The organism is Paenibacillus sp., from assembly GCF_035645195.1.
GTDB lineage: Bacteria > Bacillota > Bacilli > Paenibacillales > YIM-B00363 > Paenibacillus_AE.
Genome location: NZ_DASQNA010000007.1, coordinates 172,668 through 399,958 on the forward strand (window position 1 = coordinate 172,668; position 227,291 = coordinate 399,958).

The following is a 227,291-nucleotide window of genomic DNA, read 5'->3' on the forward strand; positions in this document are numbered from 1 at the left end:
CCGACATCGCGGTCGTCGTCAACCGCGAGCACCCGCTGCCGCCGAATTACGCGCCCGACGATCTGACCGAGCCGGACATTCCGTTCGCCTTCGACGGCGCGCACGAGAAGCGGCTCCTGCGCGAACCGGCCGCCCGGGCGGCGGAGCAGCTGTTCGACGCCGCGAAGCGGGACGGCGTCCGGCTCGTCGGCGTGTCCGGCTACCGGTCGTTCGAGACGCAGCAGGCGCTGTTCGCTTTTAACGTGCGCACGAAAGGGCGCGATCATGCCGAGCGCTACAGCGCCGTCGCGGGAGCAAGCGAGCATCAAACCGGGCTCGCCCTCGACGTGTCGGCGCGCAGCGTCGGCAACCGGCTCGTCCCGGCGTTCGCCGCGACGAAGGAGGGGCGCTGGCTCGCGGACAACGCCTACAAATTCGGCTTCGTCATCCGCTATCCCCGGGATAAGGAGGATATCACCGGCTACGCCTACGAGCCGTGGCATATCCGATACGTCGGACGCGACGCCGCTTTGACCGCGTATGCGTACGATTTGACGCTCGAGGAGATGGCGGAGCCGCTGCCCGTATTTTCACAATAATCGGAAGTTTCTACCTTCGCCGGATTGTGGTAAATTGGAAGTAGTTTGAATCGCTAGGACAGCCGGTTGGGGGGAACGGAATTGTTGAGAGACGTATTGACGGAAGCGGAACTTCGGATGCTGCTCGGCGAGGAGGAGGCCGCCGCCGCCCCTGGGGACTCCGCGTGGGACGAGCAGGACCGGAAGCTGCTGCACGCGCTCGTGCGCAATCAGCTCCGGCTGCTCCACATGATCGAAGACATGCAGTCGGAGCTCCGATTGCTCAAGGCGGCCGCGTCCGGCGGCCGCCCCGATAAGGAAACCGTCTGGAAGCTCGAGCCGCTGCCGCTGCCGTTCATGTCGCAGGCGGGCGGCGCCTTCGAACACGCCGCCTCCGGCCAAGAAGCCGACGGCGAAAAGCAAAAAGCCCCCGCCGCGGAAGTATCGCGGAAGGAGCGGCATAAGCGCAAGTCGTTCTGGTAAGGCGGATCCGGTCCGCCTTGCCGCCCGTCAGCGGTTCAGCAGGCTGCCTACGTACCTGAGCAGCTCGTTGGCGCAAACGGGGCAATAGCCGTGCTCGTCGATCAGACGTTTGATAACCTCGTTCATCTTCTTTAGCTGCGTTTCGTCCGGCGTCTTCGTCGACGTCGTAATTTTCACCACGTCTTTCAGATCGGCGAACAGCTTCTTCTCGATCGCCTCGCGGAGCCGCTCGTGCGTACCGTACTCGAACGTCTTCCCTTTCCGGGCGTACGACGACATCCGAATCAGAATTTCTTCCCGGAACGCCTTCTTCGCGTTCTCCGAGATGCCGATTTGCTCCTCGATCGACCGCATCAGCCGCTCGTCGGGATCCATCTCTTCTCCGGTGAGCGGATCGCGAATCTTCGTCCAGTTGCAATACGCCTCGACGTTGTCGAGATAGTTTTCGAACAGCGTCTTCGCCGACTCCTCGAACGAATACACGAACGCCTTCTGCACTTCCTTCTTCGCGATCGTGTCGTACTCTTTGCGCGCGAGCGAAATGAAGTTCAGGTTCCGATCCCGCTCCTCCTTCGTGATCGACGGGTGCTGGTCTAATCCGTCTTTGATCGCGCGCAGCACGTCGAGGGCGTTGATGCACGTCATGTCGTGGCGGATCAGCGCGGACGAAATCCGGTTGATGACATAGCGCGGATCGACCCCGCTCATGCCTTCGTCGAGGAATTCGTTCTGCATCTCCTTCACGTCCGCCGCTTTGTACCCTTCGATCGCTTCGCCGTCGTACATGCGCATCTTTTTGACCGGGTCCATGCCCTGCTTCTTCGATTCCTTCAGGCGCGTCATGACCGAGAACATCGCCGCCGCGCGGAGCGCATGAGGCGCGATATGTACATGGTTCATATCCGAGTTCGCGATCAGCTTCGCGTAAATTTTCTCTTCGTCCGATACGCGCAAGTTGTACGGAATCGGCATGACGATCATCCGGGACTGAAGCGCTTCGTTCTTCTTGTTCGCGATGAACGCTTTGTACTCCGTTTCGTTCGTGTGCGCGACGATCAATTCGTCCGCGCTGATGAGCGCGAACCGCCCCGCTTTGAAATTGCCCTCCTGCGTCAGCGACAGCAAGTTCCACAGAAATTTCTCGTCGCACTTCAGCATTTCCTGGAATTCCATGAGGCCGCGGTTCGCCTTGTTCAGCTCGCCGTCGAACCGGTACGCCCGCGGGTCGGACTCCGAGCCGTACTCGGTGATCGTCGAGAAGTCGATGCTGCCGGTCAGATCCGCGATGTCCTGCGACTTCGGATCGGACGGCGAGAACGTGCCGATGCCGACGCGGTTTTCCTCGGAAATGAGCACCCGTTCGACGCGCACGTTTTCAATTTTTCCGTCGTACTCCGTTTTCAGGCGCATTTGGCACGACGGGCACAGGCTGCCTTCGATTTTGACGCCTAACTCCTTCTCGACTTCGGGACGCAGGCCGTGCGGAATGAGGTGCAGCGGCTCCTCGTGCATCGGGCAGCCCTCGATCGCGTAAACGGCGCCGCGTTCCGTACGGGAGAACTGTTCGAGCCCTTTCTTGAGCAACGTGACGATCGTCGATTTGCCGCCCGACACCGGTCCCATCAGCAGCAGAATGCGCTTGCGCACGTCAAGCCTGCGAGCCGCCGAATGGAAATATTCCTCGACCAGCTTCTCCAGCGCGCGTTCGAGACCGAATATTTCTTTCTCGAAAAACATATATCGGTTTTGGCCGTCCACGTTCTCGACGCCGGCGCTTTTGATCATCTCGTACACGCGGGCATGGGCGGTCATGGCGAGATACGGCTTCTCGCGGACAAGTTCGAGGTACTCGGCGAATGTGCCGGACCACGCAAGATGTTCCTCTTCACTTCGGAATTGCGAGATACGCTTTAGGATGTCCATAGCATAACCTCCTTCTCGGACGCTGGAAAAGCAGCAATGCACCTGGGCGGCGGAGGGGCATTCACTGTACCTTGGTTTTTCGTGCGTAATTCAGTCTATGCGCCCACAGGGCAAACCTTGACCTGAAAATTCGTACAAATTTCGGGGAACCCGCGCGGGGAGGCATGCTATAATACGGGGACAAACAAGGCTCGGAAGGAAGAAGTCAGGTATGGGGAAAAAGGTTCTCGCGGAATCTGGAGCTGCGGCGGGAGACAAGGTACGGAAGGCGAAGGCGGGAACGGATGCGGCGGAGGAAGCGAGACAGACCGCGAAGCCGAAGCGAGCCAAGAAAGCGGCGGAGCTGAGATTGGAAGCGGAGCCCGAGTCCGAGAAGGCGGGGCGCCGCGCGAAGGCGGAGACGGAGCTGTACGCCCCCGTGAAGCGATGGCTCGAAGCCCGCGGGTACGAGGTGCGGGGCGAGGTGCGGGGCTGCGACGTCGTGGCGGTGCGCGAAGGCGAGCCGTGGCCGGTCGTCGTAGAGCTGAAGAAGCGCTTCAACCTGTCGCTGTTCCTGCAGGCGGTCGAGCGGCGCGCGACGACGCCGCATGTGTACGTCGCCGCGGAACGGTCGGACCGGAAGAACGCGTTCGCCCTCTCCGAGCTGCGGCGGCTGTGCGAGCTGATCGGCGTCGGCCTGTTGACGGTAAGGCTGTACAAGCGCAAGCCCGCCCTCGTCGAGCTGCACTGCGAGCCCGCGGCCGGCGCGGCCGCGATCGCCCCGCGCGCGCCCGGACGCCGCACGGCGAAGCTGCTGGACGAGTTCCGCGAGCGCTCGGGCGACTACAACGCCGGAGGCGCGACGGGGCGCAAGCTCGTCACCGCCTACAGAGAAAAAGCGCTCCGCTGCGCGGAAGCGCTTCATGTTCACGGGCCGCTGGCGCCGCGTCAGGTGCGCGACCTGATCGCGAGCGACATGGCCCAGTCGATTTTGCGGCGGAACGTGTACGGCTGGTTCCGCCGCGAGCGCCGCGGCATCTACGCCGTCACGCCGGCCGGCGTCGCGGCGCTCGAGCAGTTCGCGGACGTGCTGCGAGGCGCCGCCGCGCGCGCGGAGCCGTAATCGGCCTCGTGGATTACGTGTACGGGTACGGCCCGCGCGGAATGCTGTCCCGCTCGAAATCCGGATCGCTCTCGTCGCCGGTCTCGAGGTCGGTCAGCTTGCGCTTGTCTTTCTCGTTGAGCGCCATCGAGCGGAGCGCCTCCTTGCCGGCGACTCCTTCGTTCCGGGACACGACGTTGCGGCCGCCCGGACCTTGGTCGTCGAGCGCTATTTCTGTGCCGCTCATCCGATTCATTTCATTCTCTTCGTGCGTCACCTTCGCGTCGTTCTTCATGATCTGCGATTCAACCTCCTGTCATGTGCCTGCCGGCTTAGGGTTTGCCCGCCATCGCCAAGCTATGCGCCGAGGCGGGGGCGGGCGCAGACGCTTCCTTCTCCTGCTTGAGCAGCCATTTGTGCATCCAAATCGCCGCCTGCTGCCCTTCCCCCATCGCGATCGTCAGCTGCTCGGAATGAACGCCCACGTCTCCCGCCGCCCATACGCCGGGCACGCTCGTCATTTTCGTGCGCGGATCGGTAATGATATGCTGGTTCTCCATCCGTTCGACGCCGAGCTGGCGCGCCAAATCGGTCCGCACGTCGTTGCCGCCGAACGCGATGAAGCCGCGCTCGCCGGCAAGCTCGACGCCGCCCGCGAGCCGCACGCCCTTGAAGCGCCCTTCCGCTTCGTCCCCTTCGACGAGCACCCGCTCGATCGGGCCGTCGCATCGGTCGACCCGATGTTCGCGCAGCTTGCGGTCCAGCCCTTCCGACACCGGCTTGCCGTCGTGGTTCACATACACCAAATCGTCGCAGAAATACGTGAGCGCCGCCGCCATCGACGCGCCCGCGTCGCCGGAGCCGAGCACGATCGTGCGCTTGCCGCGCGTTTCGATGCCGTCGCAATCGGGGCAAATGAACACGCTGAGCCCAAGACACGGCCGAAGTCCCTCTAGCTGCGGGAATCGGTCCTTCACCCCCGTCGCGAGCAGCAGCGTCTTGCCTTCGTACGCCGTCGGCAAGCTGTTCTCCGTCTCGCACCGCACGAGGAACCCGCCCGGCATCCGCCCCGCCTCGGTTACGTCCCCGCGCAGAAACTCGACGCCGTACCCGATCGCCTGCCGGCGCCCCAGCTCGCGCAGCTCTTCGCCGCTCACGCCGTCCGGGTAGCCGAGCACGTTGCGGTATCTGCGGCACATCGCCGACCGCCCGTCGCCCCGGTCGATGACGAGCGTCTTCCGCCGGTACCGGCCGAGCTGTATGGACGCCTGCAGGCCGGCGATGCCGCCGCCGACGATGATGCAATCGTACATAATAAAAACACCCCTCTCGCCGATCCGCCGCGCCTGTCCGGCGCGGCCTCGTTCCGATTAGGGTGTCCCTATCCAATCGATCTTATATCAGTTTGATGCCGCTGAGCAGAATGATCGTCGCGACGACCGCGCGGAGCGGCTTCGACGGCACCTTCGCGCTGAGCGCACTCCCGAGCAGCACGCCCGGAATGGAGCCGATCAACAAATTGAACGCCAGCATATAATCGACGTTGCCCATACCCGCATGCAGCGCACCCGCCACCGTGACGAGGAAGAACGCGTGGACGATATCGGTGCCGACGACCTCGGACGACTTCATCCGGAACAAATAGATGAGCGCGATGGCGAACAGCGAGCCGGAACCGACCGACGTCAGCCCGACGATAAACCCGAGCGCGAAGCCGATCGCGATCGTGATCCACCGTTTTTTCTCGAACGGCATCGTCTGCCATTTGTTTTCCTTCTCCGACTTCCATCCGAATAGACGGAGCAAAATCGCCGCGGCGACGACGACCAGCATGATGCCGAGCGCCGTTTTCATAATATGCTCCTGATTGTCGAAGAACTGGTCGAACAGCTTCAGCAAGCCGACCGCGACGATCGCCCCGGGAATGCTGCCGGCGGCGAGATGCGCGACGATTCTCCATTGAACCGTATGCTGCCGCCAGTGTTGAAAACCGCCGAATAATTTCGTAATCGAGTTATAAAATAAGTCCGTCCCGACCGCCACCGACGTGGGAATGCCGATCCACACGAGAACCGGCGTCAGCAGCGCCGCCCCTCCGACGCCGGTGAGACCGACTAGAAAGCCTACGCACAAACCGATGATCGCTGTCGTGATATCCATGGTTTCACCCGCTCTATCTTAATCCCTAGTATATTAATAGGAATTATAAGATTAATAAGCCCGTCTTGTAAAGCGAAAAGTTTTCACAGAACGGTCGTTTCCCTTTTCCGCGCTATGGGGTTATAATGTAGGGCATAGAGATTCTCAGAAGGAGGTCCGAGCCGTGTCTTTCTCCATGGTTTTCTGGATCGTGATGCTGGTCCTTACGATGTTTTTGGTTACGATCTTCACCTCGTCTTATAATGACGATAAGACGAAGGGATTATAAGCGTCATCAGTGAAAAAGACGGTTCCGAGGGCTGCCCCTCGAACCGTCTTTTTACTTTGCTTCTTCCTCGAACGCAAGCCGCTCCCGCTTCGGCATCGATTTCAACACGAGCGCGTACGAATGATCGATCATCCAGCAGAGGTCCTTCTCCGGCACCGAGCCGTCGACGACGACCGTGTTCCAATGGGCTTTGTTTAAGTGGTACCCCGGCTTCACCGCTTCGAATTCTTGCCGCAGCATGATCGCCGTGTCCGGGTCGCATTTCAGCGAAATGTGGACGGGATCGCTCCCCGACACGAGGGCGAACATCTTCGCGCCCACCTTCATGACGAGCGGCTCCGGGCCGAACGGATAATCCTCCCTCGCCCCGCGCTTGTCCATGCAATAGCTTACGATCGATTCCCGATTCATCGGTTGTCCCCCGATAAAATATTTTTGGAACAATGTTCCTCCCCGTCCTGCTCTTCCCTTATTGTAGCCCGGGCGGTTCCCGGGGCGCAACGGCGGCTTTCCTCCGGTCTGACACTTACCCTTGGGCGAACGCCCGGTTTTCACGACATTCGCCGCCGCCGCGCAGCGGCGCGTCTTCGGACAAGGCCGGAACCTCCCGGCGTCCGGCGCAATACGTATGGTACATAACGACCTGCCGGCGGTCGGTTGACTATAGGTGCATCGGGAGGAACGGGGTATGGATTTGCGGGAATGGATTTCTGCACGGTTTCAGGAGGAGAAGACATTCACCGTCGAGCGGATTCGCTCCGCGCTGAAGGACCTTCAAGACGCCGCGGCGCTCACGCAGCCGCATATCGAGCCGCCGGGGCGGTACCCTTACGGCCGAGCGGTCGTCTATGCGGACGACCGGTTCGAAGCGATCGTCATTCATCTGCCGCCGGGAGCGGCTACGGCCGTGCACGATCACGGCGCGTCCGTCGGCTGCGCGATCGTCGCGGAGGGGCGCCTGACGAACGTGCTGTATCGCTGCGGCGACGACGGGAGGCTGAAGCGGACGTGGGCGGAGGCGATCTCGCCCGGGGAGTGTATGCCGTCTCCGGCGGGCGTCATCCATCGGATGCGCAACGACGGAGAGACGCGCGCCGTTTCCCTGCATGTGTACGCGCCGCCGCTCGGGGCGATGAACCGATACGAGAGCGCCGATGAACAGGAATGAGGCTGCCGGACGGCAGCCTCGTTCTTCTTTATATATACACCGGCATCGGATCGACCTTCATGCCGTTCTCGACGACGACGCAGCGTCCTTCCGAGAACGTATAGATGCGGTGAACGAGCGTCCATACTTCGTCGCCGGGGGAGAGCGGCGCGTGTTCGGCAGAGCGGTACGTCGTCACGATGCCCGCCTCCAGCTCGATGTCCACCTGCCAATGTTTCCCTCGGAAATATACGTTCCGGACGACGCCGCGCTCCGCCGCATGCGGATGCGTGTGCGCGGTCCCGGTGCCGACGATTTCGACGAATTCCGGCCGCACGACGGCTTTCGCCGACGCCCCCACCTCTTCGAAGCCCTTGAGCGCCGCAGGCTGCTCGAGCACGTTCGTCTCGCCGACGAAGCCCGCGACGAACGGCGTGCGGGGCTGCCGGTAAATTTCGATCGGCGTTCCCTGCTGTTCGATGCGCCCGCCGCTCACGATCAAGATTTCGTCGGCCACCTCGACCGCTTCCTCCTGATCGTGCGTCACGAAAATCGTCGTGATGCCGACCTTGCGGATCATCTCCTTCAGCCACGTCCGCAGCTCCTTGCGGATTTTCGCGTCGATCGCGGCGAACGGCTCGTCGAGCAGGAGCAGCTCCGGCTCCGGCGCCAGCGCCCGCGCGAAGGCGACGCGCTGCCGCTGCCCGCCCGACAGCTGATGCGGGTACCGCTTCTCGAGGCCGGCGAGACCCGTCAGCTCGACGAGCTCCGTTACCCGGCGGCGGATGTCCGCCTTGGAACGCTTCTGCACCTGCAGGCCGAACGCGATGTTATCGAACACGTTCATATGACGGAACAGCGCGTAGTTTTGGAACACGAAGCCGATGCCCCTCTTCTGGGGCGGCACGTCGTTCACGCGCCGGCCGTCGAACCAGATGTCGCCGGCGTCCGGCGTCTCTAGCCCCGCCAGCATGCGGAGAATCGTCGTCTTCCCGCCGCCGCTCGGCCCGAGGAAGCCGACGAGCCGCCCGTCGCGGATGTCGAACGTTACGCCCTTCGACGCCTCGAAGCCGCCGAACCGTTTGGTCAGTCCTTCTACCTTAATGTGCATGCGATTCGTCCCCCTTGTTTCCTCTCTCGAGTTCCCGCCGATGCTTCCATTCCAACGCGCTCTTCGCTAGAAGCGTGGCGAGCGCGAGCAGCACGAGCAGCGACGACGCCGCGAAGGAAGCCGTAAACTGATATTCGTTGTACAAAATTTCGATATGGAGCGGCAGCGTGTTCGTCTGCCCCCGAATATGGCCGGAGACGACGGAGACGGCGCCGAACTCGCCCATCGCGCGGGCGTTGCACAAAATAATGCCGTATAACAAGCCCCATTTGATATTCGGGAGCGTAATGTTCCAAAAGATGCGCCACCCGCTCGCGCCCATGCTGGCGGCGGCCTCCTCTTCGCCGCTTCCCTGCGCCTGCATGACGGGGATCAGCTCCCGCGCGACGAACGGGAACGTGACGAACATCGTCGCCAGCACGATGCCGGGCAAGGCGAAGATGATTTTCACGTCGTGCGCCGCAAGCCACGGCCCGAGCAGCCCTTGCGCGCCGAAGAGCAGCACGAACACGAGACCGGATATGACGGGCGACACCGCGAACGGCAAATCGATCAGCGTGACGAGCAGCTGCTTGCCTTTGAATTGAAATTTCGTGATCGCCCAGGCGGCCGCCACGCCGAACGCGGTGTTCAGCGGCACGGCGATCGCCGCCGTCGTCAGCGTCAGCCGAACGGCCGAGCGCGCGTCCTCGTCGACGATCGATTGGAGGTACACCTCGAACCCTTTCGCGAGCGATTCCGCGATGACGACGATCAGGGGAAGCACCAGCACGACGGCCAAAAACAGCAGCGCGATCCCGATCAAGAGCCATCGCACGAATTTAGGCTCCGTCAAGTGCGGCGGCCGCGCCTCCAGCGAGACGCCGCCGCCGGCGTTAGATACGTATCCGCCCATTGCTGATTCCTCCTAACTGGATGTAAACCGGCGGTGGCTGCGCCACTGCAGGAAGTTGATGAGCAGCAGCAGCACGAACGAGACGACCAGCATGAGCAGCGCGATCGCCGTCGCGCCAGCGTAGTCGTATTGCTCCAGCTTCGTCATGATGAGCAGCGGCACGATTTCCGTCTTCATCGGCATGTTGCCGGAGATGAACACGACGGAGCCGTATTCGCCGATCGCTCGCGAGAAAGCGAGCGCGAAGCCGGTAATGAGCGGCGGCAGCAGCTCGGGGAACAGCACCTTGCGGAACGTCGTCCACCGCTTCGCGCCAAGGCTCGCCGCCGCCTCCTCGACCGCGCCGTCCAGCTCCAGCAGCACCGGCTGGACGGTCCGGACGACGAACGGCAGCCCGATGAAGATAAGCGCGGTCGTGATGCCGAGCGGCGTGAACGCGATTTTAATGCCGTACGGCTCCAGCCAGCGGCCGATCCAGCCGTTCTGCGAATAAATCGCGGTCAGCGCGATGCCGGCGACGGCGGTCGGCAGGGCGAACGGCAAGTCGATCAGACCGTCGACGAACCGCTTGCCGGGGAACGTGTACCGCGTCAGCACCCAGGCGACCAAGAAGCCGAAGACGACGTTGACGGCGGCCGCGGCGAACGAGGCGCCGAGCGTGACGCGGAACGACGCCAGCACCCTCGCGTCGGTGATCGTCTCCCACAGCCCCGCCCAGCCGGCGCTCGCCGCTTTCAGCGCTACGGCGGACAGGGGAATCAAAACGATCACGCTGAGATATATTACCGTAATACCCATCGTCATCCCGAAGCCGGGTAAAATGCTTTTTTGCACGAGATTATTTTTCAAGAGTCCCTTCTCCTCCAGTCGGTCTGGCGGGATTGTCGAATCGGCGTTTTTCCGTTCGTTCGATTTGCACGATTTTTCCGTCGTGTATCGTAATGTGGACGCTGCCGTATTTGATTCCGGATAAGCTTTCCGCGATGCGCCGCAGCCACGCCGCATCGATCCCGTTCGTTTTGCTCAACAGTAGCTCCCTCCAAGCGTCGATATTTCAAACGCCGTCACGGCTGATAAATTTGGTCGAATACGCCGCCGTCGGCGAAAAACTTCGCCTGCGCCGATGTCCAGCCTCCGAACGCTTCGTCGACCGTAAGGAGGCGGATCTCCGGGAATTGGTCTTTATATTTCTCCGCCACGGACGCAAGGCGCGGCCGGTAATAGTTTTTCGCGGCGATTTCTTGGCCTTCTTCGGAATACAAGTATTCGAGATACGCCTTCGCGACTTCGGAAGTGCCCCGCTTTTCGGCAACCTTGTCGACGACCGCCACCGGCGGCTCTGCCAGGATGCTGAGCGACGGCACGACGATTTCGAACTTGTCGGGTCCCAGCTCGTTGATCGACAGGAACGCTTCGTTCTCCCAGGCGAGCAGCACGTCGCCGATGCCGCGTTCGACGAACGTCGTCGTCGAGGCGCGGGCGCCGGAGTCGAGCACGGGCACGTTTTGGATCAGCTTTTTTACGAACTCCATCGCTTTCGCTTCGTCGCCCCCGTGCTGCTCGAGCGCGTAACCCCACGCCGCAAGGAAGTTCCAGCGCGCGCCGCCCGACGTTTTCGGATTCGGCGTAATGACCTCCACGTCGTCGCGAACGAGATCGTTCCAATCCTTGATACCCTTCGGATTGCCTTGGCGGACGAGGAATACGATCGTGGACGTGTACGGCGAACTGTTATCCGCAAGCCGCTCCTGCCACCCTTCCGCGATCAAGCCCGCTCCTTGGATCGCGTCGATGTCGTACGCGAGCGCCAGCGTCACGACGTCCGCCTCTAGCCCGTCGATGACGGAACGCCCCTGCTTGCCGGAGCCGCCGTGCGATTGGTTGATCTTCACCTTCTGGCCCGTCTCCGCCTCCCAATGCTTCGCGAACGCCGCGTTATACTCTTCGTACAGCTCGCGCGTCGGGTCGTACGATACGTTCAGCAGCTCGACCGCCTTGGCCGCCGTTCGGGACGCCCCCGGCTGCGCCGCGTCGGTCGACGTCGCCGCCGTTCCTCCGCCGCAAGCCGTCGCCAGCATCGCCGCCGCGGCCAGCGCGCTTATGAGCAAGCAGACTCGTTTCGGTCGATTCGTTTGTTGATTCTTTTGTTGATTCGTTTGATTTGTCTGATTCATGCGTTCCATGCGTTCCCCCACCTTACTTGATAAGTTCGTTATATTGGGTGTCTCCGGTGGTCCGGTTGCTTTTCCCATAATCCCGATGCGCATAGTCGGGTTTGTGGAATGAATCGTATCACCGCCGATTTTGTACTGTCAATACGCGGCAAACATGTTGTCAGAATGAATAGAAAGTGACGTTTTCGACGCCGGCTTCGTCGGTTTCCCGGGGAACGCCGCCGCGCTTTGCGGTCAAAATGAAAAGAAGACCGCAGCGTTAAACGCCGCGGTCTCGCAGGATTTGATGTGTTACTGGTCGAGCGTTAGGAATGAAACGATGGTTTCCGATTGTTCGAATTTGTCTCGAATCAGTTGTTCGATTTCTTCCGTCGTATGGCTTTCGTTCATATGACTAGGGTATACAAATATGTTGCTAAGGTTCAGGTCATGGTTAGACGCCGGTTGACCGAGCCTTCCGTAACTGGGGACTCCAATCAGAAAATCCCCCAACAATGTCTCCAGTGCAGCCATTCGCTCGGATTCCGCCGCTTCAAGGAAAGAAGGCAGTCGATTCACCGTTTCATGCAGATTTCCTTCAATACGCTTCAGTAGGCTTGCTTGCTCCTCCCCATAATAATCCGCTAGGTAAAAGAAAACCTCCTCTCGGATCCGATCGTACAATTTGCTTTCGTTATGACTGATGGTAAAGCCCTTTAATAAAACGGCTGCCTCGTCGACTCGATCCTCTTCCAAATAAGATTTCGCCCGCGTTAACACTTCAGCGTAATGATCAATTCTCCCCGACCACAATGCATATTCTTGACTCTTATCGACAGGCTCGGGAGACTCCGGCGGCTGCTGGCAGCCGAGCAACCACACGAGAACCAGTATGACTGCAATACCTTTGCTTCTCATATCATATCAATACCCCTGAACAGTACTCCCTCTCCATTTCGCTTAAAAGCAATCCGTCTCCTGCTCCTCCTATCCACGATTTCTGCACATCACCAACATTATCCACATAATTATCCACTGATTGTCTATAACATTCTCCTTGGAAACCCGAATCTTAAACAAGATGTTCACATATCCACAGGACGACTTATCAACATTTGTCCGATCTGCGTAGGTTATCCCCAGACCGCTGCCGCGGCGGCAAGCTCAACCCCGTCTCACCGACTCCCGGCGAACCAACATGGTTCCCATCTTGCGCGGCGAGACCGCCTCTCACCGACTCCGAGCAGCCCAACACGGGTAGGGTCTACCCTTGTTTTGGGAAGACCCTGCTCATAATTAGTGTACACCCTTCCCATCTTGCGCGGCCGACCGCCTCTCACCGACTCCGAGCAGCCCAACAAGAGAAGGGTCTTCCCTTGTTTTGGGAAGACCCTTCTCATAATTAGTGTACACCCTTCCCATCTTGCGCGGCCAACCGCCTCTCACCGATTCCGAGCAGCCCAACATGGGTAGGGTCTACCCTTGTTTTGGGAAGACCCTGCTCATAATTAGTGTATACCCTTCCCATCTTGCGCGGCCGACCGCCTCTCACCGACTCCGAGCAGCCCAACATGAGAAGGGTCTTCCCTTCTTTTGGGAAGACCCTTCTCATAATTAGCGTACACCCTTCCCATCTTCACCGGGAGGTCCACGCCCGGCGGCGTTGGAATCGCAGCGGCGCGGGCGGACCGGCGCGGCTGGTCGAAACGCGCGGCGCTGCCGCCGGTGCGGCGCGCGCCCCGGACGGCACCTACTCGTGCGCCTCCTCCGGCGCCGCCTTGCGCTGCGCGGCTGTGCGCGGCGGCGCCGACTCGATGACCGGCGCGCGCTCGCCCGCCGCGACCATGCGCGCGACGAGCCGCTCGCGCAGCCGGTCGGCGACATGCCGATGCGACGCGGCGCCCGCGAGGTTCGTCAGCTCGTACGGGTCCGCGTGCAGGTCGTACAAATACTCCTCCACGTATCGATCCGCCCCCGGGTCCCGCAGCGGGTCGGCGTCCGGCGCCGTGACGCCGTACTTCCACCGCTTCGTGCGGACGGCGCGGCCGACCTGCGACTCGCTGATCTGCACGAACACGTCGTCCGGCCACTCGGCCGCCTCCCGCCGCACGAGCGGCGCGATCGAGCGCCCCTGCATATGCTCCGGCGCGCCGAGCCCGGCGGCATCCAACAGCGTCGGCGGGAAATCGACAAGGCTGACGAGCTCGCGAATCGTGCCGCCGCCCGTGAAGCAGCCGCCGTACAGCGCGGCCGGCACGCGGATCGAGCTCTCGTGGCACGAGCGCTTGTACTCGTCGTTCCGCGTCTTGAAATGCGAGCCGTGATCCGACGTAAACAGAATAATCGTATCCTCCGACAGCCCGAGGCTCTTGAGCGCGTCGGTCACCCGCCCGAGCGCCTCGTCGAGCCGCTTCACCATGCCGTAGTAGCCGCCGAGCTGCTGATGCGCCGTGCCGCCGAGCGCGGCGAGATCCGGCGGCACCCAGCGGGACGTGTACATGTCCCGATAGACGTCCGGCGCCGGGTAGTCGTCGCGGCGATTTTGGTGATGCGGCTCGAGGTACGACAGGAACAGGAAGAACGGTCGGTCCTTCCGCTCGTCGATGTACCGGATCGCCGCATCCGTCATCGCGTCCACCCGATAACCCGGCAGCTTTACCGGTGCGCCAGCATTGTCGAACAGCACCGTGTCATACGCGTCCGACGTATGCTCGAGCGCGTCCGCGGCGAGCCAATAGCGGTAGCCGCCCCGCAGCCGCTCCGGCACCGGCTCGGTGCGCGTCACGGCGAGATGCCATTTGCCGATATACCCCGTATCATAGCCCGCTTCGTTAAAATAATGGGCCATCGTCGGCAGCTCCTCGCGCAGCGGGATGCCGTTCGTGAAGCAGCCGGTTTCGGTCGCGTACAGCCCCGTCTGCAGGCACGACCGCGCCGGCCCGCACACCGGCTGGCACGTGAACGCATACTCGAGATGCGTGCCGTACTTCGCCAACCGGTCGAAATTCGGCGTTAACCCCAGCGGGTTGCCGTGCACCCCGGTCGTGTCCCAGCGCTGCTGGTCCGTAAAAAAGACGATCACATTCGGCTGACGACGCGTCATCGCAGCCACCTCCTCCTCCGCGTCCGAATTACCCCTTCAGCCCCGTCGTGGAGATCCCTTCCACGAAATGCTTCTGCGCCAGGAAGAAGACGACGATGCAAGGCACGATCGTAACGACCGACATCGCCATCACCTGGTTCCAGTTCACGGCGCCTTCGTTATCCAGCACCATGCGCAGGCCGAGCGATACGGTAAATTTCGTGACGCTGTTGATATAAATCAAGGCGTTGAAAAACTCGTTCCACGTCCAAATGAACTGGAATATGCACACCGACACGATCGCCGGCACCGACAGCGGCGCGAGCACGCGCACCAAAATGCTGAAGGAATTGCAGCCGTCGATCACCGCCGCTTCGTCCAAATCCCGCGGAATGCCGCGGAAAAACTGAACGAGCAGAAACACGAAGAACGCGTTGACGGCGAGCAGCGCCGGAACATAGAACGGCCAATACGAGTTCAGCCAGCCGAAGTCCCGGAACAAGATGTACCGCGGAATCATGACGACCGCGTCCGGCAGCATGAGCGTCGAAATCATCAGCACGAAGAACAGCCGCTTGAACGGGAAGTTGAACCGGGCGAAGCCGTACGCGACGACGACGCTGGAGAGCGCCGTCAAGACGACGACCGGCACGACCATGACGAACGTGTTCAGGAAAAACCTCCCGAAGCTGCTCCGCCCGACGCCCTGCCAGCCGCGCGCGTACGAGTCCCACACGAACTCGGACGGCCACAGCCCGATCGACGAAAATACCTCCGTATTCGGCTTCACCGAAGCGAAACCGAGCCACAGCAGCGGGTAAATGAACACGATGCCGAATACGCTCAAAAACAAGGCGGTCCATACGTTTCTCGAAAGTCCGATCGTCATTTGCCGTCCCCCCCGTCCTCGTAGTGCGTCCATCGATCGGAGGTTTTAAACAGAAGCATCGTAAACGCCAAAATGATCAAGAACAAAATCCAGGACAGCGCGGAGGCGTACCCCATTTTGAAAAATTGGAACGCGTTGTCGTACAGCATGAGTCCGTACAAATACGTCGATTTCATCGGGCCGCCGTCCGTAATGACGAAGGCTGCCGTAAACTGCTGGAACGCGTTGATCGTCTGCATGATCAGGTTGAACAGCACGATCGGCGTCAGCAGCGGGAACGTCACATTGAAGAAAATGCGCACGCGGGACGCGCCGTCCACCCTCGCGGCTTCGTACAGCTCCTTCGGCACCTGCTTCAGTCCGGCGAGGAACAGCACCATCGAAGAGCCGAACTCCCAGACCGGCAGCAGCGTGATCGTAAACAGCGCCAGCTCCGGATCGCCGAGCCAATTAAGCGGCGGGATGCCGACCTTCGCGAGCGCCGCGTTGACGAGCCCTTCCCGCATGAACAGAAACCGCCACAGCACCGAAACCGCGATGCTGCCTCCCAGGATGGAAGGCAGATAATATACGGTTCGGAAGAAGTTGATGCCGCGCATGTTCACATTGAGCACCATGGCGACGAGCAGCGCGAAGGCGAGCTTCAGCGGGACGGCCATAACGACGTACAGGAACGTGACTTTCAGCGATTTATAAAACAGCGGGTCGTTCGTAAAAATGTCGATATAGTTTTTCAGGCCGACGAACCGGGCTTCCTGCACCATGCTGTAATCGGTGAAAGAGTAGTACAAGGAAGCCAGGAACGGGTACAGCGTCAGGACGAGGAAGCCGACGATCCACGGGCTGATGTACGCGAGACCGATCCAGCCCTTGCGGTCGCTCCGTTTCCTCGTCGTCCGGGTCATCGCAGCGGCTTGCTGAGTCATATGGCACCCCCACCCTATCTATGTCTTGAAAAATTCGCTTACTGAATGTCCTTCAGCTTCGCCGTCACCCGCTTCACGATTTCAGCGGCGCCCTGCTCCGGCGTCATCGCGCCGAAGGCGACCTGCTCCATGATGTCGATCGAAATTTGCGCAAGCTCCTGATTGTTGCTAAGCGCGTTGACCGGATTGCCCGGACGCTGCAGCGCGATTTCGACCGCCTGCTGCGTCGTCGCGTCGATCAGCCCTTTGTCCGCCAGCGCCTGGGCGTTCGCCGCGGCGGCAGGCACGCTGTACACGTCTTTCAAAATTTCGGCCGCCGCCGGATCGGTCAGCAGCCAGCTCGCGAACTTCGCCGCCTCCTCCGGATGCGCCGTCTTCTTGTTGATGGCGAGCGGGTTGCTCGGGTTGACGAGCACGGCAGACGTTTTCGCGTCGGCCGGAATCGGGAACATGGCGACGCCGATGTCCGGAACATGCGTTTTCACCTTCGCCATCGCGGATGCCAGCGTAAACATCATGCCGATGTTGCCGTTTTGCCACTGCAGGTTTTCCGTCACGTCCGGATACAAGCTGCTCTCTTCCACCGGCTGCAGTACGCCGTCGTCGAGCAGCTTTTTGTAGTAAGCCAACGCGTCTGCGACCGCCGCTTCGTCGAAGCCGAGCGTCTTGTCCTCGTTGATCCATTGGTTGCCCGTCTTCTGGTTGACGTACGGCTGCAGGAAGCCGCGGTAATCGAACATGCCGAGCAAATACGCGTTCGGATCCTGCTCGTGCACCTTTTTGCCGATTTCATGAATTTTCGCCCAGTCCCACACCGTATCTTCCGGAATGCCGAATTTCTCGAAGAAAGCGCGGTTGTACGCGATCGTCATGCCGTTGACGCCCATCGGCAGACCGACCAGCTCGCCGCCGTGCACGACATATTGCTCTAGGAACGCTTGGTCGAAGGCCGCCAAATTGATGTGATCCTTCAACGTATACAAGTCCATGACCAAGTCGCCCTTCACCGCGATCTCGTTGATCCAGTCGACGGACAGCGGCGTCAGGTCCGGGCCGGTGCCCCCCGCGAACTGCGTGACGAGCTTTTGGTAATACCCTTCGAACCCGCTGTACTCCGGCTCGATCGTGACGTGCGGGTTCAACTCCATATATTTGTCGATCGCCGCGAGCAGCGCTTTATGCCGCACCTCCGAGCCCCACCATGCGAAGCGGAGCGTCGCCTTCTCCTTCTCCGCCGCCGCCGGTTCGCTGCCTTGCGCGCTTCCCGACGCGTCGCCCTGCGCGGGCGCCTCCGCCGCCGGCTGCCCGGACGAGCAGGCCGCGAACACAAGCGCAAGCGCGCCGATCAAGCACAAAAGAATTCCCCGTCGAAGTTGTCGTTTCATTGTTGTTCCTCCCTTTTTTCGTGTTCCTTGGTTGCTTCTCTTTCTGCCCTCGTTCATCATAAGCTTTGTAAGCGTTTACCCAAAGGCATCTCGTTTAGGATTTACGGATGCGGATCTGTCTAGTTTGCGAAAAAAGGTATCCTCATTTAACAATGGCGCAAATGCGGCGTATTTTTCTAAAATGCGGCGTCTATACTTCCCACCCGAAAGCAAGTATGCTAAACTCGAAGCCACTTCGAGAGGAGGACTGCTTCCATGTATAAACTCTTATTAGTAGACGACGAAGTAGAAATCCGAAACGGGCTGTCGCAATATTTTCCGTGGAGCGAGATCGGATTCGAGCTGGTCGGTCAATGCGAGAACGGGAAAAAAGCGCTCGACTTCATGGCGGAGAAGCCGGTCGACGTCGTGCTGTGCGACATCATGATGCCGGTGTTGAACGGCCTCGAGGTCGCGAAGTCGCTGTACGAGACCAAAAGTCCTGTGAAAATCATTTTCTTAAGCGGTTACAAAGACTTCGAATACGCCAAACAGGCGCTGGAATACGACGTGAAAGGCTACATCGTGAAGCCGACGAAATACGACGAACTGTACGCCGTCTTCTCGAAGCTGAAGCTCGAGCTGGACGAACAGCGGCGGACCGCCGAGCCGGAAGAAGCCGACGGAGCGCCTTACGCGCAAAAGGTGATCGCCGCCGTCAAAGCGTACGCCGAACGGCATTATCAGGACGCGACGCTCGAAGAGGCCGCGGCCCGCGTGCATATGAATCCGTTTTACCTCAGCAAATATTTCAAAGAGAAGACCGGGCAAAACTTCTCCGATTATATCGTATCGCTGCGCATGACGAAAGCGGCCGAGCTGCTGATGGACATTCGCTACAAGACCTATGAAGTGAGCGAGCTGGTCGGCTACAGCCATGCGAAGAACTTCACCCGGACGTTCAAAAAGTTTCACGGCGTCAGCCCGCGCGATTATCGCAACCGGCACATCCCCTCCGCCGAGGCGCATCCATGAGGAAGCAGTTTTTCCTCAAAAATTTGATGCTGTTCCTCGTCCCGCTGCTCATTCCGACGATCGTGCTCGGCAGCCTCGCCGTCACGTTCACGAATCGGTACGTCGAGGGCGAAATCGAGCGGAACAACGGCATGCTGTTCCAGCAAATCGATCGCGCGATGGAAACCGTCATGAACGAAATGACGTCGCTGAGCGTCGCCTTCGCGACCCCGGAGCTGCTGTACAGCCTGGAGGAAATTCTCCGCACCCAGACGCTGACGCTCGACCATCTCCGGCTCATGAAATCGACGATCCAGTATATCAACGCGCCGGTGAACGCGAGACCGTATATCGAGTCGATTTACGTATACGTGTATAACGATCACGGTCAGTTTTTGGCGAGCGGCACCGGTCTTGCGAAGTTCGATCAGTTCCACGACGTCGCCTGGAGGGACAGCTTCGAGCGGAACCGCGCCGAAACCGGCATCTGGACGGAGTCCCGATTGATTCGCCGCTATTCGTTCGAGGAGCCGATTCGGGTGACGACCGTATACAAAAATTTATACTCCTCCGTGCACCATCGACCGTACGGCGTTCTCGTGCTGAACGTCTACAACGAGTACATCGAAAAGCAGCTGCGCAACATGGAGCTGTACGATGAGCATACGATTTTGGTGCTCGACCCGCACGGGCGTCTGCTGTTCCGCAACCGGGAGGGCGCCATCGTGCCGGAGGCGCAGACCGCGGCGTTCGCGTCCGGCACGGCGGCGTTCCGCCTGACGTCGAACGGCCGCTCGTACGCCGTCGACCGAATGACATCCGCTCCGTTCGGCTGGCGGTACGTCTCCGTCGCGCCGGAGGAAGAGCTGCGGCAAGTCCCGTCGCGCCTCAGCCGGTATACGCTGCTGCTCATCGTCGTGTCGTTCGCCGTCGGCGTGGCGCTGACGTTCCTGCTGACCCGCAGCAACGTGAACCGGATCCGGAAGATGATCTCGATCATCAAATCCGCCGAACGGGGACAGCCTTTGCCTGAAACCGCGCCGCTGCGCACCAACAACGAGTACGACTTTATCACGCAAAAAATCATCATGAACTTCATCGAGCAAAACTATTTGAAAATCCAGCTGTCCGAGAAAAAGTACAAGCTCCAAGCGGCGGAATGGACGGCGCTGCAGGCGCAGATCAATCCGCATTTCCTGTTCAACACGCTGGAGACGATTTACTGGAAGGTGCTCGCGCTGACCGGCAAGCCGAACGAGGCGAACCGGATGCTGGAGCATCTGTCGGACCTGCTGAAATATTCGCTCGACCGGCCGAACCGAATCGTGCCGCTCGAGAAAGAAATTCGCCATACGATGAACTACGTTCATATCCAAACGGCCCGGTACAAGGACAAATTCGACGTCGTCTGGGATTACGATCCGGACGACTGCGTCTACGGTGTGCCGAAGCTGCTGCTGCAGCCGCTCGTCGAGAACGCGATCTACCACGGCATCAAGGAAAAGGACGGCCCGTGCGCGCTCAAGGTCAAGGTGTCGCGCCTTCCCGAAGGGCTGCGCATCGCGGTTATCGACAACGGCGTCGGCATGACGGCGGAGCGGCTCGCGGAGGTGCGGGACATGCTGCGCGCGGACGGGGAGCCCGGCGGCCATATCGGCATCGTCAACACCGACAAGCGGATCAAGCTGCTGTACGGCGAAGCGTACGGCATCCGCATCCAAAGCAAGCGCGGCCGCGGCACCGTCGTGTCGCTGCTCGTCCCGGTATAAAGCGAGAGGGAGGCCCCGTTCGACACGGGCGCCTCCCTTATTGGTGTTACCGGTGAAACCGCGCGCCTTGATGCGACGGCTCGAGCTCCAGCACTTTACGATACTGCTCTCCGGCATCGGCCTTCCGGCCGAGCCCGGCGTAGCCGAGCGCCAGCATGAAGCGGCAGTGGATTTCGTTCTTCCGATCCAAGTTTTCGTCGAAGACGAGGAAGTCCGGCAGCGATACCGCGAAATAATCGATGGCGAGGCTTTGGAACAAATGGCGCTCCCCGTAGTCGACCAGCTTGTTGAATTTGCCTTTCGCCCGCTCCGTTTCCCCGAGCTTCCCCAGCGCCAGCCCTTGGTAGTAAATCATCTCCGGCGGCTGATCGTTGTAATACATCGCGCTCGTCGGCTCGTCGAGTCCGACCGCGGCGGCGCTCCACGCTTGCCGCGCCTTCTCGAGATCGCCCATCCCCTCGTACGCGGCGCCGAGCCAGTAGTGGATATGGTTTTCCTGCGCCCCCGCCAGCTTGCCTTCCCCGAGATTGTCCGGGTAGACGAACGCCCGCTCCAGCAGCACCGCCGCTTCCGCATGCTTCCCGCCGCGGATGCCGGCTTTCGCCAGTTCGACAAGCGCGAGCACGTACTGAGACGTCACCTTGCCTTCGCCTCCCTCCCACGGATGGAAGCGGCGCGACAGCAGCATCGCCAGCGCCTCCTCATGGCGCGACGCCGTGTTGTGCAGCTTGACGAATTCGGTAAACAAGTCGTCTCGCCGTTCGACGACGGGGCGGTATTGATCTAGGAAGGCGAGCCGCTCCTCCGGCGAGCGGCCGATTTTTTGGTACAGCTGGTCGAGCTCGAACAAGACGCGCGCGTCTTCCGCGTTCAGCGCGAACGCTCGCTCCAGCGCCGCCCGCGCCCGTTCCGCTTCGCCGAGCTTATTGTAGTACGCAAGCGCTAAGTTGCGGTGCACGGTCGGGAAGGCGTCGTTCAGCCGCGCCGACGCTTCCCACAGCGCGATCGCCTCCTCGGCTCGGCCTTTGTCGTACAGCAGATTGCCCAGGTAATACCGCGCTTTCGCGTCGTCCGCGTCTGCGTTCGCGGCCCGCTCCAGCACGACGACATCGGTGAGCGCGTTCGGGAAGCAGTAATCCGGCGGCGCCGCTTGGGCAGCCTTGTAGTCGGCGGCTTCCCCTGCCGCATCGTTCGCTTGGCCGGCCGCGTAACCCCGGTAATACAGCGTCATTGGATAGATGCCCGCCGGCCCTTCCGGCGCCAGGTCCATCAGGCGAATCGTTTCGTCGTAGAGGCCCGCCGACAGCAGCTGCTGCGCCAGCGCCAGATAGTTGAACACGTCGCCGCGCAGCAGCGACTCGAACTGCGCCCGGCGCTCCGCCGCCAGCCGTTCGTCGCCCGCCGCCTCCGCCAGCAGCAGCCGCTCGAACCGCGATCCGAAGTCGCCGATGTCGATCGTCTGCGCCGCCTCCGCCTCTCGCTCCGCCTCCGCGCGGCGCCCGAGCTTCCGCAGCGCCGCCGTCTTCAGGTTGCGCGCGAGCGGGTTGCGGTAGTTGCGCATGAGGGAGCGTTCGACGTGCTCGAGCGCCGTCTCCCAGCGCCCCGCCATCGCGTCGAGCTGCGCGAGCAGGAAGTACCCCTTGTCCTGCCAGGCCCCGGACCACACCGACTTGTACGCGGCGGCGTACGCTTCCTCCAGGCGGCCCTGGTATTTCAACGCCAGCGCCAAGTTGAAGTGCGGCTCCCCGTCGTACGGGTTCGGATTGTGCCGCGTCGCCGTGCGCACCGCTTCGCGGAAGCGGCTCTCCGCCTCGGCGAACCGCCCCCTGCGCAGCAGCAGCAAGCCGTACGCGTTGTTGATCCTTATGTCGCCCGGATCGCGCTTCAGCCCCTCAAGGTAGTACGGCTCCGGGCTGCGGGTCGCGTGGCGGTACTGCTCCAAATGCAGCCCCGCAAGGTACAGCGCCTCGTTGTTCGGCAGCGCCTCCGGCGCATCGATCGGCTTCGCCGATTCCGGGATCGGCTCGACGTCCGGCTTCTTCGGCGTATACGATACCAACGCGCGCCCGTCTCTGTCGTACACCGTCAGCGTGAAGCGATGCGCCTCGAGCCCGCCCGGAACGTCGATCTCCCGCTCGAACGTCCGCTCCGGCGACAGCGCGGCGCGCTCGTCGATCCACGTTCGGTCCTCCGTGCGGAGCACGATGCGCGCATCGTCCTGCACGCCGGTCGCGTACGCTTTGCAGATCGCCTTGCCGTCCTGCAGCTCGAAATAGACCGCCGCGTCGATCGTCGCGTTTTTGACCTGACCCAATTTTTTATAAGGCATGAAGTATTGCTTGAACGTCTTCTCCTCGTACGGCTGCAGCCATGTGAAATCGGGCTGATTGTCGGTGTACACCCCGGTCATCAGCTCGATGTACGGCCCGTCCTCTTCGGTCAGGTTGCGATCCCACGCCCGGCCGAAATCGCCGTGGCCCCACGTCCACTGCTTCTTCCCGGGCGCGATATGGTGGTTCGCCACGTGCAGAATGCCCGCTTCCTTGCCGTAATCGTAGCCGCCGACGAAGTCGAAGTCGGACTTGTACGCCATATACGACGTCGGCACGGGAATGTTCTTATAGCGGGAAATGTCCACGCCGGCCGAATAATCGACCTTGTAATACGTGCCCGTCGCGATCGGGAACCGGCTGACGTCCCGCTTCCCGTGGTCGAACACCGCGTTCACGTCGGGCGGGAAGATCGACTGCGTCTCGTCGTTGACGGCGACGGCCGGATTCGCCCACCAGAGGAACGTCTGCGGCTGCTCCGTCCGGTTGAACAGCTGCCCCCGGATTTCGAGATACGCTTTGCCCGGGTACAACGTGAAGCCGGCCATCCCCTTCGTGCCGTACATGCGGTCGACCTCGCTGATCCATACCGTCGCGCTGCCGTCGTCGTTTTCCGCGATCGCGCACTCCGTCGGCCCGAATGTGTTCGGCCGGTGATGCTGCGGCCAGTTGAACTCGATGCCGCCCGAAATCCACGGCCCCGTCAGCCCGACGAGCGCCGGCTTGATTACGCGGTTGTAATAGACGAAGTCGTACCCGTTCGTCTTGTCCAGCGCGCGGTAAATGCGGCCGCCGAGCTCCGGCATGATTTGGATCTGCACATATTCGTTCTCGAGGAACACGATGCGGTAGCTCTTCGGCCGCTTCTCGTCCTCGATGCTGTCGATGACGGGAAGCGGGTACACTTTGCCGGAGCTGCCTTGGTATACGCGTTTCTCCAGAAACATCGGGTTTTTGTCCGGCTTGCCGACCTCGTACGTCGGGATGTCGACCTTCTCTTCCCATACGCTCACGCGGGCGGCGGCTTTCACGTTCGTATCGCTCATGCGAGATGACCCCTTTTCCGTTGCGGTAATGTTGGAGGTTTCTCCGTTTAGCTTCACTTTACCGAGGGGAGAGGCGGTTTCCAATTGACGATCTGCGGTTTATAATGGACGATATTCTGATTTATACAAATCACCATGACATCAGTACTGTGCAACATTATATCGTTTTGCATCATATTCGGATTTTTGAGGGGATGGCGAAGGCGAATGGAGGACACGCGGGGCATACCGGAAGGGTTTGCGCAGCAGCGGCTTTATTTGCTGCCCGATTATACGGCGGAGGCGCTGTCGCGGCATCCGTTGACGCGAGGGGCGTACGTGTCCGACATCGGCGTCTTCCCGAAGGCGCGGCGCCATTACCGGGAGCGGCGGGAAGGCAGCGATGCGCACATCGTCATCTATTGCGCGGACGGCCGCGGCTGGGTGCGCAGCGGCGGCGGTCCGCACATGGCGGTCGGGCCGCGCCAGCTCGTCGTGCTCCCCCCGGCGGCGCCGCATGCGTACGGGGCGGACGCGGACGATCCGTGGAGCATCTACTGGTTCCACTTGAAGGGCGATGAAGCCGGCGCCCTGCTCGCGGAATTTCGGCTGCTGGACCGGACCGTCCAGCTGCCCGCCGCCGACGCCGACCGATTTCTGGAACGGTTTCAGGACATCTACGAAACGTTGACGGAGAAATCGTATTCGATGGCGCACCACGTGTACGTGTCCCAAGCGCTGCGGTTCGCGATCGCCGCGATCGGGGCCATACAGGGCCGCACGCGGCGCGAGGAGAGGACGAGCGCCTATTTGGAGACGGCGATCGCCGTCATGAAGGACCGGCTCGACGGCAGGCTGACGCTGCGGGAGCTGGCGGAGAAGACGCGGCTGTCGCCGCAGCATTTGAACCAACTGTTCAAGGAGGAAACCGGCTTCCCGCCGGTAGAATATTACTTACGGCTCAAAATGCGCCGCGCATCCGAGCTGCTCGACGTCACGACGCTCGGCATCAAAGAAATCGCCGCAGCCGTCGGCATCGCCGATCCGTACTACTTCTCCCGGCTGTTCAAGCGAACGACCGGCGAAGCGCCGAGCGAGTACCGAAAGCGGCCGAAGGGGTGAATCGCGGCTCTCACCCCTCCGTCAAGTCGGCCCTCAGTTCGCTGGCGATTTCGATCATTTTCGGAATGACGGCTTCGTTGGTAACGGCTACATACAAATCCCCCATGTAATGTCGGAAAGGAATTTGCGCCTCGCCGTGGCTCCACATGAAGAAATCGCCCTCGATCGTCATCGTGCTGGCCGGCCCTTTCACGGTATACGACGGCGCATACGCAAAATCGGGCTTAGCCGCGAAATATCGCTTGGCTTCCTCCAAAGAGATCGCCAGATCCGGGTTTTCCTCTTGGAACGACCTTGTAATTCGAAACCGCTGACTCATTCGTAACGCCTCCATGTTCCTGTTCACGTTTTTCGGAAATTGTTCCCTCGTTCGGACGGGCCCATACACTTCCATAATGGTTCAACGTCATCGGACGAAATTCCTTTTCGTCGGCAGAATCATCCGGATCGCCCCCTTCCATCCCGTGCAGAAATAGGTCTCAAGGCCGACGCTCCAACAGTCCGAAAGGACGATTCTCAAAATATCGCCCGCATGGTAACATTTTCCTGGGTCATGCACCTAAGTCAGAACGGAATGTTTGAACGCTCGGCACAGCACTTTAATTAGGAGAGTGATTGCATGTCGAAGAAAATTCTCATTCTGACCGGCGACGCGGCGGAAGTATTAGAGGTCTACTACCCCTACTTCCGGATTCAAGAGGAAGGGTACGAACCGGTCATCGCCGCGCCGTCCAAGAAAACGCTCCACACGGTCGCCCACGATTTCGTGGAAGGCTGGGAGACGTACACCGAGAAGCCTGCGCATCTGCTGCCAGCTCATATCGCGTTCGCGGACGTGGAGCCGTCGGAATACGCCGGCGTCGTCATTCCCGGCGGGCGCGCGCCGGAGTACATCCGCTCGAACGAGCATCTGCCCCGGATCCTTCGGCATTTCCTCGAGGAAGACAAGCCGGTCGGAGCCATCTGCCATGCGGTGCAGGTGTTCGCCGCGCTTCAGGATGCTTCCTATTTCGAAGGACGCACGATGACCGCATACAACGCATGCCGCCTCGATGTCGAACGGCTGGGCGCGCAATACGCGGAAGGAACGCTGCATGTCGACGGCCGACTCGTCACCGGCCATGCATGGCCCGATCTGCCAGGCTTTATGCGCGAGTTTCTGCGGCTTGTGAAGTCGCCGGTGACCGCTTAGTTCATGCTCAGGAGGGTTACCCGTTTCGGGTAACCCTTTTATTTTTGCGGCGCCGATGTTTTGGGTTTCCTTCTCGCGAAACTATTCGGGACTCTTCCCCGTCTAATCATAGCAAGCGCAGCCCACTGGGAAGGAATGAATTTTTTATATGAAAAAGCTCTTATCGGCTCTCCTCGTAAGCGCCTGTCTCGTCGGCGGCGCTTCATCCGCCGTCGCGCAGGATGCGCCCGGCAAGCTTCCGCTGGACGAAGCGTTCGATCGTTTGGTGATCGTGCCGTTCGATTTTCACGGGAAGGTGTTCGTCAGCGGCGAGAAAACCGATATTCTCGAACCGTACGACATGGTGCAAAAGGACGGACGCGTGTTGGTCCCGATTCGGCTGATGGGGTACCTCGCGTCGGAAGTCGACCGCGGAGGCGGCTACTGGGAAGTGCGGTGGGATCAGCAGCGTCCGAACGACGTCGTGTTAGTGAATCACGGCTCGGGCAAGACGATCCGGTTTACGGTGAACAGCCGGACGATGGTCGTCAACGGCGAACCGGTCGCGATGGACGTAGCGCCGCAGAAGGTGGACGGCCGCATCGTCCTGCCGCTCAGAAGCGCAGCCGAGGCGCTGGACAAGAAGATCGATTGGCTCGACGGACTTATTTTGCTCGGCGACGTATCGGTGGATTTGCAGCACCCGCAAACGACGGCGGTCAAAAGCCCGATCAAGACGCAGCTGACCGACGCCCGGAAGCCGAAGGATGACGCGACGCCGCTCAACCCGATTGCGAGGTACGGGAACGCCACCTATTATACGAAAATCACCTATCGCGACAACGGCGTAACCGAGGAGTTGTACCGGAAACCGGACGGGCAGAAGGAAACCAAAGTTCAGGTGCCGGGAACGCCGGCATTCAGCAACGCCCAAGTCATTGGGGATGAGCTTTACTACGTAACGGCGACGAACGATGGCTATGAGCTTCAAGCGCTGCGCTTCGCGGATCGATCCTCCCGCAAGATCGTCGCGCTGGAGCAATGGAGCCCGGCGGACGGTTGGCTGGCCGGCGTGATGAAGCTCGATAACGAATTGTACGTCAACCTGCACTACGGCGATTTGACGATGGGCGCGGAGAGGCTGTACAAGGTGGAACAGGGCGCCCTGAAGGAAGTGTTAGGAGCCAAGCAGATCGTTGATTTAACGAAAGACGGAGAACATATCTATTTTGCCGATTTTCGATTTATGGGCATGGCGGCGGACAATTTGTACCGGTTGAATGCGGCAACAGGCGAAAAATCGCTCGTCGGCGAGGAAGGCTTCGTGTACGGCATTTACCGGGACGTCCGGGACGACGGCGTTAGCTACGGAGCCAGCGGGCCACTATACGTAAAAGACGGCTACTTGTACACGCTGGGATTCAAGGAAGACGACCTGCGGGATCGCGGCGCGGTGTACCGCATCGATCCCGAGAGCGGGTCGCAGGTCGAACTGACCTCGCCGGCGAAGCAGTTTTGGATCGTGGACGACCGCATCTTCTATATCGATGCCGATACGGGACATTTGAAGCAGGTCGGCTTGGACGGGACCGGCGATCGGACGCTGGCGGCGCGGAAGGTGGGTTCTGTCCAGATTTTTAACGGGAACCTCTACTATTTGACCGTCACGGGCGGAAGGTTCTCCCACGTCGGGGAACTCTACAAATACAATATCGCCGGCGGGCAAGAAACGAAGCTGAGCGACAAGCCGGCAAGTTCGTTTTATGCAGGAACCACCGGCTTATATTATGTGTCCAGAGGTTATGAGCCGGGGTTGTACAAGATCGATGCGAACGGCCGCAATGTCGCCCTGGTCAACGATGACATCGCCCAGGCGCAAATGACCGATGCGGGGATGATGTACACGTTGGTGTACAAGGAAGGAGTATTCGCTGCGAAATAAACGCCAAATCGCCGCGATCGTTGCTTTGGTTGCTTTTGTTGACCCAGACACGCTTGAGGCGATAGCGAACGGAGATTCGGAGCTGCAGCTGCCGTAGGTGAATATTATCCGTGGGAGCGTATCATCATATGTGGATGGAAATCCGACAATTTCCAAATAACAATGAAAGGAGTATCTTATGACCAGATCCAAACAGACAAAAATCAATGAAGTGAGAAGCCGGAAAGAAGCCCAAAACCCGCATGGTCCCATTAAATCTCTTGAAGAGCTTTCGAACGAATACGACAGGGAGCACAGCGGACAAAAATCTAAGTAGATGAATAATGAAGCAGACCGCTTGGTTGCCTTCAAAGGCTCTGCGGTCTGCTTTTGCAGGTAAGCTAAAAATACACCCCGGGATGGAGCGGCAGAGAGCGAAAGAGGCTGTGAATCGCATCACTAGTTCCGATGAGCTCGGCGCCGCCGGGCGATTCGCCGGTATTCACGTGCACATGCTCTAAAAATACGCTTCGCATATTTTTTCCGCCGTGCGGGTAGCGACCGCTTGGGTCGTAAGCGTCGGGTTCGCGCTTCCCAACGAATTATAATGGACGCTATTATCGGCGATGTATAGCCGCTTGATTTGATAAGCTTCGCAGGTATGGTCCACGACAAACCCCATCCGCATCGTACTTTCGATATGAATCATCAGCGAGGCGGGCCAATCCGTCCGATGCACTTTCTTCGCCCCCGCTTTCCTGAGCAGATCCGCGGCGATCCGCACCAAAGCTTCGCGTCTGCGGGCGGCTTGCGGTCCCGGCGCATAATGAACGACCGGGGCAGGTCCGTGCTCGTCGCGTTTCGTCGGATCGACGGAGATCCCGTTGCGATGCAGAACCTCGTCGTCCGTAAGGATAGTGATGCTCAATGTCTTCCGGTAATGCTCCATCCAGTGCTGCAGCTCAGGCCCGACGATGCGGCCTCGACTGTCCCAGGGCGAACCGGCATGATTCCTGGTAAAACTATAACCCGCCTGAGTAAATCCGAAACCCATCGTCGAAAACAGTCCGGGCCCGACCCCGGTAACCATCAAGGTGCCGAGGCCAGGATAATCGAGCCTTGCTCCCGACGTATGGCCAACGAAGGGATTGATCTCCGCCTCCCCCAAAATCGAGCGCAGATCGCGCTCCTCGAACATTCCCGCGACAAAATCCATATAATGGTTCGTTAAGCCTCTCCCGACCCACGGGTTCCTCGGCAAATCCGAATTCAACCACAAACGAGGGCTTTCAATCGCTCCGGCGGCCATCACCACTACGCTTGCTCTGATCTCGTCCGATTCGCCCGTCCAAGTGTCCCGAACCTGCACGCCGATCGCACGCAACCCTTCCGTCGGGTGCGTCTCCGTCAACACCCGTACGACGTACGTATTCGGCCTGACGGCGACGCAACCGGTTCGCAGCGCCAAAGGGAGATAACTGACGTTGGTCGAGCGCTTCGCGATTTTGTCCGTCTCCGGTCCGTGCGGGCATCCGTTGATACAGTGGCCGGCTAAGGTACAACCGGTCATCCATGACAAGCGCTCCAACGGGACGTTCCGATTCATCAGGTTCGGATTGGGAGGCAGGATGGCGTTAGGCTGGGGGCGATAACCGGGCTCCGCGACGTCCAACGTCGGAATGAGCCGCCATCCGGCTTTGCGGGCGCCGTAATAAAACATTTCCTCCTTGGCGGCGGTCGGAGAGAACTCGACCGGAAGCGTCGCCTCGACCTTCTCGTAGTAAGGAATCAATTCTTTGTAGGAAATCGGCCATACGCCGTCGATCGAACCGGGAAACGCCCTCGGGGAGTTCGCAAGATATACCTGCGTGGTTCCGCCTACTCCGGCCGACTGCCAGACGAACCCGTTCTCCGTCAGGTTTCGAAACCATGGGGCTCGCGCCCGATCGGCGGGCCCCCAGCGGAGCTTGCCCGTGATTAACTCGTTCATATCCCCTTCCAGCTCGGTATACTGCGCCTTCAGCAAGGCGACATCCAAATCTTCCTCGTTCGAACTTTCGCGACCGCCCGGGAGCTCGTTCGGCTTCGGCCATTTGCTGTTGCCGTACCACGGTCCCGCCTCCAATACCAGCACGTTCACCCCCCGCTCTCCGAGCTCCTTCGCGATCACGGCTCCTCCGCCGCCGGAACCGATCACGATGACATCCGGTTCACCCATGCGATGTCTCTCCTTTGCGATGCGGATATTTCAATACGAATCCGCGCAATGCGCGATAACCGAGGGAAGGGCCCGGATATTCGCTCCAGCTCCACCCTGGCGGGAACCATTCCAGCTTCCGGTCTTGCGGAGCGTTCAGACGCGTCGTCCCGTAACCGAACCACTCCGAGTAGTATCCGAAAAGCGTTAGCTGGTGCAGCGAGTTCACGATCGTGCGAATCAGTGCGGGGTTATCCGTAAAAGGAGGCGGGGCGGCGGAAAGCGGAATATGAAGCCGATCCAAACGTTGAAGAGCAAGCAGCCTATCGATGCGCGGCAATGCGGAAAATAAGCGACCTTCCGGCGGGAGCCCCTCCGCCCCCATATCCAGCAGCCTCGCCGTCGAGATCGAGAGGGGAAGCACGGCTCCCTCCGCGCCGGGGGGTACGAATTGAGAATGATCTAACTGCATCATGAGGTATCGATCGATGTCCAAGTGCAATGCCCCCGGGACGATTCGTGCACAGAACGCATGGTTCGTTCTCCACATGGGCGGAATCAGCGCATCGGCCAACGCTTGGAATGTCGCCCTGGCGTGCTCGCCCCCCATCCCTTCGCTTGCCATGCTCCGCGTCATCCCTTTCCCCCCGTTCGGTTCCGCTCCGGTATGTTATATAAACTGTATTTGTAATCACCGAATCCTATACCGAGATAGGCTGATTCCGGTTCGGGGTTGCTTATTTTTTTGAACGAGGGACTGGAAAAGAATTCAAATTTATATTATGATAAATGGCCCAGCAATCGCATGGGCGATTGCATTTCGGAGGTTCACAAACGGGAGGCGACGACCTGTTGATGTCTTATGAGGAAGAGCTTGCGGCCGAGCAGGACTTTCTGCGGCGGGTGCGAGGACATATCGAACGGCACATCGAGGCGAGCGAGGGGGGCATCCGGCCGACGGACGACTTTACCGAGCTCGCCTTGAACGCGCTGCGCCAGAAAGAGGTGGACCAGCTGCGCCGCTCGAAAGCGAGGCCGTTCTTCGCGAAGGTCGATTTCCAGGAGCACGACCAGCCGGACCGGGAACGGGCGTACATCGGGCGGTTCGGCTTGTACGACCGCGCGACGATGGATCCGATCGTGCTCGATTGGCGGTCCCCGATGGCGAACTTGTACTACGAGCACCGGTTCCGCGACGTGCCCGTCGACGTCAAGCTCGGCAAGCGCCTCCTGTTCGACGTGTCGAGAAAGCGGCAGTTCGAGATGGAACGCGAAGAGCTGACGCGCTTCAACGACATGACGGCGGAAACCGGGACGAACCGGCTCCTGATCGAACGGCTCGAACAGCGCGGCGAACAAAAGCTGCGCGACATCGTCGAGACGATCCAAGCCGAGCAGAACGCCGTCCTCCGCGCTAAAGCGGACCAAGCGCTGATCGTGCAAGGGGCCGCCGGCAGCGGGAAGACGACGATCGCGCTGCACCGGCTCGCGTTCCTCGCCTATTCGCATCGGGACCGGAACGCGTTCGACAACTTCCTTATCATCGCCCCGAACCGGCTGTTCATCGACTACATTTCCGACGTGCTCCCAGATCTCGGCATCGAAGGCGTCGTGCAGACGACGTGGGAGGAAGCGCTCATGAAGCATATTCCGCTCCCGCGAGGGTACCGTTTCGCGGAGGCGTCCGCGAAGACGGCGTACTTCCTCGAGACGGGCGCGAACGGCCCCGAACGGGAGACGGCGCTGCTCGCCTCGAAGCTTCGCGGATCGATGGCGATGAAGAAGCTGCTCGACCGATACATCGAGCGCCGCATCGAGTCGACCGTTCCGGACATCGATCTTGCGCTCAGCAAGGCGCACCGAATGACGGCGGACGACGTCCGGCGGAAGTTCCACGTCGATTTCCGACATTATCCGTACATGCAGCGGCGCAAGCGGCTCCTCCAATCGCTGACGCAATGGAAAGACGATTGCCTGCGGGAGGCGACCCGCGTCCTCGAATCCCGGGTGAAGCAGGGGAAATATGCCGAGACGGCGCAGCGGGTCGCGGAGGTGAAGGCGCAGTACGATCGCAAGCTGGCCGAGTACGTCGATAAAGTCCGGAGCGTCGAAATCGTTTCGTTCTACCGGGGCATTATGGCGAAGCCGTCGAATATCGCCCGCCTGCTCGAATGGAACGGCCTCGGGAACGGCGAATCGGGGACGGCGGAGCGGATCGCGGCCGTCTTCGAAGAGCGCAAAGAGAAAAACAAACAAGAGTTGGAGTGGGACGACATCGCGCCGCTGTTTTATTTGGCGTACCGGTTTTACGGTCTCGGCAAAACGCGCGCGTTCAGCCACATCATCGTGGACGAAGCGCAAGATTTCTCGCCATTCCAGATGCACGCGCTTAGCTTCCTCTCCGCCGGCGGGTCGATGACGGTGCTCGGCGATTTGGCACAGTCGATTTACCCGTACCGGGGGCTCACGGATTGGGAGGCGCTGCGGGACGGCGTGTTCCCCGGCGCGATGTCCGTCGAGCGGCTCAAGAAAAGCTACCGCTCCACCGTCGAAATTATGACGGCGGCGAACGAGGTGCTCGCGCATTGGGACAATCCGCACGTGACGCCGGCGGAGCCGGTGCTGCGGCATGGCGAGCCGCCGAGAGCGTCGGCCTGCGGCAGCGAGGAGGCGGGCATCGCCGCGGTCGCGGAGCGGATCGCCGCGTTGCGGGCCGCAGGCCACGCCAACATCGCCGTCATCGACAAGACGGCGTCCCTCTGCCGCGCGCTGCACCGCCGCCTCGTCGATTATGGCGTCGAGGATGCCCATTGGATCGAAGGGAAGGCGGATCGGTACGAGGGCGGCGTCAGCGTCGTCCCGGCGTATTTGAGCAAAGGGATGGAATTCGACGCCGTGCTGCTCGCCGACCCGTCGGAGCGCAAATACGACCCGGCGCTGCCGGAGGATGTGAAGCTCCTCTACGTCGCCTGCACCAGGGCGCTGCACGCGCTCGAAGCGGTGCACTGGTCGCCGCTCACGCCGATGCTGCGGCGGGCGCTGGCGACGTAACGCCCTCGCGTGTATGCAAGCTGCCCCGGCGGTCGCGCCGCGGGCAGCTTCTTCTTGTTATTTCCCGACAAAGGTTCCGATCACCCGCAGCATCACGGTGATCCCGCAGACTGCAAAAAAAACGAACCCTACGTAGCGGAACACGGTTTCAACCACGTCCGTCACGTCCTTCCAAAAGAAGAACGCAGGAATCGGCATGGTCATAAGAACAGTACCTACGATGAAGCCGTAGAAAATTATACGTGCGTTCTCTCTGTTCATCCTCCTGATCCAAACATTTTACCCATTCCTCGCAATTGTCGAACGCCCAAGAATCGTCGCCTACTCTAGAATATAGCTGTATTAAAAAAGGTGAGGGCTTATGGCGAGGATCCCGAATTACCCGCAGTCCCTTCTTGACGAGCATGCTGAATGGCACAGCAACATGAACATGAATGTCCGGCCCGGGGATGGCCTCGAATTTCTTCGTTTCCACCGAAATTTTCTGCGAAAATCGCTGCGGTGGTACAGCGCGCAAGGACTGGACGCAAGCAGCGTCGAACCTTGGTCCGCCGTTCCCGCCGAAATCAAAATGCATCCCGGATGGAATAGCAGCCTGCAAGAAGCCGAAAATCGTATTGCTACCAATTTATCGTCGTTCAGGTCGTCCGATGAGCTCGGCCGGTTTTTGCTGACGTCGTCGCTCCATGACGCTGTCCATGTTTTCGGGGCGGACGTGTATGGCGACCCGGATTTCGGGCAGGTTCCTTCGGCCCCGAGGAGCACGCTTTTCTACAATTGGCATCGGCTGATCGACCGTTGGTGGAGAGAGCTCCAGCGGATCCGGCGGACGAAGAACAGGAGGAGACGGGCTAGGTAAGCTCCGGCGACAACCCTGCCGTTCACAGCGCGAGGCTGCCGATCGATCCGTCGGCAGCCTCGTCAGCGTCATTTTCAATCGGCCATGGACGCGGCCCACCGTACAAACCGCGCCACTTCGCTGATGACGCTCCGTTCGGGAATCGCAAGGTTCGTTGACCAAGCTCTTGATTGCCGAACGAGGCGCCTCCACGGATCCGGGAGCATCGCGCACGCCCAATCGACCGCATGCCGCTTGCTGCACAAACCGCCTGTTTCGAGCGTGTACAAGGCCCTGCACATCGTCTCGACGACGTAGGCTTTGTGGCTGAGGGGAAGAAGCCATGCCGGGTGTTCCATATCGCTCGCCCACTCCGCCCACTCCGACCAATCCTGCAAACGAACGGATACAGCCCGGCGAATGTCCTCCGTCGAAACGGGATCGATCAACGTGCGGGGCTCCGGTCCCCAAAGGGATATCCCGTGCTCGCGAACAGCCCACCGCTCCAACACCCAGTTCGCTCCGTGCTCCGCCCACTGCAACGACTCCCCCCGGGCAATCGTAGGGAACTTCTCGTTCGGGCGATAACGTCTTAGCGATTGCACGTCGATGTAGGCGCCCTCGAGTTCTTTGGCGTACGGGTTCGGGCGATCGGCGATTCGAGCATGCAGATCTTGCAGCAGAGAAAATTGTTTCTCCGTAATGGCAACCGCCGTCGCCGCCAAAAAATCGATGTCGCTTGTTTCAGGGTCAAAATCCCCCAAAGCGAGCGAACCGCGCAAATAAACGCCCGTCAGGCGCTCTCCCAGCACTTGTTGTAAACCCTCCAGTAAGACTTGCAGCAGTTCCGACACGGGGTCTGCAGCGGGATTCGGCAAGGACATCACGCACCTTCCAACGCACGGATATGAATCGATATCGGCTATACCGGCGGCCGCTCTGATCCTTGAGCAACGAGACGACGGATTGACGGCTGTACGCCCCCCTCGGATCAGTACTCACATTCGACCGCCGCGTCCGCTCTTGCGCTATCCTTTACATAAGAAATCGAGGAAACTATTTTGACGAGCCGATACGTTAGATTGTCGCACGATCCGGTACCTCATTTCCATGACGAGCGCAGACGGAAGAAAGTTCCCGCTTGAACCTTTTTCCCCTGATACAAAACCGATCCGGCAACCGTCTTATAAGTGAAGCGAAAGGGGGGACGGCGGCAGCATGGCGGAAGAGATACCCGCGCAGTTCCAGCGCTTGTTCCGGGAGCATTACCCCGGGGTGGCGAAGAAGCTCTATGCATTGACCGGCGATTACGCGGCAGCGGAGGATTTGGCCCAAGAGGTATTCCTACGGCTGTACCGGAACCCTCCGGAACGGCTGGAGGCCGTCGGCGCGTGGCTGCACCGGGTGCTGACCCGGATCGGATACGATTATTTGAGACAGCGGTCGTCGAGCAAGACGTTACTGGAAAAGGAAACCGCCCGCGTGGCGGCTTGGTCGGAAGGCGCCGTCCCTTCGGGAGAGGCGGAGGTCATTCGCGAGTGGGAAAAAGACGTCGTCCGCCGGGTGCTGCAGAAGCTCTCGGACCGGGACCGGACCGCCCTTCTGCTTCGGGAGGAAGGGTACAGCTACGAAGAAATCGCCCGCCGGCTGGAGGTCAACCCGAAGATTGTCGGCACGCTGCTGGCCCGGGCGGAGGAACGCCTAAAGAAGAAATACGGGCAGGAGGAGGAGCGGAATCATGGCGGACGGAGCGAAGCGGACCGACGGGGATCCGGTTTTTGATACGGACCGGGCTTGGGAGCGGTTTGAACAGCGGGTTGCCCGGGAGCCGGTTCCGGCGTTTTGGAGACAGGCGGAGGGGAATCCGCGTCCGGACGAAACGGGGATCGAGGCGCGAACGGAAAAGAATCGAGATCATGATGAAAAGGATGGTGCGGTTGAGATGAAACAGACGGGAGCATTCCGCGACATATACGTGGCAGGGGCGAATGCCGCTTGGCATACAGAGCGGCCTGGGAAACGCAGACTTCGGCGGCTGACCGCCGGCGTCGCCGCAGCCGTCGTGACAATCGGCTTGTTTACGACATCTCTGGGGGACCAAGCGCTGGCCGCCATGATGCAAACGTTCCGCATTCAACACGTGGAAGGGGTCGGGATTACGGCGGACGACATGGCCGCCATCTCCAGTCTGCTGGAGCGCGGCTCGCCCGACGGAGATCGGAGCTTCAGCTTGGCCCAATACGGGACCTTGACCCAGTCCGGCGGCGGAGAAGCCCGCGTTATTCCCTGGGACGAAGCGGAACGGCGAATGGGCGCCCCCCTGCTCCGATTGGAGAACTCTAGCGATCCTATCTACCAGCCCGCTACCACGCTTACGTTCCAATTGAACGTGCAGGCGGTCAACCGGCTGCTCACCCGTTTGGGCGGCGCCACCACCCTGCCCGACGAGGCGGACGGCAAAGTCATCCGGCTCTACGTCCCGGACGGCGTCTCCACGGAGGGCGCTTTGTCAGGCAAGCGGGTGCGGTTGCTCCAATACGGCAAACCGGAGCTCGCGATGGATGACGGCATCGATGCGGCGAAAGTTCGGGAGGCGGTGCTGGGGCTGCCCGTGCTGCCGGACAGCCTGCGGACGAAACTGGCCGGCATCGGCGATTGGCGGACCACCCTCCCGGTTCCGACCCCCGACGGCGCGACCGTCAACCTCCGGCTCGGCGGGCATGACGCGATCATGACCGCAGACGGCGGAAGACGGTATCTGTTCTGGCTCGACGGGGAACGGATGGGACTGCTGAGCGGCGATATGGACGATTTTCCGGCGGAATCCGATTTCCTGCGGGCGGCGGAGGAGCTTATCCGGCCATGATGATGATCGACACCGAAGGGTTAACCAAAACCTACAACGGCCGCGGCGGCTGCCGCGGCATTACCCTGCAGGTGCCGCAGGGCTGCATCTTCGGCCTGCTGGGACCGAACGGAGCCGGCAAAAGCACCTTCGTCAAAATGCTCGCCGGCCTCCACCGCCCCGACTCCGGGCGGGCCTCCGTGCTCGGGCAGCCCTTGGGCCGGCCGGAGGCGCGGCGCAAGCTCGGGTATTTGCCCGAGCTGTTCCGTTTTCAAGAGTGGCTGACCCCGGCGGAGGTGCTCCGCTTCCATGGCCGGCTGGGAGGGCTGTCCCCGCAGGAGTCGCGCTCGCCCGCCTTCCGCAGCCGGGTCCGCGACACCTTGGAACTGGTCGGCCTGCCGGATGCAGCGGATCGCCGGGTCGGCGGCTTCTCCAAAGGGATGCAGCAGCGCCTCGGCCTCGCCGTCGCCCTGTTGCTGGATCCCGAGCTGGTGATCCTCGACGAACCCGCGTCGGCGCTGGATCCCGTGGGCCGCTACGAAATTCGCAGCCTGCTCAAGCGGCTGCGGGCCAGAGGCGTGACGGTGTTCCTCAATACCCACTTGTTGGAGGATGTGGAGGAGCTTTGCGATGAAGCCGCCTTCCTCTACGAAGGCGAGCTGCTGGCGTCGGGTCCGCTGCACAGGTTGCTCGGCGGCGCCGGCGACGGCGGCGGCGTTGCCTGGCGCTTTCGGCTCGGCGGCTGGCTTCCGGAGACGCTCTCGGAGCTGAACGGCGCCGTCGGAGGCGCCTTCCCCTCCCCGCTGCGCTTGGTCGAGGCCGATGCGAGCGGCAACGCCCTTCTGTCCGCCCGCGTAACCGACCGGGAACAAGCCGGCTACCTATGTTCTCTATTTATCCGGAGCGGCCTGACGCTGTACGAATCCGGCCCCGAGCCGAACAGCCTCGAGGCCTGGTTCCTCCGGATGGCCCAATCCCGCAAAGGGGGCGTCCCGCAATGACCATGTATATCTCCGCCACCTTCAAGGAGCTGACCCGCAAGCGGGTATTCCTGGTCACGATCATCCTGACCCTCGTCTTTCTCGTCCTGTTTGCTTTCGGGGTGCGGGAGATCACCGGCATGGATAGACTGAATCCTATCTCCCCCGCGGAACGGCTGTTGAGCGGCATGGTGCTGATGATGATCGGACTGTTTTTCGCGCAATTCCTTGCGGCCTTCTTCGTGCTGTTCTCGACCATGGGCACCGTCACGGGCGAGCAGGAGAACGGCCTGCTGCTGGCCGTCGCCGCCCGCCCCATCCCTCGCTGGAAGCTGTATCTGGCCAAATGGCTGGGCCATGCCGTCTGGATCGCCGCGTACAGCGCCGTCCTGTTCGTATCCGTCGTTTGGACCGTCCACAGCGTGGCCGGACTTCCCATCCTGGCGGATGACCTGCTGCAGGGCTTGGGGCTGTTCGTCTGGATGCCGCTCCTGCTCCTCTCGGTGACGATGCTGGGGTCCGTCTATTTGCCGATGCTGGGGAACGGGATTTGCGCCGCTCTGCTGTACGGGCTCGCTCTCTTCAGCGGACTGGTCGAAGGGTTAACGGTCTACGAAGGCTCCCACCCCGCTTTGGACAAATTTTTCCTCCTTACCGGGCTGCTCCTGCCCACGGACTCGGTCTACCGAAGAAGCATCTACGAGGTCGTGGGGGGAGCGGATTGGGCCGGGTTGATGACAGCCGACATGGGGCCCTTTTCGATAGCGAGCGTTCCCTCGAATGCTTTCCTTCTGTACACGGCGGGGTATGCCGCGGTTCTGCTTTGGCTGGGATGCCGGGCGTTCGGCCGGAAAGATTTGTAATCTTGCCCTAACAAAAAAACAGCGGCATCTCAGGACGAGTGCTCCATCCTGGATACCGCTGTATTGTTTGTTACGAGGAGCGCACGACCGAGTGGCCGCCGAATTCGTTGCGAAGCGCCGCGACCACCTTCCCGGAGAACGTGTCCTCCTCCAGCGACCGGTACCGCATCATGAGCGACAGCGCAATGACCGGCGTCGCCGCCTGCAAATCGAGGCCGGTTTCGACCGACCACTTGCCTTCGCCGGACGACTGCATGATGCCCTTCAGCCCGGACAGCTTCGGATCTTTGCCGAAGGCGTTCGCCGTCAACTCCATGAGATACGAACGGATGATGGAGCCGTGATTCCACATCGACGCCACCGCGGGGTAGTCGAACTCGAACGAGCTCTTCTCCAGCAGATCGAAGCCTTCGGCGATCGACTGCATCATGCCGTACTCGATGCCGTTATGCACCATCTTGAGGAAATGCCCGCTGCCGGACCGTCCGGCGTATAAGAATCCGCCCGCTACGCAAATGTCCCGGAACAGCGGCTCGACGGCGGCGAACGCTTCCGCGCTGCCGCCGATCATCGCGCAGGCGCCGCGCCGGGCGCCGTCGACGCCGCCGCTCGTGCCGACATCGAGGAACGCGATCCCTCGCGCGGCGAACGACTCGGCGCGGCGGATCGAGTCCTTGTAGTTGGCGTTCCCGCCGTCCATGACGATGTCGCCGGATTCGAGCAGCTCGGAGAGCGCCGCCAGCGCCTGCTCCGTCGGCTCGCCCGCAGGCACCATCACCCACACCTTCCTCGGCTTCGGCAACTGTTCGACAACCTCGGCGATCGAGCGCGCCCCGACGCCCCCATCGGCGGCGAGCCGTTCGACGGCGTCCCGGTTCACGTCGCAGCCGACGACCTCATGCCCGTGATCCATGAAATTCAACGCGAGGTTGTATCCCATCTTCCCGAGGCCGATCAACCCGATTTTCATCCCGCGTTCCTCCCTCATGCGCCCTTACCGGCTCTCCAGCTGCAGCCAGTTTTTGCGGATCAGCTTTTGGTACCAGTAGAAGCTTTCTTTCGGAATGCGCGCTTGCGTCCGGAAATCGACATACACAAGGCCGAACCGGCACGAATAGCCGAACGCCCACTCGAAGTTGTCCATTAACGACCAGGTGAGATACCCCTTCACGTTCGCGCCCGATTCGATCGCCCGCCCGATTTCCGCGATGTGGCTTTCCAGGAATTTGATCCGCTTCTGGTCCTGCACCCGGCCGTCCTCGACCACATCGTTGTAGCTGACTCCGTTCTCGGTAATGTAAATCGGGATTTGCCCGAAGCGGTCCGTCAGCCAGTTCAGCATCAAATACAAGCCCTCCGGGAAGATGAACCAGCCTTTGTCCGACTTGTCGTAGCCGAGATCGACATGCTCCAAATCCAGATAGTTGTTGCCGGGCTTATGCCGAACGATGTTGCCGCCGTAAAAATTGAGACCGAGGAAGTCGATCTTTTCGCTAATGATCTCCATATCCCCCGGCTCGACGACAGGCGCGGCCCCTTTGGTTTTCAGCCAGGCGGCCATCTCCTCCGGGTACCGGCCCGTGAAGACCGGCTCCACGTACCAGTTGTAGATGCCGAACGCCCGCTTCGCGGCCTCGACGTCCTCCGGCTTGCGGGAGAACGGCTCATACCAGTACATATCCGGCGCATACCCGATTTCCCCGGCGACGCCGAGCTCCCGGAACCGGCGCACGGTCAGACCGTGCGCGACGAGCAGGTGATGCGACACTTGAATCGCGGACTGCCAGTTCATAATTCCCGGCGCGTGGCGGCCCAGCAGATGGCCGTTGATCGCCGTGCACCACGGCTCGTTGAACGTCATCCATTTCTCGATAAGCCCGTCGAATTCCCGAAACATCGTCTCGGCGAACCGCACGAAAGCATGGACCGTCTCCCGGTTTTCCCAGCCGCCCCGATCCTGCAGCGCCTGCGGCAGCTCCCAGTGGTACAGCGTGCAGAACGGCTCGATGCCGTTCTCCCTAAGCTTGCGCACGAACCGCTTGTAATGCTCCACGCCCGCCGGGTTTACTTCGCCGTCGCCGGTCGGATAAATGCGCGGCCACGACACGGAGAATCGATACGCCTTGACGCCAAGCTCCTTCATAAGCGCGATATCTTCCTCGTACCGCACATAGCTGTCGCAAGCGACGCTCGCGTCGTCCCCTTCGTGAATGCGTCCCGGAATCGCCGACAGCGTGTCCCAGATGCTCGGCCCGCGCCCGTCCCGGTCGAGACTCCCTTCGATTTGGTATGCGGAGGTCGATACGCCCCAAACAAAGTCCTTCGGATAAGAAATGATCGTACCCATATGTTTCTCCCTCTCCCTCTATCTCTCTTGCACCGTTAGTTCTGTGTCGGTTCGGCGGCGTTGATCGCGGATACCCGCAGGCCCTTCAAATCGACGCTTCCGCCGCGCGGGTCTGCGATCCGAACGATTTTCTCCTCGCCCGGCAGCAGGTCGAAGAAATTGTCGCTGAACCTAAGGTTGCCCCGCGGCACGTCCAGCTTGACCATGCGGGCGAGGCCGCCGCGGGCCGCGACGCGCACCGTTTGCTCGGATTCGTCGACCGTAACAATCAGCTCCGCCGCCGGCAGGCGCAAGTCCTTATGATCGCGCAGATACAGCACGTTCGCAGGGGCGTCGAAGCCTTCCGCGGTCAACGTGACGACGACGTCCTCCGGCGCCCTGCCGTTCAACAGCTCGGCTTCCGTCGCAGTGAACAAGCACGCCGCGCCGTTCCCGGCGACGGACGCCGGGATGTCCGTCGACGACACCAACGCGCCCGTAAAGTCGAATACCTTCAGCTTCAAGACGCCGTCGAGCGGCTCCAGCCGGTCGTTCACGACCCAAACCCGCAGCGGCGAACCGGCATCGTGGTCGATCGACAGCAGCACCGGGTGGAAAAATTTCTTTCCATAGAAGTAGGCGGCTTTCGGCAGCAGCTCGTGATCGATCATCGCCCAGCTCGTCCCCGGCCAGCTGTCGTTCAGCTGCCATACGAGCGCCCCGCTGGTTCGCTCTTTGTTTCTGCGGTAATGCTCGATCCCATACTTCAAGCCCTCCGCTTGGGTGAGCATAGAGAAATTCATATACTCTTCGATATCCTTCGGAATGCCCGTAAATCCTTCCATCAGCAGAATGCCCTTCTGATGGTTCGTATCCTTGTTCCGGTACGCCATCTCGACGCTGCCCCAATAGAACTCCCCTTCGGGGGTATGCTTCTCCAGCGTGTAGCGGTTAGCGGAGCCGTGAATGCCGAACTCGCTGCTGAACAGCGCGAAGTCCTTCTTGTAATTTTTGAACGTGACCCCTTGGATGCTATAGTCCAAGATCGGCGGCTCGCCGAACTTGCGGGGATACACCGAGCCGTGCCATACCTGCCAATTGTGGCGGTCGCCGACGTCGGGATCGTTGGCGTCGCTGCCGCCGTACGGCGAGGACGGCCAATACGCCCGGCTGTCGTCCAGCTCCGCGAGCGCGTCGGGAATGAGCTCGTGATAGATGCTTTCCCCATAGAAGGGACACGTAATGTCGCCGCCCGCCGTCTTCATGTCGTACAGCCAATCGATTTCGTTATTGCCGCACCACAGCGCGAGCGAGGCGTGGTTGCGCAGCCGCTTCACGTTGTGCGCGACTTCCGCGCGAACGCTGTCCATGAAATCCTTGTTGAAGTCCGGGAACAGCGCGTTCGCGAAGGCGAAATCCTGCCAAACGAGCACGCCGCGGCGGTCGCATTCCTCGTAAAATACGTCCTTCTCGTAGATGCCGCCCGCCCACACGCGGAGCATGTTCATCTGCCCCTCGACGGCGAGATCGATCAGATCGCGGTACCGCTCCTCCGGAATCGCGCCGATGAAATTGTCGGCCGGAATCCAGTTGGTCCCCTTCGCGAACAGCCGGACGCCGTTCAGGACGAAGGCGAACGCGTTCCGCCCCTCCTCGTCTTTCAGCAGCAGCTCGACGGTGCGGATGCCGAAGTCGAACGCCCGGCGGTCGACCGGCTCGCCTTCCGAGTACAATTCGACTTCGATGCGATACAAGTAAGGCTCGCCGAGATCGTGAGTCCACCAGCGCTTCGGCGCGTCGACGGCCAATCGGACCGACGCCTTGCCCTCCGCGACATCCGCGCGAACGGAGGCGACTTCGACGCCTTCGCGGTCCAGCAGCCGAACGCGGCAATCGTTCGACAAGCCGCGGCGGTACGACTTCGCCTCGACGTCCACGCGAATGTCGGCCGTCCGCTCGTCGGCGCGAACCGTGCGCGCGAAGACGCTCTCCAGCTTCGCCTTCGTTCGGCGTTCGAGGCGCACCTTGCCCCATATGCCGACCGTTACCAGCCGCGGACCCCAATCCCAGCCGAAATTCATCGCCGCTTTGCGAAGCCACGGCCGCTCCTTCGTATACGAAGACCATTGAAACTGCTCTTTATCCCGGTGATGCAAATAGAGCGGATCGAATTTGACCGCGATCGTATTTTTGCCGTTCCGGACGATCCGCGTGACGTCGAAGACGTATTCGACGAACATATTGTTCGTCTTGCCGACTTCCAGGCCGTTGACGTACACGGTCGCGAACGTATCCAACCCTTCGAACACCAATTCGTGCCGGTCCTCGTCCCGCTCGCCCTTGGCGTATTCGAACTGCGTCCGATACCACCATTCCTTCGTTTCGATCCAGCGGCACTTCGCGTCGTTATGCCCGAAATACGGGTTATCGATGATCTTCCGTTCGATCAACGCCGAATGCACGTCGCCCGGTACCTTCGCCGTAATCCAAAACCGGTCGTCTAGGCCTGCGGAAGCGACCTCGAGAGGCCGCGCCTGCCCGACGTCGAAGGACTGGATTCTCCAATGCTGATTCAATTCCATAGGTTCTTCTCTCCCCTGCGTATCCGGACGCAACCCGGGCGGCCTCAGTTGGCGGAAGGCCTCTCGCGGTATTCGCTCGGCGTTTTTCCGGTATGTTTCTTGAAAATTTGGCCGAAATATTTGACGTCTTCGTAGCCGACCGATCCGGCGACATCGCTGATTTTCGCCGGCGACGTCGCCAAGATTTCCTCCGCGCGCCGCATCCGCTGCCGCGTCACGTAGTCGCTGAACGTCATTCCGACCTCCTTTTTGAAAATTTCGCTGAAATGGTTCGGGTGAAGATGCACATGCTTCGCGACGCGCTGCAAACCGACGTCCCCGCCCAAGTTCGTCTCGATGAACGCTTTCGCCTTATGAATGTACGCCGCTTGCCCTTCGGCCAGCGTATGGTGGAACAGCTTCATAACCGAATACAAATATTGAAACAAAGCGTCCGTCGGCCGCCGTCCCCCTTCGAAACGGAAATGCGGCAGCTGCAGATCGCTTCCGGACCGCCCGGTGACGGTTAACACCTTCTCGATCCAGCGTTGAGCGGAGACGGCCGCCGCCTGAATCGAAGCCTCCAGCGACTCCAACGTGAATTGTTCGTCGCCGAGCAGCGCGTCGACGAATCGCTGCGCCCATTCCTTGAGCGCGACCGAATCGTCTTCCATGAGAATGCCGTGCAACTCGACCTCGTCGCGATTGGAGAAGGCCGCCTGCCCTCCCTTACGATGCTCGATGTCCGCGTAGTCGCAGACGTTCCCCGGCACGAGGCCCATGTATCCGAAGGCGATTTCCGCCGTGCCGTACGATTCGTGCAAAGAGGCGAGACCGGGCACCTTCTTGCCGTACGCGACGAACAGCTTGCACTTGAGCAGCGCCTCGATTTTCTCGAACGCCGCGCGCCGATCGCGCGCGTCCCGGTCGGCCCGGATCGCGGCCACGACTCGGTTCGGCTGCAGCAGCGTCTCGCAGGTCATAAGATCGTGAAGCATATTTTCGATCGCGAACAAGAGCAGCGAGCTTGACGCATCGGACCGTTTCTCCCAGCCTTCTCCGGCTGCGAAGAAGATCTGGAAGCCGTCGTCCGCGCCGCGCTCGTCCTCTGCGACCAACCGGGGCAGCACCGATTCCAGCATCTTCGCGTCGATGCCCGAATAATCCCCGCTCACGATCCAACGTTCGAACAGCCGATTGCGCGCCTCTTTCTTTTTGAAATAATCGTCGCTCTGCTCGGCCCAACGCTGTTCGATCCGCTGCTTCGCCTTCAAGACCGCTTTGATGATCTCTTCGGGCCGGGTCGTCTTCAGCAAATAATCGTTGACTTGGCTGCGTATTGCTTGCTGCGTGTACGTAAAATCGTCGTAGCCGGACAGAATGATGACCTCGAGATCCGGCAGCAGCCGCCTCGCCTCTTCGGCGAGCTCGAGCCCGTTCATTCCCGTCATTCGAATGTCGGTCAGCAAAATATGGGGCCGCTCGGCGCCCATGCGCTCGATCGCTTCTTCGCCGGATTCCGCCGGCGGCAGCAGCTCGAGCCCCAGCTCGCGCCACTTGATGACCTTCGCGAGCCCCGTCCGAATGATCACTTCGTCGTCTACGATCATGACTTTCATGGTTGTTCCTCCATGATAGGGATAGAAAACGATACGCGCGTACCCGCTTCGGGCCGGCTGTCGATCTTGAGGCGGGATTCGGCCCCGTAATGCAGCTGCAGGCGCTCGTTCACGTTGCGCAGCCCGTACCCGCTGCCCGGCGGGGACGTCTCTTCGATGTCCGGCGCTTCGAGCTTGCCGCGCAGCCGCGCCAGCTGCTCCTCCGTCATGCCTTTGCCGCTGTCGAGCACTTGGAAGCACATGCGCCGCCCGATCCGCTCGACATGGATGGCGATCGTGCCCTGCCCCGGCTTCTTCTGGATGCCGTGCACCAAGGCGTTCTCGACGATCGGCTGGAGCAGCAGCTTCAGCATGTACGTCTCTTCGAGCGTCGGGTCGACGGAATAATCGATCGTGAATTTATCCGGGTATCGGATCGCTTGCACGGCCGCGTAATTGCGGATATGCGCGATCTCCTGCCCCACGGTGCAAAAGTCTTTCCCGTTGTTCAGACTGAATCGGAGGAAGTCGCCTAACGCGCCCACCATTTCCGCGATGCGGTTCTCCTCGTTCATCAGCGCGATCCATTGAATCGAAGACAAGGTGTTGTATAGAAAATGCGGGTTGATTTGCGCCTGAAGCGCGCGCAAATCCGCTTCCTTCTTGCGCGATTCGTTCTGAATCAGCTGCTCTTTCAGCCGCTCGATATGCTTTCCTAACGTATTGTAGCTGTGCGCCAATCTTCCGATTTCGTCCGATGAATCGATGGGGTACGCGTGCATCGGCTTGTTCGGATCGACCTTGGCGAGCAGCCTCGTCAAGACGCGGAGCGGATTCGTGACGCGCCGGACGAGAAACAGCGTCAATCCGACGTTGATCAAGACGGCCAGCGCGACGACGACCGCCGTCAGCTGCAAAATGTACCGATTTTGGTGGCTGTACTGCGCGTACGGAATCGTGCCGATGAGCGTCCAAGCGGTCGACGGCACGCGATGGTGCAGAACCGTCAGCTTGTCGGCCCCTTCTCCGAAGAGGAAGCTGCCGTTCGACGCGGGGATCGGCGGCGCGCCCGGGACGAGCGACGCGAACGATTCGCGCAGCGCGCTTTTGTCGGTGGACGACAAAATCATGCCGTCCTCGTTGACGAGCGCGATCTCCGCATCGCCGAGCTGCGGGTCGGACCAATTGCGGGAGAGGGCGGCTTCGCTCAGCGTGATGCTCAGCCACCCGATCGTCTCGACGTTGCCGGTTAACCGGCGCACCGGCCTCACGAACGTGACCACCTGATGGGTCCCGGAGAAATTGCGGAGTTCGTACAACGGCGTCCACGTTTTCTCCTTGACGTCCCTAACGCGAATCAGCCGGTCGAACTCGGACTCGTAGATCGTCATCGTGGACAGGCTCGGCACATCGTTTTTCGGGTAAAGCGTAATATTGAAAATGTAATCTTTCCCGAACAGCAAATTCGTGAGCAGCTCGTCCACGTTCGAGCGCAGCGCCAGCTGGTCCCGCTCGAGCGCGAGAAATTGCTGCACGTTCCGCTGGCTGATGAGAAAGACGGACAGGTGCTCGACATCTTGGATCATGAATCCGACGTTCGTCGTCATCTGCTCGAGCGATTCGGTCCCGGTCAGCCTCGTGTTTTGCTCCGTGATGCGGGATGAGGTAAGGTACGAAAATAAACCGAGCGCGAGCAACGGCAGGATCGTAGAAAGCAGCATGAATACGCTCAATTTGCGCTGCAAAGATTGTCCCAGCCATCTCTTCATCGCTCGGTCCTCCCTTTTCGAATCGCGTTACCCTTTCACCGCTCCGGCCGTCATGCCTTTCATAATTTGCTCTTGGAACAAGAGATAAATCGCAATCGTCGGAAGGACGGCCAGCACCATCGCGGCCATCGTCAAGCCGAAGTCGGTCTGCGAGCTGTCCGCCAGGATGGCGATGCTGAGCGGCAACGTCTTCATGCTCGTCTTGCTGATGAACACCAGCGCGAACGAGAAGTCATTCCAATAATGCAAGAAGCTGATAATCGACACGGTGGAAATCGCGGGCACGGACATCGGGAGAATCATACGGAAAAAGACGCCCCACAGCCCCGTACCGTCGATGAACGCCGCTTCTTCGATTTCTTTCGGAATCGACGTCATGTAAGCCGCCAATACGAAAATCGCGGTCGGCAGCGCGAATGCGGTGTAGGGCAGGATCAACGCCCAATACGTATTCAGCAGCGACATCTGCTTCATAAGAATAAACAGAGGAACCAAGGTGCTGTGGATCGGGATCAACATGCCTACGACGAAGAAGGCCATGACCCACCCTTTCAGACGGAATTGAAATCGGGAAAGCACGTAGGACGCCAAGGCCGCGACCAAGAGCGTCAGCGCGAGCGAACCGACCGAAACGATCACGGAGTTCAGGAACGCCGTGCCCATCTTCGACGCTTCCCAGGCGCGCGCGAAGTTATCGAAATGCCAGACCGACGGAAGTCCGAACGGACGATTGAAGAAATCCATCGTATCTTTGAATGCGCTGATGATGAGCCAATATAGCGGGTATAAGGTTAAAATACCATAAGCGGCGAGACCCGACCAAACCAAGGCCTCTTTCCACTTCGACGCATCCGGCGCCGTCCTGGCCGCCTTCTGCGCTGCCGCGACAGACATATGATTGACCATAAGGATCCCCTCCCCTTTATTTTTTCCCTCTTCGGCTCATAAACCACTGGCTCGTGCCGATCAAAAGCAGGCTGATGAGCACGATCGATGTGGAAATGGCGCTGCCGAAGCCGTACCGGTACGATGTGAAAGTAGAATTGTACATGTATGTCGCCAGCAGCTCCGTCGCGTGGGCCGGACCGCCTTTGGTCATGATATAAACCAAATCGAACGATTTCAGACTTCCGGAAATACACAGAACGATCGCGACTTGGATGGTTGTCCAGATCATAGGAATCGTAATCGAAAACAGCTTTCTGGCGCCCTCGGCGCCGTCGATCAGCGCGGCGTCGTGAATTTCGCCGGGAATGTTTTGGAACGCGGACGCGAAAATGATGAGATATAAGCCGACGAAGCTCCAAATGAGCGGAGGCATCAGCGAGAAAATCGCGATGTTCGGGTCGGACAGCCATTGCAGCTTCCAGCCGGAGAGGCCGAGAGAATCCAGCAAAGAGTTCAAAATGCCGATTTGCGGATGATAAATATATTGCCAAATCATGCCGATGACGACCGTGGAGAGCACCATCGGAATGAAGACGGCCGATCGCAGGAACCGCTGGACCAGATTGCTCTTATGGAGCACGATCGCCAATACGAGCGCGAGCGGCACTTGTCCGAATACGGATGCGAGCACGAACAGCAGGTTGTTTTTCAGCGCTCGCCAGAAGATCGGGTCATGGAAAATCTCGACGTAATTGGCGAAGCCGATGAAACGCTTGTCCCCGATTCCCGGCCAGTCGTAAAAGCCGTAATAGGCGGACCAGACGACCGGCACGAATACGAACAACACATAAATGGCGATGGCCGGCAGCAGGCTCAGGACGATGAAATTTCGCTGCTTCGTCAAATTCATTCGGTTCACTTCCTTCAGCAAATGATAGCCAGCCCTCCGAACGGAGGGCTGGGGATTACGGGAATTGGATTATTTACCGAGCTCTCTCGCTTGCGTATCTTGAAGCTTCTTCGCGATGTCCGCCGGATTGCCGCCCATGAGCAGCTCTTGCAAGCCGTTGTTGATGACTTCGACCGAGGCGGAGCTCAGCTTCGCGTCGTACACCGGCGTGATCGGCGTCGTCTTCATCAGGTTGTACAGCTTCACGAACAACGGATGCGCCTTGCTTTCGTCGAGCTCGATATTGTAGCTGACCAATGTGCTGCTTTCGAGCGTCGCCTTCTGGCCTTCCGGACCGGCCATCGCGTACAGCAGCTCGAGCGCCGCGTCCTTCTCCGCTCCTTCAAGCTTCTTGCTGACGCCGAGGCCCGTGCCGACGACGCCGGATGTCGCTTTCTGATCGCCGAGGCCGCCTTCGACGGACGGCAGAATCGTAATGTTCGTCGCGTTCAGCACCTCTTCCGGCGCCGTCTTGACGAGGTTGGACAGCGCCCAGCCGCCGCTGATGAACATCGCCGCTTGGCCTTGCGCGTACAGCTGCATCATTTGCGTCTCGTCGATGCTGTTGAAGCCGTCTTGGAACGCCTTCATTTCGCTAAGCTCCTGCATCTTCTCGAGCGCCGCGATGAATTGCGGATCCTCGAACGTCGCGCCGTCCTGCGCCGCGGCCTTCAGGAACCATTCCGAACCGGTGACGCGATCGGCGAGGGAGCTGAAGATCGTCGACTGCGCGACCCAGTTCGCCTTGTTGCCGAGCGCGATCGGAATGACGCCGTTCTGGTTGAACGTCTCGACCGCCGCTTTGAGTTCGTCCCACGTTTCCGGAACCTTCACGCCGTATTGGTCGAAAATCGATTGGTTGTAATAGATCAACGACGTCGGCGCCAAGTTCATCGGCACGGAGTAGATGCTGCCGTCGACCGTGTATCCGTCCAGCGCGTTCGGGATGAAGTTATTCTTCCACTCCGGCTTGCTGTCTAGAAATTCGTTGATCGGCTGAAGCAGATCGCCGGCGGCGAATTCTTTCGTCATCGCGTCCGGCCACATGACGAACAAGTCCGGCATTTCGTCGGCCGCTGCCGCCGTACGCAGACGCGTCTTGAGGCCGTCCGTCGGGAGCCCCTCGATTTCGAGCTCGATCTCCGGATGCGCCGCGCCGAACTCGTCGAGCAAACCGCGCATCGCGACCGCTTTCGCGTCTTGGCCCGCCCAGTTGTGCCAAATCGTCAGCGTCACTTTCTCTTGCCCGGCGGCCCCGCCGCCTTGGCCCGCGTTGCCGCCGCCGCAAGCGGCGAGCACCGATGCGCATAGCGTCAAGACGACGCCTAATTTCATATGGTTCTTCTTCATATTTCGTGACCTCCCATGTTCTCTATCGCTCTTGTCTTTCTAACTCTCATTGTAGGCGTGCCGGGAGAAAGGCGTAAGGTGACGATGATCGGATGCAGGGTAGAAAATTATCGGGTATAAAAACAAAGCCTCCCCGGGAGAATTCCCCGGAGAGGCAATATCATGCATCTTATTTCTTTTGGAATTCGACGATGTGCCGGAACGGCCCCTCGAGTCTCGGGTACAATTCGCCGTAGATCGCGAACAGCTCGTCGTACGCCGCGCGCGTCTGCGGATTCGGCTCGTGCGTATGCGACGCCGCGGACCATGCCCGCGCCGGCTCGAAATCGCGCCAGTCGCCGAGCGCGACGCGGCCGAGCGCCGCCGCGCCGAGCGCGGAGCTTTCGATCGCGTCCGGCACGGTGAGCGGCGCGCCGAGGATGTCGGCGATCGTCTGGCGCCAGAACGGCGAGCGGGCGAAGCCGCCCGAGGCGACGATGCGGCTCGGCTTGCCGGCGGCGGCTTCGACCGCTTCCGCGACGGAGCGCACCGCGTAGCCGACGCCCTCGAGCACGGCGCGAATCATGTGCGGCTTGCCGTGCGCGAGCGAGAGGCCGAAGAAGACGCCGCGCACGTCGGCGTTCCAATACGGCGCCCGCTCGCCGGCGAACAGCGGCAGCACGACGAGCCCGCCGCTGCCGGCGGGCGCGGTTTGCGCGAGCTCGGTCAGCCGCTCGTACGGGTCTATGCCGGCGGCGCGCGCTTCCTCGGCTTCTTTCGTGGCGAGGTGGTCGCGCACCCAGCGGAACAGGACGCCGCCGTTGTTGATCGCGCCTCCGACGACCCACCGGTCGTCCGTCAGCGCGTAGCAGAACGTGCGGCCTCGTTCGTCCGTGCGCGGCTCCTTCACGACCGCGCGCACCGCGCCGCTCGTGCCGATCGTCACGGCGAATTCGTCCGGCGCCTGCGCGCCGGCGCCGACGTTCGCGAGCACGCCGTCCGACGCGCCGACGACGACCGGCGTGCCCGGAGCTAACCCGAGCCGCTCCGCCGCCGCGCGAAGGAGCCCCTCCAGCACGTGCGTCGTCGGCACGAGCGCCGGCAGCCGGTCCGCGTCGACGCCCGCGGCGGCCAGCGCCGGGCCGTGCCAATCGCGGTCCCGCAATGAGAACAGGCCCGTGGCGCTCGCGATCGAATGGTCGACGAGGTGTCCGGCGTCGGGGAACCATCGGCCAAGCACATACTCCTTAATGCCGACGAAGCGATGCGCCCGGCCGAACAGCTCCGGCTCATGCTCCCGCAGCCACATCAACTTGAGCAGCGGCGACATCGGGTGGATCGGCGTCCCGGTAGCGGCGTAGATCGCATGAGCGTCGGTCTGCTGCCGCAAGACGTCTACATAAGAGGCGGCGCGGTTGTCCGCCCACGTGATCGACCGGGTGAGCGGAGCGCCGTCGCGGTCAAGCGCGATCAGGCTGTGCATCGCCGAGCTGAACACGACGCAGCGCACGTCGTCCGGCCCGATCCCCGCTTTCGCGACGCAGGAGCGAACCGCCTCGGCGACCGCCCGCTCGATCTCGTCCGGATCCTGCTCCGCTCGGTCGGCGGCAGGCGTGTAGAGCGGATACTCGACCGACAGCGACGCGCGAACGCCGCCGTCGGCGTCGACGACGACCGCCTTCGTGCTCGTCGTTCCGATATCCGCGGCTACGATATAAGGCTTCATTGGTTTCGAATAGCCCCTTCCCCAGATGGATAATGCTCATATTAATACCATGTTTCTACTAGGTTGTAAATCTTGTATGTCGCCAGGCAGCGGCTTAGACGCGTAATGCAAAAGGACCGGCGCGCCCGCCGGTCCTTCCGAGTTAACTCTCCAAAATGTACCGATTCCACTTCCGTTGCCATTCGACGTCCGCCCAGAACGGATGATGCGGCGCGCAGTTCGAGCACAGCACCATGCCCCAGAAGCCGAGCTTCATCCCTTTGCGAACGGCGTATTCCGCGATCGACTTGCCGACCGGCCCTTCCTCGAATTGGGCGTACAGCGGCGTATAGCCGACGTATCCTTCGCCGATGACGACCGGCAGTCCGCGATCAATCGCCCACTCCGCCGCTTCGTCGAGCCGCTCGTCGATCTTCTGCAGCATCGCGAGGCGGTGCGCCCCGTACCGTTCGTACAAGTACAAGTCCCATTTCACAGGGTCCGCCCAGTCGTGGAGATACAGCAGCTTCAGCCCGACCGGATTGCCGTGCAGCCGCCACTCCTCCCCTTCCGGGAGATCGTACTCGGCGAACGGCGGCGCGCCCTCCCGCAGCAGCGACTGGACGAGCGGATTCGGGAACGGCACGTCCGGATTGCGAATGCCCGTCGCCTCCATCAGCTCCTGCAGCACGCCGTTGATGTACAGATGGAAGTGCGCGACCTGCTCGTTGTCCGGCACATGCGCCTTCGGGTACGGATCGTTCAGCGTGTAGCAGCCCGTCGCGAGCACGTCCGGATGGCGCTCTCGCAAATACGCGATCGCCTCCTCCACATAAGGCTTCATGCGGCGGATGATTCCCGACGTATTCGACTCGGCGACGCCCGCGTCGAGCGCGACTTGATTGAGCCGCCCGTACTCCAGCTCGTTGTGCAGCTCGACGTACGCGATCCGGTCGCCGTACCCGGCGTCCTTCGCGAACGAGACGAGCCGGTCCATCGAGCGCGCCACGTATAGGAATCGCTGCTCCGGCGGCACGGCGAGCAGCTCTTCGAACAGCTCCGGCGTCTTCAAGAAGCTCGGGCTCTGCTGATATTCCCAGGAAGTCAGGATAATATAGCAGTCGTGCTTCTTCGCTTCCTCGAACAGCTTCAGCAGATGCGCGGTTCCGTCCAGCTCCGCCCCGCCCTGGCAGTTGTACCAGCGCGTGCGAACGCCGACCATGCCGAGGTTCGAAAACCGCAGCGGCTCCGTCCGCGGCCCGCCGCCGTTCGGAAACAGGAAGCACGGCATCGCGCAGACGCGGATCGTGTTGTAGCCGCGCTCGACCGCTTCCTTGAACCGGGCGCCGAGGTCGTGGTACGGCTCGTCCGGCATCGTCATCGTGTACCAAGAAAAATCCCACATCGTGATCGTCAGCTTGCGCGGCAAATGCTCGCGTGTCCCCGTCATGTCCATTCCTCCTTCGGTTATCCTTTCACCGCGCCCGCCGTAATGCCCTTAATGAACGTCCGGGAGCCGAGCAAAAATACGAGCAGCACGGGCAGCGTCGCGATCGCGAGCGCGGCCATGCGCGCGGCGTAGTCGGTCCGATGCACGATCCCGAGGTTCGAGACGAAAATCGGCACCGTATACCAGCGGTCGTTATTGATCGTCACGAGCGGCAGCAAATAGTTGTTCCACGACCACAGGAAGACGAGCGTCGCCAGCGTCGCGAGGCCCGGCTTGATGAGCGGCGCGACGATGCGGAAGAAAATCATGCCCTCCGAGCAGCCGTCGATCCGCGCGCACTCGATCAATTCGTCCGGCACCGTGTCCTTGATGAACTGCACCATGAAGAACGCGCCGAACGGGAACGCCGCCCAAATCAAGATGATCGGGAACAGCGTATTGCCGAGGCCCAAATGCTTCATCTCGATAATGTAACCGATGATCCCGACCTGCGTCGGCACCATCATCGTGACGATGATGAAATAGTTCAGCGCTCGGTTCAGCTTAAACTTGAACTTGGCGATCGAGTAGCCGATCATGGCGCTCGTCAGCACGGCCAGAACGACCGCGCTGACGGAGACGATCAAGCTGTTCGCGTACACCTGCGTAAAGTTGCCCGAGAACACCGTCCGCAGGTTTTCCCATAAGTAATCGCCGGGAAGCAGCGGAAGCCCTTTGAAAATGTTTTCGGTCACGTGGGTCGACATCACGATCATGACGTAGAACGGCACGAGCGACGCGAACGTGACGGCCGTTAAAAACAGCCAGACGAGTTTTTTCATCGGCGTTCCTCCTTCCCCGCGGTCAGCCGATAGCTGAGAATCGAGAATACGATGATGATCATGAACAGCGCGTACGCGATCGCGGAGCCGTAGCCGAAGCGCGTGTTCGAGATGAACGAATCGTCGACGAATTTCCAGATGACGGTGAGCGCCGCGTTGCCCGGACCGCCGACCTGCACCGAGCCGGACCAGCCGCCGTACAGCAGCTTCGGCTCGTCGAACAGCTGCAGCCCGCCGATGACGGAGGTGACGACGAGGAACACCGTAATGTTGCGCAGCAGCGGGAACGTAATCGTGCGGAACGTGTGCAGCCCGCTCGAGCCGTCCATTTTCGCCGCCTCGTAGACGTCCTGCGGAATGGCGGTCATCCCGGCGAGGTAAATCGCCATGAAATAGCCGAGGTTCCGCCAAATGATCATCAGCGCGATGATCATGCGCGACGTCCACTCGCCCTGCAGCCAGTACACGCCCTCGGCGATGATGCCCGATTTGACGAGCAGCTGGTTCACCGTGCCCGTCTGCCAATCGAACAGGAACGAGAAAATGAAGCCGATGGCGACCGGCGTCGTGATGTACGGCAGGAAGTTCACCGTCTGGAAAAATTGCCGTCCCTTCGCGAGATGGAACGTCAGGTACGCGAGCGTCACGCCGAGCAAGATGGTCAGCGGCGTGCTCATGAGCATGATGATGACCGTATTGGACAGCGATTTGTAGAACAAGGGATCCCTTGTAAACAAATCGATGTAATTTTTGAGTCCGATGTACGTTTTGGCGCCGACGCCGTTCCAATCGTGCAAGCTCAGAAAGAAGGAGTAGGCGACCGGATACAGTTGAAACACGGCGTACGCCAGAACGAACGGCAGCGCGAATACGTACGGCCATGCGTTCCAGCGCTTGCGCGGCGCCCGCGGCGCCGCCGCTTTCGTCGCGGTGTGGATTCCTTCCATCATGGTTTCTCCCTCGTTTATCCGGAAATCGCGAAACCGCAACCGCCGCTCTTAGGCGGGCGGCGGTTACGGTTTGCGTGTCTCTATTCGTTACTTCACGGCGGCGTCCGGCGCTTTGTTCTTCACTTCTTGGATGAACATGCCGAGCGCTTCTTGCGCGTCGATGCCCGTATCCTTCGTCCAGAGCGGGTAGAGCGACATGAACGCTCCGTCGACGATCGACTCGTATTTCGTTTGCGGTTCGCCGACGACGCCCGGCACGATTTTCTCGTAGAAGTACTTCGTCAGGTTTTGGCCGCCGAAGAACGCGTCGAACTCGGATCCCGCTTCGATCAAGTCTTGGTTGTTTTCATAGAACGCCTTCACGCCCGGCGTGAAGCCGAATTTCTCGAACGCGATTTTCGTGCCTTCGTCGGACAAGTACATGAAGTTCACGTACGCCCAAGCGGCTTCTTTCACTTTGCTGTCTTTGTAAATGCTGATCGACGTGCCGCCGCGCGTAAAGCTGCCGCCCGGCGCTTTCACGAGACCCCAGCGGCCGCTGCCTTCCGGATCGTTCGCGGCGATATGCCACTTCGGTCCCCAAGGCGCCATCGGGTAGAAGATGTTCTCCCCGGAGGCCATCGACGCGGACCACGACGGCGTCCACAGCTCGTGCTTGCCGAGAATGCCGGCGTCGCGCATTTCCATCAGCTTCGCGATCGGCTCCTGCATCCGCTTCGTCAAATCGATTTCCGTGCCGTTGATGTACGTTTGAGCGGTTTGGCCGCGCAGCGCGATGAACGCGTCGCCGACGCCCGGCAGCATCGTCACTTTGCCGCCGCTCTTCTCCTGCACTTCCTTGCCCTTCGCGATGAACGCGTCCCAATCGGCGAGCAGCGTTTCCAGCTCTTCCGGCACGTCCGTGCCGAGCAGCTCTTTCGCGAGGTCGCGGCGGTAGGCGAAGCCGGCCGGCGTAATTTGCTGGTCGACGCCGACGAGCTCGCCGTTCGGGCTCGACATGAGCGGCACGAGGTAGTCGAGCAGCTGCGAACGGTCGAAGTTGTACGGCGCCTGCTCGAGGTTGTCGAGCACGCCGAGATCGAACAGCTTGCCGCGGTACGCCGTTTCGCCGAGGATGACGTCCGGCACGTCGGAGCCGGACGCGATGCCGCTCTGCAGCTTTTGCAAGTAGTCGTTCGGGTTAACGACGGTGTATTCGACCGTGATGTTCGGGTACGCTTTGTTGAACTCCGGGATCATTTCTTTCAGGAACGTTTCGTCCCAATCCCATACTTTAATCGTGGCCGTAAGCTCCTCCGGCGAAGCCGGCTCGGCGCCTGCGCCCTCCTGCGCGGCCGGGCTTTCCGTTCCCGTTCCGCTCGTCGTCGATCCCGCTCCTCCGCAGCCGACGACGGCGACGGCGATCGCCAGCAACAGCGCGAGGAAGAGCCAAGTTTTTTTGGTCTGTTTCAATCGAATCCCCTCCAACTTAGTAGAAAGCGTTTGCACCTTCATTGCCTTCATTGTAACAACGCTTTCAGAGCCCCCATACCGGACAAAGCGGTTATTTTGTATAAAATCCGGTTGCGCTTTCAGATTGCGCTTTCATTGCTGGCTGCGGTACGGCAACCGCACGACGGCCCGGACGCCGCGCGCCGCCCCGTTCTCCACCGCGACGCCGTACGGCTCCCCGTAATGGAACCGAATGCGCTCCCGAATGTTGGCGAGACCGATGCCCCGCATTTGGTCGGCCCGCTTGCCGCTTCGATCCGGCGCGCCGGTCTCCGGCGACGATTCCTCCAGCCCGACGCCGTCGTCTTCCACGAGGAGGATGAGCTCGCCGCCTTCCCGGCGCGCGGCGATGCGAATGCGCCCTTCCGGCTCCTCCATCGGCACGATGCCGTGGAAGATCGCGTTCTCGACGAGCGGCTGCAGGACGAGGCGCGGGATGACGGCCGACCGCAGCTCCTCTTCGACCTCCCATTCGACCCGGAACCGGTCCGGATACCGGAACTGCTGGATGGCGATATATTTTTCGACGATGACCATCTCTTCCCCGAGCGCCGCGAAAAAGACGCCGTCCCCCGTCTTGATCGTATCCTGCAAAATGCCGATAAACGCCTCGGTCATGACGGCCGCGTCCCGACTCCGGTTCGCGTACGACAAGTAAATGACGGTGTTCAGCGTGTTGTAGATGAAATGCGGATTGATTTGCGACATCAGAAGGCTGATCTGCATCGTGCGCTTCAGCTCCTCGTGCTGGATCGACGCTTCGACATGCTGCTTCAAGTCGCTCACCATCCGGTTGAAGCCCGAGCCGAGCACCTCCAGCTCGTCCCCGCTGCGGATCGTCACGTTCGTCGTCAAATCGCCGACGGACACGCGCTTCATCGCCTGCGTCAGCCGCGAAATCGGCTTCGTGATGTTGACGATGAGCGGCAGCACGACCGCGAGCATGGCGACCAAGCTGCTGATGATGATGAACACGTAATAGTCGAGCAGCCGGTTGATCGGCTCGAACAGCTTCGCCTTGGACAGGACGGCCCCTTGATGCCATCCGTACGGCTCCGAAGCGAGCGCCAAATACATATGGCTGTCGTCCTCCGCGAGGCCGCCCGACTCGATCGCCCTCGCGATCATGGGCTCGTAGCTCGCGTCCGGCGCCGCGCCGCCGCTGAACAGCATCTCGCCCGCCTCGTTGAACAGCATCAGCTGCTCGAAATCGGACAAGCTTTGCTCGAACGCGTTCGCGATTTCGCTATATTGAATGTCCAGCACGAGCCAGTATTCCGGAGAGCGCGGCTCCTGCAGGTTTCTGTATTTCACTGCGTAGCTAAAGACGTCTCGATTGCCGTTCAAATAAAAGAAGTCGTGCGGCGCGGTGAAGCCGGTGCGGGCGCCGGAATCGAGGAACGCCTGGAACCAATCCTCCCGCAGGTAGTCGGCGAAATAATCCGCGTACCCCGAATTGTTCGAGAACGTCGTCCCGTCCTCCCGCACGATCATGGCGTTCAGAATGAACGCGTTGAGCGCGGCGAACCGCTTCAGCCGATCCTGCACCTCGGTCATGCGGAAATAGTCGTCCTCGATCGACGAGGACGGCATCGGCATGATGCGCGCGTTGATTTCTTCGTCGGATACGATATATTCCGCCAGCTTCACGACCTGCTCCCGCACGCGGACGAGCTGGGACGAAATTTGCGCGAGCTGCGTGCGGCTGTCGTTGAGCGAGCGCTCGCGCAGGATGTCGGTGACGTAGGCGTACGTGAAATAGCCGCTCGACAGCAGCGACGCCACGATGACGAACGCGCAGATGGCGATAATTTTCGTGCGGATTTTCGCTCTCACGGCGCCGGCCTCCCTTTGCTCTCCGCGTATTCGTTCGGGCTCGCGCCGACGGCTTTGCGGAACACTTGGCTGAAATATTGGCTGCTTCGGTAGCCGACCATCTCGGAAATTTCGTAAATTTTATGTTTGCCTTCCGCGAGCAGCCGCTTCGCGTGCTCCATCCGGACGTGCGTCAAGTGCTCGAGCATCGTGCGGCCGACCTCTTCCTTGAACAAGTGCCGCAGATGGTCGCCGCTGATGCCGAGCGCGCCGGCGATGCTGTCCGACGTCAAATCGTCCGCGTAATGCTTCTGCATGTAATCGAGCGCTTGCCGCACCTTGGCGGACAGCTTCGACGACGCGCGCGCCTCGTCCGCCGCCTCCCGCAGCCGCGCCTCGAACCAGGCGCGGAGGCGGTCAGCCGGCGAACGGGCGTCGGCTGCGGCTTCGGCGGCGAGCGGCCCGTCCGCCTGCATCGGCTCGAGCGGCGGCAGGGCGTATTCGGCGCGGAACTCCTTCAGCAGCCGCAGCCCCCGCTCGCACAGGTCGCGGAGCGCCTCGACGTCGCGGCTCGCGGCGGCGGCGCCGAACGCGGCGCGCAGCGCGCGGACGGCTTCGTCCGGCGTAAGGGCGGCCAGCGCCGCCGCGGCCCGGTCGAGCTCGCCTTGGAGCCGCTCGCGGTCCGCCGGGGCCGCCGGCTCCTCGTCCTCCAGAAGCAGCGTCTTGCCGGCCCCGTCGAACGCCGCCGCGCGGCGCACCGCTTCCTTGCCCGCCCGGTACGCCGCCGCCAGCTCCGCCGCCTCGCGGAAATCGCCGGCCGCGCAGACGGCCGCCGCCCGCCCGCCGCGCGCCTTCAGCGCCTGCCGGATCGCGGACGCCGCCTCGAGCAGCCGCTCGCGCCGATTCCGCGCCCCGGGCTCGGGGGCGAACGCCGCGACGAGCGCCCACAAGTTCGGCTCCATGCGGGCCGTCTCCAGCGCGGCGGGGATCGGCGGCTCGAGGAACGGCTCGTCCGCGTCGGCCGGCTCCGGCCGCGGCTCCCGCGCGAGGAACGGCGCATCCGGCTGCAGGAGGAACAGCGCGTACCGCCGCTCCGACGCGGCCGCCTCGCCTCGCCGATCGTCGAGCGCCGCGAGGTCCGCCGCCCGCCCGGTCAGCACGTCGCGCAGCAGCTCCCGGCGGAACAGCCGGTTTCGCAGCCGCTCCTTCTCCCGCGCGTCCCGGATGCGGCGCAGCTCCGCGAGCAGCGTCTCGGCGCCGACCTCGTGCTTTAGCAAATAATTTTCGACGCCGAGCGTCAGCGCCGCCTTCGCGTACTCGAACTCCTTGTACGACGTCAGCAGCAATATTTTCGTCTCCGGGTGCTTGTCCAGCACGCGGCGGCTGAATTCGATGCCGTCCATGCCGGGCATCTTGATATCGACGATGACGAGCTCCGGCAGCAGCCGCTCGAAGCTGTCGAGCGCCCGCTTCGGATTCGTCTCCTCGGCGACGACCGCGAAGCCGAGCGACTCCCAATCGAGCAGCCGCCGAAGATGCTGCACCGCCAAAATTTCATCGTCCACCAACATGACTTTCATGATTGATCGCACCGCCCGAATGCATCGTTTTTGTTTAATGCTACTAATCATGGCACTCGGCGGGCGATTTGTCGACCGTCGAACGCGCGGGGCGTCCGTTCTCGCGCACAAAAAAACCGGCGCGCCTCGGCACGCCGGTTCTATGTACACGTTAAACTTTAAATTTGCCGACCATCCCCTGCAGCTCTTCCGCCATTTTCGTGAGTACGGATGTGGAGGCCGTAATTTCCTGCATCGAAGCGAGCTGCTCCTCGGTGCTTGCGACGACCTGCTGAATGCTGCCCGACGATTGCGCGGAGATCGCCGACACTTCTTCCATGGCGCCCAGAATCGCGGCCGCGCCGGCGGCCGTCCGCTGCGAAGCCGACGACACCTGCTCGATTTGGCGCGCGACCGCGTCGATCGCCTCGACGATTTCTTCGAACGCCCGTCCCGCCGAGTCCACGACGCCGACCCCTTCCGCCACTTCGCCGGAGACGAATTCCATCGTCGCGACGGCGGATCGCGTATCTCTGCCGATCGACCGCACCAACTCGGAAATCCGCTTCGCCGATTCGTCGGATTGCTCCGCAAGCTTGCGGATTTCCGCGGCAACGACGGCGAACCCGCTGCCGTGCTCGCCCGCGCGCGCCGCCTCGATCGAAGCGTTCAGCGCGAGCAAATTCGTCTGGGAAGCGATGCCGGAAATGACGCTCACGATCTGCTCGATTTCGTTCGAGCGCTCGCCCAAGCCGTTCACGTCCTGCGCCAGCTGCCCGACGCGGCCGCCGATCGAGCTCATTTTCGCGACCGCCGTTTGGATGGACTCATTCCCGCTCTCCGCCGTGTCCTTCGTACGGGCGGCCGCGTCGGACACGTCCGAAGCGTTGACCGACATGAGCCGCAGCTGCTCCGCCATGCCGCTCAATTCATCTTTCGTTTCCACGATTCGCTGTGCCTGACGGTCCGAGCCGGCGGCGACCCCTTGGATCGCCTCGGTCACCTGTTCGGCGGCCGACGAGCTTTGCTCCGAGCTTGCGCTCATCTGCTCGGCGGAAGCGGCGAGCTGATGAACATTATCGTTGATTTGATGAATGATCGACCGGAGCGACGAAGCCATCTCGTTGAAGTTGCGGCCGAGCTGTCCCAGCTCGTCGCTCGATTCGACGGCGATCTGCTGCGTCAAGTCGCCTTCGCTAATATGGCGCGAGCCGACGCCGATGCTGCGCAGCGGCTGCAGAATGGAACGGAGGATCCAGAACACCATCGCCCCGAACAGCGTCAGCGCTACAGCCAGCACGATGGCCGTCGTGCGCAGGATCGGCGCCGCTTCCGCGGCGACCTCGCGCTCGTACATCGTTCCGGCGATCTTCCAGCCGGTTTCGGGGTTCGTCGCGAACACCATCTTTTTCTCGTCTCGGCCGTTAAGAACGTAGTCGAAGGATCCGGAGTCCCCGGCATACAGTTTATCGTGCTCCTCGTTCTCCGCAGCGACCGTGCCGCCTTCGTTGGCCGGATGGTAGATGTATTTCCGCTCCTCGTCGAGGATGTACACGTACCCCTCGCGTCCGATCGTAACGTGCTTCGCGATCTCGGCAAGCTTCTCCAAGTTGACGTTGAACGCTACGACCCCGCTCCCGTCCGCCGTCACTTTCGCGACCGTCACGACGAGGCTGCCCGTCGTCGCGGATACGTACGGAGCGGTCACGACCGCTTCTCCTTGATGCTCCATCGCTTTGATGAACCACGGGCGCTTGCGCGGATCGAAATCGGCCGCGTTGCGTTTGTCCGGCGAATTGACGTACAGGCCTGTCTTCGTCCCGACGAACGACAACTCGACCTCGTCGTGGATGGACATGAACGTCGCCAATTCGTCCCGCACGGCGGCGTCCGCGACGACGTTCGTGCCTTCGAGCGCGGCGACGTCCGCAAGGGCGATCGTGGCCGCCAAGACGCTGATTTCTTTCTTCTTGGCAATGAAGTAATCGTTGATGATCGTATTCAATAAATTTACGTTCTGCTCGGCCGCCTTCACCATCTGGTCCTCGATTTCCGTTCTTGCGTTGGTGAACGAAATCAGGGAGACGACGATCGTCGGGATCAGCAGCGCCGCGGCGAACGCGGCGATCAATTTGTTTTTGACGGACAGCAGATTCATGATTTTCATTCTTTCCAGCAGCGGTTTCATCGTTGCACTCCTTCTAGTTGTCCAAGTTTGTCGAATGGGGCGGCGGATTCGGCACAAAAGAAAAGCCGCCCTCGCATGCGGGGGCAGCTCATCGTTCGATGGTCTTGATTCCGTATACGGCAGCCCGGCGATCATGCGCTGCTCGCAGCGTGTAGACCCGTGGCTTTGCGTCCCGATCTTTCGACCGGTTTGCCTTTATCGATATGCAGCTTCGTTCCAAAGTCCGCGCCATTTTTTGGTCATTAACTGGATTAAGTATATCATGGGTTTCATGATTTGCAACTTTTGTTCTGCGCCCCAATACCCCCTAGGCTTACAGTCAAGTCCCGGTCCGTTTCCCGCGCGCCGGCCGCGTCGGGTATACTAGATGGAAAAACAGGGGGCGAGCATGCGATGGAATGGCTCATAGGGTTGGCCGGCAGCGCGGCGATCGCGGGAGCGGCTTATGCGAAACGGTCGCTGTCCGGCTCCGGCTTCCTGGCGGCGGTCACAATGGGGACGGCGATGTACGCGCTCGGCAGCGCGGTTTGGTTCGGCTCCCTCATCGCGTTCTTCCTATCGTCGACGCTGTGGTCCAAGTGGAAAGCGCATGCGAAGCGCGAAGCCGAGAGCGGCTACGAGAAGTCCGGAAGGCGCGACGCCGGCCAAGTGCTCGCGAACGGAGGGCTGGGGCTGCTGCTGTGCGCGGCGCACGCGGCATGGCCGCATCCGCTCTGGTGGTACGCCTTCCTCGGCGTCATGGCGGCGGTTACGGCCGATACGTGGGCGACGGAAATCGGAGCCTTCAGCCGGACGCCGCCGCGATCGGTCAAGACGGGGCGGCGCGTGCCGCCCGGCACGTCCGGCGGCGTCTCCGCCCTCGGCCTTACCGCCTCGCTGGCCGGCGGCCTCTTCATCGGCGCCGCGGCGTGGGCGCTGCTGCTCGCGGCGCCCGGCGAGGCTGCGCCGGATGCGGTCGCGGCGGCGCTGAGACCGGCCGCTTGGATCGGGATCGCCGGCCTCGCCGGCGCGGCCGGGTCGCTCGCCGATTCGTGGATCGGCGCGACATGGCAGACCATGTACCGCTGCGGCATATGCGGCCGCGACATCGAGCAGGCCCGTCACTGCGGGGCGCCGGCCGCGCGCATCCGCGGCCGCGCCGGCTGGAACAACGACGCCGTCAACACCGCCGGTTCGGCCGTAGGCGGCGCGGCCGCCGCGGCCATGGCGCTGGCGCTCGGCTTCGCCTGACATGTCTAAAGAAAGCCGAAAGACTTCGAACCGCCGAACGGCATCGAAGTCTTTCGGTTTGTTATAACGCATGGAACAAGCTGAGTCCGTACACGGAAGCCGCCGCGAATACGATCGTCCATAACGCTAAACTAATCGTCATCCAACCGACCACGCGAGTTTTGGAGGCGCCGAGGGTTAAGGCCAAGACGGCGGCGATATCGGTTCCGACGAAAATCGGCGCCAGCAGCGCTAATCCCGGGATCCCGTATTTTTCCCAAATCGCCTTGGACCGCGTTTCTCTTTTCGTCGGACCGACGATACCCTTTCGTTCCCTTCTTGCCTGCCTCCAATGATCGATCTGCTTGAAAAACAGACCAAGCAGCAAAATAAGGAGAAAATTGCCCGCGAAGGCCGTAACGCCGACCCACACAGGCGACAATCCCCAGGCGACCCCGAGAGGTACGACTAGAGAAACGTCCATCCAAGGCGCCGCCGCAAGCAAAAACAAAACCAGAAACTGCCACGCCGCACCCGCTTCTTCCGCCCACTCCAGCAAACGACCACCCCTCTCTCGTCCAATGTGCCGGAACACAATCGTGTCGTCTTTCGATTAAGTTTTGTTTCTCCATTCCTTCACGGCGTAATAAAAGGATGTGGCGCAGAACGTGCCCACAAGCAACATGATGGTGAAAGGGGTCATTCCCGAATTCCCCTCCCGGCTACCAAAGGAATGAACTTTCTCCGATCCAGCCACAACAAGACAACGCACATAAGCGTCAACACGGTGCTCAAATCCTGAACTCCGATATCGTAGCAGTAATTCACCGCCATCACGTTAAGCGCAATCGGAAAGTAAATCATCGCTCCGAGCGTAGAGGTTCTAGGAATCGCGATGAGAATCGCGGCGATCACTTCCCCCAACCCGATAAAGATTTCGTACGTCCGAGAGTATCCGAAGAAGGTCCAAGCGACCGTAAAGCCTTGCCCTCTGAGAGCCGCAAGATCCGCCGTCGGTTCGCCGAACTGGCCGAAGGTTAGCTTCGCGACGCCGTAAATTAGAAAGTTGAAAGCTAAGAACAACCGAAATGTCGCAGGCGTAGATTGGGCCAGTACTCGTTTCAACAACTGGTTTTCTCTCCTCTCCGTTCCAACAATCTCGAGAAACAGCCGCCTTTCTCCATCAAAACCGATTGAATTTACGAATCGTCAGCCAATAAACGAGGTATTGCCCTAATCCTAATACGCCGATGCAGATGAGCGGCGCAATGCGATGGCCGGCCAGGACGAAGCACGCGCCTGCCGCTAAGGGCAAAGCGACGGTATAGTAAATGTATACATTTCGACATGCTTTGAACGTAATCCATTGCTGCCCTTCATCCATCTCGCGAAGCTCGGGGGGAATGAGCCCCCAAGCTTTCACGGGATGCCGCGGTTGGTTCCGGTTATGCAAAAAAATTAACGCGATCCACGCCAAGGCTAGGAGCGCGAATAGCAGAAACGAATACCGAATCAGCGGCGACTCGCTTTCGGTACCCGCTAAAGAAAGCACCAAGAAACCGGTCATGAGAAGGAAGTAAAACATTGGAACCAGCGGCGAACGTAAGATGCGCTGAAGCATGGCACTACTCCTTTATATAAAAAATTTCTTCCACCGGTACATGAAATGCCTTGGAGATTTTCAAGGCTAACGTAACGGAGGGCGCATAATCGCCCTTCTCGATCAAACCGATCGTTTGCCGGGTCGCTCCGACGGCGTCGGCTAAATCTTGCTGCGTCCACTTGAAACGCGCGCGAAGCTCGCGTACTCGGTTTTCAAGCATTTCCCTGTTCTCCTATGCGTTATTGGTAGTTCTAATTGTAAATGGAAATTGTCATTATGTAAATGATCCATTGCATTTTGTCATAAATAATTGCACACCCTCCGATGCTGCCCCGCCTCCGTCGGCGGCAATCTCGGCTCGGACGGGAACGCAACCGTTTCAGGACGATTTTCATTCTATATCACTGATATAGAAGACAGAACCGAAGAGAAAGGCCGTAAAAACTTTACACAATCTTAACGCATATATCATTGATTATGTCAGTGACATCGATTACCTTCAGAATAGATCGAGCTGGTTCGCCGCGGATCGGCTCCGGTTCGCGAGATCGAAGAAGACGAGGAATGTTGCCGATCATGAAACCTGCCTCTCCGTCCAAAAAACCGCAGCGACAGTTGTATTTGGAAATCGCCGACAAGGTGCTGGACATTATCGAAAGCCGACGACTCGAGCCGCATGATCCCGTTCCATCGGAAGGGGAGCTCGCCAAGCTGTTCGGGGTCAGCCGCATGACCAGCAAGCTGGCGCTGGAGCGGCTCGCCGAGCAAGGGGTGGTATACCGTCTGCCGAGACGGGGAACGTTCCTCGCCGGCAAGCGGGAGACGGCCGGCACGCTCGCCGGGGCCCCCGAAAAGCCCGCCCCGGACGACCGGGAATCGGGTCGGAGGATCGCGCTCATCGTGCCGCATCTCTCGGACTACACGTCCAGAATTATCGCGGCGGTCGAACACGAAGCGCGCCGACACGGCTGCGACCTCATCTTGAAAATCAGCAAGGACAAAGACGACGAAGACCGATGCCTGCAGACGCTGGTGGACGGAGGCATCGACGGCCTGGTGCTGTTCCCACAAGGCCGCAAAACGTGCAGCGACCAAGTGCTTCGGCTGAAGCTGCAGCAGGTGCCGATCGTCATCATCGACCGCATTTTTCGCGAGGTGCAGATCGATTGCGTCTACCACGATCACTTCCAGGGCTCTTATCAAATGGCGAAATATTTGATCGAGAAAGGGCATCGCGACATCGGGTATACGTCCAACGCGACCGAAAACATTACGAGCCGGGAAGAGCGGTATCAAGGGTACATCCAGGCGCTGCTCGATCACGGCATTCCGGTCAAAACCGAGTACATCCATTTCCGAGGCGTGCCCTGCGACCCGAGCCGCATCAACGAATGCGATCCGGAGCAGCGGCAATTTATCGGGGGCAATCCCCTGATGACGGCGGTGATGTGCGGAGACGACCATATCGCCATCTCTACTTTGTTCACGGCGCTGCACATGAACGTGCCGGTGCCGGACAAGCTGTCGATCGTCGGATTTTCGGACATTCAGCTGTCGGCGCTGACGCCGATTCCGCTGACGACGGTACGGCAGGATACCGATCGGCTCGCCCGATCCAGCGTCGAACTGCTGATGAAACGCATGAACCGCTCCAAGGAGAAACAGCTTACGGTCAAAATTCAAACGGAAATTATCGAGAGGAAATCCGTGGCAGTCAGAGGAGACAGCTTATGAAAATTCATTTTCTCGGAACGGCGGCCGCCGAAGGATACCCGAACGCGTTCTGCCGCTGCGAATATTGCGCGAAAGCGAGGGAACTCGGCGGGAAAAACATTCGCACGCGCACTTCCGCCATCGTCGACGATACGATCAAATTCGACTATTCGCCCGATTCGTTCATGCAAGCGCTTCGATACGGCATCGATTACGGCGCGATCGAGCATATGCTCGTCACCCATACGCACTCCGATCATTTCAATGCATACGATCTGGAGTGCCGCCGGACGGGCATCGCGCACGACTTGCATCATCCGCTGCATATTTACGGGAACGACGCCGTCATGCAGCGGACGCGCGCCGCCATCGGCCGCTTCGAAGGGGAGCGGTTCGCGTTCCATCTGCTGCGCCCCTTCGAGACGTTCCTCGCGGGGGACGCCCGAGTGACGCCGCTGCTCGCGGACCACGACCGGATGGAGACGTGTCTGCTGTACGTCGTCGAGAAAGGCGGCAAAACGCTGCTGTACGGGCACGATTCCGGCTGGTTTCCGGAAGCGACGTGGCAATGGCTGCGCGGCCGGCAGCTCGACTGCGCGATTCTCGACTGCACGCACGGCTATACCGGAAACTCGCGCGACCGCAACCACATGTGCGTGGAGACGGTGCTCGAAGCGCAGCGGGAGTTTCAGAAGGAACGCATTTTGAAACCAGACGGAAAAATCGTTGTAACGCATTTCAGCCATAACGCCAAGCTGCTCCACGAAGAGTTCGAACGAATCTTCGATCCCGTCGGGATAATAACGGCCTATGACGGGTTGATCTTATACATCTAAATCATTGAAGGAGTGACAAGGACAATGAAAAGATTGGTAACGGCGGCTTTGTTTGCAGTGGTTAGTTTGGCGGTAACGGCGTGCGGCGGCGCGAGCGGCGGGGAGACGGCGGAGACGCCGGCTCCGGCCGAAACGCCGGCGGCCTCCGGCGCGGAGACGAACGAGCCGGCGGCGGAACAGCCGGCGGCGAACGAGAAGCTCATCGTGTACACGAATGCGAATTCCGACGGCCGCGGGGAATGGCTGATCGAGCGCGCGAAGAGCGCGGGCTTCGACATCGAGCTCGTCGGAGCCGGCGGCGCCGATTTGACGAACCGGCTGATCGCGGAGAAAAACAACCCGACGGCGGACGTCGTGTACGGTTTGAACAACATGCTGTACGAAAACCTGAAGAAAGAAAACGTCCTGATCTCGTACGTTCCGCAATGGGCCGGCGAAGTCGAAGCGGGCCTCAACGACCCGGAAGGCTACTACCACGGTCTCGTGAAGCAGGCGATCCTGCTCGGCTATAACCCCGACGCATTCACGCCGGAGACGGCGCCGAAGGATTGGACGGAGCTGTATAAGAACGACGCGTTCAAAGGCAAATACGAAGCGCCGACGCTGCTCGGGCAAATTACGCCGCAGCTCGTCGTCGCGGGCATCTTGACCCGCTACCAGGACCCGAACGGCGATCTCGGCATCTCCGAGGAAGGCTGGAACGAAATCCGTCAGCTGTACGCGAACGGAGTCCGCGCGGTCGAAGGGGAAGACTTCTACGCCAACCTCGCCAGCGGCAAGACGCCGATCGGGACGCTCGTCTCCGGCACGCTCGCCAAGAAAGAGGAGCAGTACAAAGTGAAAGCCGGCTTCGCCGCTCCGGAGATCGGCGTCCCGATGATCGTCGAGCACGTAGCGATCGTGAACGGCACGAAGAAGCTGGAGACGGCGCAGCGGTTCGTCGAATGGATGGGCACGGCCGAAGTGCAAGGCGCATTCGCCGCGGATTTCAACGCGATGCCGGCGAATACGAAGGCGGCGGAGCAAGCGAACCCGTCCGTGAAAGAAATGTACGCTTCGCTCAAGGCGCAGCCTCTCGACTGGGGCTTCATCGCCGACAACGTCGGGCAATGGGTCGAAAAAATCGAACTGCAAATCATGGAATAAACTTTCATGCCGCCGGACTGCATATTGGGAAGCCAATATGCAGTCCTTCTTTCCAAGTCATTCGAACTTAGGGGTATTTATGATTACATTCCAAGACGTACAAATTCATTTCGGTTCCTTTCACGCCGTCAAAGACCTGAATCTGGACATCCGCGAAGGCGAATTTTTCACCTTCCTCGGCCCTTCCGGCTGCGGCAAAACGACGATCCTCCGCACGCTCGTCGGATTCATTTCTCCTTCCGGCGGCCGCATTACGCTGAACGGCCGGGATATCACCCGCGTCCCGATCGAGCAGCGAGGCATCGGCATGGTGTTTCAGAGCTACGCCCTGTTTCCGACCATGAACGTGTACGAAAACATCGCCTTCGGGATGCGCGTCAAGAAAGCGGCCAAGGCCGAAGTCGATCGGGACGTTCGGGAAATCGCCCGCAAGGTGGATTTGAAGGACGAGCAGCTGTTCAAGAAGGTGTCCGAGCTGTCCGGCGGCCAGCAGCAGCGCGTCGCGATCGCCAGAGCGCTCGTGCTGAAGCCTAGCATTCTCGCGCTGGACGAGCCGCTGTCGAACCTCGACGCGAAGCTGCGCGTCCAGCTGCGGAACGAGCTGAAAGAGCTGCAGAAAAAGTTCGGCATCACGACGATTTACGTGACGCACGATCAGGAAGAGGCGCTCACGCTGTCCGACCGGATCGCCGTGTTCAATCACGGCAACGTCGAGCAGGTCGGCACGCCGCAAGAAATTTACAACCGTTCGCGGACGGAATTCGTGTGCAACTTCATCGGGGACATTAACCGCATCGATCCGGAGCTGCTCCGGAACAGCCGGCTGCACGAGCGAATCGATTCGAACAAGAAAGCTTACATCCGGAACGAAAAAGTGAGCCTCGCCCCGTTGCAGGGAGAGGACGTCGTCTCGTTCAAAGGAACGATCGTCGACCGGGAATTTTACGGATTGTACAGCAAATACGCGCTGCGGATCGACGGGGGCGGGCTCCTGAAAACGATCGAAAAGGAAAGCGGCCAAGATCTCCGCAGCGTCGGCGACGCCGTCGATGTGTACATCAGGACCGGGGACATTTTACAGTATTGAGGGATGGGGGCAGGACGTTGAACGCGGAATTGTGGAAAAACCGGCTGGCGTCCATCCGTCCGACCGCATTGATCATGTACGGTCTGATCGCATGGTTCGTCATCGCCTTTTTGATTTATCCCAATGTGAACATTTACTACGAAATCTTTTTCCCGAACGGCACCTTCACGCTCGAGGCGGCGTCTAAGCTGCTGTCGTCGGCTCGGGCGATGAAAAGCTTGTACAATAGCTTTCTGCTCGCCGTATCGCTTGTCGTGACCGTCAACGTCGTCGGCGTCGCGCTCGTTTTGCTCACGGAATACTTCGATATTAAAGGCGCGAAGCTGCTGCGGCTTGGATATTTTACGACGCTCATTTACGGCGGCGTCGTCCTCGTATCCGGGTACAAATTCGTGTACGGCGAAACCGGGTTCATCACGAAGCTGCTGGCCGGTTGGTTTCCTTCCTTCGACGCGGGCTGGTTTCACGGCTATTGGGCGGTGCTGTTCGTCATGACGTTCGCCTGCACGTCCAATCATGTGCTGTTTTTGGGCAACGCGATTCGGAAGATCGATTTCCAGACGGTCGAAGCGGCGAGAAATATGGGCGCGTCCTCCTTTTATATCTTATGGAGGGTCGTGTTGCCGGTATTGAAGCCTACGATGTTCGCGCTGACCATTTTGATTTTCCTGACCGGGCTCTCGGCGACGTCGGCGCCTTTGATTTTAGGCGGTACCGAATTCCAAACGATCACGCCGATGATCCTGACGTTTTCGAAGAGCATGACTTCGAGAGATTTGGCCGCGCTGCTGGCGCTTATTCTCGGACTGGCCACGCTGCTCCTGCTGACGCTGATGATTCGGCTCGAGCATCGAGGCAATTTCATGTCGGTTTCGAAGGTGAAGTCGGAGCTGGTCAAACAAAAGATTCAGAACCGCATCGGCAATTTCGCCGCGCATGCGCTCGCATACGCCTTGTTCTTGATCTACATCGTGCCGGTCGTGCTGATCGTCGTCTTCTCCTTCACGGATGCGCGCAGCATCGCTTCCGCGGCATTGGACGCAGGCAGCTTTACGTTGGATAACTATAAGCTGGTCTTCTCGAACATGAACGCGTTCAAGCCTTATTTGGTCAGCATCGCGTACGCCGCGGCCGCCTCGGTCGCCGTCGCCGCGCTGGCGCTGATGGCTTCGCGCATATTGCACAAATACAAAAACAAGTGGACGGCCGCGTTGGAATACGCGCTGCTCATCCCTTGGATGCTCCCGGCGACGTTGATCGCCATCGGGCTGATCGTTACGTTCAACGAGCCGCGGCTCGTCATCGGGAACGCGGTGCTCGTCGGCACGCATTGGATGCTGTTTCTCGGCTACGTCATCGTGCACATCCCGTTTACGCTGCGGATGGTGAAGGCGTCCTTCTTCAACCTGGACGGCAATTTGGAGGACGCGGCCCGCAATTTGGGGGCGAAATCGTTGTATACGTTCCGGCGGGTGGTGCTGCCGATCGTGCTGCCGTCGACGCTCGCCGTGCTGGCGCTCAATTTCAACAGCATTCTGGCTGACTACGATTTGACCGTATTCTTGTATCATCCGCTGTATCAGCCGCTCGGCATCGTCATCAAGAACAGCACCGACGCGCAGGCGCTGGCCGACACCAAGGCGCTGACGCTGGTGTATACCGTCATCCTTATGATCATGTCCTCCCTTACGCTGTATTTCGTATACGGCCGGAAGAACGCTTCATAGCTGGATACGTTTCACGCCTCATAACGAAAACAACGCCCCATCGACGGAGCCGTCGACGGGGCGTTGTTGCTGCGTAACGCCGTTTATGATGTCGGTCCCGACATATGGAGCGACGGGAATCCGACCTGCCGAAGCGCTTCGAACAGCACGATCGCCACCGAGTTCGACAAGTTCAGCGAGCGGATATGCTCATTGTTGATCGGAATGCGGATGCGTCGCTCCGGGAAGCGCGAGAGGATCGAGTCGGGCAATCCTTTGGTCTCTTTGCCGAATACGAACATATCCCCCTCCTGGTATTCGAAATCGGTATACGAGCGGCTCCCTTTCGTCGTCGCGAAAAACATGCGCCCGCCCCCGTACTGCTCCAGCACGTCATCGAACGATTCATGCACGTGCAGCTTGACGTGAGGCCAATAATCCAGGCCCGCCCGTTTCAAATCTTTGTCCTCGATCGAGAAGCCGAGCGGCTTCACGAGGTGCAGATGCGCGCCGGTGCCGGCGCACGTGCGGGAAATGTTGCCCGTATTCGCCGGAATTTCCGGCTCGACCAATACGATATGGAACGCCACGTTCGTTCATTCCTCTCAACAAAAGTTTTACATTAAGTTAATCATCCGTTAATTCGGCGTTGACGTCCGTGCGGGATAATGGTTGTGCGCCGCAGTCCGGCGATGAACGCATCTCTACCTAGGAGCGAAACGGACCATGAAGAAAAGAGTATTGGTCGTTGACGACGAACCATCCATCTCCATGCTGATCGATTTCAACTTGAAATTGGCCGGTTACGACGTCCATTGCGTGTACGACGGAGAGGCCGTATTTCAAGTGCTCCCGACGTTCCGCCCCGACGTCATCGTTTTGGACTTGATGCTCCCGAAGATGGATGGCATTCAAGTGTGCCGCCGGCTGCGATCGGAAGGCAATCTCGTTCCGATCGTCATGCTGACCGCGCTGCAAGATTTGTCCGACAAAATCGCAGGCCTCGATAACGGCGCAGACGATTATATGACGAAACCGTTCTCCCCGCAAGAGCTCGTCTCCCGCATCCAAGCGATTCTTCGACGCACCGCGGCGCTGCCGGCGCTGCAGACGGACGAACCGATGGTTCACGGTTCTATCCTTGTGAAGCCCGAGCAGCGGGAAGCGATGGTCGACGGCGAACGCGTCGATCTGACGCCCAAAGAATTCGATCTGCTGCTGTACATGATGAAGCATCCCGGGAAAGTGTTGTCCCGCCAACAGCTGCTTCACGGCGTATGGGATTACCACTTCCTCGGAGACACCCGCATCGTAGACGTCCACATCAGCCATCTTCGAGACAAAATCGAGCGCAATCCTCGCAGCCCTGAGTACATTGTAACGATCCGCAATGTCGGGTACAAGCTGAGCGAAGCCCCGGCGAAGGATACGGCGCTGAACGGCTGATTGGTTTCTTCAGACGACAGGTTTCAACGCAAAGCACCCCGCCCGAGACGACGCATGCGACGCGCAGCCGGGCGAGGTGCTTATTTCGTTGCCGCGAAACTCTTATTGGGACTGACGGCGGAAGTCTTCCATGAACTGCGCCAGCGCCGCGCACGCCTCGTACGGCACGGCGTTGTAGGTCGACGCGCGGCAGCCGCCGACGCTGCGGTGCCCCTTCAAGCCGACGAAGCCGGCCGCGGACGCCGCTTTCAAGAACGCCTTCTCCGCCTCTTCGGTGCGCAAGCGGAACGTGATGTTCATCCGCGAACGGTACGCCGGCTCCGCGTGCCCGATGTAGAAGCCGTCGCTTTCGTCGATCGCCCGGTAGATGAGATCCGTCTTCTCCGCGTTACGCTTCTCGATGCCGGCGAGACCGCCCTCCGACTCGATCCAGCGCAGCACTAAGTTCATGATGTACACGGAGAACGACGGCGGCGTGTTGTACAGCGAATTGTTCGACGCGTGCGTGTCGTAGCGCAGCATCGTCGCCAGATGCTCCGGCGATTTGTCTACGAGCTCGTCCTTCGCGATAACGACCGTGACGCCGGACGGACCGAGGTTCTTCTGCGCGCCCGCATAGATGAGCCCGAACTTCGATACGTCGAGCGGACGGCTCAAGATGTCGCTGGACATGTCCGCGATAAGCGGGACGTCGCCGGTGTCCGGGAACTCCGTCATTTGCACGCCTTCGATCGTTTCGTTCGTCGTGACGTGGAGGTACGCCGCGTTGTCCGGCAGCTTCAGGTTCTTCATGTCCGGGACGCTCTTGAAGCCGCTCTCCTTCGTGGAGGCGATCGTCGCGGCATCGCCGAACAGCTTTGCTTCCTTGAACGCCTTCGTGCCCCATGCGCCGTGGACGACGTACGCCGCCGTCTTGCCGGCCGGCAGCAGGTTCATCGGAATCATGGCGAACTGCGTGCTCGCCCCGCCTTGGAGGAAGAGCACTTTATATCCTTCGGGAATGCCGAACAGCGTCTTGAACAGCTGCTGCGTTTCGTTGTTCAGCCGCTCGTAGTTTTCGCTGCGATGGGACATTTCCATGACGGACATGCCGGTGCCTTCGAAATTCGTCATCTGCTCGGCGGCCGTCTGGAGCACCGACAGCGGCAGCGCCGCGGGACCCGCATTGAAGTTATACGCTCTCTTGGTCAACCGTTCCACTCCCATTTCCGTTTTCGATTTCACCTATCATAGCAAGGACGATTCGCCGGTTCAAGAGAAATATCCCATAATGATGCCGGCGGTTTCTTCGATCGCTTTGTCGGACACGTCGATGACGCGGCAGCCGATGCGCTCCATCACCGAAGCGGCGTAATCGAGCTCGCGGCGGATGCGATCGACCGACGCGTACGCGGCCCCTTCGGGCAATCCGACCGCGCGCAGCCGCTCGGTACGAATTTTGTGGATCGCCTCCGGCTGCATCGTCAAGCCGAAGACGCGCTCCGGATCGAGCCGCAGCAGCTCGTCCGGCAGCTTCACCTCCGGGACGAGCGGCCAGTTCGCGACGCGGAACCCTTTGTGCGCGAGGAACATGCTGAGCGGCGTCTTCGACGTGCGGGACACGCCGACCAGCACCACCTGCGCGCGCGGCAAGCCGGACGGATCGCGTCCGTCGTCGTAGCGCACGGCGAATTCGATCGCCTCCACGCGCTTGAAATATTGCTCGTCCATCTCGTGCAGCAGGCCGGGCTTGCGGGCCGGCGAGTCGTGGAACGTGTCCACGAACGCTTGGATCATCGGCCCCATGATGTCGACGACGCGAACGCCGAGCCTTTTCGACTCCCGCACCATCGTCTCTCGCAGCTTCGGCTGCACGAGCGTGTACGCGACGAAGCTGCCGTGCTCCTTCGCCTCTGCGAGCAGACGCTCGACCTCTTCCGCCTCGCGCACGTGGCCGACCCGCTTGATGCGGATTTTTTTGCCGCCGAACTGCCGCAGCGTCGCCCGGGCGACCGCTTCGGCCGTCTCCCCTACCGAGTCGGAGCATATGTAAAGGATGCGCTCATCCGTCGCGAAGCCGTGCCTCTGCGCCGCGGACGGGTCAACGGGATTGTTGGACATGAATTCCGCTCCTTTGTGTCTGTCGAAACCGTTGGTGACTGTTGCTTTCCTTATCACTTTACCGTTCCGGGAGCGGCATTTCAAGGGCGCGGCGCGACGCGGCAAAACAGCCCCGGCGGAATCCGCCGGGGCTGTCGGGCTTGACGAGGATTAGCAGTCGAAGTACAACGCGTACTCGTGCGGGTGAACGCGGATCGAAACGGATTTCGCTTCGTCGCGCTTGTACGCTACGTAGTTATCGATGAATTCCTTCGTGAATACATTGCCTTGCGTCAAGAATTCGTAGTCCGCTTCGAGAGCGTCGAGCGCTTCGTCCAGGGAGCCCGGAACGCTGCGGATTTCCTTCTTCTCTTCTTCGGACAGCTCGTAAATGTTCTTGTCGACCGGACCGTAGCCCAATTTGCGCGGGTCGATCTTGTTCTTAATGCCGTCGAGGCCGGCCATCAGCATAGCCGCGAACGCGAGGTACGGGTTCGCCGTCGAGTCCGGCGTACGGAACTCGATGCGCGCGCCTTTCGGCGATACCGCAGCGACCGGAATCCGGACCGCAGCGGAGCGGTTGCCCTTCGAGAACGCCAGGTTTACCGGAGCCTCGTAGCCCGGAACGAGACGCTTGAACGAGTTCGTCGACGGGTTCGTGAACGCGATCAGAGCCGGCGCGTGGTGCAGGATGCCGCCGATGTAGTACATCGCGAGTTCGGACATGTTGCCGTATCCACCCTTCTCGTAGAAGAGCGGCTCGCTGCCGTTGAAAATCGACGAGTGTACGTGCATGCCGCTGCCGTTGTCGCCGAAGAGCGGCTTCGGCATGAACGTTGCGACTTTGCCGTATTGACGAGCTGTGTTATGAACAATATATTTGTACTTCATCAGGTTGTCGGCCGTTTTCGTCAGCGTGTCGAAGCGGAAGTTGATTTCGCCTTGACCTGCCGTAGCGACTTCGTGGTGATGACGGTCGATGCGGATGCCGACTTCCATCATCAAACGGCACATTTCGCTGCGGATGTCCTGCTGCGTGTCGACCGGCTGAACCGGAACGTAGCCGCCTTTAACCGGAATCTTGAAGCCAAGGTTGCCGCCTTCTTCTTTGCGGCCCGTGTTCCAAGCTGCTTCTTCGGAGTCTACTTCGAAGTAGGACTTGTTCATGCCCGTTTCGAAACGGACGTCGTCGAAAATGAAAAATTCGGATTCCGGACCGAAGTACGCTGCCGTACCGATGCCCGTCGTTTGCAAATATTCTTCAGCCTTTTGAGCGATGCCGCGCGGGTCGCGGTCATAGCGCTCGCCGTCCGGCGTGTAAATGTCGCACATAATAACCAGCGTCGGATGAGCCGTGAACGGATCGATGAACGCCGTTTCCGTAACCGGGATCATAACCATGTCGGAGTTTTCGATGCCGCGGAAGCCCGGGATGGACGAACCGTCGAAAGCTACGCCAAGCGTGAACGTTTCTTCTTCGACTTCAACCGCAGGTAAGGAAATGTGCTGTGCTTTACCGGACAGACCTACGAAGCGAAAGTCCACCCACTCGATATTTTTTTCCTTAATTAACTTGAGAACGTCTTGTGCCGACATGAATGAATACCCTCCTATTTCCGAACAATGAATGGTTTAGAAGTGCAAATCGTTCAGTAATTTGCAAAACCTTGTCGTTATTATAAACCCGTAGATAATTAGCGTCAATAGTTATGTAAGGTATTTTTGGCGCATATGTAAGCTATACTTACACCCCGGCAAAAGTAAATTTTCGCTGTTTTCGGGCAATTGCAAGCGTTGCCATCAAACTCGCGGCGCTGCTTGCATTCTGGTAACATGTCCCATGTCACATTTATTACGTTACGGCACGATCGTGAAGCGCATCGGGCCGCCTCTGTCGCGGTTGCCAGTATCCGCAGGTTTGCGAGCCCCGCCAGCGCGAACGCCAACTCTCCGCCGCCAAGCCCGCCGACGCGCACGCGAACTCACTGCAGCCAAGCCCGCCCACCGCCGAATAAGGAACATTTGTCGCTTACACACCGCCGTTATGCCCGCCGAGCGCCGCATAAGGTACATTTGTCTCTTACACACCGCCGTTAGGCCCGCTGAGCGCCGCATAAGGAACATTTGTCGCTTACACACCGCCGCCAAGCCCGCCTACCGCCGAATAAGGAACATTTGTCCCTTACAGACCACCGTTAAGCTTGCCAAGCGCCGAATAAGGAACATTTGTCTCTTACACACCGCCGCCAAGCCCGCCTACCGCCGAATAAGGTACATTTGTCGCTTACACTCCGCCGCCAAGCCCGCCAAGCGCCGCATAAGGAACATTTGGCTCTTACAGACCGCCGCCAAGCCCGTCAAGCGCCGAATAAGGAACATTTGTCTCTTACACACCGCCGCCGAGCCCGCCCACCGCCGAATAAGGAACATTTATCCCTTACAGACCGCCGCCAAGCCCGTCAAGCGCCGAATAAGGAACATTTGTCTCTTACAAACCGCCGCCAAGCCCGCCCACCGCCGAATAAGGATCATTTGTCTCTTACACTCCGCCGTTAAGCCCGCCAAGCGCCGAATAAGGAACATTTGTCCCTTACACACCGCCGCCAAGCCCGCCAAGCGCCGAATAAGGTACATTTGTCGCTTACACACAGCCGTTAGGCCCGCCGACCGCCGAATAAGGAACATTTGGCTCTTACAGACCGCCGCCATGCCCGTCAAGCGCCGAATAGGGAACATTTGTCTCTTACACACCGCCGCCAAGCCCGCCGACCGCCGAATAAGGAACATTTGTCCCTTACACACCGCCGCCAAGCCCGCCTACCGCCGAATAAGGAACATTTGTCTCTTACAGACCGCCGTTATGCCCGCCCACCGCCGAATAAGGTACATTTGTCTCTTACACACCGCCGCCAAGCCCGCCCACCGCCGCCCCCGCGCAAAACAAACGCCCGCCTGCCGCCGGAAAGGCGACAAGCGGGCGCGAACCGCGCATATGCTATTACAGCGAGGAAACCGGCTGCTTCGCCGTCTCGAACGATTTGCCGACGAGCGGAGCGAGCTGCTGCAGCTCGCGGAGAAGCTGTTCGAACTGGTTCGGGAACAGCGATTGTACGCCGTCGCCCGTCATCGAATTGTCCGGGTCGGTGTGCATCTCGACAATGAGGCCGTCCGCGCCGGCGGCGACCGACGCCTTCGACATCGTCGCGACGAGCTCCCGGCGTCCCGTGCCGTGGCTCGGGTCGGAAATGACCGGCAGGTGGCTCAGCTGCTTGACGACCGGGATCGCCGTCAAGTCGAGCGTGTTCCGCGTGTACGTCTCGAACGTGCGGATGCCGCGCTCGCACAGCATGACGTTCGGGTTGCCGCCCGCGAGAATGTACTCGGCCGCGTTCAGCCATTCATCGTACGTCGCGCTGAAGCCCCGCTTCAGCAGCACCGGCTTGCCGCACGTGCCGAGCTTGCGCAGCAGGTCGAAATTCTGCATGTTGCGCGTGCCCACCTGCATGATATCCGCGTACTCCGCGCAAACGTCGACGTACTCCGGCGTCATGACCTCGGTAATCGTAACGAGGCCGTACTTCTCGCCCGCTTCCGCCATCCACTCGAGACCTTCGACGCCGACGCCCTGGAAGCTGTACGGACCCGTGCGCGGCTTGAACGCCCCGCCCCGGAGCACTTGCGCGCCCGCCGCCTTGACGTGCTTCGCGATTTCCATAATTTGATCGCGGTTTTCGACCGCGCAAGGACCGCCCATCACGACGAGCTCGTCGCCGCCGATCTTCACGCCTTTGATATCGATGACCGTATCTTCCGGATGGAAGTCGCGGCTCGCCAGCTTGTAAGACTTCGAAATTTTGATGACGTTTTCGACGCCGGTCATTTGGCGAAGCTGTTCGGCGAGCGTCGGCTCCGCCTTCCCGATGATGCCGACGACCGTCCGGTCCGTCCCTTTCGATACGTGCGCCTGAAGCCCGCGCTTCTCGATCGCCCGGACCACCTCTTGAATTCTCTCTTCCCCCGCCGTGTTCGCCAAAATCGCGATCATTCGATTCACTCCCCAAAAATGGATTTCGTCGTTTACATCACTTTTACACTTCGACGCTTATACGCTTTTAAGCTTCTACGCTTTTAATCACTAAAGTAACTATACGTGAAAAAGGGCGCCCTCGTCAAGATAAACTTGATCGAAGCGCGCCCCTTTTTGAGCACAAGCAATGCTTGTCCGTTGGAGTGCGATGCACGCCGGACAAGCGCCGCGCCGCCGTCCCGAATTCAGCGTTCCTTCACCGTCGGCAGCAATTTGTCCGGGTTCAGCGTGCGGACGACCGGCCACGTAGCCGGGTCGTTCGGATCGAACGCTTCGAGGTACGCGATGACTTCCTTCGTCACCGGCGTCGGCGTGGAGGCGCCCGACGTGACTGCCACCTTCCGCAGCGGCATCAGCCATTCCGGACGAATTTCCGTCACGTCCGCCACCCGATACGCCTTCACGCCGGCGATCTCCTCGGACACCTGCGCGAGCCGGTTCGAGTTGTTGCTGCGCGGATCGCCCACGACGATCACGAGATCGGCGAGCGACGCCTGCCCCGCCACCGCCTCCTGCCGCACCTGCGTGGCGAGGCAAATTTCGTTGTGGATTTCCGCATGCGGAAACCGGTCCGTCACCCGCTTCATAATGTGGCGAATGTCCCACTGGCTCATCGTCGTTTGGTTTGTGACGAGCAGCCGAGTGCCCGGCGCGATCGGCAGCGCATCGATTTCTTCCTCGCGCTCGATGAGATGCACTTTGTCCGGCGCGACGCCGACGGCGCCCTCCGGCTCGGGGTGACCTTTCTTGCCGATATAAATGATCTCGTATCCTTCCGCCGTCTTGGCGCGGATCAAATCGTGCGTCTTCGTTACGTCCGGGCACGTCGCGTCCACCATGGTGAGACCTTTCTCTGCGGCGCGGCGGCGCACCTCCGGCGATACGCCGTGAGCGGTGAAAATGACCGTGCCTTTGTCGACGTTCTCCAGTATGTCCAAACGGTTCGGTCCGTCGAGCGTAATGACGCCTTCCCGCTCGAACGCCTCCGTCACATGAGCGTTGTGCACGATCATGCCGAGAATGTATATCGGCCGCGGCAGATCCAAGTTGCGGGCCGTCTGCAGCGCGAGCACCATCGCGTCGACGACGCCGTAGCAGTAGCCGCGCGGGGAAATTTTGACGACTTCCATGTGCGCACCCTCCTTTACCGTTCCATTATAAAGAATAACCTCGCAGAAGTATAATCGGGAGCGCGCATCCCCCCTTGCGGCTAGAGCTTCGCGGGCCGCTCCAGCTCCTGCGGCGGCGCGATCGGCAGCCGCACGATGAACGACGTGCCGCCGCCCGGCCGCGTCAACACTTCGACGGAGCCTTGATGCTCGTCGATGATCCACCGGGCGATGGCGAGGCCGAGCCCCGTGCCGCTCGTTTCCCCGCGCGACGGGTCCGCCCGATAGAACCGGTCGAAAATGTGCGGCACGTGCTCCTTGTCCATCCCGATGCCCGTGTCGCGGATGCGCAGCCCGACGGTTCCCAGGCCGTCCGGAGGAAGCGCCGTCAGCTCCACTTCGCCGGACGGCGTATATTTGAACGCGTTCTCGATGAAAATGAACAGCAGCTGCCGCAGCGCATCGGCGTCGCCGATCACCTCGACGCCTTCGAGCGGCGACAAATCGCCGACGACCCATTCCGCCGTCCGCGGCAGATGCGCGGCCTTCCGGGCGACCTCCGCCACGAGCGGCGCCAGCTCGACGCGTTCCTTCCGCATGCGGTGACCTGCGTCCGCCCGCGCCAGCATGAGCAAATCGTTGACGAGCCGGCTCATCCGTTCGGCTTCCCCGGCGATGTCGCGCACCGACTCCAGGGCGAGCGCCGCCTGCTCCTCGTCGAGCTCGCCGAGCGTGCCGGAGTCGCGCCAGCGGGCCCACATTTTCTCGAGCAGCTCCACATTGCCGCGAATCGTCGTCAGCGGCGTTCGCAGCTCGTGCGACGCGTCGGACACGAACCGCCGCTGCGCCTGCACCGCCTCCTCCAATTCGCCGTACGCGTTCTGGATGCGCGAGAGCATGCCGTTGATCGTCGACGTCAGCCTGCCGATCTCGTCCTGCGGACCGCCGTATTCGATGCGGTGGCTCAAATCCTCCGCTTGGCCGATCCGGTCGGCGGCGCCGATCAAATGCTCGATCGGCTGCAGCGCCTTGCGCGCCAAAAACCAGCCGAGCGTCGAAGCGAGCGCCACCGCGGCGAGCGCGGTCACCGTCAGCACCGTGCGCAAATGCGCCAGCGTCCGCTTCAAATCGTCGATCGTCGTGCCGACCTGCAGCATGCCGGCGTATACGGCTGTGCCGTTCCGATCGACCTCCAGTTGGATCGGCACGTTGTATACGAGAACCGTCGACGCGCCGATGTTCCGCTCCGTGAACGCGGCGCTCTCGAGTTCCCGGCCCGCCTCGACGACGGACGGCAGCGGCAGCTCGCCGCGAATGTTTTTTTGCCGAATGCGGCCTTCCCGGTCGACGATTTGCAGGAAATACCCCGAGTACCGGAACTCGTCCAGCGCGGGCAGCTCGGGCACGATGCTCGGGCCGAGGAACAAATTCCACCCGACGCGGACGCCGATCTCCCGCTCGATCTGATTCGCCAGCGTCTGCATGCTGTTTTTCTCGCCCGCGCTGAGCACGTACGAGACGAGCACATATACGGCGACGCAGAACGCGACGACCGTCACGCCGAGCACGGCGCTGTACCATAGCGTTAAACGAAGGCGGATGCTCATCCTTTGTCGCCCCGCAGCACGTACCCGGCGCCGCGCACCGTTTGGATGAGCCGCTTTTCGCCGCCCTCCTCCAGCTTGTTCCGCAGCATCGCGACGTAAACCTCCAGCACGTTCGACTCTCCGCTGTAGTCGTACCCCCAGATTTTATCCATCAGCGTGTCGCGCGACAGCACGCGCCGCGGATTGGACATGAACAAATGCAGCAGCTCGTACTCCTTCGCCGTCAGCTCGACGACGCGATCGCCCCGAATCGCCTCCCGGGTGTCGGGGTTCAGCGACAAATCCTCGAACACGAGCCGCCGGCCGTCCTCCGGCTCCTCTCGTCCGGCCGCGCCTCCGCTGCGCCGCAGCAGCGCCCGTATGCGGGCGAGCAGCTCCTCGAGCGCGAAGGGCTTCACCAAGTAATCGTCCGCGCCCGTATCCAGCCCCCGCACGCGGTCCGCGACTTCGTCCTTCGCCGTCAGCATGAGCACCGGCACGCGGCTTCCGGCCTCCCGCAGCCGGCGGCATACTTCCCAGCCGTCCAGTCCCGGCATCATAATATCGAGCACGACGAGGTCCGGCTCCTCCTGGCGCAGCGCTTCCAGCCCTTCGTTCCCGCCCCGCGCCGTCCGGACGCGGTACCCTTCGAAAGCGAGGCCGCGGCGAAGCATCGACGTAATTTTCTCGTCGTCGTCGATCACTAGAATCGATTCCTTCATGCCGTTCGCTCCTCCGTTCGATCCCTCTTACCCATAGGTTATAGCAAAACGCCGGCGCAAGCAAAACAAACGGCCGAACGGAAACGCGTTCCGTCCGGCCGTTCGGCACTTGCTTTATTGCCGGCTCATCTCGTTCCGGTCGCCGACCGTAACCGTCACTTGCACCGTCTGGCCGTTGCGGACGACGTCCAGCGCGATTTTGTCGCCCGGCTTCTTCTTCGCCACGTACTTCTTCAGCTCGTCGGCGCTCTTGATCGCCGTGCCGTCGGCGCCCGTGACGACGTCGTACTGCTGCAGTCCCGCTTTGTACGCCGGGGAACCGAGCACTACCTCGCCGATGAACGCGCCGTCGGCGTTCTTCAGCTGCAGGTCGTCGACGTATTCTTCCGGCACGTCGGCCATGCTGATGCCGATGAACGGGCGCGGAATGGCCTTGTCTGCCTTCAAGGCGTCGAGCACCTCTAGAATCGTGCTCGTCGGAATCGCGAAGCCGATGCCTTGCGCCTGCGCGTTGACCGCCGTGTTAATGCCGATCACTTCGCCGTTCAAGTTCAGCAGCGGACCGCCCGAGTTGCCCGGGTTGATGGACGCGTCCGTCTGGAGCAGCGTCTGGTAGCTGCGCGTGCCTTCGGAGTCGGAAATGTTGATCTCCCGCTCCTTCGCGGACAAGACGCCGACCGTTACCGTATGGTCGAACTCGTACGGGTTGCCGATCGCGACGACCCAGTCGCCGACGCGAATATCGTTGGAGTTGCCGAGCGGCAGCGTCGGGAAATCGTTGCCGCCCGTGACTTTCAGCACCGCAAGGTCCAAATCGTACGCCGTGCCCAGCACTTCCGCGACGTACGGCTCCTTCGTGCCTTCGACGATGACTTCGACTTTCTCCGCGCCGTTGATGACATGCTCGTTGGTGAGAATGTATCCTTCTTTATCGAAAAAGAAGCCCGAGCCCGAACCGACCTGCACCAAGCTGTCCGATCCGGCGTTCGGCTGCTGACGCTGCTCCGGAATGCCGAAAAATTGGTCGAACAAGCTGGAGCCCGCGCGCGTCCGCTGGTTCGCGTACGTAACGATTTTCACGACAGCCGGGGAAGCGACGTCCACCAGCTCCGCGATCGTATTCGGGCGCACCGTTTCGAGCGCGGCCGTCGTCACCGACGATCCGCCGTTCGCGGATACCGCCGCGTTCGACGACGACTCCGCCGCCGCGCCCGCGCCGCCGGACGTCGAAATTGCGTCGCCGCCGGAGAACAAGTTCATCCGGTCGCTCGCGAACATGAGGCTGCCGACGACGAGCGCGCCCGCGAGGAACGACGCGACGATGCTCTTGAAGCCGGAGCGGCGAGGCGGCTTCGGCTCCGAGTAGGACCAATGCGGCGGCGCCGGAGGCTTCGGCGACGTCTGCACCATCGGATACGTCCGCAGCTCGCGCGGCGGCGTCATCTCCGCTTCGACCGGCGCCTCGTGCGCCGTACGCTCCGGCTGCCGCGGCTCGCGGTCCGAAACGGTCCGGCCGTATACATAGTAATGATATTCGCTTTCCTTGGATGAGTTGTTGTTATTGTTATTATTGTTATTGCGATCGTCCATAAGAAAAAACCTCCTTCATGGCTTGCTTGGCTCTATTGTGGACCAAGAACCTTAAAGCAACCTTAAAGGAGGATAAATTCGGGCTGAATATTTTAGCTTAAGCGAAGGCGGCTTCGACCTCTTGCAGAACCTCTTTCGCTTTGGTCACGTCCGCATCGGCAACGGCCGCGTCGGGGTCGATCGGCGCCTGGAATTGGTTGACGAGCGCGCCGAGCGTATAAAATTCCGCGGCATGATCGTCGCCCGGATTGTAGAGGTGTCTAAGCACGAACGGCGCACCGACGACGACACGCGTGCCGGGCTCCGGCGCGTCCGGGTCCAGCCGGCCGTGCACGACCTCGAACGGCACCCGCAGCCATACGGTCTGCTTCTCTCCGTCGAGCCGCTTGTCGAAGCAGCCGCGGTCGTACTCCCAATTGCCGCCGAGCGTAAAATCGAGCCGCTCGAGCGCGCCTTGCAGCTCAGCCAAATCCAATTCCCGGTTCGTCAGTTTCGATTCGATAGCGATCAACGCAAGATCCCCCTACCCGGTTTTTCCTTAGAGTAAGCGTCTCACGCGCCGATTATGTATCACATCCGCAAATCGATGCCGACGACAGCTCCCGCCGCGCCCTCGCAGCGCACCGCGAGCGTGACGCAGGGGCGCTTCGTGATCGCGGACACGTACGGCTCCGACACATACAGCTCGCCCGCCATCGCCCGCTTCCACCATTCCCGATGGCGAGCGTGCAGCAGCCCCGCGGCAGGCTCCGAGAAGATGAACCTGCCGTCGGGGTCGTTCGACCAGACGGCTTCGAGACCGTCATGCTCGGACAAAGCGCGAACGAGGGTGGAGCGATGCAGCTCCTTATCGAGCCCCGCGTTCGACAGCTCCTTCGCGATCCGCCGCAGGAGGCGCTTGCCTTCCTCCGCGTCGACGCCGGCCGCCGCCGAGGCCCCTTCCTTGCGAAGCGACAAAATCGCGGAAATCAGCTCGCCCGACGTCTGCTGCAGCCCGGCGCCGACCGTCTGCAGCGAGCCGATGCCTTCGCGCTGCAGCACCATATCGTTCATCGTCTGCTCGACGCTCTGCGCCGTCTCCTGCCCGAGCTCCGCCGCCTCCTCCACCATCTCGGCCGTGCGGGAAATGCGCACGCGCTGCTCCCGATTCGCGCCGGCGACGTCCGCGACCGAATCGTGCACCGCTTGGACCGCGGACGCCACGTCCGCAAGCCGCAGCTCGATGTCGCGAACATGCCCGATCGCGCGCTGCACGCTCGTCCGCTCCGTCTCGACCGAGGCGGCGACCTGCGAAGCGCCTTGCTCGATTTCCAGAACGAAACCGGAGGACCGTTCGACCGCCTCGCGGCTTTGCTCCGCCAGCTTCTTGATTTGCTGAGCCACGACGACGAAGCCGCGGCCGGACTCCCCGGCGCGAGCCGCCTCGATGGAAGCGTTCAGCGCGAGCAGCGACGTCTGCCCGACGATGTCGCGAAGCAGCTCGTTGACCTCTTCGATATGCCGCATTCGTTCGATCGACGCCTTGACCTGCTCGACCATCGCCGCGTTATGAAGCTCCAGCTCCGACAGGACCCGGACCGATTCCCCGACGGCGCCGCCCATCGCTTCCATGCCGCCGCGCGCCTGTTCGCTCTCGCGCTTCATCCGGTCGGACAGCGTCTGCACCCGTTCGGCCTGCATGTCCGCTTCTTTCATCCAAATGAGCGTCTGCTTCAGCCGGCTCATGACGTGCAGGCTCCGTTTGCGCAGCTTGTCGCCGGTCTCCATGGAACGCTCCGCGATGTCGTTCAGATGATCCGCGGCGCGCGACAAGTCGTCGACGCTGGCGACGAGCCGGTCGGCAAACACTTGCGATTCGTTCAGGAACGATTCGATGTCTTCCGAGGAAACGACGGTTTCCGCTTCCCCTTTGTTAACATTGCTGCCTGATTTCTTCCAAAACGACCAACCCACAGCGCCCACCTCACGTCCACGTTATTATTTCTAACATTATAATCCCTGATGATGGAAAAGAAAAGAGGAACGCTGACGCGTTCCTCTCGCATTCGACGGGATTCGATGGCCGATCGGCGGACCGTGACGTTATACGGATATTTTCCGCCGCCGCTCGTCCTGCTGGATCATGTCGTTCAACCGCTGCAGGTCTTCCTCCGTCAATTTTCCGTTTCCTTTATATATAACCCGAACCTTGACCTTCTTTTTGCCCCATTCGTCGTACACCTGCTTCTTCGTCTCGAAGAACAGGTCGATCTTCTTGCCTTTGATGGCGGACCCGGTGTCGGCGACGACGCCATATCCGTATCCGGGGATATGAAGCACCGTTCCGATCGGGAACACCTTCCGGTCGGCCGCGATCGTAGAGAATACGTCGCGCTTGACCTTGACGCCGGAATACGTGATGCCGTACTGCGGATGGTCGGGCGTCTTGCCAGTCGATTCCACGCCGGCCGTGTAGCCCGTCGCCGTCACTTCGACTTCTTCGTATTCCTTCATGCGATCTACGTGCAGCACCGGCACCGCCTTCGCCAGCTTCATCCACTGCGACTTCGACTTGACGTTCGCCTGCAGCAGCTGCATGAACGTCGGACGAGCGGCTGGCGCCCTCGCCGAAGCCGTTGCGTGTATGCCGTGTACGGATCCCGATACCGGTTGCGCCAAGTCGACCTCATCGTAAGATTCGACGTGCGCCCCTAGTATTTTCGTGTTTCCTATTCCACCCAGCATCGAGAACGATAGGAACGTCGTCAGGCATATCAGCATGGATCGAACTTTGACGGTTGCCGTCGTTGTCATCATTTGGTTTCATCCCCCCATATTCTGAGGGTGTCCAGGGCATAAGTTTCTTATACATACGAAACCTATTTTTTCCGTACGAGGGGATGAAAACCAAGGCGTTGCTAGATTCGATTAATAGACTTTGCCCCCGACCTCTTCTTGAATCATCCGCACCGCGTCTTCGACGGAGAAGGCCCCGATATCGCCTTCGCCGCGCCGGCGGATCGATACCGTGCCGGCGGACTGCTCGTTCTCGCCGACGACGAACATGTACGGAATGCGCTCGAGCTGCGCTTCGCGAATTTTATAGCCGAGCTTCTCGTTGCGCAGATCGGCTTCGGCGCGAACGCGGCTCCCTTGCAGCTTCGCCTGGACGTCCTTCGCGTAGTCGGCGAACTTGTCGGAGACCGGAATGACGATCGCTTGGATCGGCGACAGCCACGTCGGCAGCGCGCCGGCGAAGTTTTCGAGCAGGAACGCCGTCATGCGCTCCATCGTCGAAATGATGCCGCGATGGATGACGACCGGGCGGTGCTTCTGCCCGTCTTCGCCGACGTATTCGAGCTCGAATCGCTGCGGAAGCAGGAAGTCGAGCTGCGCGGTCGACAGCGTCTCCTCTTTCTTCAGGGCCGTCTTGATTTGCACGTCGAGCTTCGGTCCGTAGAACGCCGCCTCGCCTTCGGCTTCGTAATACGGCAGGCCGAGATCCTCGACGACCTCCTTCAGCATGCGCTGCGACATTTCCCACATCGCGTCGTCGTCATAATACTTTTCCTTGTTGTTCGGATCGCGGTACGACAAGCGGAAGCGGTATTCCTCGATGCCGAAGTCTTTGTATACGTGCTGGATGAGCTGCACGACGCGGGCGAATTCTTCCTTGATTTGGTCCGGACGGCAGAAAATATGCGCGTCGTTCAGCGTCATCGCGCGCACGCGGTGGAGACCCGTCAAGGCGCCGGACATTTCGTAGCGATGCATCGTGCCGAGCTCGGCGATCCGGATCGGCAAGTCGCGGTAGCTGCGCATGTCGCTCTTGTACACCATCATGTGGTGCGGGCAGTTCATCGGGCGAAGCACGAGCTCCTCGTTGTCCATGCCCATCAGCGGGAACATATCCTCTTGGTAATGCTCCCAGTGGCCGGAAATCTTATACAGCTCTACGTTCGCGAGCACCGGCGTATACACATGGCTGTAGCCGAGACGCTCCTCGAGATCGACGATGTAGCGCTCCATGATGCGGCGCAGCTTCGCGCCCCGCGGCAGCCAGAGCGGCAGCCCTTGGCCGACTTCGCGAGAGAACGAGAACATTTTCAGCTCGCGGCCGATTTTCCGATGGTCTCGCTTCTTCGCTTCCTCGAGCAGCTCCAGATGCTCGTCCAGCTGCGCCTTCTTCGGGAACGCCGTCCCGTAGATCCGCTGCAGCATTTTGTTCTTCGCGTCGCCGCGCCAGTACGCGCCCGCCACGCTCAGCAGCTTGAACGCCTTGATGCGGCCCGTCGACGGCAGGTGCGGCCCGCGGCACAGGTCGAAAAACTCGCCTTGATCGTACAACGAAATCGGCTCGTCGCCCGGAATCGCGTCGAGCAGCTCCAGCTTCAGCGGATCGTTGATGCCCTTGAAAATCGCCTTCGCCTCTTCGCGGCTCACCTCGCGGCGCGTGATCGCGAGGTTCTCGTTCACGATTTTCTCCATTTCCTTCTCGATCTTCGGGAAATCTTCGACCGAGATCGGCGTGTCGAGGTCGATGTCGTAATAAAACCCGTCCTCGATGACCGGACCGACGCCGAGGCGGACGTTGTCCGCGCCGTAAATGCGCTTGATCGCCTGCGCCAGCAAATGCGCCGTGCTGTGGCGAAGCACCTCGAGCCCCGCTTCCGAGTCGAGCGTGACGATCTCGACCGCGGCGTCCTCCTTCAGCGCATACGACAAATCGACGGAGACGCCGTTCACCTTGCCTCCGACCGCGTTCTTCTTCAGTCCCGAGGAAATCGACCCGGCGACGTCCTCGAGCGTGGCGCCCGCATCGTACTCGCGAATCGAGCCGTCCGGCAGCGTAACTTTGACCATTGCTCTTCATCCTCCCAAAAAAATTCAAATAAAAAAAGCACCCATCCCCATAGGGACGAATGCTTCCATTCGCGGTTCCACCCTAGTTCGTTCCCCGGCCGCCCTTCGTCGGACGCCTGCAGAGAACGCGCTTCATTCACCTGTCGTTCGGTAACGGGAACGTCCCGGCGTCGGCTACGCTCCGTCCAGGCCTGGTTCCGGATTCGCCGACGCGGCTCTCGAAGCGGTAAGTCGTTCTCGCTTGCCGGAGGAAATTGCAGCCGGGTTTCCTCTCTCTGGGCGGTGCGTCGGAACGCTCGTGTCTTCGGTCGAAGCCGTTTGAAAAATATGACACCATTATATGCATCCTGCGCGCATCCGTCAAGGCGGGATCCGCCCGCTTTCCGCGGCGGCCGCCGTTACCGTTTCCGCTCCTCGAGCAGCGGCAAGCAAATGTGGCAGTCGGTGCACAGCTCCGCCCGATCTTCGAATATGGTCAAGATCGTCTTGATGACCTGCTCCTCCGGCGTCCGGGAATGCACGAACAGCTTGCCCGGCGACACGCTGATCAGCGTGCTGACGATGACGTCCTCGTAGCTGATGTCTTTGTCGATCAGCTCGACGACGAATTGGTCCATCTGCTTCGTGTCGATCGGCGCCATCCGCTCATTAAGCAGCGTGAAATCGTGATTCCCGTGGTGCACGACGTGCGCCGCCGGAATTTTCGCCTCTTGGATGTACACGAAATATTTCAATAGGGATATAAATTCCTGATACTGCTTCTCCATCATCCACTCGTCGACCGCGTAAGCGACGGAATCCCGAAGCTCCTCCACGTACGACCCGGCCCGAAAACGGAGGAACCCTTCCGCATGGAGGAACGTCGCCTCGCCGAGATACGCTTCGATCGCGCCGGCGAGCTTCGTCAGCCGCCTCTGGTAAAACACGTCTTCCCCCGCGCACTCCGCCTTTCGTTCGAGCAAGCGGACGCACTGGGTTTTCACCGCGTCGAACCCTTCCTGATCGTCCGGCCCCAGCTCCCTGGCGATACACCGATCGACGAGCTCCGGTTCGTACGCCTCTATGAAGGACGCCGCCAGAACGCGCGACGCGATCCGTCGGGCCTGCGGCGCATCCTCGTCGTTCGTCGGCGCGATATCGCATACGATGCCTGTCCCGCCTGTGAGCGGAACGCGGCGAATCGTGAGATCGCCGCGAATCGTATGTAGCTCCGATAGCGCGTCGCCCATCGCGCCCGCGATGCGCTCCGCGTCGATGCCGGCGGGGTTGACAAGCAGCGTGAACAGCTCCATGATGTGTCCCCTCCCTTCCCTTTATAAGAGTATATGGCCGCTCTACAAGGGATATACAACCAAACAATGGAAGGGTCGTCCCGCCGCGAAAAATAAGCCGTCGGTCCCGGTTTCGGGGTTCGACGGCCGAGCGGCATCGTTTCACGGAGCCCCGCCGCCGTTCGCGCGGCCGGCCCCTGCGGACCGGTACGCGCCTGGCGTCGTGCCCGTCGTTTTTTTGAACAAACGGTTGAAAAACGCGATGTCCTTGTACCCCGCCTGCAGGGCGATGGCGGCGACCTTGTCGGTCGTCGCCGCCAGCAGCTCGCAGCTGTATTGGATGCGGCATTGGTGCACATATTCGAGGAACGTCATACCGTACCGCTCCTTGAACCGGCGGCGGAAGTGGCGCTCGCTCATGCCGCAGCGCTCGGCGTACCGCTCCGCGGAATGCGCCTCGGCGGGAGCGCGCCGCAGCAGCGAGGCGACCTCGTCGACGGCGGCGTCCGTGTCCCGCATGCGCGGCACGCCTTCCGAATTGCCGGCAGGCGCGGCCGCCTCCTCCCTCCCGCGCGCGAGTTCGACGAGGAGGCGCAACGTTTCCGCCAAGACGACCGGAACGAAATGCGGCCTGCGGAGCCGAAACTCCTCGTACATGACGGCGAAGCTTCGCTGCAGCGCGCCGTCGCGATCGCGAATCCGAAGCCACGGCTGCTCCGGATACGGGTTCTCCAGCATGGCGCGAATAACCGGATCGCCCCCGGCCGCGTCGATCAGGCGGGAGGCGAACGATTCCTCGAACAGACAGTTGTAAACGATCAGCCGGCCGGCGTCCGGGTCGGGCGTCGACGGCCGGAACACGTGCGACGCGCCGACGGGCAAATAAAACAGATCGCCCTTCGCCACCGGCAACGTTTCGCCTTCGATGTAATGAAAGCCTTTGCCTTCGCCGACGTAACAAATTTCGTAAAATTCGTGCCGATGCAGCTCGAGCCGGAACGATTCCGACACGCGATTCACATGGACGGGCAGCGCCTCCGACAAATACATGCTGCTGGCCGTCACGCCGACCGATCGTTTCGCGGCCACGACGCCGCCCCCTTTCTTTCTTAGCTAAGCGTTTTCTCCACTGTACCTTGCCGGGCCGTTCCCGGCAACCGCTATTTGTCCGAAATGCTATTGGTTTTTGTCCGTTTCGCCCTAATCGAAGCGATTTCAAAGCTTTATAATGAGAGTCAGTTCCTAACGAAACCGAAGAGGTGAACCCTATGGGCAACAACGGCGAACGCGCGCTTCCCGCCTGGGAAGCGTCTTGGATTTGGGGGGACGGACCGGACAGCCCCCGCAACGCATGGCGCTGCTTCCGCCGCGCTTTCGTGCCGGCGGACGTCGCCGAGACGGCATCGATTCGCATCGCGGCGGATTCCCGCTACGTGCTGTACGTGAACGGCAAGCGGGTCGGTCGAGGACCGGTCCGGTCTTGGCCGTTCGAGCTGCCGTACGACGAATACGAGATCGGGCATCTGCTGCAACCCGGCGCCCGGAACGTCATCGCCGCGCTCGTCCTCCATTACGGCATCTCGACGTTCCAATACTTGCGCGGCCGGGGCGGCCTGCTGCTGCAGCTTGACGGCGTCCGGGACGCGGCGGGACGCGGCATCGCGACCGACGGCGCTTGGAAGACGGCGGCGCACTCCGGCTACGACCCGAATGCGTCGCGCATCTCATGCCAGCTCGGCTTCCAAGAGGTGCTGGACGCGCGCGCGATGGACGAGCGCTGGATCGCGCCCGGCTACGACGACGGCGGCTGGGAAGCGGCTCGCGTCGTCGGTCCGGTCGGCACGGCGCCGTGGACGACGCTCGTGCCGCGCCCGATCCCGTATTTGACGGAGGAGCCGATCTATCCGGCGCGCGTGGAGGCGCTGCACGCCGTTCGGCCGCCCGCATGGACGTGCGTCCTCGACGTGCGCGCCGCGATGGCGCCGGAGAGCGCCGAGCACGCGAACAACGTCGCGTTCTGCGGCCTGCTCGCCACACACGTCGCGCTCGAGCGGGACGCGCGGCTAACCATCGGCGTCGTCGACAGCGGCCGGCTGCCGGTCGACGTATCCGTCGACGGGCGCCGCCTCCCGGAAGACGCGTACGCCGGAGAGCATCCGGAGCGGTACGCGACGGTCGAGCTGTCGGCCGGCGAGCACTTCCTGCTGTTCGACGTGACGGGCGTGAGCCACGGGCACGCGTTCCACCTGGCGATGGATGCCGGCGGCGTCCCGTTCGAGGTGCGCTCCCCGCTCGCGCTAGCCGGCGGATCGGGCGACGGCAGCTGCGGCTCCCCGTTCGCCGCGATCGGCCCGTTCGATAAGCGGGAGCTGATCGACCATCGCCCAGGCGAGCCGCTGTCCACGGACCACCCGGATTACGCGCGCGCCCGCGGGGCCGCCACGCCGGAGGACCTTGCCGCGCTCGGCGGCTGGGTGCGCGCGGTCGACGCGCAGCTCGTCAACTTGCAGGGCGTCTTCGCGGCGAACGTCTGGAAGACGCATGACGAGCCGCGCCCGGTGCCGATCGAGCTGCAGCGCGCCGCGCTCCCGTCGCCCGATCCTGCGGTCGTTCCCATCTTCGACGGCGCCGATAGCGAGCTCGTCATCGACTTCGGCCGCGAGCTGTCCGGGTACGTCGAGCTCGTCCTCGACGCGCCGGAGGGCGCCGTCATTGACGGCTACGGCCTCGAATACATGCGCGACGGCTGGCGGCAGCACACGTACCTCGTGGACAACACGTTCCGGTACGTCTGCCGCAGCGGCCGCCAAACGTTCGCCTCCGTCGTCCGCCGGGGCCTGAGGTACCTCGCCCTGACGATTCGCGGCGCGGCGCGCCCCGTCAAGCTGTACGAGGTCAAGCTGCTGCAAAGCAATTTCCCGGTCGCCAACGTGGGGCGCTTTCGCAGCAGCGACGCGCTGCTCAACGACATTTGGGCGATTTCGCGCGATACGACCCGGCTGTGCATGGAGGATACGTTCGTCGACTGCCCGGCGTTCGAGCAGGTATTCTGGGTCGGCGACGCCCGCAACGAAGCGCTCGTCAACTATTACACGTTCGGCGCCCGCGACATCGTCGAGCACTGCCTGAAGCTGGTGCCCGGCTCCGCCTTCCAGACGCCATTGTTCGCCGACCAAGTGCCGAGCGGCTGGAACAGCGTCATCCCGAACTGGACGTTCTTCTGGGTGACGGCGTGCCTCGAATATTACCGGTTCGACGGCGGCCGGCCGTTCGTGGAGCAGATGGGGCCGCACGTCCGGTTTACGCTGGATCATTACTTGGCGCTCCGCAACGAACAGGGCCTGCTCGAGCGCGCAGGCTGGAACCTGCTCGATTGGGCGCCGTTCGAGCAGCCGGGCGACGGCGTCGTGACGCCGCAAAACATGTTCCTCGTCAAGGCGCTCCGCGACGCCGCCGAGCTCGGGCAGGCCGCCGGCGACGGCGCCGAGGCCGCGCGCTTCCGCGCGGAGGCGGACCTGCTGGCGGAGCGCATCGACCTCCTGCTCTGGGACGACGAGCGCCGCGCCTACCTCGACTGCATCCGCGCAGACGGCACGCCGTCCGCGACGGCGAGCATGCAGACGCAGATCGTGGCGTACCTGTGCGACATCGCGAGCGGCGAGCGCAAGCGGCTGATCGAGCGCTATTTGATCGAGCCGCCCGCCTCGTTCGTACCCGCCGGCAGCCCGTTCATGCTGTTCTTCTATTACGAAGCGCTGGCAAAGCTCGGACGCGTCGACGTCATGATCGACGACATCCGCCGCCATTACGGCTTCATGATCGAGAACGACGCGACGTCGTGCTGGGAAATGTTCCCGTGGAGCGGCTACAACAAAAACCCGAAGCTGCTCACTCGCAGCCACTGCCACGCATGGTCGGCGGCGCCGGGTTACTTCCTCGGCGCGCACGTGCTCGGCGTGCAAGGCGCGGCGCCGGGCTGGACCGCCGTGCGCGTCGCCCCGCACCCGAGCGGCCTCGCCTGGGCGTCCGGCTCCGTCCCGCTGCCGCAGGGCGGCCGCATCGACGTCTCGTGGCGCGTGTCGGACGGCCGCAAGCTGCACCTGCGCATCGAGGCGCCCGCTTCCGTCGCGCTGACGACGGAAGCGCCGGACGGCTACGAGATGACTGTCGAGACAGTGACATATTGATCCGCGACGCATGATGCAAGAAAGCCTCTTCCCCCGATCGCCGGGTGAAGAGGCTTTTCCGCGTTTTCTTTAATTTTGCATAATAAAGTCTTTCTCCACGCCCGCCGACTCATCGTCGAATACGCGGAGCGTGTTGTACTTCGTGTCGCGCTGCGCCGGAATTTTGCCGGCTTCGCGGATGAGTTTCAGGATCAGCTCGATGTTCACCTTGTGCGTCGTGCCCGCCGCGGAGACGACGTTCTCTTCGATCATCGTGCTGCCGAAGTCGTTGCAGCCGAACGAGAGCGATTTTTTCCCGACTTCCGGACCCATGGTCACCCACGACGACTGGAAGTTCGGAATGTTGTCCAGCATGAGCCGCGCGATCGCGAGCGTCTTGAGATACTCCTCCGGCGTCGCTTTCTCGGCCTTCATGTTCGTGTTGTCCGGCTGGAACGTCCACACGATGAACGCGAGGAAGCCGGCGGACGGATTGTTCTCGGCGATGCACTCGTCTTGGGCGTCGCGGATGCGAAGCAGATGCAGCACCCGCTCCTCCATCGATTCGCCGAAGCCGATGACCATCGTCGCCGTCGTGTTCATGCCGGCGCGCTGCGCGCTCCGCATGACGCCGATCCAATCCCTCCACGATCCCTTGAGGCGGGAAATTTTCTTCCGCGTCCGGTCGTCGAGAATTTCGGCGCCGCCGCCCGGCAGCGAATCGAGACCCGCGGCTTTCAGCTCGCGCACGACTTCGTCGACGCTGAGGCCCGACACGTCCGCCATTTTGCGAATTTCCGCCGGCGAGAACGAGTGCATCGTAATGTGCGGGAACCGCTCCTTAATGCCGCGCAGCAGGTCGGTATAATACGAGAACGGGAGGTTCGGGTTCGTACCGCCCTGCATCAGGATTTCGGTGCCGCCGACGTCGATCGTTTCTTGGATTTTCTGATAGATCGTCTCGTTCGGCAGCACGTAGCCTTCTTCCGAGCCCGGCGCCCGATAGAACGCGCAGAATCGGCAGTATACGTCGCAAATGTTCGTATAGTTCACATTCCGGCCGATCACGAACGTCGTTATCGGCTCGGGATGAAATTTCTTCATGATTTGATCGGCGGCCGCGCCCATCTTCTCGATTTCGTCGGAAGCGAATAACGCGAGTCCGTCCTCCATCGTCAGCCGCTCGCCGCGAAGCGCTTTATCCAATATGGCATCTATGCTCATTTCTTCGTTCCTCCCCAGTCCCTTGACTTCCTATCATTCTACCACTAAATCTGTTCGGAAGACAGAACGGGGCGGCTGCGAATCGTTTCCTGAACTAGGCGAGCTCCGCCGCGGCCGCTTCGAACGCCTGCCGCAAATCTTCGATCAAATCGTCCGCATGCTCGATGCCGACCGAGAAGCGAAGCAGCCGGTCGTCCACGCCGACCTTGTCTCGTATCTCCTTCGGAATGTCCGCGTGCGTCTGCACCGCCGGATACGTCATGAGCGACTCGACGCCGCCGAGGCTTTCCGCGAAGGCGATCAGCTTGATATGGCGCAGGATCGGCTCGATCGTGCGGGCGTCTTTCATTTTGAACGAGAATATGCCCGTATTGCCCGACGACTGCTTGTTCTGGATGTCGTGCCCCGGGTGCGACGGCAGCGCCGGATAGAACACCTCCGCCACCATCGGATGCTCCGACAGCCACGCCGACAGCTTCAGCGCGTTCTCTTGGTGGCGCGCCATGCGCAGCGCGAGCGTCTTCAGCCCGCGCATGAGCAGCCAGGAGTCCTGCGGTCCGAGCACCGCGCCGATCGAATTGTGCAGGAAGGCGATTTTTTGCGACAGCTCTTCGCCCTTCGTCACGATGAGTCCCGCCAGCACGTCGTTATGGCCTGCGAGATACTTCGTCGCGCTGTGGATGACGATGTCGCAGCCGAGCTCGAGCGGACGCTGGAAATACGGCGTCAGCAGCGTGTTGTCGACGATCGTGATCAGGCCTTTCTTCTTCGCCCACGCGGCGACGCGCTCGAGGTCGGTAATCATCATGAGCGGGTTCGTCGGCGTTTCGATCAAGACCGCCTTCGTCGCCCCTTCGCGATAGTTCGTTTCCAACGCGTCCAGATCGTTCGTGTCGACGTACGTCGCGCTTACGCCGAAGCGGCTCATGATTTGCTCGAGCAGCCGATACGTGCCGCCGTACAAATCCAAGCTGACCAGCAGGTGATCGCCCGAGGAGAATATCATGAAAATCGTCTGCAGCGCGGCCATGCCGGTGCTGCATGCGAAGCCGGCGTCGCCGGACTCAAGGTCCGCGAACGCCTCTTCCAGCACCTTGCGCGTCGGAGACTTCGTTCGCGCGTAGTCGAAGCCCGTGCTCTGTCCGAGCTTCGGGTGGCGGAACGCGGTCGCGTGATAAATCGGGTAGCTGACGGCCCCCGTCTGCGGGTCTTCGAGCGACCCGATTTGCGCCAGACGGCTTTCGATATGCTTCATTGGGTTTATTGGCTCCTTCGTTAGATGTATGCGCCTGCGTGCACGAAGCTTTCGTCTTCTTTCGCTTGCCCGAGCTCGTACGGCGTTTCTTGGTATACGTAGTAGTTTAACCAATTCGAGAACAGCAGATTGGCGTGCGCCTTCCACGTCGAGCGCGGCTCGCGCGTCGGATCGTCGGACGGGAAATAGTTTTTCGGAACGGCGATCTCCATTCCCTTTTTCACGTCGCGCTCGTACTCCCACTTCAGCGTGTCGGCGTCGTACTCCGAATGGCCCGTGACGAACACGTGCTTGCCGTCTTTCGACGCGACGAGGTAGACGCCCGCTTCTTCGGACACCGACAGCACGTCGAGCTCCGGCACTTGCTCGATGTCCTCGCGGCGAACGTCCGTGTGGCGGCTCTGCGGCACGAAGAACATTTCGTCGAAGCCCCGCGTCAGCTTCACGTGCGAACATGTCAGGACGTGCGGGAACACACCGAATATTTTTTGCGGCATATCATATTTTTGAACGCCGAAATGATGATACAGTCCGGCCTGCGCGGCCCAACATATGTACATCGTCGACGTTACGTTGCGCTTCGCCCAGTTCATAATGTCTTGCAGCTCGCGCCAATAGTTTACCTGCTCGAACGGCAAATGCTCGACCGGCGCGCCCGTAATGACAAGCCCGTCGAATTGCTCGTGGCGGATGTCGTTGAACGTTTTGTAGAACAGTTCCAGATGCTCCACGGACGTATTTTTCGACCGGTGCGTCTCCGGATGCAGCAGCGTGATCTCGACCTGCAGCGGCGTATTACTGAGCAGACGCAGCAGCTGCGTCTCCGTCGTCTCTTTCGTCGGCATCAGGTTCAAGATGATAATGCGCAACGGACGAATGTCCTGTTGAAACGCGCGGGATTCGTCCATGACGAAGATGTTTTCGCTCGAGAGCACTTCTTTGGCCGGCAAATGGTCCGGTACTTTGATCGGCATGCGGATGACTCCTTTGCTCTTGGGATGGGGGTCCGGAACGAGAAAAGGAAGAACGCCTTTCTCATACGGAGAGAAAGGCGTTCGGTATCTGCAACGTCCTTCTCTCATCTCTCAGAAACATGCGTTTCCGCAAGAATTAGCACCGTGCAGGAAGATCGCGGCTGCGTTCCTCCGTGTCGGTTGCCGGGTTTCATCGGGCTAGTCCCTCCACCTGCTCTTGATAAGAGTGCGTTCTTATTCGATTCTTGTTTCGACTAGATCTAATGTTACGGAGAAACAAGCCCGAAGTCAAGAGGGAAGCCGTACCCGGTTGAAACGTTCGGAGGACAAGAGTATACTAATCGAGTACTCCGCGAACGCCCGGAAACGGGCGCTGCGACGGAAGTTTTCGCGTATCGAGGTGACAGCGTGCATGGACGGCGATCGACCCCGACGGTTCCAGTTTGACAAACGAATAAACTTGCATCTTGGGAACGCAGGGCACGTGCCGGCGCGCGCTCGTTAAATCGCTGCCGCGGCTCGCTTTCGGCCCCGCGTTCCTCGAGCCTGGAGGAGGAGAACCGCGATGAAAGTGAGATTGGTTCAAAAAGGCGTCTTCACGTTGGTCGAGAACGTGGCCGAAGCGCTCATTCAGCCGGTGAACGGCTTTTACTGGATCGATGCGAGCCCCGAAGAGCTGGAGACGCTCCAGCCGCTCTTCCATCTTCACGAGCTGGCGGTCGAGGACTGCTTGCAGGAGGAGGAGCAGCGTCCGAAGCTGGAAATTCACGAGGGCCATTATTTTATCGTCGTGAACAGCATTCGTTTCGACGACGAGGAGTTTTTCTTCCGCGCCGTCAACATTTTCCTAGGGAAACATTTCATAATTACCGTCACGCGGCAGAAGGTGAACGAGCTGCGGGCCGTGAAGCCCGTGCTGTGGGAGGAGGAAGTCGATTCCCCCGACCGCTTCCTGTATCACCTGGCCGATTTGATCGTAGATAACTACTTCAACGTCGCCGACCGGATCGAGGACAAAATCGAGAAGCTGGAGGAGGACATTCTCCGGCATACGCGCAAGACGCACTTGAACGAAATCATCGGTCTGCGCAGCGAAATCTTATACTTGAAAAAGGTGCTCATGCCGCAGAAGGAAGTGATCGGCATGCTGGCGCGCAAGGAGCTGCGCCTCATCGACGGCACCTTGCAGAAATATTTCGCCGACATGCACGAGAACGCGGTGAAGGTGACGGAATCGTTCGATACGTTCCGCGACCTGATGGGCAACTTGCGCGAGGCGTACCAGTCGAGCATCGCGAGCCGCGCGAACGAAATCATGCGCGTGTTCACCGCGGTGACGACGATCTTCATCCCGCTGACGTTCATTACCGGCGTGTACGGGATGAACCTGATGAACTTGCCCGGGGAGCAGTATCCTCACTTCGCCATCGTTCTCATCATCGTTATGGCATTGCTCGCCGTCGGCATGTTCGCATTATTCCGCAAGAAAGAGTGGCTGTGAACGCAGCCGCTCTTTTTTTATGCGCGTTCGCGAGCGGGCCCATAGCGGATCTTCCTAGGGAACCCGCGTAAAAACAACCTTCCCTTCCCTTTCGACACCCTTCACTCGCCCCATGCGTTCCAGATGGATCAATCTCGCCAAAGTAACCTGAAACTCCATGAATCGTTTGCCCGATCCGCTATCGTCCCCGTACACCCTCCTTGTCATTTGACCAGCGGTAAGCCCTTCGCAAGTCAAATGATCCAGAAGCTGTTCCATTCGAAATTCATGATTCCTCCGAATCTCTTCCGCCCTCATCTTCAGCGTACGGAACGGTTCCCCGTGACCCGGAAACACGCAGTCGATATCGAAGCGGGCGACGGAGTCGAGCGCTTGCAAATAATCGCCCAAGGGGTCCCCGTCCGCTTCGGACGTGATCGATAGGAACGGGGAAGGTCCTTCCAACACATGGTCTCCGGTGAACATTTGTTTAAGCTCGGCGCTGTAGAAACACAAATGATCGTGCGAATGCCCCGGGGTCCCAATGACGCGAAACGAGTATGACCCAATTCGTATATTCTGTCCTTCCTCCAACAATCCGTCGGGCTCGAAGGCGTCTTCGACTATTGATTTCCACATTGCCGCCGCCGGGTAGAGCGGGCCTTCATGAAGGGCAAACAGCGGAAGTGGCCGCCCGTCGCCGGCAGGGGCAGAACGCAGAAGGAGCTCCGCCTCCTTCATGCGCTCAAAGCCTCTGCGGGGAATATGCACCGGCACGCGAAATCTTTGCTGCAGCCACCCGGCAAGCCCCATATGATCGGGGTGGCAATGCGTAACGATGACCCGTTCAATTGCGATTCCGCCGGCAATTATGCCCTCCCATTGTTCAATCGCTTGTTCGGAGCGCATCCCCGTATCGATGATCGTATATCCGCGTTCCCCTCTTACCAAATAAGCGTTTACGGAACCCAACAAAGGCATGGGCAGCTCTAATCGATATATATCTTCCGAATGCCGGTACAGCTTCATCGTTCCTCTCCGCTTTCTCTTTTTTCTTATTCTAATCGTTAATTCTCGGGTCTACCAGAAGCCAGCAAAGCAAAACCAACGGAGCCGAGCGCGTTCGGCACGGTTCCGTTGGACGAAGTAGACTATGGATGCTATTTCCGCGTAAATACGGGCAAGTATTCCCCGTTCGGCCATGGCTCGAACTTTGCTTCAAGCTCCATACTTAACCGTAGTGCGGAGACGTCGACTCCGACGATTCTTGTATACAGCCGTGGGCCTTCTTCGAGCTTCACGACGCCAATGACGTATGGGACTTCGTCGGCGAAGGCGGGGTGGAACACCTGCTGCACGACCGACCATGTAAATAACGTTGCTTTGCCGGAAGCTTGAACCCATTCAAGCTTTGTCATGCAATTCGTGCAGTACTGTTCCGCCGGAGGGGCGAATCCGCCGCAATCGGGGCACCGCCGAATCATTAATTTCCCTTGCGCTGTCCCTTCGAAGAACGGTTCGGATTTCACATCTCGGATCGGCGATGGTTTTGGTATCGCGTTCGAGGCGATCTCGCTCATATTCCTCTCTCCTTTCCCGTTACCCATTCGGATGCGGACTCAGAATTAATGTGGAGTGATAATCCAATACGCCGCCGTTCCCGCTGACCAATACGACATCGTGTTTGGGAGCCTGCCGTGCACCGCCTTGCCCTCGGGCTTGAATAACCGCCTCCGACAAGGGAGTCATCCCCCACATGTAAAAGCTCGACAACTGCCCTCCGCCGGTATTCGTTGGCAAGGAACCTCCCGGCCCGAGCCGGCCGCCCTCCACGAACGAGCCGCCTTCGCCCTTCCCGCAAAATCCGTAATCCTCTAAAGTGACCAGCACCGTATAAGTAAAGCAATCGTAAATTTCGCATACGTCGATATCATTGGGGGTCACTCCGGCCATCGTCATGGCGGTCTTTCCGCTTTCGTAAGCCCCGGTCCGCACATCCTCGTCCTCTCTCCCTCCGGGGTGTCCCTGTCCGAACCCTAGGACATACACCGGCGGCTGCTTTAAGCTCCGCGCGCGTTCCGCCGACGTAACGATGACGGCCACACCGCCGTTGGATACGAGGCAGCAGTCGAACAAGCGAAGCGGTTCGGCGATCATTCGCGAGGTTTGATGATCGGCGAGCGTCATCGGCTTCTTCATTTGCGCCTTCGGATTGAGGAGAGCCCATTCTCGCTGGGATACGGCAATGGCGCCGAACTGCTCGCTCTTCGTCCCGTATAGTTCCATATGTCTCCTCGCCGACATCGCGTACAGGCTGGCGGCGCCAAACATCCCGTATGCGCTGTACAGCGTCTGGAATCCTTGCCCGGAAGCAGACGCGTAGGCGCTTCCGGTCGACACGTCAGGCACAAGCGGCGCGTCCGCAAACACGCAAGCCACGGCGTTCGCCATACCGGCGGCGCACGCCATCGCCGCGAATTGCACCATGGCGCCGGCCGTAGAGCCATACGAGTTCATGTGATTCATCAGCTTTACATCGCGCATTCCAAGCTCGTTCATTAAGTTAATATCAATCCCGTTCGTAACGCCGCTATTCACAAGCAATCCGTCCAGCTCGGTCGGCTTCAATCCCGCGTCGTCCAATGCGAGCTTAATGGCCTCCGCGGCGAAATCCGTCGCCGTCTTTCCGTAAATGCGGCCCATGTCCGTAATTCCTAGGCCAGCAATGGCGGCCTTTCCTTTCATGTTGGGCACCTCCGAATCTTCAAAGATTGATTTGCAGCAGGCAAGCGTTATACTTCCGTCACCGGTTGGTCGGTCGCGATCGGCTTCATCGACGTTCGTTTGACTGGGATGTTAGGCAAGAATAACGAGAGCAGCAGAACCAATATGCTTACTCCAATTACGATATAGCTCATGGAATTGAGCGCCATGATCATCCCGTCCAGCCGGGCGGCTTCGTAAAGCGTTTGGAATTGCGCACCGATCGCCGCCAAGTGATCCGCCAGCGTTTGAGGGATCGACGCGCCCGCAGATTGTCCCGCTTCCGCAATCGCCGGGAGGTACTCTTCGGAGACCCCCGCTTTCGTCGCTTGCTGCGCCAACGCCGCTGCCAAGCTGGAAGCGGACAGCGTCCCGAATACGGCCAATCCGGTCGTTTGCCCGGTCGGGTTCCCCAAATCTCGAATCATTGTAAACGTCCCCGATCCGGTGCTCAATTTCGCAGGAGGGACGACGTCCATCGCCATCTTTGTAATGGCCGGCCCGAGCAGCGTCACGCCGGATACCAAGATAATGACCGTCATGACGACGTACCAGAACGGAGTATGAACGGTATACGTGGAGTAAACGACGCTCCCGGCCATGAACAGTAAGATTCCGGTAATAATGACGTATTTCATCCGAATCATATCGACCAGCTTGCCGCCGACCAACCCGCCTACGGCTCCCGCAACGTATACGTACATTGTCAGCATACCGGCCAAATGAGGGCCCCCGCCGGGAACGGAGCTTACAAAAAACGCATTCGTGTACAGAACGCCTTGATAACAGATGCCCAGCAAAAACAGAAGCACCAAAGGCAAGATGAAGTGCCTATTTTTTAACAACGACAGCTCGATAAACGGGTGTTTGCTTCGTTTCTCCACAGTCCAGAACAACACCGCCAGGATGATGCCCGCCATCAGGACAGTAAGCGTATAGGGGGAAGCGATTCCAAGATTGGCCATCAGCGTCGTGACCGACAATAACGTGCCAACCGCCAACAACAATAGGAACGAGCCGGCATAATCGAACGGCTTCCGCTCCGCGCTCGGCGTCTCGGGAACCACGAATTTGACCAGAAGCAGGCCCAATACCGCTAACGTTCCGCTGACGACGTAAATCGCTTGCCAGCCGAAATTCGCGACGACGAGACCGCCGACGATTCCGCCAGCCGCGGCTCCCAGTGTCCCGATTGCGGCGAATACGCCCAGCGCCGTTCCACGCTTCTCCGTAGGGAACAAATACGTCGCGTACGCAATGCCCGCGGGCACGACGCAGGCCGCTCCGATGCCTTGCACGACGCGCGCCGCCAAGTAAACCGCGAAATTAGGGCTTAACGCAGCCGCATATTCGCTAACCGCGAAGATTCCGAGGCCGATCATGACGGTCCTCTTCCGGCCGAACTGATCGGCAATGTTGCCAAACACAGGCCCGCACACGGTATGCGTTAAGTAATACGCGAGACTTATTAATCCGGAGAGCGCCACAGGAATGCCGAATGCTTTGGTTAGCACGGGCAGCGCCGGAATTTGGAACGCCATTGCCTCGATGACGGTGAACGACCCGAACAACAACCCGATAAACGCAAGCCATGGCCGCTTAACTGTCCCCATGAATCGATTCCTCCTCTAATGGTCTAAGCCTTAACGCCCCGTCCAGTTCGGCTTTCGCTTCTCGGCGAACGCTCGCGGCCCTTCTTTCGCATCCTCCGAATTCATCAGTGCCTCCATATAGCTGGCGTTCACCGCCCATGCTTCCTGCGGGTGATCCAGCGGGACATCAAGCCCTTTATAAATGATGTCTTTGCTGATTCGAACCGCGACCGGCGCATTTTCGCAAATTTTTTCCGCAAGCTCCAGGGCCTTCGAGACCACCTCTTCATGCGGAACGACCCGATTGACCAAGCCCCAGCGTAACGCTTCCTCCGCCGTGAGGGCTTCCCCCGTAAAAATGGCCTCCACGGCTACCTTCAACGGGATTTGCCTGGGCAATCGAAGCAAACCGCCGGCCCCGGCGATAATCCCCCGCTTCACTTCCGGCAATCCGAAGCTGGCCCGCTCCGAAGCGACGACCAGATCGCAGGCGAGTGCGATTTCCGTGCCTCCCCCCAAGGCAAATCCGTTGACGGCCGCAATGATCGGTTTATTGATGTAATGCTGTACGATGCCCGCAAACCCCCAATGGTCCCCTTCCGGAACGATCGATCGACCGGCAGCCACCTCCTTTAAATCCGCGCCTGCGCAGAACGAACGGTCTCCGGCGCCGGTAATGACGGCGACCCATAGGTCCGGGTCTTGAGCGACCGCTTCCAGCGCTTCGCCCATCTCCCGCCATATTTGCGCGTTGATCGCGTTCATCGCGTGAGGGCGATTTAAGGTAATGAGCGCGGTCCGGCCGCGGCGTTCAAACAATACGGCTTCGAAATTCATTTTTCGGCCGCCTCCCTACTTCGTGATCAAACCATCCAATGCCATGACCCCTTGCCCCTGCGGTCTCACGATCAGCGGATTGATTTCCATCTCATCCCAGCGGTCCCCGAGCGACACCGCCAATTCCGATATTTTTGAGATGACGTTGGCCAGCGCGTCGACGTCGTATGCAAGTCCTTTCCGCGCTCCCGTAAATAACGGATAGCATTGTAAAGCCTGAATCATTTCAAGCGCTTCCGCCGGCGTAAGCGGAGCTGCTTTCTGTACGACATCCTTCAATACCTCGACATAAATGCCTCCCAATCCGCACATCACAATCGGTCCGAAAGCGGGATCGCGTTTGACGCCGACGATGGCCTCGAGGAACGGCCCCTCTACCATCTCTTCTACCAACACGCCATGTACGGACGCGTTCGGTTCGTGTTCCTTCACGCGGCGCAGTACCGTTTCGAAAGCTTCAACTAGCGCCTGTTCGTCAGCCACCTTGAGGATGACCCCGCCCGCGTCGCTTTTGTGCGTGATGTCAGGGGAAACGATTTTCACCGCTACCGGGTATTGCAGTCCTTTGGCGCCTTCAAGCAATTCGAGCCGGTTCGCGGCGACAAAACCTTTGGGAACGGGAATGCCGAACTCGCGAAGCATCGTCTTCACCTCGGGCTCGGTAACGACGCCCTGACCTTCCAGCGCCTCGGCGGCGATCGCAGTCTGGCCGTGCCGCAGCTCGGTCAAGACAGCCGCGCGGCTGCGCTTTTCCTCATAATTTACGAGCTGCCACGCAGCCTTCGCCGCGCCCCTCAACGTAAAATAAGCAGGAATTCTTGCACAGTTCAATTTGACTTTAATGTCGCCCTGCATTTTTTCGGTGGACGTCAATGCCACGATGATCGGCTTGCCGGTCTGCTCCGACACCGAGATGATATCGTCCGCCATCGCATGGCCCATCGGTCCCGGCATGGGAAGATGAGCGATCACGATATCCACTTCCTCGGCTGCGGCCAACGTTTCGACGCAGTGCCGATACAGTTTGTCGTTCCCGGTGTAAGTGGAGGCGATATCCACCGGATTTCCGAGGAAGCAATAGCTTGGCACCATTTCGGCCAGCCGCTGTACCGTCGTTTCCCGAAGCTGAGCCATTCGCAGCCCCAATTCGTCCAGCCGGTCCGCCAGCATAATGCCCGTTGCGCCTGAGCCCACAAGCAGCGCCACGCGGTTGCCCGACGGCTGCTTCCCGCTTCGGAACGCTTTGATGGCATCGGCCATTTCGTCCAGTTCCTCAACGAAGGTGACTCCGTACCTGTCCAGCGCCGCCTGGAACACTTGGTATGAACCCGTCATCGATGCGGTGTGCGTTAAGGCCGCTTTCGCTCCGGAGTCCGAGCGTCCGGCTTTTAAGGCGACGATCGGCTTCCGTTTCCGGATCGCCCGTTCCGCCGCTTGCATTAACGATTTCCCGTCCGGGATCGCCTCCATGTAAAGCCCTATAACGTTGGTGCGATCATCGTCAACGAGAAAATCGAGAAATTCGCAGGTATTCATGTCCATTTGATTACCCGTTGTCGCAAGATAGGAGTAGCCGATGCCCTCCTCCCCGCCCGCCATGAACAGGGTGCCTCCGGACGCGCCGCTCTGGGAGACGATGCCTACATCGCCTTCCGGCGTTTGCTTTAACACGCTCGTCGACATAAAGCTGAAAGCGACTTTATTAAAATTGTTATACGTGCCGAGCGTATTGGGTCCCAGCACGCGGATGCCTTTCTCCTTGCACAGCGCGAAGAGATCGTCTTGTTTCTGTCTTCCATCTTCGCTGATTTCCGCGAACCCCGAGCTAAAGATGACGATGTATTTCACATGTTTCTCGATGCAATCTCGAATGGCTCCTTCGACCAAATGGCTGGCGACGGCGACGATCACGACCTCAATTTCGTCGTCGATCGCTTGAAGGGAAGGATAGCAAGGAAAACCCTCTACTTCCTCGTAGCGGGGGTTCACGGCGTAAACGCTTCCAAGAAACCCGATATCCGCGAAGTTTCTAATAGCCGTATGCCCGATGCTCCCGACCGTTTTCGAGGCGCCGACGACGGCGACGGTCCGCGGGGAAAAGAAAGCGTGTAACGAATGTTCTGTCATTAACCCTAGCCTCCTTATCGTTTTAGTGTGTTGTGTAATTGGAAGGTTGTAGTTTATTATGGAATCACCGACCAGCTTAAACAATCAGCAAAAAACGCGAAGCTGTAGTGTAACAGATACTTTCCACCGGAGTGTATATCTATCTTCGCAAACTTCTACAAAACCCGATCGCGTTGTTGTAACCGTTTTCTCCAGGGATTCGAGGGGGTTGAACAAGTGGAAACTAAAGGGGAGTTTCATGACCGGAAAACGAAAATGACGCGCAGCCGCATCAAGCAAGCGTTGATTTCGCTGATCGGCGAAACGAACTATGCCGGCATCACGATCACTGACATCTCCGAACGGGCAAACGTCAACCGAGCCACCTTCTATGCTCATTATCGAGACAAGGATCAAGTTCTCGATGAAATCGTATCCATGTTCTTAGACGGCTTAATGGATAAATTCGATACTCCTCGCACGACGGACATTTTCACGCACATCCTGGAACACGTTTCGCTAATGAAAGCATTGCTCTCGGATAAACATTTAAAAGATCGTTTCCACAAACAAATGTCGCAGGCTCTCAAAAGGGCTTATTCCGAAAGGCTGACGCTCCTAACCGCCAATGACGAGAAGATGTCAAGCGAGACGGAGGTGTACAACACTTACGCCGGCTCGGCCACATTGGGGATGATCGAATTTTGGTATAAAGACGATTTTCGCCTGTCTCCCGCCTACATGGCGGAGCAAATTACCGGTATCGCCGCCCAAAGACCCCATCGGTACTTGGATACTTTGATTTACATCGAAAGAACGATCGAAAGAAAACCGAAGGTGAGCGACCGAAGAATCGAACGAACGCGACTGCTGCTGCAAAACGCGTTGCTAACCCTGCTGCGAGAGAAGAGCTTCGGCGATATTACCGTACAGGAAATTTCGAAACGAGCCGACGTCCACCGCGTGACGTTCTATGCGCATTACAACGACAAGGAAACGCTCGTCGAAGACATTACCCGAAAGACGCTTGCGGACTTGATCGAATGGATGCATGACGCCATAGAGCGCAAGTCGCGCCTGTCTTACGCCCGGAACGAATGTTTGTCCACGCTGCTTGCATTCTTTACCTTCATCACCACTCATTCCGATCTCTTTTACCTCGCATTGAACGACAATAAAATACCTGGGTTTCGCGCCGCGATGTTCGATGCCTTGCAAGTCTATTTCGCAAGGGGTCTCGCCAAAGCGCACACGCAATACAGCTCTATTCACCCGGAGATTTATAGCCATTATATCGCTTCGGCGCTGCTGGGCGTGGTAGACCATTGGCTCAGTGACGGAATGCGTTATTCCCCCAGCCATATGGCTGAAATTTTAACGGAAATCATCAACAAAATTCCCCAAAAAACGATCTATCATCGCTCGTATTAAGGTACCTGCGCACTAACTAAAAAGCTATGGAACGGCGAAATGAAACATCGCCGTATCCATAGCTTTTGCGTTACCTATGCCATTGCAGGTGTGCCGAACGACGCCGCGCTTTCGTCGAGCGGCCAAACTACGACCCGGTTAGACTTGGACTCCGGAACTGCCAACCGACTTCCCTAACCGGACCTCCTCGAAGAAGTCGGGGCCGCCGATCTGCCCGCCCTTGAGCACCAGCTCCAGCCCGTCGAATACGGGGTCGGCGGAATACGCCGCGCATAGCGGAGCGCCCGGCGTGAGCGCCGCCTTGCATTCCAAGGCGTAGACGCCGAGCTCCCGAGCGACGTACCCGGAGGTGTCGCCGCCGGCGATGAGCAGCCGCGTCAGTCCCGCAGCCGCGACCAGCTCCCGGGCCAAGGCGCCGAGCGCCGAGCCGAGCACCCGGCTGCTGTCCTCGGCGCGCAGCCCGAGCGCGGCCAGCTCGGCGCGCGCCGCGGCGATCGCCTCGTCGCCCGGCCCGAGGGCCGAGTACAGCAGGACGCTGCGCCCGGCGTCCAGCGCCGCGGCCGCTTCGGCCCGCAGCCGGCGAACGGCCGCGTCCCGGAGGCCGGGATGCGCGAGCTCGCCCGCCGGCACGCGCAGGCCGACGTAGCCCGCCTCGAGCGCGCGCGCGATTTGCCGCTCCGTCGCGGGGGAACAGCTGCCGGACACGACCAGCAGCCGGTCGGTCGGCGCGGCGTCGCCCGCGCCGACAGCCCCGGCGTCGCCGCCGGCAGCCGCGCGCCCCGAATGCCCGGCCGACTCGGCCATCGCTTCGGCGAGCGCGTACTCGATGCCGGACGAGCCGATCGCGAACAAGGAGTCCCCGTCCCCGACGCGGCTCGCTTCCTCCCATATCAGCCGGCCGACCTTGCGCAGCCGTTCGTCGTCCAGCACGTCGAACAGCACCAACTCCGGCTTATCCCGCGCCAGCAGCGCCTCGAGCCGCGCCCGCACGCTCTCCGCAGAGCCCGATTGATCCAGCACGTCGACGAGGCCGATGCGCAGCTCCGTCTGCAGCGCGAGATGCCGGCGCAGATCGGCTTCCGCCATCGGCGTCACGGGGTGCCGGGACATCGTCGGATGCCGGTCCAGCCGATGAACGGCGCCGTCCGCCGCCGCGAAATGATTGCCGAACACCGTATACCGGCCCAAATACGGGACGCCCGCGACGACGGGCACGAACCGTCCGCCGCCGAACGTCCCGCGCCCGAGCTCCGCCGCTTTCCCGATGCTGCCGACGCGCGGCGACGAATCGAACGTCGAGCACACTTTGTAGTGCACGACGGCCGCGTTCGCGGAGCGGAGCGTCCGGAAGACGGGCGGCAGCTCCCGCTCCATCTCCTCCGGCGTCAGCGACCGCCCGACGCCGGCGACGCCGAAGCATTCGACGTCGCGGAACCGCCCTTCCTCAAGAAGTTCCGGCGTCGGCGGCTCCAGAAACAGCACCGTGCGGAACCCGCCGCGGTAGAGCGCCTCCAGCACGTCCGTCGATCCGGTAAAGTCGTCCCCGTAAAAGCACAACAAGCGGCGCGCTCCTTTCGCGCCGCCCCGATCCGTCATCATGGCGTCCATGCTCAGCCCTTCCCGTATTTCTCGATCGCCCGGCGCAGCGCGGGATGCGAGGCGGCGTGCGCCTCGAGCGGGATGCCCTGCACGGCGGCCTCCCAAGCGAGCCGCATGCTCTCGAAGCCCGCGGCCGGGCCGTCCGGATGCGCGAGCATGCCGCCGCCCGCCAGATGCATCAGGTCGACGCTGCGCAGCGCCTCGTACGTCGCGTGCGCCGTGCCGGCCCACTGCATCGACGACACGACCGGCATCGTCTCGTAGCCGCCGAACATCGGCGTCGCGCACGCGCGGATCGACCGGACGACCGATTCGTTCGATTCGTAAAATTTGCTGTTCAATCCGTTCACGTGCAGATGATCCGCGCCGGCCAACCGGCACAGCTTCTGGTACGCCGTGAACGACATGCCGAGCGCCGGCGAGCGGGTCAGCATGCCCCACTGGTTGCGATGGCCGTGGATCGGCACTTCGCTGAACTCGTTCAAGTACGCGAGACCGGCGAGGCCGATGCTCAGAATGCTCACCATGACGCACGTGCCGCCCGAGCGGACGACCAGATCGTGGTTCCGCTTCAGCTCGCCGATCTCCCCCGTGATGTTGAACGCGTACATCAGCTTCCGACCGGTGGCGTCCGCGGCGCGCTCCACCGCTTCCGTCACCGCCTTCACCTTCGCCTCCAAAGGGGCGAACGGCGGGTTCGCGTTCAGCTCGTCGTCCTTCATGAAGTCGAGCCCGGCCCGCGCCAGCTTCTCGACGAGCTGCCCGAGCTCCTCCGGCGACAGCCCGATGCTCGGCTTCACGATCGTGCCGAGGATCGGCCGGTCGTACACGTCGACCAGCTTCCTCGTGCCCGCCGCGCCGAACTTCGGCCCCCGGTACGCGGCGGCGAAAGAAGGCGGCAGCTCCAAATCTTCCAGCCTAAGACCCGACAGCTCCCGCAGCTCGTACAGATTGCCCGCCACGGCCGACATCAGATTCGGGATCGACGGGCCGAAGTTATGCAGCGGGAACGATACGCGAACGAGCCCGCGGCGATACAAGCCGTCGTGGCCGGAGGGCGGCTTCGCCCCCGGCAGCGTCGGCGCGTCCAGCGGCTCCAGCTCCTCGATCCCCTCCACGACGGCGCCGTGCAGCTCCTTCAGCCGGTCCGTCTCGCCGGGGACGGCGGTGAACGTCCCCGTCGATTGCTCGCCGGCGATGACGGCGGCCGCGCGCTCAAGCGAGTACGGCGTCTCGACCAAATACGTCGCGATGACGCGCTCGTTCCTGCTCATGCCAACCCCTCCAGCACCGCTTTCACGCGCTCTACGCCAAGGCGCGGCGAGGAGAGCACAGGCTTACCGATCGCTTCGCGAAGCTTCTGTTCCATACGCGCCATCGAGCCCTGCGCGAGCACGAGCACGTCGGCTTCCGCCGCGACGCGCACCGCGGTTTCGAGCAGCAGCCGGTCGTGCTCCTCCGGCCGCCCGGACACGAGCGCGTCGAACGCGCCAGCCGCAAGGCCGTCGACCAAAGCGACGGAACGGCCCGCGGCGTCGGCGTGACGCTGAATGAGCCGCATCGTCGGCTCCAGCGTCGACGGCAGCGTCGCGAGCACGGCGATGCGGTCGTACTGCGCCGCGGCCTGCGCCGCCATCGCGTCGTCGATCTTGACGATCGGTACGCCGATGAGCCGCCGCGCGTCGTCGGCGACCTCGCCGACCGACGAGCACGTATTCAAAATGACGTCGGCGCCCAGCTCTTCCGCGCTGTGATAATAGCCGACGAGCCGGCGGGCGACGGACGGCGGGATATGCCCCGCGCGCACGACGTCGCCGATCAAGCTGTCATCGATAATGTTAACCAGTCGAACGTCCGGCAGCAGCTCCTGGAACACCGCCTTGAGCGGCTCCGCCAAGCCCTGCCCGGTATAAACGGCTGCGACGGTTTTTTGCTTTTCCATACGAATTCCCTCTCCTTCGTCATCGATAGTCGCCTTCGCGCATCGGCGCTTTGTCATACACCTTGCGGCCGCTGTACAGCGGCTTCTTCGTGCCTTTCGGCGTTATGCCGACGACGTCGTCGCCGCGCCATTCCGCCTCGAACGTCTGGCCGACCGCGTTCTCGATCGTCTTGCGAATGCTAATCGGGAACTCGACCGTAATGCGCTCCCCGGCCTGCGCGGACCGAGCAGCAAGCAATGTTTATTCACCCAGCGGCTCGGCTCCCGTCCGTGACTAGGATCGCGGCGCTCCTAGCTCCTCGGGTTTGCCGCGTGCGGCGGCGGATTCCCTGAATTCGCCGATCGTCATGCCGGTTTTCTTTTTGAAAATTTGACTGAAGTACCGGTAATCCTCGTACCCTACCATCTGGGCGATTTCGTAATTTTTGTAGGTTTCCAGCTTCATCAGCGCTTTCGCTTTCTCGATGCGCACGTCCGTCAAATAATCGACGAAGTTGCGCCCGGTCGACTTCTTGAACAGCCGGCTGAGGTAATCCGGGTTCATGTAATGCATGGCGGAAATCGTCTGCATCGACAACGGCTGATCGTAGTGCGCGGCGATCCATTTCTCCACCTCGCGCACGATGCGATCCCCCTGCTTCTCTCCCGAGCGGTTGTAATGCGCGAGCAGCGCCGGCAGCAGCTCCTTCTCGAACAGCGCCCGCAGCGAGTCGGGATCGTTCCTCCGCGCGATCGCTTCGGCGCAGGCGGCGGGAGACTTGCCCGCCACGGCGTCGAACCGGGCGCCCCCCTCCCGCAGCTGCTTCTCGATCGAATGCAGCAGCACGTTCGCGCCGCGCTGCATCGAATCGACGGTCGAGCCGGGCGTCGTCAGCCGGGCGAACAGCGCGTCGAAATATTCGGCCGCCACGCCCGGGTTGCCCGTTTGGAGCGCGAGCAAGAACGAATGCTCCGCTTCCGTCGGATACGCGCCCCCGGCGGACGGCGAAGGCGGATAGCCCAGCAGCGCGCCGAACGCGTGCAGCGGCCTATGCAGCAGGGCGACGCGCGCCTCGCGGTACGCCTGCCGCAGCTCCGCGGCGCTTTTCCAGCCGCCTACGCCGAAGCTGAAGGACGGCGCGCCTTCGAGCTGCTTCGAGAGCTGCTGCAGCAGCGCGCCCAACCGCTGAAGGCCGGCTTCGTCCGGCTTCTCCGCGGCCAGGGCGAGCACGAACTCCCCGGTCTCGGTCGGCGCGGCGGTCGCGAAGAAGTCCCACCGTCCTTCGAAGAGGAACGGCTTCTCCTTCTCGAGCCGGTCCCGGACCGAGCGGAGCAGCTCGCCGATGCAGCCGCCGTTACCGAACGCATCCGGCAGTCCGGCGATCGCGAGCGTGCGCCCGACGGACCACCAGGCGGGCAGCTCGCCGGCCGGGGGCGGCGCGGGCTCGGCGGCGTCCGCGTCGCTCGGGCGGAACAGGACGCGCCGCAGCCACTCCTCCCGGTGATCGAGGGAAGCCCGCCGCTCGCGGCGATCCCGCTCGTCGAGCTCGGCGACCGCCTTCTCGAGCACGGCGTGAAGCTCCTCCTTCTTCACGGGCTTCAGCAAATATTCGAACGCCCGGTTCCGGATCGCCTCCCGCGTATATTCGAAGTCCGAATAGCCGCTGACCACGATCGTGATCGTGTCCGGCAAGTCGCGGTTCAGCATGCCGAGCAGCTGCCGCCCGTCGAGGCCCGGCATCCGCATATCCAAGAAGAGAATGTCCGGCTTCACGCGCAGCGCTTCTTCGTAGCCTTCGACGCCGTCCGCCGCTTCGCCGGACAGCTCGAGTCCGAACCGCTCCCACGGAATGAGCTGGATCAGCCCTTGACGCACCCATCGTTCGTCGTCGACGATCATCGTTTTCCGCATGCTTCCACCTCCGCCTTCCCCTCGCTTCGGAGCCGGACCTTGAGGCACAAGGCCCGGCCGCGCAGCTCACCCCTTCAGGGAGCCCGCGGTCAATCCATCGATGATATAGCGTTGAAGCAGCAAGTACACGACCAATACCGGCGTCACGACCATGACCATAAAGGCGAACACGACGCCCCAGTTCGTGCTGTACATCGTCACGAAATTAAACACCTGCATGACGATCGTCCATTTCGTACTGTCCGTCATGAGATAGAACGGCCCGAAGAAATCGTTCCACACCGACACCATCACCACGATCGTGACCGTAATGAGCACCGTGACGAGCAGCGGCAGCACGATGCTCCAGTACAGCCGGAAAAATCCGCAGCCCTCCAGCAGCGCCGCTTCGTCGAGCTCTCGCGGAATCGATTTCATAAAGCCGACGAGCAGGAAGACGGCGAACGGCAGCAGCACGGCCGTGTAGTACATCACAAGGCTGAAATACGTGCCTTTGATATGGAGATCTCCCATCAGCTTGATCGTCGGCACGATCGAGACGGGCACGATGAGACCCAGGATGAACATGTAAAACACGGCCCGCACGAACTTCGTATCCCTGCGCTGAATGACGAACGCCGCCATGGACGCGAACAGGTTGACGCAAAACACGGTCAGGCCGGAGATCAAAATGCTGTTTTTAAACCCGCGGACGATGTTCCCGGTCTTGAACACCTCCAAGTAATTTTCGAACTGCCACGAAGACGGCAGCGTCAGCTGGAAAAGCGCCGACTCCCGAATGTCCTTGAAGGAGTTGATCAGAATGAGCAGGAACGGGACGAGAATGACGAGCGCGCACAATATCGCGATCGTCTCCAGCGCGAGAAGCCGCATGCGATTCGCCGTCACATCTCCACCTCCCTTTTCTTCATCGCCATGAGCACCGGAACGCCGACCAACGTCACGAGCGCGAACAGCACGAGGTTGACCGCCGTCGCATACCCGAATTCGCCGGAGCTGAACATGCTGCGGATGTACGTGTAAAACACTTCGGTCGTGTAGCCCGGTCCGCCTTCCGTCAGCGCCATGACCATTTCGAACACCTTCATCGAGCTGATCATCGACAGCAGCACGTTGACGGTGAACGCCGGCGCGAGCAGCGGGAATACGATGTGGCGGAAGCGGCTCCAGTAATTCGCTCCGTCGATCGAAGCGCTTTCCGTTAAATCTTTAGGAATGAACTGCAGGCCGGCCAGATACACGACCATCGCGAACCCGGCCACCTTCCAGATATCTGTCACAATGATGGAAAACAGCGCGTACTTCGGATCGTTCAGCCAGTCCTGCGCGAGCGTAGACAGGCCGATGCCGTGAAGAAACCGGTTGACGATGCCGTGCTCGGGATGGTAAATCGCCCGGAAAATGTAGCCGATCACGAGCGGAGCGATGACGTAAGGCATAAAGAAAATGGTGCGAAGCACGTTTTTCGTTTTCAACGCCTCGTTCATCACGAGCGCGAGGGCGAGGCCGACGACGTTTTGCAGCACCGTGACGCACGCCGCGAACACCAGCGTGTTTTGCAGGGCCGTTTTGAGCCGGGGCTCTTGGAAGAGCGCCGCGTAATTGTCCCATCCGATAAATTTGATTTCGTCTGCGTTAATGTTCCAATCCGTAAAGCTGTAGTACACTCCGATCGCGGTCGGCGTCATGAAGAACAGCAGAAACACCGCGAGCGCGGGAAACAAAAAGTACAACGGATATCGATACCCGCCCATGCCGTCCCCTCCCATCTAAGCTGCTTAGGGCCGCCGGCCGGAACGTCCGGCCGGCAGCCTCAGCTCCGCAGCGGCGAGTCGCAGAAGTAGCGGCCGTTATTCGAAGCCGGGCAGTCTCTTCGCTTTGCCGTCCTTCTCGTAGTTCGCGGAGAACTCTTGAATCGCTGCGTCGATGTCGCCGTTGATGAAGAACGTCTGCAGCGTCTTCTGCAGGTCGGCGAACGTCGGGGACAGCCGGTTTTGCACGTTGATCTGCGCTTTGCCTGCGTCGATGAACGTCTGCACCGTCTCCTGCACCGGGTACAACGTGCTCTTGGCGTCTTTGAAAATCGGAATGCCCGGATTCGTCGCGTAGTACAGATCCACCATTTCCGGGGACACCATGAACTTGACGAGCTCGACGGCCGCTTCGGCGTTTTTCGCGTCTTTCGGAATCATCAGCTGGTTCGGCGGCGTCAGCAGCGCCGTGCCTTCGTCCGTCGCGGACGGGAACGGGAAGAAGCCGATGCTGTTCGTGACGAACTCTTTCCCGAATTTCTTCTCCAGCTGCGGGATGATGCCGTCCAGCATGAACGCCATCGCGACTTTGCCTTCGCCCATCAGGTTTTGCATCTCGTCGAACGTGCCGGCGAGCGTGTTGTCTTGGTACAACCCAAGCTCCTTAAGCTCTTTGGACTTCGCGAACAAGTCCCGAACCGCGGGGATGTCCGCGAGCTTCAGCTGATTCGTGTCCAGCTTCTTGACGCCGTCCGGCCCGATTTCTTGGTCGACGTAGGACACCCAGCCCGTCAAGTAGAAAATTTGCGGCGGCCAGCCGTCCTTCACGCCTTCGTAGATCGGGGTAATGCCTGCGGCTTTGATTTTCTTCGCGATCTCGAGGAAATCCGCGTAGTTTTTCGGCGGCTCGACGCCGACCTGCGCGAAGACGTCTTTGTTGTAATACACGCCCATCATGCCCGTCGCGCCGAACGGCACGCCGTAAATTTTCCCGTCGGTCGTCGTCTGGAACTCTTTAATGTTCGGCAGCACGCGATCCCAAACGCCGGCTTCGCCGGACCATTCGTACAGCGTCTCTTCCGCGCGCAGCTTGATGTTCTGCTTCGTGCCCGGCTGCATCAGGAACAAATCCGGGAAGTCGCCGGTAGAGAACCGCGTTTTCATCATGTTGTCGAAATCGCCGCCCGGCAGCGCTTGCAGTTCGATCTTGTTGCCGGTTTGCTTCGTGTACTCTTCGAAAATTTTGTTGTACGGCGTCGCGTCGACCGTGTTCGCGATGACGAAGGTCAGCGTGACCGGATCCTTTTTCTTTTCCGGTTCCGGCGCCGGCGCCGGGGCCGACTCCTTGGCTTGGCCGCCGTCCGACGCCGCGGGCGCGGTCGATGCGTTCGTATCTCCCCCCGCGCCGCCGCCGCAGCCGGCTACGAAGCCGACGGCAAGGACGATGAGCAGCAAAAATACCAGTTTGACTTGTTTCATCGGGATAACCCCCCACTGATTGGAATCGCTTACATCCCAATTATAAGCAAGCGCTTTCGCGGGCAATATGGATGATTTCGACTCCTAGTGTTGAATATTTCGACTCGCCGCCGGCAGCGTCTGCTCGGATGGCCGCGCGTCCTCCGGGAGCGTCAGCGACACCTCGGTGCCCTCGTTCGGCGCGCTTTCGACCGTCAGCGAGAATCGTTCCCCGAGCCTAATGGCGTAGCGGGCGTAGACGTTCCGCAGCCCGAGGCCCAGCAGCCGCCTGCCCGTCCCGGCGCCGCGATCCGAGTACAGCGGCTTGTACAGCTCCTCCCGGAGCGCTTCGAGCCGCTCGGGCGGCATGCCGACCCCGTCGTCGGCGACCGCGATTCGCACCGCGCCGCCTTCCCGCTTCGCCGTCAGCCGGATGACGCCTCGGCCCCGCTTTCGTTCGATGCCGTGGAACACCGCGTTCTCGACGAGCGGCTGCAGCGTCATCTTGATTAAGGGGAAGCCGAGCAGTTCTTCCTCGACGTCCGTCTCGTACCCCAGCTTGTCTTCGAAACGAATTTGCTGGATGTTCATGTACGAATCGATTTGCTCCAGCTCGTCCCGCAGCGTGACCATCCCGTCCCCGCCGCCGCGCAGGTTGTATCGGAACATGTCCGCCAGCGACTGGGCCATGCGCCCGATATCCTGCACGCCGTAATAATCGGCCTGCGCCCGAACGATATCCAGCGTGTTGTACAGAAAATGAGGATTGATTTGCGAGTACAGCATCGCGAGCTCCGCTTCCTGCAGCTTGATTTGATGGATATACTTCGATTCGATCAAGTGCTGCAGCTCGCTCTGCATTTCATTGAAGTTCGTGGCGATGCGGCCGATTTCGTCGTTCCGAAACACGGGCGCCCGCTCCGAAAAATCTCCCCGTTTCACCCGGCTGACCGATTTGTACAAACTTAGAATCGGCTTCGCGATGCGGCGGCCGAAATACAGGGAGATGAGACCCGTCAGCGCGAACGCGGCGATCGCCGTCAAGAAGGTGGCCGTCTTGATGCGCTCCAGCGGACCGGTAATTTCGGATTTCGGCGTGACGAGCACCGTTTTCCAACCGGAATACTCCGAGTGCGTATAGAACACTAGCGCCTCCGCGTCCCCCGTTCCCCACCAGAACTTGCCGGTCCCCTGCGCGATACGCGCCAGAAGCTCCGGATCCGCGGCTTCCGCCCGCTCCGGATCGGACAAGTACACCGGAAGGTTGCGTTCGTTCAAAATCATGAGCAAGCTTCGCTCGGACACGTGATTGTTGCGGCTGATGCGTCGAAACAGCTCGTTGCTGTATTCCACGCGGACGACGATGAAGTCGTCCGGATTGGCGAAATCGCGAATAAGGATCGACGAGCTGTACGCCGCGTTCTCCGGCGCCCCTGCGTCTTGAATCGGTCCGCTGAAATGAACCTTCCCGAATTTCGCCACCGTTTTCCGATACCATTCCTGCCCCAGCACCTGCTCGGCCGTCCACGGCCGGCGGTTGTCCGATGCGTTCAGCAGCTGCCCGTCGTCCGCGTAAATTTGAAACCGAATGAAGCCTTCGATCGGCGTCGTGTTGAAGCTTTTCAAATATAAATCGCCCAGCTGCTGACGGAACAAAAATTTCTCCTGCTCCGCCATTTCGTCGTAATCGTTGATGCCGTCGATGTAGCGCTGATCGTAATACGGAGCAAGCAGCAGGTATCGCTTGTTTCGGAAATCGTTGTCCATGCTGAGCTCGATTTGCCGTCCGATCTGAAAATTCGCCTGTTCCGCCTGCTCGGACACCTGCCGATTGGAAATATAAAACGACACGGCGCCGACCGATGCGATGCATATCAAAATGATGAGGAAATAACTGAGGAAGAGCACCATGCGGATGCGGGAGAACACCGATGCGAGCTTGGTCCACCCCGCGGCGAGCGAGCGTATCATGATGAACGTCTACCTGCCTTTCGTCGATAACGGAGCCTCACCGATTACACCCATTCTATCGGATCTTCGCATGCGGCGGAAGCGAAACCGGGAATAAAGAACACTCCTGCGTTCTAGTAGAAGAATCGCAGGAGTGTTCCGGACGCTTGTTAGACGGGATGTTCCGGCTGCCCCGGCGAAACGGCGCGCATCCGGAACGCGAGCCGCAGCGGAGCGTCCGGGCGAATCAAATATTTCTCCAGCGTCGGAGCGTACCCGCAGCTGTGATTGCCGATGCCGCTTTGGCGCAAGTCGATCTTCACGATCGTCTCGTCGAGCCGGGTCAGCTTGTGCACGTGCGTCGCGCGGGCGAGTTCCTCGGCGCTGTAGTGATGAACGCTCATGTCGAACGTCGGCGCGCCGTCGAGCCGGATGCCGACCCCGTCTCCGTCCGTCAGCGACGCGCGGCGGACGTCCGCTTTGTTGCCGTTCTCCTGCGGCCGAATATACGGGACGAACTGCTCCTGCACCGTCCCTTCGTACAGCCCGAGCTTCCCGCTCTCCTTCCGGTCCGGGTAGCACTCGTGCGGGCCGCGGCCGAACCAGCGGAACCGGTCGAACGCGGCGGACATGCGCCATTCGACGCCGAACCGCGGCAGCGGCGGCAACTCGGCTCTGCACGGTACGATTTCCGCTTCCACCTCGATGTCGCCGGAGCCGTGCACCCGATACGCGGTCTCGCTCCGGAACAGCGGCGGCAGCCCCCGCGCGCCGAGCAATTCGCGGAAGACGATGCGGAACGAGCCGTCCGCCGCGGCGTCCGCGTCGATCGCGACGCTCTGCGGCTGCCGGACGATCCGGTCGTACCCCGCCTTCTTCCATTCCTTCTTCAGATGGACGTCGTTGTCGATCGGCGCCCGCCACAGGTTGATCTTCGGCCCCTCCGTCAGCAGCTGCGCGCCGTGCGCCTCCCAGCTTCGCAGGACGCCTTCCCGCAGGTCGAACGCGAGGCGGAACCCTTTGCCCAGCACCTCGACTTGCCTCTCTCCCTCAAGCACGGCGAGCGGGGAATGCCGCGCGGGGCGCGGAGTCGGCGCTTCGACCGCGGTGATCGCCAGATCGGCCCAAGCGATCTCGTGCCCCCGCCCCGCCCAAACCGCGTCCTCCTTCAGCGCGAACGAAACGTGCAGCCAATATTCTCCCGGCTCGCGCGCATCGGCGGCTCGGAACGGGACGGTCGCCGTTTCCGCTTCCCCGGGCGGCGTGCGCAGCTCGGGGAGCGTTCCGCTCTCGACGGGAACGCCGTCCCGGTAGACGGTCCATGCGCCGCGCAGATGACTTAACGTGACGAAGTCGTAACGATTGCGTAACGTCAAGCGCCCGTGGGCCGGGTCGAACGCTTCGACCTTCACCGGCTCGATCACCTTCTTATATTCGAGAATGCCGGCTTTGACGCCGCGGTCCGGGAACAGCAGGCCGTCGAGACAGAAATTCCCGCTGTGCGGCTCTTCCCCGAAGTCGCCGCCGTACGCGTACGCCGCGGCGCCGTCTTCGCCGATCCGCTCGATCGCCAGGTCCGACCATTCCCAAATCAGTCCGCCCATCAGGCGGGGGTGCTCGTAAATCGCGTCCCAATACTCCTTCAGATTGCCGACGGCGTTCCCCATCGCGTGCGCGAACTCGCACATGAGGAACGGGCGCGGATCGTCCTTCCGCCCTTCCTCGACGATCGTCTCTACCGAAGGGTACATGCGGCTGACGACGTCGACGATCGGCGCGTCGTAGGCGCGCTCGTAATGGATGGGACGCGTCGGATCGGCCTCCCGAACCCAGGCGGCCATGGCGTCGTGATTGGCGCCGTAGCCGGACTCGTTCCCGAGCGACCACAGGATGATGCTGGGGTGGTTCTTGTCCCGCTCCACCATGCGGCGGGCGCGCTGCACGTACGCCTCCTCCCAGTCGGGATGCTTCGAGAGGAAGCTTTCGTCCTCCGCGAAGTGGAAGCCGTGCGTTTCCAAATCGGCCTCGTCGATGACGTACAGCCCGTACCGGTCGCACAGCTCCAGCCAGCGGGAGTCGTTCGGGTAATGCGACAGCCGAACCGCGTTGATGTTGTGCCGCTTCATCAGCTCGATGTCCCGCTTCATGGACTCCGGCGTCGTCACGTACCCGAGGCGCGGATCGAACTCGTTGCGGTTCACGCCCTTGATCGTGATCGGACGGTCGTTGACCAGAAACCGGCCGTTCTCCGTTCGAAGGTCCCGGAACCCGACGCCGACACGCTTGACCTCGAGCTCGCGGCCTTCGCCGTCGAGCAAGGAAATCAAGAGCGTGTACATATTCGGCGTCTCGGCCGTCCACAGCCGCGGCGCCGTCACCGTCTGTTCCCAGACCCGCGCCGTATCGCCATGCTCGCCGTCTTGCGTAAGCGTTGTAGATTCCGTTCGGACAAACAGCTCCCTTCCCGCACCGTCTTCCAGCCGAATGCGCACGCGCGCCTCGCTGCCGCGCGCCTCCGGCGGCGACGCGAGTCGAAGCCGGACGGAGAGCGCCGCTTCGTCGTATCCGCGCGGGAACGACGTCCGGACGGCGACGTCCCGAATCGTCGTCTTCGGCTGAGCCATCACGTACACATCCCGGAAAATGCCGCTCATCCGCCATTTGTCTTGGCTCTCCAAGTACGTGCCGTCTGACCATTGGTACACCTTCGCCGCCAGCACGTTGACACCCTCGCGCACGTACGCGGAAATATCGAATTCGCTCGTATAATGGCTGCCTTGGCTGTACCCGACGAGCCGGCCGTTCACCCACACGTGGAACGCCGAATCGACGCCCTCGAAGACGAGCCGCAGATCGCGGCCCGCCCACGACGCCGGCGTCTCGAACGTCGTCCGGTACGAGCCGGTCGGATTGTTCGACGGCACGTTCGGCGGGTCGAGCAGGAACGGATACGGGCAGCTGCTGTAGTGCGGAATCCCGTACCCGTGCAGCTGCCAGTTGGACGGCACCGGGATCGTCGCCCAATCCGATACGTCGTAGCCGGGATCGGCGAACGCGTCGGGAACGTCTTCCGGATGGCCGCCGTAGCGGAACGACCACTCCCCGTTCAGCATAAGCACATATTTCGACCGTTCTCGCACGCCCGCCCGCGCCGCGGCTTCGTCCTCGTACGGAATCCAATTCGCCCGCGGCGGCTCGACGTTCCGCTCCAACACGCGCGGATCTCGCCAATCCGGCGCCGCCTTCTCTGCGTTCGGCAACGCGCATCTCCCCCTCTTCTACCTATTGGTAGCGCTTTCTTTTCCCCTACCTACCATTATATAGAAGTCCTGCCTCGACGAATATGGGATATTCCGACCTTCCTTGGCGAATATTCCGAGGTGCGTGGCACACCGCAAAGAAGCAACCCGTTACGATGGGTTGCTTCGATGGCTTCAGCCCGCCTTCGCGGAGGACGCGCTCTTCCCGCGCCGGTAACGGATGCGCAGCAGCCGCAGCCACTCGTAAGCGCGGTCGGGCTGCACGTCCTTCCACAGCTCCTCTTCGTTCAGCATCTGCAGGATCGGCTTCAAATACCGGTCGCCCGCCTGCGAGAACAGCGCCATCACGCGCGCCTGCTGCTCCGGCGGCAGCTCCTTCGTCTCCGCGGCGATGATCGCGTCGACGTCGTAGCCTTCCTTCTCGAGCTCCTCCATGAGCGCCACCGCCTCCCGACGCGGCAGCGACGCGCTCTCGGCGAGCGACTCCAAGCTGCCCCCGCCGGCCGCCGCCTCCAGCACCGCGCTTCGCTGCGCCTTCCGCAGCTTCTCGCGCTCGAGGTACGCCTCCTGCTGTTGATGCAGCCAAAGCTTGTACTGCGCGTAGTCGATCCGGTCGGGCACCCAATCGAGGGGGAACGTCGTCTCCCGCGGCGCCGCGCCCGTGATCGCCAGCAGCTCCTTGCCGTACAGCTTCGCCTTGAAGGGGCCGAAGCCCGGAATTTGCACGAGCTCGTCCTCCGTCTTCGGCAGGAACGCGCTCAGCATCGCGAGCAGCCGGTTCGTCGCGATCATATACGGCGCTTTGCCGTCCTTGCTCGCCTGCTTACGGCGCCACTCCCGCAGCGACTCGTACACCGCCTCGTTCTTGAAGGCATCGCCGTAATATTGGAGCTTCTGCACCCACTCCGACCGGCCCGTCATCGACTGGACGTCGCCGACGACGTTGTCGAGCAGCGGCGCGTATCCGTCCGCCATCTTGAGGAGCAGCTGCCCGCGGAACGCCGTGAGCATCTCGTTCCACCCCGCCCCCTCGAACCAGCACGTCTCCGTCGGCTCGCCGTCCGCGCCGGGCTCGTTCCAATACACATGCCACACGCCCGCGTCCTCGCCGATCGTCACCTGCGCCTGCACCACCCGATCGTCCTCCGTCCGCTTCTGCAAGCTGTTCATGAACACCCAATTCATCCGTCATACCGCTCCTTCCAATAGGCGAATATAGGTTGAACGACAACAAAAAAGCACCCCTCTTACGCATGTAAGAGAGGTGCTTCCCCGTTCGAATCGTTCAATTGCCTATACTATATCACGGAGCCGAAACGGTGACAAGAAGAATTTGGGCAGACTGCCAGATAAGGGCAAGCCCGCGGTCGAACGCCGACGGCTTAATACGGTACAGCCGAAGGCCAGCGCCAAGCGATGACGTAGACGGTCGCGGCCAACGCCACGACCCCCGCGAACACCATCGCGTAGACGCCGCGCCGCGCAGCCAGCTTGCGCACCTCGCGCGCCCTGCGGCCGCGCTCGATCGGACCGATAAACACCGCCACCATCACATCCATCAGCCACAATACCGCCGCTCGGATCAGCCGCATTCTTCTCCCTCCCGTCGTTCGTTTTGCCGGAACCGTTCCGCTCCGCTATAATAAACGTGGTTACTTACTTATACGTGACGCGGCTGGAAAAAGTTTCTCGGCAAGGAGGGGAGCCGATGTCGAACGAGTTCGATTTTTTGTCGGACAGCACGGAGCAAACGAGCACGAGGTACGTCACGATGGTGACGCCGAAGCTGAACCGATTCGATTTGGCGATTACGACGACCAACCGGTTTTACGGCAAAAAGCTGGTCATCGACATGCAAAGCGGCATTTCCGCCATTATCGGTCCCGACGACCTGGAGGAAGAGGGCTACCTCGAGCATCGCTTCCGTCTGAACGAAGAGCAGGCGGAGGAGCTGTATCAATTTCTCTCCGAAGTGATCGGTCCGATATCGTACCCGGAATGACGGGCGCGGCGAATTTCGCATCATGAAAAACCTCCCTCCCGGACACGCTAACGACATACCGGGAAGGAGGTTTTTTCATGGCGTTTCTGAAAGAAGACCGCTCGGAATACACCGACCTCGCGACGGTAGAATCGCAGCGCAACGACCTGACTTTCGAGGAATTTCCCGAAGGGCCGTACGGCTCGAGCCTGCCGGTCGAGTCGATCGGCAAAAGCGGCCCGTGGCGCGAAGACCAGCGTCCGCCGAATCGGTTCAACTACGAGAATCGGGAGCTTCACGAAGGGCTGCCTCGCCAATTTCCCGGTTCGCACAAGACGCATGACGAAGAGGGGAACGAAAGCGCCTTCGACGTCCGCATGTAGTCTTTCTGTGCGCTCCAACCGAAAAAGCGGCATCGGCTGCGGAAATCCGCAAGTCCGATGCCGCTTTTTCGCGCGCTCCTATACGATGTCCTTCAGCAAGCTGCGGAATTCGAGCTCCTCGAACTTCGCGCCGACGCGCTCCGGATCCGGCGCCCACCGGCAAGCGTCGATGTCGCACTCGAGCGGAACTTCGCAGTGAATGGTCGCGAGCTCCCGGCTCAAATGCAGCATGTCGAGATCCGCTTCGATTTTCTTCCGCACCGATGAGGACAGCGACTCCAAGTTTTCCAAGATGCCCTCGATCGTTCCGTACTCCGCGAGCAGCTTCGTCGCCGTTTTTTCGCCGATGCCCTTCACGCCCGGGTAGTTGTCGCTGCTGTCGCCAATCAGCCCCTTGAGATCGATCACCTGCGCCGGCTTCAGCTGCTTCTCCTCGTACAACAGCGCTTCGTCGTACACCGCGTAATTGCCGAACCCTTTTTTCAACATAACGACCTTCACGCGCTCGGTGACGAGCTGCAGCAAATCGTGGTCGCCCGTCAAAATGAGCACGTCCATCTCTTCTCCGTACTTGCGGGCGATCGTGCCGATGCAGTCGTCCGCTTCGTACCCGAGCACTCCGACGTTCGGGACGTCCATCGCCTCAACGACTTCCTTCACGAGGTCGAACTGCGGGATGAGGTCGTCCGGCGCCTCCGGGCGGTTGCCTTTGTAGGCGGCGTAGCGCTCCGTGCGGAACGTGCGGCTGCTCATGTCCCAGCAGACGGCGACGTGAGTAGGCTCATATGTACGAACCGCATCGAATAAATAGCGGACGAATCCGTGGATCGCGTTGACCGGCACGCCCGATTTCGTCTTGCGAACGTAGCCGCCGTACGCGGAAGCGAAATAGGCGCGAAACAGCACCGCCATGCCGTCGACCAATAACAACGAATTGGACACTTTGGAACATTCCCCTTTGCCTGCATGTTGGTTCCTGCTTTTCTAGCATTATAGCATAGAAGGCTAGTAAGAAACCGTTAAACCATGCTCCCGGAAAAAGGTACCGATTCGGCGAGCCGCTTCCAGCAATTTCGACTCTTCCTGCACGAGGCCGATGCGCACATATCCTTCTCCTTCGACACCGTACTCGCTGCCCGGCACGACAACGACTCCGGTTCGGCGACAAATTTCCTGGGAAATTTGTCGAGATGTCCACCCTTCGGGGATGCGCGCCCAGATGAACATCGTCGCTTTCGGCTTCGGGACATGCCATCCGGCCTCCCGCATCGCTTCGACAAAGACGTCGCGCCGGGACTCGTACACCGCCGCCGCTTTCGCGCCCTCGTTCGACAGATCCGCCGCGAACGCGCGGATGCCGGCCTCCTGCGCGGCGAGGAACACGCCGTAATCGAGGTTCGACTTCAGCGCGCGAAGCGCCTGCACCGCCTGCGCGTTGCCCACGGCGTACGCGAGGCGGAGCCCGGCCAAGTTAAAGCTTTTCGACACCGAGTGGAATTCGATCGCGACGTCCTTCGCGCCCGGCAGCTCGAGCACGCTCATCGGCTTGTAGCCGTCGAACGCGAGCTCCGAATACGCAGCGTCGTGAACGATTAAGATGTTATATTTTTTAGCGAACGAAATTAACGTTTCATAGAACGAACGATCCGCGACGGCGCCGAGCGGATTGCTCGGGTAATTGACGACGATCAGCTTCGCGCGGCGGGCGACGTCTTCGGGAATCGCATCGAAATCGATCAGGAAGCCGTTGCTCTCTCGCAGCGGCACCGGGTACGCTTCGACGCCCGCGACGACGAGGCCCGCGCCGTAGATCGGGTAGCCCGGATCCGGCACGATGGCGAGATCGCCCGGGTTCGTGACCGCGAGCGCCAGGTGGCCGAGGCCGTCCTGCGAGCCCATCAGCACGGTTGCTTCGCTTGCGGGATCGATGTCGATGCCGAAGCGGTGAGCGAGCCAGTCGCAAGCGGCGCGCCGGAACGCAAGGCTCCCCTCCGACGTCGGGTAGCCGTACACGTCTTCGCGAAGCGCCGCCTCCGACAGCGTTCGCCGCACCGGTTCGACAGGCGGCTTGTCGGGGCTGCCGATGCCGAGATCGATAATGTCGAAACCCGCCGCGACCGCTTCGGCCTTCCACTCCGCGATTTCGCTGAAAATCGACGAGCCGAGCCGCCGCAGCCGGTCGGACGGCTGCACGATCATGGCCATACCTCCGCGAACTGCTCTTCCTTGTAACCGACCGTGGCACGCTCGCCGTCCGTGACGATCGGGCGCTTGATCAGCCGGCCGTTCGACGCGAGCAGCTCGAGAATGTCGTCCTCGCTCATCGTCGGAATTTTGTCTTTCAGGTTCATTTCCTTGTACACTTCGCCGGACGTGTTCAGCAGCTTCTTGACCGGAAGGCCGCTTCGGCGCAAAAATTCCTTCAGCTGCGCGGCCGTCGGCGGCGTTTCGAACAGATTGATTTTTTCGAGCTCGTGCCCTTTCGCTTCGAGCGATTTGACCGCTTCGCGGCACGTTCCGCATTTCGGATAAATGTAGGCGGTTAGCTTCATGGGGTTTCCTCCTCAATTTCGCGCAACGATGGTTCGCGCAACGATTCGATGAGCGCGGCGATGTCGGGGGCGAGCGGCGCCGCGTACAGCACGCGCTCCTTCGTATCCGGATGGATGAACGACAGCGTCTCCGCGTGCAGCGCCTGCCGCTCGATCGCCGGCGCGGCGGCGGGGCGGATGTCCGGATCGATGTACAAGCCGTCCCCCACGAGCGGATGCCCGATATGCTTCATATGGACGCGAATTTGATGCGTGCGGCCGGTTACCGGCTTGACGCGCACGACAGTCGCCGCCGTGAACCGCTCGACGACCTCGTAATGCGTCGTCGACGGCGCGCCGCCCGGCGTCACGATGCGCACATGCGGCTCGTCCGGGTCGCGGTCGATCGGTCCTTCGATGACGCCGGCGTCCCGTTCGACGCGTCCGTAGACGACGGCGATATACGTTTTCTTCACTTCGCCCTTCTGGAACTGCTCGCTGACGAACTGGTGGGCGTAGCCGTTCTTCGCCACGGCGATGACGCCAGACGTGTCTTGATCGAGCCGGTGAATCGGGCGGAACTTGTACGATTCGCCCTTCGCCTGCCAATAATGGACGATGCCGTTCGCCATCGTATTCGTGTAATGCCCGACGGTCGGATGCACGATCAGCCCGGCCGGCTTGTTGACGATCAGCAGGTAGTCGTCCTCGTGGATGACCTCGATGTCCATCGGCTGGGGCAAAATCGTGTCGGACGTTTCCACCGGAAGCTCGACCTCGACCGTGTCCCCCGCTTGCAGCGGCCGGTACAGCACGTCCGACGAGCCGTTCACGCGGATCATGCCCTCCATGCCGCGCAGCCGAATGAGCAGCTTGCGGGAGAGGCCCATGCCGGTGAGCAGCACGGAACGCAGCTTCCAGCCCGACTGCTCCGGCGGGACGACGTACGTGAGCTTCGTCGGCTCCGTCATCGGTCGCTCTTGCGCCGGAACACTTCCGCGCTGCGCGCGTACTCGACGTCGGCGCCGCCTTCGCGGACGTTCGCCGCGCGGGCGAGCGTGAAGAACAGATCGGACAGCCGGTTCAAATACGTGCGCACATGCTCGTTGATCTCTTGGCGCTCCGCGAGCGTCACGACGCGCCGTTCGGCGCGGCGGCAGACGGTGCGGCACACGTGCAGCGCGGCCGACGAGGGTGAGCCTCCCGGCAGAATGAAGCGCGTAATGTCCGGCGTTTCCGCGTCGTATTTGTCGATCAACGTTTCGAGCCGCTCCGCCATGTCGGGCGTCACTTTGTAAGGACGAACTTCTTTCTTCAAAATGGCGAGATCCGAGCCGCAGTCGAACAGCTCGTGCTGAATGGTCAGCAGCTCCTCCAGCATGTCTTCGAATTTCGTCCGATCCATGCCCGCCATCGCGACGCCGACGAAGCAGTTCAGCTCGTCTACCGTGCCGTACGCTTCTACTTGCGCGTCGTCCTTGCGCACGCGCCCTCCGATGACGCCCGTTTGGCCTTTGTCGCCGGTTCTCGTATATATTTTCAATCGACTCGCCTCCAGTCGTAATAACATTCTAAGATTTATAATCCTATGATCTCATAAATCGCCGGCAAATTCACATGCGCGCGCACATGCGCCGCCAGCCGCTCGAATGCCGCTTCGCGCCGCTCGCGGTGGCGGTAGCCGATCGGCAGCGGGGGCAGCTCCTTGTCCGCGCGCAGCGCGTTCAGCCACGCCCGGCGCAGCTCGTCGTTGTCGAACACGCCGTGCAAATACGTGCCCCAGACGCGTCCGTCCGCGGCGGCGGCGCCGTCGAACAGCGGGCCGGACTCGGTCTCGAAGCGGAACAGCGGGCGGACCGATCCGCGGAACGTCGTCCGCCCCATATGAATTTCGTAGCCTTCCGCCGGAAGCGTTGCCCCTGTTCCGTCGCCGCCGGTCCAGCCGAGGAACGTCCCGCGGACGCGCTCGGTGCGCTTTTCCGCCGTATACACCGTATCCATCGGCAGCAGGCGAAGTCCGTCCATGCGCCGGACCGCCGACTCCGACGACTCGAAGCCGTCGGGATCGTCCAGCGATAAGCCGAGCATCTGGTAGCCGCCGCAAATGCCGACAACGCGCCCGCCTTCCCGGGCGTACCGCAGCAGCCGCTCGTCCAGGCCCCGCTCCCGCAGCGCGGCGAGGTCCAGCAGCGTGTTCTTCGTTCCGGGGATGACGACCGCGTCGGGCTCGCCCCACTCCTCGAGGCGGCTGACGAACCGGACGGTGGAGTCCGGCTCTCCGGCAAGCGCGTCGACGTCCGTGAAATTGGACATGCGCGGCAGCCGGAGCACGGCGATGTCGAGCGCCGCGCCGTCCTTGCGCCCGAAGCCGCGCTTCGCGTCGAGGGACGCCGAATCCTCGTCCTCGAGCCCGATGTCCGGCAGCACCGGCACGACACCAAGCACCGGCTTGCCGGTTTCCGCCTCGAGCCACTCGAGGCCGCTCGTCAGCAGCGACGGGTCGCCGCGAAATTTGTTGATGATAAAGCCTTTCACCCGCTCGCGCTCGTCGGGACGGAGTATGGCCATCGTGCCGACGATGGAAGCGAACACGCCGCCGCGGTCGATGTCTGCGACGAGCAGCACCGGCGCGTCGGCCCAGGCGGCCGCGCGCATGTTGACGATGTCGCGGTCGCGCAGGTTGACCTCGGCCGGGCTGCCGGCGCCTTCCATGACGACGACGTCATGCGCTCGCCGCAGCCGCTCCAGCGCCTCGCGCACGTACCGCTCCGCCGTCGGCAAATACTTCTCGCGGTATTCGACGGCGTCGTAGTCGCGCAGCGGCTTCCCGTGCAGCACGACCTGCGACCGCCGCTCGCCGGTGGGCTTGAGCAAGATCGGGTTCATGTCGGTCGTCGCCGGCACGCGGCACGCGTCGGCCTGCACCGCCTGCGCGCGGCCGATTTCTTTGCCGTCGGGCGTCACGAAGGAGTTGAGCGACATGTTTTGCGATTTGAAGGGAGCCACCTTGTACCCGTCATTGGCCAAAATGCGGCACAGCGCCGTCACGAGGAGGCTCTTGCCGACGTCCGACGCGGTCCCCTGCACCATGATCGTCGGGCATAACCGTTCTTCGGCGGACCTCATCCGCGCATCGACTCCTTCCGCTCCGCGAAATACGCGGCGAGCGCCGCGAGCAACCGCTCGTTCGCCTCGCGGCGCTTCACGGCGACGCGCATGTACGACGCGTCCAGCCCGCGGAACGTCGCGCAGCTGCGCACGAGCACGCCGTCGCGGCCGAGCGCTGCCTGCACGTCGGCCGCGGTCGTCCCTGCGTCCTCCGGCAGCCGGACGAGCAGGAAGTTCGCCGCGCTGGGGAACACGCGCAGGCCGAGCGCGGCGAGCCGCTCCGCGAGCCATGCCCGTTCGGGCGGCAGCCACGCGAGCGTCCGCGCCGCGAACTCGCGGTCCGCGAGCACCGCCGCCCCGACCTCGAGCGCGATGCCGTTCGCGCTCCACGGCACGGCGAGCCCGCGGATGTGCCGGATCTCGTCCGGATGCGCGACGACATAGCCGAGCCGGAGGCCCGGAATCGCGTAAAACTTCGTCATCGAGCGCGTAACGAACAGCCCCGGCCGCTCCGCCGCGCGGCGGATGAGCGTGCGCCGCTCCTCGTCGGGCGAGAAATCGAGGAACGCCTCGTCGACGACGACGTTCCGGAACGCGTCCAGCGCCGCCTCCGCGGCGTCCTCGTCGAGCGTCCGGCCCGTCGGGTTGTTCGGATGGCCGAGCACGATCGCGTCCGCCCCTTGCGCCGCCGCGCCGCGCACCGCCTCCGGCGTCACCCGGAAGCCGTCGTCCGGCGACAGCGGCAGGTCCAGCAGCCGGCCGCCCGCGTGGGCGACGGCGGTTTCGTATTCGGCGAATCCGGGCGCCGCCGCGGCCGCCAGCTTCGGCGCGATCGCGCGCAGCGCGAGATCGATCGCCTCCGCCGCGCCGTTGCCGACCCAGATCGCCTCCATCGGCACGCCGTGCCGCTCCGCGAGCGCGCGGCGCAGCGCTCGCGCCGCCGGGTCGGGATAGGCGCCGACGCGCTCCCACGCCCGCAGCATCGCGGCGCGCGCGCCCTCCGGCGGCCCCCACGGATTCATATTCGAGCTGAAATCGACAAAATCGTCCGGCGCCCGCCCGTACAAGCTCGAGGCCGTCTCCAAATCGCCGCCGTGTCCGTAACGCTCCAACATCTCGATCGATGCCCCCGTTCTTCTGTCCGTTGTCGTTGCCTCTCCCCGCGAACCGTCTGCCCGCGTCAAGCGGAATGCCCCGCCGCGACGAGGGCGAGCAGCAGCGCCAGCTCCAGCCCTTCGATCAGCGCGCCGTACGCGTCGCCCGTCAGCCCCCCGAGGCGGCGGGCGATCCATGCGGCGCCGGCCGCGCCGACCGCCGCGGCGAGCGCGAGGCCGGCCGCCGCGGCCGGCAGCAGCATCACCGCGTCGCCCGTGCCGAAGACGGCGAGCAGCGCCGCGGCGCAGACGATGCCGACGCCGAGCGACGCTGCCGCATGCCGCCATCCGGCCGACCGCAGCGCGGCGCCCATACCGCCGCTGCCGCCGGCGTACGGCCAGCCGACGACCGCCCACGGCGCGAACATGCGCGCGACAACCGGCACCGCCGCGACGGCCGCGGCCATCCACAGGCTCCCCGCCGCCGTATACTCCATCAGCGACAGCACGAACGCGAACTTGCCCAGCAACAGCAGCGCGCCTGCCGCCGCCCCCGACGCGCCGACGCGCGGATCCTTCATAATCTCCAGCATCCGCTCGCGGGAGCGGCGGCTGCCGAACGCGTCCGCGACGTCCATCCACCCGTCGAGATGGAGCGCGCCCGTCGCCCATACCCACAGCGCCGTCGCAACCGCCGCCGCGGCCGCCTCCGGCAGCGCGAGCGGCAGGAGCGCGTACGCCGCGCCGACGATTCCGCCGACGACGGCGCCCGCCAGCGGGTAAAACACGATGCTGCGCCGCAGCACCCGTTCGTTCCATGCGCCGAAATCCGGCACCGGCACGCACGTCATGAGCCGCACCGCCGCCGACGCCGCTTTTATCCAATCCCCCATGTGACCCAAGCCGCCGCGCATGCCAACCCTCCCAGCAGCAAAGCGCCGAACGCGTGCAGCAGCCCGACGGTTTGCGCGATATGTTCCTTGCCGAGCGGCCGGAGCGGCTCGCCCATGTAGGCGCGCCGGCTCTCCACGCCGCCGTACCGGTTCACGCCGCCGAGCCGAACGCCGAGCGCGCCCGCCACGGCCGACTCGGGAATGCCGCTGTTCGGGCTCGGGTGCAGCTTCGCGTAGCGCCGGATCGCCCGCAGCGCGCCTCCCGCGGAGGCGCCGCGCAGCGCCGCGGCCGCGGCAAGCAGCGCGCCGGCGAGCCGCGCCGGCGCGTAATTGAGGGCGTCGTCCAAGCGGGCCGACGCCTTGCCGTACCACCGGTACTTCTCGTTCCGGTAGCCGACCATCGAATCGAGCGTATTCGCCGCTCGATACGCGAACGCGCCCGCTGCTCCGCCGAGCAGCGCGAAGACGACCGGCGACAGCACCGCGTCGACCGTATTTTCCGCGACCGTCTCTACCGCGGCGCGCGTCAGCTCGCCCTCGTCCAGCTCCGCCGTGTCGCGGCCGACGATGTAGCCCGTGTACAACCGCGCTTCCTCCAGGTCGCCTGCCGCGAGCGGCCGGTACACGCGCAGCCCCGCGTCGGCGAGCCCCTTCCAAGCGATCGTCGTCGACACGAGCCAGACGTTCGACGCATAGCCGAGCCACGGATGCACCCACGCGCACGCGCGTACGACCGCATACGCGGTCAGCGCGCTCACGGCCACCGTCGACGCGCAAAGAAAAACGCCGAACAGGATCGACCGCCCCTTCGGCTGCGCAACATACGTTTTCGTTTCGACCCATCGGATCCAGCGGCCGATCGCGACGACCGGATGCGGGAGGCGCTCGGGGTCGCCGACGATGCGGTCGAGCAGCAGCGCCGCGGCCGTCATCCAGAGCGTTTCTTCCCACGTGAACCACCACAGCCATTCGCCCGCGGCGCCCGCGCCGAACCAGCCGCTCACAGCAAAAACTCCCGGCTTTTCAGCTCGATCGGGATGCCCGCCGTCACGAGAAACACCTGCTCGCTCGCCGCGGCCACCTTCTGATTCATGCGGCCGGCGACGTCCCGGAACAAACGGCCGAGCGGCGAAGGCGGCACGACGCCGAGGCCGACCTCGTTCGTCACGAGCACGATCGTTCCTTGGAACCGCCGCAGCGCGGCGACGAGCTCGTCCACCCGCGCGAGGCAGCGCGCCTCCGCGTCCGGCTCGCCCTCGCACTGGAGCAGCACGTTCGACAGCCATAACGTCAGGCAATCGACAAGCACCGCCGTATGCCCGGACCGGTACACGTTGTATTCGAAATCGAGCGCCTCGAGCAGCTCCGGCAGTCGCAGCGGCTCTTCGATCGTCTTCCATGGGAATCCACCCGCATCGCGCCGCGAGCGGTGCAGGCCGATGCGGTCTTTCATTTCCTCGTCGAACGCCTGCGCCGTCGCCACGTAGACGCCTTCCTCGGCGTATCGCTCGACGTACCGTTCCGCGAAGGCGCTCTTCCCGCTGCGCGCCCCGCCCGTCACCATCGCTACGACCATCGCCCTACGCCCCCGCCCCGGCTTCCGCTTCCGAAGCTTCCGCGGCGAGCTTCGTCGACACGCCGGCGGAGGCGAACGTCGCCATGGAGCCGAGGATGTCGACGCCAGCCTCCACGATGCGCAGGCACAGCGCGGCGCCCGTCCCTTCGCCGAGCCGCATGTCGAGCTCGAGCATCGGCTCGAGGCCGAGCGCGTCCAAGACGACGCTGTGTCCCGGCTCTTCGGAGCGGTGCGACGCGATCAGGAACGACGCCGCGAGCGGCGACATCCGCGCGGCCGCGAGCGCCGCCGCCGTCGAAATAAACCCGTCGACGACGACGGGCAGCCGGTACAGCGCGCCGCCGAGGCAGACGCCGGCCATGCCGGCGATTTCGAAGCCGCCGACCTTCGCGAGCGCGTCCAGCGCCGCGGCCGCTCCGGCGTCCGCCGGCAGTCCGGCCGGCGACAGGCCGTTCGCCGCCAGCGCCCGGCGCACCGCGTCGCGCTTGCGCGCGAGCCCGGCGTCGTCGACGCCGGTGCCGCGGCCGACCGACACGTCGGGCGGCACGCCGAGCAGCGCGCTCGTGAGCGCCGCCGCGGCCGTCGTATTGCCGATGCCCATCTCGCCGACGCCGATCAGCCCGACGCCGCGCGCGGCGAGCTCGCCGACGAGCTCGATGCCCGCCAGCACGGCCGCCTCGGCCTGCTCCGGCGTCATCGCCGGGCCCCGCGTCATGTTCGCCGTCCCGCAGGCCGGCTTCTTCACCGTCAGCCCCGGACGGTCGATGTTCGATGCGACGCCCATGTCGACGCAGACGACTTCAGCGCCCGCATGACGCGCGAACACGTTGACCGCCGCGCCGCCGTTCAAAAAATTATGGACCATCTGCGCCGTCACCGCCGAAGGGAACGCGCTGACCCCTTCCTCGCATACGCCGTGGTCGGCCGCCATGACGACGACCGCCTTCCCGCCGAGCTTCGGCGGCATCTCGCCGGTTATGCCGGCGATCCGCTCCGCGAGCCGCTCAAGGGCTCCTAAGCTGCCGGGCGGCTTCGTCAGCGCGTCGAGCCTCTCCCGCGCCGCCGCCATCGCCTCATCCCGCAGCGGCTCGATCGTTGCAATGCGATCCAACAGTTTCATCCCGAAGCGCTCCTTTGTTTCCCCATCCAAATGATAGCCTATTATACCCGACCGGAAGGCACCTTGTCCTTCCCTTCGCCGGACTCCAGCATAATTTGCGGCGCGCCGTTCGTCGGATGCGCCACGATGGACGTCTCGGCCCCGTAGACGTCCCGGATCCGCTCCGCCGTCAGCACCTCCCGCGGCGCGCCGAGGCAGACGGCCCGGCCTTGATGCATGAGCAGCAATCGGTCGCAGTACATCGCCGCGAGGTTGAGATCGTGCAGCACCGCGACGACGGTGAGCGGCGACCGCCGCTGCCAGGCGCGGATGACGTCCATCAGCTGAATTTGATACCCGATATCCAAATACGTCGTCGGCTCGTCGAGCAGCAGCACTTTCGGCTGCTGCGCCATCGCCTTCGCCAGCGCGACGCGCTGCCGCTCCCCGCCGCTCAGCCGGTCGACCGGCCGATCCGCGAGCGAGGAGAGCCCCATGCTCTCGAGCACCACATCGATCAGCGCCTCGCCGACGCCGCGCTCCTCCCCGAGCCAATTTTGGAACGGGTAACGCCCCATTTCGACGACCTCGCGGACGGTGAAGCCGACCGGCGGCAGTGCGTCCTGCTGCAGCACCGCAAGCCAGCGGGCGAGCTCTTTGCGCTTGTAAGAACCGACCGACCGGCCGCTTAGCAGCGCGTCGCCGGAATCCGGGCGATCCAGCCCCGAGATGAGCTTCAGCAGCGTCGTTTTGCCGCTGCCGTTCGGGCCGATGATGCCGAACGACTCGCCTTCGCGCACCTCGAAATCGATGTCCCGAAGCACGGCGGCGCCGTCGTAGCTTTTGGCGACGTTCGTTACGCGAATCATGAGCCGGACCCTCCCATCGCGTTCTTATGCCGAACGAGCAAATACAAGAAGAACGGCGCGCCGAGGAACGCCGTGACGACGCCGAGCGGAATTTCCGTCGGCGAGAGCGCCGTGCGGGCGAGCGTATCGGCCCACACGATGAAGATCGCGCCGCCGATCGCGGACAGCGGCACGATGACGCGATAATCCGGTCCGAACAGCAGCCGGATCATGTGCGGGATGACGAGGCCGACGAAGCCGATGACCCCGGTCACCGACACGGCCGCGGCCGTCATGAGCGTCGACGCCGACAGAACGATCCAGCGGGTCCGTTCGACGCGGACGCCGAGGTGCGCCGCGCTCCGCTCGCCGAGCTCGAACAAATTGAGCGTCCGCGCATACCCGCACAGCACCGCGACGCCGAACAGCATGTACGGCGCCACGAGAGCGGCGTAGCGCCAGCCGCGCAAAGACAAGCTGCCCATCAGCCAAAACACGATCTGATTGATGACGTCGTCCGACAGCGACACCATGAACGACACGAGCGCGCCGAGGAAGGCGCTGACGACGACGCCGGCCAAGATGAGCGTCTCCCGCCGCATCCCGCCGTCCACCCGGGACAGCAGGTAAACGACGCACAGCGTCGCCATGCCGGTGCAGAACGCGACGACGGGCACCGTCCCGAACCCGAAGGCAAACTGCGCGTTCACAAGAATGAGGAACGCCGCGCCGACCGACGCGCCCGAGGCGACGCCGAGCGTGAACGGATCGGCGAGCGGGTTGCGCAGCACGCCTTGAAAGCCCGCGCCGGCGGTCGCGAGCGCCGCTCCGACGACGATGCCGAGCACGATGCGCGGCAGGCGCACCTGCAGCACGATTTGCTCGTGCGCGACGGACCAATCCGGCTGCACGAATTCGCCGAGCCACGGCAGCGCATGCGTCAGGATGCGCCACACCGTGCCGAGCGACAGGCTCGCCGAGCCGACCGAAACGCTTGCGACAACGGACAGAAGGAGGAGCGCAATTCCCGCTCCTCCCCATAAAGTCAGCTTCCGCCGCATAATTATTTCGTAAACTTCTCCGGATAGATCGCCTTCGCCACTTGGACGAGCGCATCCGTAATCCGCGGTCCCGGACGGGAAATCAAGCTGTCGTCGATGCCGATCACCTGACCGCTCGCCATCGCGTCGATTTTATCCCAGCCCGAACGGCCTTTGATGATGTCTTCCAAGCCTTCCACGCCCGCGCCGTACAAGATCACCTGCGGGTTCGCTTCAATGATTTTCTCTTCGCTGATTTCGTACCAGCCTTCTTGATCCGCGACGTTGATCGCGCCCGCTTCGGTCAGCAGCTCGTCCATGAACTCGCCCTTGCCGACCGTCCAGCCCGGAGAAAACTCGATGTACACCTTCTTCTTGTCCGCGTCGGCGATGCCCGCCACCGCATCGGCGACGAGCTGGCGATCCGCTTCCATCTTCGCCGCGACCGCTTCCGCTTCCGCGTTCTTGTTGACGATACGGCCGATTTCGCGCACGTGCGCGATCGCTTCGTCCAGCGTGTTCGTCTCGAACGCATATACCGTCAGGCCGAGCGCCCGCAGCTCTTCGATCGTCTTCGTGCTCATCGTCCAGCCCGCGACGACGAGGTCCGGCTCCAGCTCGAGAATGGCTTCCACGTCCGCCGTCAGACCCCCGACCTTCGGGAGGTTCGCCGTTTCCGCCGGATAGTCGGAATACTTGTCCGTGCCGACGACGCTCGCGCCCGCGCCGACCGCGAACAGCACTTCCGTCTCGCTCGGAGCGATCGACACGATTTTCTCCGGCGCCTTCTCGAACGTCAGCTCCGTGCCCGACGCGTCCGTCACCGTCAGCGGGTACGCCGTCGCCTCGGCCGCCTGCGCCTCTTCCTGCTCGGCAGGCTCCTCCGCCGCCGGAGCTTCCGCCGCCGGCGCTTCCTGCGCCGCAGGCGTCTCTTCCGCGGAAGGAGCCTGCGCTCCGCCGCCGCACGCCGCCGTAAAGACCGCTAGAACTACCGCCAACAACCAAACCAGATAACGCCTCATCATTCCGTCAACCTCTCCTGAAACTGAATTTATGAGAGAGTACTCCGCTTGCATGCTCGCGTGACAAACAAAAAAGCCCCCGTTTCGAAAGAAACGGAGGCGTCAGCGCAACGTGTGCATCAGGGGGTACGCGACCGGCCTTGCCGGGCGCCCTGTACGTCGAGCCGCATCCTTTTCCTCGAAGGATTTGTCAGCTTCGCTCTTAGGCAGGTCTCCTGACTCATGGGTTGCATGACGCGCCTCGCCTTCCCATCCCGGTATGCGGAACAGTGGCCTATCGAGGGCATCCCCATTTACAGTGGCGGGACCGCGCCGGATTCGCACCGGCTTCCCTTTTCACCTTCCCCGCTTCGTCGCGGGTCAGGACCTAAGAACGTCAATCGGGCAATTCAATTGGGTGTTGCTCTTCTCATAAAGACGATTATAGGAAAAATGGACGCGCGTGACAACCCATACTTCGATAACGTTCGACAGCCCCGTCGCGCGGACGGGGCTGCAGGCGTCTTATATTCCGTTCTTTTTACACTCGCCCCGCGGCTTGCAGCGTCGCGACGAAGTTGCCGATGCGCTCGAGCGCCTCCGTCAAATTCGCGACCGACGTCGCGTACGAGCAGCGGAGGAACCCTTCGCCGCCTTTGCCGAACACGTGGCCCGGCACGGCCGCGACTTTCCCTTCGGCGAGCAGCCGCTGCGCGAATTCGTCGGAGCTGAGCCCGGTTTTCGCGATGGACGGGAACGCGTAGAACGCGCCCTGCGGCTCGTGAATGTCGAGGCCGATGTCGCGGAATCCTTTCACGACGAGACGGCGCCGCTGGTTGTACGATTCGATCATCCGCTCCATCTCTTCCATTCCGTTGCGGAGCGCTTCGATCGCGGCGAGCTGACCCATGACCGGCGCGCACATGACCGTGTATTGATGAATCTTCAGCATCGCGCCGATAATGTCCGGATGTCCGCACGCATAGCCCATGCGCCAGCCGGTCATCGCGAACGCCTTCGAGAAGCCGCTCACGAGAATCGTCCGGTCGCGCATGCCCGGCATCGACGCGAAGCTGACGTGCTTCACGCCGTACGACAGCTCGGCGTAAATTTCGTCCGATATGACGATCAGATCGTGCTCTTCTACAAGCTTCGCGATCGGCTCCCAATCCTCGCGCGTCATGACGGCGCCCGTCGGATTGCTCGGGTAGCTCAAAATCAGCACCTTGGAGCGCGGCGTGATCGCGGCGCGCAGCGATTCGGGACGCAGCTTGAATTGATCCTTCGCGAACGTCTCGATGCCGACCGGCACCCCGCCGCCGATCGCCGTAATCGGCGAATACGAGACGTAGGACGGCTCCGGCACGAGCACTTCGTCGCCCGGCGACACGAGCGCCCGCAGCGCGAGGTCGATCGCTTCGCTGCCGCCGACCGTCACTAGCACTTCGTTGCTGGGCTCGTACGTCACGTCGAACCGGTTGTGCAGGTACGACGCGATTTCCTCGCGCAGCTCCGGCAATCCGGCGTTATGCGTGTACGTCGTGCGTCCCTGCTCGAGGCCGTTCACGGCCGCGTCGCGGAACCGCCACGGCGTCACGAAATCGGGCTCCCCGACGCCGAGCGAAATAATGTCTTTGCTGCCGCTGACCAGGTCGAAAAATTTGCGAATCCCGGAAGGCGGAATCGATTTCACGAAAGGAGTCAAATAGCGTTGCATCGTGCGCGCACCTTCTCTCGAATGTTACGGAGACACAACCATTCGATGATCGCCTTCGCGATCCTCGAATATGATGCCGTCCTGTTTGTATTTTTTCAATATAAAAAACGTCTTCGTGGACAATACCCGCTCGAGCGTAGACAACTTGTTCGATACGAACGAGGCGATTTCGCGCAGGCTCTTGCCCTCGATCTCCACCTGCAGGTCGTACGCGCCGCTCATCAGGTACACGCTTTTCACTTCGGGGTACAAATAAATGCGCTCCGCGATCGCGTCGAAGCCGTGTCCGCGCTCCGGCGTAATTTGGACCTCGATGAGCGCCGTCACTTTCTCTTGATCGACCTTCGCCCAGTTGACGACCGTCGCGTATTTCACGATGACGTTATTGTCTTCCATTTCGCGGATCGCTTCCCGCACCGTCTCTTCCTTCACGTCCAGCATCGTAGCGATCAAGGCGGCGTCGCGCCGGGAGTCCTCTTTCAACAGCTCAAGAATTTTCAGTTGCAGCTCCGACATCGGATCCTTCCCTCCTGTGGTGGCGTCTGACATCCACACGTTAAATATACATTCCATATTACCCAAACGGCGCCCGCACTGCAAAAGAAAAACTGCCGGGATTGTCCGGCAGCCTCTACTCCCCGATTTCCTGCCAAAAACAGAACACTCCCGCGTCTCCTGTTCAAGAGCCGGGGAGTGAATATGGTGTGGTCGATCGCCGTTACCGGCGCGCCAATTTCCTCATATTGTGTTCAATGTCGCGATGCGCGTATCTCGGATGAATCATGACAGCCCCGGCTGCGCCGACGCCGACGAGCAGGTCGCCGTCGTACGCCGCAACGACGTCTTCGCCCTCCGAAAGCAGCAGCTTATACCGTTCGTCCGCGGCCGGCGCGGCGTCCAACAGACGATGCAATGCCGCCATATCCGGTTTTTTGTTTTCGAACGCGATTTTCACGTGCCGTCCCTCCGCCTTTCACACTTGCTAAGATAGTTATAATTATACGGTTGATCGTATAATTATGCAATAGGCGGAGCAAAAAAACGGGCCCTTACCGGTGCCCGTTCCCGTTCAAGTGCGTTCTCATGAAAAACCACGAGAACAGCGGCGCCGACCCCAGCACGAGCATCAGCGTCGTGATGTGTTTCGGCGCGGTCGTCCACGACACGACGACGATGAACGCGATCGTGCCGAGGATGCGGCCCGTATTGAGCGCCGTCTCCCGCAGGACGACATATTCGACGCGGTGCTCCGCGCTCTCCGTATTCGCCCCGATCAAGTCGAAGATCGACGACGTGATCGGAATCGAATAGAGCGGATATGCGAGCGCCACGACGATGCCGAACGTCAGCAGCGTCGTGTAATCGACTTTCCAGAAGAACAACAAAATCACGAGCGTCATGGCGAGGGCCCCGGCGAGCATAGGCGTCGCCCGGCGGCCCGGCTTGATCAGCTTGCCTGCGATGAAGAAGGCGAACAAGCTGACCGCGGACGTCACCAACGCGTAGTTGCCTAGCTGCATCTCGTTACGGGTCGCGATGTACACCATCAGGCCGATCAGGAAGCCGAAGACGCCTTCGCGAATCCCTTGCGCCATCAGGGCGGGATACGCGCTGCGCCACGCGTTATCCGGCTGGGCCAGCTGCCGGATCCCGTACAGCCACTCATAGTTCGGCTGCGCGGGCCGTTTCTTCAAGAAAAAACTGACGACCGCACCCACGACGAACACCGCGAGCGAAATCGAGAAAATGAATCGGTACCCGGTCGTATCCTCCATGCGGGTGATGAGGAAGCCGGAAATCCACGGCGCCGCCATGCCGACGGCGGAGCCGAGCAATCCCGCCCAGCCGTTGAAGCGGTCGCGGTTGTCCGGGTCGGTCACCTCGAAGTAGACGACGTTGAAGGCGAGCCAGAAAAATGCGGAGGACAAGCCTTGCACGGCGCCCAACGCGACGACCCATTGCGCGGCGCTTTTGCCGAGCATGAGGACGAGCAAATAAAACAAGGCCGCCACCGCGACGCCGGCCCGCAGCGAGTTCATCTTGTTATGTTCCTTCACCCATTTGCCGGCCAAGACGAACGTCGTCGCCATCACGATTTGGTTCGACAGCGCGAACCAGCCGATCATGGCGAAATCTTGCTTCGCCTTCCACAGGTACACGTTGACGAAGGCGCCGGACAGCGCGTTGGCGCAGGCGAACAAAGCGTTAACGAGAAGAAGCAGCCGGGTTTGGCCGTCGAGGCGGCCTTTCGAACTGGCGATTCGATGCGGCATGGATCGGACTCCTTTTTCCCACTCTTGCTCTTGCGTAGCTTCGAGTTAGGTTGCCCCAAAACCGCGTCCCGCATCGATGGCGGCAAAAAATGGGCGCTTCCGATCAGTCGTCCTGCTCTTCGCCGAGGCGGCGGACGATCGCGGCGCGGTCCTTCTGACTGAGCCGCTGCTGCACCGTAAAGCAGTGCGAGCAGACGAAGACGTCGAGACGGAACGGCGCCGTCAGGAACGGCGGCAGCGGCGCCAGCGCCGGGCGCTGCGCGAACGCGCCCGCTTCGACCGTCGTTTCGCCGGCGAGCACCATGTATTCTTGGCATTGCGGGCATTCCGGCACATCGTCCTGCGCGTCCAAATACTTCTCCGCCGCGCGCGAGTACCGGTACCAATCGTCATCCTGCTCCTCGTCGAAGGCGATGGCGGCATCCCGCTTCGTCGGAATCGAAATCGTGCGATAATCGGACAGCTCGTTAAAACAGTGCGGACAGTTCGGCTCCGGACCGAGCTCTTCGTCCCACGTAATTTCCATTTGGCACCACGGGCAAACTTGGCTGTTTTGCTGCGACATCACCGCATCTCCTTTACAACCGGCTAAAATAATAAACCCCGCATACGAAAAAAATCAGTGCGACGGCGAACAGCGCGCCCCATAAGTATTTCACGGGTCGTACCCCCTTTATTGCGACGGGCTTCCCTTATTGTAGCGAAATCCGGCTCGAGAAAAAAGCGGCCGGCCTTCGACTCCCTTGGGCGGATTGAGTACAATGGAGGAAACGTTTCGCGAGGGGGTTGTCGCATGCGCATTTTCGTGACCGGCGCGTCAGGATACGTCGGGACGGCGATCGTGGAGAGGCTGCTGGGGGATGGACATGAGTTGGTTTGTCTCGTTCGAAATTCGAACCGGCTGCGCGGCGCCGCCGCCGGCTCGCCCCGCGTACGAACGGTCGAGGGCGATCTGCTCGAGCCCGCGTCGTACCGCTCCGCCCTGCGGGAGGTCGACGCCGTCATTCATCTCGTCGGCATCATTCGCGAGCGGCCGGCGGCCGGCGTCACGTTCGAGCGGCTGCACGAGCTCGGCACGCGGCTGCTCGTCGACGCCTGCACGGAGGCGGGCTTCGCCGGCGACGGGCGGCAGCGGCGGTTTATCCATATGAGCGCGCTGGGGGCCCGCCCCGGCGCATCGACGGCGTACTTCCGCTCGAAGTGGGCGGCGGAGCAGGTTTTGCGCGAAAGCGGTCTGACGCATGTGATCTTCCGTCCCTCGGTCATCTTCGGCCCCGGGGACGAGTTCGTCAACATGCTGGCCGGCCTCGTCCGCGCGCCGGTGACGCCGGTGCTCGGCGACGGCCGGTATCGGATGCAGCCCGTCTCGCTGCGAACGGTGGCCGACGTGTTCGCGAAGGCGGCCGCCGGCGCCGGTCCGGCGAACGCCGCGTTCGACGTCGGCGGTCCGGAGCAGCTCGCGTACAACGAGATGCTGCGCGACATCGGCGCGGCGCTCGGGCGGCGCGTCCGGCTCGTCCATGCGCCGCTGCCGCTCATGAAGCCGATCGTGCGCGCGATGGAGCGGTTCCCGTGGTTCCCGGTGACGACGAACCAGCTGACGATGCTGCTGGAGGAGAATATTTGCCGGGAGGGCACCCCGTTTTACGGCGTGTTTGACCCGCCCGTCGTCCGTTTCGCGGACGGCATCCGCGAATACTTGCGGCCGTAAGCGGCCCAACCGGAGGGCACGCGCTTCCGCCCGACTGGACAGTTCCGTGCCCTTCTTTCATTCCGACCCGCTGCAGTGCCTTCCCCGGAACCGCTCAGCAGGAACGCCGAAATGCACTCGCCCTCGCAGTCCTCGCGCCGAACCTACGCTTCCGTTCAACCGCACAAATCTTGTGCTCTTTTCGCCAAACCGCACATTTTTTGTGCTCTTCCCGCCGGACCGCACATTTTTTGCGCTGTCGGGGAGCACTCGGCGACCGTCGAACCCGTCCAACGGCCTCCCTCTTCCTCGCACCGAACCCCCGCTCCCGCTCAACCGCACAAATTTTGTGCTCTTTTCGCCGAACCGCACATTTTTTGTGCTGTCGGTGGAGCCCCAGGCGACCGTCGAACCCGTCCAGCGGCCTCCCTCGTCCTCGCACCGAACCCCCGCTCCCGCTCAACCGCATAAATCTTGTGCTCTTCCCACCACACCGCACATTTTTTGTGCTGACAGCCGCCGCGAAGCGGGACTAATCCCGACGAGGTGAGGGAGTCGTGTGTTCGGCTAGCGGGGACCGGACCCACACAGCAAAGCCCGGCGGAGCCGATGCGGCTCCCCGGGCTTGCACATGTAATCTATTTCAACTCCGCGACGGTGACGCCGTGGCCGCCTTCGTTGAAGGCGCCGATCCGGAACGTCCGCACGTGCTTGTGCCGGCGCAAATATTCCTGAATGCCGGTGCGCAGCACGCCCGTTCCTTTGCCGTGGATAATATATACCTGCGATAAGTTCGCCATGATCGCCTCGTCGAGGAAGCGGTCGACTTCAACGATCGCCTCCTCCACGTTGGAGCCGCGCAAGTCGAGCTCGGTCCGCACGTTCTCGTCGCGCGTCCGCTTCACGGTGGCGACCGCCCGCTGGCCCTGCTTCGCGGCGGCCGACGAGCCGACGAGCTCGAGGTCGGTCAGCGCGACCTTCATCTTAATAATGCCGAGCTGCACGATCGCCCCGTCCGCCTGCTTCTCGACAACGTGGCCCTTCTGGCCGAGCGACAGCACCTTCACCTCGTCGCCGGGCGACACCTGCGCCTTCGCGCGCGCCCCGCCGGCCGCAGCCGCCGACTTGCGCGGCTTCGGCGCGGCTTCCTCGAGGCGCCGCTTCGCTTCGATCAGCTTGTGCTCCTTGATCGACGCGCCTTCCTCCATCGCCTGCTTGCGCAAATCGGCGATGATCGCCTCCGCCTCGCGCCGCGCCTTGGCGAGCGCCTCATGCGCCTCGCGCTCCGCCTCGACGAGCCACTTCTCGCGCTGCTCCTGCAGCTTGCGCTTCTCCTCCGTCAGCTCGCGGCGAAGCTCCTCCGCTTCCCGGCGCAGCCGTTCGGCTTCCCGGCGCTCCGCCTCGGCGGCAAGCCGATGCTCCTCGAGCTTGCCGATCATCGACTCGACGCGCTGGTCCTCCTCGGTCACTTGACCGCGCGCCTCCTCGATGATCCGACGGCTCAGCCCGAGCCGCTCGGCGATCGCGAACGCGTTGCTTCGACCCGGCACGCCGACGAGCAGCCGGTACGTCGGACGCAGCGTCTCGACGTCGAACTCCATGCTCGCGTTGATGACGCCCGGCCGGTCGTACGCGTACGCCTTGAGCTCGCTGTAGTGCGTCGTCGCCATGAGCCGGCAGCCCATCGCGCGGATGTGCTCGAGGATGGCGATCGCGAGCGCCGACCCTTCCGCCGGGTCCGTACCCGCGCCGACTTCATCTAAAAGCACGAGCGAGCGCGGCGTCATCTTTTTCAATATCCCGATAATATTGGTCATATGGCTGGAGAACGTACTAAGACTCTGTTCGATGCTCTGCTCGTCCCCGATGTCCGCGAACACTTGGTCGAACACGCACAGCTCGCTGCCGTCCTCGGCCGGCACGAACAGCCCGGTCATCGCCATGAGGCTGAGCAGCCCGACCGTCTTGAGCGACACCGTTTTGCCGCCGGTGTTCGGACCCGTCACGATGATCGCGGAGTACGAGCCGCCGAGCTCGATGTCGAGCGGCACCGCATGCTCCATAGGCAGCAGCGGATGGCGGCCGCGGCGAATGCGCAGATACCCCTTGTCGTTGATCGCCGGCAGACTCGCTTTCATGTCGCGGGCGAGCCGCGCTTTCGCGAACAAGAAATCGAGCTGCCCGAGCAGCTCCACGTTCGCCTCGAGCGGCTGCGACTCTTCGGCGACGGAAGCCGTGAGACGCTGCAAAATTTTCTCGATCTCCCGCTCCTCCTGCACGCGCAGCTCCCGCAGCTTGTTGTTCAGCTGCACGACCTGCTCCGGCTCGATGAACAGCGTCGCGCCTGACGACGACTGGTCGTGCACGATGCCGCCGAACGAGCTGCGGTATTCGCTCTTCACCGGAATGACGAAACGGTCGTTCCGCACCGTGATCAAAGCGTCCTGAAGCATCTTCTGCACGGACGAGCTGCGCACCATCGATTCGAGCCGCTCGCGCACGCGCGCCTCGCCTGAACGGAGCTCCCGCCGCACGCGGTACAATTCGTCGGACGCCGTATCGACGACGACCCCGTTCTCGTCGATGCACCGGCGGATCGCCTCCTCCAGCGTCCGCAGCTCAACAACGCCTTCGGCGAGCGCGCCCAGGATCGGCGCCTCGTGCTTCTCCTGATACGCCTCGATGAACCGCTTCACCCGACGGCCGCCCTGCACCGTGTCGGCGACGGCGAGCAGCTCGTGGGCGCTTAACGTCCCGCCGATGTTCGCCCGCTTCAGGCTCGTCCGAATGTCCGAAACGCCGCCGAACGGCGCCGCGCCCTTCATTCGGTCGACCGCCGCCGCCTCGTCGGTGCCGGCCAACCGATGGCGAACTTCTTCCAAATCTGAGCTCGGCGTCGCCTCCGCCGCGAACGCCTTCCCGATCGACGTCGCCGCGTGCGATTCGAGTTTATTTAAAATTTTGGGGTATTCGAGTTTTTCCAATAGCTTCTTATCCAACGTACGCACTCCCCTCAAGTAAGTATTATATCCAATGATCCCGGGCAACACTAGAAAATGCACCGGAAAGACGAAGCGTGCGACAAACCATTGCGAGGAGGACAGAAGGATGCATTTTTTGGCCCATGTGGTTCGATTTGTCGTCTCGGCACTCGTTCTGTTGTTGGTCGGCGCCCTCGTGCCCCAATTCGAGGTGGGCGGCTTCTGGAGTGCACTGTTGCTGGCGCTCGTCATCGCGTTGTTCGGCTGGGTGCTTGAAGGCATTTTCGGCAAAAAGATCTCGCCGTTCGGACGCGGCATCGTCGGCTTCCTAGTGAGCGCGCTGGTCATCTATCTGGCGCAGTTCATCATCGGCGGCGTGGACGTTTCGGTCATCGGCGCGCTTTTGGCCGCGCTCGTTATCGGCATCATCGATTTGTTCCTGCCGATCGGCTCGCCATTCGAACGGGGCGAACGTCGTCGAGCGGACTAAACCGCCGGAGGGGAAACGTCAGTCTGCACACGGGTGCGGGCTCGTTTTCTCCCCCGTACATAATTTCATCATCTTGTCACAGTTCTTCCAACGTTTCTTCATGAAATTCGCGCCGAATCGGAGTACAATGGGGATGGGCAACGATCCATTCGTTATTTCCGAGGGGGCTATTGGATAATGAACATGAGAAAAATTACACTCGTCCTTGCGCTTGCTCTGACCTTCGCCGGGCTGCTCGCCGCTTGCGGCGGCGCCGAACAATCCGCGCCGGCCGTCGAGCCGACGGGCAACACGGTCGATCTGGCGATCGAAGCGAAGGATTTCGAGTTTGATCAAAAGGAATACCGCGTGAAAGCGGGCGACACCGTCAACGTATCGTTCGTAAACGCGCAAGGCATGCACGGCATCGACATCGTCGGCTACAACGTGAAGCTCGGCGACGGCGACACCGCCACGTTCGTCGCGGCGCCCGGCGAATACGACATTGTGTGCAACATCATGTGCGGCACCGGCCATTCGCAAATGCGCTCGAAGCTGATCGTCGAATAAGGATGAACGAAAAAAGACCTCCCGCGAGGTCTTTTTTTCGTCGCTGCCGATGCAGCAATAACCGCCGACCCGGTTCGGGCGGCGGTTTCGTCGGTTACTGCGTTTCCGAAATCGTCAATTGAATCCATTCGTTAAACTCGTTCTGCAGCTTCACATACTCTTCCTGGAGCTTCTGGTACCTCGCCTCGAGCGACAAGTCGCCCGTGTTCTCCGCGTCCTGCGCATCCCCAGCCCCGGTCCCGGCGGACTCGGCGGACGGCGCATGGCCGGCTGCGGCTTCGGCGGCCGCGGCGGCGATCGCCTGCGCTGCGGCCGCCTCCCGCTCCGCAAGCTCGGCCTCGAGCCGAGCGATTCGCGACTCCATCGTCGCGGACGCTTCCGCCGCTTCGCGGGCGGCGTTCTCGTACTTCGCCTGCCACTCCTCCACGCGTTCGGCCCAGAGAAGGCTCGCAAGCTCAGCTTCTTCCGCGAGCCGCTTGTTCTCCGCTTCGAGCGAATCGACGCGCTGACGAAGCTCGAGCGCCTCGCTCGCTATGCCGCGCTCCTTCTCCTCTGCTTCTTCCGCGAGCCGCCGGTTCTCCGCTTCGAGCGTCTCGACGCGCTGACGAAGGAGGGGCGCCTCGCTCGCCTTGCCGCGCTGCTCCTCCGCTTCTTCCGCGAGCCGCTTATTCTCCGCTTCGAGCGCCTCGATCCACTGCTGGAGCTCGAGCGCCTCGCTCGCCTTGCCGCGCTGCTCCTCCGCCTCTTCCGCGAGACGCTTATTTTCCGCTTCGAGCGCCTCGATCCGCTGCTGTAGCTCCAGCGCCTCGTTCGCCTTGGCGCGTTCCTTCTCCTCCGCCTCTTCCGCGAGGCGTCGATTTTCCGCTTCGAGCGCCTCGATCCGCTGCTGTAGCTCGAGTGCCTCGTTCGCCTTGGCGCGTTCCTGCTCCTCCGCCTCTTCCGCGAGGCGCCGGTTGTCCGCTTCGAGCGCCTCGCACCGCTGCTGGAGCTCGAGCGCCTCTTTCGCCTTGCCGCGCTCTTTCTCCTCCGTCAGCTCGAGCGCCTTGCGAAGCTCCTCGATCCGCTGCTTCGACTCCGAATGCTCGCGCTCGAACGCATCGAACTTGCCCTTCAGCTGGAAAAACTCGTCCGCCATCCGCACGAGCGCCAGCACGGCGACCCGCTGATGGTCGAGGCGAGGGTTGCTCTTCGCGATCGCTTCCATGTTTTCGTTCACGTATACAGAAATACGCTTCATGTATGCTTGGTTGTACGTACCGATCATCTTGTACGTATTTCCGAAAATTTCGACGGTAGTGCGAATCTTCTCATCCGGATGCATCCGCTGGGCACGCCCCTTTCGACAGAAGTCAACAAAAATGCCGGCGCATCGTCAACTTTCGTACTAATTCGATGCGGCCGGCGCAGTTTCCTGCTATTTGTTTTTTACAATTTTTTTGCTTTTCTTCCGTCTAGCGGATTATTTCCGCAGCTCGGCGCCGTAGCGGTCGGCGAGCGCTTCGGTGACGCGCGCGTGCGCGGCGGTCACTTCTTCGTCCGTCAGCGTCCGCTCCCCGTGGCGATACACGAGCGCAAGCGCCACGCTTTTCTTGTCCGGGCCGAGCCGCTCGCCCATGTACACGTCGAACACGCGCACCGACTCGAGGAACTCGCCGCCCGCCTCGCGGCTCGCCGCGACGAGCGCGCCCGCGGGCACCGCGCGGTCGACGACGACGGCGATGTCGCGGGAAGCCGCCGGGAACCGCGGCAGCGGATCGTAATTCGCCCGCAGCACCGCTGCTTCCGCCAGCGCTTCGAAATCAAGCTCGAACGCGTACGTATCGTCGAGCTCCCACGCCGACTGCACTTCCGGGTGCAGCTGCCCGATGCGGCCGAGCTTCGTGCGCGCTCCGTCCAACGACACCGCGTACACGTCCGCCGTGCGGCCCGGGTGGAAGCCCGCCGGCGCCGAGCGCTCGTATTCCGTCGTCAAGCCGAGCTGCGTCGTCAGCTTCTCGAGCACGCCCTTCAGATCGTAGAAATCGACCTTCGACCGGGCGCCTTCCGCCCAGTGCGGCGCGGTTTTCGCGCCGGCCATGACCGCCGCGAGCGTCTTCCGCTCCGTCGGCAGCTTCGAGAGGCCGTCCGTTTCGTCGGTCAGGAACACGCTGCCGATTTCGAACAAGGCGACGTCGTCGACGTTCCGGTTCCGGTTGTGCACGACCGCCTCGAGCAGATGCGGCAGCAGACTCGTGCGCAGCACGCTGCGGTCCTCGCTCATCGGCATCGACAAGCGGACGAGGCCCGCGCTCTCGAACAGCCCCGTCAATGCGCCGGTCCGGCTTTCCGCCGTCAGCGAATACGTGACCGCCTCGTGCAGTCCGGCGCCGGTCAGCGCCCGGCGCGCGATGCGCGTCACGCGCTGCGGCTTCGTGAGCGCCCCCGGCGTCGTGTCGCCGCGGACGAGCGTAATCGGAATGTTGTCGTAGCCGTACAGGCGCGCCACTTCTTCGATCAGGTCGACGTCGCGCACCATGTCGCCCCGGCGCAGCGGCGCCGTCACCTCCAGCGCGTCCCCGTCGCCTGCGACGTCGAAGCCGAGGCGGGCGAACACGCCGCGAATGTCGGCGGCGGACAGCGATGTGCCGAGCACGTCGTTCACGCGTTGCACCGTCAGCGGCACCGTGCGCGGTTTCGGCTCGTCCAGCATCAGCTCCGCATGCCCGTTCGTCGCCTTGCCGCCCGCGTAGCGGCACAGCAGCGCCGTCGCGCGGTTCAGCGCCGGGATGACGGCGTCCGGGTTCACTTCCTTCTCGAACCGGAGGCTCGCTTCCGAGCGAAGGCCGAGCTCGCGCGACGTGCGGCGCACGGAGCGGCCCGCGAAGCGCGCCGACTCGAGCAGAATGCGCGTCGTGCCCGGCGTCACCTCGGAGTTGGCGCCGCCCATGACGCCGGCGAGCGCGATCGGCTTCTCGCCGTCCGTAATCAGCAGCATATGCGGCTCGAGCTTGCGGTCGGCTCCGTCCAGCGTCTCCATCCGCTCGCCCTCGCGCGCGTTGCGCACGACGATGCGGCTCCCGCCGCCCGCGAGCGTATCCGCGTCGAACGCGTGCAGCGGCTGCCCGTACTCGAGCATGACGAAGTTCGTGATGTCGACGACGTTGTTGATCGGACGAATGCCCGCCGCCATGAGCCGGTTCTGCATCCACAGCGGGGACGGACCGATCTTGACGCCTTCGATGAGGCGAGCAGCGTAATGCGGGCAGTCGTCCTTCGCTTCGATGTCGATGCGGACGCGATCCGACGTCGGCACGCCCGACAGCTCGACGCCTTCGTTCTCGTCCGGCAGCGCGACCTTCCGGTCCAGCAGCGCGCCCGCTTCGTACGCGACGCCGATCATGCTGAGCGCGTCGCTCCGGTTCGGCGTCAGATCGAGCTCCAGCACCTCGTCGTCGATGTCGAGCAGCGCGATAATGTCGGCGCCGACTTCCGTATCCTCCGCCAGCACGAGGATGCCCTCTTGAATTTCTTTCGGCAGCAGCTTGTCGTTGAGGCCGAGCTCTTTCGCCGAGCAAATCATGCCCTGCGACTCGACGCCGCGCAGCTTCGCCCGCTTGATTTTCAAATCGCCCGGCAGGCTCGCGCCCACGAGCGCCACCGGCACCTTCTGGCCTGCGGCCACGTTCGGCGCCCCGCACACGATCTGCAGATGCTCGTTCTCGCCGACGTCGACGCGGCAGACGCTCAGCTTATCGGCGTCCGGATGCTTCTCCCGCGACACGACGTGCCCGACGACGACTTTCACGACGCCGAGATTGCGCGCCGTCACGCCGTCCACCTCGATGCCGCCGCGCGTCAGCTTCTCCGCGAGCTCCTTCGCAGTGACCCCGCTCAAATCCACGTACTGCTTCAACCATTTATACGATACGTTCATCTCGATCCTCCTCTATCCGCGCGCGAACTGCCGCAGGAACCGCACATCGTTCGTGTAGAAATGACGAATATCCTCAATCCCGTAACGCAGCATCGCGATCCGCTCCACGCCCATGCCGAACGCGAAGCCGGTCACCTCGTTCGGGTCGTAACCGCCCATCTCGAGCACTCTCGGATGAACCATGCCGGAGCCCAAAATTTCGAGCCAGCCGGAATATTTGCACACCCGGCAGCCGCTGCCGCCGCAAACGGCGCACGACACGTCGACCTCGGCGCTCGGCTCCGTGAACGGGAAGAAGCTCGGGCGCATCCGGATGTTGACGTTCGGGCCGAACATTTCGCGGGCGAATTGCAGCAGCGTCCCTTTCAAATCGCTCATGCGGATGTTTTTGTCGATGACGAGCCCTTCGATCTGCATGAATTGATGCGAATGCGTCGGATCGTCGTCGTCGCGGCGGTACACCTTGCCCGGACAAATGACCTTCACCGGCAGCGCGCCGCGTTTCGCCTCCATCGTCCGCGCCTGTACCGGCGACGTATGGGTGCGCAGCAGAATGTCTTCGGAAATGTAGAACGAATCCTGCATGTCGCGCGCCGGGTGATCCTTCGGCAAATTCATCGCTTCGAAGTTGTAGTAGTCGGACTCGACCTCCGGTCCTTCCGCCACCGTAAAGCCCATCCCGACGAAAATGTCCTCGATCTCCTGCACGATTTGCGTCAGCGGGTGCAGCGCGCCGTTCGGCGCCGGACGCCCGGCAAGCGTCACGTCGATCGTCTCCGTCGCGAGGCGCCGCTCCGTCTCCGCGCGGGCGAACGCCGCGGACTTCTCGTCGATCACCGCTTCGATCGCGGCGCGGACGTCGTTCGCGACTTGCCCGATGACCGGCCGTTCCTCCGCCGACAGCGCCCCCATGCCGCGCAAAATTTCCGTCAGCAGCCCTTTCTTGCCGAGATATTTGACCCGCAGCTCGTTCAGCGCGCCCGGGTCGGTCACGCCGCCAAGCTCCTGCAGCGCATCCGCGCGCAGCGCCTCCAACCGTTCTTTCATCGCATCGTTCCTCCTTATCATTCAAACCCTGTGCGCTAGGCACGTATTCGGGTCGTCGACCGCCATCGCAATGTCGGCAAACAAAAAAGACCTCTCCTCCCTAAGGGACGAAAAGGTCGCGGTACCACCCTCATTCGCAGCGAACAAAAATCATGCATGCTCGCGGCGCACTCGAACGGCGGGTAACGGCCGCCAGCCGGTCCGCCCTACGCGCGCGCGGGAACGCAAATCCGCGCGGTTCAGGCGACTGCTCGGGAGAGAAGGTTCGGCGGCGGGCGCATATCGCGGAGCGGCTCTCAATCTGCGGCCTCTCCTCCCTGTGCGGCGCATCGCTGCGTACTGGGCTCCTTCATTGCATGTCACATTTCTGCTTATTATAGCCGACCGTCAGATCAACTTCAAGCCGCTGATCAGAATGATCGTCGCCATGACGGTGCGCAGCGGTTTGCCCGGCACGACCGCAGACAATCGGCTGCCTAATATTACGCCCGGCACCGACCCGATCAGCAGGTTGAACGCCAGCGCGTAATTGATGTTGCCGTATACGGCGTGAATCGCGCCTGCGGCCGTCACGAGCAGGAACGCATGCAATATATCCGTGCCGACCAGCTCCGCCGCCGTGAGGCGGTACAAATAAATCATCGCCAGCGCGAACAAACTGCCGGACCCGATCGACGTCAACCCGACGATGAAGCCGAGCGCCACGCCGATGCCGATCGTAAGAAGCCGTTTATCCGCGAGCGGCTTCTCCTGCCAGCGGTTCGACCCCAGACGATCGAAAAACTGCTTCAAAATCGTCGCGATCGCCACCACGACGAGCACGACGCCGAGCGCATGCTTCATGATCGTATCCTGATGCATGGCGAGCGGCGGATATGCCTGCAGCAGCAGAACCGCGCCGACGGCGCTCGGGATGCTGCCCAACGCCAAATACTTGACGAGCGTTAGGTTGATCGTCTTCTGTCGAATATGCTGAATGCTTCCGAACAGCTTCGTGACCGAGTTATAAAACAAGTCCGTCGCCACCGCCACGCTCGGGCTGATGCCGATCCACATCAGCACCGGCGTCAGCAGCGCCGCGCCGCCGACGCCCGTCAGACCGACGAGCGCCCCGACCATGAACCCCATGAGTACAATTTCAATTTCCATCGTCTCACCCCCGGTGTCCTCTATAAGGGTTCCTTATCGTTGGTATCAAAACCTATGATAGTGTATTCGTGGAACCTCTTCGGGTGCGGAAGGCGAAACTTAAAGTCTTTCTGAAAAAAAGCGAAACGCCCGGAAACCTCGGCGTGCCCTTGGGCCTGGGCGGTCCGGCGATTCGTTCGCGGGATTATGTATTTACGGCTCTAATCATACGCCGCATTGATCACATACGTCGTCAATCGTTCGGCTTTTTTCGCTTTCTTTCCCCCAAAAGTAGAAAAAGAACGCCTGTCTGCGAGCAAACCGCCCAAAGGCCGGCAGGACGACCTTCTCACCCGGACGAGTCTTGCGAGGGACCGTCTCGCCGTTAGGCCGGACGCCCTTGCCTGCTCTCCGTGCACGTCTACCTTTCCCCTCTTCGATCGTAAGATTCGGTTTTATTTTCATAGCGCATAAAGTTTTCAGAAAAATCAAATATTATATTCAATCGACGGAGGTGAACAGCATGAGCAAATATTCGAACCCCAGCAATCTGATCGTTCCCGCGGCGAACGCAGCCATGGACCAGTTGAAGCACCAAGTCGCGCAAGAAGTCGGCGTGCAGCTGCCGCCCGACGGCTATTACGGATACGTATCCTCCCGGGATACGGGCGCCATCGGCGGCCATATGGTGCGTCGGATGGTCCAAATCGCGGAAGAAACGCTAGCCCGCGGCCGATTCTAACGAGGCGGCACACATACCGCCGGCGACGCAAAAATCCCCGCCGCCCTCGACCGGGGCAAGCGGGGATCTTTCGCGTTTATCGACCTTCGAAGGGCTGCTTGGCGAACGCGGTCAAGCCGCCGCCGTGGAACGAACGTTTCGGCAGACGCCACCCGCGGCGAACCGACAGCATGCGGAGCGCGAGAAGCAGCGCGAACAGCGCGTACATTTCCCATACGTTGCGGCCGAAGCCGAGCCCGACGATCAAGCCGCCGACCATCGCCCACACGCCGTACACTTCTTCACGGAAAATGAGCGGCTTCCGCCGCGCCAAAATGTCGCGGATGATCCCGCCGCCGCAGCCGGTCAGCAGCGCCGACGCGATGACGGCCGGCATCGGCAGCTCGAGCTGCGCCGCCAGCAGCGCGCCTTGAATCGCGAACGCGGCGAGTCCGACCGCATCGAAAAATATCCATTTCCGCACGTGATTGACCCACAAGCGCGGCACGAAGTAAACGAGCGAGCTCGCTGCGAGCGCGATCAACAGCAAATCGCCCTGCTCCCAGATCGCCCGCGTCGACGACTCGATCATGACGTTGCGGACGAGACCGCCCCCGAACGCCGTCACAAGCCCGAGCGCGTACACACCTAAAATATCGTACTCTTCCTCCATCGCCGAAATCGATCCGCTCATGGCGAAAGCGATCGTCCCGATCCACGTCAGCAGCTCCCACGCGAACATCTTTCATCTACCCCTCTCGAAGGCATCAAAAAAAGTGTTCGACCGGCAGGGTTCTCCCTTCCGTCAAACACTTCGCCCAGGCGTACGGCATATATCCCCGCGCGCTCCCTCGTGGTCCCCCACGCTTCGCCAGTCACGCGCGTTCGAAAGCATTGTCATTTTACTCACGAATATTACAATATCACCTGGGATATGCGCTGTCTACCGGGAAATTCACGAAATTATCCGGAATTTGTTCGCCTTGCGGCGGCGCGCGCAAAATGTTGCGGCAAGCATGTATAGAAAGCGGTATAGTAACCATAATGTCCTAAAGTCATTGCAAATCCCATATGAGGTGATTTCCTATTCGGACGCTCCCGAACGCTGCCAACACCTTCGCTCAGGTGAAGCGCAGCATTTACCGATTCGCGCCGCCGAGCGTACTCGTCGCCACGTTGATCGCCTTGTATTTCGAATACACGAACGGCACGATGGATGTGGAGGATTTCGTCAGCCTGCCGGCCGTAGCCGGATGGTGTTTGGCTTTCACGTACGTCGCTTACCGGAAGCCGGAGCATCTTCGCAAATTTGAGATCGCGACGTTCCTCTTTCTCTGTCTGCATCATCTGTATCGTTTCTATTTCATTGTGCACGGGAAATTCGGCGCCGGGCATCACGATCTGAACGAATACACGTTCTGGATCCCGTTCTTCTATATATGCGGCTTTCTCATCCTGGATAAAACGATGGCGCTCCGCGTGTCCCTTGCCGTGTTCACAGCTACCGTTTTTATTGGCGCGGGGCGCTTTTGGGTGGATCCGTCCGGCGCCGGCGCCATTTTGGATGTCATACTGCAGTTTTACATATCCAATGTCGTGTACATCGTCGCGCTGTATTATTTGTATTACGCCGTCGAGGCGAATGTGCAGTCCGAAGAATATCAGCGCATGGCGTTTACCGATTTTTTGACGCGCCTCCCGAACCGACGTCAGCTCGAGGAATGGATGGCCGCCGAAATCGGGGCCGTGCGCGAACGCCGCACGCCGCTGTCGGTCGCGCTGATCGACATCGATTGCTTCAAGCAGATTAACGATGCTTACGGCCACGATGCGGGGGATGCGGTGCTGGTCCGATTCGCGGCGTTTCTGTCCGAGCGCATCCGCGGCGGAGATTCGGTCGGCCGATGGGGCGGCGAAGAGTTTCTGGTGGTCATGCGCCGCACCGAGCTTGGCGACGCCGCCGCATTCGCCGAGCGGCTTCGAGCCGACCTGGAACGGGAGCCGTTCCCGGAGGCGGGGCGCGTCACGGCGAGCTTCGGCCTCGCGCAGCTCGGAGGCGGCGAAGAGCTGTTCTCCCTGCTCAAACGGGCCGACCAAGCGCTCTACGTCTCGAAAAGCGAAGGCCGGAACCGCGTGACGGCGCTGTAAACCGACTGCGTGAACGTTCTTCGCCGTTCGGCATAAATCCCAGCGAATGGCGAACCCTACGGAAGAGGTGAATCGCCGTGGATCCCAAAAAAAAGGAACCGAAACCGACCGCAGCGCCAGGCATGAACATGAACGACGACGCTTTGGAGAAAAAAGCGACCCCTCAGGATGTTCGCGGCGACGACGCTACTTCCGTCACCCGATTGTTCCTGGACCGCACCCCGGAGGATTAATTCCTCCGGCTTTCTTTTGTTACGAGCTCCTCCGATACCGTTTCCCGCCGACGCCGGGCCCGACGGCCAGCACCGACTCGATCGACAACGTGCGCGGAGCCAGCCGCTCGAGGCAGAACGTCCTCGCATAGGTCTCCCCGATTTCCAGCAGCTTCACCCGCCGCTTCGTCAACCCCTTGTCGCGGCCGGCGTAAATGACGGTTACGACTTGCCCTACGTACTTCTCCAATCGATGCTTCACGTAGCTCCCTCCATTCAGACGCGGCTGATGTTCACGATGGTCTCCAGCTGGATTCGGACCGTCTCCGCGCGCGTCTGCAATTTGATCGTTCGATCGACCGGGTCGATCTTGATCACGGCTCCGACGACCGTCTTATCGCCGTACTCTCCGAACGTCGTGACGGCCGTCTCCTCGCCGCTTACAATCGCTTCGGCAAGCGCGGCCGACAACTCTTCGACTCTCTGCTCGTCGAACTCCGGCTTCTCGCGGGCGCTCTGCCGCATGCGTCGGTTCATGTTCGCCGCCCGAAACTGGGGCAGGACGATGCGCGACGACTCCCAAAGACCGTTCTCTCGAAGCTTTTTCCCTCTCATGACGTCACCGCTTTACGAATGTATGTTCTTATTATATACCAAACAAACGTTCGATATGCAAACAAAAAAGAAATCCCGACCGGCTCTTCGGAGCAAGCAGGGATTTTATCGTTGCCGCGCGGTTCACGCCAAAAATTCAATAAACACCGGGCTGCGAAGCGTGCCGTTCCTCATGACGTGGCGGGTCTTCACCTTCGCGCGGAGCAGCGGTTCCAAATGTATGATGTCTTTGTACGAGCCGGATTCGATCGATCTCGCCACTTCGTAAAACGCCGCCTTGTGCGCCGGGCTCACGCCGAATTCGATTACCCCGGCCGGCCGCAGGCCGTCTCCCTCCGGCAGAGCCGCCAACCAACCGAACTCCGACGTGCGGTACCCCGTGATCACGACGTCCACGTACGTCCAATTAATAACCTTCTGCCATTTCTTCACGCGCCGGCCGGTCGAGTATCGGCTCGACTTTTCCTTCGCGACGATCCCTTCCATCCCGCGCTCTTGAACGGAAGCGAACAAATCGGTACCCTTCTCTTCGAAATACGGGATGACCGAGATGTTCGGGTTGTCGATGCGCAGCCCGGCCAGCATTTCCTTCCGTCTCATCAGAGGAAGCATTCGCAAATCGTTGCCGCGGTACCAAAGCATATCGAAGGCGACGAAGCTGACCGGGTTCGTCCGCGCCGCCGCGTCGATTTTGTCCGCTTGCCGCAGCTGGAACCGGTCGTTGAGCGCTTCGAACGAAATGAGGCCGGTCTCCCCGTCGATCTGGGCGACCTCTCCGTCGAGAATGACGTCCTCCTCGATTCCTGCGAGCAGCTCGGGATATTTCGAAGTGACGTCGTTTTCCTTCCGAGTATATAAACGAATCTCCCCATCCGTTCGGGAGTAAATCATGCGGTGTCCGTCGATTTTGGGTTCGAAAATATGATCGGGGCTGTCGAAAGGCGCCTTGGCCGTTTCCAGCAGCATCGGGGAAATAAACATATGCATCACCTTGCTGCCATTATACCGCTAGCGGCCGCCGACGCGGGGTGGGAAGTAGAGGAAGAACGAGCCGGGAGCGAATAGCTAGATTCCTGCTTGCAAATGATATCCTTACATACTTAGGAGGTGGCATCGATGGGTACAGGTTCCCAGAGTTCCAACAACTTGATCGTTCCTCAAGCGAACCAAGCGCTCGAGCAGCTGAAGTACGAAGTCGCCCAAGAGCTTGGCATTCAAATCCCGCAAGACGGATACTACGGCTACATGGCTACGCGCGACACCGGCGCGATCGGCGGCCACATGGTTCGCCGCATGGTGCAAATCGCCGAAGAAACGTTGGCGCGCGGCGCGCGGTTTTAACTACAATTTTTACCCGTGAAATAGTAACGACCCCGTCGGATGCGATTCCGTCGGGGTCGTTTCGTTGGCGCTTGCGCCCGTTGTTCCGGAATTCCAACGAACGGGTCGGGAGATACTTTCAATGCGCCTGCACACCGCGAGGAAGGAGGGATTTCGTTGTCTCACGATACATCCCATAAACACGGCAAAAAGACGCGCCCCGGCAACAACCACGATTCGGCGGTTCCCGGATCGACCAGAGGAAAAAAGTAACGCGATCAATAAAGGAAGAGACGGGGGTCCCCGTCTCTTTCCTTTGGTCGTCGCGCCTGTTAGAACCTTGTCGTTGGTTCCGTTAATGCGATTCCGATAAATTTCGTCTGTACGATATACCGATCGGGAGCCGGGCCGATGAATCCGAACGGGTAACACGTCTGCAGCGTCAGCGTTTCGAAGTCGGTCGCGGCCAACACGCTCGTATCGGTGTCGGGAACGATTTGGAAACCGGTCGCCTCGTAAATATACGTTCCATAAGGCGTAGCGAATTCGATCGTGTCTCCTATCTTTAAATCTTTGAGCTTTATGAACACGGTATCTCGGTGTCCCGCCACGTACACGTGGCCGCCCTGGCCGGGAAGCGAGCTCTCCGGATAATGCCCGGCGCCTCGTTCCAATTCTCTCGCCTCCGTGCCGTGGATGATCGGAACGTCGACGTTCAGCGACGGGATGTGCAGGTCGCCGATTTTTTCGCCGATCTTCGGCTCGGGCGACCACAGCCCGTTCTGTCCCGGTACGTACTCGATCGCCGGAAAAAACCGGAGGAGAACGGTTTGTTTCATGTAGCTCCAGCCATGATAACTGAAAAGCGCCGCCCCTCCGACGATCATGACGGCCGGGATTACGATCGAGAAGAGGCGCCCCCACGTCCAGCGTTGTTTCTCAGCCACATTAACCATGTTGTTTCAACGCCCAGAGCTTCTGCTTAAAATATCGTCTCGCCGGACCGAAGGAGACGGTACCCAAGGCGGTCAGAACGATGCCGGCCAGCATCATGAGCATATGCGACGTCGCCGTATCGGGGAGACCGCCGAGCGTAATTTTGCTGCTCGGGGGCTTCGTATGGGACGTTCCGCTTCCGCCGCTGTCTGCCGGGCTGCCGTCATTTCCGCCGGGATCGTTATTGCTTGGAAACGGGAGGCCGTTTTCTGCTTCGTTGCCGCCGCTGCCTCCGCCAGTGTTATTGCCGCCATTGTTACCTCCGTTGTTGCTTCCGTTGTTATTGCCACCGTTGTTGCCACCGTTGTTGCCACCGTTATCGCCCCCATTGTTACCTCCGTTATTGCCACCGTTATTCCCCCCGTTGTTGCCTCCGTCATCTGGCGGCGGCGGTGGCGGCGGTGGCGGTGGCGGCGGTGGCGGTGGTGGCGGCGGCGGCGGCGGTGGTGGCGGCGGCGGTGGTGGCGGCGGCGGTGGCGGCTCAGCGTTGGAACCGCCGGTGAGCAAATTCGCGCCGATGCCGAGCAATCCGCTGCCGAACGCATTCCCGCCGCTCGTCAGCAGATTCAAGCCGAGGCCGGCTCCGGCGCCGGTTCCAGTCGCTTTGCCGTTGCCGCTCGACAACATATTGCCGGCCGCGCCGGCTAATCCGCCCGTTCCCGTCGCCTGGCTGCCGCTGGAAAGCACATTCGCACCTAGACCGGCCACCCCGTCGCTCGAGGAACCCGCCGCGCCGCTCGACCCGCTCGATAGTACGTTGCCGCCGATGCCAGCGAGCCCGCCGGTTCCGGTTCCTTGGCTGCTGCCGCTCGACAGAACGTTGCCGCCGACGCCTGCAGCCTCGCCCGTGCCCGAGCCTTGGCTGCTGCCGCTGGACAATACGTTGGCGCCGACTCCGGCAGTGCCGCCCGTGCCCGAGCCTTGGCTGCTGCCGCTGGACAATACGTTGGCGCTTCCGCCGACAAGGCTGCCGCTGCCGGATGCGCTGCTGCTGCCGCTCGAGAGAACGTTGGCGTTCACGTTCGCCGCCTTGCCGCTGCTGGAAGCGCTGCTGCTGCCGCTGGACAATACATCGGCGTCGACGCTTGCGGCTTTGCCGTTCCCGGGCAATTGGACATCCAACTTAACATTGTCACTGCCGGCCGAAGCGCCGTCTTCCTTAACCGACAATAGGTTGGCCCCGATGCCGACAAGATCGCCGTCGCCCGACGAGTCGTTATCGTCATCCTTCAACAAATTGACGTCGATGCCGGCTGCTTTGACGCTCTCCGCCGCCCCTCCCCGACTATCGGTTCCGACGACAGCGCTGACCGGCTCCGGCAACGAAGTCGGCGATCCTGCCATCGCCGATTGGGCGAATCCTCCGACAAAGAGCAAAGAAACCGCTCCCGCCTTCAACGCCTTCCCGGGCTTCCTCCTCATACTTCAACGCCTCCAATTCATAGGATCGACGTCAAACGAACGGTGCCGACCATTGACCGCTCTTTTCGAAGTGCAAAAAGAAAAATGCCGGCGAAAAACATCGCTGACGGCACGTTCGACAAAATCGGTTAAGATACATACCGTATCATTCTATGCACTAAATGTATCATCCTTCCACCTTTCTGTAAATGCATGCGACATGAAATTTTCGACAAAATTTTCATAAAGTTCTACTCCAATGATGCTAAGTCGCAATGAAAAGGGGAACCTTCGTCGTGCTTCTTTCTGCTTACTTCTAGTCCTGGAGATTCTATTTTTTTCCTCCTCGTTGCCACTTTTTTGGAACATGCTGTATGTTAAATAAAGGCAATATTTTCAAAAAGGGGAGAAACCCATGGAACAGAAGATCGTGATTGACGTTAGAACCTTATTGCAGCATTTAAATATACATAACGTATCTTGCGATCTCTTCTTGTCCAAACCGCATGACCAAACACAAAAAACGCCCGTAAACGGATCTGCTTTATGCAGCATGCTGGTGGAACAAGCGCTGCAGGAGCTGCCGGTTAAGGTCGTTTAGTTTACATATATCGTTAGTTAGACCCATAAAGACAAAACCACTCCTGACAAATGGGGAGTGGTTTTTGACAAAATTAGTTGTTCTTCAAGATCGAGTTAGCTTCTTGTTTCAGGAACTCCTCGGTCGAAATTACATTGGCATATACTCCGTTAAGTGCACTTACAAAGGCATAATGCACCTGATCAGCTGGCACGATCTTATCTCTATAAGGTAAGTCCCTTGTAGTACAAGCATCTTCAATAAGCGTACAACTAAAACCTAGCTCCATCGCAGCTCTGACTGTGGCATCGATACACATATGCGTCATCATACCAACAATCACTAGCTTGGTCACCTCAAGCCCCCTCAACTTTGCTTCTAAATCGGTCTGGAAGAAGCTGTTAGGTGTGCTTTTCGTGATCACCGTTTCGTGTTCCAGAGGTAGAACAGCTTCATTTATTTTGACTCCCTCTGTATTGGGAAGGAAGAATGTTGCCCCTTCGTGATTCGAGATATGCTGAACATGGAAGATATTGGGGTTGTTTTGTCTAAACCATTCAAGAATTTTACCTGCATGATCGGCTGCTTCTACTGGATTGCTTAATTCCATCCTTCCATTTGGAAAATAGTCATTTTGAATATCGACTATGATCAAAGCTACGCTCACTTTATTCACCTCATCAAAATATTTAGTTACAATAAAATCATAAATAATATTTTGATTTTGGACGATACTTTGGTGAAACACTTTTAAGTCAAATGATTTCATGGTGAAAGGATTTATATATATGCAACTTGATCATATTGATTTTTATATCCTCAAGCTATTATCCGAAAATTCGCGCATTCAATGGAAAGACTTAGGCGAAATAATCCATATGACTGGGCAAGCCGTAGGTAATCGTATTAAGAAACTTGAAGAAAGTGGTGTAATTAAAGCCTATTCTCTCATAATCGATGAAATGAAATTAGGTTTTTCTTATACAGCGTTTGTCATTATTCATATGAAAACAGCAGATCATGTTTCGTTTATTCGTTTTATTCATGATCGAAACGAGGTGGTTGAAGCTCACCGAATCTCAGGGGAAGGCTGTTACCACTTAAAAATAAAAGTTAAATCCCAAGATCAACTGAATTTTTTCCTTGATAAACTTCTCGATTACGGGAACTATAGTTTAAATCTGTCAATACAAGAGATCAAACAAGGCAATCCGTTGACTGCAGCATCGGAAGAATAGCATATTCTAAATCATCATCCGTTAAGCACTCAACCGAGTAAAATAAAAAGATCCCTTATGCAATAAGGGATCTTAGTGTCGTATGTATGGAGCGGGTGATGGGAATCGAACCCACGCTACCAGCTTGGGAAGCTGTGGCGTGGGTATTTCTTTGCCGATCTGAGAATTTAAAATTGCGGCTGTATCAGTAATTATTGCCGATAGCTCAGTTCACATTAAACCCGTGTTTATCATCAATATGAATTAACTTGCCCCATAATTGCCCCATGTTGCCCCCCCGAACTTCCACTGCGATCACCGTGGTCTTGAGAAATCCCAATATGAATGTGATCGAGGGAAACGCCGTATATTCTGCATAGTTCCAGAGCCTTGTCGTATTCCATTTTCCTATTATCCATTTCATAACGTAAAAGCGATTTCGTCGATATACCGACCAAGCTGGCCGCCTCCTCAAGCGATAGGCCCGCATTTTCTCTCGCAGCGCAAAGCGTTAATTTATACGACATCCTTGAAGTGCCTCCCGTTTACGTGCTGAAAAAGTATGTGTATAATTTTCCAATACAAATAAATTAAATAAGAGGTGTTAGATGGCGCTCCGGTTGAGGAGCCGCCTGCCTGAAATTCTCGATCAAACCGGAAAAACACAAGCCGCGTTGGCCGACTATTTAAACGTAACCGAGAGTTATATTTCTCAGGTTATAAATGGAAAGCGACAACTGTCTGTCATGAAGTTAAAATTAGCAGCGAGATTTTTAAACTGTTCGATGGACGATTTGATCGAGTTGATTGAAGATTAAAAGCAGGCGGTTGGGCTTAATAGCTCCTCCTCCGGACCAGACTTAAGCTATACGTTAAGTTGTTCTCATAGAAGTCCATTCACCTCGCCATTCGGCAGCTGGCTGGCATAGATCTCAGAAGTCACTTCTCGCTGTTTCCTTAGCCCCTTTAGCTTTGCGCCGCCGGCTTTCACCGGCTTTGCCATTTCGTTACATACAAATATAACACCTTTTTACATTTCTTTATATAGTTAATATTCCATATTTATCTATGTGGCTTGATCTAGGTGGCATTTCGAACAGGCTTCGGCAGCTTCGTGATGAACCGTGCGTACCCATCGGCGTTCTTAATCAGGTTGAGGGAATGGTACCGAGGCAGGTTGAGCAGGTCCTCCTCCTGGTACGGATACAGCTCACTCTGCAGCTCCGCATAGTTCTTCTTATCGCACCCGCTTATCAGCATGTAGGAAGCGTTGGCACTCCGGAGCTCGTCTCGGATGATGTTGATCTGGTTCAAATAGTGGCAGCTGATGATCGGCTTCAAGCTGAATTTTGCGAGCCGGCTTAGATTCTCCTTCAGCATCCGTTCCGTCGTGCGCACCTGGTACAATTCGTCGATGACCATGTTCACCTTCGTATGCTTCGAGCGGTCCGGGATCTGGTAGTCGCGGATCTGGAGCGCGAGTCGGAGCTTCGACATCCAGTAGGTGCAGATGACGTCCTTCTCGGCGTCCGTCGGGTAGGCGCGCTCCGGCATCCGGATGCAGATCAGTTGGTTCTTCTGGATCTCCTTTACGAGGTCGATATTGCCGGCCGTATCTTTCTGCAGCATCATCTCGAGGTACGTGTTCGCCTCGAGCTCGTTCATGCGGTCGATGATGCCGGATATAAGCGAATCCTTCGTTCCGGTCACGACGCCCTTCTTGTCGGTCTCATCGAGCTCGGCGAGACTCGCGGCATGCTTGCGGAGAAGCTCCGCCTGCGAGGCCGGCGCCGCATTGATTGCTACGGCGCGCGCCTCGTGGTCCTGCAGCACCTCGAATACGTCTCGGATAGCCCCACCGTTGATGAAGACGACGAGCGCAGCCGCCTGCAGATAACGCTTCATTTTTGGCGTCAGCGGCGCATCGTTTGTCGCGATCGCATTGACCAGCGTCTGCAGCTGCGTCGCCGACATCTTCGCGTTCTCGTATTGGCGGAGTGGATCCGCGCTGCGGCCGATCTCATTGTAGCCGAGCCCTTGCAGCTTCCGGAGATCCCCGCACTCGATGTTCAGAACTTTCTCCGGCGGGAACAGCGCGGCGATCTCGCTGCTGAGCTGGCAGTTCGAGATGAAGTCGAAGACGATCATGCACTCACCGTTTCGGATCGCGTCCGCGCCGAGGTTCCCGAGCAGCGTCGACTTGCCGGCGCGCGTCGGACCGATTAGCACCAGCGTCAGGTTCCGGTATTCCCGGTCCGTCGAGAGGTACGCCTTCTGCTCCTGGCCGCGGTACGTGTTCGTACCGATGCACATGACGCCATGCCGCAAATCCTCCGGCACTTCCGTCTCCTGCGTCTCCACCCGCTCAATCCCTGCAAAACGCTCAAGCACCTCGCGCCCCGGCAGAGCGATGAAGTTCTGCGCCTCCTGGTCTCCGATCTTGTTCCGCTCTGCATGCAGCGTGTAGTCCGTGAAGTGGAACGTACGTCGGTACGGCTTATACGCGAGCCTGTTGTCCTCCGAGATCGTGTCAAAGCTCTGCGCCAGGCTGCGCGCCGCGTTCCGCTGCCGGAGACCGTCGGCACTCTCGCTGAGGACCACGATTTCCGTGTTCAGGATCGTCGCGCCGGCTTTCCGCTGCGTAGACTCGCTGATAGCCTTGCCGCCGTTCAGGCGCTCGATCAGCCCCTCCAGTAGGTTCGTACGCGTCTCTTTTGCTTTCTTTCCGGTGAACACCTCGCCCATCTCCGACAGCAGCGTGTTGGCCACCGAAAGCGCCATCTTGGCCGCGTAGCCGAGGCCCGCCTTGTTACGGTCGACCGGCATGTGACGGTTCACCTTGTCGATCGTATGGCGGTACGTGGCGCGCCAGGAGAACTGGGAGCCGGGCAGGAAGTTATAGAACACCGCAGCCTTGTCACCCTCCTCGAGGAGCTCAACAACGTTCAGGTTGCTCAGCAGCAGGTCGTTGTTGCGGCGGTCCGTCGCCAGGCTGAGGGCGTCCTCCTTCTCGTAATGCAGCTGCAGCTTCGTCGCGCCTACGCCGAACTCCGGCAGTGCGTCTACCTCCTCGATCGTGACGCCGGTCCAGACGTCTGTGATCTTCTCTCGCAGAAAACTGAGGTGCTGGCGCGGAACGATGAAATAGAACTCGATGCGCTGCCGCTCCATGTAGACGTAATAGCTGACCTTGGCCGGCGCCGTCACGCTGTACCGTGTACCGAGCAAAAACTCGCGGCCGAGCACCTTGATGAGCTTCTCCTCCTCCCGCTTCACGTTCTCAAGTATGTTCTTGTATAGCGTAGCGATTGCCCGGGCGATTTTGTGCGTGGCTTGGTTCCGAATCGAATTATTTGGTTTGAGTCTTAGAAAAGCATACTCCGGGCGGACGACTTGCAGCACGTTGCGGATCGGGACGGACTTCATGCTGCAACACCTCTCACGAAAAATCGGACCAATACATACACGGTGAATAGGATCCCGCTCCAGCGGTACCCATCTTTGAGCCCAACGACCCCGAGGACGATGCCCAACCCGCATCCAATCAGTGTGATCGGGTAGATCGCGTCGACGAGAAGGTTCCCCGTCGCGGCCAGCCAGTCAACGATCTGCTCCTGAATGTGGCCCCTCACTGCGGCTTTCGCCTCGCCGACCGTGCTGCCGAGTGCCCGCTCCGCGAGACCCCTGATCGGTGCGGTAAGCGCCGAGCCCACGCCACCCCCGCTAAACTTGTCGACCGTCTCCGCCATCGGCGTCGGATCGATCCACTCTCCACCCCGCATCATGGCAAAGTGCAGGTGCGGCCCGGTCGAGTGGCCAGTGTTCCCGCTGAAGCCGAGCAGCTCGCCGACGCGGATCCGCTCCCCGTCGTGGACGGTCACTTTATCCATGTGGCCGTACACGATCCTCGTTCCGTCGTCCAGGCGGAGAATGACGCCCTTTCCGATGTTCTCGGCGCCGTAGTCGACCACGCGCTCGACGACGCCGTCTGCAACGCTGTGCAGCTCCGTGCCGCGCGGCATGGCGAGGTCGATGCCGGTGTGCACCCGGCCGTCGCGGACCTCTTCGAGGGTGCCGTAGGGCGACGTGAGACGAAACTTCATAGGCATGCCGTGTCCCTCCTTACACCTCGAAGATCCCCTCGACCTGTTCCAGACACCAGGGCAGCCCGAGCAGAATGACGTAAACCAGCAGATACCCAAGGAAATTCTTGCGCGCCGAGATCATATCTCCCTGAACCATGTTCGTCACCGTGTCCAATCCCCCTTTGAACACGATCACCCATTTGCCGATCCCAACCAGCGGCCGGTAAATCGCCTCGGCCTTTGCGTCGATCGCATCCTGTGTCGTCGGAGCGAATGCCGACACCGCGTCGGCCGCGAAGCTCAGGTCGGCGCCCGCCAGGCACAGCGTCGCCGTGACGCCGGCGACCCGGTAAACGATCTTGTTCCGGTCGAAGTGTTCGACGATGATCTCGACCGTCGTCTTCGGCTTCCATTCGCCCCGGACGAACTCACGGAACGGGATTACCTCCGTACGTGCCATAGCTCTCACCTCGATTGATTATTGGGCCGGAAGACGGCCGACTTGCCTGCGACCGGGATTGGCCGTGGCTGTTGTGCGACGATCGGCTGCTCTACAATTTGGATGGTTTTCTTCGTCCGAATCCCGAGCATGTAGCGTAAGCCATCCCTGACCATTTCCGAGAGCTCGCCGGCGCTAATTCCGGCCGTCGCTTGCCGCAGGTCCGCGTCGCGGTTCTTCCTCAGCCGCGCCTCGATCTTCTCCCTTTCTTTGCCCGACATTCGCATCACCCTCCGTCTGACGGTTGTGATACATGTGTATGACTAATTGATTGTCCATGTTTCGGAGTTTTTGAATAATTTTTCATAGAGTTGTCCACCCTATTGCTAGAAAAGCATGGGGAGGTTGGACTTATGTTCGGATTGGGTAAACCGCGGACCCGGCTCGGTAAATTTATCGACGCGGACGCGGAGCTTTCGCAGGAGCTGGTAGCAAAGAAAAGCGGAGTCAGTCGGGATGGGATCTCGGACCTTTGCGATGGTCGGAAGAACATCAGACCTGGGGAGAAGACGCAGGTGAAAATTATCGGAGCTCTGCGGAGAATGGGATATAACGTAAACCCGGATGATTTCTGGCCATAAAAAAATCCGCAAGACAGAGCGTCTGACGGACGGGCGCTTTATGGCGTCCGACAAATGTCGTACAGCGAGTTTTCCAGGGTCTTGAGCGTTGCCACCGCTGATCGCGTTCAGGCAACGCTTTATGATCCCTATATGCATACGAACGCCGGCGAGGAAATATGCCGAAAATGAAACCTTTCCCGGTCGCCATCCGTAGGTGTATACTACCATTGGTTACCTACAAAGGGGAGGAAATTGGATCTTATGAAAAAATGGGGAATTGTTACTCTTGTAGCGCTAACGGCAATCGTTTCGGCATCTGCCGCAAGCGCAGCCACCAAACTCACGCTCATCGTTAACGGCAAGGTATCCGCAGCCGAAACAAAACTGATCGACGGAGTGACATACGTTCCGCTCCGATCTGCAGCGGAGTTACTTGGCGCGGAAGTGAATTTCGACCCTGTGACGAACACGATTACGATCACTGGTAAGAATGCGACGACAACGTCCCCAGCCTCTAGTGCAAAATCATTTAACGTCGACGTAACCTTACAAAGCGGTCCTATGGTAATGAAAATTTCCAAGGTTACACTAGATCCGGCTTACAAGTACGACGATCATTATGAGCCCGTAAATGCAGTTCTCCTTGAAATGACGATTGAAAACACTTCTAACAATACGGTCACCTGGTACCCCGGCGGCGAAATCGTGACCGACACTAAGGAGCAAATAACCGGCCTTACATACGATACGATGAGCGGAGAATACAAAGGCAAAGTCGTCCGTAAAGGAACGTATTTCTATGAGGCGAAAGGAAACGTGCTGGATATAAAAAGCCTCAATCTGTTTGTAGAACCTGCATACGATGCGAACTATAATGACCTGAGTGAAGATGTTGTCACTGAAATAATCCTCGAATAAAAATAAAAAATCCCCCGCCAGCCAATACGGCCAGCGGGGGTTTCGACTCTCTAGGAGGTTCGTATAGCTTGCCTCTAAAAAGGCTATTTATTCCCTTTTCTTCACCGTATTTTTCACTCCGGAGTAGGCCCCGATCGCTGACAGGCCCATCACCAGACCGACGAGAACAGCCTGACGCGGGTCGTTCGGCGCGACGTAGATAAACCCTCCGGCGAGCCCGAGTAGGAGCGCCACACCCGGCAGTAGACGCGGTCTGACGCCGAACCTTTGGATGACACCGACCAATGCGACAATCAACGGGATGAGTGCAATATCGTACGCTTGGAAGTCCATGGCTACTTCGTCTCCTTTTTCGTAATATCGACCGTCGGATCATCCCACTCGACGTGGGCTCCGAACATCTCCGCAATCACGCGCGCCGGCAGATAAGACACGTTGTTAATCAGGTATCCGTCTCCGACGCGCTGGCCGTTCACGGCGGCGCCAATACGCCGCTGGATAGCCGGTAACGGCTTTGCGTTCCAGTTCAGGAAATCCGGCTCCATAACGTTCACGTCGAGACGCCCGTTGTACGGCAGGCCGTCGTTGCTGCTCGTGTACTGGTGAATCGCCCACCGGTCCCACACACCGTTCTCGCCTGGCGTCTTCACGTCGTAATGTGCGATCCAGACCGGCCACGCCGACAGCGTCTTGTCCAGGTATGTCTTCGTGAACGCGGTATACGTGTAAACGATCGGATTCTCACCGGTGAGTTTTTCGAGGTGCTGCAGCCAGCGCCGGCAGAAGTCCGTGATGAACGTCCGATTGTACTTGTCGCGATGCTTCTCGAAATCGTCCTCGTTCCGCTCGATGTCGAGCGCGAACGGCAGGTCATGCTGTAGTTCCTTCGTGGCGGCGAGCAGATTTTCGACTTCTTTGCGCGGATCGTTATAGATGCGCGCGTAGTGGTAGAAGCCGATCTTCAGCCCCGCGCGGCGCGCGCCGGCGTAGTGCTCTTTCAGTTTCGGATCCGTGTACGTCACACCCTCGGTCGCTTTGATGTAGACGAACTGGACGCCCGCGGCGCGCATCTTCATCCAGTCGATCGCGCCCTGGTGCCGGCTGACGTCGATCCCCTTGATATGCTTGTCCGTTCTGGTTTGCATTTTACTGTCCTCCTCCTTGCCCGTCTAATCGGTTCAGCCGGTGATGAGCTTGCTTTGTGGACTCCTCAACCCGGGTTACCCGCTCCGCCAGTGCTTCAAATCTCTGCCCCTGCGCCCGCTGCTCGATCCGGACGTCGTCGATGCCGCGCTTGATGTATTCCATATCCGTGTGCAGCCGGGCATCCTTGCTGGCTTCAGCAACCGTGTCTTGGCGAATGGCTCGGGAGCGGCCAAGCCAACCCAAGAGAATCCCACTTCCCGCTGCAGCTAATGAGATGATTGCCGTGAGTGTTGCAGTATCCAAGTCCGCACCCCCGAAAATAAAATAGCCCCGGATCGGTTCCGAGGCAAGGACTCGTTATGGAGCTATCGAACTTCGTTAGTGCCCGAACATCTGCCTAATAAATGCCTCGACTCTGCGGGACAAAACCTCATTCCCTGAAACATTTAAGTGCAACCCGTCAGAAGCGTAAACCGTCTGCCAAGCAGGATAAGAATACGGTGTGTTTCCCTCGTGATGCAGGTCACACACAGGTATGCTGTAATAATTGCAAACTTCTTTGATAGCCTGTTGGTATGCGCTCGTTTGTGCCGTTTTCGTTCCGTAGTATTGCCCGGTTATAACGCCCTTCGGCAGCGTCGGGAACTTATCATACAGTTTCTTACACATAAGATGAAGCGCACCGTAAACCTCTGTTACGGATGTGCTTTCCCAAGTTCCTAATGGTCGGTTATTATTGTCATCATTTACGGCAGGCTGCAACAGAATCGCGTCCACGTTGGACGTGGGGAGGTCGTCAATTTTTTTGAGTTGGTTGCTCGATTCTGCGGCGTAGTCTTCCGTCGATGCTGTCAAGGTCGACCCCGATACAGCGTAGTCGAGAATAGTTATACCTGTCCGCTCCGCTATCAATTCGATATAGTTTTTTTCGGAAGGTGTATGCCCGATGTCTATACTGGATGAACCGATGGTGGCTATTCTTTTGCCTTTCAGCGGCTCGGTAATATAAGACGACGAAATCCAACCTCTTGTCATCATATACACTCCGCCCCCTATTCGGCTAATTTAATTGTCAAGTTGTCGAACGTAATAAGCGGCGATTTTGCGAACATGCCGTGCTTCGTCCCATGCTTCGTTCGGTCGTATTGCGTTTCGCTCAATGTAGCAACACCAATAGAAACGCCGTTCGCAAAAATTTCAATGTCTTTTCCGATGGTCTTAGCCTTGATTTTTACGACCTGACCGTCGGAAAAGGTGAAGGGCAACACGCTTACCGTATCGTAAGAACCACCGGAATTTTTGCTGTATACTCGTATAGACGTTCTGGAATCGCCCCTTACAAATATGTGGCTATTGTTGTCCATGTACCGAAGACATAACCCGCCGTAGTTCGACGGACCCGCCCCGCTCGGCATTAATACGTCGCATTCCACTTCTACGTCAAAAGCGTATGCGTCAATCACAGCAACGGTCGACAACCCGGCAGTTACGTTTTGAATAGCTTTCCCGCCACTAACACCCCAAGTCGCCGCCGTGACTCCGATAATGTAACTTTGTCCCGTCTCGGCAACGCCTAAACTAGAACTATTGTCCGCTCTCTCGAATGTGTCGGAAGCAATGAGTGCGGGTAAAGGCTTTTCGTCACCCAAACAATACCCCTCATATGGACCTGACGCGACAATGGTAATCTGTTTAAAGGGGAATACCATTTCGGTAAACACGTCACCTGCGGCAACGGGGAACTGTTGCGCACCTACAACAACGTACAGACTGCTAGTGTGTTTGTTACGAATGACAAACCCTCTCATGCTGTTGTTAAAGGTGTGAGTTTTGGTGGAAGACCCTTGAAAGTATTCTTGCGCATAACTCCCCGTAAGCGTGGTAATGGTGTGCTGCACAGGCTTGCCGCTCACCGGGTCGCGTGTTACTTTCATGGCGTAATCTTCCAGTATTTCGTCTGGCATGCTCTACACCTCCAAATATATTTAGCCCGGTCCGAGCTGATCGGGTGATCCTACATGCGATTGAGCTTGGAGAGGATCTTATTGTTCTGGTCGATGATCACCAGCTGCGCGGCATAAATGTCCGCGAGCGTCGGCTCGGCGCCGGTCTGAGCGATTTCTTCGCGCCGCTGCCCCACTGCCTTCCGCTTCGGGTCCGCCCCGAAGCGGAAACCTTTCTTTTCTGCTGCTGGTGCCGGCGTTGCTTTATCTTTGTTGGACATCTGCGAGCACCTCCACCGAACCGTTTTGAATGACGTAACCGCCGTTTGTGGTGACGACTTGCAAACTTTCCGCTTCCTCCGACTGCAACGTGATTTCGGCGACGCCGCCAACCGGAGCAACCTCTTGCGTTTCGCCGTTGAATTCAAAAATGATCGGGTCGGCGAAGTCCGTTGCCGGTTGGTCGTCCCACGTCGTGACGGTCGCCGTGATCGTCGCCGTATCGACGCCGTCGGCGACGATTTCCGGCTTGTCCGTCGTTAAAGCGATCTTGTAACCGATGAATGCGCCGTCGACGTAATGCGTGCCGAGGACGCGCGAATCCGTCTCCGCTGGAACCTCGATGAGTTTATTCGGTGAATCGAAAATGGTGTGCACGACGCCGCTTTCACTGACTTGTACGTATTTCAGCATTGCATACCCCTCCTATTAATTGGATTCCATAACTTCCCATGAAACCGTATAGCTTGCGTTGGTGTTCGCTTTAACTAACCGCAATCCATTCGAGGAGGTTAGAGTCGCTTTGACTGTTGCTTCCTCATTAGCTTGCCATGTGATGTTTACGAATGCCTTCGACATGTTGACGGCAGTCGGTATCGTAACCGTGACGTCTCCGCCAACTGCCGCGAGCGTCGTCTCGCCACGCTGTACGACCTTCATTCCCCCCACCGCCTTCCATGCTCCCCATGTGCCGTTGTTCTTGATTCTTGAATACACGACAGAATTGGTGTCGACAAATATTTGCGACGCCCAATTGTCGTCACCTTCGTACTGATTGTGATAAACGTAACCGCCACCACCTGTCGGCGTCCCCGTGTAGGGCGAACCCATGTTAAAGAAACCGGAACGAGTTATACCGTTCGCATCCGTTACTTGTTGCCCGCCACGTCCGTTTGCGCCGTACAGGAACCGATCTCCCGAGATGCCTCGAACTAAATCGGCGTCCAACCCCGAACCGGAGCCGTCGTTGCCTGCGGTCCATATCTTTTCTACTCCGCCTAAATCGGTCTGCACATACGCTTCCCGGCCAGCTGGTTTTCTGAGAATTACGTCTCCCGCGTCCGTAAATACAACGCTTTGGTTTTGTCCTTGTATCCCAACTCTGTATTCCCCGCCGTCCGGAAAGAGCAAACTCCCCGTCATTGGTTGACTCCCGTTTTTCGGCAGCGCGGCGTCGGCGGTGGACGCGGCGGCTTGGAGCCCCTGCTCGATCTTATTCATCAGCGCCGCAGCAAACGGCGTACCGGCTTGCGTCACGGTGCCCGGATCCGGGGTCAGAATCCATGTATTTCCGTTCTGGTCCTTAAACCGCAGAGGCTCTTGAACGATCCGATCCACCCAAGATGTTGGATTATAAGGCATACGGTATCCCTCCTCTCTCGTATCCAGCTGCAAAGGTGCCGCAATATACGAAGCTGTCGTACACCTTGCCTGCGGTCTCGAAGAGCAACATCACATCTGTCTCGAGCCGGTTTGCATCGGTGTAGTCGAAGCCGTCGCGGGCTGCCCACGTCTCCGCTCCCGGGTAGCCCGGAGGCGTTGCGAAATTGGTCCGGATCGTCTCGAGATTCTGCTCGATCCGGTTGATCGACGACAGAAAGTCGATGTACGTCATCGTCCGGTTCGTGACGGTCGTGATCGCGGGAATGGCGTATTGGATGTCCGCAAGGTACGAGCGCAGCGTTTTGATATTTGTCTCGAGCCGGTTGAAGTCTTCGAAGTTGATCTCGTCATTTGCCGTCCAGCCCGTTTCCACATCGATCGCATAGTAGAGCACCGGCATGTCCGTCACGTACGTTGCACCATAAATCGTGCCGTTGTTGCCGTTCGGCGAGGAGTCGATCGCGGTGTTCTTGAAATCGACCGTCAGGCGTACGTAGTCGGTGTAGACGGTCGACGCGACGGTCGAGGATGCGGCGTCAGCGTAGGCGAGGAAGTGCATGAACCCGTTAGAATCGACAATACGGTAGGCATTAGTTGTTTGAGTAGCAAACAACCTCGAAATAGAACCGCCCGTGTGAGTGGTCTGTAACACCCACGAAGATGTAACAGCGTCCCAATTTGAGAAATTCGCGCGGTTCCCACTAGGTCCAGTTCCTCGCCCGTACCAATCTGCCGTAAAACGTTGAATATTATTTTTCGCCCACGCGACCCTGTCCGCTAGCACATTGCTGCCGAACACGTTGCCGCGTTTGCGGAGTATTTCTTCGATGACGTTCCACGAAAACATGTGCTGGTTCATGTACGTGTTTGTATTTGTGCTGTATGCGATCGACGTTTGGCCGTCGATGTTCTGAGCCCACCCGTAATGCGTTTGCCCAACCTCACCGAAGTCTCCGAAAGAACCTTGAGACGGAGAATACAGCGAAGCCCCTCGACCACCACGAAAGATGTTTGGATTTTCGGTCGTACTCCCGGCGACCTTGCCGCCGAAATCGAGCGTGAGCGGATTCAACCCACCTTCGTCGAACTTCCAGTACCCGACGAGTCCCGCCTCGTTACCGGCGAGCATCCGGTTCATGTTGTCGGCGATCTCCGACGCGGTGCGAGCGACGTTCCAAATACGGACGTCGTCAACTACACCTTTAAAAAATTCGCCAGTTCCATTGCGAGATCCGATGAAAATAGAGCCGACCGGGACGGACAAATCTCCGGAAGTAACTGCATTGCAAACTACTGCCCCGTTTAAAAACCCTCTTAAATTTGACCCGTCGTATACCAGCGCGATATGTTGCAAAGTCCCCTGCGATATCGTCCCTACAGGCGATTCCGCAACAACGTAACCGCCGTTCTTGAAAACATGGGGACGAAACCTTCCACTTGCATCCATTTGCAAGATGAACGCATTGTCTTTCCGTAAGAAAGACTGGTTCCCGGAAATTAGATTGGGCTTTACCCACATTTCTATCGTGATTTGGTTTGTAAAATTTCTCAGTACCGGGGAATCCGGCACAGTCACATAATCATCCACCCCGTCGAACGACAGCGCGTACCGGTTCGCGGACACCCGGCTGAGCAATGTCTCCATCAGTTGACCGCTCCCTTCGAGTCCGTCCGCGCCGACAAATAGCCAGCGTAGCGGATGTCGTTCTTCGTGATGAACGCCGCCATGTTCGCGCCGTACGAGTTCTCGATCTCGATCACGTCGCCCAGCTCATGCGCGGGGTTGCCGCGCCAGTTGGACCGGTACTCCGCCCGGTACTCCCGTCGCTCAAGCAGCCATTGGCCGACGGCCGTGGCGCGCACCGAAGAATTGATGAACGTGTTCCGCTCGAGCTTCAGCACGTCGCCGACCGTCGCCGTAGACGAGTTCACCGTGACGACCGCCGACGTGTCCAGATCCGTCCAGTACGTCACCGCTGCCGCTCTCACGGTCGGCTCGAGGACGATCTTCGGCTCGTCGTAGCTGTCGTCGAGCGAAATCGTGTCCGCCGCGGCGCCGAGCGTCAGGCATTTCAGCGTGATCACGTTGCCCCGCGTCACGAAGATGTTCGCGCAGCCGGCGATGGCGACCATCTGCAAGGCGTCCCGGCAGTTCGTCTTCTCGGCCATGCTGTTCGTCGCGATCGACTGCAGCGCGGGGTCGATCGAGTAGTTTTCGATGCCGCACGCGGCGAAGAGCTGCTCGGCCAGCGCGTACAGCGTCTTCGAGCTCGGCGTCAGCTGCTCGTAATCGAAGCCGGCCATCAGGTCGAGGTTCGTCCGGGCCGTGAATGTGGCCGTCAGCGAGCCCTCGTCGCTGGTCCAATCCCACAGCAAATAGTTACCGAGCGGGACCCACTCGATGACGCCGGCGCCGACGTCGAGGCCCAGCTCCGCGATGACCTGCTGCCGCTGCTGCAGGTATTTGTAAAAGCCAGTCGGGTTCAGGATGTTGAACGCCCGATCGCTGTTGTCGACCGTGAAGTCGAACTCCGGGGACGGCAGCCGCGCCGACGTCAAATCGAGCTCCTCGATCAGCTTCATGCCGATAAGGCTGTCGTCGGTGTATGTCCGCACAATGCCGAAGTCGACCTCGAGAACCCGCGCGCGCCGGTAGCCGACGGACCATTTCTTGATGGTGATCACGATTTTGTTGTAATTGGCGAGCTGGCCAAGCGGATCCGGCATGACCTCGGTATTCCCGACCACGGACACCGTCTGGATTACTGTGGCGCCATTGTACGCCGTGATGTCGAAGTCCACGGCGTACTCGTTGTTGAACCGGTCGAACGTGATCGTGATGCCGGCGCTGGAGTGCGTACCGCCGAAGCTGAACGTGATCGTCGGGTACGAAGAAAAGACGCCGCCCGCGTCACAGATGTCGCTGCTGACGAAGCCCATCTCCCCATTGTTCGCGATCGTGTCGTCCGGAAAAGAAAACGACCCGTCGAGGCGGAATCGGTTCCGCTCCCAGGTCGCGAGATTGGCGGACGCGTCTCGCACCTTGTTCGCGAGCTGGTCCTTATTGCTGATCGACGCCTGCGCCGTCGTCACGATGCTCGTAATGTCCCCGATCGCCGTCACGTCGGAGATGTCGAACGTGACTTTGCCGACGACCGTCCGAGGGTTGCCGTAGATTTCCGTTTTGAATTTACTCGTCGTCGGGTACATGAAATCACCTCTCGACCAGGCTGAAGCGTACGTCCTTGTACCGTGGGACGCCGTTGCGGAAATCCATCATCGAAACAGGTCGGTCACCGGCGTAAAACGTCCCTGTGCGGTTCGCGTTCGTCATCGGGTCGGGGTACGTAACCGAGAAAAGCACCGGCGAGACGGCGTTCAGTATAAGGCTCATCTGCTCCGCGGTCAGGAAGTTCCAGCCGAGCTCGATCTTCCGAACGCCGCCCCGGATCCGTTCAATAATAAGCATACCGCGAGTATTCCGCTCCGCTTTGCTGAGATCCTGAATGCCTACTTTGAATTCAGAAGGGGTCGGCAACTCGACCCCGTTGATGGTAATGAGCGCCACGTTGTTACCGACCTCCTTACGTGGTTTGGATTAATGCGCCGCCGCGGCGTCTGCTTTCCCGATCAATATGCGGGTAAAGTACCCGCGCCACTTCCACCGTGTCCATAACGATCACCGGGCCGTCTCTACCGCCGTTGTTGCCGCCCATGCTGACCTGCATTGCGTTCATAACGGCCGTACCCAACGCCGACGCAAGTTTGTCCACGAACGATGTGTTCTCGAGCGGCACAATCATTTCAGCGCCGGCTTCGCCAGCAATGTAGTTGCCCATATTCGTTGCGCCGTCCACGATGCCACCGCGGGCAAGCTTCGGGATGTTCGGGATACGCGGGATTTCGGGAATGTTCACCCCAATTGTGCCGTTGGGCAGCTTGATGCTTGCCTTGTTCGCTGTTCGGATAATACTGTTAATGCTATCCACGATGGCGTTGATGCTTTTTACCACAGCACCGCTGATTTCCGACCAGATGGTCGCGGTATTGCTCTTAATTGCGCCCCATGCGGCAAGGACGGCTGCCCCAACTGAGCTGAGGTCGATTTTCGAAATGGCATCCCATTTTTCTTTGATAAACGACTTCAGATCGTCAAACTTCTCGCCGGTACTGCTCCGGAGCTCGTCCCACTTTTTGAGGACCGCGTCCTTGACCGCACCCCAATCTGTGAAATTTTTTACGGCTGCCCATTTCTGGCTGAGATACTCCTTGAAGGCGTCCCACTTTCTCCCGGTTTCCGTCTGGAGATTGGTCCAAGCCTGTATAATCGAAGCCCTAATCGAATCCCAATCCGTATATTCCTGCACCTCGGTCCACTTCTCGCTGAGATACACTTTGAACTCATCCCACTTCACACCGGACTCCGTCTTCAGTGCATCCCATCGTTTTAGAACCTCGTCCTTGATCTCCGTAATTTTCTTTTTCGCGGCCTCGATTACCGGGCCGGCCTTCTCCTCGATCAAGCCTTTCAGGTTGGACCAGGCTGCCCCGAAACCTTTTTTGAACTGCTCCATTTTGGCTGCTACATCCGGGAAGAACGGCTCGACGACGCCCTTGATCGTATCGAAGATTGCCGAGACGTAACCCTCGGCACCTTCTAGCGCAGTTTTAAAATCGAGATTGAAAAGCCCGGTCACGATTTTCAATCCGCTGGCGACCGCCTCTAATATTCCAGCGAGGAGCTCGAGTCCGATCGTGATCTCAAGGCGCTTGTTTTCGGCAAGCATGTTGAAGAATGCCTTGACCGGAGCTGTATCGGCTAAACCCTTCAGCGCCTCCCAAAGCGACTTAAACGCTTCGGTAACTCTTTTGATCGGATCTCTCAACGGCTCTAGGAATTCTCTGACTTGCTGGGCGAGCTGCTCCATCCATTCAGGCGTTTGTGCGACCTGGTTCAGCTCCGATTTTGCAATCTCCTTGCCCAATGCAGTCGTGCCCGTGCCGACCCCTGCAGCGGCCCCCTCAGCGTCTGCCAACTGGTTGATTTCGTCGAACCCAGCAACAGCGCCTTTCGCCTTCTTGCCGGCTTCCTTGTAGGCTTCTCCGAGCTCATTGACCGCGCTGGACTGCTCCTTCGTGGCCTCGATGGATTGGACGGCCGCTTTTCCAAACAAGGTCTGCATGAACTGAGCCACCACGTCCATCGCGTTGGCCAGCGCTTGCGTCATCGATGTTAAAGCGGGGAGAACGGCGTTATACACCGGCAGGAACGCATTTCCGAGTGCGAGCTGCAGGTCCTTGAGCTGGGCCACGAACATAAGCTGCCTCGAATTCGTGTTTTCCGCCAGCTGCAGGCCGTATTTCCGGGAGGCTTGCTCCAAAATGGCAAAATAGCGGATGGTCTGCTGCGTGTTGAATCCGAGATTCTCCCACGACCTCCCGTTGGCCAGATCCCGGAATGCTTTGGTTGTCTCGATCATGGCAACGTTGATGTTGATGCCAAGATCCTCGATCGCGTCCGTCTCGCCAAGCAAACCGGAACGGATCCGTTCCATAACGTCCTGCATTTGCCGGCCCGTCGCCGCCGCAACGACAGCAGAAGCTTTGAGCAGATCCTGCGTGTATTTCATTGTCGTCGCTGTGTCCGTGGCGAACCCGCTCAGGAGATTGGCGTAAATTGCACCGAAACGGATGGCATCCGCCCGAGCGAAACCGAACGCTTTTGCCCCATCCTGAGCCCAGTCCAAGAACGCCTGCGCGCTGCTCCCCATCATCCGATTAATTTGCTGGATGGCGGCCTCTACGTCCATGGCGCTCTTAACGGCATCTTTGACGAGTACAGCCAGACCAAGTGCGGCCGCGGAGGACAAAGCTGCTGCTACCGCTTGCATGCCCTTCGCAACGCTCGTTTTAAAGTCGCCGATGTCCTTGCTCGCCTTGTCCATCGATTTTTTCATCGGGCTAAAATCAGCGCCGCCGCGGATCATCAAGTTTTTAACGACCGTCAACTCAACTCCACCTCCTCCCCGTGCAAAACAAAAAGGAGAGGGCTACTCGCCTCTCTCCCGATACACGACTTTGCCTCCGAACACGGCATTGAGCCGTTTAATTTCTTCAAGCATGTCCGCCTGCGTTTGCTTCGGCTTCATCATCTGAAGGATTTTCTTCAGAGGATCAAGCCGCTTCACCCGTTGCCAGTACGCTCCCAAATATGTGAGCACGATGTCCTCCTCTGCTTCCCGCTCCATTTCCTGCTTGTAGTTCAGAACGTGGAGCCTTAGTTCGTAGGGGGTCATCTCGTTACAAACAGGGATGCTGATACCGACCCTAATTGCAGCTTTTAAGCTTTCTTCCCAGTAGCGCGCCGCTGTTGCCGGTTCAGCTTTGCCTGTCCGTTTCCCGGGTTCGATTCACCTGCATGCGTGGTGCCAAAGGCGCGCTCGAACGCGAGTTGCATTTTCTCGATCAACTCATTCCACGGGTTTGCGTAGTCCAGTAGGTCTTCCATGTCCTCGAGGCGTAGTTCCTCGCCATGCGCCCTGGCATCCGACAGAAGACCGCAATAGAGGATTTTCTCGACCGCTTCGAGGTCGAGGCCATCCATCTTCATCATCGAGTCGATTTCCTTACCAGTGATCGCCCCGAGTGTTTTCAAGGCTTTGTGGCCGAACCGGATTTCGCGAATCCGGTCAAGCTTAATCAGCACTACATCGTTCCCGTCTTGCATAATACCCCTCCTCAATGTAAAAACCGGCCAAGGGCTTTACCCTTGACCGGTTCGAAAATTACGGCGCCGGCAGCGTCAACGTCGGTTCGCCCGACACTTTCAACGTTGCAGCAAAACTAAGCGCCTCTTCCATCTCGATTGCGCCGCCGAGCGTAACCCCGGTAACGATTGCGTTAAAATCCCATTCAGCTCCGACCGTCGCGGGAAATGTGATCGTAAACGTAGACTCCGCGCCGGTCTTGTAAGCGTTATGGATTGCGATCTGCCCCGTCGTATCGTCTTCGTTTAAAAAGCCCTCAACCGTGACTTCCCCCGCATCCTTCAACCCCTGCAGGAATTTGCGATACGTATCGGCCAAAGTCGTCACGTCAATCGTGTCCGCGGTCAATTCCAACCCGCTAATCGACGTCAGGTCCGCAACGACATTAGCGCCAATGCTGAGCGTCGTCCCTTGTGCCTTTTTCGGCATGGCTTTCCCTCCCTAAATGCTGATTCGTAAATCGAAGTTGCTCCTGTACCACATGACCTGGGGCTCGAGCAATTCGACCGGCTCGTCGTAAGCGACGTCCTGGACGTACGGCCCGTCCATCCCGATTGTGCGTCTTTGAAAGGAGCGAATCTTGGCCAGGACTGCCGGTGTTAATGATTTCAGATCGGTATAAGTCCTGCAGATGATGTTGATTTCTAGCGGGATCGTTTTCGACTCCGTGTAGCCGGTCAGCGTCTTGTCCGGCAGGCCGTCGCTGGAGATGTAGATCAGGTATGGCGGTTTGGTTCCTTCCGCGGCGTTCAACGGAAACACCTTGCCGCTTAATCCGGATACACTCTCCAGCTCGGCGACCAATGCTTCCTCGAAAGTCAGCGGAATCACCTCTTCGCCAATGCTTTGTCGATCTCCTTACCCATGACGCCGACGATCTTTTGTTCGATTGCCTCGGCGTTTTCAGTCAGCGCATTGCGGAGAAATCGATACCCGGGGGTATATCCGCCGTCTACATTCATAAAGCCGTATTCCTGCGATGCAGGGTAATAGTACCGCTTCTGGCCGTCCGCTGACATCTTCACGAACAATGGATTCTTCTTCGGATCCATCATGACGTCGTAAACCTTTTTACCGGTTACCGTCTTCCGCTCCGCTTTGATGATGATCCCGCCCTTCAGGTCTCCAGTGTCAACCGGAGCCTTTTCGCGGGCGGCCTTGAGAGCGATATTCATCCCTTGGCGGGCCGCTTTCGTGACTGCGGACTGAGGCACCTTCCCGAGCCTCTTTATCGAGCTCTCGAGCTCCCGCATGCCTTCGAATTTCCACCCTCGAGGCATCAGTCCACCCTCTTCACGTAAACCAGCATTTCGCGCTTCAGTCCTTGGACGTCGATCGCGGAGAGGATCTCGTACTCGTCATCTCCATGAACAATGCGCATCGTGTTGTTGATTCCGTCGCGGTACCGAATCCGAAATTTGACCTCAACCCGGCTTTGCGCAGCCTCCGCGGCGAAGTACTCCCGCCCCAAAAGCGGCTCCTTTGAAGCCCAGACCGTAGCAAATACTGTCCACTCGGCGTCCGGTGCCGGTTGCTCGCCGTAGGAATTGCGCGTCGTAGGCGGCGACTTGATTACGATCTTGTGCCTTAAACGCCCCGCCAACATGCCGTCCGCGCACTTCATACAGGCACCACCCGATCCAGGCTCAGCAACGACTTTACCGCGTCCGGCGGCTCGCAGCCGGGATTATCGAACCAGGCGGCGACCAAAAGGATGATCGCCTGCTTCACGCGTTCCGGGACGCTGCCGGCAGCAGCGTGGCCGGCGACGTAGCGGACCTTGACACCATTCGCCGGCACTAGGCACGCCGTCGGCCAGCAGACGCCCGAAGCGCGGACGATCTCCGCCGGCTCCGAATAGTCGTCTACGATGTAGTTCGACGATGCCCACGTCGCTGTATTCCCGTCGCGGTCCGTGTACGTGAGGCTCGTCACCGACTGCAGCGGCGGACGCGGGAGCCGGATTTCTCCCCGCGGCCATTCGTCCAATGCGAGCTCCAGCGTCTGCGTCAGGTACGCGCGGTTTTGGAAGCCCTCGCACCATTCGCGCGCGGCGGTGATCAGCGGCGTCAGCGTTGCGTCGTATGATTCGTCGTCTAGGTCGATCCGCAGCTGCGGCTTAATGTCAGGAAGCCCCACCGGTTCTGTGGCCGGTGGGGTGATCACCTTGAGCTTCATGGTTTACACCTTCTTTGCTTCAAGGTACGCGGCGTAAAGCGCCGTCCGCTTCTCCTCGTTGCCGGCGTCACCTTCGATCGCGAGCTTCTCGAGCAGCGCTTTCTGATCGGCTGCCGAAAGTTCGCTGAACGCCTCGAGCGTGATATCGCTAGCATTCGATTCGACTTTTTTGAAGAAGAGCTCATCGCCTTCAGCGTGGTCAAAGGAATACAGCACACCACCAAACATGTGCTCTTCCCCTTCGTTTTCAGGGGCCACCGAGCAATAGCCGATGACCTCCCCCGAATCAATGTCGTACGAGTTGTCAGGCTTCGGCAATTCGGTCACAGCGGCTGCCGTCGCTTCGTCTTCCGCCTCGTAAGGCTCTCCAATAATCTTGCAATGCCCTACCTCTTGCCAGGCTTCGGCGAGTCCGAGTTCCAGGTCCACTTCTTGCCTCGGACCGTACGACCACGACGCTGAAGCGATGCTTACGTTCATCCGAACCTTAACTCTTTGCAAATGTTTCACCTCCAGACCGAAAGAGCGCCCCGGCGGGCGCCCTAGTCAGGTCAAATTAGGATGCGGAATTCTGGTAGTACTTGATCGGACCCGTTCCGGCGTCGACCATAAGGCCGTCGTGGCGGGCGTACGCGATGAATCCAATCTGCCCGCTCTCGATGTACTTCTCGCCGAGGCGGAAGATTGTAAGATCCATAACGTCACGGATGAAGTAATTCGAGAAGTCGCCGAACAGAATCGGCTTCGCGTTCGCTGCCATGTCAGCCATGTCCGTATTGATTACATACGGCTTGCCGAGGATGAGATCCGGCTCCGACGCTGTGAGCGAAGGCTGCCACAACGGGCGCCCATCGCCGTCCTTGAGCTTGCGAATCGCCTTGAGTGTGTTGTCGTTGAACATCCACTCGGCCATCGCCCGGTATACCACGTCGACGGAGTGCTGAAGGTCGAAGAGGTCGTCGAACGTTACGGAGGTCGATTGGCCCGTCGACCCGACCTTTCCTTGCGCGGCACCAGTCACAACACCTTGCGGCTCGTTCGTCCCCGTGCCGACCGTGAAGTGCTCGTTCGTGCCGCGGCCGAAGCTGCTGGCGATGAATTCGCGAATCAACTGCTCGACATCGAAGGCGCTGTCCTGGATCAGTTCAATCGGTACCAGGAACGTGTCGGACGTATATTTGTACGCCTTCAGCGTCTTCTGGCCAAACACCGGATCCGTCGCATTTCCGGCAGCCGTGTTCTGTCCAACGATTCTCGCTTTGCGCGACGTATCGTTCGTCGTCGGAATCGGCAGGTCGTTACCAGACGACGTGCGAAGAACGCGGGCGCGGGATTGACGCATGCCGCCGAAAGCCTTCATTGCTTGAATGAGTTGATTGTAGAAGCCTACCGGCACCGTGTAGCCGCCAGCCGTGCCAGTGACGGATGACATCGCGCGTGCTTCCTGTCCGCTCAGCTGCACTTTGCCGGCGTCGATAATCGACCGCTCTTCCGATGTCAATCCGGAGTAACCGTATTTGAGGAAGGAGGTGTACGCTGCGCGATATTCCTCACGCTCGAGCGCCGGCTTCTCCTCCTCTCGGCGCTCTTCGCCACCTTGGCGCACCGCCGGCGAGCCGTCGCGCTGTTCGAGCTCCGCAGCCGTCTCGGCCATCCGCTTTTCGCGGTCGATTTGAGCCCCGAGGCGATCCATGTCGGCGTTCATCTTGTCCCATTGCTGTTGCTCTTCCGCCGTAAAGCTCCGTTTTTCCGCGTTGACGCGGTCGTTCAGCGCTTTCGCTTGCTCCCAGATTTGGGCTCTTTCTTGCTGCAATTCAGTAATGTTCGGCAAGGTATTCCCCTCCTAAAATTGATGTTTTCGAAGCTGCAGCTCTCTTTCACGCCGCTGACGGTCCGCTTCGTGGACCGTTTTATCACCAGCTGCGCGCTGCGCAGCGAAGGCTTCGTACACTTCTTGCTCAGAACGAACGCCGACAGTCGATTGCGGGTAGGCCGGCCGCGTGACGGGGCTGACTTCGATCAATTCCGCCTCCAGGACGCTCCGGATCGGCATTTCCGGGTTCGATTCGTCCCATTGCTCCCTTATTGCCCTGAAAATGAACGACGAGCCCTTCACATCGCCGCGCTCGATGCTCTCCACGTACTTATCCGCCCAGCTCGGCGGCGTAATCTCGTAGCGGAGGCCGATATCATCCTCGGTGAGCACAAGCGTGTTCGGCGTCCGGCCGATCGTGTCGCGGACGTCATGCTGCCAGCTGGCGTACACGTCGCTCATCCGGTTCGTGAATGCGCCCTTTTCAAATCTCTCCTGGAACATGCCCCAAATCGGGTTGGATAACTGTCCCCAGCGCACTGCGTAACCGATAATTTTCGTCGGCTCGCCGTCCATCCTCCGGATCTCCGGTCTACTCTCCGGCAGGAGTATCGAGCGGATTTCCTTCTGGTTCTCCATTGGCATCGCTTCCCTCACCTCCTTCCAGCCCGATCTGGTCAACGGCCACCATCGCCGAGTTCACGAGGTACTTCTGGCCCTGGCCGCCGGGTTGCGGGTTCATATTTTCGATTTCGCGCCACTCGTCGGCGTTGATGATGCCGTTCTGTCGCTGAATTTGGAGCGCTTCGTTACGCGATTTCGCGTCCCCCCGGAGCAATCCATCAACCAAAAACTCCGCAAAAAAACCACTGCGCTTTTCCGCGGTGGTGAAGAGCTTCATCCGTAGCTGCTGCTCCCAGCGAACCAACCACGGACGGATGGTATGGACGACAAATTCGATCGATTGGTGCTCGATATTGTTATTTGTGCTCCGGTCGAGCTCCGCAAGCATGTGCAGCGGCACCCGGAACATGCGCGCAATTTCCGCGATTTGAAATTTTCGTGTCTCGAGGAACTGCGCCTCTTCCGGCGGTATCCCGACGCGGTGGTACTTCAAACCTTCTTCGAGGACCCAGAGTCGATGCGATTTTTTCAGCCCCGCGGCCTGTTCGTTTGCCTGGCGCTTATATCGTTCGTACGCAGTGTCACTGAGCTTACCCGGGTACTCGACAATACCGCCAACATTCGCACCATCTCCGAAGAATCTAGCCCCAAACTCCTCCGCCGCAAGCGCCATGCCGAGGGCTTCGCGTGCCAAGCGCACCGGGTTATAGCCGATCAACCCGTCGAAGCCGAATCCGGGGATGTGCAGCACTTTATCGAACGGCAAAATGACCTGCTGATTCGTCTTCGATACGACGGTTCGGTAATAAATCTTATTGTCGCGCCCTCGCTCCGGCCACGTGCGGTCCGGTAACAGCGGCCAAAGTGCGACAATCCTTCCCGCGCCGTTACGCTCAATCTCCGCGTACCCGTTTCCCCAGTTGCAAATGTGTCCTTGGATGGTCTCCTTGAACTGGTAGGCTGTCATTTCGTCATTTGCCTGGTTATGGAGCACTTCGTACGCCGGATGTTCTGTCGCGCGCGCCTTCCCACCAGTTTCGAGCTTCCGGTAGACATTAAGCGGGAGTGATGCCAGCGTCTCAGAGATAATTTTGACGGCAGCTAGGTATGCCGTTACGCGAAGTGCCGACTGTTCGTTGACGCTGACGCCGGAATTCGCGTTTTCTCCGCCCGCTGCCCACTCTCGAAACGCCTGATCTGGATTCGAAAGAGATGACCGGAGCTCCAAAACCTTGTTTGTGAATGGAATTTTCAGTTTCAGCTGTCCTCACCCCCTTACAGCGTTAAGAATCCGCGCATTTCGTACACTGACGGCCCTTCACCGGCGAGCAGCATTGCCCGGACGTGCGCGTTAATCAGTGCCGTAATCGGGTCGATCCGGTCCGTTGACTTATCTTTGTCGAGCATGATGTTCTCGTTATGATCCTGCCGAATGACCGCATTCCCCACCGCCCAGGTGAGAACCGGGTTTTTCTCGTGAATCAATTGCCCGGAGAGCACGAGCTCACGTAGATTCTTCGTCGGCTCGGACAGAGTCTTCACGCCTTGTCGAATCTCGACCATTTCGTACCCCTCCGACTCCATTTCCTGCGCAAATTGCGAGGCGTTGTAGGGGTCGAAGCAAATTTCCTTGATGGTCCAGAGGTTCTCGGCTTCGCGCTTCTTAATGTGTTCCTGGATAAAGCGATAATCAACGACGGCGCCTGGCGTAACGGTGATCCAGCCCTGCCGAACCCACAAGTCATATGGCACTTTATCCGTCTTTCGCTTCGCCGCGAGCGTGTCTTCCGGAATGAAGCTATGAGACCACACGTAGACGCGGCCATCGCCGAGCGGAATCACGCCGCCGATGCTCGTCAGGTCGATCTTCTTCGAAAGATCGACGCCCACATAGCACTCTCGAACCGCGAGATCCGGCAGCTTGTCCACCCCGCAAGCGCGCCAGGCATCCATCGGCATATAGCCGTTGTCCTTCTGGTCCACCCACAAATTCATGTTTTTCGTCAGGAAGTTCCGCATCTTCTCCGGAACGTCGAGCGCAGCCTGCAGCTCGCCTCGGAGGAAGTTCATGCCCTCCTCGTATGTCGCGACGATCGGGTTCGCCTTAACCCAGTTTCGCTCGTCCTTGATGTCATCGTCCTTATCAAGCTCGCAGATCATGACGAAATACTCGTCGTTTTCCTTCGGCGAGTTAGGATCTAGGAGCTCAGAGACATATAGATACTCAGTGAAGCACGGCGCCGCCATATCGAAGCCAGCCGTCGTGATGATGACGATTAGCGGGTTCGCGCGCGCCACCATGCCGGAAACGAGTACGTCATAAATTTCGCTCGTCTCGTGTACATGGTACTCGTCGATGACAGCGAGGCTCGGGTTCTTACCATCGCCGGTCTTCCGCGCTTCTTTTGACAGCGGCTGTATGACGCTGCCGCTCTTCACGTGCCGGATCCTGCCGTATGTGTCCGTGAATTTGCCCTTCAGCAGCTCCACCGCCTGGATCTGTGTCAGCACCTCGTTGTACACGATGCCTGACTGCTCACGCCCCCATCCCGCGATGTAGACCTCCGACTGCTCCGGAGATACGAAAGCCTCGTAGCTGCTGATCAACGCAAGCAACTGCGACTTCGCGTTCTTGCGTGCAAGCTGAATGTACGCCTTCCGGAAGCGTCGGAGACCGGTGCCTTTCCGTTTCCAGCAGAAAATATTGCCGACAACGAAGAGTTGAAAGTCGGTTAGCTCGATCGGTTGGCCGGCGAGTACTCCCTTTGTGTGTTTGAACATCCGCGACCAACGGTAGAACCGGTAGAGTTCCTCAATGTCGAACTCGTACGGGAATTCCTCGCTTTGGCTCCGTACAATGTCGTCGAGGAAACGCTGGCACGCCTGTTTGTGCTTCCGGCATGCCGTAACCCTTCCGTCGACGACGTCCTCAGCGTATCGAGCGATTCGCTCAATAAGTTGCTCTATCATAAGGCATCACCGAAGAGCTGCTCTTCCTCGGTCGGATTCTTCTCTTCCGGCTTCTTAGGGACAACCAGACGGCAGCGCGAGCTGATCGTCAAGCCGAGGTCCGAAGCTGCAGCGCGACATTGCTTGAAGAGTTTGTCCTGCGCAAGCAGCATGTCGCCGTACTGCTCGTTTGCCACCTTCAGCTTCTTGCCCGTTTCCGGATGCTCCACCGTAATCGTCGGAGGTATGGAGCGAAGCTCCTTCGTGACCCGGACGTACTGTTCCCGTGCCAACAAAAAACGAGCTAAGGCGTCAACGTCCAGATTCGTGATCAGGTCGATGCGCTGCAGCTCGCTTGCGATTTCCGTGAATTCCTTCTTAAGCGTCTTTGTCAGGTACTTCGGAGGCTTGACGTCGTCGGCTGGCGCCTTCACTTCCGTTTTTGTCCGTTCCTCGATCTGCTCTTTTGTCAGATGCGATTTGCCTTTAAGCAAAATAAGATTGATCGGTTGCTTATTACGCCCGGCCATAGCCAAGCCTCCTTTCCGGAAATTTCAAAAAAGGAATTTTGTTCGCGCAAAACTGGACACGCGGTCTTACAAAAGGGGGTCCCGAGGATTTTGCCCCCCTACCCCCGGGGGGTATCAGCCTACGCCCTGACGAATTGCCGCCAACCGTCCTCAGTTGGTTCAATTTCTTTCATTTCTGCCTCAATGCTCACCGATTTCGGAACCAATTGCAGACGGATGCCCATCTCACTTCCAGCTACAGCCCTAACCTCGATTGCTTGCACATGTGCACTGAGGTCCATGTCATCCACAAACACTTTCCCAAAGCCTCTTGCATCAAGTACAATGCGAACTTGTCTTGAACTCATCGTCCAAACCCTCCGTCCTCTTTCGCTGTCTTGATATCGTGATGCCTCTTGCACAAAGGCTGCCAGTTGTTCGAATCCCAGAACAGATCCTGATCCCCTCGATGCGGGATCACGTGGTCGACGACCGTCGCCGGCGTCAAGAATCCCTCGTCCTGACAATGCCGGCACAGCGGGTTCCGTGAGAGGAACGTCTTGCGTGCCTTCTGCCAGCGTGTGTTGTACCCCCGCTGATGTGCCGTGCCTCGCTCCCGATCCTGCTGCTGTTGGTGCTGCTTGGCGTGCTGATCGCAGAAGCGCTCCGTCGTCAGCTGCCGGCAGCCGACGTGGTTGCAGGGGTGCTTTGGTTTATTTGGCAAAGAAATCACCGCAACTTTTGTCCTAATTTTTGGTATAAACATACAGAAAGGAGGGATGTCCCATGCCAAATAAGGAAAAGCCTGTTCACACCGTTCCTAACAAGGACGGAAAGGGCTGGGTAAACAAACAAGGCGGCGAGGTGATCAGTACTCACCGTACCAAGGCTAACGCTGAACAGCGGGGCCGTGCTGAAGCAAAAGCTGATCAAACCGAACACCGCGTCCACAACAAAGACGGAAAAATCGCTAAAGCCAACAGCTACGGCAACGATCCGAATCCACCGAAAGACAAGAAGTAAGGAGGTCGCCATGTACCCGGGAACCACCCCGCTGTGTACCGCTGCAGCGCCTTAGCCGTATTCCGACTGCAACTCGGATGCGGCTATTTTTATTTCCTCTTGCAACTCTGCCACGGGCAAAATTGTTTGAGACCATCCCAACTCCCCCAGATACAGCCTCGGCAGTGCGCTGGCTGGCTCGGCAACTCGTCGCCCTTGTTCAATCGGTTCAGGGCGGCGATCAGGCTTGGCCCCTTCAATTTGGTCTCCATGGTTTCACCCCAAAACAAAAAGAGCCCGACCCGAAGGTGAGCTCTTGTTATCGTTTATGCAGACTTCCACGAACCCAATATATCACGTTTTGACAAGGCGTGCTCTCACACGTTTCTCACTTTTTTGATGCGACTGCTGACATTCATGATATAACCGTATGAGTACCCTGTCTCCTCAGCAATTTGAGCCAGCGTTTTGCCCTCGATATCCCTCTTGTAGGCCACCTGGTGCTCAATTCCTTCGAGCCCTCGGATTTTCGCCTCGATTTGGGCTCGCACCCCCTTCTTCCGCTCCAGCTCCACCGAAGCCTCTCGGATCTTCGCCACAACCTCGTCATATTGCTTCAGCGCTTTATCTAAAGGCACGTGAACCGGCATTGGGGACGAAGGCAACTGACCATTGAAGCAAAGTGCGCGAGCCGCCTTCAGCTGCTCTTCGAGATCCATCAAGCGGATTTCGAGGATCTCGATCTCCTTGCAGACGTCGTAGTAAATCTGGACAGGATTCAGTGCGGTTCACCTCCGTGGTATAATTCAATTGGGGTGATTAATATGCTGCTTAGAACGCTCGACGACTTCGGAAAAGCCAAACGCACCAGCGAGCCGGTCATGGTCTTCACCGTCGACGAAGACGGGAACAAAGTATTCGACGGGTACGGCGTCATTATCGACTTTACGGACACGACGCTGTCGATCCTCTCCAACAGCGTCGGCGTTCTGCATTTCCTACGTGAAAACATCGAGGTGAAGACGGCCCGCAGCGTCAAAGCACGAATCGGTACACTGCCGCGGCGCCGGCGGCCAAAATGACCCACATCAACAGCGACAGTGCGAGCCCCCAGGCGAAGCCGGTCAGCGGATCGCCGTCTTCACGAAATTCAGGTTTTTTCATGGGGACCACCGCCCTCCAGAAGGTGCGGGTGTTCGTAGATGTTGCCGATGACTTCATATTCGTTCGTGTGATCGAACGACCAACCTACGCCTTCGTTGTCGTACAAGTGGAACCGTGCCCGCCTATCGTCGTAAACCACTCTGAAAATTTCGTTACCGTCCATCAGCTTGATGTCGAGTATATCCCCCTCATAAATCTCTTTTCCGTTCTTGTCCCTAAGGCCGGTTAATTGTCCGACTGTTTTTGGGTCGCATATTTCCCCGACAAATCGAACATTACGACCTTCGATCGCACCAATTTTGCCGATGTAGCAATCCCCTGGGCAACAATGGACTAGATCTCCATAAACCCATACGTCTGCGTCGATTCGCTTACCCCGAAACTTAATTTCGCGCATGTTCTGTCACCTCGACCTCGATGTAGTACGCCCCGCTCGCCGCATCGTATTTCAGCGGATATCGCTTCTTCGCGATCGCCTTGAACGGCTGCCAGCTCCCGATCCGCCGGTTCTCAAGACGAACCGTCGATTCACCGACGCCTCTAAGCTTCAGCCCTCGTCCTTTCTGGAAAACCAACTTTCCCGGGGCCGCGCCGATCATCAGCAGCTCGTTCGCTTTCAGCGCCATTTGCCTGGTCGCTTCCTCATCGAACGACATCCCGCGGCTGTTTAGGCTTACCGAAGGTCCGACCACTGTATGCTCTGCCTCGAACCATTCAACGTTGTTAAGTATCGTCGAGATCGTCGAATCGATGGCCGTCAAGCCCGCGGCGACCACTAACGGCGTTGGCTCAGCTGGATCTCCGACATGCGCGCCGATCGGCTGCGGATCGGGCGTCGGACCATGGTGCACAATGTCAGACGTTTGTTCCGCCGTTACAACGACGGGCTGTGGTGGCGCATGTTCATCCGGCATCGACTGCAGCAACTCGCGCGCCTTACCCGGTGTCACGCCCTTCAGCCCCCACACCTTGACCCAATACGGCAGCGTCTGATTCTTCATGTTCCATGCCCGCTCGATGCTCGATACGGTTTCGCCGGCAGCAATCTGCTCTAGGAAAATTCGCTTCGTCAGTCCGCAATCGGGACCCGTCTTCTTAGGTCTCATATCGTCCACCTCGTTCTTGGTTTGGTTTTCGATCAGCCTACTCCGTTCGCTTCGGCCGCCGTCGGGACTCGTGTGGATCGGCCTTCTTTCCGTCAGTTGCGTTCCGGTGCGCAGCTTCTCGAGTTCCTCCGGTGGCAGCTTATACGTCGTCACTGGTCCAGCAGCTACGGACTTCTCCTCATTGGCTCTGTTCGGTACTGGGGTTCCCACGGTTCTCCCTCCCATGACAGTTTGAAATTCTACGTCCTCCGTATCTCCGATCGTGATCGTCTTCAAGCCAGTTCTCTCGCGGACCGTATCAACCATTTCGGCGATTTCCTTAGCCATCTGCTCCCCGCCCAATGGATGCTCTCGAATTGCCTCGAGGTGATGACTTCCTGACAAGTCGTATGCCCTGGTATGCAGCCAGTTCATCCAGCTCCAAAACCGCTCGGTCGTCATCGATTTGGCCCGCTGAAACACTTTTCGTCTTTGGGTTTCGTCCAGCTCGAGTCACCTCCGGTTTTCCCTTTCCAGTTCCTCATATCTTATATTTTGTTGAACTGCCCAACCGCCGTTTTTCCCTTGCCGCTACAGCGTTTCCGGGGCTTGTCCAAAACCGTGTTACACAGTCGCGCATTATGAGTAATTAAAGGCTAAAACGGCTCAACGTGTTGTCCATCGTGTCCTGGTTAACGCCGATATACCGCAGCGTGATTCGTTCGGAGGAGTGGTTGAAGATGTCCATCAGCAGCGCGATGTTTTTGTATTTCAGATAGTGGTGGTAACCGAAGGTCTTTCTCATGGTGTGGGTGCCGATCTCTTCGAGGCCGAAGACCTTGGCGGCTTGGTTGAGGAGCTTGTAGGCCATTTCGCGGCTGATCGGCTTGTTGTAGCCCTGGCGGCTCTTGATGAGGTATTCGTCGCCGTCCTTGCCCTCTATGTAGCCCTTGAGCTCGTTCTTCAGCGTCGGATTGATCAGGATACGCTTCTGCTTCCCTGTCTTCGTCTCCCGCATGCTGATGTGCGTTCCCCTGACGTCCTTCACGCGGAGCTTCAAGATGTCGGAGATCCGGAGGCCCGTGTTTATGCCAAGGACGAACAGGATGTAATTTCGCTCGTTCGTCTCCCGCAGATACTTCTTGATGTCGGTGATGAGCTCCGGATCGCGGATCGGTTGAACATAATTCACTGGGCCTCACGCTCCCCTATCAGTATCCGGTCGCCTGCCGGTCGTGGTTCACTGCGTTCTTCGCTAGGTAGGCAGCTTCGATCTGCTTCCAAGTGAACCCCAGTCGCTGGGTACCAAGTGCGATAAATTGGTCCAAAGCATCCCAAAAAGCGTTGTCGTCGAGGTTCGAATAATCAACGTAATCGATCAGGCCGACTGCCGTGATGATATCGATGAAGATTTTGATCGTGTCTTCCTTGATCTCTTGGTGATTTATATCCAGTTGATATAGTGGAACGCCCAATTGCCGCGCAATCGAGAGAAAGAAGTGTAGACAATCCACGTATTCTTCGAGCATTTTCTCGATCCTTGGTGCCTTATCGTTGCTCCAGTGTTTAAAGCCACGCCATTCGTTCGCCAGCTCAGCAATCTCGACCTGCAGGGCGAGGACGGTGTTCGGCAGCAGGTCTTGACCCTGCAGCCCCTTCTCCTCGATAATCCGCGCGTCGAGCGCCTTTTGCATTTCGTAAAGCTCTGTTATCTCCACAGCTCTTCCTCCCGTTGCCATATTATTGTGAATTTCCTTTCAGATAGTGAAACTCTTACTTAGATGGACCGTATTTACTTGTATCCCTCGATAAGAGGGGGGAAGGAGTTGGTCGGATGTTAATCTTTATAGCCGACTTTATATTCTCCCCTTGTTCCTCTGAGAAGGACTATCGCGGCTGAACAATCCCTGAAATAGGCGGCAAAGTTTTACCGAAGGTTCCACGCCTTCCTTCCGCTGACGAGCGTAAAACGGCCATCAGTACATAGGGAACTCAGTAGCGACCCGGCTGCCATGGGCAATGAGGGGAATCAAAACATAGCAGTGCCACAGCTGCTTAAGTCATGGCCGATCCCAAGAAGCTGGGCACGGCACGCTCAGTGCGATGGATAACCTCAAAAGTTACGCGGGTCACTTGGCCGATACACCAACGGCTCCAATATTCGGCGGCTTTCTTCAGGCCCATTCGCTGCAAGGTTGTTGAGGTAAACAAACGTGGGGCAGAGACCGTGGGGAGTGCCGTTCCCTGCGGTTTTTGCTTTGTATCACAATATTCAGCCTGCGTTCATTCTTCTTTGGCGATGACGCAAGGGAATTCTCTCTCCTCACGCTTATTGATGAGGTCCTGATATGAGATGAGGACTGCATCCTCCTCGTCTTTACAGAAAGAGCATCCGCCGTCTTCGCAGCAGTACACCGATGGCGATTCCACCTGGTTTCGAGTGAGCTGCCGAATCGATATCGTCACTTCCTCGGTTTCCCCTTCGCCGGGTTCACCAATGACCAAATCCGAAAGTTCGTGAGTTTCTTCAACGTAAACCCCGAGAGCATGGTCCGCAGACTTGGCCGCGATCCAGTACGGACCGATTTCGTAAACGTTCATGCATACCCCTCCCCATGTCCTTCCATATTCACCCAATGTTCCTCTGATCGTCTTTCATGTAGACGAGCCAATGCGTCTTGCTTCTCCGATTACCGAAGAGCGGTCGCCGGTCGATCGCTCTCAGAACTTCGCCCAGGCTGACCTGATCCTCGTTCCACTTGAAGATTAGCGTCCCGTTCGGCTTCAGCACCCGCATGCATTCTTGAAAACCCTGCTTGATGTCTTCCTTCCAGTCAGGCCCGAGCTTCCCGTATTTCTTGGCCAACCATGAATCTTCGCCAGCCTTCAGCAGATGCGGCGGGTCGAAGACGACAAAATAAAAAGATTCGTCCGCAAAAGGCATACGCCGGAAATCGGCGATCACGTCAGGGTTGACGTTGAGCGTTCGCCCGTCGCACAGCACATCGTCGAGCTCCCGATTATCCATGTAGACCGCGTCAGGATGCTGCTTGTCGAACCAGAACATCCGGCTGCCGCAACAGGCATCTAAAATTCTCGCTTCTGGCAATTCCCTCACCTCACAGATGGAAGCCGCCAACGGCCTCGTCAATAATGTCTTGGTTGATTCCGATATAGCGCATCGTAATCGACGGCGCCGAATGATTGAATATCTCCTGCAGCAGTGCGACGTCCTTGTATCGCTTGTAGAAATGGTACCCAAACGTCTTCCGCAGCGTGTGCGTCCCGATCTCAATCAGACCGACCTCCGCCGCCGCGTAGTTCAGGATGCGGTACGCCTGCACCCTTCCGATGTTCTGCTTCGTCCGGTAGCTCGGGAACAACGGAGCGTCATCCTTCATGCCCTTCGTGTACTGATTTATGATTTCGCGCAGCTCCGCGTTGATCGGGAACCGTTTGCGCTTCTGCGTCTTGCCTTCGATGATGCGGATGTGCGATTTATTCCGGACGTCCCGGACGTGAAGCTTGAGAAGATCGCCGATGCGAAGGCCGACATTAATTCCCATCACGAGCAGGAACCAGTCGCGCTCCGATCGCTCTCGCAGCACCGCTTTCATCCGTTCAAGCTTCTCGACGCTCCGGATCGGCTGTACGACTTCCATCGCATCTCTCCCCTCTCATGAAAAATCCGTATTCATCGAATTACTTTCTGCCATGGCGGCAATACAGCGAACCGATACAGTACGTGCGACACCGACGAGCACCCCATAACGTCGCAATTGTGGCTTTCGTCGTCTTCGTCCGGGATGCCAGTGATAACGACTTGATCGTCGGAGGCGTAGACTTGTACATTCTCCAACTCCTTGAAACGATCTGGAACTTTGCTCATTCATGAACACCGCCTATTCATTGTGTTACCAGTCCCGCTTCCGCTTGAGCTATCTCAGGTAATCGAATAAATCCATCTGCCTTTCGAAGACGATCTCCTTGGCCCATCTGGCAAATGAGGCACGGGTCACCCTTCGCGTCCTGCCGTAATGGAACCCGCTCGTAACGATGTACATCAGGCAGTCCTTGTCTTTTTGCTTTGGTCTCGCCAAGTGAGCGCCAATCCGTTCTACTCGGCGTTCCGAGTAATACTGCCCCTTCCTTCGGCTCCGGTACACTTGACCCGGCTTGATTTCGCTTTTCTTCATTGCGCTCTGCTCCCGCTTCGGGTCTTTTCCTCCATGGCTACGGCGCGGACGCGGTTCACCGCTCCATCCATCTCCCGCTCCGCTTGGTAACGAGGGTCAGCTTGTAGTCCTCGTAGACGGCCGCAAACAGCTTCTGCTTTAGCCTGAAGTCCTTCGTGATGTGTCCCTTGACGTCGATCACTTCGAAGTCACCGCCGGGATACACCACTTGGAAATCCGCCTTATACTTAATCCGAGGCTTGTCCTGCAAAATGAACTCTGGCTGCAGCACAATGTCTTGGATCTCGCCGGCCGCCATCCGCTTCTTGAGCAGCAGATAATACTCGGCCTCCATCTTGCTGTCGAACTTGATGCCGGTGACGTCATTGATGCCGTGACGCCTGAGCATATCGACCTCGAACATCGTGCCATCGGTGGTTACTATAACTTTCTTGGCGCCGAATTTGTTCTGGCCGTGAAGGCGGGGACGTGGAGTCCAAGACCCGATCCGTCTACCCATTCGCAATAACCTCAATCGCCCGCGGGCTTGCCGGCTTCCGTTTGATCCTGCCCTTTTGCTCTAGGCGTTGCAGGTGCCCATTCACCGTCGACGAAGATCTCAGCCCAACACCTTCGCAGATCTCGCGGATCGTAGGCGCGTATCCGTGCATTTCCCGGTGCTGGATGATGTATTTCAAAACCCGCTCGCTCGTTTTCATTCGTTCACCATCCTACTGTGCTGATTCCCGTGAAACCGTCTGTCATTTTCATCAACAACTCTTCGTTTGAGATCTTCAAACCTACGGGGGAGATGTTCCGCGATCATTGAGGAGGGGACCCCGCAAAGGTGCATTTCCTTGATCATGCTGCGAGTTATTTCGTCGATCTTGATCAGGCGGTCTTTGATCAGCCACTCGTAACTTTTCCAGCTGAGTTCTAGTTGATTTAGCTGATTGTCTATGGTCATTTTCCGCCTGCGCTCTTTGCCCACTTCTGTCCCCCCTCCTTTCTTGCAACTCCCGCGCAGCCTCATAGCGGAGCCCCAGCCGGCTCTCCGGGCTCGTGGCAATGCGGTACAGCTCGGCGTCGGTCATCTCGCGTAAACCTTCCACGCTTCCGGCACCTCCCGTCTATCTGCAGTCATCTCGACTTGATACAGCAGCTGGATGACCTCGTTTCGAAATTCGCGGAAGGAGATGGCCTTGAACTCCTCGAAATCCGCTTCGTTCTCCCACTGGCCGGGCAGATATGCGAACCGTAATCCTCCCCGCTCCAGCACCATGGTCGTTCCCATCGCTCTCATCGTCCAAAGCCGCGAAGCGAGCTCGATAGCTGTTTCCGGATCCGGTGCTAGCCGGTGAACCAGGAGTAGCGCACAGCGCCAGCGTTTCGTGTCCGGTGTGTTCGGCCGCGGGTCGTGAAGTATGTAAGCTATGTCGGCACTCATGCGCTGTGTCCCCGGTCGAGATCGACGAACTTACTGTAGTTTTTGAGGTAAACCACTTCGACGACGCCCGTTCCTGTGTTCCGGCCTTTTGCGACGATGACTTCGACGATGTTTTTCTTCTCGGACTCGGCATTGTAATAGTCGTCCCGATACAAAAATTCAATCTCGTCCGCATCCTGTTCGATGTCTCCAGACTCACGCAGATCGGACATCATCGGTCGCTTGTCCTGACGCTGCTCCACGGCCCGGCTTAACTGCGACAATGCGACAACCGGGCAGTTGTTGTCCCGGGCGCACTGCTTGAGCGTCCTGGAGATGTGGCCGATCTCGAGGTTTCGGTTCTGGAACACGCGGCCGCCGTTGATGAGCTGCAGGTAGTCGATGTAGAAAATAATGTTGTCCCCGTGCTTCTTGCGGAAGGCTCGCATCTTCGACCGGATCTGCTGAACCGAGAGTCCTGGAGTATCGTCGATGTAGATCGGGAGGTTCGACAGCTTTGCCGCTGCGCCCGTGTAACGCTCCCAGTCGTTTGCATCGAGTCGACCCGTTCGAAGCTTCATTCCGTCGATATCCCCTAGAGCCGCAATCATGCGCTCTGCAAGCGACGTCCTCGGCATCTCGAGGCTGAATATTCCGACCGTCGTGCCCCCCTTGGCCGCGGCGAGTGCATCGTTCAACATGAACGCTGTCTTGCCTACAGACGGCCGAGCAGCAATGATGATGAAGTCCTGCTTCTGCCTCCCTGATGTGAGTCGATCAAGGTCTCTGCTGGCGGTTTTAACGCCTACGACCTCCCCGTTGCTGTTATAACGCACATCGAGCAGATCCGAATGTTCCCGAAGTATCTGGCCTGTTGCGACGAATTCACGTTCGGGTCGGAGCTCATCTCCGAGTGAATCCGCGACCTCCTGCATGCTGGCGATGAATGCCTTCGGGTCATCCATCTCTTTGCCGTTATCCATCATCGCCTTGGCTGCTCTGAAAGCCTTTCGCGAGAGTGACTTGTTCTTCACGATCGATAGGTAGTGGCGGATGTTGGCGGCCGTCGGTACGGATCCGGCCAGCTCGGTAAGGTACTTCACGCCGCCAATGCCAGCGAGCTTACCGTCACTCATCAGCTGCTCAGTCAGGGTGATCAGGTCGATCGGTTTGTTCGAATCGGATAACTCGATCATGCCCTGGAGGATGCTTTGATGCCCCTCCTTGTAGAAATCCTCGACCTTCACCCACTCAAGCGCCACATCGAGAGCCTCAGGGCTCAGGAGGATTGCTCCGAGCACGGCCTGCTCCGCTTCCAGGTTGATAAAGTTCGACATGTTCAGTTCAGTCACCGATTACACCTCCGCGTCTCCACGGCGGCGGTGTCGCTTCCGCTGCCCATCGTTCCATGTCGTGGAGCCGTTCTTTGGTTTCCGCACCAAGTTTCGCGTAATCTACGTGCTGTTCTGGATCTTTCTGCACAAGCGGCCGCCGCAGATCGGCGATCGTTGGCGGGAACGTGCTTGACACTATATGGCGCCGAAGGTTCTCGGCAGCTTGATCAAAGCTGATGTCCTGCAGGTATTGGTGCCAGAACAGCACTTTCTCCTTGTCAGCTGTAAAGTTTGGATAGGCCATCGTCACCTGCTCAAACAGGCGGGCCACTTCCGCTTTCTGCATTGGTCTCCTCCCTTGCGAATTGCTCCTGCATTTCGCGGAGCTTCTGAGCTTGGTCTGCTTGTCGACTGCCGCGGGCGCCCCTGCTTCCCGTTCGCTGCTCGTTCTTCGACCTGGCTTCTGCCCGCGATCTTATCCCTTGCTCCTGCCAACTTCGGTCCACTTTTTGCATGTACTCCAGCGACGGCTTTGTTGCGTGTGAACCAACTTCGTAAAGCAGCTCGATGACGTATTCCGTTGAGTTTCCCCGGTTCAAAATCGATCGGTAAAAATCATGGAACAGCGGGGAGATCGTGAGCGTTCCAAACACTTTTGTGTGAGCGTCGTTTATCGTCTTGTACCCGCCGCCGATCGGTTCTTCGGATTCATCCGTCACCAGTGGTGGTTCGGAAACAGGTTCGTGCGCGGGCGCAGTTGCAGTAGTAATATGGTTAGGTTCTGTTTGGTTAGGTACTGTAGCCCCGTGACGGGCGTTGCCGTCTTCCGTGACGGGCGCGTGACGGGCGCGTGACTTCCGCTTCCGCTCCTTGTTTTGCTCCCGCTTCTCGACAAGACGTCCCGCGTATTCCTCCCAATCGTGAATCTGCATATCGCTCTCAATAAATCCGGCGTCCACAAGACCTCTAACCATCGTGGATGCCTCGCCTTCCCATCCGCATGCGTCGGCGATATCCTCGTTATCGAATCGGGATAGATCGCCGTCTTGGGCGTAATCGAGAGCCCACCACCACAAGAAATGTAGGTGGCCAACGGCTGCAGGAACAGAAACGCCGAGAAGTCTCGCGAGCTTTTTTGTTTTCGGATGCCTGCCCAGCTCTTGATGACTCTCTAGCCACGCCATTCCCATATCCCACCTTTATTTGGTCTGCATTCGGGCGTCATGCCTCGCATCATCCTCCTCTCCCCCGAGATCAGGATCCGTTCTGCGGGTTCAGCATTTCCGCCATCAGCACTTTGTGCGTATACTTCAAGCTGTTGATGACTTCCAGGTTGGAAGCGAACGCGTTATTCCAGCGCACCTTTTCCGCCTCGAGCTCTGCCTCTTTCAGCCGCAGCTCGACGACAGCAAGCTCCGCATGATGAGCCTTGTCCCGCTTCGCTGCGAGAAAAGCTTCCGCATGAACCCGCTTCCGCTCCGCATAAACGCGATTGTAATCCCGGACCGCATTAGCTGCAAATCGACCGATAATGACCTGAGCTTCGGACAGCAGTTCAATCTTTCGAGCCACGCCGGACGGAGTGTCCAAGTCGCACCGATCCGCTCTCTTGAGCAGAATCATTAACGCCCGTTGCTGGTCTTCTTTGGTATGTAACGAAGCGATGGACATGGGCGCACTCCTTCCGATCTTTTCCGCACAGCCAATATCGTGTATAATGGGTTCAAATAAACATTTTCGTTTTGCAATAAGTCGCCCTGGACCGGCGGCTTATTTGCTTTTTACGTTACCGCTTGTCGTCAATTGCTCCGCTATCTGCTCCGTACATTTGCGACAAACCAGCTTGTCCAAGAGCGTCTTCAATCCATCATCCACCGACCCGCAATAGACGCAGCCCGGAGCGTACTTCCGCAGCACAATGCGCTCCCCGTCTACGAATACCTCCAATGGGTCTTTCTCGCCGATCCCCAGCGTCCGCCGCAGCTCCATAGGGATAACGATGCGCCCCAGCTCGTCCACCTTTCGAACAACTCCTGTGCTTTTCATTTGAATGCCTCCCATGGTATTTGATTGAGATAAACCCGTTCCGTCCGCCAGCTACGCGCCATTGTGGCAAGCTGCAGCAAGTTCTCGTATGTACGCTGGCGGCGGGTCATAGCCGATCGATCTCCCATCCTGCATAATGCTTGTATCCATCCCGGTACCCGACTTTCACGATCTCGACCGGCTTCGGAACGTTCCCGTCTTTCAGCGGCTCCGAGGCGTAGATTTTGTCGACCCGAAACTCGAAGGCGTGCCAGCTGCCGTTTTGAAGCTCGTACGAGACGAGTGTGACTTTCGCGACCATGCCCTTTTCGTTGTAGATGAATCGGTCCCCGGGTTTCATGCTGCCAACCACGCCTCCCACGTCCCTCTCCGGTACTTCTCGACGAATTGCTCGAAGGTGAGCCCGTAACGCTCGCGGACCCGATGGTAGACGAAATATTCGCCGAGTCGATCCAACTGCTCGTCCGTCATTTCCGCCGCGCCTCCCGGTTCCGAATCGCGATCAGCGATCCGGCGACAAGCAATGCCGAGAATATAATTCCGAACCAATCGATCATCCCGCTTCCTCCAATCAAACCAGTTTGAAGCCAAATTTCTCGGCGTAGTGCATGCCTATCATGATGTGCATCCCTGGACGCAGCTCGTAACGTCGAAATTCCCGCTCCACCATGCGCTGACCCTTTTCCGTCAAGATCCAGCGCTCTCCGTCAGCGTGGACCGCATAACCGTCTTCGACGAGCTGATCGAGCACGCTTTGCTCGAAAGTTTTCTCCGGTGCATTCTCCAAATCTCTCACCTCCTTCCATATCACCCTTTGAAAACGTGATAGAGCAAAACAATGCAGATAAAAGCGGGCGTAACCGCCCGAGTCAATCCCCTAACACCCGATACGCATCCCAGCGCTGCGGCTTCGCGTTCGAGCCGATGATCTCACAATGGGGATGCCGTTGCGCGAAGTCCTCTCGAGCATCGGCCTCAGTGCCGGCCACGACCTCCGCGGAGATTGTGCCACGTTCGGGGTGATTAAAGCGGATGATGTACGTCTTCATTGAGCAAGCCTCCCGACCAATCGATTTTCAATTGACCTATCCAAATCGATTTGTCGAAAATAGACATTTTCGCGTTGCTTGAAATGCGGGATCTCATTAGCAGCGACCATACGCCGCAGCGTGCTGATGGATACCTTCAGATATTGCGCCGCCTCTTTGAAGGTGAAAATGTTGGCGTAGATGCGGCGCTCGATTTCCGGCTGGAGCTCGCTGAGTATTTCTTGCCTAAGCTCTCGCTTTATATCCATCCTGATCGCCTCGAGAAAATCCGAGGTGTTCAATTGGATACCTCCTTTATGTAGTTGTCTTGGCCCTTCTCGTAATGCTCCTCGACCATATCTTCGGGCTGTCCTTCGTCTTTCTGGAATAGGTACTCAAAATCACAATCGGGGAAGAACTCCCGTTTGATCTTCAGTGCTTCATCCAGATGAAAAGGAGAACGACCTTTGGTCTTATCGATGATCGTTGCGTAACGAACGCCCAAGCACATCGCCAAGTGACCTTTGGTTATGCTATTCCTCGCCATTTCCGCCTCTAGGTTGCGAAACAAATTGGCCTACACCTCCAAATACTCAATTTCGTATTGTGACCCCATAATATACTCAATTTCGTATCATGTCAACCGAAATTAATACATAAAATACGAAATTGCATGTTTACAAATAATAACTTTGTGCGTATACTTGTCTTGGGTGTACGAAATTCCGTATATTTTGGAAGGGGAATAGGTAGTGGATAAACGGACGGAGATAATAAAAAACCTTATTGAAAAGGGGTGGCCCAGTCAGAAAGCATTTGCTGAAAGCGCCAATATACCCTATACAACGCTTCGGTCTATTTTGGAGAGAGGCGTAGGAAAATCCGCAGTTGAGAACGTGATAAAAATCTGCAAAACCTTAAATCTCAAAGTAGAAGACTTGGAGAGGATGGCCGAGGACGGTATTGAAGAAATTCCGGAGCAATCGGATCTCTCTGAAGAAGAAATCCTTACGCTGGCAGCACATCAAGTCGGGCATGAAGGCGAATTGACTGAAGAACAGCTTGCCCAAATAAAGCTGGCGGTCAAAATTGCACTTGCACGGGATGCCCTTAAATAGTCAGCGGAGGACAAGCTATGCCCAATTACGACAAACTACTCCATGAGGCACCGATTCCCGTCTATGACGCTGCTGATCTACCCGCCAACTTGAAGGGTTTATACGTCGAAACCAAAGCAAAGAAAGTAATATTGCTCGATAAACGACGAATCAGATCACGGGTGGAAAGAACTTGTATTTTGGCAGAAGAACTCGGCCATTATTACAAAACATCCGGAAATATCATAGATCAAGCGAAGCTGGAGAATCGTAAACAAGAACTGTTGGCTCGGTCGTGGGCTTACGAGAAACTTGTTCCCCTATCTGCAATAATTGAAGCGCATAAAGCCGGCATACGGAACCGGTATGAATTCGCCGAACGACTCCAGGTAACTGAGGAGTTCCTTATGGAAGCAATCAAACGGTACACAGAAAAATACGGTCTTTACAAAAAGATGGGGAAATTCACAATAAGCTTCGAACCACTTGGTGTAGTTGAGATGTTTGAATAGAAATTCGCGCTTCCCGGCCGTGAGGGCCGTTTATTATACAATAAAACCGAACAAATGTTTTTATGGGAGGAAGAAAAATGGCATATATAGAACATTTGAGCGGAAACAAATATCGACTCGTTGCGCGAGACCCGGCCGCAATCGGAAGAAAACGCATCTCGCAATCGGTTGAAGTTCCGCCCGAAGTCGCAAAGTCCGAGCGCAAGAAGAAACAATGGCTTGATCTAGAACTGGCTAAGTTTGCGGAGAAGGTTGAAAACGGTGAAGTGGTAAGGCTTGAGAAGATGACTCTCGAGCAATTCCTGCCGAAGTGGAAGTCAGGTTATGCAGACCAGCGGCTTGGAGAGTATACGAGGAAAAACACCTTGGATTATATCAGCCGGTACATCGTCCCTGTGTTTGGCGCGTCTCGACTCGACCAGATTAAACCGCTGCACATCGTCACGTTTCTCGCGGAATTGCGAAAGCGAGATGGTTCACCGATGGCCACAAACACGAAGCTAAATATTTTCAAAGCGCTAAAGTCGATCTTTGACTCCGCGAAGAAATGGCAGTTGATCGCCACCAATCCGATCGAAGGCGTTGACAGACCTTCGCCAGACAAGAAGGAAAAACGTGAAATGCGACAGCGGAAGAAGTCATTTAACCGCAACGAGACGGAAGCGGTCATAACAGCATTATACGCCCTACCCGACCAGTGGCGGCTATACTTCATCGGTGTTCTACTCGGCGGATTCCGACGCGGCGAATTCCTGGCCGTGGAGTGGCCTCAGGTTGATTTTGAACGTCTCGGTATTCACGTTGTTAAGCAAATCACTTTGGACGAAGTAGGAAATAAGATCGAAGGCGAATTGAAAACTGAAGAATCCGAAGCGTTCGTCCCTATGCCCCGCTGGTACATGGAAGAGCTTCAGGCGTATCGCAAACAATGGAATAAGGAAAAGCTGCGTTGCAAGGATTGGAAAGGCGATTCTAAGCAATATGTTTTCCATGGCGGCCAAGGAATTATGTATTACCCGTCCACCGCGACAGGAACGTGGCGAAAGTTTTTGATAAAAAACGGGCTTCCGAAAATTCGTCTTCATGATCTCAGGCATACAACAGCCACTCTGCTTCGTGAGAATGGCAAGGACTTGAAGACCATTCAAGAGCGGCTTCGGCACGCGCGCCTGGAGACCACAGCAAATATTTATACGCACGAATCAGATCTCGTGAGTCGGGATGCTGCTGACAGCTTAGAAGTGCTCAACCCCAAGATTTCAAAATTTGCCCCACGATCTGCCCCACAAAATAAATGAGTTCATCCTACCCTCCAAAATAGAAAATAAAAAACCCCTTATGTATCAAGGGATTTCGGCTATATATGTATGGAGCGGGTGATGGGAATCGAACCCACGCTACCAGCTTGGGAAGCTGGAGTTCTACCATTGAACTACACCCGCAGTGAAAGTTATTATAGTACGTTTCGAGTACGATTTCAAGTGGCGCCGGGCGGAAATCGGATAGGAATGTTTAGGAGGAAAGCGCCGCCCGCCGTCACTATGACGGCTGGAACGACGCTCGGAAGCGAGCCGGAACCGCGTCCGGCCCGCATTTCAGTTTCCTGCAAGATTACCCATGCTGTTTCAACGCCCAAAGCTTTTGTTTGAAGTACCGTCTTGTCGGACCGAAGGTGACGGCCCCCAAAGCTGCCAGGCCGAAGCCGACAAGCATCATGAGCACGCTCGACGTCGCTGTATCGGGAAGGCCGCCAATAGAAACTTTGCTGAGCGGCTTCACCTGGCTCGTTCCGCTTCCGCCGCCGTCGGCCGCATTCGTCGCATCGCCGCCGCCCGCCGCGTTGTTGTCATCTCCGTCGAGGTCGAGGTCGAGGCTCGGGAAAGGGAAGTCGGCATCGCTGCCGATCTCGTCGTCGTTGTCGATGATGCCGCCGGTGCTGCCGCCGCCGCTTCCACCGCCACCGGTGCCGCCTCCGCCGCTTCCACCGCCGCCGGTGCCGCCGCCTCCGTTGCCACCGCCGCCGCCGCCGCCACCGCCGCCGCCACCGGTGTCGCCGCCGCCTCCGCCGCCACCGCCGGGATCGTTACCGCCAGGATCGTTACCGCCAGGATCGTTGCCGCCAGGATCGTTGCCGCCGGGATCGTTGCCGCCGGGATCGTTACCGCCGGGATCATTGCCGCCGGGATCGTTGCCGCCGGGGTCGTTGCCGCCGGGGTCGTTGCCGCCGCCGCCACCGCCACCGCCGCCGCCGCCGCCACCGCCGCCGCCGTTAGAGCCGCCAGTGAGCAGATTCACCGCGATGCCGAGCAAGCCGTCGCCGACCGCATTCCCGCCGTTCGTCAGCAGATTCAATCCAACGCCGGCCGTGTCGCCGGTACCAATCGCTTGGCCGTTGCCGCTCGACAAAATATTGCCGGCCGCGCCGGCCAATCCGCCCGTACCCGTCGCTTGGCTGCCGCTGGACAGCACGTTGGCGCCCAGACCGGCCACCCCGGCGGTCGACGAACCCGCCGCGCCGCTCGAACCGCTCGACAGGACGTTGCCGCCGACGCCGGTGAGCCCGCCGGTTCCCGTACTTTTGCTGTCGCCGCTCGACAGAATGTTGCCGCCGACACCGGCCGTCTCGCCCGTTCCCGTGCCTTGGCTGTTGCCGCTTGACAGAATGTTGCCGCCGACGCCGGCCGTGCTGCCCGTGCCCGTTCCTTGGCTGTTGCCGCTCGACAGGACGTTGCCGCCGACGCCGGCCGTGCTGCCCGTGCCCGTCCCTTTGCTGCTGCCGTCCGACAATACGTTGGCGCCGACGCCGGCCGTGCCGCCCGTGCCCGAGCCTTGGCTGCTGCCGCCCGACAACACATTGGCGCCGACTCCCGCGGGACCGCCCGTGCCCGTACTCTGGCTGTCGCCGCTGGACAATACGTTAGCGCTTCCGCCGACAAGGCCGCCGTTGCCGGTTGCGCTGCTGTTGCCGCTCGACAGCACATTGGCGTTCACGGTCGCCGCTTCTCCGCTGCTGGACGCGCTGCTGCTGCCGCTGGACAACACATTGGCGTCGACGCTTGCGGCCGTGTCCTTCCCGGGCGCCTTGACATCCACCTTAATACTGTCGCTGCCGACCGTAGCGCCTTTGTCGTTGACCGACAAGATGTTGGCGCCGATGCCGGCGATCTCTCCGCTGCCGGACGAGTCGTTATCGTCCTTCTTCAACAAATTAACGTCGATCCCGGTTGCTTTGACGCTATCTACCGCTCCTCCCACGCTTTCGGCTTCCGCGACAGCTTTGACCGGCTCCGACAATGTACCTAACGGACCGGCCATGGCCGATTGGGCGAACCCCCCGACGCACAGCAAGGAGACCGCGCCCACCCGCAATATTTTCTTGGGTTTCTTCCTCATACTCCAACTCCTCCAATTTTTACAGGATCGACGTCAAACGAACGGCTCCTCCCCAGGTCCGTGCTGCTCTCCTTTGCAAAAAAAAGGCCGGCGAACCTTAGCGCGGCGACGGCACGTTCAAGAAACCAAACTTAACCAGATACATTTCGTATCATTGCATGCATTAAATGTATCATCCTTCCACCTTTCTGTAAATGCGTAGCGTTGAAATTCCGACAAATCCTCATAAAGTTCCGCTCCAATTGATACAATCGCGAAACGAATAGGCGAACCTTGGTCGCGTTTTCTTCGATACAGCCGTAGTCCTGAAGATGTTATTTCCTTGAAAAAAACAGGAAAAGCGCCGCCGGGGCATGGCAACCGAGCCGCGACGTTTGGTACACTGGAGATGGAAATCGATACCGCGAAGGGAGACGGGATGAACTGATGAAATACCGGCGATTGGGCAAAACGGGGTTGAAGGTATCCGTCATCGGAGTCGGCACGTGGCAGTTCGGCGGCGAGTGGGGCGTATCGTACACGCAGGAGGAAGCGAACGCGGTGCTGCGCCGCGCGAAGGAAGTCGGCATCAACCTGATCGACACGGCCGAATGCTACGGCGATCACCTGTCGGAGCGGCTGATCGGCGAATTCCTGAAGCAGGACAAGCGCGAGGATTGGGTGCTGGCGACAAAGTTCGGCCATCATTTCAACGGCTTGTTCGAACGGGATCAGCTGTGGTCGGCGGTGGACGTGAAGAAGCAGCTGGAGGATTCGCTGCGCGCGCTGCAAACCGATTACATAGACTTGTACCAATTCCACTCGGGCACGGACGAGGCGTTCGACAACGACGAGCTGTGGACGATGCTGGACAAAGAGGTGCAGGCGGGCAAAATTCGCCACCTCGGCATCTCGATCGGCAGCAACGACAACCTGCACCAGACGGCGGCCGCGGCGAAGGTGAACGCCTCCGCGATCCAAGTCGTCTACAACCGGTTGGATCGGGCGCCGGAGCAGCGCGTGTTCCCGTCGTGCATCGAGCAGGACCTCGGCGTGCTGGCGCGCGTGCCGCTCGCGAGCGGCTATCTCAGCGGCAAGTACAAGCCGGACGCGGCGTTCGTCGCAACGGACGTCCGCAGCCGCCACGACGCGGAGCAGCGCCGCGCGAAGCTCGAAGAAGTCGAGCGCATTCGGGAGAACGAACTGCCGGCCGGCATGGATATGGCGCAATGGGCGCTCGCCTGGTGCCTGCGTCACGACGCGGTAACCTGCGTCATCCCGGGTTGCAAGACGCCGGAGCAAGTCGACGCGAACGCCGCGGCCGCCCGTTACGCCAGCGATCTGCACCCGCAGGCGTGGAAAGAAGCATAACAATACCAAAAAAGCTGATCGTCCCTTACGGGTCGATCAGCTTTTTGCGATAGTCGAGCGTTTCGCCGCTCTCGCGCTGGATCCGCACGCGAATGTCCGCCGCGCCCGGGTCCGCGATATCGAGCTCGCCCGTGAAATCGTACCGGTCGAAGCCTTCGAACCGCTCCCACGGTTCCGTCTCGATGTCGGCTGCCGCAAGCGCCGCCGGCCGCTCCTCCCCGTCCGGTCCGATACTCGTCACCGTGACGGCCGGCGCCCGTTCGCCCGTTCGCACCCACACCTTCAGCCCGAGCTCGTTCTCGCCCGGCCGCACGTCCGCGATGTCGATCGTCATATGCGCCGTCTCGCCCATCACGTGCCAATGGAACGGGATGCGTTCGACGACCGGACTGATGTGCGTAAGCACGCCTGTAACGGCGACGATGCCGACGAGCAGTCCGAGATCGATCCGCAGCCACTGCCGGAACGTCTCGGGCCGCTGCGGCGCAAGCGCCAACTTGCCGCGAAGCGCGGCCGCCACCGGCAGCACCGCGAACGCGAGCGCCGTCTTCGCGACGAGCAGCCATCCCCACGTCGTCCGGAACACGTCGCCCCACTCCTCCGTATATAGGCCGATCGTCAGCAGGCCGGTCGCCGCCAGCACGCCGAATGCGGCGAAGGCGAAGGCGGAGAACATCGGCGCGAAGCTCCGGAACCAGTCCGGAAATTTGCGCAGCAGCAGCGCCATAGCGAGCAGGCCGCCGAGCCACAGCGCCGCGGCGCCGAGATGGATCGCGTCCGTCAGCCGCGATAAGGCGACCGGCTCGTATGCGCCGGCATGGCCGCGCAGCGTCTTCGCGGCGATCATGAGCGCCGCCCAGACGAGGTCGACGGGCCGCTGCCGGAACAAGAGCGGGAAGCCGGCGAGCGACAGCAGCCCGGTGAACAGCCACGATTGTCCGACGGCCGTATCCCGCAGCGTATCGAGGAAGGAGGCGTCGGCACTGCCGCCGGACAGCTCGATCCAATGAAGCGCGACCATCGGGACGAACGCTCCGAGATGCGCGAGCTGCAGCCGGAGCCCGACGCCTCGCCAGTACGCGAGCCGATCCGCGGCCGCCGGCCGCAAGCCGCTCCACAGCGCCCAGCCGACAAGCGGCAGCAGCGTCAGATAGTACGCGATCCGGCTGAGATACAGGAACGCGGCGAACGCGGGGCTGCCGCCGTCCGCGCCCGAAGCCGCTCCGGGGCTCGGCCCGGACGCAGCCCTGCCGGCGCCCTCTCCGGCCGTCCCTTCGACCGGAGGCGTCGCTTCGGCCGGAGGCGTCGCTTCCGCCGGCGCCGCCGGGTCCGCGGCAGGCGCCTCGACGGCGACCTCGAACGCGAAGCCTCCTTCAATCGGGTGGCCGTCCGCCGAGATGACGCGGTACGACACGCGGTACGTCCCGTTCGGCAGCTCCGGCAGCGCGGCTATGAGCGTTCTCCCGCCGCTGTCGAGCGCCGCCTCCCCGATCTCCACGCCGGCGCCGTCGGGACCCTCCAAGGCGACGCGATGCAGCGTCGATTCCAGCTTGCCGCTGAACGACAAATGCAAATGCCGCGGCTGCTCCGTCAGCACGTCCCCGTCCTCCGGAGTCGACCCGGCGAGCGACGTATGGGCGTATGCGTGCGCCGCCGCCCCGAACGCGGCCAGCCAGCAAACCAGCAGCGCAGCGGCCGCCAGCCCTCCCAATCTTCTATAAGAGCGGAGCAGCCTTACGATAGGAATTCCTCCGGAATCGGCTTCCGGCCTCGAAATCCATCGTGCCGCCCATGGTAATACGCGATGCGTTCCTCTCCTTGCTTCCAGCACAGCAAAACCTCTTCTCCGTTCAGCATTGCGGGAAAATCGACGAGTCCGCCGTCCACATCCTTGAGCTCCGCGCCCTTCAAGCGGATGCTGTCCGCCAGCGTCTTCGCCTCCAGCTGCATGAACTCCATGCTCGCCTCCAGCCGAAACACCGCGTCCTCCGGAGGAGATTGGGACGTTCTCGAGTAGTTCATGCGCAGCTCCCTCAGTTGCAGCGCGGTTCGAACGAACTCCCGCTTCGTCTCCTGCAGCCGAGTCAAATCTTCCTTAATGAAGGGAAGCAAAGCGTTGGCCTCTTTCGGAGTGAAATACCGTTTGTCCATTCGTTTCCACGCTCCTTTCCCCCATTGTACACGATCCTCCGCGCGAAGGCGAAACGCCGGCCGGCGAACGAATCGTTCCGCGCGCAGAACGAAAAAAACCTCTTCCGCCGAACGAGAACGCGAAGTTCCCGCTCCGGCGGAAGAGGCTGCCGACTTACAAGCCCAACGCCTCGCGCGCCTTGTCCGGCGCGTTCGTGCAGATAGCGATCCGGCCGCTCAGCGCCGCGAGCTCCCGCATGCGCGCGGGGTCGTCAACCGTCCAAGCGAGCAGCTCGATACCGAGCTCCTCCGCCTCCCGAACCAGATCCTTCGTTATATACGGATGCGCGATCGACAGCACGTCGGCGCCGGTCGCTTCGAACTGGGCTTTCATCGCTACCGGCCGGCCTGCGACGAGCAGCCCGGTGCGAATGTCCGGCGCGATCGATTTCGCTTCGAGCATAACGAGGTGATCGAACGACGTGAAATAGACTTCGTTCTCCATGCCCGACTCGCGCACGACCTTCACGGCCGCCTCGGCGAGACCCGGATACAGCCCGCCGGCCGTTTTCAGCTCGATGTTGACGACGGCGCGGCCCTTGGCGAGGGCGAGCGCCTCGGCGAGCGTCGGGATGCGTTCGCCGCGGAACGCGGGATCGAACCAAGCGCCGGCGTCCAGCGCCTTCAGCTCGGCGAGCGTATGATCTTTGACGAAGCCTTGACCGGTCGTCGTCCGGCCGAGCGTGAAGTCGTGAATGACGACGGGCACGCCGTCCTTCGACAGCTGAATATCCAATTCCAAGCCGGCCACGTACGGCGCGTCCAAAGCCTTGCGGAACGCGGCCATCGTATTTTCCGGCGCCGCCGCCGACCAGCCTCGATGCGCCACAATGTCGTTCGCCATGTTTCTCTCTCCTCCGCCTCCTGAATGTTCTTCTCAAAAACTTTTCGCTGCGTGCCGATGGAATTCCTCTTCCTTAACTAGAAGTTAACAACCCCGTTCCTTTCCCCCGAAAAGGCGTAACCCCCGCCGAGCGCGAATACACTGTACACAGGAGGTGGGATCGAGCATGATTCGCATTTTGGAAGGGGCCGACGCTGTGGCAACGTCTGAAGGGAGCGACGTCGGCCGCGCGCTGCTGCGCCTCATATCCGGCGGCCCGACCGCCCAGTATCCGCGGCCCGCGGAGCTCAACTTCGAGCTGCGCCTTAGGGAGGCGACGATGCGGGCCGCGCTCGAACTGAACGGCAGCGGCGCCGCGTTCGAAACGTTCGAAAACTCCCGCTGCAACCCCGAATATTGGCGCCGCGAGCCGAACGGCGCGTTCCGGCTTCGCGCCGACCGGCGGCCGGCCGGCGCGATCAGGGACATATTCGCGAACGGTCCGATGTACGGCTTCGAATGCGCGACCGCGATCGTCATCGTCTTCTACAAGGCCGTCCTCGACTCGATCGGCGACGCGGCGTACGACCGGCTGTTCGCGAACACGTATTTGTTTCACTGGAACGTCGACCGCGACTTGGGGCTGACGACGATCCCGACCGTCCGGTACATCCCCGGCGATTGTCTCTACTTCGACAACCCCGACGTCAACCCCGAGACGATGCAATGGCAAGGGGAGAACGTCATCGATCTGGGCGGCGACAGATACTACGGCCACGGCATCGGCATTCGGAACGCCAAGGGCATGATCGAGGCGCTGAACGCGCACCGCCGGCCCGGGGCGACCCGCTCCGCGTACTTGCTGCCGCAGGCGACGAGGCCCGATTACATTCGGCTGTCGCTCTCCGCCGGCTCGCCGTTCGGGGACGCGCTGCCGCCCGGGCTGCCGTTCCGCGCCCGCATCGGTCACAGTCTTTATATGTATCGTTAAGCCCGCAAAAATAAAACCGCAATCTCGCCCTCGCGGGGACGAAATTGCGGTTTTTTGCCGTCAGGACGGAATCGTAAGCGCGATGCCCGCCAGCTTGCGGTCCGTCTTGATTTGCTCGCCGACGTCGTGCGGATGGTACAAGCCTTTCGAGATCAAATAATTCGTAATCCGTTCGTGCGTCTCGATCGTCTCTTCCAAATGCTTTCGCAGCACCGCCTTGATTTCCGGCGTCGCCGTCTCCGTCGCGGCGATCGCGTAGTTGCGAATTCCCGCTTTGGCGGAAATTAAGAAATCCATCGCGATCACGTCGTCGGACAGCGTATCCATGCCCGTCAGCTTCTCCAATATGCCGATCACTTACTTTCGCCTCCTTCCGCTGCGCCGGCTTCGGCCAACAAGCCGTTTAGCTCCTGCAGCTGCCGGGTCGACCGTTCCGCATCCTCCTGCAAAATCGCCTTCAGCTCCGGATCCGTCACCAAAATTTGCATCGTCTTCGACTTCGTCAGACACACCGTTTTGAAAGCGGCGACTTCGTGCAAATCCAACGTTTCGTGCAGCGCATACGATCCTTTCATCGGCCCATCGTCACCTCCATAATCCGCCGTATCTTATGGCTTCAGCACGACCTTGATGCAATTGTCCTGCTTCGTGTCGAAGATTTCATACCCCCGCTTCGCCTCCGCGAGCGGCATCACATGCGTAATGATGTCGCCGATGTCGATTTTGCCTTCGGCGGCCAGCCGGTATAGGAACGGCATGTAATGAATGACCGGAGCTTGCCCGGTGCGGAGGTTGACGTTGCGCATGAAAATATCCCCGATCGGGAACGCATTGAGCCGGCCGCCGTATACGCCCGTCAGCTGAATCGTGCCGCCTTTGCGCACCGCCTGCGACGCGATGACGATGCCGCCCATCGCGCCGCTGTGCATCTTGAGACCCGTCGCCACGAATTCGAGCGGCGACATTTTGCCGCTCATGCCGACGCAATCGATAACGACGTCTGCGCCGCCGCCCGTCATTTCTTTGATGTGGTTGCCGATGTTGTCCTCGTCCTCGAAGTTGACGATCTCGACATGGTTCGTGCGCTTCGCGTGTTCGAGGCGGTAGCCGACGTAATCGACGGCGATGACGCGTTTCGCGCCCTTCAGCCAAGCGAACTTCTGCGCGAGCAGCCCGACCGGGCCGCAGCCGAGCACGACGACGGTGTCTTTCTCCTTCACGCCGGCGTTGTCGACGCTCCAGTACGCCGTCGATGCGACGTCGGCGAGCAGCACCAGCTTCTCGTCTTCGAGCTCGCAATCTTCCGGTACCTTGAAGGAGGTGAAGTTGGCATACGGTACCCGCAAATATTCCGCCTGACCGCCCGCGTATCCGCCAGCCGTCTCCGAATAACCGAAATACGCGCCCATGTCCCCGTGCGGGTTGGCATTGTCGCATTGGCTTTCCAAATCGTGCGTGCAATAAAAGCATTCCCCGCAGGCGATCGTGAACGGAATGATGACGCGGTCGCCCTTCTTCACCTTCGTCACTTCGGGGCCGACCTCCTCAACGATGCCCATCGGCTCGTGCCCCATGATGAAATCAGTCGGCATATTCGGGACGAGGCCGTGCAGCAGGTGGAGATCGGAACCGCAAATCGCCGTCGATGTCAGACGAACGATCATATCGTCCGGCTTCTCGATCTTCGGGTCATGCACCTCCTTGACCTCGACTTCCTTCAGGCCTTGAAACGTGACGGCTTTCATGCGGCTTCCTCCCAGCGGTTAAATGTTAGGCGTGGCGAACATGCCGTCGCGCGACGTATCGCCGGGAAACAGCGGAAGCCGCGCGATTTTCGCGATCGTGTCGGCGGACACGAGGTCGAGCTGCAGCTGCTCGTTCACGTCGAACGCATGCAGCCACCCTTTGCGAAGGAGCAGCGCAGTCACTTCATCATGCATGTCGAGCTCCTTCGCGAGCTGCGCCCGCAGCGTCGCGCGCAGCTCCGGCGTCGTCGTTTCGCCGAGGGCGAACGCCAGGTTGCGCACTCCGTTCTTCACCGACAGCAGCAAATCCGTCGCGAACGCGGTATCCGCCAGCTGCGGCATGTTCTCCGCGTTGATCGGGTCGAGATAATCGTTGTTCATCCGGTGTTCGCCCCCGCGTTATTGAATGTGAACGGGCGCCTTCGGATACAGCGCGCCGAGTTGTTCCAGCGATTCCAGGTTCAGCTTTTCGTATTTGTGCAGCATCGCCTTCAAGTCCTTGTCGAACACGATGCCCTGCACCATTTTCGTTTTGAACAGCGTCAATGTCTTTAAGTTCATCAGCTCGTGGAGCTCCATGAGCTCATGCGGCGCCAAGCGTACGTCCGTCACGGCGCATCCCCCTTCCGCATTTCCGGTTCAGAGGTATTTTCTCCCCGCGATGGCTCCTTATACCGCAGACAGAACAATCGGATATTGGGCATGAACGGCACTTTAACTTTGAAGTATAATGCAGGAAAGTTGTAAGCGTTGTCAGGAAAGGATAGGAGGAAAGGAACAGGGATGTTACTTCTGCGGAAGGATGCGGGCGAATCGAATGATGAATCTTTCAAGACGTTTCATCTCAATTATTGCCTGTTTGGCGGTCCAGACGGCGTATTTGTTGTATTATTTCTACAAGTATGGTTGGTACGATCCTATCATCTTGGCGGGTTATCCGTTCGTCACGCTGATCGCCTTTTGGATCGGGCGCCAATGGGACAAGGCGGTCTACTACGCCGAACGCGATGTACTGACAGGGCTCTACAACCGAAGATCCGTGCCGGACCGTTATCGCAAGGCGCAGCGGCTGGCAAGCGAAACCGGACAGATGCTGCTCGTAGCCGTCATTGACTGCAATCAGTTTAAAGCGATCAACGATCGATTCGGCCATCGGAAAGGCGACGAGGTGCTGGCCGAAATCGCCCGAGCGCTCCTCCGCGGCATACCGAAGCGCGGCACGGCCGCCCGTTGGGGAGGCGACGAATTCGTCGTCATCGACCTGTGCGCAAACCGAGAGCAGGCTGAAACCGTCATCGACCGCTTGCAGAGCGACATTCGATCGCGCTCCGCCGCCGCGGACGTCCCCTTCTCCGTCTCTGTCGGATGGACGCTATCCCGCGACGCCGCCGCCGATTGGGAGCAGCTGCTGTCGTCGGCCGACGCCGAGCTGTACACGCGCAAATCGAAGACGTCCACCTAAAAGATAAGCGGGCGGATTATAACGATCGCTTCCTTCCCGCAAACAAAAGCATTAGGAAAGAAATGGACAACATTGCGCCCGTCCACGCCCACGCGAGTGCGGTGTCTCCGACATCGACGGCGACGTACATCGCCGTCGGAATCGTCTGCGTTCTTCCCGGAATGTTGCCGGCGATCATGAGCGTCGCGCCGAACTCCCCGAGGCCGCGAGCGAAGCCGAGAATGTACGCCGCCGCGAATGAAGGGGCGATGAGCGGAAAGGTCACATAACGGAACAGCTGCCACTCGTCCGCGCCGATCGAGCGGGCCGCGTCCGTCAAATCGCGGTCGACGGAGGCGAAGCCGGTTTTCAGCGTTTGGTATACGAGCGGGAATGCGACGACGACGGCGGCGATGACGGCGGCTCCCCATGAAAATACGATGGGCGCGTGCAAAATCGCCTCCGCCAATCGACCGACCCAGCTGTTCCGGCCGAGCGCGACCAACAACAAGAAACCTACGACGGTCGGCGGGAGCACCAGCGGCAGCATAAATGCCGTCTCCACCAGCAGCTTTCCCCGGAACGACGCCCGGGACATCCCCCATGCGGCGAACAGTCCTAGCACCAGCACGATCACACTGGCCAGCAGCGACACCTGCAGCGATAGACGGACCGGAGCCCAGAACGATTCCCAGGACACGGCGTTCATGACGGCTCCCAAGCGGCGAAACCGTATTTCGCGAACACGTCCGCCGCTTCCTCCGAGCGAAGGTATAGGAGGAACTCTTCCGATTCGGCCGCATGCTTCGCCGCGTTCAACACCCCGGCCGGATACACGATAGGCTCATGCAGGAGCGGGTCGACGACGGCGGCGATGACCGCTTTCTTCGACGTCAATGCATCGGTTTTGTAAACGAATCCCGCATCCGCGTTCCCGGTTTCTACGTATTGCAGCACTTGGCGCACGTCCTTCGCCTGTACGATTTTCGGAGCTAGCTCCTCCCATAACCCCGCTGCCGACAGAGCCTCTTGCGCATAGCCGCCCGCCGGCACGCTGCCCGGAATGCCGATCGCGATGTTCCGGATTCCCTCTCCCGACAAATCCGCGAGGCTGCCGATCGCGGCGCCTCGGTCCGCGGGGACGACAAGGACAAGCTCGTTCGTCAGCAGCGGTTCGACCCGATCCGGTTCGATCAGCTTCCGCTCGATCAGCGCCTCCATCGGCTTCGCCGCCGCGGACAAAAACACGTCGACGGGCGCGCCTTGCTCGATTTGCCGCTGCAGCGCTCCGGAAGCGCCGAAGTTGTAGACGATATCGACGGAGGGCCGCTTCCGCTCGTAGGCCGCCTCGATGTCTTCCATCGCGTTCTTCAGACTCGCCGCCGCGGAAACGAGCAGTTCGACGGCTTCCCCGCCGTTATCGCCGCTCGACGAAACCGCCGGCGGCGGGGCGGATGCGCAGCCCGAAGCGATCAGCAGCGCCGCGAGGCCCGCGATCCAACGCCTCCGAAGCCTTGCCGTTCCTCTCAATCGACCCACTCCCGACATGGATTCCGTACATCCATAGAATTGGTTTCAATTATACTTCTCCCGCTTTCGCTCGATCAACCTTTGCCAGCCCCGCGCCAAAAACAAGGACGCCCGCCGTCATCCGAGATGACTGCGGACGTCCATATGAATCGCAAATCTAGTGAAATCTAATGAAAATTAGCTGCCGGCTGCAAGCGCGGCCACCTCGGCCGCCGACAGCGCGCCGTCATAAATGCGCAGTTCGTCTATTAAGCCTTTGTAGGGAGGATCCCACCAGTTGACGGCGAGACTGAAGGTGCCGTTAGCCGTCGTGAAGATGTTCGGGAATCCGGTGCCGGAAAACTTCTCTTCCCCGTTCACATACACCTTCAGCGCGCCGTCATCGACCGTGTACGCGAGGTGCGTCCATTCCCCCGCCTTGACGGTCATGCCGGTGACGCCGTCGTACCAGCGGCCGCTGCCGGACCAGACCATCGTCTGGCCGCCGACCGGGCCGTTCGGGACGAGGCTTACCCAGTTGTTGTTGTCCCGCGCGCCGAAGAACGTCGTCGTGTACATCGTCAGCTGCTCGGGCTTGAGCCACAGCGACACGGTATACGCGTTGCCCGCGATCAGGCCGTTCGGCAGCCGGACGCCCGACGCGCCGTCGAATGCGGCCGCCTTGCCCGCGATCCCTTCCGCGTAGCCGATCGCGCCCCCGGCCTTGTCGATCCGGTCGCCCGTCGGCGCGCCGCTCGCGAACGCCCCCGTCGAATCGGACAAATCGCCCTCGAACGCGTAGTGAGCGGAGAGCCCCGCCGGCTTGATCGGGAGCACGACGACGTCGAACGTCTTCGAAGCCGTCGCGTCTCCCTTCGCGATGTCCGCCGTCAGCACGGCGGTCGCCGGTTCGGACCCGGCCGGGGGCCGCGTGACGACGCCCGATTCCGTGACGACGCCGGCGTCGGACGTCGTCCAGCGAATCGTCGCGCCGCGCGAACCTTCCGTGGGCAGCGTCAGGTTCGCGATCACGTTCGCGGTATCGCCCAGCGTCAGATCGTCCGCGATATCCTGTACGACCTCCGCGTCCGTCCGGTCGTCCGTCCGGGCGCCCCAGATCGTTACCCCTTCGGCGGACATGGCGGCGAACGTCATCACGTGCCGTTCGGACACCGGATCCCACTGCCGAACGAAGACGCCTTTGTAGGTTTGACCATCGATATCGAGCTCTGCGTAGTTGTGTCCCGTTTTCTTCCACGTACCCTGCACGGCGCCCGAAATCGTGTTGTCCTTGTTCAGCCGGATGTACACCGACTTCTCGACCGCGCCCGAATATGCCTTTCCATGGTTGATAAACCTGTATTCCCCGATCGCATCCTGACGGTTCACCTTCTCCGCCGTCTCGCCGGCGTACCGGTAAGGCGCGGCGACCGGCCAGCCGTCCTCGTTCAAAAACAACGGATGCACCCGCACTTCATGGAACTCGCCGGTCTGCGGGAAGCGGGTATGAAACACGAGGAATCGCTGTCCCGTCTCCTCGTCGTAGTAGACGGAGTTGTGCCCCGGCGACATGTACCCGTAACCGATGCCGGTTCCGGGGTCGCCGACTTTCCGATCGAAGAGGAAGTTGCCCATCAGCTTGATGCCGTACGGCGTATGATCGACGTCGCCCGGCAGCACCGCGTCCTGACCGAGCGCGTCGAGATAAGGCCCTTCCGGAGATTTCGAACGGAACAACCGCATGTTGTAGCCGCCGTCCGCTCCAAGCCAGCCATAAGTAACATACAGATGATAAAAGTCCGTCTCTTTGTCGTATACAACGTACGGGCCCTCTCCGGACTTGTAGTAGCCGCCGGCGATTTTCGTACCGAAATAGCGGTCGATCATTCGGCCGTCGGCGGTCGTGCCGTCCGTCCCCGGATAGATCGGCCGGCCGGTCGCTTTGTCGATTTCCAGCAGGAACAAACCGCCCGACCAAGAGCCGTACGTCATCCACAGCCGTTCGTTTTTGTCGTAAAACAGGTTCGCGTCGATCGCGTTCGGGTACATGTAGTTGTTGTACGTGCCGTTCGCGTTGAACCAATCCGGGTCGTGCGCTTCCAGCTTGCCCGCCTCGATCAGCGCCGGAATATGCGTGTTCGTCCACTGCTTGTTGACGGAGCTGTTTCGATCGTACGCCTCGTCGCGCGTAAAGCCCGAATAAATGATCGTATCCACATATTTGTACGGCCCTTCGATCTGCTTCGCGGCCGCCACGCCGATCGCCGAGCGGATATACGTCGAGGATGCGCTGTAGTAGATCAGCCAAGCGCCCTTCGTGCCGTCTTCATTGACGAAATCTTTGTTGTAGAACACGTCCGGCGCCCAGACGGCGAAGCCGCCGAGGCTGTCGGCGTCATTCTCGCCCGCCCATGCGAATGAGCCGGCGAGGTTCGCGGACAGATCGCCGTAAAGCGCGTTGCCCGGCGTCCTATACCCGTTCGTGAACCGCGTCCAGTTCATGAGGTCGGTCGATTTCGCCGCTTCGATGTGCGAGCCGAAGATGTAGAACGTGTCGCCGTCCTTCACGATCGACGGATCGTGCACCGAGACGTTCGAGAATGCCGGCGGTTCGCCTGGATGCGGCTGGTCCGGCCGATTGCCGGCTGCCGCGCGGTCGGAGGTTTGGGCGGCCCCCGTTCCCATCGCGGCGATCGCGGCCAGGGCAAGGAGCAGGACGAATACGAATGCAGACGGTTTCAGCATCATCAGTGGAAACCTCCTTTTTAATGGTTCGTTCCTTCACGCAGGTCGATCTTACTCCATATCCCTAGGCTGTAATCGAACTACCGCCACCGACGCCGGCGGCAAGCAGGCCGACAACGTTCCGTCCGTCCAGCGAGCGTCGTCGAACGGACGCTGCGCCACGCGGTCCGGACGCTCGAACGTGTTGTGCGCGCGAATGTCGTCCGCCGCCAGCAGCCTGCCCGACGTCAAGTCGTACGCCGCGGACAATCCCCGCAACTCGATCTTCACGTCCGCGCTTCTCGACGGATCCAGATTAGCCATGCTGACGTGAATGGCGCCGTCCTTCCTCGAAGCGGAGACGGTCAATTGCGGCAGCCCCTTCCCGCCGTCTTCGCAGGCGCCGAACTCGCCGTGGATCGCCAGCGCCTCGGCGTCTTGGTGCACCTTGAACATCTCGAGCACATGGTATGTCGGCGTCAGCAGCATCCGTTCGCCCTCCGTCAAAATGACGGCCTGCAGCACGTTGACCATCTGCGCTAAGTTGGCCATGTGAACTCGGTTGCAGTGCTTGTGAAACACATGCAGATGGATCGCCGCGACGAGCGCGTCGCGCATCGTATTTTGCTGGTACAGGAAACCGGGATTCGTCCCCGGCTCCGGCAGGAACCAAGTGCCCCATTCGTCGACGATCAATCCGATGCGCCTCTTGGGGTCGTATTGGTCCATGATCGTGCTGTGGCGCGTAATCAATTCGTCCATGCGAAGCGCCTTCGCCATCGTCTCGTACCAGACGGATTCGTCGAACTCCAGCGCCGGCTGCTTCTGCTCCCAACTTCCCGGGATCGTGTAATAGTGCAGGCTGAGACCGTCCATGAGGGGCGCGGCTTTCCGCATCAGCACTTCCGTCCAGCGGTAGTCGTCGACGTTCGCGCCTCCCGCGATTTTATAGATGCGATTGTCCCCGTAATTGCGGACATACGTTTGGAAGCGCCGGTACAGGTCCGCGTAATATTCCGGATGCATATTGCCGCCGCAGCCCCAGTTTTCGTTGCCGACGCCGAAATATTTCAGCTTCCACGGTTGTTCGCGGCCGTTCTCCTTGCGCCAGTTCGACATCGGCGACTCGCCGTCGAACGTCATATATTCCACCCACTCCGACATCTCCTGCACCGTGCCGCTGCCGACGTTGCCGCAAATGTACGGCTCGGCGCCCAGCAGCTCGCATAGGCGGAAAAACTCGTGCGTGCCGAAGTGATTGTTTTCGATCACGCCGCCCCAGTGCGTATTAATCATCCGCTTGCGCGATTCGCGCGGTCCGACGCCGTCCTTCCAATGATATTCGTCCGCGAAACAGCCGCCCGGCCAGCGAAGCAGCGGCACTTGCAGCTTGCGCAGCGCTTCGAGCACGTCGTTCCGAATGCCGTCCGTATTCGCGATCGAAGAATCTTCTCCGACCCATAACCCTTCATAAATACAACGGCCGAGATGCTCCGCGAAATGCCCGTAAATATGCCGGCTGATCGTGCCGACTTCCCAATCCGCATGAACGACGATCTTCTTCGGTGTGGTCATGTTATGGTTCTTCTCCTTTTGCGCGGTGTAGTCGTTGTCCTATCCTTTAATGCCCGTTAAGGCGATGCCCTCGATAAAAAAGCGCTGCGCGAACGCGAACAAGACGAGCGTCGGCACAAGCGCGACGGTCGCGCCGGCCATAATGAGCGTCCATTCCGTCACGTAATACGACGTGAAGGAGGCGAGCTCGAGCTGCAGCGTATATTTTTCCGGCGAATTCAAATAGATGAGCGGTCCCAAATAATCGTTATAGCCGGCGTTGAAGGACAAGATGCCCTGCGTAATCAAGGCGGGCTTCGACAGCGGCACGATGATTTTGAGGAAAATGCCGAACGGATTCATCCCGTCGATCTTCGCCGCATCCTCAAGCTCGTCGGGCAGCTGCTTGATGAACTGCCTCAGGAAGAAGATGACCATCGGCGCGCCGAGCATGCCCGGAACGATCAACGGCTTCCAGCTGTCCGTCCATCCGAACGACTTGAACATGATGAAAGCCGGAATCATCATCACCGCGCCCGGAATGACCATCGTGCCGACCAGCGCCAGAAACAGCTTGTCGCGGCCCGGGAAGCGCAGCTTCGCGAACGCATAGGCCGACAAAGCGCAGACGAACAAACCGACGAGCAGCGTCGGAACGACGACGATCAGCGTATTGACGAAGCCGCGGATCATATGCGCATCTTCGAAAATAATCCGATAATTTTCCCACGCGATCGACGACGGAATCCATTGAGGCGGGTAGGAGAATACCTCGCCGTCCGGCTTCAGGGACGTCGACAGCATCCACAAGAACGGAACCGCCATAACGACGCCGCCTGCGATCAGCAGCAAATAAACGACCGCTCGAACCAGAATCTCCCCCGGGCCGAGCCTTCGCCCGATTGTCGTGTGCGAGTTCATTCGGTATCAATCCCCTTGCTCAGTTGTAATGGACCCAGCGCTTGGACAGTGCGAAGTTTAATACAATGACAAGCATAATAATGAAGCCTATAAACCAAGCGATCGCGGAAGCGTAGCCCATTTCGCTGTATTCGAAGGCGACGCTGTACAAGTAATACACGATCGTCGTCGTGGAGTAGTTCGGACCGCCGCCGGTTAACAGCTGAAACCGCGGGAAGTCCTGAAGCGCGCCGATCAGCGAGGTCACGAGAATGAAGAACGTGACCGGGGAGATGCCCGGCACCGTAATATGAACGAACCTCTGCCATCCGTTCGCTCCGTCGACCTTCGCGGCCTCGTACAGCGAAGTCGGCACGTTGCCGAGAGCGGCTAGGTACAGAATGATGCTGACGCCGAGCCCTCCCCAGATGCCTTGAATAATCATCGCCGGCATCGCCCACGTCTCGTCGGCCAGCCAGGCCGGCGGATCGAAGCCGAGGAGACTCAAATAATAGTTGAGCAATCCGTAGTCGGAGTTGAAAATCCACTGCCACACCGCGGCGAGCGCGACGATCGAGCAGATCGTCGGGAGGAAGAACAGCATGCGGAAGAAATTTCTCCCGCGCACCTTCCGATCGAGCAGCAGCGCGAAGAACAAGGATACGATCATGCCGAGCGGAACGCCTAAGGCGGCATACAACGTGTTCCAAAGCGTCTTCCATACGAGCGGATCGTTCGTCAGCGCGCGTTCATAGTTCGCGAGCCCCGTAAATTCGGGAGGCTGGCCGAAATTGAATATGGTCAAACTCATGTATAACGAATTTAACAGCGGGTACAGCAAAAATACGAATACGCCGATGAACGGCGGCGCGATGAACAGAAATCCCCACCACATCTCGCGGCGATACAGCGACCGGCGTTTCGCCGCTGCGATTCGTACGATATCCGTCTTCGCTTCCATTCGGGTAAGCCCCCTTCCGCGTCTGCGTCCGCGCAGCGGGGGCGGCACCGCGAACGCATGCGTCCGCGATGCCGCTTCCCGCTCGGGCGATTGGTTATTGGAACAGTTCCGGGTTGCCTTCCTTCAAATCTTTCTCGATTTGCGGCTTCAGCTTCGCGAAAAACTCGGCCGCCGGCTCTTGGCCTTCCCAGAACTTGCCCAGGTTTTGGTTGAGCGTGTCGAACCATTTGCCGTTCGGCAAATACGTCCACGGTCCGGGCAGCTGAGCTTCGCCCGCCTTGACGAACACCTCCGGATGCTCCGGCTTTTGGCCGGGCTGCGTATACACTTCGTCGTCCGCCATCGATTTGAAGTTCGGAATTTGGAACCCGAGCTCCGTCATCTTCGTCTGCCCTTCGATACCGGCGAAAAACTCCACCAGCTTGAACGCCTCTTCCGGATGCTTCGTCTTCGCGTTCACGCCGAGCCCTACCGAACCGGACCAGCCGTTCGTCCATGTGCCGTTATTCGAAGGGATCGGCGCGACGTCCCAATCGAATTTCAGCTTGCGGTACGTCGGCACCATCCAGCGGCCGCCCGTAATCGTTGCGAGCTTGCCGGCTTCGAACATTTGGCCGTCATTCATCGACTGCAGCGCGCGGGAATCCGGCACGACCTTGTGCACATTCGTCAGATCGTAAATGAACTGCATCGCTTCCGCGCCGGCGGGCTCGTTCAGCGTGAACGCCGTTCGGTCGTCGCTGAGAATCGAACCGCCGTTCGACCAGACAAAGCCTTCCCACCAGACCGGGCCCGCGCCATAAATGTCCGTCTTTCCGTCCCCGTTCTCGTCGACCGTCAATTTCTTCCACATTTCCAGCGCTTCATCCCACGTCATCGGCGTTTCCGGACTCGGGTAAGGCACGCCCAGCTTATCGAACAGATCCTTGTTGTAGTACATCACCGTCGGACCGATGTCCTTCGGAAGCGCATAGTAAGCGCCGGCGCCCGTCTTCTTGCCGTCGTAGCGATAGCGATTCAGGCCGCCTTCCCACATGTCGTTCAGATCTAGCTTCGTGCTGGCTTCGACCATCGATGTAATATCAAGGAACGCCCCTTGCTTCACCCAGCGCGGGAAATCGCCGTCGCTCGTAAAGATGACGTCCGGCGCGGAGTTGCCCGCGATCATCGTGTTCATCTTCGTCGTATAGTCGTTCGGAATGTGCAGGAATTTCACCTTAATGTTCGGGTTCGCCTTCTGGAATTGATCGAGCACCGCTTCGAATACTTTCCGTTCGTCCGGCGCCCCCCAAGAGGAAATCGAAATTTCAACCTTCTTCCCCCCGCCGTTCGCCTCCGCAGCGTTCCCCCCGCCGCCTTCGCTCGGGCTTCCGGCGCCGCCGTTGCCGCTGCAAGCCGAAACGATCAACCCGAAAGTCAAAACAACCATGAGCAAAGAACTTTTCTTCATATCACGGATGACCTCCTTAAGAATGATGGGATACGACACAAACAACCATTAAGCGCTTACAAGTATGATGTAAGATAACTGCCCCCTACCCTCCCGACATATAATTCACATAAATATTAAGTATTTCACAGATGATTGATGCGTAATTTGGATAATAAAGGGCTTTCATGCCTGTGTCAATACTTTTTTATAAAGAAGTTCACGTTTTTATTAAATACTTACGACGAATAAACACAAATTATCTAAAAATGTTATTCTCTTGTCATTTCTAAAAGAAATCATGTATATTTAATAAAAAAACGAACTATTGGAAGAAGTGGTCGCATGGAGACAATCGTATCGGAGAATAATCTCCCCCTGTTCGAAGCGCTAGCGAGCAACGTCAGAATCAAGATCATCGAGCTGCTCGGTCAAGAGCCGATGATTATGAAAGATTTAGCAGCCGCTCTCGGGCTTAGCAACTCTATCATTACGATGCATATCAAAAAGCTTGAACGCGCCGACTTGGTGCGCACCGAGATGATCCCCGGCAAAGGCGCTTCGCAGAAGCTGTGCACGCTCGTCGCCGATCGGATCGAGCTCGTCTTCCCGAGCAAAGGACTCATCCCTCGCAACTTTCATATTTCCAACATCTCGATCGGCCATTTCACCGACTTCGACGTCAAACCGACCTGCGGACTGGCCTCTAAGTATAAAATTATCGGCGGCGGCTTCGACGATCCTCGCTACTTCTTGGACTCCGAGCGCGTCGACGCGAAAATCTTGTGGTTCTCCAGAGGCTATATTACTTACAAAGTGCCCAACTACTTGCTGCCGGAGGAAGAGCCGGAGGAACTCGAAATCACGATGGAGCTCGCTTCGGAAGCGCCGCTCTCCAACGAGCATTGGCCGTCCGACATTTCGTTCTCGTTCAACGGCCATGCCATCGGCAAATGGACGAGTCCCGGCGACTTCGGCGGCACCCGCGGCAAATATACGCCGGAGTGGTGGGATATCAATATGAACCAGTACGGGATCCTCGTCCATATTCGGATCAACAAGGACGGCACCTTCATCGAAGGTACGAAGGTATCCGACAAGACGATCCACGACGTCGACATTCGCCGGCTGCAATGGGATCTGAAGCTCGAAATCAAGGAAGACGCGAAAAATATCGGCGGGCTGACCATTTACGGGGCGGGCTTCGGCAACTATTATCAAGACATCGTGTGCAAGCTGACGTATACGAACCGCAGCCCCTCGTAAGCGCGGAATCAAAAAACAGCGGCAGTCGCAGGGCGCAAAGCCCTAGACTGTCGCTGTTTGATTTAGAGAATTTAGGAGACTGCCATCGGTTCTTGGGTTTCATCGGACGACCGGAAGAGTCTTTTGACGTCTTCGCGTACCGCTTTATCGACGAGGATGTACAAAATATCGCCTTCCTGAATGCGTGTATTGCCTTTGGGCGTTACGATTTTCCCGTCCCGAATGATCGCCGAAACGAGCGTGTCTTCGGGAAGCTGCACGTCGCGGATTTCGGAGCCCGATATGGCCGAACGACTCTCCACTTCGATTTCGATCATTTCCTTGTTCGTTTTTCCGATGGAGACGAGTTCCAAACTGTGCGGAAGCGTCGCCTTTTTGCCCCCCGACAATCCTAACTTATTAGCCAGCGGAGAAATGGTGGAGCCTTGAATGAGGGCCGACGTCAGCACGACGAAAAAGACGACGTTGAAGAGCAATTGGCTGTTTTCCAAACCTGCCATCATGGGGTATGTCGCCAATACGATCGGCACGGCACCGCGCAGCCCCGCCCATGAGATGAAGGTCATCTCCTTGACGTTATATTTCATGAACGCGATGCTGAGGAACACGCCGATCGGACGCGCCACGAACATGAGCAGCGCGGACAAAGCCAGCCCTTGCCAAACGACGTGAACCAACTGATCGGGGAACACCAGCAGTCCGAGAAGGATGAACATCGAAATTTGCATCATCCATGCGAAGCCTTCGTTGAACCGGAAAATGGAATGACGATACGTCAAATCCGAATTGCCGACCAGCACGGCCATCACGTACACCGCCAGCAGTCCGCTTCCCCCGAGCATGGCCGTGACGCTGTAGGTCGAAATAGCGAGCGCCATCGACAGCACAGGGTATAATCCCGAAGAATCCAAATTGATTTTGTTGATCGTCCACACCGACAGCTTGCCGAACAGGAAGCCGAGACCTAGACCGAGGCCCATCTGCCAAACGAGGCCTGCAGCCAGCGAAAGCACGCTCGTTTCCGGCCGAACGATCAGCTCGATCAACGCGACCGTCAAAAAAATCGCCATAGGATCATTGGTTCCCGATTCCGCCTCCAGCGTGGAGGTGAGCCGCGGCCGAATGTTTTTATTGCCCAATACGGCGAATACGGCGGCCGCATCGGTGGAACCGACGATCGCTCCGAACAACAGCCCCTCCAGCCAGCTTACGCCGAGGATATATTTCGCCAGCACGCCGATTATGGCGGTGGTCGCGAACACCCCGGCGGTCGCCAGCGTCACCGACGGCACAGCCACCCGTCTAATGTTCGCCCATTTCGTCTGCAAGCCGCCCTCGAATAAAATAACGATGAGTGCAAGAGTGCCGAACAACTGCGTTAAGTAGGCATTATCGTAATAAATGAATCTGCTTAACACCATCCCGACCAAGATAAAGAAAACCAAGGAGGGGACGCCCAACCGCGAAGAAAATTTGGTTGTAATGACGCCGATCACCAACAGCAAGGAGAAAATCAGGATGGCGCTGTCAACTGTAAAAGCCTCCAATGGCATTTCACCCCCAACGTAATTCTGCAGTGCTCCGCATCAGCAACGTCTCGTTAAAAAAAAGGAAAGGGGATGTCGTCCCCCTTCCTTAGTCGAAATCGTATCGTTGCTCTTTC

Annotated in this window: 231 protein-coding genes, 1 tRNA gene and 5 riboswitches (2 of these 237 cut by a window edge); of the genes, 48 read left to right on the top strand and 184 right to left on the bottom strand. The window is 59.8% G+C overall.

Going from position 1 to position 227,291, the window contains the following annotated elements; translation table 11 throughout:
- Positions 1–578: the 3' portion of a M15 family metallopeptidase gene (locus tag VE009_RS01895; RefSeq protein WP_325005693.1), read on the top strand. Its footprint begins 175 nt before the window's first position; only the last 578 of its 753 coding nucleotides appear in the window; its start codon lies beyond the left edge, outside the window; its stop codon occupies positions 576–578.
- A gap of 84 nt (positions 579–662) precedes the next feature.
- Positions 663–1,040 (top strand): hypothetical protein, encoded by a 378-nt coding sequence (locus VE009_RS01900; RefSeq protein WP_325005694.1) that lies wholly within the window; start codon positions 663–665, stop codon positions 1,038–1,040.
- A 27-nt stretch (positions 1,041–1,067) separates the two neighbouring features.
- On the opposite strand, the gene VE009_RS01905 is transcribed toward VE009_RS01900, so the two are convergent.
- On the bottom strand, positions 1,068–2,963 hold the full coding sequence (locus tag VE009_RS01905) for a PrkA family serine protein kinase (protein WP_325005695.1): 1,896 nt from the start codon (positions 2,961–2,963) through the stop codon (positions 1,068–1,070).
- A 211-nt stretch (positions 2,964–3,174) separates the two neighbouring features.
- Here VE009_RS01905 and VE009_RS01910 point away from each other — a divergent pair, with 211 nt between their 5' ends.
- Complete coding sequence (locus tag VE009_RS01910) at positions 3,175–4,065, top strand: DUF2161 family putative PD-(D/E)XK-type phosphodiesterase (RefSeq protein ID WP_325005696.1); 891 nt, start codon at positions 3,175–3,177, stop codon at positions 4,063–4,065.
- A gap of 13 nt (positions 4,066–4,078) precedes the next feature.
- On the opposite strand, the gene VE009_RS01915 is transcribed toward VE009_RS01910, so the two are convergent.
- From VE009_RS01915 to VE009_RS01930, 4 genes are all read right to left on the bottom strand, one after another.
- Complete coding sequence (locus tag VE009_RS01915) at positions 4,079–4,339, bottom strand: hypothetical protein (RefSeq protein WP_325005697.1); 261 nt, start codon at positions 4,337–4,339, stop codon at positions 4,079–4,081.
- 37 nt (positions 4,340–4,376) lie between these two features.
- Positions 4,377–5,357, bottom strand: coding sequence for an NAD(P)/FAD-dependent oxidoreductase (locus VE009_RS01920; RefSeq protein ID WP_325005698.1), 981 nt, complete (start codon positions 5,355–5,357; stop codon positions 4,377–4,379).
- A gap of 82 nt (positions 5,358–5,439) precedes the next feature.
- Positions 5,440–6,204 (bottom strand): sulfite exporter TauE/SafE family protein, encoded by a 765-nt coding sequence (locus VE009_RS01925; protein ID WP_325005699.1) that lies wholly within the window; start codon positions 6,202–6,204, stop codon positions 5,440–5,442.
- Between the two features lie 319 nt (positions 6,205–6,523).
- Positions 6,524–6,883, bottom strand: a complete 360-nt coding sequence (locus tag VE009_RS01930; protein WP_325005700.1) for an MmcQ/YjbR family DNA-binding protein — start codon at positions 6,881–6,883, stop codon at positions 6,524–6,526.
- Between the two features lie 277 nt (positions 6,884–7,160).
- On the opposite strand from VE009_RS01930, the gene VE009_RS01935 reads away from it, so the two are divergent.
- Positions 7,161–7,640 carry a cysteine dioxygenase family protein gene (locus tag VE009_RS01935; RefSeq protein WP_325005701.1) on the top strand — a complete coding sequence of 160 codons (480 nt, stop codon included), beginning with the start codon at positions 7,161–7,163 and terminating at the stop codon, positions 7,638–7,640.
- A 28-nt stretch (positions 7,641–7,668) separates the two neighbouring features.
- Here VE009_RS01935 and VE009_RS01940 read toward each other — a convergent pair whose 3' ends face one another.
- The 10 genes from VE009_RS01940 to VE009_RS01985 all read right to left on the bottom strand — a co-directional run bounded on the left by VE009_RS01940 (position 7,669) and on the right by VE009_RS01985 (position 18,060).
- On the bottom strand, positions 7,669–8,730 hold the full coding sequence (locus VE009_RS01940) for an ABC transporter ATP-binding protein (protein ID WP_325005702.1): 1,062 nt from the start codon (positions 8,728–8,730) through the stop codon (positions 7,669–7,671).
- Positions 8,720–9,625 (bottom strand): sulfate ABC transporter permease subunit CysW, encoded by a 906-nt coding sequence (gene cysW, locus VE009_RS01945; RefSeq protein ID WP_325005703.1) that lies wholly within the window; start codon positions 9,623–9,625, stop codon positions 8,720–8,722. Before cysW ends, VE009_RS01940 begins: the two co-directional genes overlap by 11 nt.
- 12 nt (positions 9,626–9,637) lie before the next feature.
- Complete coding sequence (gene cysT / locus VE009_RS01950) at positions 9,638–10,474, bottom strand: sulfate ABC transporter permease subunit CysT (protein ID WP_325005704.1); 837 nt, start codon at positions 10,472–10,474, stop codon at positions 9,638–9,640.
- Positions 10,464–10,652 carry a YezD family protein gene (locus tag VE009_RS01955; protein WP_325005705.1) on the bottom strand — a complete coding sequence of 63 codons (189 nt, stop codon included), beginning with the start codon at positions 10,650–10,652 and terminating at the stop codon, positions 10,464–10,466. The genes cysT and VE009_RS01955 overlap by 11 nt, the downstream gene beginning before the upstream one ends.
- Positions 10,653–10,689: 37 nt before the next feature.
- Positions 10,690–11,703, bottom strand: coding sequence for a sulfate ABC transporter substrate-binding protein (locus tag VE009_RS01960; protein ID WP_325005946.1), 1,014 nt, complete (start codon positions 11,701–11,703; stop codon positions 10,690–10,692).
- A gap of 387 nt (positions 11,704–12,090) precedes the next feature.
- On the bottom strand, positions 12,091–12,696 hold the full coding sequence (locus VE009_RS01965) for a hypothetical protein (RefSeq protein WP_325005706.1): 606 nt from the start codon (positions 12,694–12,696) through the stop codon (positions 12,091–12,093).
- An 832-nt stretch (positions 12,697–13,528) separates the two neighbouring features.
- Positions 13,529–14,881 (bottom strand): sulfatase-like hydrolase/transferase, encoded by a 1,353-nt coding sequence (locus tag VE009_RS01970; protein ID WP_325005707.1) that lies wholly within the window; start codon positions 14,879–14,881, stop codon positions 13,529–13,531.
- A 28-nt stretch (positions 14,882–14,909) separates the two neighbouring features.
- A complete protein-coding gene (locus VE009_RS01975; protein WP_325005708.1) occupies positions 14,910–15,749 on the bottom strand; it encodes a carbohydrate ABC transporter permease in 840 nt (279 codons plus the stop codon).
- Positions 15,746–16,675 carry a sugar ABC transporter permease gene (locus tag VE009_RS01980; protein ID WP_325005709.1) on the bottom strand — a complete coding sequence of 310 codons (930 nt, stop codon included), beginning with the start codon at positions 16,673–16,675 and terminating at the stop codon, positions 15,746–15,748. The genes VE009_RS01975 and VE009_RS01980 overlap by 4 nt, the downstream gene beginning before the upstream one ends.
- A gap of 38 nt (positions 16,676–16,713) precedes the next feature.
- Positions 16,714–18,060: an ABC transporter substrate-binding protein gene (locus VE009_RS01985; protein WP_325005710.1), complete on the bottom strand. Its 1,347-nt coding sequence runs from the start codon at positions 18,058–18,060 to the stop codon at positions 16,714–16,716.
- Positions 18,061–18,315: 255 nt separating this feature from the next.
- Here VE009_RS01985 and VE009_RS01990 point away from each other — a divergent pair, with 255 nt between their 5' ends.
- Positions 18,316–19,074 (top strand): response regulator transcription factor, encoded by a 759-nt coding sequence (locus VE009_RS01990; RefSeq protein WP_325005711.1) that lies wholly within the window; start codon positions 18,316–18,318, stop codon positions 19,072–19,074.
- On the top strand, positions 19,071–20,822 hold the full coding sequence (locus VE009_RS01995) for a sensor histidine kinase (RefSeq protein WP_325005712.1): 1,752 nt from the start codon (positions 19,071–19,073) through the stop codon (positions 20,820–20,822). The genes VE009_RS01990 and VE009_RS01995 overlap by 4 nt, the downstream gene beginning before the upstream one ends.
- 46 nt (positions 20,823–20,868) lie before the next feature.
- On the opposite strand, the gene VE009_RS02000 is transcribed toward VE009_RS01995, so the two are convergent.
- Complete coding sequence (locus VE009_RS02000) at positions 20,869–24,198, bottom strand: DUF5107 domain-containing protein (RefSeq protein WP_325005713.1); 3,330 nt, start codon at positions 24,196–24,198, stop codon at positions 20,869–20,871.
- A gap of 207 nt (positions 24,199–24,405) precedes the next feature.
- Between VE009_RS02000 and VE009_RS02005 the strand changes: the two genes are divergently transcribed.
- Entirely contained in the window at positions 24,406–25,299 is an 894-nt protein-coding gene (locus tag VE009_RS02005) for an AraC family transcriptional regulator (protein WP_325005714.1), read from the top strand.
- Positions 25,300–25,309: 10 nt separating this feature from the next.
- On the opposite strand, the gene VE009_RS02010 is transcribed toward VE009_RS02005, so the two are convergent.
- Positions 25,310–25,618, bottom strand: coding sequence for a hypothetical protein (locus VE009_RS02010; RefSeq protein ID WP_325005715.1), 309 nt, complete (start codon positions 25,616–25,618; stop codon positions 25,310–25,312).
- A 300-nt stretch (positions 25,619–25,918) separates the two neighbouring features.
- On the opposite strand from VE009_RS02010, the gene VE009_RS02015 reads away from it, so the two are divergent.
- The 3 genes from VE009_RS02015 to VE009_RS02025 all read left to right on the top strand — a co-directional run bounded on the left by VE009_RS02015 (position 25,919) and on the right by VE009_RS02025 (position 28,728).
- Positions 25,919–26,491 carry a DJ-1/PfpI family protein gene (locus VE009_RS02015; RefSeq protein ID WP_325005716.1) on the top strand — a complete coding sequence of 191 codons (573 nt, stop codon included), beginning with the start codon at positions 25,919–25,921 and terminating at the stop codon, positions 26,489–26,491.
- A 148-nt stretch (positions 26,492–26,639) separates the two neighbouring features.
- Entirely contained in the window at positions 26,640–28,412 is a 1,773-nt protein-coding gene (locus VE009_RS02020) for a DUF5050 domain-containing protein (protein WP_325005717.1), read from the top strand.
- A gap of 178 nt (positions 28,413–28,590) precedes the next feature.
- Positions 28,591–28,728, top strand: a complete 138-nt coding sequence (locus tag VE009_RS02025; RefSeq protein WP_325005718.1) for a DUF6254 family protein — start codon at positions 28,591–28,593, stop codon at positions 28,726–28,728.
- Between the two features lie 180 nt (positions 28,729–28,908).
- Here VE009_RS02025 and VE009_RS02030 read toward each other — a convergent pair whose 3' ends face one another.
- Both VE009_RS02030 and VE009_RS02035 read right to left on the bottom strand, forming a co-directional pair.
- The gene (locus VE009_RS02030) at positions 28,909–30,609 is read right to left on the bottom strand and encodes a GMC family oxidoreductase N-terminal domain-containing protein (RefSeq protein ID WP_325005719.1); all 1,701 of its coding nucleotides are present in this window, start codon (positions 30,607–30,609) and stop codon (positions 28,909–28,911) included.
- Positions 30,602–31,225 carry a hypothetical protein gene (locus tag VE009_RS02035; protein WP_325005720.1) on the bottom strand — a complete coding sequence of 208 codons (624 nt, stop codon included), beginning with the start codon at positions 31,223–31,225 and terminating at the stop codon, positions 30,602–30,604. The genes VE009_RS02030 and VE009_RS02035 overlap by 8 nt, the downstream gene beginning before the upstream one ends.
- Positions 31,226–31,443: 218 nt before the next feature.
- On the opposite strand from VE009_RS02035, the gene VE009_RS02040 reads away from it, so the two are divergent.
- A complete protein-coding gene (locus VE009_RS02040; protein WP_325005947.1) occupies positions 31,444–33,639 on the top strand; it encodes a HelD family protein in 2,196 nt (731 codons plus the stop codon).
- Positions 33,640–33,696: 57 nt separating this feature from the next.
- Here VE009_RS02040 and VE009_RS02045 read toward each other — a convergent pair whose 3' ends face one another.
- Positions 33,697–33,900, bottom strand: coding sequence for a hypothetical protein (locus tag VE009_RS02045; protein ID WP_325005721.1), 204 nt, complete (start codon positions 33,898–33,900; stop codon positions 33,697–33,699).
- A 100-nt stretch (positions 33,901–34,000) separates the two neighbouring features.
- On the opposite strand from VE009_RS02045, the gene VE009_RS02050 reads away from it, so the two are divergent.
- The gene (locus VE009_RS02050; protein ID WP_325005722.1) at positions 34,001–34,498 is read left to right on the top strand and encodes a tyrosinase family protein; all 498 of its coding nucleotides are present in this window, start codon (positions 34,001–34,003) and stop codon (positions 34,496–34,498) included.
- Between the two features lie 74 nt (positions 34,499–34,572).
- On the opposite strand, the gene VE009_RS02055 is transcribed toward VE009_RS02050, so the two are convergent.
- Complete coding sequence (locus VE009_RS02055) at positions 34,573–35,289, bottom strand: aminoglycoside adenylyltransferase domain-containing protein (protein ID WP_325005723.1); 717 nt, start codon at positions 35,287–35,289, stop codon at positions 34,573–34,575.
- Positions 35,290–35,695: 406 nt separating this feature from the next.
- Between VE009_RS02055 and VE009_RS02060 the strand changes: the two genes are divergently transcribed.
- Genes VE009_RS02060 through VE009_RS02075 form a run of 4 tightly spaced genes read left to right on the top strand, consistent with a single transcriptional unit; the run spans position 35,696 to position 39,165 of the window.
- Positions 35,696–36,259, top strand: a complete 564-nt coding sequence (locus VE009_RS02060) for a sigma-70 family RNA polymerase sigma factor (protein ID WP_325005724.1) — start codon at positions 35,696–35,698, stop codon at positions 36,257–36,259.
- Positions 36,216–37,343 (top strand): hypothetical protein, encoded by a 1,128-nt coding sequence (locus VE009_RS02065; protein WP_325005725.1) that lies wholly within the window; start codon positions 36,216–36,218, stop codon positions 37,341–37,343. Before VE009_RS02060 ends, VE009_RS02065 begins: the two co-directional genes overlap by 44 nt.
- Complete coding sequence (locus VE009_RS02070) at positions 37,340–38,323, top strand: ABC transporter ATP-binding protein (RefSeq protein ID WP_325005726.1); 984 nt, start codon at positions 37,340–37,342, stop codon at positions 38,321–38,323. The genes VE009_RS02065 and VE009_RS02070 overlap by 4 nt, the downstream gene beginning before the upstream one ends.
- Positions 38,320–39,165 (top strand): ABC transporter permease subunit, encoded by an 846-nt coding sequence (locus VE009_RS02075; protein ID WP_325005727.1) that lies wholly within the window; start codon positions 38,320–38,322, stop codon positions 39,163–39,165. The genes VE009_RS02070 and VE009_RS02075 overlap by 4 nt, the downstream gene beginning before the upstream one ends.
- 70 nt (positions 39,166–39,235) lie before the next feature.
- Here the strand turns inward: VE009_RS02075 and gnd are convergent, their stop codons facing one another.
- From gnd to VE009_RS02155, 16 genes are all read right to left on the bottom strand, one after another.
- A complete protein-coding gene (gene gnd / locus VE009_RS02080; protein ID WP_325005728.1) occupies positions 39,236–40,135 on the bottom strand; it encodes a phosphogluconate dehydrogenase (NAD(+)-dependent, decarboxylating) in 900 nt (299 codons plus the stop codon).
- 24 nt (positions 40,136–40,159) lie between these two features.
- Positions 40,160–41,512: a GH1 family beta-glucosidase gene (locus VE009_RS02085; RefSeq protein WP_325005729.1), complete on the bottom strand. Its 1,353-nt coding sequence runs from the start codon at positions 41,510–41,512 to the stop codon at positions 40,160–40,162.
- A 35-nt stretch (positions 41,513–41,547) separates the two neighbouring features.
- Complete coding sequence (locus tag VE009_RS02090) at positions 41,548–44,073, bottom strand: glycoside hydrolase family 2 protein (RefSeq protein WP_325005730.1); 2,526 nt, start codon at positions 44,071–44,073, stop codon at positions 41,548–41,550.
- Positions 44,074–44,117: 44 nt separating this feature from the next.
- Positions 44,118–45,671 carry a response regulator transcription factor gene (locus VE009_RS02095; RefSeq protein ID WP_325005731.1) on the bottom strand — a complete coding sequence of 518 codons (1,554 nt, stop codon included), beginning with the start codon at positions 45,669–45,671 and terminating at the stop codon, positions 44,118–44,120.
- On the bottom strand, positions 45,668–47,419 hold the full coding sequence (locus VE009_RS02100; RefSeq protein ID WP_325005732.1) for a sensor histidine kinase: 1,752 nt from the start codon (positions 47,417–47,419) through the stop codon (positions 45,668–45,670). The genes VE009_RS02095 and VE009_RS02100 overlap by 4 nt, the downstream gene beginning before the upstream one ends.
- A gap of 27 nt (positions 47,420–47,446) precedes the next feature.
- A complete protein-coding gene (locus tag VE009_RS02105; RefSeq protein WP_414694758.1) occupies positions 47,447–48,325 on the bottom strand; it encodes a carbohydrate ABC transporter permease in 879 nt (292 codons plus the stop codon).
- 16 nt (positions 48,326–48,341) lie between these two features.
- Positions 48,342–49,217 carry a sugar ABC transporter permease gene (locus tag VE009_RS02110; protein WP_325005733.1) on the bottom strand — a complete coding sequence of 292 codons (876 nt, stop codon included), beginning with the start codon at positions 49,215–49,217 and terminating at the stop codon, positions 48,342–48,344.
- A 69-nt stretch (positions 49,218–49,286) separates the two neighbouring features.
- Positions 49,287–50,606: an extracellular solute-binding protein gene (locus tag VE009_RS02115; protein ID WP_325005734.1), complete on the bottom strand. Its 1,320-nt coding sequence runs from the start codon at positions 50,604–50,606 to the stop codon at positions 49,287–49,289.
- A 169-nt stretch (positions 50,607–50,775) separates the two neighbouring features.
- Complete coding sequence (locus VE009_RS02120; protein ID WP_325005735.1) at positions 50,776–52,311, bottom strand: gluconokinase; 1,536 nt, start codon at positions 52,309–52,311, stop codon at positions 50,776–50,778.
- Between the two features lie 142 nt (positions 52,312–52,453).
- A complete protein-coding gene (locus tag VE009_RS02125; RefSeq protein ID WP_325005736.1) occupies positions 52,454–53,740 on the bottom strand; it encodes a cellulase-like family protein in 1,287 nt (428 codons plus the stop codon).
- A gap of 17 nt (positions 53,741–53,757) precedes the next feature.
- Complete coding sequence (locus VE009_RS02130) at positions 53,758–54,561, bottom strand: carbohydrate ABC transporter permease (RefSeq protein WP_325005737.1); 804 nt, start codon at positions 54,559–54,561, stop codon at positions 53,758–53,760.
- On the bottom strand, positions 54,558–55,511 hold the full coding sequence (locus VE009_RS02135; RefSeq protein ID WP_325005738.1) for a sugar ABC transporter permease: 954 nt from the start codon (positions 55,509–55,511) through the stop codon (positions 54,558–54,560). Before VE009_RS02135 ends, VE009_RS02130 begins: the two co-directional genes overlap by 4 nt.
- Positions 55,512–55,598: 87 nt before the next feature.
- Positions 55,599–56,963, bottom strand: coding sequence for an ABC transporter substrate-binding protein (locus VE009_RS02140; RefSeq protein ID WP_325005739.1), 1,365 nt, complete (start codon positions 56,961–56,963; stop codon positions 55,599–55,601).
- A 132-nt stretch (positions 56,964–57,095) separates the two neighbouring features.
- Positions 57,096–58,838 carry a sensor histidine kinase gene (locus VE009_RS02145; protein ID WP_325005740.1) on the bottom strand — a complete coding sequence of 581 codons (1,743 nt, stop codon included), beginning with the start codon at positions 58,836–58,838 and terminating at the stop codon, positions 57,096–57,098.
- Positions 58,835–60,397: a response regulator transcription factor gene (locus tag VE009_RS02150; RefSeq protein WP_325005741.1), complete on the bottom strand. Its 1,563-nt coding sequence runs from the start codon at positions 60,395–60,397 to the stop codon at positions 58,835–58,837. Before VE009_RS02150 ends, VE009_RS02145 begins: the two co-directional genes overlap by 4 nt.
- Positions 60,398–60,548: 151 nt before the next feature.
- Positions 60,549–62,564: a methyl-accepting chemotaxis protein gene (locus tag VE009_RS02155; RefSeq protein WP_325005742.1), complete on the bottom strand. Its 2,016-nt coding sequence runs from the start codon at positions 62,562–62,564 to the stop codon at positions 60,549–60,551.
- A gap of 115 nt (positions 62,565–62,679) precedes the next feature.
- Positions 62,680–62,768: riboswitch (cyclic di-GMP riboswitch) on the bottom strand.
- Between the two features lie 189 nt (positions 62,769–62,957).
- Here VE009_RS02155 and VE009_RS02160 point away from each other — a divergent pair.
- Positions 62,958–63,794 (top strand): DUF92 domain-containing protein, encoded by an 837-nt coding sequence (locus tag VE009_RS02160; RefSeq protein ID WP_325005743.1) that lies wholly within the window; start codon positions 62,958–62,960, stop codon positions 63,792–63,794.
- Positions 63,795–63,855: 61 nt separating this feature from the next.
- Here the strand turns inward: VE009_RS02160 and VE009_RS02165 are convergent, their stop codons facing one another.
- The 4 genes from VE009_RS02165 to VE009_RS02180 form a co-directional block, all read right to left on the bottom strand.
- Positions 63,856–64,332 carry a small multi-drug export protein gene (locus tag VE009_RS02165; RefSeq protein WP_325005744.1) on the bottom strand — a complete coding sequence of 159 codons (477 nt, stop codon included), beginning with the start codon at positions 64,330–64,332 and terminating at the stop codon, positions 63,856–63,858.
- A gap of 140 nt (positions 64,333–64,472) precedes the next feature.
- Positions 64,473–64,901, bottom strand: coding sequence for a hypothetical protein (locus VE009_RS02170; protein ID WP_325005745.1), 429 nt, complete (start codon positions 64,899–64,901; stop codon positions 64,473–64,475).
- Positions 64,902–64,956: 55 nt separating this feature from the next.
- Positions 64,957–65,394 (bottom strand): hypothetical protein, encoded by a 438-nt coding sequence (locus VE009_RS02175; RefSeq protein ID WP_325005746.1) that lies wholly within the window; start codon positions 65,392–65,394, stop codon positions 64,957–64,959.
- 4 nt (positions 65,395–65,398) lie between these two features.
- Positions 65,399–65,596 (bottom strand): helix-turn-helix transcriptional regulator, encoded by a 198-nt coding sequence (locus VE009_RS02180; protein WP_325005747.1) that lies wholly within the window; start codon positions 65,594–65,596, stop codon positions 65,399–65,401.
- A gap of 356 nt (positions 65,597–65,952) precedes the next feature.
- Between VE009_RS02180 and VE009_RS02185 the strand changes: the two genes are divergently transcribed.
- The 5 genes from VE009_RS02185 to VE009_RS02205 all read left to right on the top strand — a co-directional run bounded on the left by VE009_RS02185 (position 65,953) and on the right by VE009_RS02205 (position 71,885).
- Positions 65,953–67,110 carry a GntR family transcriptional regulator gene (locus tag VE009_RS02185; RefSeq protein WP_325005748.1) on the top strand — a complete coding sequence of 386 codons (1,158 nt, stop codon included), beginning with the start codon at positions 65,953–65,955 and terminating at the stop codon, positions 67,108–67,110.
- Positions 67,107–67,925 carry an MBL fold metallo-hydrolase gene (locus tag VE009_RS02190; RefSeq protein WP_325005749.1) on the top strand — a complete coding sequence of 273 codons (819 nt, stop codon included), beginning with the start codon at positions 67,107–67,109 and terminating at the stop codon, positions 67,923–67,925. Before VE009_RS02185 ends, VE009_RS02190 begins: the two co-directional genes overlap by 4 nt.
- 24 nt (positions 67,926–67,949) lie before the next feature.
- Positions 67,950–69,071: an extracellular solute-binding protein gene (locus VE009_RS02195; RefSeq protein ID WP_325005750.1), complete on the top strand. Its 1,122-nt coding sequence runs from the start codon at positions 67,950–67,952 to the stop codon at positions 69,069–69,071.
- A gap of 79 nt (positions 69,072–69,150) precedes the next feature.
- On the top strand, positions 69,151–70,158 hold the full coding sequence (locus tag VE009_RS02200) for an ABC transporter ATP-binding protein (protein ID WP_325005751.1): 1,008 nt from the start codon (positions 69,151–69,153) through the stop codon (positions 70,156–70,158).
- Positions 70,159–70,232: 74 nt separating this feature from the next.
- Positions 70,233–71,885 (top strand): iron ABC transporter permease, encoded by a 1,653-nt coding sequence (locus VE009_RS02205; RefSeq protein ID WP_325005949.1) that lies wholly within the window; start codon positions 70,233–70,235, stop codon positions 71,883–71,885.
- Positions 71,886–71,968: 83 nt separating this feature from the next.
- Here the strand turns inward: VE009_RS02205 and trmL are convergent, their stop codons facing one another.
- On the bottom strand, positions 71,969–72,454 hold the full coding sequence (trmL, locus tag VE009_RS02210; protein ID WP_325005752.1) for a tRNA (uridine(34)/cytosine(34)/5-carboxymethylaminomethyluridine(34)-2'-O)-methyltransferase TrmL: 486 nt from the start codon (positions 72,452–72,454) through the stop codon (positions 71,969–71,971).
- 136 nt (positions 72,455–72,590) lie between these two features.
- Between trmL and VE009_RS02215 the strand changes: the two genes are divergently transcribed.
- Complete coding sequence (locus VE009_RS02215; protein WP_325005753.1) at positions 72,591–73,310, top strand: response regulator transcription factor; 720 nt, start codon at positions 72,591–72,593, stop codon at positions 73,308–73,310.
- A gap of 102 nt (positions 73,311–73,412) precedes the next feature.
- Here the strand turns inward: VE009_RS02215 and serC are convergent, their stop codons facing one another.
- The 14 genes from serC to VE009_RS02285 form a co-directional block, all read right to left on the bottom strand.
- Positions 73,413–74,501, bottom strand: a complete 1,089-nt coding sequence (gene serC / locus VE009_RS02220; RefSeq protein ID WP_325005754.1) for a 3-phosphoserine/phosphohydroxythreonine transaminase — start codon at positions 74,499–74,501, stop codon at positions 73,413–73,415.
- A 60-nt stretch (positions 74,502–74,561) separates the two neighbouring features.
- Positions 74,562–75,410, bottom strand: a complete 849-nt coding sequence (locus tag VE009_RS02225) for a pyruvate, water dikinase regulatory protein (RefSeq protein WP_325005755.1) — start codon at positions 75,408–75,410, stop codon at positions 74,562–74,564.
- A 150-nt stretch (positions 75,411–75,560) separates the two neighbouring features.
- Complete coding sequence (glnA, locus tag VE009_RS02230; RefSeq protein WP_325005756.1) at positions 75,561–76,985, bottom strand: type I glutamate--ammonia ligase; 1,425 nt, start codon at positions 76,983–76,985, stop codon at positions 75,561–75,563.
- A gap of 1,402 nt (positions 76,986–78,387) precedes the next feature.
- Positions 78,388–79,434 (bottom strand): 3-deoxy-7-phosphoheptulonate synthase, encoded by a 1,047-nt coding sequence (gene aroF / locus VE009_RS02235; protein ID WP_325005757.1) that lies wholly within the window; start codon positions 79,432–79,434, stop codon positions 78,388–78,390.
- A gap of 227 nt (positions 79,435–79,661) precedes the next feature.
- The gene (locus VE009_RS02240) at positions 79,662–80,606 is read right to left on the bottom strand and encodes a 4-hydroxy-3-methylbut-2-enyl diphosphate reductase (protein ID WP_325005758.1); all 945 of its coding nucleotides are present in this window, start codon (positions 80,604–80,606) and stop codon (positions 79,662–79,664) included.
- Positions 80,607–80,686: 80 nt separating this feature from the next.
- Positions 80,687–82,192, bottom strand: a complete 1,506-nt coding sequence (locus tag VE009_RS02245) for a HAMP domain-containing sensor histidine kinase (protein ID WP_325005759.1) — start codon at positions 82,190–82,192, stop codon at positions 80,687–80,689.
- Positions 82,189–82,893: a response regulator transcription factor gene (locus VE009_RS02250; RefSeq protein ID WP_325005760.1), complete on the bottom strand. Its 705-nt coding sequence runs from the start codon at positions 82,891–82,893 to the stop codon at positions 82,189–82,191. The genes VE009_RS02245 and VE009_RS02250 overlap by 4 nt, the downstream gene beginning before the upstream one ends.
- Before the next feature lie 114 nt (positions 82,894–83,007).
- Positions 83,008–84,483, bottom strand: a complete 1,476-nt coding sequence (locus VE009_RS02255; RefSeq protein ID WP_325005761.1) for a S1C family serine protease — start codon at positions 84,481–84,483, stop codon at positions 83,008–83,010.
- A 97-nt stretch (positions 84,484–84,580) separates the two neighbouring features.
- Positions 84,581–84,994, bottom strand: a complete 414-nt coding sequence (locus tag VE009_RS02260; RefSeq protein WP_325005762.1) for a YugN family protein — start codon at positions 84,992–84,994, stop codon at positions 84,581–84,583.
- A gap of 59 nt (positions 84,995–85,053) precedes the next feature.
- The gene (locus VE009_RS02265) at positions 85,054–86,436 is read right to left on the bottom strand and encodes a methyl-accepting chemotaxis protein (RefSeq protein WP_325005763.1); all 1,383 of its coding nucleotides are present in this window, start codon (positions 86,434–86,436) and stop codon (positions 85,054–85,056) included.
- 129 nt (positions 86,437–86,565) lie between these two features.
- Positions 86,566–87,279 (bottom strand): 3D domain-containing protein, encoded by a 714-nt coding sequence (locus VE009_RS02270; protein ID WP_325005764.1) that lies wholly within the window; start codon positions 87,277–87,279, stop codon positions 86,566–86,568.
- Positions 87,280–87,390: 111 nt separating this feature from the next.
- On the bottom strand, positions 87,391–89,325 hold the full coding sequence (thrS, locus tag VE009_RS02275; protein WP_325005765.1) for a threonine--tRNA ligase: 1,935 nt from the start codon (positions 89,323–89,325) through the stop codon (positions 87,391–87,393).
- A gap of 398 nt (positions 89,326–89,723) precedes the next feature.
- Positions 89,724–90,617: a putative sporulation protein YtxC gene (locus VE009_RS02280; protein WP_325005766.1), complete on the bottom strand. Its 894-nt coding sequence runs from the start codon at positions 90,615–90,617 to the stop codon at positions 89,724–89,726.
- Positions 90,618–90,758: 141 nt separating this feature from the next.
- A complete protein-coding gene (locus VE009_RS02285; RefSeq protein WP_325005767.1) occupies positions 90,759–91,685 on the bottom strand; it encodes an AraC family transcriptional regulator in 927 nt (308 codons plus the stop codon).
- 179 nt (positions 91,686–91,864) lie between these two features.
- Between VE009_RS02285 and VE009_RS02290 the strand changes: the two genes are divergently transcribed.
- Entirely contained in the window at positions 91,865–94,783 is a 2,919-nt protein-coding gene (locus tag VE009_RS02290) for a family 78 glycoside hydrolase catalytic domain (RefSeq protein WP_325005768.1), read from the top strand.
- A 69-nt stretch (positions 94,784–94,852) separates the two neighbouring features.
- On the opposite strand, the gene mqnC is transcribed toward VE009_RS02290, so the two are convergent.
- The 3 genes from mqnC to metA form a co-directional block, all read right to left on the bottom strand.
- A complete protein-coding gene (mqnC, locus tag VE009_RS02295; protein ID WP_325005769.1) occupies positions 94,853–95,986 on the bottom strand; it encodes a cyclic dehypoxanthinyl futalosine synthase in 1,134 nt (377 codons plus the stop codon).
- Between the two features lie 94 nt (positions 95,987–96,080).
- Positions 96,081–97,241, bottom strand: coding sequence for an aminotransferase class I/II-fold pyridoxal phosphate-dependent enzyme (locus VE009_RS02300; RefSeq protein ID WP_325005770.1), 1,161 nt, complete (start codon positions 97,239–97,241; stop codon positions 96,081–96,083).
- Positions 97,242–97,261: 20 nt separating this feature from the next.
- Complete coding sequence (gene metA, locus VE009_RS02305) at positions 97,262–98,215, bottom strand: homoserine O-acetyltransferase MetA (RefSeq protein WP_325005771.1); 954 nt, start codon at positions 98,213–98,215, stop codon at positions 97,262–97,264.
- Between the two features lie 101 nt (positions 98,216–98,316).
- Positions 98,317–98,442: riboswitch (SAM riboswitch) on the bottom strand.
- A 338-nt stretch (positions 98,443–98,780) separates the two neighbouring features.
- On the opposite strand from metA, the gene corA reads away from it, so the two are divergent.
- The gene (corA, locus tag VE009_RS02310; RefSeq protein ID WP_325005772.1) at positions 98,781–99,716 is read left to right on the top strand and encodes a magnesium/cobalt transporter CorA; all 936 of its coding nucleotides are present in this window, start codon (positions 98,781–98,783) and stop codon (positions 99,714–99,716) included.
- A gap of 54 nt (positions 99,717–99,770) precedes the next feature.
- On the opposite strand, the gene VE009_RS02315 is transcribed toward corA, so the two are convergent.
- The 6 genes from VE009_RS02315 to VE009_RS02340 form a co-directional block, all read right to left on the bottom strand.
- The gene (locus tag VE009_RS02315; protein WP_325005773.1) at positions 99,771–100,724 is read right to left on the bottom strand and encodes an MBL fold metallo-hydrolase; all 954 of its coding nucleotides are present in this window, start codon (positions 100,722–100,724) and stop codon (positions 99,771–99,773) included.
- 131 nt (positions 100,725–100,855) lie between these two features.
- Positions 100,856–101,275, bottom strand: coding sequence for a Zn-ribbon domain-containing OB-fold protein (locus VE009_RS02320; protein WP_325005774.1), 420 nt, complete (start codon positions 101,273–101,275; stop codon positions 100,856–100,858).
- Between the two features lie 19 nt (positions 101,276–101,294).
- Positions 101,295–102,440 carry a thiolase family protein gene (locus tag VE009_RS02325; protein ID WP_325005775.1) on the bottom strand — a complete coding sequence of 382 codons (1,146 nt, stop codon included), beginning with the start codon at positions 102,438–102,440 and terminating at the stop codon, positions 101,295–101,297.
- Between the two features lie 47 nt (positions 102,441–102,487).
- Positions 102,488–104,071, bottom strand: a complete 1,584-nt coding sequence (locus tag VE009_RS02330) for an MFS transporter (RefSeq protein WP_325005776.1) — start codon at positions 104,069–104,071, stop codon at positions 102,488–102,490.
- Positions 104,072–104,101: 30 nt separating this feature from the next.
- Positions 104,102–104,887: a crotonase/enoyl-CoA hydratase family protein gene (locus tag VE009_RS02335; protein ID WP_325005777.1), complete on the bottom strand. Its 786-nt coding sequence runs from the start codon at positions 104,885–104,887 to the stop codon at positions 104,102–104,104.
- Between the two features lie 15 nt (positions 104,888–104,902).
- Positions 104,903–107,014, bottom strand: a complete 2,112-nt coding sequence (locus VE009_RS02340) for an acetate--CoA ligase family protein (RefSeq protein WP_325005778.1) — start codon at positions 107,012–107,014, stop codon at positions 104,903–104,905.
- Between the two features lie 216 nt (positions 107,015–107,230).
- Between VE009_RS02340 and VE009_RS02345 the strand changes: the two genes are divergently transcribed.
- Complete coding sequence (locus tag VE009_RS02345) at positions 107,231–108,424, top strand: TetR/AcrR family transcriptional regulator (protein WP_325005779.1); 1,194 nt, start codon at positions 107,231–107,233, stop codon at positions 108,422–108,424.
- Positions 108,425–108,562: 138 nt separating this feature from the next.
- Here the strand turns inward: VE009_RS02345 and VE009_RS02350 are convergent, their stop codons facing one another.
- The 12 genes from VE009_RS02350 to VE009_RS02405 form a co-directional block, all read right to left on the bottom strand.
- Positions 108,563–110,032, bottom strand: a complete 1,470-nt coding sequence (locus VE009_RS02350; RefSeq protein WP_325005780.1) for a four-carbon acid sugar kinase family protein — start codon at positions 110,030–110,032, stop codon at positions 108,563–108,565.
- Positions 110,033–110,034: 2 nt separating this feature from the next.
- Positions 110,035–111,297 carry a ribulose-bisphosphate carboxylase large subunit family protein gene (locus tag VE009_RS02355; protein WP_325005781.1) on the bottom strand — a complete coding sequence of 421 codons (1,263 nt, stop codon included), beginning with the start codon at positions 111,295–111,297 and terminating at the stop codon, positions 110,035–110,037.
- On the bottom strand, positions 111,294–111,965 hold the full coding sequence (locus VE009_RS02360) for an aspartate/glutamate racemase family protein (RefSeq protein ID WP_325005782.1): 672 nt from the start codon (positions 111,963–111,965) through the stop codon (positions 111,294–111,296). Before VE009_RS02360 ends, VE009_RS02355 begins: the two co-directional genes overlap by 4 nt.
- Before the next feature lie 19 nt (positions 111,966–111,984).
- Entirely contained in the window at positions 111,985–112,203 is a 219-nt protein-coding gene (locus VE009_RS02365) for a hypothetical protein (RefSeq protein ID WP_325005783.1), read from the bottom strand.
- Positions 112,204–112,239: 36 nt separating this feature from the next.
- Positions 112,240–113,856, bottom strand: coding sequence for a response regulator (locus VE009_RS02370; protein ID WP_325005784.1), 1,617 nt, complete (start codon positions 113,854–113,856; stop codon positions 112,240–112,242).
- A gap of 66 nt (positions 113,857–113,922) precedes the next feature.
- Positions 113,923–114,744, bottom strand: coding sequence for a carbohydrate ABC transporter permease (locus VE009_RS02375; RefSeq protein ID WP_325005785.1), 822 nt, complete (start codon positions 114,742–114,744; stop codon positions 113,923–113,925).
- Positions 114,741–115,610: a sugar ABC transporter permease gene (locus VE009_RS02380; RefSeq protein ID WP_325005786.1), complete on the bottom strand. Its 870-nt coding sequence runs from the start codon at positions 115,608–115,610 to the stop codon at positions 114,741–114,743. Before VE009_RS02380 ends, VE009_RS02375 begins: the two co-directional genes overlap by 4 nt.
- Positions 115,611–115,706: 96 nt before the next feature.
- Positions 115,707–117,086 carry an ABC transporter substrate-binding protein gene (locus VE009_RS02385; protein ID WP_325005787.1) on the bottom strand — a complete coding sequence of 460 codons (1,380 nt, stop codon included), beginning with the start codon at positions 117,084–117,086 and terminating at the stop codon, positions 115,707–115,709.
- An 84-nt stretch (positions 117,087–117,170) separates the two neighbouring features.
- Positions 117,171–119,036, bottom strand: a complete 1,866-nt coding sequence (locus VE009_RS02390) for a sensor histidine kinase (RefSeq protein WP_325005788.1) — start codon at positions 119,034–119,036, stop codon at positions 117,171–117,173.
- A 149-nt stretch (positions 119,037–119,185) separates the two neighbouring features.
- Positions 119,186–122,275: a glycoside hydrolase family 2 TIM barrel-domain containing protein gene (locus VE009_RS02395; protein WP_325005789.1), complete on the bottom strand. Its 3,090-nt coding sequence runs from the start codon at positions 122,273–122,275 to the stop codon at positions 119,186–119,188.
- Between the two features lie 174 nt (positions 122,276–122,449).
- Positions 122,450–123,460: an HRDC domain-containing protein gene (locus VE009_RS02400; protein ID WP_325005790.1), complete on the bottom strand. Its 1,011-nt coding sequence runs from the start codon at positions 123,458–123,460 to the stop codon at positions 122,450–122,452.
- A 197-nt stretch (positions 123,461–123,657) separates the two neighbouring features.
- A complete protein-coding gene (locus VE009_RS02405) occupies positions 123,658–123,867 on the bottom strand; it encodes a hypothetical protein (protein ID WP_325005791.1) in 210 nt (69 codons plus the stop codon).
- Between the two features lie 116 nt (positions 123,868–123,983).
- Here VE009_RS02405 and VE009_RS02410 point away from each other — a divergent pair, with 116 nt between their 5' ends.
- Positions 123,984–124,277, top strand: coding sequence for a DUF3055 domain-containing protein (locus VE009_RS02410; RefSeq protein WP_325005792.1), 294 nt, complete (start codon positions 123,984–123,986; stop codon positions 124,275–124,277).
- 77 nt (positions 124,278–124,354) lie between these two features.
- Positions 124,355–124,639: a hypothetical protein gene (locus tag VE009_RS02415; RefSeq protein ID WP_325005793.1), complete on the top strand. Its 285-nt coding sequence runs from the start codon at positions 124,355–124,357 to the stop codon at positions 124,637–124,639.
- Between the two features lie 78 nt (positions 124,640–124,717).
- Here the strand turns inward: VE009_RS02415 and VE009_RS02420 are convergent, their stop codons facing one another.
- The 19 genes from VE009_RS02420 to VE009_RS02510 all read right to left on the bottom strand — a co-directional run bounded on the left by VE009_RS02420 (position 124,718) and on the right by VE009_RS02510 (position 142,384).
- Positions 124,718–125,581: a 5'-3' exonuclease gene (locus tag VE009_RS02420; protein ID WP_325005794.1), complete on the bottom strand. Its 864-nt coding sequence runs from the start codon at positions 125,579–125,581 to the stop codon at positions 124,718–124,720.
- Between the two features lie 63 nt (positions 125,582–125,644).
- Entirely contained in the window at positions 125,645–126,838 is a 1,194-nt protein-coding gene (locus VE009_RS02425; RefSeq protein WP_414694759.1) for an aminotransferase class I/II-fold pyridoxal phosphate-dependent enzyme, read from the bottom strand.
- Entirely contained in the window at positions 126,835–127,191 is a 357-nt protein-coding gene (locus tag VE009_RS02430) for an arsenate reductase family protein (protein WP_325005796.1), read from the bottom strand. Before VE009_RS02430 ends, VE009_RS02425 begins: the two co-directional genes overlap by 4 nt.
- Positions 127,188–128,141 (bottom strand): RluA family pseudouridine synthase, encoded by a 954-nt coding sequence (locus tag VE009_RS02435; protein WP_325005797.1) that lies wholly within the window; start codon positions 128,139–128,141, stop codon positions 127,188–127,190. Before VE009_RS02435 ends, VE009_RS02430 begins: the two co-directional genes overlap by 4 nt.
- Positions 128,138–128,713: a cob(I)yrinic acid a,c-diamide adenosyltransferase gene (locus tag VE009_RS02440; RefSeq protein WP_325005798.1), complete on the bottom strand. Its 576-nt coding sequence runs from the start codon at positions 128,711–128,713 to the stop codon at positions 128,138–128,140. The genes VE009_RS02435 and VE009_RS02440 overlap by 4 nt, the downstream gene beginning before the upstream one ends.
- 35 nt (positions 128,714–128,748) lie before the next feature.
- Complete coding sequence (locus VE009_RS02445; protein ID WP_325005799.1) at positions 128,749–130,296, bottom strand: cobyric acid synthase; 1,548 nt, start codon at positions 130,294–130,296, stop codon at positions 128,749–128,751.
- Complete coding sequence (gene cobD / locus VE009_RS02450; RefSeq protein WP_325005800.1) at positions 130,293–131,393, bottom strand: threonine-phosphate decarboxylase CobD; 1,101 nt, start codon at positions 131,391–131,393, stop codon at positions 130,293–130,295. Before cobD ends, VE009_RS02445 begins: the two co-directional genes overlap by 4 nt.
- A 65-nt stretch (positions 131,394–131,458) precedes the next feature.
- Positions 131,459–132,286 (bottom strand): adenosylcobinamide-GDP ribazoletransferase, encoded by an 828-nt coding sequence (locus VE009_RS02455; RefSeq protein ID WP_325005801.1) that lies wholly within the window; start codon positions 132,284–132,286, stop codon positions 131,459–131,461.
- A complete protein-coding gene (gene cbiB, locus VE009_RS02460) occupies positions 132,250–133,269 on the bottom strand; it encodes an adenosylcobinamide-phosphate synthase CbiB (protein WP_325005802.1) in 1,020 nt (339 codons plus the stop codon). Before cbiB ends, VE009_RS02455 begins: the two co-directional genes overlap by 37 nt.
- A complete protein-coding gene (gene cobU, locus VE009_RS02465) occupies positions 133,266–133,841 on the bottom strand; it encodes a bifunctional adenosylcobinamide kinase/adenosylcobinamide-phosphate guanylyltransferase (protein ID WP_325005803.1) in 576 nt (191 codons plus the stop codon). Before cobU ends, cbiB begins: the two co-directional genes overlap by 4 nt.
- A 4-nt stretch (positions 133,842–133,845) precedes the next feature.
- Positions 133,846–134,961, bottom strand: a complete 1,116-nt coding sequence (gene cobT / locus VE009_RS02470) for a nicotinate-nucleotide--dimethylbenzimidazole phosphoribosyltransferase (RefSeq protein ID WP_325005804.1) — start codon at positions 134,959–134,961, stop codon at positions 133,846–133,848.
- Between the two features lie 41 nt (positions 134,962–135,002).
- Positions 135,003–135,809 (bottom strand): heme ABC transporter ATP-binding protein, encoded by an 807-nt coding sequence (locus VE009_RS02475; protein ID WP_325005805.1) that lies wholly within the window; start codon positions 135,807–135,809, stop codon positions 135,003–135,005.
- Positions 135,806–136,849 carry a FecCD family ABC transporter permease gene (locus VE009_RS02480; RefSeq protein WP_325005806.1) on the bottom strand — a complete coding sequence of 348 codons (1,044 nt, stop codon included), beginning with the start codon at positions 136,847–136,849 and terminating at the stop codon, positions 135,806–135,808. Before VE009_RS02480 ends, VE009_RS02475 begins: the two co-directional genes overlap by 4 nt.
- A 2-nt stretch (positions 136,850–136,851) precedes the next feature.
- A complete protein-coding gene (locus VE009_RS02485; protein WP_325005807.1) occupies positions 136,852–137,853 on the bottom strand; it encodes a helical backbone metal receptor in 1,002 nt (333 codons plus the stop codon).
- A gap of 185 nt (positions 137,854–138,038) precedes the next feature.
- Positions 138,039–138,236: riboswitch (cobalamin riboswitch) on the bottom strand.
- Between the two features lie 134 nt (positions 138,237–138,370).
- Positions 138,371–139,546: an aminotransferase class I/II-fold pyridoxal phosphate-dependent enzyme gene (locus VE009_RS02490; RefSeq protein WP_325005808.1), complete on the bottom strand. Its 1,176-nt coding sequence runs from the start codon at positions 139,544–139,546 to the stop codon at positions 138,371–138,373.
- Positions 139,547–139,570: 24 nt separating this feature from the next.
- Positions 139,571–140,062, bottom strand: coding sequence for an Lrp/AsnC family transcriptional regulator (locus tag VE009_RS02495; RefSeq protein WP_325005809.1), 492 nt, complete (start codon positions 140,060–140,062; stop codon positions 139,571–139,573).
- A gap of 202 nt (positions 140,063–140,264) precedes the next feature.
- Positions 140,265–140,501 carry a hypothetical protein gene (locus VE009_RS02500; protein WP_325005810.1) on the bottom strand — a complete coding sequence of 79 codons (237 nt, stop codon included), beginning with the start codon at positions 140,499–140,501 and terminating at the stop codon, positions 140,265–140,267.
- A gap of 94 nt (positions 140,502–140,595) precedes the next feature.
- On the bottom strand, positions 140,596–141,819 hold the full coding sequence (locus VE009_RS02505) for an MFS transporter (protein WP_325005811.1): 1,224 nt from the start codon (positions 141,817–141,819) through the stop codon (positions 140,596–140,598).
- A gap of 103 nt (positions 141,820–141,922) precedes the next feature.
- On the bottom strand, positions 141,923–142,384 hold the full coding sequence (locus tag VE009_RS02510) for a hypothetical protein (protein ID WP_325005812.1): 462 nt from the start codon (positions 142,382–142,384) through the stop codon (positions 141,923–141,925).
- A 228-nt stretch (positions 142,385–142,612) separates the two neighbouring features.
- Here VE009_RS02510 and VE009_RS02515 point away from each other — a divergent pair, with 228 nt between their 5' ends.
- Positions 142,613–143,530, top strand: a complete 918-nt coding sequence (locus VE009_RS02515) for an NAD(P)H-binding protein (RefSeq protein ID WP_325005813.1) — start codon at positions 142,613–142,615, stop codon at positions 143,528–143,530.
- A 617-nt stretch (positions 143,531–144,147) separates the two neighbouring features.
- On the opposite strand, the gene VE009_RS02520 is transcribed toward VE009_RS02515, so the two are convergent.
- Entirely contained in the window at positions 144,148–146,508 is a 2,361-nt protein-coding gene (locus VE009_RS02520) for an endonuclease MutS2 (protein WP_325005814.1), read from the bottom strand.
- Positions 146,509–146,617: 109 nt separating this feature from the next.
- On the opposite strand from VE009_RS02520, the gene VE009_RS02525 reads away from it, so the two are divergent.
- Positions 146,618–146,980, top strand: coding sequence for a phage holin family protein (locus VE009_RS02525; protein WP_325005815.1), 363 nt, complete (start codon positions 146,618–146,620; stop codon positions 146,978–146,980).
- 177 nt (positions 146,981–147,157) lie between these two features.
- Positions 147,158–147,529 (top strand): cytochrome C oxidase subunit II, encoded by a 372-nt coding sequence (locus tag VE009_RS02530; protein WP_325005816.1) that lies wholly within the window; start codon positions 147,158–147,160, stop codon positions 147,527–147,529.
- Positions 147,530–147,623: 94 nt separating this feature from the next.
- On the opposite strand, the gene zapA is transcribed toward VE009_RS02530, so the two are convergent.
- From zapA to VE009_RS02550, 4 genes are all read right to left on the bottom strand, one after another.
- Entirely contained in the window at positions 147,624–148,850 is a 1,227-nt protein-coding gene (gene zapA / locus VE009_RS02535; protein ID WP_325005817.1) for a cell division protein ZapA, read from the bottom strand.
- A 138-nt stretch (positions 148,851–148,988) separates the two neighbouring features.
- Positions 148,989–151,442: a phenylalanine--tRNA ligase subunit beta gene (gene pheT / locus VE009_RS02540; protein WP_325005818.1), complete on the bottom strand. Its 2,454-nt coding sequence runs from the start codon at positions 151,440–151,442 to the stop codon at positions 148,989–148,991.
- A 12-nt stretch (positions 151,443–151,454) separates the two neighbouring features.
- The gene (gene pheS / locus VE009_RS02545; RefSeq protein WP_325005819.1) at positions 151,455–152,489 is read right to left on the bottom strand and encodes a phenylalanine--tRNA ligase subunit alpha; all 1,035 of its coding nucleotides are present in this window, start codon (positions 152,487–152,489) and stop codon (positions 151,455–151,457) included.
- A gap of 387 nt (positions 152,490–152,876) precedes the next feature.
- Positions 152,877–153,638, bottom strand: coding sequence for a sulfite exporter TauE/SafE family protein (locus tag VE009_RS02550; protein WP_325005820.1), 762 nt, complete (start codon positions 153,636–153,638; stop codon positions 152,877–152,879).
- Positions 153,639–154,140: 502 nt separating this feature from the next.
- Between VE009_RS02550 and VE009_RS02555 the strand changes: the two genes are divergently transcribed.
- Positions 154,141–154,359, top strand: a complete 219-nt coding sequence (locus VE009_RS02555) for an alpha/beta-type small acid-soluble spore protein (protein WP_325005821.1) — start codon at positions 154,141–154,143, stop codon at positions 154,357–154,359.
- 76 nt (positions 154,360–154,435) lie between these two features.
- Here VE009_RS02555 and VE009_RS02560 read toward each other — a convergent pair whose 3' ends face one another.
- A complete protein-coding gene (locus VE009_RS02560; RefSeq protein WP_325005822.1) occupies positions 154,436–155,080 on the bottom strand; it encodes a trimeric intracellular cation channel family protein in 645 nt (214 codons plus the stop codon).
- A 67-nt stretch (positions 155,081–155,147) separates the two neighbouring features.
- Positions 155,148–155,227, bottom strand: a riboswitch (ZMP/ZTP riboswitch).
- Positions 155,228–155,463: 236 nt separating this feature from the next.
- Here VE009_RS02560 and VE009_RS02565 point away from each other — a divergent pair.
- Positions 155,464–156,486, top strand: coding sequence for a GGDEF domain-containing protein (locus tag VE009_RS02565; protein WP_325005823.1), 1,023 nt, complete (start codon positions 155,464–155,466; stop codon positions 156,484–156,486).
- A gap of 77 nt (positions 156,487–156,563) precedes the next feature.
- The gene (locus VE009_RS02570) at positions 156,564–156,719 is read left to right on the top strand and encodes a hypothetical protein (protein ID WP_325005824.1); all 156 of its coding nucleotides are present in this window, start codon (positions 156,564–156,566) and stop codon (positions 156,717–156,719) included.
- Between the two features lie 19 nt (positions 156,720–156,738).
- Here VE009_RS02570 and VE009_RS02575 read toward each other — a convergent pair whose 3' ends face one another.
- The 3 genes from VE009_RS02575 to VE009_RS02585 all read right to left on the bottom strand — a co-directional run bounded on the left by VE009_RS02575 (position 156,739) and on the right by VE009_RS02585 (position 158,294).
- Positions 156,739–156,960: a hypothetical protein gene (locus VE009_RS02575; RefSeq protein WP_325005825.1), complete on the bottom strand. Its 222-nt coding sequence runs from the start codon at positions 156,958–156,960 to the stop codon at positions 156,739–156,741.
- 14 nt (positions 156,961–156,974) lie between these two features.
- On the bottom strand, positions 156,975–157,313 hold the full coding sequence (locus VE009_RS02580) for a YolD-like family protein (RefSeq protein ID WP_325005826.1): 339 nt from the start codon (positions 157,311–157,313) through the stop codon (positions 156,975–156,977).
- 123 nt (positions 157,314–157,436) lie between these two features.
- A complete protein-coding gene (locus VE009_RS02585; protein ID WP_325005827.1) occupies positions 157,437–158,294 on the bottom strand; it encodes an RNA ligase family protein in 858 nt (285 codons plus the stop codon).
- 135 nt (positions 158,295–158,429) lie between these two features.
- Between VE009_RS02585 and VE009_RS02590 the strand changes: the two genes are divergently transcribed.
- Positions 158,430–158,654 (top strand): alpha/beta-type small acid-soluble spore protein, encoded by a 225-nt coding sequence (locus tag VE009_RS02590; RefSeq protein WP_325005828.1) that lies wholly within the window; start codon positions 158,430–158,432, stop codon positions 158,652–158,654.
- Between the two features lie 311 nt (positions 158,655–158,965).
- On the opposite strand, the gene VE009_RS02595 is transcribed toward VE009_RS02590, so the two are convergent.
- A complete protein-coding gene (locus tag VE009_RS02595) occupies positions 158,966–159,589 on the bottom strand; it encodes a sortase (RefSeq protein ID WP_325005829.1) in 624 nt (207 codons plus the stop codon).
- Complete coding sequence (locus tag VE009_RS02600; protein WP_325005830.1) at positions 159,582–161,051, bottom strand: hypothetical protein; 1,470 nt, start codon at positions 161,049–161,051, stop codon at positions 159,582–159,584. Before VE009_RS02600 ends, VE009_RS02595 begins: the two co-directional genes overlap by 8 nt.
- Positions 161,052–161,445: 394 nt before the next feature.
- Here VE009_RS02600 and VE009_RS02605 point away from each other — a divergent pair, with 394 nt between their 5' ends.
- Positions 161,446–161,631, top strand: coding sequence for a hypothetical protein (locus VE009_RS02605; protein ID WP_325005831.1), 186 nt, complete (start codon positions 161,446–161,448; stop codon positions 161,629–161,631).
- A 73-nt stretch (positions 161,632–161,704) separates the two neighbouring features.
- Here VE009_RS02605 and VE009_RS02610 read toward each other — a convergent pair whose 3' ends face one another.
- Complete coding sequence (locus VE009_RS02610; RefSeq protein ID WP_325005950.1) at positions 161,705–162,277, bottom strand: cysteine hydrolase family protein; 573 nt, start codon at positions 162,275–162,277, stop codon at positions 161,705–161,707.
- Positions 162,278–162,398: 121 nt separating this feature from the next.
- On the opposite strand from VE009_RS02610, the gene VE009_RS02615 reads away from it, so the two are divergent.
- A complete protein-coding gene (locus VE009_RS02615; RefSeq protein ID WP_325005832.1) occupies positions 162,399–162,848 on the top strand; it encodes an Lrp/AsnC family transcriptional regulator in 450 nt (149 codons plus the stop codon).
- A 233-nt stretch (positions 162,849–163,081) separates the two neighbouring features.
- Here the strand turns inward: VE009_RS02615 and VE009_RS02620 are convergent, their stop codons facing one another.
- Complete coding sequence (locus VE009_RS02620; RefSeq protein WP_325005833.1) at positions 163,082–163,354, bottom strand: helix-turn-helix transcriptional regulator; 273 nt, start codon at positions 163,352–163,354, stop codon at positions 163,082–163,084.
- An 81-nt stretch (positions 163,355–163,435) separates the two neighbouring features.
- On the opposite strand from VE009_RS02620, the gene VE009_RS02625 reads away from it, so the two are divergent.
- The gene (locus tag VE009_RS02625; RefSeq protein WP_325005834.1) at positions 163,436–163,645 is read left to right on the top strand and encodes a helix-turn-helix transcriptional regulator; all 210 of its coding nucleotides are present in this window, start codon (positions 163,436–163,438) and stop codon (positions 163,643–163,645) included.
- Positions 163,646–163,735: 90 nt separating this feature from the next.
- Positions 163,736–163,838: riboswitch (cyclic di-GMP riboswitch) on the bottom strand.
- A gap of 69 nt (positions 163,839–163,907) precedes the next feature.
- On the opposite strand, the gene VE009_RS02630 is transcribed toward VE009_RS02625, so the two are convergent.
- Genes VE009_RS02630 through VE009_RS02645 form a run of 4 tightly spaced genes read right to left on the bottom strand, consistent with a single transcriptional unit; the run spans position 163,908 to position 167,632 of the window.
- The gene (locus VE009_RS02630) at positions 163,908–166,253 is read right to left on the bottom strand and encodes a hypothetical protein (RefSeq protein ID WP_325005835.1); all 2,346 of its coding nucleotides are present in this window, start codon (positions 166,251–166,253) and stop codon (positions 163,908–163,910) included.
- Positions 166,250–166,936: a M23 family metallopeptidase gene (locus VE009_RS02635; protein WP_325005836.1), complete on the bottom strand. Its 687-nt coding sequence runs from the start codon at positions 166,934–166,936 to the stop codon at positions 166,250–166,252. The genes VE009_RS02630 and VE009_RS02635 overlap by 4 nt, the downstream gene beginning before the upstream one ends.
- A 13-nt stretch (positions 166,937–166,949) precedes the next feature.
- The gene (locus VE009_RS02640) at positions 166,950–167,372 is read right to left on the bottom strand and encodes a hypothetical protein (protein ID WP_325005837.1); all 423 of its coding nucleotides are present in this window, start codon (positions 167,370–167,372) and stop codon (positions 166,950–166,952) included.
- Positions 167,373–167,377: 5 nt separating this feature from the next.
- Complete coding sequence (locus tag VE009_RS02645; protein ID WP_325005838.1) at positions 167,378–167,632, bottom strand: hypothetical protein; 255 nt, start codon at positions 167,630–167,632, stop codon at positions 167,378–167,380.
- Positions 167,633–168,235: 603 nt separating this feature from the next.
- Here VE009_RS02645 and VE009_RS02650 point away from each other — a divergent pair.
- Positions 168,236–168,892, top strand: coding sequence for a stalk domain-containing protein (locus tag VE009_RS02650; RefSeq protein ID WP_325005839.1), 657 nt, complete (start codon positions 168,236–168,238; stop codon positions 168,890–168,892).
- 87 nt (positions 168,893–168,979) lie between these two features.
- Here the strand turns inward: VE009_RS02650 and VE009_RS02655 are convergent, their stop codons facing one another.
- From VE009_RS02655 to VE009_RS02785, 27 genes are all read right to left on the bottom strand, one after another.
- Complete coding sequence (locus VE009_RS02655; RefSeq protein ID WP_325005840.1) at positions 168,980–169,225, bottom strand: hypothetical protein; 246 nt, start codon at positions 169,223–169,225, stop codon at positions 168,980–168,982.
- Positions 169,226–169,227: 2 nt separating this feature from the next.
- Entirely contained in the window at positions 169,228–170,037 is an 810-nt protein-coding gene (locus VE009_RS02660) for a GH25 family lysozyme (protein WP_325005841.1), read from the bottom strand.
- Position 170,038: 1 nt separating this feature from the next.
- Positions 170,039–170,341, bottom strand: a complete 303-nt coding sequence (locus VE009_RS02665; RefSeq protein ID WP_325005842.1) for a hypothetical protein — start codon at positions 170,339–170,341, stop codon at positions 170,039–170,041.
- Positions 170,342–170,416: 75 nt separating this feature from the next.
- Positions 170,417–171,076, bottom strand: a complete 660-nt coding sequence (locus VE009_RS02670; RefSeq protein WP_325005843.1) for an SGNH/GDSL hydrolase family protein — start codon at positions 171,074–171,076, stop codon at positions 170,417–170,419.
- 14 nt (positions 171,077–171,090) lie between these two features.
- On the bottom strand, positions 171,091–172,002 hold the full coding sequence (locus VE009_RS02675) for a hypothetical protein (RefSeq protein ID WP_325005844.1): 912 nt from the start codon (positions 172,000–172,002) through the stop codon (positions 171,091–171,093).
- 50 nt (positions 172,003–172,052) lie between these two features.
- A complete protein-coding gene (locus VE009_RS02680) occupies positions 172,053–172,262 on the bottom strand; it encodes a hypothetical protein (RefSeq protein WP_325005845.1) in 210 nt (69 codons plus the stop codon).
- Positions 172,246–172,674, bottom strand: coding sequence for an Ig-like domain-containing protein (locus VE009_RS02685; protein ID WP_325005846.1), 429 nt, complete (start codon positions 172,672–172,674; stop codon positions 172,246–172,248). Before VE009_RS02685 ends, VE009_RS02680 begins: the two co-directional genes overlap by 17 nt.
- 15 nt (positions 172,675–172,689) lie before the next feature.
- Complete coding sequence (locus tag VE009_RS02690; RefSeq protein ID WP_325005847.1) at positions 172,690–173,622, bottom strand: hypothetical protein; 933 nt, start codon at positions 173,620–173,622, stop codon at positions 172,690–172,692.
- Positions 173,612–175,288, bottom strand: a complete 1,677-nt coding sequence (locus tag VE009_RS02695; RefSeq protein WP_325005848.1) for a LamG domain-containing protein — start codon at positions 175,286–175,288, stop codon at positions 173,612–173,614. Before VE009_RS02695 ends, VE009_RS02690 begins: the two co-directional genes overlap by 11 nt.
- Positions 175,288–176,853, bottom strand: coding sequence for a hypothetical protein (locus tag VE009_RS02700; RefSeq protein ID WP_325005849.1), 1,566 nt, complete (start codon positions 176,851–176,853; stop codon positions 175,288–175,290). Before VE009_RS02700 ends, VE009_RS02695 begins: the two co-directional genes overlap by 1 nt.
- A gap of 4 nt (positions 176,854–176,857) precedes the next feature.
- Complete coding sequence (locus VE009_RS02705; RefSeq protein WP_325005850.1) at positions 176,858–177,211, bottom strand: DUF6711 family protein; 354 nt, start codon at positions 177,209–177,211, stop codon at positions 176,858–176,860.
- A gap of 16 nt (positions 177,212–177,227) precedes the next feature.
- Entirely contained in the window at positions 177,228–179,651 is a 2,424-nt protein-coding gene (locus tag VE009_RS02710) for a hypothetical protein (RefSeq protein WP_325005851.1), read from the bottom strand.
- Between the two features lie 42 nt (positions 179,652–179,693).
- A complete protein-coding gene (locus VE009_RS02715) occupies positions 179,694–179,864 on the bottom strand; it encodes a hypothetical protein (protein ID WP_325005852.1) in 171 nt (56 codons plus the stop codon).
- Between the two features lie 119 nt (positions 179,865–179,983).
- A complete protein-coding gene (locus VE009_RS02720; protein ID WP_325005853.1) occupies positions 179,984–180,370 on the bottom strand; it encodes a hypothetical protein in 387 nt (128 codons plus the stop codon).
- 58 nt (positions 180,371–180,428) lie between these two features.
- Complete coding sequence (locus tag VE009_RS02725; protein ID WP_325005854.1) at positions 180,429–180,839, bottom strand: phage tail tube protein; 411 nt, start codon at positions 180,837–180,839, stop codon at positions 180,429–180,431.
- A gap of 12 nt (positions 180,840–180,851) precedes the next feature.
- Positions 180,852–181,241 carry a DUF3168 domain-containing protein gene (locus VE009_RS02730; protein ID WP_325005855.1) on the bottom strand — a complete coding sequence of 130 codons (390 nt, stop codon included), beginning with the start codon at positions 181,239–181,241 and terminating at the stop codon, positions 180,852–180,854.
- Entirely contained in the window at positions 181,238–181,663 is a 426-nt protein-coding gene (locus tag VE009_RS02735; protein ID WP_325005856.1) for an HK97-gp10 family putative phage morphogenesis protein, read from the bottom strand. The genes VE009_RS02730 and VE009_RS02735 overlap by 4 nt, the downstream gene beginning before the upstream one ends.
- A gap of 26 nt (positions 181,664–181,689) precedes the next feature.
- On the bottom strand, positions 181,690–182,034 hold the full coding sequence (locus VE009_RS02740) for a phage head closure protein (protein WP_325005857.1): 345 nt from the start codon (positions 182,032–182,034) through the stop codon (positions 181,690–181,692).
- The gene (locus VE009_RS02745; RefSeq protein ID WP_325005858.1) at positions 182,031–182,576 is read right to left on the bottom strand and encodes a head-tail connector protein; all 546 of its coding nucleotides are present in this window, start codon (positions 182,574–182,576) and stop codon (positions 182,031–182,033) included. Before VE009_RS02745 ends, VE009_RS02740 begins: the two co-directional genes overlap by 4 nt.
- 15 nt (positions 182,577–182,591) lie before the next feature.
- The gene (locus tag VE009_RS02750) at positions 182,592–183,068 is read right to left on the bottom strand and encodes a hypothetical protein (RefSeq protein ID WP_325005859.1); all 477 of its coding nucleotides are present in this window, start codon (positions 183,066–183,068) and stop codon (positions 182,592–182,594) included.
- Between the two features lie 76 nt (positions 183,069–183,144).
- On the bottom strand, positions 183,145–184,419 hold the full coding sequence (locus tag VE009_RS02755; protein ID WP_325005860.1) for a phage major capsid protein: 1,275 nt from the start codon (positions 184,417–184,419) through the stop codon (positions 183,145–183,147).
- Between the two features lie 12 nt (positions 184,420–184,431).
- A complete protein-coding gene (locus tag VE009_RS02760; RefSeq protein ID WP_325005861.1) occupies positions 184,432–185,046 on the bottom strand; it encodes an HK97 family phage prohead protease in 615 nt (204 codons plus the stop codon).
- Positions 184,994–186,253: a phage portal protein gene (locus VE009_RS02765; RefSeq protein WP_325005862.1), complete on the bottom strand. Its 1,260-nt coding sequence runs from the start codon at positions 186,251–186,253 to the stop codon at positions 184,994–184,996. Before VE009_RS02765 ends, VE009_RS02760 begins: the two co-directional genes overlap by 53 nt.
- A gap of 47 nt (positions 186,254–186,300) precedes the next feature.
- On the bottom strand, positions 186,301–187,995 hold the full coding sequence (locus tag VE009_RS02770) for a terminase large subunit (protein WP_325005863.1): 1,695 nt from the start codon (positions 187,993–187,995) through the stop codon (positions 186,301–186,303).
- Positions 187,992–188,504, bottom strand: a complete 513-nt coding sequence (locus VE009_RS02775) for a phage terminase small subunit P27 family (RefSeq protein WP_325005864.1) — start codon at positions 188,502–188,504, stop codon at positions 187,992–187,994. Before VE009_RS02775 ends, VE009_RS02770 begins: the two co-directional genes overlap by 4 nt.
- 119 nt (positions 188,505–188,623) lie before the next feature.
- A complete protein-coding gene (locus VE009_RS02780) occupies positions 188,624–188,851 on the bottom strand; it encodes a hypothetical protein (protein ID WP_325005865.1) in 228 nt (75 codons plus the stop codon).
- Positions 188,848–189,207, bottom strand: coding sequence for an HNH endonuclease signature motif containing protein (locus VE009_RS02785; protein ID WP_325005866.1), 360 nt, complete (start codon positions 189,205–189,207; stop codon positions 188,848–188,850). The genes VE009_RS02780 and VE009_RS02785 overlap by 4 nt, the downstream gene beginning before the upstream one ends.
- Positions 189,208–189,269: 62 nt before the next feature.
- Between VE009_RS02785 and VE009_RS02790 the strand changes: the two genes are divergently transcribed.
- The gene (locus tag VE009_RS02790; RefSeq protein ID WP_325005867.1) at positions 189,270–189,506 is read left to right on the top strand and encodes a DUF2188 domain-containing protein; all 237 of its coding nucleotides are present in this window, start codon (positions 189,270–189,272) and stop codon (positions 189,504–189,506) included.
- Positions 189,507–189,862: 356 nt separating this feature from the next.
- Here VE009_RS02790 and VE009_RS02795 read toward each other — a convergent pair whose 3' ends face one another.
- Positions 189,863–190,204: a hypothetical protein gene (locus VE009_RS02795; protein WP_325005868.1), complete on the bottom strand. Its 342-nt coding sequence runs from the start codon at positions 190,202–190,204 to the stop codon at positions 189,863–189,865.
- Positions 190,205–190,309: 105 nt separating this feature from the next.
- Between VE009_RS02795 and VE009_RS02800 the strand changes: the two genes are divergently transcribed.
- Positions 190,310–190,567, top strand: coding sequence for a hypothetical protein (locus tag VE009_RS02800; protein ID WP_325005869.1), 258 nt, complete (start codon positions 190,310–190,312; stop codon positions 190,565–190,567).
- Here the strand turns inward: VE009_RS02800 and VE009_RS02805 are convergent.
- From VE009_RS02805 to VE009_RS02920, 24 genes are all read right to left on the bottom strand, one after another.
- A complete protein-coding gene (locus tag VE009_RS02805) occupies positions 190,521–190,649 on the bottom strand; it encodes a hypothetical protein (protein ID WP_325005870.1) in 129 nt (42 codons plus the stop codon). The genes VE009_RS02800 and VE009_RS02805 overlap by 47 nt on opposite strands.
- Positions 190,636–191,046: a YopX family protein gene (locus VE009_RS02810; protein WP_325005871.1), complete on the bottom strand. Its 411-nt coding sequence runs from the start codon at positions 191,044–191,046 to the stop codon at positions 190,636–190,638. Before VE009_RS02810 ends, VE009_RS02805 begins: the two co-directional genes overlap by 14 nt.
- Complete coding sequence (locus tag VE009_RS02815) at positions 191,033–191,965, bottom strand: hypothetical protein (RefSeq protein ID WP_325005872.1); 933 nt, start codon at positions 191,963–191,965, stop codon at positions 191,033–191,035. The genes VE009_RS02810 and VE009_RS02815 overlap by 14 nt, the downstream gene beginning before the upstream one ends.
- Positions 191,966–192,383: 418 nt before the next feature.
- Positions 192,384–192,926: a site-specific integrase gene (locus VE009_RS02820; protein ID WP_325005873.1), complete on the bottom strand. Its 543-nt coding sequence runs from the start codon at positions 192,924–192,926 to the stop codon at positions 192,384–192,386.
- 19 nt (positions 192,927–192,945) lie between these two features.
- Positions 192,946–193,452: a dUTP diphosphatase gene (locus tag VE009_RS02825; RefSeq protein ID WP_325005874.1), complete on the bottom strand. Its 507-nt coding sequence runs from the start codon at positions 193,450–193,452 to the stop codon at positions 192,946–192,948.
- 565 nt (positions 193,453–194,017) lie between these two features.
- Entirely contained in the window at positions 194,018–194,335 is a 318-nt protein-coding gene (locus tag VE009_RS02830; protein ID WP_325005875.1) for a hypothetical protein, read from the bottom strand.
- A 28-nt stretch (positions 194,336–194,363) separates the two neighbouring features.
- On the bottom strand, positions 194,364–194,801 hold the full coding sequence (locus VE009_RS02835) for an SAM-dependent methyltransferase (RefSeq protein WP_325005951.1): 438 nt from the start codon (positions 194,799–194,801) through the stop codon (positions 194,364–194,366).
- A 52-nt stretch (positions 194,802–194,853) separates the two neighbouring features.
- The gene (locus VE009_RS02840) at positions 194,854–195,396 is read right to left on the bottom strand and encodes a site-specific integrase (RefSeq protein WP_325005876.1); all 543 of its coding nucleotides are present in this window, start codon (positions 195,394–195,396) and stop codon (positions 194,854–194,856) included.
- Positions 195,397–195,428: 32 nt separating this feature from the next.
- Positions 195,429–195,623, bottom strand: coding sequence for a hypothetical protein (locus tag VE009_RS02845; RefSeq protein ID WP_325005877.1), 195 nt, complete (start codon positions 195,621–195,623; stop codon positions 195,429–195,431).
- A gap of 362 nt (positions 195,624–195,985) precedes the next feature.
- Positions 195,986–196,429 (bottom strand): DUF1064 domain-containing protein, encoded by a 444-nt coding sequence (locus tag VE009_RS02850; protein ID WP_414694760.1) that lies wholly within the window; start codon positions 196,427–196,429, stop codon positions 195,986–195,988.
- Positions 196,422–196,628: a LexA family protein gene (locus VE009_RS02855; protein ID WP_325005878.1), complete on the bottom strand. Its 207-nt coding sequence runs from the start codon at positions 196,626–196,628 to the stop codon at positions 196,422–196,424. Before VE009_RS02855 ends, VE009_RS02850 begins: the two co-directional genes overlap by 8 nt.
- A complete protein-coding gene (locus tag VE009_RS02860) occupies positions 196,625–196,900 on the bottom strand; it encodes a hypothetical protein (RefSeq protein WP_325005879.1) in 276 nt (91 codons plus the stop codon). The genes VE009_RS02855 and VE009_RS02860 overlap by 4 nt, the downstream gene beginning before the upstream one ends.
- Positions 196,901–196,999: 99 nt before the next feature.
- A complete protein-coding gene (locus VE009_RS02865) occupies positions 197,000–197,203 on the bottom strand; it encodes a hypothetical protein (RefSeq protein ID WP_325005880.1) in 204 nt (67 codons plus the stop codon).
- Between the two features lie 149 nt (positions 197,204–197,352).
- On the bottom strand, positions 197,353–198,687 hold the full coding sequence (dnaB, locus tag VE009_RS02870; RefSeq protein WP_325005881.1) for a replicative DNA helicase: 1,335 nt from the start codon (positions 198,685–198,687) through the stop codon (positions 197,353–197,355).
- Entirely contained in the window at positions 198,680–199,015 is a 336-nt protein-coding gene (locus VE009_RS02875; RefSeq protein ID WP_325005882.1) for a replicative helicase loader/inhibitor, read from the bottom strand. The genes dnaB and VE009_RS02875 overlap by 8 nt, the downstream gene beginning before the upstream one ends.
- Positions 198,984–199,853: a DnaD domain protein gene (locus VE009_RS02880; protein WP_325005883.1), complete on the bottom strand. Its 870-nt coding sequence runs from the start codon at positions 199,851–199,853 to the stop codon at positions 198,984–198,986. Before VE009_RS02880 ends, VE009_RS02875 begins: the two co-directional genes overlap by 32 nt.
- A gap of 70 nt (positions 199,854–199,923) precedes the next feature.
- Complete coding sequence (locus tag VE009_RS02885; protein WP_325005884.1) at positions 199,924–200,340, bottom strand: hypothetical protein; 417 nt, start codon at positions 200,338–200,340, stop codon at positions 199,924–199,926.
- Between the two features lie 99 nt (positions 200,341–200,439).
- Entirely contained in the window at positions 200,440–200,715 is a 276-nt protein-coding gene (locus tag VE009_RS02890) for an AbrB/MazE/SpoVT family DNA-binding domain-containing protein (RefSeq protein ID WP_325005885.1), read from the bottom strand.
- Between the two features lie 106 nt (positions 200,716–200,821).
- Complete coding sequence (locus tag VE009_RS02895) at positions 200,822–201,055, bottom strand: hypothetical protein (RefSeq protein ID WP_325005886.1); 234 nt, start codon at positions 201,053–201,055, stop codon at positions 200,822–200,824.
- The gene (locus VE009_RS02900) at positions 201,052–201,186 is read right to left on the bottom strand and encodes a hypothetical protein (RefSeq protein ID WP_325005887.1); all 135 of its coding nucleotides are present in this window, start codon (positions 201,184–201,186) and stop codon (positions 201,052–201,054) included. Before VE009_RS02900 ends, VE009_RS02895 begins: the two co-directional genes overlap by 4 nt.
- A gap of 100 nt (positions 201,187–201,286) precedes the next feature.
- A complete protein-coding gene (locus VE009_RS02905; RefSeq protein ID WP_325005888.1) occupies positions 201,287–201,502 on the bottom strand; it encodes a hypothetical protein in 216 nt (71 codons plus the stop codon).
- Between the two features lie 82 nt (positions 201,503–201,584).
- The gene (locus tag VE009_RS02910) at positions 201,585–201,764 is read right to left on the bottom strand and encodes a hypothetical protein (RefSeq protein ID WP_325005889.1); all 180 of its coding nucleotides are present in this window, start codon (positions 201,762–201,764) and stop codon (positions 201,585–201,587) included.
- A complete protein-coding gene (locus VE009_RS02915; protein WP_325005890.1) occupies positions 201,761–202,045 on the bottom strand; it encodes a helix-turn-helix domain-containing protein in 285 nt (94 codons plus the stop codon). The genes VE009_RS02910 and VE009_RS02915 overlap by 4 nt, the downstream gene beginning before the upstream one ends.
- Positions 202,042–202,314 (bottom strand): XRE family transcriptional regulator, encoded by a 273-nt coding sequence (locus VE009_RS02920; RefSeq protein WP_325005891.1) that lies wholly within the window; start codon positions 202,312–202,314, stop codon positions 202,042–202,044. Before VE009_RS02920 ends, VE009_RS02915 begins: the two co-directional genes overlap by 4 nt.
- Before the next feature lie 181 nt (positions 202,315–202,495).
- Here VE009_RS02920 and VE009_RS02925 point away from each other — a divergent pair, with 181 nt between their 5' ends.
- The 3 genes from VE009_RS02925 to VE009_RS02935 all read left to right on the top strand — a co-directional run bounded on the left by VE009_RS02925 (position 202,496) and on the right by VE009_RS02935 (position 204,650).
- Entirely contained in the window at positions 202,496–202,861 is a 366-nt protein-coding gene (locus VE009_RS02925; protein WP_325005892.1) for a helix-turn-helix transcriptional regulator, read from the top strand.
- A 17-nt stretch (positions 202,862–202,878) separates the two neighbouring features.
- On the top strand, positions 202,879–203,352 hold the full coding sequence (locus VE009_RS02930) for an ImmA/IrrE family metallo-endopeptidase (protein WP_325005893.1): 474 nt from the start codon (positions 202,879–202,881) through the stop codon (positions 203,350–203,352).
- Between the two features lie 77 nt (positions 203,353–203,429).
- On the top strand, positions 203,430–204,650 hold the full coding sequence (locus VE009_RS02935; RefSeq protein WP_325005894.1) for a site-specific integrase: 1,221 nt from the start codon (positions 203,430–203,432) through the stop codon (positions 204,648–204,650).
- A gap of 70 nt (positions 204,651–204,720) precedes the next feature.
- Here VE009_RS02935 and VE009_RS02940 read toward each other — a convergent pair.
- Together VE009_RS02940 and VE009_RS02945 are read right to left on the bottom strand one after the other, a co-directional pair.
- Positions 204,721–204,794, bottom strand: a tRNA-Gly gene (locus VE009_RS02940).
- A gap of 169 nt (positions 204,795–204,963) precedes the next feature.
- Positions 204,964–206,745 carry a hypothetical protein gene (locus tag VE009_RS02945; RefSeq protein WP_325005895.1) on the bottom strand — a complete coding sequence of 594 codons (1,782 nt, stop codon included), beginning with the start codon at positions 206,743–206,745 and terminating at the stop codon, positions 204,964–204,966.
- 426 nt (positions 206,746–207,171) lie between these two features.
- Between VE009_RS02945 and VE009_RS02950 the strand changes: the two genes are divergently transcribed.
- Positions 207,172–208,095, top strand: coding sequence for an aldo/keto reductase (locus tag VE009_RS02950; protein WP_325005896.1), 924 nt, complete (start codon positions 207,172–207,174; stop codon positions 208,093–208,095).
- Positions 208,096–208,120: 25 nt separating this feature from the next.
- On the opposite strand, the gene VE009_RS02955 is transcribed toward VE009_RS02950, so the two are convergent.
- The 3 genes from VE009_RS02955 to VE009_RS02965 form a co-directional block, all read right to left on the bottom strand.
- The gene (locus VE009_RS02955) at positions 208,121–209,806 is read right to left on the bottom strand and encodes a copper resistance CopC/CopD family protein (protein WP_325005897.1); all 1,686 of its coding nucleotides are present in this window, start codon (positions 209,804–209,806) and stop codon (positions 208,121–208,123) included.
- Between the two features lie 23 nt (positions 209,807–209,829).
- Positions 209,830–210,246: a DUF2203 domain-containing protein gene (locus tag VE009_RS02960; RefSeq protein ID WP_325005898.1), complete on the bottom strand. Its 417-nt coding sequence runs from the start codon at positions 210,244–210,246 to the stop codon at positions 209,830–209,832.
- A gap of 154 nt (positions 210,247–210,400) precedes the next feature.
- Positions 210,401–211,129 carry a glycerophosphodiester phosphodiesterase gene (locus VE009_RS02965; protein WP_325005899.1) on the bottom strand — a complete coding sequence of 243 codons (729 nt, stop codon included), beginning with the start codon at positions 211,127–211,129 and terminating at the stop codon, positions 210,401–210,403.
- A gap of 166 nt (positions 211,130–211,295) precedes the next feature.
- Between VE009_RS02965 and VE009_RS02970 the strand changes: the two genes are divergently transcribed.
- The gene (locus tag VE009_RS02970; protein WP_325005900.1) at positions 211,296–212,099 is read left to right on the top strand and encodes a protein-glutamine gamma-glutamyltransferase; all 804 of its coding nucleotides are present in this window, start codon (positions 211,296–211,298) and stop codon (positions 212,097–212,099) included.
- A 60-nt stretch (positions 212,100–212,159) separates the two neighbouring features.
- Here VE009_RS02970 and VE009_RS02975 read toward each other — a convergent pair whose 3' ends face one another.
- The 5 genes from VE009_RS02975 to VE009_RS02995 are packed head-to-tail and all read right to left on the bottom strand — an operon-like array spanning position 212,160 to position 214,456.
- A complete protein-coding gene (locus tag VE009_RS02975) occupies positions 212,160–212,426 on the bottom strand; it encodes a spore coat protein (RefSeq protein ID WP_414694764.1) in 267 nt (88 codons plus the stop codon).
- A 26-nt stretch (positions 212,427–212,452) separates the two neighbouring features.
- Entirely contained in the window at positions 212,453–212,674 is a 222-nt protein-coding gene (locus VE009_RS02980; protein WP_325005902.1) for a hypothetical protein, read from the bottom strand.
- Between the two features lie 33 nt (positions 212,675–212,707).
- Positions 212,708–213,844: a zinc-dependent alcohol dehydrogenase gene (locus VE009_RS02985; protein WP_325005903.1), complete on the bottom strand. Its 1,137-nt coding sequence runs from the start codon at positions 213,842–213,844 to the stop codon at positions 212,708–212,710.
- 18 nt (positions 213,845–213,862) lie between these two features.
- Positions 213,863–214,225: a spore coat protein gene (locus tag VE009_RS02990; protein WP_325005904.1), complete on the bottom strand. Its 363-nt coding sequence runs from the start codon at positions 214,223–214,225 to the stop codon at positions 213,863–213,865.
- 18 nt (positions 214,226–214,243) lie between these two features.
- Positions 214,244–214,456 carry a spore coat protein gene (locus VE009_RS02995; protein ID WP_325005905.1) on the bottom strand — a complete coding sequence of 71 codons (213 nt, stop codon included), beginning with the start codon at positions 214,454–214,456 and terminating at the stop codon, positions 214,244–214,246.
- A gap of 205 nt (positions 214,457–214,661) precedes the next feature.
- Between VE009_RS02995 and VE009_RS03000 the strand changes: the two genes are divergently transcribed.
- Entirely contained in the window at positions 214,662–215,306 is a 645-nt protein-coding gene (locus VE009_RS03000) for a GGDEF domain-containing protein (protein ID WP_325005906.1), read from the top strand.
- Positions 215,307–215,322: 16 nt separating this feature from the next.
- Here the strand turns inward: VE009_RS03000 and modB are convergent, their stop codons facing one another.
- The 7 genes from modB to VE009_RS03035 all read right to left on the bottom strand — a co-directional run bounded on the left by modB (position 215,323) and on the right by VE009_RS03035 (position 224,383).
- Complete coding sequence (gene modB, locus VE009_RS03005) at positions 215,323–215,994, bottom strand: molybdate ABC transporter permease subunit (protein WP_325005907.1); 672 nt, start codon at positions 215,992–215,994, stop codon at positions 215,323–215,325.
- Positions 215,991–216,815, bottom strand: coding sequence for a molybdate ABC transporter substrate-binding protein (gene modA, locus VE009_RS03010; protein ID WP_325005908.1), 825 nt, complete (start codon positions 216,813–216,815; stop codon positions 215,991–215,993). The genes modB and modA overlap by 4 nt, the downstream gene beginning before the upstream one ends.
- A 177-nt stretch (positions 216,816–216,992) precedes the next feature.
- Positions 216,993–219,542, bottom strand: coding sequence for a LamG-like jellyroll fold domain-containing protein (locus tag VE009_RS03015; RefSeq protein WP_325005909.1), 2,550 nt, complete (start codon positions 219,540–219,542; stop codon positions 216,993–216,995).
- Positions 219,543–219,590: 48 nt separating this feature from the next.
- Positions 219,591–221,093, bottom strand: a complete 1,503-nt coding sequence (locus VE009_RS03020) for an alpha-N-arabinofuranosidase (RefSeq protein ID WP_325005910.1) — start codon at positions 221,091–221,093, stop codon at positions 219,591–219,593.
- A gap of 39 nt (positions 221,094–221,132) precedes the next feature.
- A complete protein-coding gene (locus tag VE009_RS03025) occupies positions 221,133–221,993 on the bottom strand; it encodes a carbohydrate ABC transporter permease (RefSeq protein WP_325005911.1) in 861 nt (286 codons plus the stop codon).
- 19 nt (positions 221,994–222,012) lie between these two features.
- A complete protein-coding gene (locus VE009_RS03030; RefSeq protein ID WP_325005912.1) occupies positions 222,013–222,933 on the bottom strand; it encodes a sugar ABC transporter permease in 921 nt (306 codons plus the stop codon).
- 94 nt (positions 222,934–223,027) lie between these two features.
- Positions 223,028–224,383, bottom strand: coding sequence for a sugar ABC transporter substrate-binding protein (locus tag VE009_RS03035; RefSeq protein ID WP_325005913.1), 1,356 nt, complete (start codon positions 224,381–224,383; stop codon positions 223,028–223,030).
- Positions 224,384–224,707: 324 nt separating this feature from the next.
- Here VE009_RS03035 and VE009_RS03040 point away from each other — a divergent pair, with 324 nt between their 5' ends.
- On the top strand, positions 224,708–225,628 hold the full coding sequence (locus VE009_RS03040) for an ArsR family transcriptional regulator (protein ID WP_325005914.1): 921 nt from the start codon (positions 224,708–224,710) through the stop codon (positions 225,626–225,628).
- A gap of 71 nt (positions 225,629–225,699) precedes the next feature.
- Here the strand turns inward: VE009_RS03040 and VE009_RS03045 are convergent, their stop codons facing one another.
- Positions 225,700–227,175: a potassium/proton antiporter gene (locus tag VE009_RS03045; protein WP_414694761.1), complete on the bottom strand. Its 1,476-nt coding sequence runs from the start codon at positions 227,173–227,175 to the stop codon at positions 225,700–225,702.
- Positions 227,176–227,263: 88 nt separating this feature from the next.
- Positions 227,264–227,291, bottom strand: the final stretch of a protein-coding gene (locus VE009_RS03050; protein WP_325005916.1) for a sulfite oxidase-like oxidoreductase. Its footprint extends 569 nt past the window's final position; 28 of the gene's 597 nt are visible here — the last part of the coding sequence; the start codon falls outside the window, past its right edge; the stop codon is at positions 227,264–227,266.

What these genes read in the sequence shown, in the direction of transcription:
- VE009_RS01905 (WP_325005695.1), bottom strand. Translation starts at nt 2,963, where the DNA reads ATGGACATCCTAAAGCGTATCTCGCAATTCCGAAGTGAAGAGGAACAT.
- VE009_RS01910 (WP_325005696.1), top strand. Translation starts at nt 3,175, where the DNA reads ATGGGGAAAAAGGTTCTCGCGGAATCTGGAGCTGCGGCGGGAGACAAG.
- VE009_RS01915 (WP_325005697.1), bottom strand. Translation starts at nt 4,339, where the DNA reads ATGAAGAACGACGCGAAGGTGACGCACGAAGAGAATGAAATGAATCGG.
- VE009_RS01920 (WP_325005698.1), bottom strand. Translation starts at nt 5,357, where the DNA reads ATGTACGATTGCATCATCGTCGGCGGCGGCATCGCCGGCCTGCAGGCG.
- VE009_RS01925 (WP_325005699.1), bottom strand. Translation starts at nt 6,204, where the DNA reads ATGGATATCACGACAGCGATCATCGGTTTGTGCGTAGGCTTTCTAGTC.
- VE009_RS01930 (WP_325005700.1), bottom strand. Translation starts at nt 6,883, where the DNA reads ATGAATCGGGAATCGATCGTAAGCTATTGCATGGACAAGCGCGGGGCG.
- VE009_RS01935 (WP_325005701.1), top strand. Translation starts at nt 7,161, where the DNA reads ATGGATTTGCGGGAATGGATTTCTGCACGGTTTCAGGAGGAGAAGACA.
- VE009_RS01940 (WP_325005702.1), bottom strand. Translation starts at nt 8,730, where the DNA reads ATGCACATTAAGGTAGAAGGACTGACCAAACGGTTCGGCGGCTTCGAG.
- cysW (WP_325005703.1), bottom strand. Translation starts at nt 9,625, where the DNA reads ATGGGCGGATACGTATCTAACGCCGGCGGCGGCGTCTCGCTGGAGGCG.
- VE009_RS01960 (WP_325005946.1), bottom strand. Translation starts at nt 11,703, where the DNA reads ATGCTGGCGACGGCTTGCGGCGGAGGAACGGCGGCGACGTCGACCGAC.
- VE009_RS01965 (WP_325005706.1), bottom strand. Translation starts at nt 12,696, where the DNA reads ATGAGAAGCAAAGGTATTGCAGTCATACTGGTTCTCGTGTGGTTGCTC.
- VE009_RS01970 (WP_325005707.1), bottom strand. Translation starts at nt 14,881, where the DNA reads ATGACGCGTCGTCAGCCGAATGTGATCGTCTTTTTTACGGACCAGCAG.
- VE009_RS01975 (WP_325005708.1), bottom strand. Translation starts at nt 15,749, where the DNA reads ATGACGATCGGACTTTCGAGAAACGTATGGACCGCCTTGTTTTTGAGC.
- VE009_RS01980 (WP_325005709.1), bottom strand. Translation starts at nt 16,675, where the DNA reads ATGACTCAGCAAGCCGCTGCGATGACCCGGACGACGAGGAAACGGAGC.
- VE009_RS01985 (WP_325005710.1), bottom strand. Translation starts at nt 18,060, where the DNA reads ATGAAACGACAACTTCGACGGGGAATTCTTTTGTGCTTGATCGGCGCG.
- VE009_RS01990 (WP_325005711.1), top strand. Translation starts at nt 18,316, where the DNA reads ATGTATAAACTCTTATTAGTAGACGACGAAGTAGAAATCCGAAACGGG.
- VE009_RS01995 (WP_325005712.1), top strand. Translation starts at nt 19,071, where the DNA reads ATGAGGAAGCAGTTTTTCCTCAAAAATTTGATGCTGTTCCTCGTCCCG.
- VE009_RS02000 (WP_325005713.1), bottom strand. Translation starts at nt 24,198, where the DNA reads ATGAGCGATACGAACGTGAAAGCCGCCGCCCGCGTGAGCGTATGGGAA.
- VE009_RS02005 (WP_325005714.1), top strand. Translation starts at nt 24,406, where the DNA reads ATGGAGGACACGCGGGGCATACCGGAAGGGTTTGCGCAGCAGCGGCTT.
- VE009_RS02010 (WP_325005715.1), bottom strand. Translation starts at nt 25,618, where the DNA reads ATGAGTCAGCGGTTTCGAATTACAAGGTCGTTCCAAGAGGAAAACCCG.
- VE009_RS02015 (WP_325005716.1), top strand. Translation starts at nt 25,919, where the DNA reads ATGTCGAAGAAAATTCTCATTCTGACCGGCGACGCGGCGGAAGTATTA.
- VE009_RS02020 (WP_325005717.1), top strand. Translation starts at nt 26,640, where the DNA reads ATGAAAAAGCTCTTATCGGCTCTCCTCGTAAGCGCCTGTCTCGTCGGC.
- VE009_RS02025 (WP_325005718.1), top strand. Translation starts at nt 28,591, where the DNA reads ATGACCAGATCCAAACAGACAAAAATCAATGAAGTGAGAAGCCGGAAA.
- VE009_RS02030 (WP_325005719.1), bottom strand. Translation starts at nt 30,609, where the DNA reads ATGGGTGAACCGGATGTCATCGTGATCGGTTCCGGCGGCGGAGGAGCC.
- VE009_RS02035 (WP_325005720.1), bottom strand. Translation starts at nt 31,225, where the DNA reads ATGACGCGGAGCATGGCAAGCGAAGGGATGGGGGGCGAGCACGCCAGG.
- VE009_RS02040 (WP_325005947.1), top strand. Translation starts at nt 31,444, where the DNA reads ATGTCTTATGAGGAAGAGCTTGCGGCCGAGCAGGACTTTCTGCGGCGG.
- VE009_RS02045 (WP_325005721.1), bottom strand. Translation starts at nt 33,900, where the DNA reads ATGAACAGAGAGAACGCACGTATAATTTTCTACGGCTTCATCGTAGGT.
- VE009_RS02050 (WP_325005722.1), top strand. Translation starts at nt 34,001, where the DNA reads ATGGCGAGGATCCCGAATTACCCGCAGTCCCTTCTTGACGAGCATGCT.
- VE009_RS02060 (WP_325005724.1), top strand. Translation starts at nt 35,696, where the DNA reads ATGGCGGAAGAGATACCCGCGCAGTTCCAGCGCTTGTTCCGGGAGCAT.
- VE009_RS02065 (WP_325005725.1), top strand. Translation starts at nt 36,216, where the DNA reads ATGGCGGACGGAGCGAAGCGGACCGACGGGGATCCGGTTTTTGATACG.
- VE009_RS02070 (WP_325005726.1), top strand. Translation starts at nt 37,340, where the DNA reads ATGATGATGATCGACACCGAAGGGTTAACCAAAACCTACAACGGCCGC.
- VE009_RS02075 (WP_325005727.1), top strand. Translation starts at nt 38,320, where the DNA reads ATGACCATGTATATCTCCGCCACCTTCAAGGAGCTGACCCGCAAGCGG.
- gnd (WP_325005728.1), bottom strand. Translation starts at nt 40,135, where the DNA reads ATGAAAATCGGGTTGATCGGCCTCGGGAAGATGGGATACAACCTCGCG.
- VE009_RS02085 (WP_325005729.1), bottom strand. Translation starts at nt 41,512, where the DNA reads ATGGGTACGATCATTTCTTATCCGAAGGACTTTGTTTGGGGCGTATCG.
- VE009_RS02090 (WP_325005730.1), bottom strand. Translation starts at nt 44,073, where the DNA reads ATGGAATTGAATCAGCATTGGAGAATCCAGTCCTTCGACGTCGGGCAG.
- VE009_RS02095 (WP_325005731.1), bottom strand. Translation starts at nt 45,671, where the DNA reads ATGAAAGTCATGATCGTAGACGACGAAGTGATCATTCGGACGGGGCTC.
- VE009_RS02100 (WP_325005732.1), bottom strand. Translation starts at nt 47,419, where the DNA reads ATGAAGAGATGGCTGGGACAATCTTTGCAGCGCAAATTGAGCGTATTC.
- VE009_RS02105 (WP_414694758.1), bottom strand. Translation starts at nt 48,325, where the DNA reads ATGGTCAATCATATGTCTGTCGCGGCAGCGCAGAAGGCGGCCAGGACG.
- VE009_RS02110 (WP_325005733.1), bottom strand. Translation starts at nt 49,217, where the DNA reads ATGAATTTGACGAAGCAGCGAAATTTCATCGTCCTGAGCCTGCTGCCG.
- VE009_RS02115 (WP_325005734.1), bottom strand. Translation starts at nt 50,606, where the DNA reads ATGAAGAAGAACCATATGAAATTAGGCGTCGTCTTGACGCTATGCGCA.
- VE009_RS02120 (WP_325005735.1), bottom strand. Translation starts at nt 52,311, where the DNA reads ATGAAGCCTTATATCGTAGCCGCGGATATCGGAACGACGAGCACGAAG.
- VE009_RS02125 (WP_325005736.1), bottom strand. Translation starts at nt 53,740, where the DNA reads ATGACGGGGACACGCGAGCATTTGCCGCGCAAGCTGACGATCACGATG.
- VE009_RS02130 (WP_325005737.1), bottom strand. Translation starts at nt 54,561, where the DNA reads ATGAAAAAACTCGTCTGGCTGTTTTTAACGGCCGTCACGTTCGCGTCG.
- VE009_RS02135 (WP_325005738.1), bottom strand. Translation starts at nt 55,511, where the DNA reads ATGATGGAAGGAATCCACACCGCGACGAAAGCGGCGGCGCCGCGGGCG.
- VE009_RS02150 (WP_325005741.1), bottom strand. Translation starts at nt 60,397, where the DNA reads ATGAAAGTCATGTTGGTGGACGATGAAATTTTGGCGGTGCAGCATCTT.
- VE009_RS02155 (WP_325005742.1), bottom strand. Translation starts at nt 62,564, where the DNA reads ATGAAACCGCTGCTGGAAAGAATGAAAATCATGAATCTGCTGTCCGTC.
- VE009_RS02160 (WP_325005743.1), top strand. Translation starts at nt 62,958, where the DNA reads ATGGAATGGCTCATAGGGTTGGCCGGCAGCGCGGCGATCGCGGGAGCG.
- VE009_RS02175 (WP_325005746.1), bottom strand. Translation starts at nt 65,394, where the DNA reads ATGCTTCAGCGCATCTTACGTTCGCCGCTGGTTCCAATGTTTTACTTC.
- VE009_RS02180 (WP_325005747.1), bottom strand. Translation starts at nt 65,596, where the DNA reads ATGCTTGAAAACCGAGTACGCGAGCTTCGCGCGCGTTTCAAGTGGACG.
- VE009_RS02185 (WP_325005748.1), top strand. Translation starts at nt 65,953, where the DNA reads ATGAAACCTGCCTCTCCGTCCAAAAAACCGCAGCGACAGTTGTATTTG.
- VE009_RS02190 (WP_325005749.1), top strand. Translation starts at nt 67,107, where the DNA reads ATGAAAATTCATTTTCTCGGAACGGCGGCCGCCGAAGGATACCCGAAC.
- VE009_RS02195 (WP_325005750.1), top strand. Translation starts at nt 67,950, where the DNA reads ATGAAAAGATTGGTAACGGCGGCTTTGTTTGCAGTGGTTAGTTTGGCG.
- VE009_RS02200 (WP_325005751.1), top strand. Translation starts at nt 69,151, where the DNA reads ATGATTACATTCCAAGACGTACAAATTCATTTCGGTTCCTTTCACGCC.
- VE009_RS02205 (WP_325005949.1), top strand. Translation starts at nt 70,233, where the DNA reads ATGTACGGTCTGATCGCATGGTTCGTCATCGCCTTTTTGATTTATCCC.
- VE009_RS02215 (WP_325005753.1), top strand. Translation starts at nt 72,591, where the DNA reads ATGAAGAAAAGAGTATTGGTCGTTGACGACGAACCATCCATCTCCATG.
- VE009_RS02225 (WP_325005755.1), bottom strand. Translation starts at nt 75,410, where the DNA reads ATGTCCAACAATCCCGTTGACCCGTCCGCGGCGCAGAGGCACGGCTTC.
- glnA (WP_325005756.1), bottom strand. Translation starts at nt 76,985, where the DNA reads ATGTCGGCACAAGACGTTCTCAAGTTAATTAAGGAAAAAAATATCGAG.
- aroF (WP_325005757.1), bottom strand. Translation starts at nt 79,434, where the DNA reads ATGATCGCGATTTTGGCGAACACGGCGGGGGAAGAGAGAATTCAAGAG.
- VE009_RS02240 (WP_325005758.1), bottom strand. Translation starts at nt 80,606, where the DNA reads ATGGAAGTCGTCAAAATTTCCCCGCGCGGCTACTGCTACGGCGTCGTC.
- VE009_RS02245 (WP_325005759.1), bottom strand. Translation starts at nt 82,192, where the DNA reads ATGAGCATCCGCCTTCGTTTAACGCTATGGTACAGCGCCGTGCTCGGC.
- VE009_RS02250 (WP_325005760.1), bottom strand. Translation starts at nt 82,893, where the DNA reads ATGAAGGAATCGATTCTAGTGATCGACGACGACGAGAAAATTACGTCG.
- VE009_RS02255 (WP_325005761.1), bottom strand. Translation starts at nt 84,483, where the DNA reads ATGGACGATCGCAATAACAATAATAACAATAACAACAACTCATCCAAG.
- VE009_RS02270 (WP_325005764.1), bottom strand. Translation starts at nt 87,279, where the DNA reads ATGATGACAACGACGGCAACCGTCAAAGTTCGATCCATGCTGATATGC.
- thrS (WP_325005765.1), bottom strand. Translation starts at nt 89,325, where the DNA reads ATGGTCAAAGTTACGCTGCCGGACGGCTCGATTCGCGAGTACGATGCG.
- VE009_RS02280 (WP_325005766.1), bottom strand. Translation starts at nt 90,617, where the DNA reads ATGGAGCTGTTCACGCTGCTTGTCAACCCCGCCGGCATCGACGCGGAG.
- VE009_RS02290 (WP_325005768.1), top strand. Translation starts at nt 91,865, where the DNA reads ATGGGCAACAACGGCGAACGCGCGCTTCCCGCCTGGGAAGCGTCTTGG.
- mqnC (WP_325005769.1), bottom strand. Translation starts at nt 95,986, where the DNA reads ATGAGCATAGATGCCATATTGGATAAAGCGCTTCGCGGCGAGCGGCTG.
- VE009_RS02300 (WP_325005770.1), bottom strand. Translation starts at nt 97,241, where the DNA reads ATGAAGCATATCGAAAGCCGTCTGGCGCAAATCGGGTCGCTCGAAGAC.
- metA (WP_325005771.1), bottom strand. Translation starts at nt 98,215, where the DNA reads ATGCCGATCAAAGTACCGGACCATTTGCCGGCCAAAGAAGTGCTCTCG.
- corA (WP_325005772.1), top strand. Translation starts at nt 98,781, where the DNA reads ATGAAAGTGAGATTGGTTCAAAAAGGCGTCTTCACGTTGGTCGAGAAC.
- VE009_RS02315 (WP_325005773.1), bottom strand. Translation starts at nt 100,724, where the DNA reads ATGAAGCTGTACCGGCATTCGGAAGATATATATCGATTAGAGCTGCCC.
- VE009_RS02320 (WP_325005774.1), bottom strand. Translation starts at nt 101,275, where the DNA reads ATGAGCGAGATCGCCTCGAACGCGATACCAAAACCATCGCCGATCCGA.
- VE009_RS02325 (WP_325005775.1), bottom strand. Translation starts at nt 102,440, where the DNA reads ATGAAAGGAAAGGCCGCCATTGCTGGCCTAGGAATTACGGACATGGGC.
- VE009_RS02330 (WP_325005776.1), bottom strand. Translation starts at nt 104,071, where the DNA reads ATGGGGACAGTTAAGCGGCCATGGCTTGCGTTTATCGGGTTGTTGTTC.
- VE009_RS02335 (WP_325005777.1), bottom strand. Translation starts at nt 104,887, where the DNA reads ATGAATTTCGAAGCCGTATTGTTTGAACGCCGCGGCCGGACCGCGCTC.
- VE009_RS02340 (WP_325005778.1), bottom strand. Translation starts at nt 107,014, where the DNA reads ATGACAGAACATTCGTTACACGCTTTCTTTTCCCCGCGGACCGTCGCC.
- VE009_RS02350 (WP_325005780.1), bottom strand. Translation starts at nt 110,032, where the DNA reads ATGGACGCCATGATGACGGATCGGGGCGGCGCGAAAGGAGCGCGCCGC.
- VE009_RS02355 (WP_325005781.1), bottom strand. Translation starts at nt 111,297, where the DNA reads ATGAGCAGGAACGAGCGCGTCATCGCGACGTATTTGGTCGAGACGCCG.
- VE009_RS02360 (WP_325005782.1), bottom strand. Translation starts at nt 111,965, where the DNA reads ATGGAAAAGCAAAAAACCGTCGCAGCCGTTTATACCGGGCAGGGCTTG.
- VE009_RS02370 (WP_325005784.1), bottom strand. Translation starts at nt 113,856, where the DNA reads ATGCGGAAAACGATGATCGTCGACGACGAACGATGGGTGCGTCAAGGG.
- VE009_RS02380 (WP_325005786.1), bottom strand. Translation starts at nt 115,610, where the DNA reads ATGGGCGGGTATCGATATCCGTTGTACTTTTTGTTTCCCGCGCTCGCG.
- VE009_RS02385 (WP_325005787.1), bottom strand. Translation starts at nt 117,086, where the DNA reads ATGAAACAAGTCAAACTGGTATTTTTGCTGCTCATCGTCCTTGCCGTC.
- VE009_RS02390 (WP_325005788.1), bottom strand. Translation starts at nt 119,036, where the DNA reads ATGATACGCTCGCTCGCCGCGGGGTGGACCAAGCTCGCATCGGTGTTC.
- VE009_RS02400 (WP_325005790.1), bottom strand. Translation starts at nt 123,460, where the DNA reads ATGAATTGGGTGTTCATGAACAGCTTGCAGAAGCGGACGGAGGACGAT.
- VE009_RS02405 (WP_325005791.1), bottom strand. Translation starts at nt 123,867, where the DNA reads ATGCGGCTGATCCGAGCGGCGGTATTGTGGCTGATGGATGTGATGGTG.
- VE009_RS02410 (WP_325005792.1), top strand. Translation starts at nt 123,984, where the DNA reads ATGTCGAACGAGTTCGATTTTTTGTCGGACAGCACGGAGCAAACGAGC.
- VE009_RS02415 (WP_325005793.1), top strand. Translation starts at nt 124,355, where the DNA reads ATGGCGTTTCTGAAAGAAGACCGCTCGGAATACACCGACCTCGCGACG.
- VE009_RS02425 (WP_414694759.1), bottom strand. Translation starts at nt 126,838, where the DNA reads ATGATCGTGCAGCCGTCCGACCGGCTGCGGCGGCTCGGCTCGTCGATT.
- VE009_RS02430 (WP_325005796.1), bottom strand. Translation starts at nt 127,191, where the DNA reads ATGAAGCTAACCGCCTACATTTATCCGAAATGCGGAACGTGCCGCGAA.
- VE009_RS02435 (WP_325005797.1), bottom strand. Translation starts at nt 128,141, where the DNA reads ATGACGGAGCCGACGAAGCTCACGTACGTCGTCCCGCCGGAGCAGTCG.
- VE009_RS02445 (WP_325005799.1), bottom strand. Translation starts at nt 130,296, where the DNA reads ATGAGGTCCGCCGAAGAACGGTTATGCCCGACGATCATGGTGCAGGGG.
- cobD (WP_325005800.1), bottom strand. Translation starts at nt 131,393, where the DNA reads ATGTTGGAGCGTTACGGACACGGCGGCGATTTGGAGACGGCCTCGAGC.
- VE009_RS02455 (WP_325005801.1), bottom strand. Translation starts at nt 132,286, where the DNA reads ATGCGCGGCGGCTTGGGTCACATGGGGGATTGGATAAAAGCGGCGTCG.
- cobU (WP_325005803.1), bottom strand. Translation starts at nt 133,841, where the DNA reads ATGGTCGTAGCGATGGTGACGGGCGGGGCGCGCAGCGGGAAGAGCGCC.
- cobT (WP_325005804.1), bottom strand. Translation starts at nt 134,961, where the DNA reads ATGAAACTGTTGGATCGCATTGCAACGATCGAGCCGCTGCGGGATGAG.
- VE009_RS02475 (WP_325005805.1), bottom strand. Translation starts at nt 135,809, where the DNA reads ATGATTCGCGTAACGAACGTCGCCAAAAGCTACGACGGCGCCGCCGTG.
- VE009_RS02480 (WP_325005806.1), bottom strand. Translation starts at nt 136,849, where the DNA reads ATGCGGCGGAAGCTGACTTTATGGGGAGGAGCGGGAATTGCGCTCCTC.
- VE009_RS02485 (WP_325005807.1), bottom strand. Translation starts at nt 137,853, where the DNA reads ATGATGAGGCGTTATCTGGTTTGGTTGTTGGCGGTAGTTCTAGCGGTC.
- VE009_RS02490 (WP_325005808.1), bottom strand. Translation starts at nt 139,546, where the DNA reads ATGCAACGCTATTTGACTCCTTTCGTGAAATCGATTCCGCCTTCCGGG.
- VE009_RS02495 (WP_325005809.1), bottom strand. Translation starts at nt 140,062, where the DNA reads ATGTCGGAGCTGCAACTGAAAATTCTTGAGCTGTTGAAAGAGGACTCC.
- VE009_RS02505 (WP_325005811.1), bottom strand. Translation starts at nt 141,819, where the DNA reads ATGCCGCATCGAATCGCCAGTTCGAAAGGCCGCCTCGACGGCCAAACC.
- VE009_RS02510 (WP_325005812.1), bottom strand. Translation starts at nt 142,384, where the DNA reads ATGTCGCAGCAAAACAGCCAAGTTTGCCCGTGGTGCCAAATGGAAATT.
- VE009_RS02515 (WP_325005813.1), top strand. Translation starts at nt 142,613, where the DNA reads ATGCGCATTTTCGTGACCGGCGCGTCAGGATACGTCGGGACGGCGATC.
- VE009_RS02525 (WP_325005815.1), top strand. Translation starts at nt 146,618, where the DNA reads ATGCATTTTTTGGCCCATGTGGTTCGATTTGTCGTCTCGGCACTCGTT.
- VE009_RS02530 (WP_325005816.1), top strand. Translation starts at nt 147,158, where the DNA reads ATGAACATGAGAAAAATTACACTCGTCCTTGCGCTTGCTCTGACCTTC.
- zapA (WP_325005817.1), bottom strand. Translation starts at nt 148,850, where the DNA reads ATGCATCCGGATGAGAAGATTCGCACTACCGTCGAAATTTTCGGAAAT.
- pheT (WP_325005818.1), bottom strand. Translation starts at nt 151,442, where the DNA reads ATGAACGTATCGTATAAATGGTTGAAGCAGTACGTGGATTTGAGCGGG.
- pheS (WP_325005819.1), bottom strand. Translation starts at nt 152,489, where the DNA reads ATGAAAGAACGGTTGGAGGCGCTGCGCGCGGATGCGCTGCAGGAGCTT.
- VE009_RS02550 (WP_325005820.1), bottom strand. Translation starts at nt 153,638, where the DNA reads ATGGAAATTGAAATTGTACTCATGGGGTTCATGGTCGGGGCGCTCGTC.
- VE009_RS02555 (WP_325005821.1), top strand. Translation starts at nt 154,141, where the DNA reads ATGAGCAAATATTCGAACCCCAGCAATCTGATCGTTCCCGCGGCGAAC.
- VE009_RS02560 (WP_325005822.1), bottom strand. Translation starts at nt 155,080, where the DNA reads ATGTTCGCGTGGGAGCTGCTGACGTGGATCGGGACGATCGCTTTCGCC.
- VE009_RS02580 (WP_325005826.1), bottom strand. Translation starts at nt 157,313, where the DNA reads ATGAGAGGGAAAAAGCTTCGAGAGAACGGTCTTTGGGAGTCGTCGCGC.
- VE009_RS02585 (WP_325005827.1), bottom strand. Translation starts at nt 158,294, where the DNA reads ATGTTTATTTCCCCGATGCTGCTGGAAACGGCCAAGGCGCCTTTCGAC.
- VE009_RS02590 (WP_325005828.1), top strand. Translation starts at nt 158,430, where the DNA reads ATGGGTACAGGTTCCCAGAGTTCCAACAACTTGATCGTTCCTCAAGCG.
- VE009_RS02595 (WP_325005829.1), bottom strand. Translation starts at nt 159,589, where the DNA reads ATGGTTAATGTGGCTGAGAAACAACGCTGGACGTGGGGGCGCCTCTTC.
- VE009_RS02600 (WP_325005830.1), bottom strand. Translation starts at nt 161,051, where the DNA reads ATGAGGAGGAAGCCCGGGAAGGCGTTGAAGGCGGGAGCGGTTTCTTTG.
- VE009_RS02605 (WP_325005831.1), top strand. Translation starts at nt 161,446, where the DNA reads ATGGAACAGAAGATCGTGATTGACGTTAGAACCTTATTGCAGCATTTA.
- VE009_RS02615 (WP_325005832.1), top strand. Translation starts at nt 162,399, where the DNA reads ATGCAACTTGATCATATTGATTTTTATATCCTCAAGCTATTATCCGAA.
- VE009_RS02620 (WP_325005833.1), bottom strand. Translation starts at nt 163,354, where the DNA reads ATGTCGTATAAATTAACGCTTTGCGCTGCGAGAGAAAATGCGGGCCTA.
- VE009_RS02625 (WP_325005834.1), top strand. Translation starts at nt 163,436, where the DNA reads ATGGCGCTCCGGTTGAGGAGCCGCCTGCCTGAAATTCTCGATCAAACC.
- VE009_RS02630 (WP_325005835.1), bottom strand. Translation starts at nt 166,253, where the DNA reads ATGAAGTCCGTCCCGATCCGCAACGTGCTGCAAGTCGTCCGCCCGGAG.
- VE009_RS02635 (WP_325005836.1), bottom strand. Translation starts at nt 166,936, where the DNA reads ATGCCTATGAAGTTTCGTCTCACGTCGCCCTACGGCACCCTCGAAGAG.
- VE009_RS02640 (WP_325005837.1), bottom strand. Translation starts at nt 167,372, where the DNA reads ATGGCACGTACGGAGGTAATCCCGTTCCGTGAGTTCGTCCGGGGCGAA.
- VE009_RS02645 (WP_325005838.1), bottom strand. Translation starts at nt 167,632, where the DNA reads ATGTCGGGCAAAGAAAGGGAGAAGATCGAGGCGCGGCTGAGGAAGAAC.
- VE009_RS02650 (WP_325005839.1), top strand. Translation starts at nt 168,236, where the DNA reads ATGAAAAAATGGGGAATTGTTACTCTTGTAGCGCTAACGGCAATCGTT.
- VE009_RS02655 (WP_325005840.1), bottom strand. Translation starts at nt 169,225, where the DNA reads ATGGACTTCCAAGCGTACGATATTGCACTCATCCCGTTGATTGTCGCA.
- VE009_RS02660 (WP_325005841.1), bottom strand. Translation starts at nt 170,037, where the DNA reads ATGCAAACCAGAACGGACAAGCATATCAAGGGGATCGACGTCAGCCGG.
- VE009_RS02670 (WP_325005843.1), bottom strand. Translation starts at nt 171,076, where the DNA reads ATGATGACAAGAGGTTGGATTTCGTCGTCTTATATTACCGAGCCGCTG.
- VE009_RS02675 (WP_325005844.1), bottom strand. Translation starts at nt 172,002, where the DNA reads ATGCCAGACGAAATACTGGAAGATTACGCCATGAAAGTAACACGCGAC.
- VE009_RS02680 (WP_325005845.1), bottom strand. Translation starts at nt 172,262, where the DNA reads ATGTCCAACAAAGATAAAGCAACGCCGGCACCAGCAGCAGAAAAGAAA.
- VE009_RS02685 (WP_325005846.1), bottom strand. Translation starts at nt 172,674, where the DNA reads ATGCTGAAATACGTACAAGTCAGTGAAAGCGGCGTCGTGCACACCATT.
- VE009_RS02690 (WP_325005847.1), bottom strand. Translation starts at nt 173,622, where the DNA reads ATGCCTTATAATCCAACATCTTGGGTGGATCGGATCGTTCAAGAGCCT.
- VE009_RS02695 (WP_325005848.1), bottom strand. Translation starts at nt 175,288, where the DNA reads ATGGAGACATTGCTCAGCCGGGTGTCCGCGAACCGGTACGCGCTGTCG.
- VE009_RS02700 (WP_325005849.1), bottom strand. Translation starts at nt 176,853, where the DNA reads ATGTACCCGACGACGAGTAAATTCAAAACGGAAATCTACGGCAACCCT.
- VE009_RS02720 (WP_325005853.1), bottom strand. Translation starts at nt 180,370, where the DNA reads ATGCAAGACGGGAACGATGTAGTGCTGATTAAGCTTGACCGGATTCGC.
- VE009_RS02725 (WP_325005854.1), bottom strand. Translation starts at nt 180,839, where the DNA reads ATGCCGAAAAAGGCACAAGGGACGACGCTCAGCATTGGCGCTAATGTC.
- VE009_RS02735 (WP_325005856.1), bottom strand. Translation starts at nt 181,663, where the DNA reads ATGCGGGAGCTCGAGAGCTCGATAAAGAGGCTCGGGAAGGTGCCTCAG.
- VE009_RS02740 (WP_325005857.1), bottom strand. Translation starts at nt 182,034, where the DNA reads ATGAAGTGCGCGGACGGCATGTTGGCGGGGCGTTTAAGGCACAAGATC.
- VE009_RS02750 (WP_325005859.1), bottom strand. Translation starts at nt 183,068, where the DNA reads ATGAACGTAAGCATCGCTTCAGCGTCGTGGTCGTACGGTCCGAGGCAA.
- VE009_RS02760 (WP_325005861.1), bottom strand. Translation starts at nt 185,046, where the DNA reads ATGCCAATGGAGAACCAGAAGGAAATCCGCTCGATACTCCTGCCGGAG.
- VE009_RS02770 (WP_325005863.1), bottom strand. Translation starts at nt 187,995, where the DNA reads ATGATAGAGCAACTTATTGAGCGAATCGCTCGATACGCTGAGGACGTC.
- VE009_RS02775 (WP_325005864.1), bottom strand. Translation starts at nt 188,504, where the DNA reads ATGGCCGGGCGTAATAAGCAACCGATCAATCTTATTTTGCTTAAAGGC.
- VE009_RS02780 (WP_325005865.1), bottom strand. Translation starts at nt 188,851, where the DNA reads ATGAGTTCAAGACAAGTTCGCATTGTACTTGATGCAAGAGGCTTTGGG.
- VE009_RS02790 (WP_325005867.1), top strand. Translation starts at nt 189,270, where the DNA reads ATGCCAAATAAGGAAAAGCCTGTTCACACCGTTCCTAACAAGGACGGA.
- VE009_RS02795 (WP_325005868.1), bottom strand. Translation starts at nt 190,204, where the DNA reads ATGGATCTCGAAGAGCAGCTGAAGGCGGCTCGCGCACTTTGCTTCAAT.
- VE009_RS02800 (WP_325005869.1), top strand. Translation starts at nt 190,310, where the DNA reads ATGCTGCTTAGAACGCTCGACGACTTCGGAAAAGCCAAACGCACCAGC.
- VE009_RS02805 (WP_325005870.1), bottom strand. Translation starts at nt 190,649, where the DNA reads ATGAAAAAACCTGAATTTCGTGAAGACGGCGATCCGCTGACCGGCTTC.
- VE009_RS02810 (WP_325005871.1), bottom strand. Translation starts at nt 191,046, where the DNA reads ATGCGCGAAATTAAGTTTCGGGGTAAGCGAATCGACGCAGACGTATGG.
- VE009_RS02830 (WP_325005875.1), bottom strand. Translation starts at nt 194,335, where the DNA reads ATGAACGTTTACGAAATCGGTCCGTACTGGATCGCGGCCAAGTCTGCG.
- VE009_RS02835 (WP_325005951.1), bottom strand. Translation starts at nt 194,801, where the DNA reads ATGTTCTGGTTCGACAAGCAGCATCCTGACGCGGTCTACATGGATAAT.
- VE009_RS02840 (WP_325005876.1), bottom strand. Translation starts at nt 195,396, where the DNA reads ATGGAAGTCGTACAGCCGATCCGGAGCGTCGAGAAGCTTGAACGGATG.
- VE009_RS02845 (WP_325005877.1), bottom strand. Translation starts at nt 195,623, where the DNA reads ATGAGCAAAGTTCCAGATCGTTTCAAGGAGTTGGAGAATGTACAAGTC.
- VE009_RS02850 (WP_414694760.1), bottom strand. Translation starts at nt 196,429, where the DNA reads ATGGGTAGACGGATCGGGTCTTGGACTCCACGTCCCCGCCTTCACGGC.
- VE009_RS02855 (WP_325005878.1), bottom strand. Translation starts at nt 196,628, where the DNA reads ATGAAAACGAGCGAGCGGGTTTTGAAATACATCATCCAGCACCGGGAA.
- VE009_RS02865 (WP_325005880.1), bottom strand. Translation starts at nt 197,203, where the DNA reads ATGGGAACGACCATGGTGCTGGAGCGGGGAGGATTACGGTTCGCATAT.
- VE009_RS02875 (WP_325005882.1), bottom strand. Translation starts at nt 199,015, where the DNA reads ATGCAGAAAGCGGAAGTGGCCCGCCTGTTTGAGCAGGTGACGATGGCC.
- VE009_RS02880 (WP_325005883.1), bottom strand. Translation starts at nt 199,853, where the DNA reads ATGGCGTGGCTAGAGAGTCATCAAGAGCTGGGCAGGCATCCGAAAACA.
- VE009_RS02885 (WP_325005884.1), bottom strand. Translation starts at nt 200,340, where the DNA reads ATGTCCATCGCTTCGTTACATACCAAAGAAGACCAGCAACGGGCGTTA.
- VE009_RS02890 (WP_325005885.1), bottom strand. Translation starts at nt 200,715, where the DNA reads ATGAAAAGCACAGGAGTTGTTCGAAAGGTGGACGAGCTGGGGCGCATC.
- VE009_RS02895 (WP_325005886.1), bottom strand. Translation starts at nt 201,055, where the DNA reads ATGAAACCCGGGGACCGATTCATCTACAACGAAAAGGGCATGGTCGCG.
- VE009_RS02900 (WP_325005887.1), bottom strand. Translation starts at nt 201,186, where the DNA reads ATGACGGACGAGCAGTTGGATCGACTCGGCGAATATTTCGTCTACCAT.
- VE009_RS02910 (WP_325005889.1), bottom strand. Translation starts at nt 201,764, where the DNA reads ATGAAGACGTACATCATCCGCTTTAATCACCCCGAACGTGGCACAATC.
- VE009_RS02930 (WP_325005893.1), top strand. Translation starts at nt 202,879, where the DNA reads ATGCCCAATTACGACAAACTACTCCATGAGGCACCGATTCCCGTCTAT.
- VE009_RS02935 (WP_325005894.1), top strand. Translation starts at nt 203,430, where the DNA reads ATGGCATATATAGAACATTTGAGCGGAAACAAATATCGACTCGTTGCG.
- VE009_RS02945 (WP_325005895.1), bottom strand. Translation starts at nt 206,745, where the DNA reads ATGAGGAAGAAACCCAAGAAAATATTGCGGGTGGGCGCGGTCTCCTTG.
- VE009_RS02950 (WP_325005896.1), top strand. Translation starts at nt 207,172, where the DNA reads ATGAAATACCGGCGATTGGGCAAAACGGGGTTGAAGGTATCCGTCATC.
- VE009_RS02960 (WP_325005898.1), bottom strand. Translation starts at nt 210,246, where the DNA reads ATGGACAAACGGTATTTCACTCCGAAAGAGGCCAACGCTTTGCTTCCC.
- VE009_RS02965 (WP_325005899.1), bottom strand. Translation starts at nt 211,129, where the DNA reads ATGGCGAACGACATTGTGGCGCATCGAGGCTGGTCGGCGGCGGCGCCG.
- VE009_RS02970 (WP_325005900.1), top strand. Translation starts at nt 211,296, where the DNA reads ATGATTCGCATTTTGGAAGGGGCCGACGCTGTGGCAACGTCTGAAGGG.
- VE009_RS02975 (WP_414694764.1), bottom strand. Translation starts at nt 212,426, where the DNA reads ATGGATACGCTGTCCGACGACGTGATCGCGATGGATTTCTTAATTTCC.
- VE009_RS02980 (WP_325005902.1), bottom strand. Translation starts at nt 212,674, where the DNA reads ATGAAAGGATCGTATGCGCTGCACGAAACGTTGGATTTGCACGAAGTC.
- VE009_RS02985 (WP_325005903.1), bottom strand. Translation starts at nt 213,844, where the DNA reads ATGAAAGCCGTCACGTTTCAAGGCCTGAAGGAAGTCGAGGTCAAGGAG.
- VE009_RS02990 (WP_325005904.1), bottom strand. Translation starts at nt 214,225, where the DNA reads ATGAACAACGATTATCTCGACCCGATCAACGCGGAGAACATGCCGCAG.
- VE009_RS03000 (WP_325005906.1), top strand. Translation starts at nt 214,662, where the DNA reads ATGATGAATCTTTCAAGACGTTTCATCTCAATTATTGCCTGTTTGGCG.
- modB (WP_325005907.1), bottom strand. Translation starts at nt 215,994, where the DNA reads ATGAACGCCGTGTCCTGGGAATCGTTCTGGGCTCCGGTCCGTCTATCG.
- VE009_RS03015 (WP_325005909.1), bottom strand. Translation starts at nt 219,542, where the DNA reads ATGATGCTGAAACCGTCTGCATTCGTATTCGTCCTGCTCCTTGCCCTG.
- VE009_RS03020 (WP_325005910.1), bottom strand. Translation starts at nt 221,093, where the DNA reads ATGACCACACCGAAGAAGATCGTCGTTCATGCGGATTGGGAAGTCGGC.
- VE009_RS03025 (WP_325005911.1), bottom strand. Translation starts at nt 221,993, where the DNA reads ATGAACTCGCACACGACAATCGGGCGAAGGCTCGGCCCGGGGGAGATT.
- VE009_RS03030 (WP_325005912.1), bottom strand. Translation starts at nt 222,933, where the DNA reads ATGGAAGCGAAGACGGATATCGTACGAATCGCAGCGGCGAAACGCCGG.
- VE009_RS03035 (WP_325005913.1), bottom strand. Translation starts at nt 224,383, where the DNA reads ATGAAGAAAAGTTCTTTGCTCATGGTTGTTTTGACTTTCGGGTTGATC.
- VE009_RS03040 (WP_325005914.1), top strand. Translation starts at nt 224,708, where the DNA reads ATGGAGACAATCGTATCGGAGAATAATCTCCCCCTGTTCGAAGCGCTA.